A 222,413-nucleotide genomic window follows, 5' to 3' on the forward strand; every position below is an offset into this window, starting at 1 on the left:
CAACGCAAGCCGTTCTCAGGTCACTTGGTGAAGTAGCCCGTGATGTCGGCGAGCAGGTCGACCGAGCCGGACCTGTTGTAGAAGTTCACCTTGCCGTTGACGACCGGCACGACCACCAGGTTGGGGATGGTCAGGCCGGGGGTGAAGTTCAGGTTCGACGCGCTGGTGCGCTCCGTGCCGTCCGGGTAGACGGAGACGAAGCTGCCCGAGGTCGGGTTGGTCGCCGTCACGTTGAGGACGACGGCCGTGACGCCGGTCGCCGGGACGCCCTGCACGCCCGCCACGTCCAGCGTGACGAAGCTGTCCGCGCCGATGGCGCCCTTGCGGACACCGAGGCCGGAGCGGGTGTCCATCAGGCGCTTCGGGCCCAGGTTGATGTGGGAGGCGCCGGTGGTCTCCGACGTGAAGTAGCCGGTGATGTCGGCGAGCAGGTCCACCGTGCCGAACTTGTTGTAGAAGCTGACCTTGCCGTCGACGACGGGGACGACCACGAGGTTCGGGATCGTCTGGCCGGCGGTGAAGTTCAGGTTCGACGCGCTGGTGCGGGCGGTGCCGTGCGGGAAGACCGACACGAAGCTGCCCGCGGTGGGGTTGGTCGCGGTCACGTTCAGGACCACGGCCGTGACCTTGTCGGCCGGGACGCCGCTGACGCCGGCGACCTGGAGGTCGACGGTGCTGTCCGCACCGACCTTCGCCTTGGCGACGCCGGTCCCGTACCGGGTGTCCATCAGCCGCAGCGGGCCGAGGTTCACATGGGTCGAGCCGCTGGTGTCCTTGGCGTAGTAGCCGGTGACGTCGGCGAGCAGGTCGACCGAGCCCGCGTGGTTGTAGAACCGCACCTTGCCGTCGACGACGGGGACGACGACCAGGTTCGGGATCGTCTTGCCCGCGGTGAAGTTCAGGTTCGACGCGCTGGTGCGGGCCGTCCCGTTCGGGTACACCGAGACGAAGCTGGTCGCGGTCGGACCGGTCGCGGTCACGTTGAGCACGACGGCGCCGACGCCGGTGGCCGGGACTCCGCCCTTGCCGGCGACCTGGAGGGTGACCTCGCCGGCCGGACCGACCTTGGCCTTGGCCACGCCGAGCCCGGAGCGGGTGTCCATCAGGCGGGTGGGCGTGAGCGGCTTGTACGTCTTCGGCCCGGGCACGGTCACGGTGACCGGCGCGGAGGTGGTGACCTTGCCGGAGGTGTGCGTGGCGCGGACGGCGACGGTGTGGTCCCCGTAGCCGCTGACGTTCACCGAGGAGCTGCGGATGTGACCCCAGCTCGTGGTGGCGACCTGGCCGTCGACGAGGACCTCGAACGTGTGGATGAGGCTGTTCGGGGCGGTGCTGGTCGACCAGTTCACGGTGACCGGCCCGGGGGTCTCGTAGCCGCTGCCGACCGGGGTGGCGCCGCCGGTGAGCGAGTCCACCTTGAGGTCGGCGACGGAGCCGGTCGCGTACGCGCGGATCTGCGGCAGCTGCGGGTACAGCATGGTGCCGGGGCACTCGGTGTTGAAGCCGTTGCGGTGCCCGGAGACGGCGTCGAAGCTGTACGTCTGGCCGACGGTGAACTTGTCGCCGAAGAAGTTGTTCTGCGTGGCACCGGCGGTCAGCGTGGCCTTGCCGGCGGGGTCGACGCCGTACTGGCCCAGCTTGTACGCGATGACCTTGGAAGCCGAGATCAGCGCGGCCTGGGGCGCGGCCTTGTCGGTGTAGTTGCCCATGATGGACACGCTGGTCGACTCGGAGTTCCAGCCGTAGGTGTGCGCACCCAGAACCGGCTGGTCGATGCCGCCCTGGCGGCCCTCGAAGATCGTGCCGCACTTGTCGACGAGGAAGTTGTAGCCGAGGTCGCGCCAGCCGTTGGTCTTCACGTGGTACACGTGGATCGCCCTGACCAGGGCGGCGGACTGGGCGCAGTCGTAGTCCGCGTCCGTCGTGTGGTGCACGAACGCGGCCTTGATCTTCCCGCCGGGCAGGTAGATCGGGCCCTCGTTGTTCAGGGACTCGTCGGCGCCCCACTCGGCGCGGGTGACGATCGTCGGCCGCGGGGCCGTCGACGCGGGACCGGTCGGGGTCGGCGGGGCGTCGGCCTTGAAGGCCGTGTTCTCCGCGTTCAGGTCGCCGGCGGCCTTCGCGGGCGCACCGGGGTCGACCAGGTCGAGCCGGAGGCCGGCCGGGAGCGTGCCGCTCGCGGCGCCGTCGGTGACCCGCACCTCGGCGCCGTCGGAGGCGCCGACCCAGATCGGCTCGGTGGAACCGCGGGCGCCGGCCCGCTTGCCGTCGAGCAGCGCCGGGTAGGGCTCCAGGTCCATCCACTCGGTCCACGCGCCCGTCTCGGCGTCGCGGGACCGGGCCTGGATCTTGCCCTTGATCTTCGCCTCGGGGTCCGTCCAGGACACGCCGAGGAGGCCGAAGCGCTGGGTGTCACGCTGGGACAGGATGGCTTCGCCGTGACCCTTGTCGGTCAGAGCCAGCTTCTGGACCTCGCTCTTGACGGGTCCGGTCTCCTCCCCCGTGGCGCTGTAGACGCTGGGCGGATTGGGCGTGGGGCCCTCCTCGCCGAAGACCGCGCCGTTCGCCGCGGCCTGGAATCCCAGCACCGTCGCCGCGGCGAGCGCTGCGGCCACCGCCGTGCGACGTACACGCTTGCTCTGTTTGCGACGTACTCCACGTCCCGAACTCAAGTCGTTTCCACCCCTGTATGTGGCCATGACACGCCTGACCGGCCGCATGCTACGGGACGTCAGGTTTGCGGTTGCCACCGGGGGGTACGCAGAAGGGCCCCGCGCCGCCGAAGCGGTGCGGGGCCCTCCCGAAGCAGCTCTGTCGAGCTACCAGGTCAAACCACCGAAGTTCGTGAGAACTACTTGGTGATCTTGACGACCTGGCCGGCGCCGACGGTCCGGCCACCCTCACGGATGGCGAACTTGAGGCCCTCCTCCATGGCGATCGGCTGGATCAGCGCGACCGACATGGCGGTGTTGTCGCCCGGCATGACCATCTCGGTGCCCTCGGGGAGGGTCACGACGCCGGTCACGTCCGTGGTACGGAAGTAGAACTGCGGGCGGTAGTTGTTGAAGAACGGGGTGTGACGGCCACCCTCGTCCTTCGACAGGATGTAGGCCTGGGCCTCGAACTCGGTGTGCGGCGTGACCGAACCCGGCTTGATGATGACCTGGCCGCGCTCGACGTCCTCGCGCTTGATGCCACGGAGGAGCAGACCGACGTTCTCACCGGCCTGGCCCTCATCGAGCAGCTTGCGGAACATCTCGATGCCGGTGACCGTGGTGGTGGTCTTCTCGGTCTTGATGCCGATGATGTCGACGGTCTCGTTGACCTTGAGGACACCACGCTCGATACGACCGGTGACGACGGTGCCACGACCGGTGATCGTGAAGACGTCCTCGATCGGCATCAGGAACGGCTTGTCGACGTCACGCTCGGGCTGCGGGATGGCCTCGTCGACGGCGTGCATGAGGCCGAGGAGCTTCTCGCCCCACTCCTTGTCGCCCTCGAGCGCCTTCAGCGCCGAGACGCGGACGACCGGCAGGTCGTCGCCCGGGAACTCGTACTCGGTGAGGAGCTCACGGACCTCGAGCTCGACGAGCTCCAGGATCTCCTCGTCGTCCACCATGTCGGCCTTGTTCAGGGCGACGACGATGTACGGAACGCCGACCTGGCGGGCCAGGAGCACGTGCTCCTTGGTCTGCGGCATCGGGCCGTCGGTGGCGGCGACCACGAGGATGGCGCCGTCCATCTGCGCGGCACCCGTGATCATGTTCTTGATGTAGTCAGCGTGACCGGGGCAGTCGACGTGCGCGTAGTGACGCGACTCCGTCTGGTACTCGACGTGCGCGATCGAGATCGTGATACCGCGCTGGCGCTCCTCGGGAGCCTTGTCGATCTGGTCGAAGGCCGAGGCCTCGTTCAGGTCCGGGTACGCGTCGTGCAGCACCTTGGTAATGGCGGCCGTGAGGGTCGTCTTACCGTGGTCGATGTGACCGATGGTGCCGATGTTGACGTGCGGCTTAGTCCGCTCGAACTTTGCCTTCGCCACTTGATCCTCCTGCGGAGTGGTTCTGTACGCCTTGCTTCATCGGCGCCAGGTGATCTTTGCTGGGATGCCAGTCGCCGGGGCCCGTTCCTCGGGGTTCCGGGGTGAAACCCCGGCGACTGGTGTCAAGCCTAAAGCGTGAACTCGGGAGAGTTACTCGCCCTTGGCCTTCGCGATGATCTCCTCGGCGACGTTCCGCGGAACCTCGGCGTAGGAGTCGAACTGCATCGAGTAGCTTGCGCGACCCGAGGTCTTGCTGCGGAGGTCTCCGACGTAGCCGAACATCTCCGAGAGGGGCACGAGGCCCTTCACGACGCGAGCGCCGCTGCGCTCCTCCATGGCCTGGATCTGGCCACGGCGGGAGTTGATGTCGCCGATGACCTCACCCATGTAGTCCTCGGGCGTGGTGACCTCGACGGACATCATGGGCTCGAGGATGACCGGCGAAGCCTTGCGCGCGGCCTCCTTGAAGGCCTGCGAGCCGGCGATCTTGAACGCGAGCTCGGAGGAGTCGACCTCGTGGTAGCCACCGTCGAGAAGGATGACGCGGACGCCAGTCATCTCGTAGCCGGCCAGGATGCCGAACTGCATGGCCTCCTGCGCACCCGCGTCGACCGAAGGGATGTACTCCTTCGGGATGCGGCCACCGGTGACCTTGTTCACGAACTCGTACGAGGCGTCGCCGCCCTCGATGGGCTCGATCGCGATCTGCACCTTGGCGAACTGACCGGTACCACCGGTCTGCTTCTTGTGGGTGTAGTCCAGTCGCTCGACGGCCTTGCGGATCGTCTCGCGGTACGCGACCTGCGGCTTGCCGACGTTCGCCTCGACCTTGAACTCGCGACGCATACGGTCGACGAGGATGTCGAGGTGAAGCTCGCCCATACCACCGATGATGGTCTGGCCGGTCTCCTCGTCCGAGTGCACCTGGAAGGAGGGGTCCTCCTCCGCGAGACGCTGGATGGCGACACCCAGCTTCTCCTGGTCACCCTTGGACTTGGGCTCGATGGCGACCTGGATGACCGGCGCCGGGAAGTCCATGGACTCCAGGATGACCGGGTTCTTGTCGTCGCACAGCGTCTCACCGGTGGTGGTCTGCTTGAGGCCCATGACGGCGACGATGTCGCCGGCGCCCACCGAGTCGATCTCCTCACGCTTGTTCGCGTGCATGCGGTAGATCTTGCCGATGCGCTCCTTCTTGCCCTTGACGGAGTTCAGCACCGCGGTGCCGGCCTCCAGGCGACCGGAGTAGATCCGGACGAAGGTGAGCTTGCCGAGGTGCGGGTCGCTCGCGATCTTGAACGCGAGCGCCGACAGCGGCTCGTCGTCGGACGGCTTGCGCTTGACGACGACCTCGGCGTCCTTGACGTCGTGGCCCTCGATGGCCTCGACGTCGAGGGGGGACGGCAGGTAGCGGACGACCGCGTCGAGCAGGGGCTGGACGCCCTTGTTCTTGAACGCGGTGCCACAGAAGACGGGGGTGACCGTCTTCTCGCCGCCACCCTTGCCGGAGGCAATGGTGATGCGACGGACGGCAGCGTAGAGCTGCTCCTCGGTGGGCTCGACGCCCTCGAGGAAGAGCTCCATGAGCTCCTCGTCGTTCTCGGCGACGGTCTCGACCAGCTTGGCGCGCCACTCTTCGGCGAGCTCGGTGTGCGAGGCCGGGATGTCGACGACGTCGTACATCTCACCCTTGCTGGCCTCGGCGGACCAGACGAGGGCCTTCATGCGGACGAGGTCGACGACGCCCTGGAAGTCCATCTCGGCGCCGATCGGGAGCTGCATGACGATCGGGGTCGCGCCGAGGCGGTCCACGATCATGTCGACGCAGCGGAGGAACTCGGCACCGGTCCGGTCCAGCTTGTTGACGAAGCAGATGCGCGGGACGCCGTAGCGGTCCGCCTGACGCCAAACGGTCTCGGACTGGGGCTCGACGCCGGCCACGCCGTCGAACACGGTGACAGCACCGTCGAGCACGCGGAGCGAACGCTCCACCTCGACGGTGAAGTCGACGTGGCCCGGCGTGTCGATGATGTTGATCGTGTGATCGACGTCCTCGAGCGGCCAGTGGCAGGTGGTGGCAGCAGAGGTGATCGTGATGCCACGCTCCTGCTCCTGCTCCATCCAGTCCATCGTGGCGGCGCCGTCGTGGACCTCACCGATCTTGTACGAGACGCCGGTGTAGAACAGGATCCGCTCGGTGGTGGTCGTCTTGCCCGCGTCGATGTGCGCCATGATGCCGATGTTGCGCACCTTGGCAAGGTCAAGCGAAGTGGTAGCCATATCGGCTCAGTCTTCTCTCGGTCTCGATGTGGGTTGCGACTACCAGCGGTAGTGCGCGAAGGCCTTGTTGGACTCGGCCATCTTGTGCGTGTCCTCGCGCTTCTTGACCGCAGCACCGAGGCCGTTCGAGGCGTCGAGGAGCTCGTTCATGAGGCGCTCGGTCATGGTCTTCTCGCGACGGGCGCGGGAGTAGCCGACCAGCCAGCGCAGCGCCAGGGTGGACGCGCGACCGGGCTTGACCTCGATCGGCACCTGGTAGGTGGCGCCACCGACACGGCGGGACTTGACCTCAAGAGACGGCTTGACGTTCTCGAGAGCGCGCTTCAGCGTGACGACCGGGTCAGCACCGGTCTTCTCGCGCAGGCCCTCCATGGCGCCGTAGACGATGCGCTCGGCGGTGGAGCGCTTGCCGTCCAGCAGGATCTTGTTGATCAGCGAGGTGACAAGAGGAGAGCTGTAGACCGGGTCGATGATGACCGGGCGCTTCGGGGCGGGGCCCTTACGAGGCATTCTTACTTCTCCTTCTTGGCGCCGTAGCGGCTGCGAGCCTGCTTACGGTTCTTGACGCCCTGCGTGTCGAGGGAACCGCGGATGATCTTGTAACGAACACCCGGCAGGTCCTTCACACGGCCACCGCGAACGAGCACGATCGAGTGCTCCTGCAGGTTGTGGCCCTCACCCGGGATGTAGGCCGTGACCTCGATGCCCGAGGTCAGACGCACACGCGCGACCTTACGGAGCGCCGAGTTCGGCTTCTTCGGGGTGGTGGTGAAGACACGCGTGCAGACGCCGCGACGCTGAGGGGAACCCTCAAGTGCGGGCGTCTTGTTCTTCTCGACCTTGTCCTGCCGGCCCTTCCGGACCAGCTGCTGGATCGTAGGCACTACTTCTCCGGTTTCTGTGTGCCGTCGGTAAAACTAACCTGGAACATCTCCGACCCACGCGGTCGGGTGTGTCGAACCCTGCACACCCCACCGCCAGAGGCGGAGAGGGGCGCGGATCACGGTGGCCGGCGTCGGACTCGGTCTGCGGTTGAGGACACGCATAAGAGTCCGGGCACACCCCAGGCACAAGGCATGAGCGTACCTATCGCATGGACTCCGGTCAAAACAAATGCCCACGCGCGGGCCGGCCCGGGCGACGCGGGAGCACGTCACCCGGACGGGCGGGCACCGCGAGGCGGTGGCCGCGGGTCAGTCCTGGGCGGCGCGGCGGGACTCGCCCGCGGTGCGGGCGTCGGCGCCGTCCGCGTCGGGCTCCAGGAACTGCGTGACGACCTTCACGAAGACGCCCATCCGCTCGTCGGGGACGCCGAGCCAGCGCGCGAAGTCCTCCATGGTCGGCTGCCAGTCGCCCGGCGCCAGGAGGTCCTCCGCGAGCGGCAGCTCCTCCGGGGTCACCCGGCCGGACCGGATGAGCATGTCGCGGACGGAGACCCCGAGGAGCGGGGCGATCCTGCGCATGGTCTCCAGGTCGGGCATGCTCTGCCGCTGCAACAGCCGGGTCACGGCGGCACGGTGCACTCCGGCCTCGTCCGCGATCCGGGACTTCCCGCCGCCGCGGGGGCTGTCGATGTCGTAGCCGCGCGCTCGCATCAGCCTCTCGACCCAGCCTGCGAACTCGTCGAGCCCTTGAGTGCTCATGTGTGTACCGCTCCCTTAACTCCCCCACCCTTCGAGCCCCTTACTTTAGCGTGCTTGCGCGCACGGAATTACGTGCTTTCGGGCACGCAATCGTGTCGAATCGGTGAAGGGCTCCCCACAAAGGTAGTTGCGAGCTCGCACGCAACATGTCAGTGTTCTCGCCGCCGCACTCGTCGGCCTCCTGAGTCCCAGGGGCCCCATCGGCCCCAGGGGCGTCTGGGGCCCCGGAACGTGGAGAACCTCCTTGCACCAGTACGACTCCTCCCCCTGGCAGGCCGCCGCCGCGTGTGCCGGCCTCTCCCCGTCCGTCGTGTTCTCGCGCCGCGGCAAAGAGGCGGCCCCGGCCCTGCGCGCCTGCGCCGCCTGCCCCGTCCGCCGCCAGTGCGAGACGGCCGTCGCCCCCGCCGAGAGCTGGTTCGACGGCGTCTGCGCCGGGCGCCTGTGGCGCAACGGACGCCCGGTGAAGCCCCGCCGCCGCCGCGGCGAGCCGGCCCCGGCGGACGCCGCCGCCCAGCCGGCCCCGGGTACCGCCCTCGCCGACCACGCCGCCCTGGACGCCGCCGGCGCCGCCCTCTCCGGAGGCGACCGTGGCTGAGCACACGCACGCCGGCCCCGCCGACGAGCGGGTGGTGCGGGACATCGTGCTCTGGACCGCCTCCCTCGCCCGCCAGTTCCCCGAGCTCGCCGAGGAGCTCACCCCCGGCCGCCGCTCCCCCGCCGGGACCGCGCCCACCGCCCCCCACCCGGGGCGGGACGAGCTGATCCGCGCCGAGCGCCGCGAGGCCCTGGAGCTCGAACAGCGGCACGGCCTCTCCGTACCGGGCCACGGCGCCGCCCCGATCCGGCTGCACATCTCCGACGCGATCCGCGACATCACCGACGGCGTGGTGGAACTGGAGGAGGCGGTCTGCGCCCGGCTCGGACTGCCCCGGCCGCGGCGCGCGGGCGTCGTGGAGCGCCTGCGCCGGGTCACCGGCACGCTCGACACGATCGCCGCCCACCCGGTGCTGGCCCGGCACGTACGGGACGAGATCCGCCGCATGGCCCGCCGCTGCGCGCGGACGCTGGGCGACGCGGAGACGGTCGTACGGGTGTCGGGGCGCTGCCCCTGGTGCGACTCGGTGTCGCTGCGGGCCTTCCCCGACCGGCGGGCGGTGCTGTGCGTGAACCCGGCGTGCCTGTGCACGGACGAGGCCTGCGGCTGCCAGGACGACCCGGCCTACCGGCACCTGTGGCCCGAGGACGAGTGGGCGGAGCTCGCGGACGCGTCGGGTGCGCGCACGGACGAGATCGAAGCGGCGATGGACGACACGAAGGAGACCTCATGCTGAGCTCGACCGCGCTTTCCCTGCCGGCGCTGATCCCGGGCCCGCTCGCCGCCGTGGAGGCGGGGGTCGCCCCGGCGACGATCCGCAAGTGGGTCCAGCTGGGCCACCTGCGGGCCGCGGGCAGGGCCGGCCGGGCGCAGCTCTTCCGCCTGGAGGACGTCTTCGCCGCCGAACGAGCGACCCGCCGCCGCCCACGTACCGCCTGAAGTAGCTGGACCACCCAGTCCACCCAGTCCACCCGGAAACGCAGAAGCGCCCCGCGTCTCGCAGAGAGACACGGGGCGCTTCTGCGTTTCCGCCGTTCTGTCGTTTCCTTCGTTTCCTTCGTTTCCGCCTACGCGTCGAGGAATCCGTGCAGCGACTCCACCATGGCGGCCACGAAGCGCTCGCGCACCGCCTCCGGTACGAGGTCGAGGGAGAGGTACGGGTTGAGGTCCTCCAGTTCGACCAGGAGCAGCTCGCCCTCGCGGGTGCGGCAGGCGTCGACGCGCTGGATGCCGTGGTCGAGGGTGTTCCAGTCGACGAAGCGGCGGGCGAAGCGCAGGTCGGCCTCGTCGGCCTCGTACGGCTCCAGCTCCCAGCGCTTCTCGGGGTCGGGGGCGTACAGGGCGTACTGGAAGCGGTCGTCGACGAAGTAGAAGGACACCTCGTGCCGGAAGTCGACGCGGGGCTGGACGAGGACGTCGCCGTACGCGAGCCCGGCGAGCTCCTCGTACGGGAGGAAGCGCAGCCCTATGGAGTCGGCGCCGGCCTTGGGCTTGACCGCGTAGGTCTTGGCGGCGGGCAGCCGGCCGAGGTCCTCGGCGCGGTCGACGGTGGGGATGACGGGCAGTCCGGCGGCGGTGAGGTCGAGGAGGTACTGCTTGCCGGCCATGTCGCCGCGCCCGTGCAGCGGGTTGTAGACGCGGGTGCCGAGCTCGGCCGCGCGGGCGCGGAAGGCGTCGTACGCCTCCTGGTAGTGGAGGACGGGCCCGCTGTTGCGGACGACGACGGCGTCGAAGGCGTCCATGAGGGCGGCGGCGTCGCGCGGGTGGCAGACGGCGAGGTCGACGTGCGCGCGGAGCCGGGCGGTGAGGTCGATGTCCTCGTCGCAGTAGCGCCGCCCGCGGGCCGGGTAGGCGAGGTCGCTGACATAGAGGAGACGGGGTCGGCGGGCGGTGGGCACGGGCGGCTCCTCTGGAGTGGGGGACGGCCCGGCCAACCCTATGCACTCCGCCGTTGACGCCCGGCCCTGGCGACGCGTCATCCCGGCGTGGTCGGCGGCCGTCGATCCGTCACCTGCGCAACCAGCCCTTCTTGGGGGGATCGGCGGGGGGCGCCTCCCGCGTGATCAGCAGTTCGGCGGCACAGATGCGCATGTGCCGGGAGAGCTCGGTCGGGCTGCTGGAGCCCTCGTACCAGACGGACCAGGTCTGCTCCACGAGCCAGCTCGTCGAGGACGTACGGAAGACGAGACGGCCGCACTTCTCGGCGGCGACGCCGCGCACATAGGTCCGGCTCATCTCCTCCGCCCGGGCGAGAGCCGCCTCCCTTCCGCCTTCGACGGGGATCTTCTCCACCAGGTCCCACGTCTCGCCGCCGCTGTGAAACTCGCCGGACTCCACCAGTACGTACCAGCTCATGGCCTCGCGCCCCCCTGTGCTCTGCGTGTGGCCACCAAGTTAGACGAGCCCCCTTCCGGCCGGGATTCCGAAGTCGCCCCCGAACTAGTTGCGTGCGCGCACGCTCTCTGTCACAGTTGGTGCAGCGGCGGAGCTGCGCCCGCGAGACGGGCCGCAGTCTTCGCCGTTCGCCGTCCGGGAGCGCTCCGCGCCCCCGCCCCCTTCCCCGCGTCGAGCGCCCCGGGCGGCACCCCGCACCACCCCGCCCTCCCTCCCGCCTTCCTTCGAGGAGAACCGTCATGACCACTCCCCCGAGTGCGTTCCCGGACGTCGAGAAGCTGGTCGTCGACGTCCTCAAGGCCGACCCGGCGCTGGCCGGTGCCACGGTCGCCGCCCAGGCCCCGGCAGGCTTCGACGGGGCCCAGAGCGCGGTCCTCGTCAACCGTCGCGGCGGCGCCTGGATCGGCGATCTGCACCTGGACAAGCCGCTGATCGAGTTCGAGGTCTACGCGCCGAACAAGCCCGCGGCCCATCTGCTCGCCAACGCCGCCCGGAAGTCGCTGCTCGCCACGCTCGGCAAGACGCTCGGCAACAGCGTCGTGCAGGACGTCGAGGAGATGGACGGGCCGCGCTGGACGCCCGACTACCTCTACCGGGGCGCCAGCCGCTACCTCTGCCTCATCCAGCTCTCGCTGACCGTCGCCCCGTAACGGTCCCGCGCCGGTCGTCACCCCGTGACGGCCGCACCCACAGACCAGGCCCTGCCGTCCGGCGGGGCCTTTGCCGTACCCGGGCCCTGGCGCCCGGGGCGGCGCCCTCACCCTCTCATCAAGGAGAAACCACCATGGCAGGCAACAACTCCGCCGAGATCCGCGTCGCAGGCTCGGGCAAGCTCTACGTCGCCACCGCCGGCAACGCCGCCCCGGCCTCCTTCGGCGCCGACTCCGCCGCCGACTGGACCACCGCGGGCTGGAAGGACCTCGGCTTCACCTCCGGCGACGGCGTCACGTTCTCGAAGAAGGACAAGCTGGAGGCCATCGACTCGTGGCAGTCGGTCTCCCCGGTCCACTACATCTACTCGGCCCGTGACCTGTCGCTGAAGTTCTCGATGCTGCAGTTCAACGAGGACACGCTGCCGTTCTTCATGGGCGGCGACGCCGTCAAGCAGGACGCGGCCCCGGCCGTGGACACCTACCGCTACGAGATCGCCGAGCGTCCGTTCGCGGACGTCCGCGCCCTCGGCCTGGAGTTCACCGACGTCAAGGCCGGCAGCTCCACCGTGGTCAAGTACCGCTTCATCATCCCGACCGGCCAGGTCACCGCGACCGACGACATCAAGCTGGGCCGCAAGGCCGCGGCGCAGCTGGGTGTCACCTTCACGGCCATGTCGAAGGGCGACGGCAAGCCGCTGGCGACCTTCATCATGAAGGACAGCCAGTACTCCGCGACCGTCTGATCCTTCTCCACCCGGGGCGGGACGGCCCACCGCCGTCCCGCCCCACCCCTTCTGCTCTTCATCCACGCGAACCACGCGATCAAGGAGTACGCACACCATGGCCCGTTTCGACGTCAACGCCGCTCGCGCCCAGCGCATGGAGGCCCAAGGCCGCACCTGGTCCTTCGAGTTGGACGGCGAGTCCTACACGCTGCCCACCGAGCTGTCCCGCAAGACCGCGAAGGCCCTGCGTCAGCTCGACGACAACGACGTGGACGGTCTGCTCGAGCTCCTGATGGGTGAGGAGCAGTTCTCCCGCTTCGAGGATCACGACCTCACGATGCAGGACATCGCCGCCATTCTGGAGGCCTACGGCAAGGAGACCGGGCTCGGCCTGGGGGAAGACTGAGCCTCGTCGAGTTCGTCGACGAACACGCCGAGGCCCTCGAAGCCGACCTGCTGCGGTACTACGACATCGACCTGCTCGACTGGTACCGCGGCGGTCTGACCAGCCGGCGACTCGCCGTGCTGATCACACATCTGCCGGAGAACAGCGCCGTGCAGCGGGAGCTGCACGGCGAGGCCGCGGAATGGTCGGTCACCGACCATCTCCTCGCGGCCGCGGTGGACCACCTGGCCGTCGCCAACTGGATGTTCGCCGCCGTCAACTCGGGCGAGGACGGCGACCAGCCCGAGCCGCCGAAGCCCGTCCCGCGTCCGGGTGACCCCGCCGAGGACGAGGAGGACGGGCACGGGCACGACGAGGACGGATCCGAGATGGTGTCCCCGTCCCAGCTCGCCCGCTTCTTCGGCTGAACCCGCGTCCGCCCACGCCAGCCCCCACGGCCCTCGGAGCCCGTTCCCCTCAGGGAGCGGGCTCCGGGGGCTCTTCCTGTGCTCGCTCGGAGGTCAGGTCCTTCTCCAGGGCCCTGGCCCGGTCGGAGAGGCGCCGGCCTCGCGCGCCCGCGCGCGCGTCCGGTTCGGCGGCCTCGCCGCCGCGCCGGTCGGGCCCGTGCCCCGCCTGGCCGGGAACGCTGGTGAGCGGCGGCACGATCGGGCGCCCGCCCTTGCCGCGGACCACCTTCCGTACCGGCTGGGCGTTCCTGCGGGCGCGGCTCTCCTGGGCGGTCACCAGGAGCTCGGCGTCCGGCTCGGAAGCCGGTGCGGGCTCGGGTGCGGGCCCCGGGTCCGGTTCGGGCGCCCGCTCGGGCTGCGGCTCGGGCTCGGGTACGTACTCGTGCTCGGCACGCTGTTCGAACTGCTCGCGCTCCCTGCGGACGCGTTCCTCGGCCTCGACCACGACGGCCGGGGGTTCCAGGAGCCGGGCGAAGGGCAGTGCGATGACGCGGGCGCCGTCCTGGGGGGTGTCCGTACGCCGCTGGGGACGCCGTATACCACGCGCGTCGCCCTGGCCCTGCGCGTAGGCGTCGGCGACGCGCTTCTCGTACTCCCTGCGGATACGTGGCAGTTCATCGGAGACGGCCTCCGCCCAGCCCGCGGTGAACGCGGCGGTCTCGCGGCGGTCGACCTCGGAACGGGGCAGTACGACGAGGTCCTCCGGTGCGTGTCCGGCGACATGGACCAGTTCGGCGAGGCGGGCGAACAGATGAGGCAGATCGGGATGGGATTCGAGCCAGTCGACGGCCCGATCCCGCCGGCTAGCCCCCGGCTCCGTGTCCATGCGTCAGCACTGCCTTCCAAGCCCCCTGGGGTCCCCGCGCGCCCCTCGCGCCCCGCCGCTCCTCGACTGTGTCAGGTCCGGGGAACGCGCCATCCAGAGTACCCCGGTCGAACACAAGATCCGGTCAAGGGCCAACCCCCACAGGAAAGCCCCGGGAAGACACACCGTCAGGCGTTTCACGCTCGACAAACACCGAGCAGGTGTTCCACACTCTGTTCGCACAGTAGTTCGAAAACGTGGTGCCCCCGCTCCTCACTCCGCGGCGCCGCCACGCTCGCAAGGGCAAGCAAACGGAAGGCAGGCGTCCATGACTCAGCAGGCCGAGGCAGTGCGACCGTACATCCCGCTCCAGGACCGCCTCCGCCAGCTTCTCGACGGACCCGTCGCCCTCGACAAGAGAGCGTTGCTCGGCACGTTGTACGCCGAGGTCAACCGCCGCGAGGCCGCCGCGTACGCGGCGGGCTGGAACGACGCCCTCGCCGACCAGCGCCGCCGCTGACCCCCACGCCACGCCTCGCCGGTGGGATAGCCCCCGCCGCCCGCGTACACGAGCCGCCTGCATCCCTCCGGGACGGGCGGCTTCGGCGTTTCCGGAGTCGGCTCGGCACCACATCTCGAATCGAGGACCACACATGGCCACACCCACTCCCCCCTCCCCGAGGAGCCCGTTCGAGAACTGGGTCGTCGACAACCTGACCTGGATCGATCCGGCCGACTACAAGCGCACCAAGGAAGCGGCGTTCGGGTGGACCAGCACGGCCACCGCGATCAAGACCGACCTCTCGCTCATCAAGGCGGAGCTCGCCGGCCTCTCCGTCTTCTCCATCGGCGCCAGCGTGATCAAGTTCGACTACACCTGGTTCAAGATGGACGAGAAGGGCGTCACGATCAACGGCCGCCAGCGCGTCGGCTGGCCGTGGGCCGACCCGGCGAAGGCCGCCAACCTCAAGGCCGAGAACCGCTTCCGCAAGCTGGACAAGAAGCAGCAGGACCTGAAGGACGCGATCAAGCGGCTCGAGACCGCCCGGACCGACGCGCCCCAGCGGAGAGCCGACATGGACCAGGCCCGCGCCGACATGAACGCCGCCCGGCGCTCCCAGCACACCGCGGCTTCGCTCGCGGCCTTCCACGCGGCCGAGAAGAAGTACCTCGCGGCGAAGAAGCTGTCCGAAAAGGCCGACAAGGAACTCAGGGACGCCGAGAAGGCGGCCAAGTCGCTGGAGCAGAAGGCCTCCAAGCGCTTTCAGGACGCCAAGAAGTTCGTAGACCGCGAGAACGAGATGAAGAAGAAGTGGGAGAACCAGGGCAACAAGGTCCTGACCGAGGACCTCAACCGACTGAGGACCGCCGTCGGCAAGGTCGAGCTCAAGTTGGACGGCACGGAGCAGTCCGCCTAGGCACCCACGGGCCCGCTCGCTCCCGCCCCCCTCTTCCGTCCCACTGAAATCAGGTGACCATGTCCCTCAAAAGCGCCCTGACCAATACCTCCAACGCGCTCAAGACCTTCAAGACCAACGCCGAACAGAGCGCGACCGCCGTCTCCCGCGTAGGCACCGGCGCCAACACCGCCTCCGGCAAGGTCAAGCAGCTCAAGTCGTCGGCCCAGTCCTCCACTTCACAGCTCAAGAGCCTCAAGACGGCCACGGACCAGGCCGAGAAGTCCATGTCCAAGGCCGGCCAGACCGGCCAGTCCGCCGGCACCAAGCTCGGCAAGTACGAGTCCGGCGCGGGCAAGGCCGCCAAGGGCCAGGACAAGCTCAACAAGTCCATGAAGGGCAACTTCCTGGCCCGCCTGATCGAGCTGTTCATGCCGCTCATCGAGAAGGTCGTCGAGATGGCGACCCGCTCGAAGGCGATGCAGACGATCATGAAGAAGGCCTTCGACGCCATCAAGGTCGTGATCAGCGCGGTCATGAAGGCCATCGGCCCGATCATGAAGAAGGCCGGCCAGCTGATCAAGACCGTCTGGAACGGCATCAAGCAGGCCATCACCGTCGTCGTCAAGGCCGTCGCCACGGTCGTCAAGACCTACGTGACGATCTGGAAGACGGTCATCACCACGGTCATGAAGGCGATCAAGACGGTGATCAGCACCGTCTGGAACGGCATCAAGGCCGTCATCACCCCGGTCGTCAACTGGATCAAGACGACGATCCCCGCCGCCTTCACCGCCGTGAAGGACAAGATGTCGTCCATCTGGAACGGCCTCAAGGACATCGCGTCCCGGGCGTTCAACGGCATCAAGAGCGGAGTGTCCGGCCCGATCAACTCCGTGATCGGCCTGATCAACCGCATGATCGGCAGCCTCAACCGGGTCAAGGTCAGCGTCCCCGGCTGGGTGCCGCTCGTCGGCGGCAAGACCTTCGGCGTCAGCATCCCCACCATCCCGATGCTCGCCACCGGTGGTGTCGTCATGCCCCGCAACGGCGGCGTCCCGGCGATCATCGCCGAGGCCGGCGAGGCCGAGGCCGTCCTCCCGCTCTCCAAGCTGGACCGGCTGCTCGCCGTCACCGCCCGGCGCGCCCGCATGTCGGCGCAGATGCAGGCCGGTGCCGGCGGCGCCGGGCTGCACATCGAGCACTACCACGCGGCCCGCAACAGTGACCCGCAGTCGACCGCGGACGCGCTGATGTACCTGGCGAAGGCACGCGGATGAGTGCCTTGGCACTGACCCCGATCTACACGAACCGCCTGCTCGCCGGGGTCCCCGCCGCCCTCGGCACCCTGCGCAACGCCGCCAACCCGGCCACCACCGCGCTCGGCAGACTGGTCAAGGCCATCGGCGACGCCGACGGCAAGACCGGCAAGCTGGCCTCGGAGACCCGCGCGGCCGCCACCGCCGCGGGGCGCCTGCGGTCCGACGCGACCTCCGCCGCCGGCTCGGTCGCCGCGCTGGGCAGGTCCTCCGCCCCGCGCGGGGTCAAGTCCTTCGGCGACCGTGCCGGCAAGGCGAAGTCGGTGCTCGCCAAGATGGGAGCCGGCGTCGCCGCGATCCTGTCCATCCTGCTGCCGATCCTTCCCTTCACCGATGTCATCACGGGTCTGATGGACAAGTACGGCACGGTGATGACGATCGCCTCCGTCGCCATGATGGCCATCAACATCGTCATGCGCGGAAACCCGCTCGGGTTCGTCGTGGGCATCATCCTGCCCGTCGCGGCGGCTCTCATCGAGTACGCGATGAACAGCGAAGCCGGCCAGCGGATCATGAAGCAGGTCTTCCAGCAGGCCCTCAAGGTCTTCCAGGACATCTGGAAGTTCATCCAGCCGGTCATGAAGGTGCTCGGCGAGGCCGTCATGACCTACTTCAAGGGGTACCTGACGCTCTTCACCGCCGCGCTGAAGATCATCGGCTCCGGCATCAACGGCTTCTCCGGCGTCCGCTCCTCCGTCAGCTCCGCCTCCAACGCGCTGCGCGGGATCGCCTCCGGCACCATCGGCGGGATCCGCGCCGCCATCCAGCCCTTCCTGTCCTTCTTCACCAGCTCCGTCCCCGGCTTCTTCCGCACCGCGAAGGACGCGGTCGGCGGGGCGATGCGCGGGATCGGCGAACTGATCAAAGGCGCCCTCACCGCCGTCATCGGCGTCGTCAAGGGCCCCATCGAAGGCCTCATCGCCTTCGCCAACTGGATCATCGACGGCCTCAACAAGCTGAGCTTCGACTTCCTCGGCAAGCACTTCGGCGTCGACATCCCCAAGATCCCGATGCTCGCCGAAGGCGGTGTCGTCTTCCCCGGCGCCGACTCCGCGCCGCGCATCGACCCCCTCACCGTCCTGGAGAACCGCAGCGTCCCGGCGATCGGCGAGGCGCCCCGGCAGCCCCACCGCATCCGGGACTTCCACGAGGACGCCGGCGCCGGCCCCCGCTCGACCGCCGAGGACCTGCTCTTCCTCATGGCCGCCCACGCCTGACGCCCGCCCCCACCCACCCGACACCCCCTCAGAAGTGAGGTGACGGCCTCATGGCCGAGACCACCACCACCTATGCCGGAAGCAACTTCACCGCCGACCTCGCGCCCGGCTCGCTGATCACCCAGGACGGGCAGCTGCAGTGGGCCGGGCTGCTCATCGGGCCCGGTACGCCGTTCGCCGTCGACCGGAGCGGGCTCCAGGGCTGGGAGGACCTGCCCGAGTACGACTCCTCCGACGCCGACCGGCCCACCTCGCACGGCGCCTGGCCCGGCTCCCGCTACGCCAAGCCGCGCAAGATCAGCGGCACGATCGTCCTGATGCCGGAGTGGAACCAGGCCGGCGACGCCATCCGCGCCCTGCGCCAGGCGCTCGCCCTGCTCGACGAGGAGCGCTGGCTCACCGTCCGGCTGCACGGCGAGCTGCTCGCCGTCCGCGCCCGGATCGCGCAGCGCGTGATCCCCGCCGACCAGGGCTTCGCCACCCAGGGCAGCTCCAAGATGTCGATCCAGTGGCTCGCGACCGACCCGCGCCGCTACGCCGTCGACGAGCAGTCCGCCTCCACCACCCCGCCGCAGCCGGAATCGGGCCTGGTCTGGCCCCTGACCTGGCCGCTCAACTGGGGCGAGGCCAAGTCCACCGGTGACGCCGTCGCCGTGAACACCGGCTCCGCCGCGACCCATCCGGTGATCGTCTTCCGCGGCCCGTGCTCCATGCCGACCGTCACCGAACGGGTCAGCCGGCGCCGCCTGCGGTACGCGATCGACCTGGCCGCCGGCGACGAGCTCATCGTCGACACCGCCAACGGCACGGTGATGCTCAACAACACCGCGTCCCGCCGCCACACCGCGATGGCCGACTCCAGCCCCGAGGAGCTGTTCCTCCTCGAACCCGGCCGCACCGAACTGGCCTTCCGGCCCGACGGGGCCACCCCCGAAGCCCTGATGACGGTCCGCTGGCGCAGCGCCGAGTGGTGACCGAAGGCCTGTGACCCACCCCGTAGAAAGAGGTGAACCATGACCGTACGGGCCGCCTGGCTCCAGCCCACGGGCCAGACCCGCGAGGACACCCGTCTCACCCTGGCCGCTCTGCTCACGCCGAGCGGCCAGAGCCCCGAGGAGACCCCGCTCCGCTCCCGGCAGGGCATCGTGCCGGGCGGCTTCGTGCTGACCGCGACGTCCGCCATGCAATGCGCCATCGGCACCGGCCGGGCGATCATCCAGGGCGACGAGACCCGTCAGGGCGCCTATCTGGTCGCCGCGATCTCACCGGAGACGATCACCGTCCCCGACGGTGATCCGCAGTACGACCGGATCGACCTGATCGAACTGGCCGTCATCGACGACGCCTACGACAAGACCGGTGTCACCGACGCCGTCGTCCGCCTGGTCAAGGGCACGCCGGCGGCCCAGCCGGTCGCCCCGGCGAGCGGCCCCGGCAGCACCCAGCAGCTCTACACGGTCCGGGTGCCGAAGGGCACCTCGGCCGGCACCGGCGGCATCGCCTGGACCACCGGCGGCGTCACCACCCAGCACTGGCCCGTGGTGGCGCTCGGCGGCATCCTGCCGACCAGCGGCTTCAAGGGCGCGTACGTCGGCCAGTACCGCGACACGAGCGGCATGCTCCAGCGCTGGGACGGCTCGACCTGGGTCTCGTACCCCCGGGCGAACGGCGGCATCGCGCCCGGCTCCCTGGTGTCCACCGGCAGCTACACCGGCCAGTACCGGGACAACGCCGGGATCCTGCAGCGCTGGGACGGCACCAACTGGCAGTACGCCGAGGGCTCTTCGAAGATCCTGCTCGGCGTCACGCAGTGGCTGTCCGCCGAACAGCAGACCGTGCCGCCCAACGTGTGGACCGCGCTCGTCCTGCCGACCATCGAGGTCGACGACGCCCGCGGCTGGAACGGGAGCACCACCTACGTCGTGCCGCGCACCGGCTGGTGGCGCGTCTCCGGCCAGGCCACCTGGGCCAACGACGCCCAGACCGGCATGCGCGGCGCCCGCATCGCGGTCAGCGGCGTCGGGCAGTCCCGCACGACCTGGCTCGTCCCCGCCGGCAACGGGGCCATCTCCGTCGGCGGTACGGGCGTGATGCGGCTCGTCGCCGGCGACACCCTCCAGCTCTCCGGCTACCAGAGCCACACCGCGCCGATCAAGACGCTCGGCGGCTCCGGCTACGCCTGCACCCTCACCGCCGAGTGGCTCAAGTCCTGATCCCCGCTCCCCCGCCCCTCCTGGATTGGAGAACCCCATGAACCTGCGCAGCAGCTGGGTCGCCGAGACCGGCCAGACCCGCGAGGACACCCGGCTCACCCAGACGCCGACCACGATGATCAACCCCGTACAGGTGCGCTCCGGCATCCTGCCGGGCTCCTACGGAGGCCAGTGGCGCCTCTCGGGCTTCTGGATGACCAACGCGTCCGCCATGGCCGCGACCGTCTCCGAGGGCCGGGCCGTCATCCAGGGAGACATCTCCCAGGGCGTCTACCCGGTCACCCTGCCCGCCGCCGAGCAGGTCACCTTCGCCGTGGGCAACGCCCAGTACGGGCGCATCGACCTGGTCGTCCTGAAGATCTACGACAACCTCTACGACGGCTCCACCCGTAACGAGGCCAAGCTCGAAGTCATCCAGGGCGTCGCCGAGCAGACCCCGAAGGCCCCCGTCGCCCCGCCGCGCAGCCTCCCGCTGTACGAGGTGACCGTCCCGGCCGGCGCCAGCGCGGGCAACGGCGGCATCCCGTGGAACAGCGCCCTGAAGGACCTGCGCACCCCGGTCGTCGCGGTCGGCGGCATCCTCCCGGTCGAGAACGCGGTGCTGCCGGGCGCCTACCCGGGCCAGTACCAGGACACCGCGAACGACCAGCTCCAGCGCTGGGACGGCGGCAAGTGGGTCGCGTACCCGCAGGCCATCGGCGGCATCGTGCCGAGCTCCGTGCCCGCCGCGAGCGCCGGCACCTACAACGGGCAGTACCGCGCCGGCACCGACGGCCCGCTCCAGCGCTGGACCGGCTCGGCGTGGGCTCCGGCGTACCCCGGCCCGTACTTCAACGACTCGCTGGACGCGGGCTACACGGTCTCCACGTCCTACGTGAACACGCTCGTCGAGCGCGCCGAGAACCCGCTCGTGGTGAGCTTCGTCGCCCCCGAGTCCAAGCAGGCCCTCCTCACCTTCGGCTCCCGGATGGAGCTCAGCCTGGCCACCGGCACCACCGGCATCGCCAGCTCGGCCTACATGTGCGTACGGATCACCCAGGGCGCCACCGTGGTCCGCGAGCTGGACGACGAGCTGTCCGCGATGTCCTCCAAGTCCGCCGACCCGACGGGCGCCGCGTCGGTCTCGACCATCCAGCGCCTCTACGCCCTGACGCCGGGTCTGACCTACACGGTCACCGCGTACTACCGGACCTCCAACGCCAACGTGCGGGCCTGGTTCGACAACACCTTCATCCAGGTCACCCCGCAGTACTGAGCCGCCCGCCCCCCTCCCGAGGAGAGATCCATGCCCGTACGCCCCGGCTGGCTGCTGCCCACCGGTCAGACCCGTCAGAACACCCGTATCACCGCCATCGGCGCCACCACCCCCGTCAACCCGCTCGGCGTGCGGTCGGGCATCCTGCCCGGCACGTACGACGGCAAGTTCCGCGTCGGCGGCCTGTGGATGAGCTCCAACGGCCCGATGACGGCCATCGTCTACCACGGCAAGGCCGTCATCCAGGGCGGCAACACCGACGGCGCCTACCCCGTCGCCCTCGACGAGGACGTCGTCATCACCTTCGGCGACGGCGACCCGCTCAACCCGCGCCTCGACCTGGTCGTCGTGCGCGTGTACGACAACGACGTCGACGCCCTCGGCAAGTACACGGCCGACATCGAGATCATCAAGGGCCAGCCGGCCGCCGTCCCGGTGCTGCCGACCGCCCCGGCGCGCTCCCTGGTCCTGTTCTCCGTCCTGGTCAAGAAGGGCGCCTCCGCCGGTACCGGCGGCATCGACTGGGTCGGCGGCGCCTCCACCGACCTGCGCCAGACCGTCGTCTCGTCCGGCGGCATCCTGCCCGTCTACAACAACGGCGGCGTGCCCGGCTCCTACCCGGGCCAGTACCAGGACAACGACAACGCCCACTTCCTCCAGCGCTGGGACGGCACCACCTGGGTCGCCTACCCGAAGGAGATCGGCGGCATCGCCCCCAGCGGCACCCTGTCGACCGGCTCCTACGCCGGCCAGTACCGCGACAACGTCGGCAACCTCCAGCGCTGGAACGGCACCTCGTGGGCGAACTACCAGCCGCCGCTCGAGAACGAGACCACCACCAGCGGGGTCACCCCGCTCCCCAACTGGGGGGTGGTCTCGTTCTACGGCCGCAGGACCAAGAGCGGTCTGTGCACCATGACCGTCACCGTCACCCGCACCGGCTCCACCGTCACCGCCGACAACACCGGCCAGATCAGCGACGAGCCGCTCTGCACCCTGCCCGCCGGCTGGCGCCCCGCCCTGTCCTTCGAGGCCAACGCCTGTGACGGCTTCGGCTCGGGCGGCGCCAACATCAACACCAACGGGCAGATCGACCTGCGCACCTGGTCCCCCAACGGCCAGCTGGCCGGCGGCCGCAACATCCGCGTCTCCGCCACCTACGTCCTGTAAGGAGGCCCGTGATGGCACTCGACACGCCCTACCGGGCGATCTTCTGCGACCTGATCACCGACCAGACCATCGACATCCTGCCGCTGCGCGACGTCTCCTTCGACGACTACATCGGCAAGGCCGGCTCCCTGTCCGGCACCATCCCCATCCCCAACCAGGAGATCGCCGAGCGGGTCAAGAAGGTCCGCGAGGGCCGCACCGCGATCTACCTGGAGCGCGGCGGCGACCTGTGGTGGGGCGGCATCATCTGGACCACCACGCTCCAGTCCAGCGGGCGCGGGGTGCTCACCCTGTCGCTGCAGGCCGCCACCTTCGACTCGTACGCGGCCCGCCGCCGCATCCGTACCGACATCGCGTACACGGACACCGACCAGCTGGAGATCGCCCGCAAGCTGTGGACCGAGCTCACCAAGGGCCCGGGCTGCTTCACCCTCACCATGGGCGAGGAGACCTCCGACATCAAGCGGACGGTCAACTACCGCCTCGGCGACGAGACGGTGTACCAGGAGGCCCTGGACCAGCTCGCCGGCCTCCAGAACGGCTTCGAGTACCAGATCCTGGTCTACCGGGACCCGGAGGACGGCAAGCGCGTCCGGCAGCTCCGGCTCGGCTCGACCAAGATCCGGACCGGCGCCACCGACCTGCTCTTCGACCGGCCCGGCGTCATCCTGTCGTACTCCTTCCCGTACGACGCGACCCGCGGCGGCACCACCGCGATGGCCCGCGGCGCCTCGGTGAACTCCAACGCCGGCGCCGAGTCCCGGCCGCTGTTCTCCGCCGAGCAGATCGACACCGGACTGCTCGTCGACGGCTGGCCGAAGATCGACCTGTCCTCGGACCACAACGAGATCGGCGACCAGCTCACCCTCAACCAGGTGGCCGCGGCCGAACTCGCCGAGGCCCGCGGCGCCGTCCTGATCCCCGCGGTCAGCATCCACCTCGGCGGGATCGTCCCGCCGGCGCTGCTCGGGCGGGTGGCCCGCATCCGCATCACCGACGAGTGGTTCTCCACCGGTCTCGACGCCCGCTACCGCATCATCGGCGTCAAGATCACGCCCCCCGAGCGGGGCCGCCCCGACACCGCCGAGCTCTACCTCGAGGAGGCCTGATGCCCCAGCTGCCCGAGGACATCATCGACCGGCTCAACCAGATGGAGCGCCGGCTGAAGGCACTGTCCACCGCCGTCAACACCCGGCCGCCGCTCAACGAGATCCGCCCCGACCCGAACACCGTGCCCGTCCGGCCGGTGATCCGGATGTACGACGGATACGTCCACGAGATCTTCTCCGACGACATCGTGACCGGCGGCCTCGCCCGGCCCTGGCTCGCGCTGATGCCGCCGAAGGACACCAACACGGCCCGCTGGCCGCAGACCGCCAACGGCTCCTTCACCACCGTCGCCCGGTCCTTCAACCCGATCTGGCAGCCGAAGATGCGCATCTCGCTGAGCACCGCGGCCGGCTCCGGCGCGACCGGCCAGGTCCGGGTCATGGTCGACGACGTGCAGTTCGGCCCCACCGTCACGGCCGGCACCACCTACGACTACACCGGTCTGCTGCCCGGCGACTTCAAGACCCGGTTCAGCCAGACCATGAAGATCGAGATCCAGGCCCTGGCCTCCGGCGGCACCGTCTACGCCCAGCCCGTCCTCATCTACGGCACCCAGAGCTGACCGGCCCCGTCCGGCCCGTCCAGGAGCAAGAGGAGCACCCATGAACATCGACCCCACCCAGCCGTGGGGCGTGGCCATCGACTACGCGGGCCGCGCCCGCGTGACCGAGAACGGCCACACCCTCGACATCCGCGTCTACGACAACAGCTTCGGCGGCGCCCTCGACCGGGACCCGGTCACCGGCCAGTACCCGTCGGTCCACGTCTCGGCCACGTTCAGCGAGAACGGCGCCGGTGACGCCGTCCTGCGCGGCAGCGCCCTGGTCGTCGTCACCGCCCAGGACGGCAACCCGGCCGTCCCCGACCCGACCGCCGTGCAGCGGGCCGTCACCGCGGCGCTCGCCGACTTCGACAACCGCCGCGCCTCCTACGCCGCGCTCTGCGCCACCTGGGCGCCGCCGGCCCCCGACCCCGCGCCGGTTCCTTAACCACCCGCGGGCCACCCCGCCCGCCCCCGTACGTCCCACGCCCCGTGCCGAACCGGCCGGGGTTTTCGCATGCCCGGAGGACACAGATGGCCACTCCCCTCTCCGCGGACCGCTTCGTCGCGGCGCTCCGCGCCGAAGGCGTCACCGTCGTCGAACACGACGGCTGGCGCACCCACAACCGCGACGGTCACGGCGCCTGGGGCCCCGTGACCGGCGTGATGATCCACCACACCGTCTCCGCCGGCACCGACAACACCGTCGCGCTCTGCTACGACGGCTACGCCGGCCTGCCGGGACCGCTCTGCCACGGCGTGATCGCCAAGGACGGCTCGGTCCACCTGGTCGCGAGCGGCCGCGCCAACCACGCCGGCGGCGGCGACCCGTCCGTCCTCCAGGCCGTGATCACCGAGACCTACGGGGACCGCCCGCCCGCCCCGCGCGCACACCAGGGCAGCCCCGGCGCCGTCGACGGCAACGCCCGCTTCTACGGCTTCGAGTGCATCAACCTCGGCAACGGCTCCGACCCGTGGCCGGCCGCCCAGCTCGACGCCATCGAGCGGGTCTCGGCCGCCCTGTGCCGCGCCCACAGCTGGGGCGCCAAGTCCGTGATCGGCCACTCCGAGTGGTCCGACTGGAAGAACGACCCCCGCGGCTTCGGCATGCCGGGCATGCGCGAGCGGGTCCAGAAGCGGCTCGGCTCCGCGCCGGCCGCCAAGCCCACCGCCCCCAAGCCGGCCACCCCGCGCTACCAGCCGTTCCCCGGGACCGCCTTCTTCCGGACCACCCCCAGCTCCCCCGTCGTCACCGCGATGGGCCGCCGGCTGACGGCCGAGGGCTGCGGCCGCTACCAGGTCGGGCCGAGCCCGCGCTGGTCCGAGGCCGACCGCCAGTCGTACGCCGCCTGGCAGCGGAAGCTGGGCTTCTCCGGCACCGACGCCGACGGCTGGCCGGGCCGCGCCTCCTGGAACGCGCTGAAGGTCCCCTACGTCCAGTGACCCCCTCGCACCGAACCCCCACGCAAGGAGAACCACCCATGTCCGAAGCCGCCAAGCGCACGGTCCGCACCGTGCTGCAGACCGCCGTCGGCATCGCCGTGGTGCTGCCGGCCCTGGTCGACGCCTCCGGCATCCCCGCGACCCTCCCCTGGGTCGCGGCGGCCCTGGCCGTCGCCGGCGCCCTCGCCCGGGTGATGGCCTACCCGGCCCTCCAGGCGCTGCTGCCGTCCTGGCTGCGCGTCGCCCCGGCGGCCACGCCCGTCCAGGAGCTCGCCCCGGTCCACGAGCTCGCTCCCGTGGCCGACCCGGAGGTCCGCCCGGATGCCCTTCCGGAGACGGCCGATGACCGAGTCTGACCCGAACGACCCGGTCGCCGTCGCCCTCGAACTGGAACGGCTGCGCGGCACGCTGGAGGCCGGCTTCGCCCGCGTCGACGGCTCGCTCGCCCTGCTGGTCCAGCGCAGCGACCAGACCGACAAACAGCTCGCCGACCACGAGGCCCGGCTCGACGCCCTGGAGCGCTCCCGCTGGCCGCTCGCCAGCATCGGCGCCCTCGCCGCGGTGGCCACGGTCGCCGTCACGGCCTGGGAGCTGACCGCGCGCTGACCCCCCTCGGGGGGAACGCCGAAGGGCGGCCACCCCTCACGGGGTGACCGCCCTTCGGTCAAGCGACTCGCTTACTGGTTGTACGGACCGTAGTCGTAGTCCTCCAGCGGAACGGCCTGGCCGGAGCCGGTGCCGAACGGCGAGTAGTCGATGTCGTCGTAGCCGACGGCCGAGTACATCGCGGCCTTGGCCTCCTCGGTCGGCTCGACCCGGATGTTCCGGTAACGGGACAGACCCGTACCGGCCGGGATGAGCTTACCGATGATGACGTTCTCCTTGAGGCCGATGAGGCTGTCGGACTTGGCGTTGATCGCCGCATCCGTCAGGACTCGGGTCGTCTCCTGGAAGGAGGCGGCCGACAGCCAGGACTCCGTCGCCAGCGAGGCCTTGGTGATACCCATCAGCTGCGGACGGCCGGAGGCCGGGTGGCCGCCTTCCTGGACCACACGACGGTTCTCGGTCTCGAACTTCGAACGCTCGACGAGCTCGCCGGGCAGCAGCTCCGCGTCGCCCGACTCGATGATCGTCACGCGGCGCAGCATCTGCCGGATGATGATCTCGATGTGCTTGTCGTGGATCGACACACCCTGCGAGTTGTAGACCTTCTGGACCTCGCCGACCAGGTGGACCTGGACGGCACGCTGGCCGAGGATCCGCAGCACGTCGTGCGGGTTGGTGGCACCCACGGTGAGCTTCTGGCCCACCTCGACGTGGTCGCCCTCGCCCACGAGCAGACGGGCGCGCTTCGAGATCGGGAACGCCGTCTCGTCGGTGCCGTCGTCGGGGGTGATGACGATCTTCTTGGTCTTCTCGGTCTCCTCGATACGGACGCGGCCGGCCGCCTCCGAGATCGGGGCGACACCCTTGGGCTGCCGGGCCTCGAAGAGCTCGACGACACGGGGCAGACCCTGGGTGATGTCGTCACCGGCCACACCACCGGTGTGGAAGGTACGCATCGTCAGCTGGGTACCGGGCTCACCGATGGACTGGGCGGCGATGATGCCGACCGCCTCACCGATGTCGACCAGCTTGCCGGTGGCCAGCGAGCGGCCGTAGCAGAAGGCACAGGTGCCGACGGCCGACTCACAGGTCAGGACCGAGCGGGTCTTGACCTCCTCGACGCCCGCGTTGACCAGCGCGTCGATGAGCACATCGCCCAGGTCGACGTTGGCCGGCGCGATGACCTTGCCGTCCACGACGACGTCCTCGGCGAGCATCCGTGCGTACACGGAGGTCTCGACGTCGTCCGTCTTGCGCAGGGTGCCGTCCGCGGCGCGCTCGGCGATCTTCAGCTTCAGACCGCGCTCGGTGCCACAGTCCTCCTCGCGGATGATCACGTCCTGCGAGACGTCCACCAGACGACGGGTCAGGTAACCCGAGTCGGCGGTACGCAGGGCGGTGTCGGCGAGACCCTTACGGGCACCGTGCGTCGAGATGAAGTACTCGAGGACGGAGAGGCCCTCACGGAAGGACGCCTTGATGGGACGCGGGATGGTCTCGTTCTTCGCGTTCGACACCAGACCACGCATACCGGCGATCTGTCGCATCTGCATCATGTTTCCTCGGGCACCCGAGTCAACCATCATGAAGATGGGGTTCGTCTTGGGGAAGTTCGCGTTCATCGCCTCGGCAACCTCGTTGGTCGCCTTGGTCCAGATCGCGATGAGCTCCTGCGTGCGCTCTTCCTTGGTGATCAGACCGCGCTCGTACTGCTTCTGGACCTTCTCGTCCTGCGCCTCGTAACCCTTGACGATCTCCTTCTTCGCCTCGGGAACGACGACGTCGGAGATGGCCACGGTGACACCGGAACGGGTCGCCCAGAAGAAGCCCGCCGCCTTCAGGTTGTCGAGCGTCGCCGCCACGATGACCTTGGGGTAGCGCTCGGCCAGGTCGTTGACGATCTCGGAGAGCTGCTTCTTGCCCACCGAGTAGTCGACGAACGGGTAGTCCTCGGGCAGCAGCTCGTTGAAGAGCGCGCGGCCCAGGGTCGTCCGGATGCGGAACGAGTCACCCTGCTGCCACTCCGGCTCACCCTCCTCGGCGACCGGGGGAACCCAGCCGCGCGGCGGGACGGTGCCGATCGGGAAGCGGATGTCGATCGGGGACTGCAGCGCCAGCTCGCCGGCGTCGAACGCCATGATCGCCTCGGCCGTGGAGCCGAACGCGCGGCCCTCGCCCTTGGTGTCACGGAGCTCACCGTCGGTGGTGAGGAAGAACAGACCGAGGACCATGTCCTGGGTCGGCATCGTCACCGGACGGCCGTCGGCGGGCTTGAGGATGTTGTTCGAGGACAGCATCAGGATGCGGGCCTCGGCCTGCGCCTCCGCGGAGAGCGGCAGGTGGACGGCCATCTGGTCACCGTCGAAGTCCGCGTTGAACGCGGTGCAGACGAGCGGGTGGATCTGGATGGCCTTGCCCTCGACCAGCTGCGGCTCGAAGGCCTGGATGCCGAGGCGGTGCAGCGTGGGCGCACGGTTCAGCAGAACCGGGTGCTCGGCGATGACCTCTTCGAGGACGTCGTACACGACCGTGCGGCCGCGCTCGACCATCCGCTTCGCCGACTTGATGTTCTGCGCGTGGTTCAGGTCGACCAGGCGCTTCATCACGAACGGCTTGAAGAGCTCCAGCGCCATGGCCTTCGGCAGACCGCACTGGTGCAGCTTGAGCTGCGGGCCGACGACGATGACGGAACGCGCGGAGTAGTCCACACGCTTGCCGAGCAGGTTCTGACGGAATCGACCCTGCTTGCCCTTCAGCATGTCGCTGAGGGACTTCAGCGGACGGTTGCCGGGGCCCGTGACCGGGCGACCGCGACGGCCGTTGTCGAAGAGGGCGTCGACCGCCTCCTGGAGCATCCGCTTCTCGTTGTTCACGATGATCTCGGGGGCACCGAGGTCGAGCAGACGCTTCAGACGGTTGTTGCGGTTGATCACGCGGCGGTACAGGTCGTTCAGGTCGGAGGTCGCGAAGCGGCCACCGTCCAGCTGCACCATCGGACGCAGGTCCGGCGGGATGACCGGCACGCAGTCGAGCACCATGCCGTTGGGCTTGTTGCTGGTCTGCAGGAACGCGGAGACGACCTTGAGGCGCTTGAGCGCACGGGTCTTCTTCTGGCCCTTGCCGGTACGGATGATCTCGCGGAGGCGCTCGGCCTCCTCCTCCAGGTCGAAGGACTCCAGGCGCTTCTGCAGCGCCGCGGCACCCATCGAACCGTCGAAGTACGTGCCGAAGCGGTCACGCAGCTCGCGGTAGAGGAGCTCGTCGCCCTCCAGGTCCTGGACCTTGAGGTTCTTGAAGCGGGTCCAGACCTCGTCCAGGCGGTCGATCTCGCGCTGCGCACGGTCGCGCAGCTGCTTCATCTCACGCTCGGCACCCTCGCGCACCTTGCGGCGCACGTCGGCCTTGGCGCCCTCGGCCTCAAGCTCGCCGAGGTCGTTCTCCAGCTTCTTGGCGCGGTTCTCCAGGTCGGAGTCGCGACGGTTCTCGATCTGCTGACGCTCGACGGAGACGTGCGCCTCCAGCGAGGGCAGGTCGCGCGTCCGGCGCTCGTCGTCGACGTACGTGATCATGTACGCCGCGAAGTAGATGACCTTCTCCAGGTCCTTCGGAGCGAGGTCGAGCAGGTAGCCAAGGCGCGACGGAACGCCCTTGAAGTACCAGATGTGGGTGACGGGAGCGGCGAGCTCGATGTGGCCCATCCGCTCACGGCGCACCTTGGCGCGGGTGACCTCGACGCCACACCGCTCGCAGATGATGCCCTTGAAGCGGACACGCTTGTACTTGCCGCAGTAGCACTCCCAGTCCCGGGTCGGACCGAAGATCTTCTCGCAGAAGAGTCCGTCCTTCTCGGGCTTCAGGGTGCGGTAGTTGATGGTCTCCGGCTTCTTGACCTCGCCGTGGCTCCACTGACGGATGTCGTCAGCGGTGGCCAGACCGATCCGGAGCTCGTCGAAGAAGTTGACGTCGAGCACTATGCGTCAATCCCTCTCAGGGTTGTAAGGCTGTGGGTCTGATACGGGGGTCTTGGGGCCGGCCGGGGACTCAGCGGCGTTTCGCCGAGTCCCCGACCGCACTCCCGTCAGACCTCTTCGACGCTGCTCGGCTCGCGCCGGGACAGGTCGATGCCGAGCTCCTCCGCTGCGCGGAAGACGTCCTCGTCGGTGTCGCGCATCTCGATGGACATGCCGTCCGAGGACAGCACCTCCACGTTGAGGCACAGGGACTGCATCTCCTTGATGAGCACCTTGAAGGACTCGGGGATGCCGGGCTCAGGGATGTTCTCGCCCTTGACGATGGCCTCGTAGACCTTCACGCGGCCGGTCACGTCGTCGGACTTGATCGTCAGCAGCTCCTGGAGGGCGTACGCGGCGCCATAAGCCTCAAGCGCCCACACCTCCATCTCACCGAAGCGCTGGCCACCGAACTGGGCCTTACCACCCAGCGGCTGCTGGGTGATCATCGAGTAGGGGCCGGTCGAACGCGCGTGCAGCTTGTCGTCGACCAGGTGGTGCAGCTTGAGGATGTACATGTACCCGACCGAGATCGGGTCCGGGAACGGCTCGCCGGAGCGGCCGTCGAACAGGCGCGCCTTACCGGTCGGGAGCACCATGCGCTCGCCGTCGCGGTTCGGGATGGTGTGCTGGAGCAGACCCGCGAGCTCGTCCTCACGCGCACCGTCGAAGACCGGGGTGGCGACGTTGGTGCCGGGGGCGACCTGGTCGGCACCGATGGCCTGCAGGCGCTGCGCCCACTCCTCCGCCAGGCCGGAGACGTCCCAGCCGCGGCTGGCGAGCCAGCCGAGGTGGATCTCCAGGACCTGTCCCGGGTTCATTCGGGACGGGACACCCAGCGGGTTCAGGATGATGTCGACCGGCGTGCCGTCCTCAAGGAAGGGCATGTCCTCGATCGGAAGGATCTTGGAGATGACACCCTTGTTGCCGTGGCGGCCGGCGAGCTTGTCACCGTCGGTGATCTTGCGCTTCTGGGCGACGTAGACGCGGACCAGCTGGTTCACGCCCGGGGGAAGCTCGTCGCCCTCCTCGCGGTCGAAGACGCGGACACCGATGACCTTGCCGATCTCACCGTGAGGAACCTTGAGCGAGGTGTCACGCACCTCGCGGGCCTTCTCACCGAAGATCGCGCGGAGCAGGCGCTCCTCGGGGGTCAGCTCGGTCTCACCCTTGGGCGTGACCTTGCCGACGAGGATGTCGCCGGCGACGACGTCCGCACCGATGCGGATGATGCCGCGCTCGTCGAGGTCGGCGAGGACCTCCTCGGAGACGTTCGGGATGTCCCGGGTGATCTCCTCGGGGCCCAGCTTGGTGTCACGGGCGTCGACCTCGTGCTCCTCGATGTGGATCGAGGAGAGGACGTCGTCCTGCACGAGGCGCTGCGACAGGATGATCGCGTCCTCGTAGTTGTGACCCTCCCACGGCATGAACGCCACGAGCAGGTTCTTGCCGAGCGCCATCTCGCCGTCTTCGGTGGCGGGACCGTCGGCCAGCACCTGGCCCTCGATGACCCGGTCGCCCTCGTTGACGACGACCTTCTGGTTGACCGAGGTGCCCTGGTTCGAGCGGGAGAACTTGTGCAGGCGGTACGTGATGTACGTGCCGTCGTCGTTGGCGACCGTGATGTAGTCGGCCGACAGCTCCTGGACGACACCGTCCTTCTCGGCCTTGAGCACGTCGCCGGCGTCGGTGGCGCAGCGGTACTCCATGCCGGTGCCGACGAGCGGGGCCTCCGACTTAATCAGCGGGACGGCCTGACGCATCATGTTCGCGCCCATGAGGGCACGGTTGGCGTCGTCGTGCTCGAGGAACGGGATCATGGCGGTCGCGACCGACACCATCTGGCGCGGCGAGACGTCCATGTAGTCCACGTCGGCCGGGAGGACGTAGTCGACCTCGCCGCCACGCTTACGGACCAGGACGCGAGGCTCGGTGAACTGGAGCTCGTCGTTCAGGGTCGCGTTCGCCTGGGCGATGACGAAGCGGTCCTCCTCGTCGGCGGTGACGTAGTCGACCTCGTCGGTGACCTGGCCGTCGACGACCTTGCGGTACGGCGTCTCGATGAAGCCGAAGGGGTTGATCCGGCCGTACGAGGCGAGCGAACCGATCAGACCGATGTTCGGGCCTTCGGGGGTCTCGATCGGGCACATGCGTCCGTAGTGGGACGGGTGCACGTCTCGGACCTCGAAGCCGGCCCGCTCACGGGACAGACCACCCGGGCCGAGCGCGGACAGACGACGCTTGTGCGTCAGCCCGGACAGCGGGTTGTTCTGGTCCATGAACTGCGACAGCTGGCTGGTGCCGAAGAACTCCTTGATGGAGGCGACGACCGGCCGGATGTTGATCAGGGTCTGCGGCGTGATCGCCTCGACGTCCTGGGTGGTCATGCGCTCACGCACGACGCGCTCCATACGAGCCAGACCCGTGCGGACCTGGTTCTGGATGAGCTCGCCGACGTTGCGCAGACGACGGTTGCCGAAGTGGTCGATGTCGTCGGGCTCGACGACGATCTCCGTGCCGTTGGCGCCGATCGTCTCGGTCTCGCCCGCGTGGAGCTTGACCAGGTACTTGATCGTGGCGATGACGTCGTCGGTGGTGAGGACGCCCGCGTTCAGCGGCTCGTCCGCACCCAGCTTCTTGTTGACCTTGTAGCGGCCGACCTTCGCGAGGTCGTAGCGCTTCGGGTTGAAGTACAGGTTCTCGAGCAGCGTCTGCGCGGCCTCGCGGGTCGGCGGCTCGCCCGGACGCAGCTTGCGGTAGATGTCGAGCAGCGCGTCGTCCTGGCCCTGGGTGTGGTCCTTCTCCAGGGTGGCGCGCATGGACTCGTACTCGCCGAACTCCTGCAGGATCTGCTCGGTGGTCCAGCCGAGAGCCTTGAGGAGGACGGTGACGGACTGCTTGCGCTTGCGGTCGATGCGGACACCGACCATGTCGCGCTTGTCGATCTCCATCTCCAGCCAGGCACCCCGGGACGGGATGATCTTGGCCGAGAAGATGTCCTTGTCGGACGTCTTGTCGATGGAGGAGTCGAAGTAGACACCGGGGGAACGGACCAGCTGCGACACGACGACACGCTCGGTGCCGTTGATCACGAAGGTGCCCTTGCTGGTCATGAGCGGGAAGTCGCCCATGAAGACCGTCTGGGACTTGATCTCGCCGGTCTCGTTGTTCGTGAACTCGGCGGTCACGAAGAGCGGGGCACCGTAGGTGAAGTCACGGTCCTTGCACTCGTCGATCGAGTTCTTCGGCGGCTCGAAGCGGTGGTCGCGGAAGGTCAGCGACATCGACCCGGAGAAGTCCTCGATCGGGGAGATCTCCTCGAAGATCTCCTCCAGACCGGACTTCGTGGGGACATCCCGTCCCGACTCCAGGGCGGCCTCGACGCGAGCCTTCCACGCGGCATTGCCGAGCAGCCAGTCGAAGCTCTCGGTCTGGAGCGCGAGGAGGTTCGGAACCTCGAGGGGCTCCTTGATCTTTGCAAAGGAGATGCGCAGCGGGGCGGTGCTGGCGCCGTTGTTCGTATTGGTCGAGGCGTTGCGCGAGGCGGCCAAGAGGGGGTCCTTCCGAGGGCTCGGACTCACTACGCGCGTACCGGTCCCTAGCGGAGCTTGTTGGAAGACGTTTCCCGATGTGGCTGAAAGGCCAGGTCAGAGTGGGTCGACCAGCGAAGCGGTTGCGAGGGGATGCCCCTGGTGACGGGCAGGGGGCAGTTAACAGGCAGCGCAAAGGGACAGTGTAGCCACTTGGCCCACTGATGTCCAGGGCGAGTTCTTCGCAACCCTCGTTGTTCTCAACTCCGCGGTACCTCGCGCCGTGTGGCGCACCTCGATACTGCCCGTTCAGTCGTCGATCCATGCCTCGGAAACGGATCGTTGTGACGACGCGTCCTGAGAATTGCGCGCTGCGTGCGGTTCGTCAAGACCCCGCCTCTGCGCGGCGCACGGCGAAGATCACCATACTCCGCATCCAGAGGCACGTAGGACCGCCGCCACGCGGTCCCGGGGAACGCCGAAAGGCGACCACCCAGATGGATGATCGCCTTTCGGTGCCTCCGCGTTACACGGGGGCAGGAGTCAGCTCAGCGAGCCGAAACGGTCTTACTTGACCGTGACGGAGGCGCCGGCGGCCTTGAGGGACTCGGCAGCCTTCTCGGCGGCCTCCTTCGCGACCTTCTCGAGGACCGGCTTCGGGGTGCCGTCGACGAGGTCCTTGGCCTCCTTGAGGCCCAGGGAGGTGAGCTCGCGCACGACCTTGATGACCTGGATCTTCTTGTCGCCGGCACCCTCGAGGATGACGTCGAACTCGTCCTGCTCCTCGGCGGCCTCGGCGGCGACCGGGGCACCCGGGCCGGCAACGGCGACGGCCGCGGCGGCGGTGACGTCGAACTTCTCCTCGAAGGCCTTCACGAACTCGGAGAGCTCGATGAGGGTCATCTCCTCGAACTGGGCGAGGAGGTCGTCCTGAGAGAGCTTCGCCATGATGGGCGATCCTTCCACTAATTCGGCAGGTGCCGGATGTATGTAAAGGCGGGCGTATCGGCCCGCTGCGACCCGCTCACACGCGTGAGCGGATCATTGCGCGAGCCGAATTACTCGGCACCGCCCTGCTCGGCGAGCTTGACGCGAAGCGCCTCCGCGGTGCGGACGAACTTCGACGGCAGAGCCTGGAAGAGCGAAGCAGCCTGAGACTGCTTGCCCTTGAAGGCGCCGGCCAGCTTGCTGAGCAGAACCTCGCGGGACTCGAGGTCCGCGAGCTTCTTGATCTCGTCGGCGGAGAGAGCCTTACCGTCAAGGACACCGGCCTTGATGATGAGGTTCGGGTTCTCCTTGGCGAAGTCACGCAGAGCCTTCGCCGACTCCACCGGGTCACCGGTGACGAAGGCGACCGCGGTCGGACCAGCGAAGTGCTCGTCCAGTGCGGTGATCCCGGCCTCGTTGGCCGCAATCTTGGTCAGCGTGTTCTTCACCACGGCGTACTGGGCGTTCTCACCGAGCGAACGACGCAGCGTCTTGAGCTGCGCAACGGTGAGACCCCGGTACTCGGTCAGCACAGCGGCGTTCGAGCCACGGAACTGGTCCGCGAGCTCGGCCACCGAGGCAGCCTTGTCGGGCCTTGCCATAGAGCGTCGGCCTCCTTCCGGGTGATGTGACCGCACGGAAGGGGCTGAACAAAACAGAACGCCCCGGGCGCAGGCGCACGGGGCTCAGCTCGACCGGATCGAAATCCGGGAACTCATCCACAGTCACCTGCGCGGGTCGTTCGCCACTCAGCGAATCCTTCGGCCACCGCACCTATAGGGGCGCAGCGACGACCAGCGGTCTTTGGCTTCTGTGGAAGAGTACGTGACAGAACGGGCAAGGCGCAAATCAGCCCTGGGGGGCGCCGCCCTTGAGGCCCTTGAGCATCTCGAAGAGGTCGAAGGTGTCCTTGGCCGGCGGGGCCTGGACGCTCGTCTTGGCGCCGTAGTCCGTGTAGTCGGCGCGCATCTTCATGGTGCCCTGGGCCATCTTCATGTCGACGATCATCCGGGCCGGGTAGCCGTCCTGGTTGACCCAGACCTCGGTGTCGTAGCCCTTCATGCCGAGCTTCTTCATGTTGGCCACGAGCGCGTCCCGCTCCTTGGGCGTCATGACCTCGGACTGCTTGTTCGCCTTCAGCATCTGCTCGAAGGTGAGCGTGCCCTTGTAGTGCTCGGTGTCGCCGCCGTTGATCTTCTCCGAGCCGACGTGCTTCAGGTTCGGAGACTCCAGGAGCAGGGCGAGCTGCTGCGCCGGGTCCTGGTTCATGTTCTCCAGGCCGCCGGTCATCTGCTTCTGCGCGGCCGGGTCGCCGGAGGCCTCGGCCGCGGCCTTGAGGTCCAGCTTCATCCAGCGCTTGCCGTCCATCTCGGCGGCCCGCTTGGCGCCCATGTCCACGTACATGATCTGGTCGAGCATGATCATGCGGGACTCCTTGGGAGCCTCCGGGTCGGCGGCGGTGAGCGCGGAGCCCGTCATGGTGATGTCCATGCCGGCCGGGTTCCACGACTGGATGCCGGTCATCTCCATGGTGCCGGAGTCCGCGGGGGCGGCCGGCATCTGCATGTCCATGGTCATCTTGACCTTCGCGGAGTTGGCGTCCGCGGTCTTGCGGTAGGCGGCCTGGATGACCTTGGTCATCTCGTCGCGCGTCTGGCCGGCCTGGTGCTTGCCCGAGCTCGCGCCCGCCGCCTTGCCGTCCCCGTCCTGGCAGCCGGCCACACCGGCGATGACCGCCACGGCCGCCACCGAGACGCCCGCGCGCTTCCATGCGGACATGCTCATGCGTCCCCACCCCTTGATCGTTAATGTGTTCGCAAAACTTGTCGGTCCCGAGCACCGTAACGCACGGCGCCGACAACCCAGGCACGAGAAAACCGCCCCCCACGGCTCCGGAGAGCCGTGAGGGGCGGTTTCAGGACGCTTGAGTCAGAGGACTCAGACCGCGGCCGGGTCCTCCTCGACGAGGAGGTTGCGGGTGCGGTTCGAGTCGACCGGAATGCCGGGGCCCATCGTGGTGGCGATGGCGGCCTTCTTGATGTAGCGACCCTTGGCGGCGGACGGCTTCAGACGGAGGATCTCCTCCAGGGCCGCACCGTAGTTCTCCACCAGCTGGGCGTCGTCGAAGGACACCTTGCCGATGATGAAGTGCAGGTTCGAGTGCTTGTCGACGCGGAACTCGATCTTGCCGCCCTTGATCTCGGTGACGGCCTTCGCCACGTCGGGGGTGACGGTGCCCGTCTTCGGGTTCGGCATCAGACCACGCGGGCCGAGGACGCGGCCGAGGCGGCCGACCTTGCCCATGAGGTCCGGGGTGGCCACCACGGCGTCGAACTCGTTCAGGCGGTTGCCCTTGGAGATCTCGTCGATGAGCTCGTCGGAGCCGACGATGTCGGCGCCGGCGGCGATCGCGGCCTCGGCACGGTCACCGGTCGCGAAGACCAGGACCCGGGCGGTCTTGCCGGTGCCGTGCGGAAGGTTGACGGTGCCACGGACCATCTGGTCGGCCTTGCGCGGGTCGACACCCAGGCGGAAGGCGACCTCGACGGTCGAGTCGAACTTCGTGGTGGAGGTCTCCTTGGCAATACGGACGGCCTCGAGCGGGGCGTAGAGCTTCTCCCGGTCGATCTTGCTGTCCGCAGCGCGGAGAGACTTGCTGCGCTTCACTTCTGCTCCTGTGTGTTTCAGGTGGGAGTCGTGGTGCGGGCCGGCGCAGGCCCTACCACTGGGGACGTACGGGGCTGATCAGCCCTCGACCGTGATGCCCATCGAACGGGCGGTGCCGGCGATGATCTTCGACGCGGCGTCCAGGTCGTTGGCGTTCAGGTCGGGCAGCTTGACCGTGGCGATCTCGCGGACCTGGGCGGCCGTGAGCTTCGCGACCTTGGTCTTGTGCGGCTCGCCGGAGCCCTTGTCCACACCCGCGGCCTTGAGGATCAGCTTGGCGGCCGGCGGAGTCTTGGTGATGAAGGTGAAGGAACGGTCCTCGTAGACCGTGATCTCCACCGGCACGACCATGCCACGCTGCGACTCGGTCGCGGCGTTGTAGGCCTTGCAGAACTCCATGATGTTGACGCCGTGCTGACCGAGCGCGGGGCCGACCGGCGGGGCCGGGTTGGCCGCACCGGCGTTGATCTGGAGCTTGATAAGCCCCGTGATCTTCTTCTTCTTGGGAGGCATGTGCTCTCTCCGGGTCCTAGTGAGAGTTTTCAGCCGTTCCGTCCGGTCTCCGGACGGAGGCATACCGCACAACGATAACGGGTATAGACGTGCGGCTAAAAACCGAGCAGGTCAGAGCGGCTCTGAGAGCCACTCTGACCTGGTCGGAAACCTGTGAGATCAGTTCTTCTGGATCTGGTCGAAGCTGAGCTCGACCGGGGTCTCGCGACCGAAGATCTCGACGAGGCCCTTGACCTTCTTCGAGTCGGCGTTGATCTCGTTGATCGTGGCCTGGAGGGTCGCGAAGGGGCCGTCGGTGACGGTGACCGAGTCGCCCACCTCGAAGTCCAGGACCTCGACGGTGACCTTGCGGGCCGGAACCGGCTTGCCCTCGGCCTCGGCGGCCTCGCGGGCGGCCTTCTCCTCGGCCTCCGGGGCGAGCATCTTGACGATCTCGTCCAGGGTCAGCGGGTACGGGTCGTAGGCGTTGCCCACGAAGCCGGTGACGCCCGGCGTGTTGCGGACGACACCCCAGGACTCGTTCGTCAGATCCATGCGGACGAGAACGTAACCGGGCAGCTTGTTCTGCCGGACGTTCTTGCGCTCGCCGTTCTTGATCTGGACGATCTCTTCCTCGGGCACCTCGGCCTGGTAGATGAACTCCTCGACGTTCAGCGAGACGGCACGCTGCTCGAGGTTGGCCTTGACGCGCTTCTCGTAGCCCGCGTACGTGTGGATGACGTACCACTCGCCGGGCAGGGTGCGCAGCTCCTCACGGAGCGCGGCGATGGGGTCGACCGGAGCGGCGGGCTCGGCCTCCTCGGCCTCGGCCTCGACGTCCTCGGAGTCGTCGCCCTCGTCCTCGGCAACCTCTTCGGCGTCCTCGTCGGCGGCCTCTTCGGCGTCCTCGGACTCGTCGGCGTCGTCGGCCTCGGCGTGGAGCGCGGCCTCCTCGGCGGCCTGGCCGGCCTCGGCGTCAGCAGCGTCGGCCTGGTCCTCGTCGGCCGCCTCGACGATGTCCTGCTCGTCCTCGACGGACTCGGACTCGAAGGCGTCGTTCAGGTTCGCGTCAGACACGGTGGCTGCTTCTTCCTGCGATACAGATGGGGTGGAACAAAAAGTCAGCCGAAGACGTACTTGACTGCTTCCTGGAAGCCATAGTCAATCACGGTCACGAGACCGATCATGATGACAACGAAGACAATCACCACAGTGGTGTACGTCGACAGCTGGCTCCGAGTGGGCCAGACGACCTTGCGGAGTTCCGCTACGACCTGGCGGTAGAACAGCGCGAGGCGGCCCAGAGGGCCCTTCTTTCCACGCTTGCCACCCTTGCGGGACTTCTTCGACTCAGGAGCGGCGTCTTCGGCATCAGGCATGTCGATGGAGCCTACGGCGTCCGTCACGATCTTTCACCTGATTCCGGGTCTGGCCGTGCCGCGCCCGGATGGGTGGAGCCGCACGGCGGTGCAATGAAGTAATGAAGTACGTACAACATGCGCACACCCTGGCGGTGTGTGTAGCAGGGCCGGAGGGACTTGAACCCCCAACCGCCGGTTTTGGAGACCGGTGCTCTACCAATTGAGCTACGACCCTTTGCGGTGTGCCCCAACCTACCGCATCGTGAGATGTGGTCGGTGCGGGCCAACGAGCAGTGAGTGTACGTGGTCATGGGGCCCCGCGTCGAACAGAAACGGCTCCGACCTGCGTCCGGCCCGCTCCGGACCCCTCAAGATCCCCCGGGGAACAGCGAGTACGACCGGGATTGACCGTTCCTGTCCGCTCCGTGAAACCTGTGTGCCGGGCCCGTTCGGGGTCTGGGACGATGGGCCGTATGAGCGCTGCTACCCCTCCCACCGAGCGCCGGGTCTCCGCCCGGATCGGTGCGATCTCCGAGTCCGCGACCCTCGCCGTCGACGCCAAGGCCAAGGCCCTCAAGGCCGCCGGGCGCCCGGTCATCGGTTTCGGCGCGGGTGAGCCCGACTTCCCGACGCCGGACTACATCGTCGAGGCGGCCATCGAGGCCTGCAAGAACCCGAAGTTCCACCGCTACACGCCGGCCGGCGGTCTGCCCGAGCTGAAGGCCGCGATCGCCGCGAAGACGCTGCGCGACTCCGGCTACGAGGTCGACGCCTCCCAGGTCCTGGTGACCAACGGCGGCAAGCAGGCGATCTACGAGGCCTTCGCCGCGATCCTCGACCCGGGCGACGAGGTCATCGTCCCGGCCCCGTACTGGACGACGTACCCCGAGTCGATCCGCCTCGCGGGCGGCGTCCCGGTCGAGGTCGTGGCCGACGAGACCACCGGCTACCGGGTCTCGGTGGAGCAGCTGGAGGCGGCGCGCACGGAGCGGACCAAGGTCGTCCTCTTCGTCTCCCCGTCGAACCCGACCGGCGCGGTCTACAGCGAGTCCGACGCCGAGGCCATCGGCCGCTGGGCCGTCGAGCACGGCCTGTGGGTCCTCACCGACGAGATCTACGAGCACCTGGTCTACGGCGACGCGAAGTTCACCTCGCTGCCGGCGATCCTGCCCGAGCTGCGCGACAAGTGCATCGTGGTCAACGGTGTCGCCAAGACGTACGCGATGACCGGCTGGCGGGTGGGGTGGATCGTCGGCCCGAAGGACGTCGTGAAGGCCGCGACCAACCTCCAGTCGCACGCGACCTCCAACGTGAGCAACGTGGCCCAGGCCGCCGCGCTGGCCGCCGTCTCCGGGAACCTGGACGCGGTCGCCGAGATGCGCACCGCCTTCGACCGGCGCCGCCAGACCATCGTGCGGATGCTCAACGAGATCGAGGGCGTGTACTGCCCGACGCCGGAGGGCGCGTTCTACGCGTACCCGTCGGTGAAGGCGCTGCTCGGCAAGGAGATCCGCGGCAAGCGCCCGCAGAGCTCGGTCGAGCTGGCCGCGCTGATCCTGGACGAGGCCGAGGTCGCGGTCGTCCCGGGCGAGGCCTTCGGCACCCCGGGCTACCTGCGCCTCTCGTACGCGCTCGGTGACGAGGACCTGGTGGAGGGCGTGTCCCGGATCCAGAAGCTGCTCGCCGAGGCGCGCGACTGACCTCACCCCGCCTGGGAACGTCACCAGGTGGTGCGGGCCCCCGGTTCTTCGGAACCGGGGGCCCGTTTTTGCGTTCTAGCAAGGTCCCGATCGGGGAAAGGGACTGTCTTCGTCCATTCGGGTGCGGCAAGATCAGTCGATGGAGCACGTCTACCGCGATCTCGCCACCCTCCCCAAGGCCCATCTGCACCTGCACTTCACGGGTTCGATGCGGCCCTCGACCCTGATCGAACTGGCCGACAAGTACGGGGTGCATCTCCCCGAGGCGCTCAAGAGCGGGACGCCGCCCAAGCTGCGGGCCACCGACGAGCGCGGCTGGTTCCGCTTCCAGCGGCTCTACGACCTCGCCCGCTCCTGCCTGCGCGAGCCCGAGGACATCCAGCGGCTGGTGCGCGAGGCGGCCCAGGAGGACGTCCGCGACGGCTCGGGCTGGCTGGAGATCCAGGTCGACCCCACGTCGTACGCGCCGCTGCTCGGCGGTCTGATCCCCGCCATGGAGGTCATCCTGGACTCCGTGGAGTCGGCCGCGCGGGAGACCGGGCTCGGGATGCGGGTGCTGGTCGCCGCGAACCGGATGAAGCACCCCCTGGAGGCGCGCACGCTGGCCCGGCTCGCGGTGCGGTACGCGGACCGGGGCGTGGTCGGCTTCGGGCTCTCCAACGACGAGCGGCGGGGCATGGCCCGCGACTTCGACCGGGCCTTCGCCATCGCGCGCGAGGGCGGGCTGCTCGCGGCCCCGCACGGCGGCGAGCTGACCGGCCCCTCGTCCGTACGGGACTGCCTGGACGACCTGCGGGCGTCCCGGGTCGGGCACGGCGTCCGGGCGGCCGAGGACCCGCGGCTGCTGCGCAAGCTGGCCGAGCGCGGGGTGACCTGCGAGGTCTGCCCGTCGTCCAACGTGGCGCTCGGGGTGTACGAGAAGCCGGAGGACGTCCCGCTGCGCACGCTGTTCGACGCGGGGGTGCCGATGGCGCTCGGCGCGGACGACCCGCTGCTGTTCGGCTCGCGGCTGGCGGCGCAGTACGAGATCGCCCGCGCCCACCACGGCTTCACGGACCTGGAGCTGGCCGAGCTGGCGCGGCAGTCCGTGCGGGGCTCGGCGGCCCCGGAGGACGAGCGGCGGCGGCTGCTCGCGGGGATCGACGCCTGGCTGGCGGCGCCGGCTAGCTGAGGCCGCGCATCAGGGTGCGGGCGATCGAGCGGGCGAACGCGTCGAGGGACTGCGGCGGCCCGTCCGGGGCCATCTCCCAGGCGAAGCAGCGTTGCACACAGGCGCCGAGGAGCAGGGCCGCGGCGGCCTCGGGGTCGGCGTCGGCGCTGATCCTGCCGTGCTGCCGCTCGGCGCGCAGATAGGCGGCGAGGCCCTCGATCGGCCGGTGGGGGCCGGTGCCGAGCTCGCGCATGCCCTCCTCGTGGCGGCGCTTGAGCTGCGGTTCGGCGTACAGGGAGGCGGCCATGGGAAAGGTCTGCTCGTAGAAGAGCGCGGCCTGGCGGGCGATCTCGACGAGGTTCTCCTCCACTCCGCGCCCCTGGGGGTCGACGGCGAGGGTGCCGAGCAGGTCGCCGAGGCGGGGCAGCCGTTCGTTGAGGACCGTGACGAACAGCTCCTCCTTGCTGCTGAAGTACTTGTAGAGCGCCGCCTCGGAACAGCCGGCCGCCTTGGCGATCTCCTTGGTGGTCGTGCGGGCCAGGCCGGCCGTGCGCATGAGGTCGCGGGCGGCGTCGACGAGCCGCGTCCGGGTCGGCTTCTGCTCCACGGGGACTCCTGAACTCCTGGAAACGCTTGACGGGTGAGTGAGTACCCACCCACCCTAGAGGTGAGTGAACACTTACCCACCCTGGAGGGGTGCGACATGAAGCTCACCGTCTTCGGTGCGACCGGCGGCATCGGCCGGGAGATCGTCCGCCAGGCCCTGGCCTCGGGCCACGAGGTGACGGCCGTGGTCCGCGACCCGGCCGGATTCGACGTCGTCGGCGACAGGCTGGAGGTCTTCCGCTCCGACCTCTCCGACCCCGAGGCCCTGCGCGGGGCCGTGGCGGGCCGGGACGCCGTCCTCTCGGGTCTGGGCGCCCGCTCCCGCGCGGACGCCGGCGTCGCGGCCCGGCTGACCCGCTCGGTGCTGCGCGCGATGGAGGCGGCGGGCACCCGGCGGCTCCTGGTGGTGAGCGCCGCCCCGGTGGGCCCGGTCCCGGACGGTCAGGCCGTGGTCGACAAGGCGATGCTCGCGATCATCAACTCGGTGCTGAAGGACGTCTACACCGACCTGCGCGCGATGGAGGCGGAGCTCGCGGCGAGCGCCACCGACTGGACCTCGGTCCGCCCGCCCAAGCTCACGAACAAGCCGCTGACCGGCCGCTACCGCTCGGTCGTGGGCGGCAACCCGCCCCGCGGCCGCTCCCTCGCGCGCGCGGACGTGGCGCACGCGATGCTCGCGATGATCGACGACCCCGCGACGGTGAAGCAGGGCGTGGGGGTCGCGTACTGAATCCTGGATCCAAAATCCCGGATCCAGGATTCAGAGCGCGACGCCGACCGTCACCGGCTCGTTGACGAGGGTGATCCCGAAGGCGTCCCGTACCCCGGCGACGACCTCGCGGGCGAGCGCGAGCAGGTCCTCAGTGGTCGCCTCGCCGCGGTTGGTGAGGGCGAGGGTGTGCTTGGTGGAGATGCGGGCGGGCCCGGAGCCGTAGCCCTTGACGAAGCCGGCCTTGTCGATCAGCCAGGCGGCCGAGGTCTTGACGGAGTGGTCGCCCGCGGGGAACGCCGGGGCCTTGGCGTCCGCGCCCAGGCGCTCGGCCACCCGTGCCTTGAAGGCCGCGAACTCCTCCTCCGTCAGGATCGGGTTGGTGAAGAAGGAGCCCGCCGACCACGTGTCGTGGTCCTCCGGGTCCAGGACCATGCCCTTGCCGGCCCGCAGCCGCAGGACGGTCTCCCGGGCCCGCGTGAGCGGCACCCGGTCGCCGGCCTCGACGCCGAGGGCGCGGGCGGTCTCCGGGTAGGCGATCGGCGCCGACATCCCGGCGGCGTCCTCCAGCTCGAAGCGGACCCGCAGCACGACGTAGCGGTCGGGCTGGTCCTTGAAGCGGCTGTGCCGGTACGAGAAGGCGCACTCGGCGTTGGTGAGGGTGACCGTCTCGTCGGCCCGCCGGTCGTACGCGACGACCTCGGTGACGGTGGCGGAGACGTCCTGGCCGTAGGCGCCGACGTTCTGGATGGGGGTGGCGCCCGCGGAGCCGGGGATGCCGGCGAGGCACTCGATCCCGGCGAGCCCGGCCTCGACGGTCCGCGCGACGGCGTCCGTCCACACCTCTCCGGCCGCCAGTTCCAGGCGGGTGCCGTCGAGGGAGAAGCCGGTGGTGGCGATGTGCAGGGCGGTGCCGTCGAAGCCCTTGTCGCCGATGACCAGATTGGATCCACCGCCGATGACGAGCAGCGGCGTGCCGGAGGCGTCGGCCTCGCGGACCGCGGCGATCACCTCGTCGTCCGTGGTGGCGGTGACGAGCCGGGTGGCGGGCCCGCCGAGCCTGAAGGTGGTCAGGGGGGCGAGGGGGGCGTCGTTGAGCTGCTGCACGGGCTCAAGAGTACGGGCCCCTTCCGTACGGAAGGGGCCCGTGCCGTCGGCGGTGTCAGGCGAGCTTGACCACAGCCCGGCTCATCCCGAGCACCTTCTGGCCCGCGGCCATGGCGGTGAGGTCCACGCGGACCTGCCCGTCGTCCAGCTTGGCCGCCACCTTGGCGGAGACCTCGATCACGGCGCCCTCGTCGTCGTTGGGGACGACGACCGGCTTGGTGAAGCGGACGCCGTACTCGACGACGGCGGCCGGGTCGCCGGCCCAGTCGGTGACGACGCGGATCGCCTCGGCCATGGTGAACATGCCGTGGGCGATGACGTCGGGCAGGCCGACCTCACGGGCGAACTTCTCGTTCCAGTGGATCGGGTTGAAGTCCCCGGAGGCACCGGCGTACCGCACCAGGGTGGCGCGCGTCACCGGGAAGGTCCGCGCGGGCAGCTCGGTGCCGACCTCGACCTCGTCGTAAGCGATCTTCGCGGTCACGGTCAGGCCTCCTCGGGGGCGCGGGACACCAGCTTGGTCCAGGCGGTCACGACGTGCTCGCCGCTCTCGTCGTGGACCTCGCCGCGGATGTCCAGGATGTCGTTGCCGGCGAGGGACTTGATCGCCTCGATGGTCGAGGTGACCGAGAGGCGGTCCCCGGCGCGCACCGGGCGGGTGTAGGCGAACTTCTGGTCGCCGTGCACCACCCGGCTGTAGTCCAGGCCCAGCTGCGGGTCGTCGATGACCTGGCCCGCGGCCTTGAAGGTGATCGCGAAGACGAAGGTCGGCGGGGCGATCACGTCCGGGTGGCCGAGCGCCTTGGCGGCCTCCTGGTCGGTGTACGCGGAATTCGCGTCCCCGATCGCCTCGGCGAACTCGCGGATCTTCTCGCGGCCGACTTCGTACGGCGCGGTGGGCGGATAGGTCCGGCCCACGAAGGACTGGTCGAGCGCCATGGCCTCGATACCTCCTGGTGTGTTGCCTGTACAAACGACACGAGGCCGTCCCCAAGGGGGACGGCCTCGTGTACGAGCCTGATTAACGCGTCTCGCGGTGCGCGGTGTGCGAGTTGCAGCGAGGGCAGTGCTTCTTCATCTCAAGACGGTCCGGGTTGTTACGCCGGTTCTTCTTGGTGATGTAGTTCCGCTCCTTGCACTCCACGCAGGCCAGCGTGATCTTCGGGCGGACGTCGGTGGCAGCCACGTGAGTGCTCCTTGACGGACGGGTTGACGGATGAACGCATAAAAGAGTAGCCGATCGTAGGACCGACCCCACAATCGGCTACTTCTTGTAGCGGTGACCGGACTTGAACCGGTGACACAGCGATTATGAGCCGCTTGCTCTACCGACTGAGCTACACCGCTTTGATGATCTGGATCCCACCCGAAGGTGGGATCCTTCTCACCAGAGCCCCAATACGGAATCGAACCGTAGACCTTCTCCTTACCATGGAGACGCTCTACCGACTGAGCTATTGGGGCGAGCGAGGAAGACATTACACGGTCCTCCGCCCATCACCCAAATCCGTTTCCCCGGCCACCTGCGCGGCCGCACCCCGCCCGCCACATAGGCCACTCGTGGCCTCATCGGTACGACTATTGCGCTCCTCCTCGAAGGCGGCTACGGGCCCCCCTAGGCTCGGGCCCACGCTGCGTGATCTTGATCTTGGGCAGCGGTGAACCCGGAGCCCGAGGAGCCCGATTGTCAGCCGACAGCAAGCAGCCCCAGCCGTCCCCCGAGGACGGGGCCGCGGCCACCGCCGACACCACGTCGCTGCTGCTGTGCAACGCGCGGCTGACCGACGGGCGCACCGTGGACGTGCGGCTCGGCGGCGGCCGGATCGAGGCCGTCGGCACGGCCGGCAGCCTCGTGGCCGTCGGCGCCCGGGTCGACCTCGCCGGCCATCTGCTGCTGCCCGCGCCGGTCGAGCCCCACGCGCACGCCGACACCGCCCTCACCGCGGACTCCCCCGGCCCCGTCTCGTACGCCCCGGAGGAGGTGCAGCGCCGGGCCACCGAGGCGGCGCTGTTCCAGCTCGGGCACGGCGCGACGGCGCAGCGCGCCCAGGTGCGGATCGGGGACGTGCACGGGCTCGGGCCGCTGGAGGCCGTGCTCCAGGCCCGGCGCTCGCTGCGCGGCCTGGTCGACCTGACGGCGGTGGCGGTGCCCCGGCTCCTGACGGGCGTGGCCGGGGCCGACGGGCTCGCGATGCTGCGGGACGCGGTGAAGATGGGCGCCGGGGTGGTCGGCGGCTGCCCGGACCTGGATCCGGATCCGACGGGGTACGTGGAGGCGGTGCTGGAGGTCGCCGCGGAGCACGGCTGCCCGGTGGACCTGCACACGGACGGTGACGACCCGGCGCGGCTGGCCCGGCTCGCGGCGATGGCCGGGGGGCTGCGGCCCGGGGTGTCGCTCGCGCCCTGCGCGGGGCTCGGCCGGCTGCCCTCGGACGCGGCCCGGCGGGCGGCGGACCAGCTGGCGGCGGCCGGGGTGACGGTGGTCGCGCTCCCCCAGGGCGGCTGCGGCGCGGCCGAGCGGCGCGGTGCGGCCCCGGTGCGGCTGCTGCGGGCGGCCGGGGTGCGGGTCGCGGCGGGCAGCGGGGCGCTGCGGGACGTGTGCAACCCGGTGGGGCGCGGGGACCCGCTGGAGGCGGCGTTCCTGCTGGCGTCGCTGGCGGGGCTGCCGGCGGAGGCGGCGTACGGGGCGGTGAGCACGGACGCGCGGGCGGCGCTGGGGCTCCCGGAGGTGCGGGTGGAGGCGGGCTTCCCCGCGGAGCTGCTGGCGGTGCGGGGCGAGCGGCTGGCGGGCGTGCTGTCCCTCGCGTACAGCCGGATCGTGGTGCACCGGGGCCGGGTGGTGGCCCGGACGAGCGCGGTGCGGGAGTACTGCGACTCGGCGGCGGCGTTGGACCTGCCGAGGCAGACACGCCCTGAGCGGCCCGATCCGGGAAGCCAGGGGGCGCGCTGAGTCGTACGGTCGGAGGTATGCGCGTAGTCATCGCTGGTGGACACGGACAGATCGCCCTGCGGCTGGAGCGGCTGCTCGCCGCGGGCGGACACGAACCGGTCGGCGTCATCCGCCGCCCCGAACACGGCGCCGCCCTGCGGGAGGCGGGCGCCGAACCGGCGCTCATGGACCTGGAATCGGCCACCGTTGAGGAGGTCGCCGGGATCCTTCAGGGCGCGGACGCGGCCGTCTTCGCGGCGGGCGCGGGCTCCGGCAGCGGGGCGGCCCGCAAGGACACGGTGGACCGCGCGGCGGCGGTCCTCTTCGCCGACGCGGCGGAACGCGCCGGCGTGCGCCGTTTCCTGGTGGTCTCGTCGATGGGCGCGGACGCCGACCACAAGGGCGACGCGGTCTTCGACGCGTACCTGCGCGCGAAGGGCGCCGCGGACGACTCCGTACGCGCCCGCCCGGGGCTCGACTGGACGATCCTGCGCCCCGGCATGCTCACCGACGACGCGGGCACGGGCCTGATCCGCCTGGAGGCCCGCACGGGCCGCGGCCCGGTCCCCCGCGACGACGTGGCGGCGGTCCTGGCCGAGCTCCTGGAGACCCCGGCGACCTCGGGCCTGACCCTCGAACTGATCTCGGGCACGGTCCCGGTGTCGGTGGCGGTCAAGGCCATCGCCGGCAACTGAGTTCCGGCGGGCTTACGTTGGACCCTCCACATCGTGTCGGGGGGTCCACCGCATGCGCGTCCTGCTCTACTACCCGCTCGTCTCGCCGCCGGTGGAGGTCATCCACCAGGCGCTCCTGTACTGGGACGCCCTCGCGTCCGTCACGCCGCTCGACCGCGAGATCCGGCGGGCCGCGACGAGTCCGGAGCTGGCGGAGCTGCGGGAGCGCGGTCTCTACCACGCGATGGACCACTTCCGGCTCTTCGACCGCGCGCTGCCCGACCAGGAGTTCACGGACCGGGTCCGGGCGGAGCTGCACCGGCTGGCGGCCCGTCAGGCGGCGGCTCCCGAGCCCTTCGACGCGTACATCAACTCCTCGAAGTGGTCGTGGTCCCTGGAGCAGCGCCTCGTCGAGCTCGGCCTCGGCACCCGGCTGCCGGGCCGCTGGTCCGTCGCCGTGACGGCCGAGACCGCGCAGACCGTCATCGGCGCGGCGGCGCGGATCGCCGCCGCGGAGGCGAGCCGTGACACCACGGCGTACATCCCGTACACCGACCGTCCCGCCGCGCACCGGGCCGCGCGCGAGCTGTCCCCCGGCACCCTGGCCGGCGGTTACGAGGTGGACCTCGGCCGCGTCCTGCCCCTTCCCGCCCCCGGCACCCCGCTCTCGGCGGTCCTGGCCTTCCGTGAGCGCCACGAGGACGAGCGGCACCGGCTGCTGCGGGCCGTCCACCGCCTCCTGGGCGAGCTGCGCCGCGACTACGCCCACCCGGCCGAACTGCTCGCCGAGCTGGAGCGCGAGCTGTCCGCGGCGGCCGCCGACTACCGGGCCGCCGGCACGGCCCTCCGGATGGCCTGGCGCACCCGCTTGATCACCGTCGCCGTCGCCCTCACGGGCACCGCCGGCGCCGCGTCGTCCCTCCCGGAGTGGGCCACCGTCACGGCGGCCACCGCGGGCGCCTACGCGATCAACGTCGCCACGGCCCCGATCCGCCCGCTGAAGACCCGCCGCGACGGACACGACTTCGCGTATCTGCACCACGCCCGCACGGAACTGGGCTGAGCCCGCGCGAGCGCATAAAACAGAACGGCCCCTGATTGCGTTTCCGCAGATCAGGGGCCGTTCTTCCATGTGGCGGCGCCAGGATTCGAACCTGGGTAGGCTAAGCCGACGGATTTACAGTCCGCTCCCATTGGCCACTCGGGCACACCGCCATGGGATCGCTGCTTCGGATGGCCGCTTTTCGGCGGTGCTCCTTGGCAACGACGTAAACGATACCTGATCCCCAGGGGTGCTCCGCCACCGGATTGATCACGGCTTCGCGGCGGCGCGGGTGGCTACGCTTTGTGCTGTACCGAACGCATCCGAGCAAGGAGCCTCACCTCATGGCCGACTCCAGTTTCGACATCGTCTCCAAGGTCGAGCGGCAGGAGGTCGACAACGCCCTCAACCAGGCCGCCAAGGAGATCCAGCAGCGCTACGACTTCAAGGGCACCAACGCCTCGATCGAGTGGTCGGGCGAGAAGATCCTCATGCAGGCGAACGGCGAGGAGCGGGTCAAGGCCATCCTCGACATCCTCCAGTCCAAGCTGATCAAGCGGGGCATCTCGCTGAAGTCGCTGGACGTGGCGGGTGAGCCGCAGCTGTCGGGCAAGGAGTACAAGCTCTTCGCCTCGATCGTCGAGGGCATCTCCCAGGAGAACGCGAAGAAGGTCTCCAAGGTCATCCGCGACGAGGGCCCCAAGGGCGTCAAGGCCCAGGTCCAGGGCGAGGAGCTGCGCGTCAGCTCGAAGAGCCGGGACGACCTCCAGGAGGTCATCACGCTCCTGAAGAACCAGGACTTCGACTTCGCCCTGCAGTTCGTGAACTACCGCTGACGCGAAGGTCCCGGGCCACGGCCCAGGACCCACGAACCACCCCTCCCCTTCGGCCGGAGGGGTGGTCGCGCCATGCCCGGCCGCGCTGTCGGTGCCGCCGCCTAGGCTTCCCGCATGGCCCAGAAACGCACCTCGGTGCCTCGCCCCTTGGCCCGGCAGCTCTTCGTCGAGGCCGGCCATCGCTGCGCGATACCGACGTGCCGCGCGACCCCTCTGGAGATCGCGCACATCGTGCCCTGGCGGCGCGTCCGCAGGCACGAGTTCCACAACATGATCGTCCTGTGCCCGAACTGCCACACCCGCTTCGACGGCGGGGACATCGACCGCCAGGCCATGTTCCGCTACAAGGAGCTGCTGCGGCTCCCGGACCCCAACCACGTGGCGCCCGAGGACCCCTCCCCGAGAGCCGGCCTGATCCGGGCCTACCGGCACTTCCAGACGGAGATCTCCGGATGGCAGAAGACCATCACCGAGCTGTCCGCGACGTTCACGTTCTCCTCCCAGGCCCTCCCCCCGACGCTCAACCTCCGGAGCTGCCTCAGAGCGGCCTCGCTCGCCCGCGCGGCCACCGACAAGCTGGGCGAGCTGGGCGGCGAGGGCACCTCCGAGGCCGCGGACCACGTCTTCGACTGGCACCGGCAGTGGGCCGACGACGTGTTCGACCTCAGCCCCGCCGCCTTCAACCGGAGCAGGGACGCCTACGAGGCCTGGAAGGAGGAGAGGTTCATGAACTTCGTCATGCTGCACGAGGAGATCTGCGAGGCGTTGGACCTGGAGCCCACGGAGCTGGCCTTCTTCGACACCGAGAGAAGTGACGAGGGTCTCCCCAAGGTCTCCCTCGGCACCCGCGGCCTCTGGGCGACCGCAGAATGACCGCATCGGTGCCACGTGACTCCCGGAGCCCTCAGGGCCGTGTCCGAAAGCCGCCAGCCGAAGGCCGGCGGGGCTCGCACACTGGAGGCATGGACCACATCACCGTGTACGCGTACACCGACGGCCCCCTGGGCGAGATGCTCCTGGTCGGAGAGCTCGCCGAAGAGGGCCGCACCGCGCTGCGCTCGCTGTCGCTGCCCGGTCAGAAGGGGGGCGCGACGGTCGAGGAGGGGTGGGTGCGCGACCCCGCGGCCTTCGAGGAGGTCGTACGGCAGCTGCGGGAGTACTTCGCGGGCGAGCGGGACTCCTTCGAGCTGCTCTTCGCCGGGGGCGGGACCGACTTCCAGCGGCGGGTGTGGGCCGCGCTGGAGGAGATCCCGTACGGGACGACCGTGTCGTACGGGGACGTCGCCCGGCGGGTCGGGTCCTCCGGTGCCGCCGTGCGGGCCGTGGGCACCGCGATCGGGCGCAACCCGCTGCTCGTCGTGCGGCCCTGCCACCGGGTGATCGGCGCGGACGGGAGCCTGCGGGGGTACGCGGCCGGCCTGGAGCGCAAGGAACGGCTGCTGGGGCTCGAAGGGGCGCTCGCCACCGGTGGGGCGATCGGATCCGGCGGGGCGCTCGGTGAGGCCCTCGGCGGGTGACGGGCGAGGGAGTGGCGTGTGAGTGACGGGCTCTTCCCTCGCGAGCGGAGCACGCCCGCGCCCGGGGCCGTGCACGTACCCGGGTGGCTGTCGTTCGCGCGGCAGCGGGAACTCGTGGACGCCTGCCGTGAGTTCGGGCGAGGCGGCGTCCCGTACCGGCAGACCGTGCTGCCCGGTGGCGGTGTGATGTCGGTGCGCTCGCTCTGCCTCGGGCGGCGCTGGGAGCCGTACCGGTATCTGGACGGCGTCGGCGTCGAACTGCCGGACTGGCTGGCGGAGCTGGGGCGGGAGGCGCTGGTCGAGGCGTACGGCGCGCACGGCGGGTTCGCGCCGGACACCGCGCTCGTGAACTTCTACGCCGACGGCGCGCGCATGGGCATGCACCAGGACAAGGAGGAGCGCTCCCCCGCTCCCGTGGTGTCGCTGAGCCTCGGCGACACCTGTGTGTTCCGCCTGGGGAACACCGAGGGCCGCGGGCGGCCCTACAGCGACGTGGAGCTGGTCTCCGGGGACCTCTTCGTCTTCGGGGGGCCGTCCAGGTTCGCGTACCACGGCGTGCCCAAGGTGTACGCGGGGACGGCCGACCCGGCGCTCGGGCTGGCCGGGCGGCTGAACATCACCCTGCGGGAGACCGGACTCTGACGTCGGGTCGGGCGGGGGGGTCGGGTCAGCGTCCGCGCGAGTGGCCGAAAAGAACCCGGTAGGCGATCAGCAGCACCAGAGAGCCGCCGATGGCCGAGAGCCAGGTCGCCCCGTCGTAGAAGTCCGTGGTGATCGGGCGGTCCAGGAATCGGGCCGACAGCCAGCCGCCGAGGAACGCGCCGACGATGCCGATCAGCGTCGTGCCGATCACGCCGCCCGGGTCGCGGCCGGGCAGCAGGACCTTGGCGATGACTCCGGCGAGAAGTCCGAGAACGATCCAACTGATGATGCTCATGCCAGGAAGGACGCCCTGTCGGCGCCGGTGGTTGCCGCGCTGGCTAGGGTGCGGCGCATGACACAGGAACTGCGGCGCTCGCTCGGAGTGTTCGACGCCGTCGTGATCGGGCTCGGTTCGATGATCGGCGCCGGGATCTTCGTGGCGCTCGGCCCGGCGGCCCGCGCGGCCGGCACGGGACTCCTGCCGGCGCTCGCGGCCGCCGCCGTCGTCGCGTACTGCAACGCCATGGCGTCGGCCCGCCTCGCCGCCCGCTATCCGGCCTCCGGCGGCACCTACGTGTACGGGCGCGCGCGACTGGGACCGTTCTGGGGGTACCTGGCGGGCTGGGCCTTCGTCGTCGGCAAGACGGCCTCCTGCGCGGCGATGGCGCTCACCGTGGGCAGCTACCTGTGGCCCGGGCAGGCGCACGCGGTGGCGGTCGCCGCCGTGGTCGCGCTGACCGCCGTGAACTACCGGGGCGCGCGGAAGTCGGCGCTCCTCACCCGGGTGATCGTGGCCCTCGTCCTGGCCGTGCTCGCCGCCGTCGTCGCGGTCTCCGCGGGCGCCGGCGAGGCGGCCCGGCTCGGGCTCGACGGGGACGTGCCGACGGGCGGGGTGCTCCAGGCCGCGGGGCTGCTCTTCTTCGCCTTCGCCGGGTACGCGCGGATCGCGACGCTCGGCGAGGAGGTCCGCGACCCGGCCCGGACCATCCCGCGGGCCGTGCCGATCGCCCTGGGCATCGCCCTCGCCGTCTACGCGGCCGTCGCCGTGAGCGTCCTCGCCGTCCTCGGCGCGCCCCGGCTCGCGGCCTCCGCGGCCCCGCTCGCCGACGCCGCGCGGGCGGCGGGCGCGGCGTGGCTGGTGCCGGCCGTCACCGTGGGCGCGGCCCTCGCGGCCCTCGGCTCGCTGCTCTCGCTGATCCTCGGCGTCTCCCGGACGACCCTCGCGATGGCCAGGGACGGCTACCTGCCGGCCTCGCTCGCGGCCGTCCACCCGCGCTTCCGGGTGCCGCACCACGCCGAGCTCGCGGTGGGCGCGGTGGTGGCCCTGGTGGCGGCGACTGCCGACGTGCGGGGCGCGATCGGCTTCTCGTCGTTCGGGGTCCTCGTCTACTACGGGATCGCCAACGCCGCCGCCTGGACGCTGGGCCCGCGCGAGCGCCCGCTCGCCGCGCTCGGGCTGCTCGGCTGCGGCGTGCTGGCCTTCGCGCTGCCCATGGGGGCCGTCCTGGCCGGGGTGGGCGTCCTGGCGGCGGGCACGGTCGCGTACGCCGTGGTGGGCGCCGTCAGGCGAACTCGACCGTGACGCCCGAGCAGGCCAGGCCGACGACGAGCTCCTCGAAGGTGGGCGGGCGGTCCCGCGCGCGCGGGACGACGCCGAGACAGGTGCGGGCGACCTCGGCGTCGTGCCAGACGAGGGTGGTGCCGGGGGCGAACGGCGGGCGCAGCTGGTCGAGGTCGTCCGCGAGATAGCCGCCGGGGCCCAGGAACGCCTCCCCCAGCGCGCACCAGAAGGAGTCCGCGTCGACGACGTGGGCGCCGTCCAGGTGGTACGTGTCGGCCGGCGGGTCCGGCGTCTCGGAGCGGCGCCTGGCCTGTTCCAGCCACGCGCCGCGGGTCCCGGAGGGGAAGCGGGCCCAGGTGCCGGGCTCCTCGGGGCGCGCCCACCACCACAGCTCCCAGATGTCCGCGACGGCCGGCGGGCGCAGGTCGCGGCGGTCGACGAGCACGGTCACGTCGAGCAGGCCGCGCTCGTGGCCGGACGGCGCCCAGCCGGTGACCCGGCCGCCCCGGAGGCCGAAGGCGGCCGTGCCCACGGAGGCGAGGCGCTGGTACGTCACGGGCGGGAGCTCCCCCGTGTCCGCCGCCACGGCCGCGCGGAGCGCACCGCGCGGGGCGCAGCCGAGGAACGTCACCTCGGTGTGCGTGGCCGTCTCCGGCTCCTTCGGGGAGACCCGTATGAGGTTGGCGCAGTCGACGGCGTCGCGCCGGTCCCGCTCCCGGAGGGGCGGGGTGCGGGCCTCGACGGTGACGACGTCGCCGCGGATGCCGAGGACACGGACGTCCCGCAGGCCGGAGACGCCGTCGGCGGTGCGCACGTACAGCTCGCCCTGGGGGGCGCTGCCCTCGACGACGGCCTGGGTGACGGCCCGCGCGAGGGGGCCGCGCGGCTCGCAGCCGCGCAGTTCGTAGCGGGCGCGGGCGGGCGGCGCGGGCTCGGCGAACAGGCCGTCGACGTCGGCGCACAGGGCGAGCACGTCGGCCCCGGCCAGCAGCGCGTACTTCGCGTTCCGCACTAGCGGGCGGGGTAGCCGTAGGCGGCCTGGTCCGTGGGGACGATCTCCTTGCCCAGCGGCATCAGCGAGACCGGCACCATCTTGAAGTTCGCGATGCCGAGCGGGATGCCGATGATGGTGATGCACAGGGCGAGGCCGGTGGTGATGTGGCCGAGGGCCAGCCACCAGCCGGCGAGGATCAGCCAGAGCACGTTGCCCACGCAGGAGGGCGCGCCCGCGTCGCGGCGGTCGACGACCGTCTGCCCGAAGGGCCACAGGGCGTACAGGCCGATCCGGAAGGCGGCGATGCCGAAGGGGATGCCGATGATCGTGATGCAGAGCAGGACGCCCGCCAGCATGTAGCCGAGGAACATCCAGAACCCGCACAGGACCAGCCAGATGACGTTCAGGATTGTCTTCACGGGCGTCGACCTGCCATCTGTTCGAGCCGGGCGATGCGCTCGCCCATGGGCGGGTGGGTGGAGAACATCTTCGAGAGGCCCTGTCCCGGGCGGAACGGGTTCGCGATCATCATGTGGCTCGCGGTCTCGATCTTCGGCTCGGGGGGCAGCGGGAGCTGTTTGGTGCCCGCCTCCAGCTTGCGCAGGGCGCTGGCGAGGGCGAGCGGGTCGCCGGTGAGCTGGGCGCCGGAGGCGTCCGCCTCGTACTCGCGGGAGCGGGAGATGGCGAGCTGGATGACGGAGGCGGCGATGGGCCCCAGGATCATGACCAGCAGCATGCCGAGCAGGCCGGGGCCGTCGTCGTCGTTGGAGCGGCCGACCGGGATCAGCCAGGCGAAGTTCACCAGGAACATGATCACGGAGGCGAGTGCTCCGGCGACCGAGGAGATCAGGATGTCCCGGTTGTAGACATGGCTGAGCTCGTGGCCGATGACCCCGCGCAGCTCGCGCTCGTCGAGGATCGCGAGGATGCCCTCGGTGCAGCAGACGGCCGCGTTGCGCGGGTTGCGGCCGGTGGCGAAGGCGTTGGGCGCCTGGGTGGGCGAGATGTAGAGCCGTGGCATCGGCTGGCGGGCCTGTGTGGAGAGCTCCCGGACCATCTTGTAGAGGGCGGGGGCCTCGAACTCGCTCACGGGACGGGCCCGCATGGCGCGGAGCGCCAGCTTGTCGCTGTTCCAGTACGCGTACGCGTTGGTGCCGATCGCGACGAAGAGCGCGACGATCAGGCCTGTACGCCCGAAGAAGCTGCCGATGACGATGATGAGGGCCGAGAGCCCTCCGAGGAGTACGGCGGTCCTCAGCCCGTTGTGCCGGCGGTGCACGGTACGCCCTCCAAGTGGTGCGGCAGGGGAACCCTTTGCTCTCCAAGGATCCACCGTCCAGTGGACCCTCCCCTCCTGGTCAACGCCAGGCGGGAGGCTCGGGTTCCCCGGACCGCACGGGACGCCGTGTGGGCCGTACGGGTGACTAGCGGGGCGTGGGGACGCCGAACGCCTCCAGCTCCGTCTTCTCCAGGGCGGCGGACAGCGGCTCGACCTCGCTGGTGCAGTGGGCGCAGCGGGAGGCGATGGCCGGGATCTCGGTGAAGCAGCGGGGGCAGTCTCGCTTCACGGACTTCGGGTCGGCCGCCTCCTCCTTGGCGAACTTCGTCTGGATCTTCGTCATGGGGACGACGATCAGGAAGTAGAGGACGGCCGCGGTGATCACGAACGCTATGGCGGCGGCGATGGCCAGGCCGTACGGGAAGACGGTCTTGCCGACGGTGAACCGCGCCTCGCTGAAGTCGCCGACCGAGCCGGTGGCCAGGCCGATGAGCGGGGTGATGAACGCCTTGCTGAAGCCGGTCACGACGGCCGTGAACGCCGAGCCGACAGCGAGGCCGATGGCCATCGTGACGACGTTCCCGCGAAGTATGAAGTCCTTGAAACCGTTCAGCACGGGGTACTGCTCCTTGGGTGTGTTCCGTGGGGGGATCAGAAGAGGCTGTTCGCCGCGAAGCGGAGGGCGATCTGCGGGTAGCCCGACAGGACGACGCCCGCGACGGCGGTCAGCGAGACCGCCAGGGTGACGGGGGTGGGGACCCCGGCGCGTGCCGTACGCGGCTCGCCCTCGGGCGCGGTGCCGGGCGCGGTCTCCGGTGTCTGGAAGAGCAGCGCCGTCCACCGCAGGTAGTAGTAGAGGGCGATCACGACGTTGACGCCCATGATCACGGCGAGCCAGCCGAGGCCGGCGTCGACGGCGGCCGAGAAGACGGTCACCTTGGCGAAGAGGCCGATGATACCCGGGGGCAGACCTGCCAGATTCAGCAGGAAGAACCCGAGCGCGAGGGCGGCGGCGGGGCGCTCCGCGTACAGGCCGCGGAAGTCGGAGATCCGCGCCTGGGGGTGCGTACGGGCGACGAGGACGACGACGGCGAAGGCGCCGAGGTTCACGACGGCGTACATCAGGGCGTACGCGACGGTGGCGCCGATCTGGTCGTCGCTGGAGTACGCGGCGGCGGCGATCGGCACCAGGAGGTAGCCGGCCTGCGCGACGGAGGACCAGGCGAGCAGCCGTACCGCGCTCCACGCGCGCGTGGAGACCTGGCGCAGGGCGGCCACGTTGCCGACGGTCATGGTGAGCGCGGCGAGCACGGCGAGCGCCGGGCCCCACACGTCCGCGTACGAGGGGAAGGCGACGACGGTCACCAGGATGACGCCGGTGAAGCCGACGGCCTTGCCGACCACGGACAGGTAGGCGGCGACGGGCAGCGGGGCGCCGACGTAGGTGTCGGGCACCCAGAAGTGGAAGGGGACGGCGGCGGTCTTGAAGGCGAACCCGACCAGGGTGAGGACCACGCCCGCCTGGGCGAGGATCTCCAGCTGCCCCGGGACCTCCGTGAGGCGCTGGGCGACCTCGGTGAGGTGGAGGGTGCCGGTCGCCGCGTAGACGAAGCTGACGCCGAGCAGGGTCACGGCGGTCGCGGTGACCGAGGAGAGGAAGAACTTGAGCGCCGCCTCGCTGGACATGCGGTCGCCGCGGCGCAGGCCGACCAGCGCGAAGGCGGGCAGCGAGGCCACTTCGAGGGCGACGACGAGGGTCGCCAGGTCCCGGGCGGCGGGCAGCAGCGCGGCGCCGGCCGCGGAGGACAGCAGCAGGAACCAGTACTCGCCCGCGGGCAGCTTCTCGCGGGTGTCGGCGAGCGACAGGAGCGCGGTCACGAGCGCGCCGCCGAGCACCAGGAACTGGATGACGACGGTGAAGTGGTCGGCGGTGTAGCTGCACGCCCGCAGGGCGGTGTCCGGGGTGAGGCAGAAGGTCGAGCGGTCGCCGGCGCGCAGCGGGACGAGCAGCGCGAGGGCGGCGACGAGGCCGCCGATCGCGATCCAGCCGAGCAGCTGCTTGCGGGCGGCGGGGACGAAGAGGTCGGCGACGAGGACGCCGACGGCGACCACCGCGGTGAGGGTGGGTGGGGCGATCGTGAGCCAGTCGACGGACTGGACGAGGGACGTCACGACTTTCCTCCGGCGAGCAGGCGCTGGACGGCCGGGTCGGTGAGGCCGAGGAGGACCGCGGGCCACAGTCCGGCGAGGACGGTGAGGGCGACGAGCGGGCTCCAGGCGGCGACCTCGTACCCCTGGACGTCGGCGATGGCGGCCTCGCCGGCCGGGCGGGGGCCGCCCATGCAGACGCGGCGCACGACGAGGAGCAGGTAGGCGGCGGTGAGGAGGGTGCCGAGGGCGCCGATCGCCATGAAGGTGAGGAAGGCTGGCCGGCTGAGCCCCTCGGCCGGGTCGAAGGCGCCGAACAGGGCGAGCATCTCGCCCCAGAACCCGGCGAGTCCCGGCAGGCCGAGGGAGGCGACGGCGGCGAAGGCGAGGAGGGCGCCGAGGCGGGGGGCGCGGCCGTAGAGGGCGGCGCCGGTGGCCCCGGCGAGGGTGTCGAGGTCGGCGGTGCCGTAGCGGTCCTTGACGGCGCCGACCAGGAAGAACAGCAGGCCGGTGATGAGGCCGTGGGCGATGTTGGCGAAGAGGGCGCCGTTGACGCCGGTGGGGGTCATGGTGGCGATGCCGAGCAGGACGAAGCCCATGTGGCCGACGGACGAGTAGGCGATCAGGCGCTTGAGGTCGCCCTTGCTGCCGGGCCGTACGAGGGCGAGGCAGGCGAGCGATCCGTAGATGATCCCGGCGACGGCGAACGCGGCGAGGTACGGGGCGAAGGTGCGCATGCCGTCGGGGGCGATCGGCAGCACGATGCGGACGAAGCCGTACGTGCCCATCTTCAGCAGGACGCCGGCGAGGAGCACCGAGCCGACCGTCGGGGCGGCGGTGTGGGCGTCCGGGAGCCAGCTGTGCAGCGGCCACATCGGGGTCTTCACGGCGAGCCCCAGACCGATCGCGAGAACGGCGATGACCTGCACGGACGTGGTCAGGCCCCGGCCGTTGTCAGTGGCCAGTGCCACCATGTCGAACGTGCCCGCCTTCACGCCGATGAGGAGGAGACCGAGCAGCATCACGACCGAGCCGAGCAGCGTGTAGAGGATGAACTTCCAGGAGGCGGCCCGCCTCCCCTCGCCGCCCCAGCGGGCGATGAGGAAGTACATCGGGATGAGGACCGTCTCGAAGGCCAGGAAGAACAGGACCAGGTCGAGGACGGCGAAGGTCGCGAGGGTGCCGGACTCGAGGACGAGCAGCAGCGCGACGAATGCCTTGGGTGACGGGCCCGCGGATCGCGGCGTCAGCCGCTGATGTTGCTGCTTGAAGTAGCTGTACAGCGCGCAGAGGAAGCTCAGCAGCGCGGTCAGGAGCAGGAGGGGGAGCGAGATGCCGTCGACACCGAGGTGGATGCGCACGCCGAGCGCGTGGATCCAGCTGATGTCCGTCGTGGCCTGCATCGTCGACGGGTGGGCGTGGTCGAAGCCGAGCGCGAGGACGATCGCGGCCAGCAGGATCACGCCGGTGACGAGGACGCCGTGCCGGAGCACGGCCTGGTCGGGCGACTTCCCCTTCAGTCCGGGCGGGGCAGGCAGGAGGGCGGCGACGGCGCCGACGAGCGGGCCGGCGACGATCAACGCGAGAAGGAACTGCATCACGGATTCGCTGATATCGATCACGGCTCACGCTCCGGCGACGTTGGCGAGGACGACGGCGACGATCGCCAGGACGACGGAGCCGGCGAGCAGGGCGCTGAGGTAGCTCTGCACGTTGCCGGTCTGGGCGCGGCGGACGAGCCGGCCGAGGCCCTTGGCGCTGCCGGCCGCACCGCTCACATAGGTGTCGACGACCTCGCGGTCCAGGAAGCGGACCAGGGAGGCGGCGGCGAGCACGGGGCGGACGAAGGCGGCCCGGTAGACGGCGTCCAGGTGGAAGCCGTCGGCGGCCGGGCGGTGCAGCGGCCCGAGCAGGGCGCGGCCGGGGTCGGCCGGGTCCCGCGCGGGGTGCGGCAGGTCCAGGGCCTCCGCCTCGACCGCGCCGCCCTCGGCGTCGGGGTGGGCGACGGTGGTCCCGGCCGGGACGGCGCGCTTCGGGGCGAGCGCCCGCCACACGGAGTAGAGGACGGCCGCGCCGACGACGGCGAGGCCGGTGCCGAGGACGGCCGTGGTGACGGTCGGGGTCAGCGGGTGCCCGTCGAACCAGTCGTCGAGGTAGGCGGCGGTGAGTCCGAAACCGAGGGAGGGGATCGCGAGCACCCACAGGACGGTGGTCATGGCGAGCGGCTGGCGTCCGTGGTCCGGGGCCTCGGTGCCACGGCCGCGGAAGGCGAGCAGCCACAGGCGCATCGCGTACGCGGCGGTGAGCAGCGCCGTGAGCAGGCCGGCGACGAAGACGATCCAGCCGGCCCCGGCGGGGGCGACGGTCATCTCCCCGGTGGCGGTGTGCTCGGCGGCGACGAGGACGGCTTCCTTGGAGAAGAAGCCGGCGAAGGGCGGGATCGCGGCGAGCGCGAGCAGGCCGACGGTCATCGTCCAGTAGGCGTCCGGGATGCGCTTGGTCAGGCCGCTCATCCGGGACATGGCCGAGAGCGAGTTGGTGCCGGCGGCGTGGATGACCGCGCCCGCGGCGAGGAACAGCAGCGCCTTGAAGGCGCCGTGCGACAGGAGGTGGAAGACGGCGGCCCCGCGGTCGCCGACGGCGAGGGCGCCCGACATGTAGCCGAGCTGGCCGATCGTCGAGTAGGCGAGGACCCGCTTGATGTCGTCCTGGGCGAGCGCGGCGAGCGCCGAGCCGACCATGGTGACCGCGGCCATCACGGCGAGCACGACGAGCGCGGCGGCCGACGCGGCGAAGACGGGCAGCAGCCGGGCCACGAAGTAGATGCCGGCGGCGACCATCGTCGCCGCGTGGATCAGCGCGGAGACGGGGGTGGGGCCGGCCATCGCGTCGGGCAGCCAGGTGTGCAGCGGGAACTGGGCGGACTTGCCGGCCACGCCCGCGAGGAGCAGCAGCGCGATCAGGGTGGGGTGGTCGAGGCCGCCGCTCGCGACGGCGCCGAGGACGCCCGTGATGCGGAAGGTGCCCGCGTCGGTGGCCAGGGCGAAGAGACCGATCAGGAAGGGGACGTCGCCCAGCTTGGTGACGAGGAAGGCCTTCAGGGAGGCCGAGCGGGCCTCGGGGGTCTCCCAGTAGTGCCCGACCAGGAAGTACGAGCAGATGCCCATGATCTCCCAGCCGACCAGGAGCACCATCAGGTCGCCGGAGTAGACGACGAGCAGCATCGCGGAGGTGAAGAGGGAGACGAGCGCCGCGTACGAGGGGTAGCGCGGGTCGTGGCGGAGGTAGCCGGTCGAGTAGATCTGCACGCAGGTGGCGACGGTGCCGACCAGGACGGCGACGAGGGCGGCGAAGCCGTCGATGTGCAGGGCCAGGTCGATCGGGACCGAGCCGGTGGGCGTCAGCTGGGTGGCGGCGTCGATCGCCTTCCCGCCGCCCTGCCGGGCGGCGACGGCGACCGCGAGGCCGGCCGCGGCGAGCGTCGGCAGCACGGCGAGCGGGCGGACGAAGCCGGGGGCGGTGCGGCCCAGGAACAGGCCGGCGACGGCGCCGAGGAAGGGGAGCAGGGGGACGAGGACGGCGAGGGTCGTGGTGGTCACGCGATGGCCTCGGCCTTCTCGTCCTCGGACGGCGTTTCCTTGGTGTCGCGGAGCCGGTCGACGTCCGAGGTGCCGCGGTTGCGGTAGACCATCAGGACGATCGCGAGACCGATGCCGATCTCCGCGGCGGCGATGGCGATGGTGAAGAGGGTGAGGGCCTGGCCCGCGTGCAGGGTGTCCCGGAGCCAGACGTCGAAGGCGACCAGGTTGAGGTTGACGGCGTTGAGCATCAGCTCGACGGACATCAGGACCAGGATCGCGTTGCGGCGGGCGAGCACGCCGTACACGCCGATGGAGAAGAGGAGGGCGGCCAGGACCGCCGGATAGACGAGGTGCATCAGTCCCGTTCCCCCTCGTTCTCGCGGGTGCGCTTCGACAGGACGATCGCTCCGACCAGGGCCGCGAGCAGCAGCACCGACAGCGCCTCGAAGGGCAGCACCCAGTGCCGGAAGAGGATCTCGCCGGTCACCGCGGTGGAACCCTGAACGGTCCCGCCTGGCCCGCCCAGCTCGATCCAGGTGGTGCGGAAGGCGTCCACGACCACCCAGACCAGGGCCGCCGCGGCGACGACCGCGACGGCCAGCGCGACCAGCCGGTTGCCCGAGTCGGAATCCGGGGAACGGCCGATGGGGGCCTTGGTGAGCATGAGCCCGAAGAGGAGGAGGACGACGACCGAGCCGACGTAGATCAGCACCTGGACCCAGGCGATGAACTCGGCGGTCAGCAGCAGGTACTCGACGGCGACGCCGCCGAGCGCCACGACCAGCCACAGGGCGGCGTGCACGAGCTGCTTGGTGGTGACCGTGACGAGGGCCGCGCCGACGGTGGCGAGGCCGACGAGGACGAAGGCGATCTCGACGCCGGTGGGCGACAGGAAGCCGTGGCTGTTCTGGGCGGCGAGGATCACTGCTGCTCCCCCTCGGCCGCTTCGGCGGCTTCGGCCGCGGCCTGGGCCGCCGCCTTCTCCGCCGCCTTGCGGGCCGCGGCGATCTCCTTCGGCTCCTCCGCGCGCGGGTCCAGCGCGGGCGGCTCCGGGACGGTCCACATCCACTCGCGCAGCCTGTCGCGCTCGTGGGTCAGCTCGTGGATGTCGGTCTCCGCGTACTCGAACTCGGGCGACCAGAACAGCGCGTCGAACGGGCACACCTCGATGCAGATACCGCAGTACATGCAGAGGGCGAAGTCGATCGCGAAGCGGTCCAGGACGTTGCGGCTGCGCTCGCGGCCCCCGGGGGCGGCCGCCGGGACGGTCTCCTTGTGGGAGTCGATGTAGATGCACCAGTCGGGGCACTCACGGGCGCACAGCATGCAGACCGTGCAGTTCTCCTCGAACAGCCCGATCACCCCGCGCGTGCGGGGCGGCAGCTCGGGCTGGGCGTCCGGGTACTGCGCGGTGACACTCTTGCGGGTCATCGTGCGGAGGGTGACGGCGAGGCCCTTGGCGAGGCCGGAGCCGGGGATCGGAGCCATGGTTACTGGATCGCCACCTTCACGATGCCGGTCAGCGCGATCTGCGCGAGGGCGAGCGGTACGAGGGTCGTCCAGGCCAGCTTCTGGAGCTGGTCCTCGCGGAGCCGGGGGTACGACACGCGCAGCCAGATCACGACGAAGGCCAGGACGGCGGTCTTGAGCAGGGTCCACAGCCAGCCGAGGCCGTCGGCACCGAACGGGCCGTGCCAGCCGCCGAGGAAGAGGACGGTGGTCAGACCGCACAGGACGACGATGCCCGCGTACTCGGCGAGCAGGAACAGCGCGAAGCGGAGACCGGTGTACTCCGTGTACGCGCCGAAGATGATCTCCGAGTCGGCGATGGGCATGTCGAACGGCGGGCGCTGGAGCTCCGCGAGGCCCGCGGTGAAGAAGACGAGCGCGCCGACGATCTGCCAGGGCACCCACCACCACGCGAAGGCGTTCAGGATGCCGGGCAGGGAGACCGTGCCGGCCGCCATCGCGACGGACGCGGCGGCGAGCAGCATCGGCAGCTCGTACGCGAGCAGCTGGGCGGCGGTACGGAGACCGCCGAGCAGCGAGAACTTGTTCGCCGAGGCCCAGCCCGCCATCAGGCTGCCGAGCACGCCGACGCCCATCACCGCGAGCACGAAGAAGATGCCCGCGTCGACGACCTGCCCGACCGCGCCCTCGCTCGGCCCGATGGGGATCGCGACGATTACGAGCAGATACGGGAGGAGCGCGACGGCCGGCGCGAGCTGGAAGATCCGCCGGTCGGCGGCGGCCGGCACGACGTCCTCCTTCTGCGCGAACTTCACCCCGTCCGCGACGAGCTGCGCCCAGCCGTGGAACCCGCCCGCGTACATGGGGCCGAGCCGGCCCTGCATGTGCGCCATGACCTTGTGCTCGGTCTGCCCGACGACGAGCGGCAGCACGAGGAAGACGCCGAAGACGATGAGCAGCCGGAGGGCGACGTCGAGTACGTCGTTCACGCGGGATCGCCTCCGGCGGGGGTGTCGGTGGGGTCGGGCTTGGGCTCCTCCGGAGCCTCGTCCTTGTCGGCCCCGGCCTTCTCGTCGAACGCCGGGCGGGCGTGGTGCCACGGGGCGTCCGCGCTACGGGTGCGGGGCGCGGGCTTCTCCTGCGCCTCGGGGGCCGGAGCAGCGGGCGCTTCAGGCGCCGGAGTTTCGGGCGCCTCGGGGGCCGGAGCAGCGGGCGCCTCAGGCGCCGGGGTCGCAGGCGTCTCGGCCGGCTCCGGGGTCTCCGCGCGCTGGCTCGCCGAGCCCGCGCTCGCGCTGCGGGAACGGCGGACCGGAGCGGACGGGTCCGCCGTCTGGCTCGCCGAGCCCTCCGACACCGAACGGGACCGCCGTACCGGAGCCGACGGATCCGCCTGGCTCGCCGAGCCCTCCGACACCGAACGGGACCGCCGTACCGGGGCCGACGGGTCCGGTTGGATCGCCGAGCCCTCGGCGGCCGTGCGGGTGCGGCGGGCCGGGCGGTCGCCGGTGGTCGCGCGGGCCGGGCGGGACGGGGCCGGGGGGAGCTGGCCCTTCAGGGGTCCCCACTCGTTGGGGTCGGGGACGCCCGGCGGGAGCATCTGGCGCCGCTTGGGCGCGTGGGGGTCGTGCGACTCGCCCGGTTCCTTGGCGCCGGGCCAGGCCTTGACCACGCGGGCGGCGAGGACGAAGTCCTTGCGGAGGGGGTGGCCCTCGAAGTTCTCCGGGAGGAGCAGGTGGACGAGGTGCGGGTGGTCCGTGAAGGTCACGCCGAACATCTCGTACGTCTCGCGCTCGTGCCAGCCCGCCCCCGCGTACACCGGGACGGCGGACGGCAGGGTGGGCGCCGCGCGCGGGACCGTCGTACGGAGGAGGAGGCGGCGGACGTGGCCGGTGCCCAGCGAGGCGACGTGCGCGCAGACGCGGAAGCCCGTGCCGGGCTCGTCGACGGCGCTGAGCCAGTCGAAGTAGGTGCAGCCCAGCTTGTCGCGGGCGATCTCCAGCGCGGCGATCCAGGAGGCCGTCGGGACGTCGACGGTCAGCAGGTCGTAGGCCCGCTCCGCCGTCGCCTCCTCGCCGAAGAGCTCGGTGACGGCGTCCGGGAGGGTGTCGTAGGCGTTCAGGTTCGGCGTCATGCCGTCGCTCCCGGCTTCGGGGGCCGCACGAGGTCGCTGGTGAGCTGCGCGACCGAGGGCGCGCCCGCGCCGTAGCGCTCGCCGAGGCTCTCGCGCGCGATCTTCTCCTGCAGCTTGAGGATGCCCTGGAGGAGGGCTTCCGGGCGCGGCGGGCAGCCCGGCACGTACACGTCGACGGGGATGATCTGGTCGACGCCCTTGGTGACCGAGTACGAGTCCCAGTACGGCCCGCCGCAGTTCGAGCAGGCGCCGAAGGAGATGACGTACTTGGGTTCCGGCATCTGCTCGTACAGGCGCTTCACGGCGGGCGCCATCTTGTCCGTGACCGTGCCGGAGACGATCATCAGGTCGGCCTGGCGCGGGCCCGGCGCGAAGGGGATCACGCCGAGCCGGATGAAGTCGTGGCGGGCCATCGACGCGGCGATGAACTCGATCGCGCAGCAGGCGAGGCCGAAGTTGAAGACCCACAGGCTGTAGCGGCGGCCCCAGTTCAGGACCACCTTCATCGGCTCGGGGGCCAGGCGGGCGAGCGGGCCCAGCTTGGGGGCCGGCAGGGGTGTTACGTCCATGCCAGGACGCCCTTCTTGTACGCGTAGAGCAGTCCCACGGCCAGGAAGCCGAGGAAGATGAACATCTCGACCAGCGTCGTCGCTCCGTAGCCGGGCGCGGCGAAGACCGTGGCCCAGGGGAAGAGGAAGATCGAGTCGACCGCGAAGATGACGTAGAGGAAGGCGTAGACGTAGTAGCGGACCTGGGTGTGGGCCCAGCCCTCGCCCACCGGGTCGACGCCGCACTCGTACGTCAGCAGCTTCTCGGGGGTCGGCACGACGGGCCGCAGCAGCCGGCCCGCGCCGAAGGCGACGGCGACGAAGAGCACGCCGACGACGGCCAGCAGGCCGACGACGGAGTACGTCTGAAAGTAGTCCGCCGCGACAACAACGGTCGGTTCCCGCACGTCCGCCCCTCGGTCTCGTTGTCTCATCCGCTTTGTTTACGCACGCGAGTCTAGGCCCTGCTAAAGGGACCGTAAGCAGTCCGGGGCGGGGTCCCCGGCCGCTTCCCGCCCGCTTCCCGCCCGCCTCCCGCCCGCCTCCCGCCCGCTTCCCGGCCGCTTCCCGGCCCCTTCCCGGGCGGGGCCGCGGGGCCGGATCGGGGGTGGCATGGCGGGCAGGGACCCGGGTGGGGTTATCCCCCCTCCCCTTCACCGACCTCCCCCATGGCGTGTCCGGGTCCCCAACCGGCAGCCTTGTCCTCATGAATGACCACACGGCCACCGACACCGACGCCGGCGCCCCTCCGCCGCCCGCGCGTCTCGCGTACAACCGGTACACCTGGAAGGAGGTCGCGCACCTCCTCGCCGATCTGCCCTGCGCGCTGGCCGGTTTCGTGTACTCCGTCGTGACGGTCTCGATCGGTGTGGGGCTCGCCGTGACCGTGATCGGTCTGCCGCTGCTCGCGCTCGGTCTCGCCGGGGCGCGCGGCATGGCGCGGGCGGAGCGGGCGCGGGCCCGCGCGCTGCTGGGCGTACGGGTCGACGAGCCGAGCCCGCTGCCCCGGCGGCACGGCTTCCTCCCGTGGCTGTGGGCGCAGCTGAAGGACCCGGTGGCGTGGCGGAGCCAGCTGTACGGCTTCGTCCGGCTGCCGTGGGGGATCGTGACGTTCACGGTGACGCTGGTGTCGCTGTTCGTGCTGTGGCCGGTGCTGCCGTTCCTGTCGCGCGGGATGAGCAACGTCGACCGGGCCATGGTCCGCGGGCTTCTCTCGCCCTCGGACGAGCTGGAGCGGCGGATCGCCGAGCTGGAGTCGGACCGGGGGGTCGTGGTCGACACCGCGGCCGCCGATCTGCGCCGGATCGAGCGCGATCTGCACGACGGCGCGCAGGCGCGGCTGGTGGCGCTCGCGATGGGGCTCGGGCTCGCGAAGGAGAAGCTGCTCGACGACCCGGACGCGGCGGCGGCGATGGTCGGCGAGGCGCACGGCGAGGTGAAGCTGGCGCTCCAGGAACTGCGCGACCTGGCCCGGGGCATCCACCCGGCCGTCCTCACCGACCGCGGCCTCGACGCGGCCCTCTCCGCGATCGCCGCGCGCTGCACGGTCCCCGTCAAGGTGGGGGTCGATCTGCCGGGCCGGCCCGCGGAGGCCATCGAGGGCATCGCGTACTTCACCGTCTCCGAACTCCTCCAGAACGTCTCCAAGCACTCCCGGGCCCGTGCGGCCTCGGTGGAGGTGTGGCGGTCCGAGGACCGCCTGATGATCCAGGTCCGCGACGACGGCGTGGGCGGGGCGCGCCTCGACGGCGGCGGTACGGGCATGGCGGGGCTCGCGGAACGGCTCGGCGCCGTCGACGGCCTCTTCGTCGTGGACTCGCCGGAGGGCGGCCCGACGGTGGTGACGGCGGAGCTTCCGTGGCGCGACCGGACGCCGGCGGGCGGTCGGTAGCGGACCAGGTGCCCGGCCGCCGGCCGCCCGGTAGGGAAAACCCCCCTCTCCAGACGCCGACCCTCCTCATGGTCCCGACCCCTCCCCTCCCGGGAGGCTGGAAGCGACCACCCGACCGCGTGAGAAACGGATCCTTCCGATGGCCTCCCCCCGTCTGCCCGCCGCCGTCCGCGCGCCGTTCGAAGGGCGTACCTGGCGCGAGCTCGGCTACGTCCTGCTCGGCTTTCCGCTGAGCGTCGTCTACTTCTGCTTCGCCGTGGCCTTCTTCTCCGCCGGGGCCGGGCTGCTCATCACCTTCCTGGGCATCCCGGTGCTGGCCGGCACGCTCGCGATGTGCCGGGGCTTCGGCGCGGTGGAGCGGGCGCGGGCGCGGGGGCTGCTGCGGCTGGACGTGGGGACGCCGGAGCCGGTGCGGGGCCGGACCGGCGGGGCGCTGTCGTGGATGGGGGCGATGCTGAAGAGCGGGGCGTCCTGGCGGCACCTGCTGTACGCGCTGCTGCACCTGCCGTGGGCCGTCTTCTCCTTCTCCGTGGCGCTCGCGCTGTGGACCTGGGGCTGGAGCCTGTTCACGTATCCGCTGTGGCAGTGGGTCCTCCCGATGTACGCGGGTCAGGCCGGGCTCCAGCTGTACGGCGACGACACGCACGCCTTCTACCTGGACTCGGGTTTCGAGATCGCCTTCACCAGCCTGGTGGGCCTGCTGTTCGTGCTGCTCGGGCCGTGGGTCCTGCGGGGTCTGGTGGCGGTGGACCGGCTGATGCTGTCGGGGCTGCTCGGGCCGTCCCGGCTGGCCTCGCGGGTGTCGGAGCTGGAGTCGGACCGGGGCGTGATGGTGGACACGGCCGCCGCCGATCTGCGCCGCATCGAGCGGGACCTGCACGACGGGGCGCAGGCCCGGCTGGTGTCCCTGGCGATGGACCTGGGCCTGGCGAAGGAGAAGCTGGCGCACGATCCGCTGGCCGCGGCGGCGATGGTCGACGAGGCGCACGGCGAGGTGAAGCTGGCGCTCCAGGAGCTGCGCGACCTGGCCCGGGGCATCCACCCGGCCGTCCTCACCGACCGCGGCCTCGACGCGGCCCTCTCCGCGATCGCCGCCCGCTGCGCCGTCCCGGTGACGGTGGAGGTGGACCTGCCGGCCCGCCCGGCCGCGGCGATCGAGGGCATCGCGTACTTCACGGTCTCCGAACTCCTCCAGAACGTCTCCAAGCACGCGCGGGCCCGGCAGGCCTGGGTGGACGTGTGGCGGACGGAGGACCGGCTGATGCTCCAGGTCCGCGACGACGGCGTGGGCGGGGCGGTGCCGGCGGAGGGCCGGGGTCTGGCGGGGCTCGCGGAGCGGCTGGACGCGGTCGACGGCGTCCTGGCGGTGGACTCCCCGGCCGGCGGCCCGACGACGGTGACGGCGGAGCTGCCCTGGCGGGCGTGAGTGCCGGGGACGCCGGCGGGGGCCGCCCGCCGGGGGCCCGCCCTCCCGCAGTGGGGCCCCAGTCCCCCTCCCCACCCCCGAGTTGAACCCCCGCGCCCCCTTCCGCGTCTCTTCTCCTGCGATGCTTGCGATGCTGAGGAGCTCTCAGCATCAGGCAGAAAGGCAGGGCCGTGACGGACAAGGGCACGGAGGCAGTACGGGTGGTCATCGCCGAGGATTCGGTGCTGCTCCGTGAGGGTCTGACCCGTCTCCTCACCGACCTGGGGCACGAGGTCGTGGCCGGGGTGGGTGACGGTGAGGCGCTGGTGAAGACGGTGTCCGATCTGGCGGCCGAGGGGGCGCTGCCGGATGTGGTGGTGGCGGACGTGCGGATGCCGCCGACGCACACGGACGAGGGCGTGCGGGCGGCGGTGCGGCTGCGGAAGGAGCATCCGGGGATCGGGGTGCTGGTGCTGTCGCAGTACGTGGAGGAGCAGTACGCCACGGAGCTGCTGGCCGGCTCCAGCGTGGGGGTCGGCTATCTGCTGAAGGACCGGGTCGCGGAGGTCCGGGAGTTCGTGGACGCGGTGGTGCGGGTGGCCCGGGGCGGCACGGCGCTGGATCCCGAGGTGGTGGCGCAGCTGCTGGGCCGGAGCCGTAAGCAGGACGTGCTGGCGGCGCTGACGCCGCGGGAGCGTGAGGTGCTGGGGCTGATGGCGGAGGGGCGTACGAATTCGGCCATTGCCCGGCAGCTGGTGGTGAGCGACGGCGCGGTGGAGAAGCACATCAGCAACATCTTCATGAAGCTGGGGCTGTCGCCGAGTGACGGGGATCACCGGCGGGTACTGGCGGTGCTGACCTATCTCAATTCCTGATTGCCTGACACCCTGTCAGATACCGGGAACGCCTCCGCGTGACCGACAATGGACGGAGTGTGACGTTCGGTGGACCCGCGGGTTCACAGAGCGCGACAATTGATAGGAAAAGGACGCCCCGGGCGTCTCAAAACAGCGTCCACCATGCGAGAAGTGCCGGGAGGGTCTCCCCCTCGGACGTAGGGTGGGCCACGGGACGACCGGTCGGCCGGGCGTCCTACGAGCCTTCTCCGCCCCTGCGGAGTAGAGAACCCCTGCCGCGAGGGAGGTCCAGTTCAGTGACCAGCCAGGTCAGTAGCGAGGCCGGTGAGGCCCTGGTCGGGGAGCAGCGCAGCGCCCCGGCGACGGTCGACCACGGTTCCGCGAAGGAAGTCCGCCGGCTCGACCGGGTGATCATTCGCTTCGCGGGTGACTCGGGTGACGGCATGCAGCTCACGGGTGACCGGTTCACCTCGGAGACGGCGTCGTTCGGGAACGACCTCTCCACGCTGCCGAACTTCCCCGCCGAGATCCGGGCCCCCGCCGGCACCCTGCCGGGCGTCTCCTCGTTCCAGTTGCACTTCGCCGACCACGACATCCTGACCCCGGGCGACGCTCCGAACGTCCTGGTCGCGATGAACCCGGCCGCGCTGAAGGCCAACATCGGGGACGTGCCGCGCGGCGGCGAGATCATCGTCAACACGGACGAGTTCGCCAAGCGCGCGATGGCCAAGGTGGGCTACGCGACCTCCCCGCTGGAGGACGGCTCGCTCGACGCCTACCGGGTCCACCCGGTGCCGCTGACCACCCTGACGGTGGAGGCGCTGAAGGAGTTCGGCCTGTCCCGGAAGGAGGCCGAGCGCTCCAAGAACATGTTCGCGCTCGGGCTGCTCTCCTGGATGTACCACCGGCCCACCGAGGGCACCGAGAAGTTCCTGCGCCAGAAGTTCGCGAAGAAGCCGCAGATCGCCGAGGCGAACGTGGCCGCGTTCCGGGCCGGCTGGAACTTCGGCGAGACCACCGAGGACTTCGCCGTCTCCTACGAGGTCGCCCCGGCGACCCGCGCCTTCCCCACCGGCACGTACCGCAACATCTCCGGGAACCTGGCCCTCTCGTACGGCCTGATCGCCGCCTCCCGCCAGGCGGACCTGCCGCTCTACCTCGGCTCGTACCCGATCACCCCGGCCTCGGACATCCTCCACGAGCTGTCCCGGCACAAGAACTTCGGCGTGCGCACCTTCCAGGCCGAGGACGAGATCGCCGGCATCGGCGCCGCGCTCGGCGCCGCCTTCGGCGGCTCGCTGGCCGTGACCACGACCTCCGGGCCCGGCGTGGCGCTCAAGTCCGAGACCATCGGCCTGGCCGTCTCCCTCGAACTGCCGCTGCTCGTCGTCGACATCCAGCGCGGCGGCCCGTCCACCGGTCTGCCCACCAAGACCGAGCAGGCCGACCTCCTCCAGGCCATGTACGGGCGCAACGGCGAGGCCCCGGTGCCGATCGTCGCCCCGAAGACCCCCGCCGACTGCTTCGACGCGGCGGTCGACGCGGCCCGGATCGCCCTCGCGTACCGCACCCCGGTCTTCCTGCTCTCCGACGGCTACCTGGCCAACGGCTCCGAGCCCTGGCGCATCCCGGACGTCGCCGAACTCCCCGACCTGACCACGCCCTTCGCCACCGGCCCGAACCACACCCTGGCGGACGGCACCGAGGTCTTCTGGCCGTACAAGCGCGACCCGGAGACCCTCGCCCGGCCCTGGGCCGTGCCCGGCACCCCCGGTCTCGAACACCGCATCGGCGGCATCGAGAAGCAGGACGGCACCGGCAACATCAGCTACGACCCCGCCAACCACGAGTTCATGGTGCGCACCCGGCAGGCCAAGATCGACGGCATCGAGGTGCCGGACGTCGAGGTCGACGACCCGGACGGCGCGAGCACCCTGGTCCTCGGCTGGGGCTCCACGTACGGTCCGATCACCGCGGCCGTGCGGCGGCTCCGGGTGGCCGGCCGGCCCATCGCGCAGGCCCATCTGCGCCACCTCAACCCCTTCCCGAAGAACCTCGGCGAGGTGCTGAAGCGCTACGAGAAGGTCGTGGTGCCCGAGATGAACCTGGGGCAGCTCGCCACCCTCGTCCGGGCCCGTTATCTCGTGGACGCCCGCAGCCACACCCAGGTCAACGGCATGCCGTTCAAGGCCGAGCAGCTCGCCGCCGCTCTCAAGGAGGTCATCGATGAGTGAGTCGCTGCTGCACCTGGTGCCCAAGGCCGAGGCCGCCCAGTCGATGAAGGACTTCAAGTCCGACCAGGAGGTCCGCTGGTGCCCCGGCTGCGGCGACTACGCCGTGCTCGCCGCCGTCCAGGGCTTCATGCCGGAGCTGGGTCTCGCGCGCGAGAACATCGTCTTCGTCTCCGGCATCGGCTGCTCGTCCCGCTTCCCGTACTACATGAACACGTACGGGATGCACTCGATCCACGGCCGCGCCCCGGCCATCGCGACCGGCCTCGCGACCTCGCGCCGCGACCTGTCGGTGTGGGTCGTCACGGGTGACGGCGACGCGCTGTCCATCGGCGGCAACCACCTGATCCACGCGCTGCGCCGCAACGTCAACCTGAAGATCCTGCTCTTCAACAACCGGATCTACGGTCTGACGAAGGGCCAGTACAGCCCCACCTCGGAGCTCGGCAAGATCACCAAGTCGACGCCGATGGGCTCCCTGGACGCGCCCTTCAACCCGGTGTCGCTGGCGATCGGCGCCGAGGCCAGCTTCGTGGCGCGCACGGTGGACTCCGACCGCAAGCACCTCACCGAGGTGCTGCGGCAGGCCGCCGACCACAACGGCACGGCCCTGGTGGAGATCTACCAGAACTGCAACATCTTCAACGACGGCGCCTTCGAGGTCCTGAAGGACAACGAGCAGGCCAAGGAGGCGGTGATCCGCCTGGAGCACGGGCAGCCGATCCGCTTCGGCGCCGCGCTCGACAAGGGCGTCGTCCGCGACCCGGCCACCGGCGACCTCAAGGTCGTCACCGTGACCCCGGAGAACGAGGCGGGCATCCTCGTCCACGACGCCCACTCCGCCTCCCCCACGACCGCCTTCGCCCTCTCCCGCCTCGCCGACCCCGACACCCTGCACCAGACCCCCATCGGGGTGTTCCGGTCCGTGGAGCGGCCGGTGTACGACACGCTGATGGCGGACCAGCTGGAGAAGGCCGTGGAGCAGCAGGGCAAGGGCGACCTGGGCCAGCTGTTGGCGGGCAACGACACGTGGACGGTGGTGGGCTGACGGGGGCGCGCGCCCCCGTCAGTCGCGCTTGGCTGCCTCGGCGAACGGGCCGAGGCAGCGGGGCTTTCCGGACCTGACCTGCCAGAGGGTCAGCCCTTCCAGGACGGACTTCGAGTTGTTGCTCGCCCTGGAGTCGTAGGACCTCGCCACCCCCCGGTACACCTTGTCCTCCTTCGTGAACGCGTTCGAGACCGCCGCGCCCAGGTGCCCCGCGTTCCTCTTGGTGGCGGTACGCAGCGCCTGCCCCGTCCAGTACAGGGCGTCGTACGTCTCCACCGCGAAGCGGTCGACCGGATCCGTGGCCGCGAGCCGCCAGCGCCTGCGGTACGCGGCCGTGAACTCCCGTGCGCCCGGGATCGTGTCGGGGTCGGTGTAGCCCGCCCCGAAGTACCAGCCCTCGGCGGCCGGGCCCGCCACGGTGAGGAACTCCGGTTGGAACGCGGGCTCGACGCTTCCGCACGGGCCCCGGTATCCCTGCTGCTTCAGGGCCTTGGCGCACAGGGCGGCCCGGCGCGGCGACTTCCCCAGGTACATCACGCCCGTCGGCGAGGTGGCGAGTGCGTCCCGGACCGCCGGGCCGAAGTCCTCGCTGTCCGCGGCGACCTGGTGCACGGTGACCGTGCCTCCGGCGGGCGGCGCGTTCTTCATGTTCCGGGCGGCGAGCCAGCTGTAGGTGCCGGCCGCCCGGTCCTCGATGACGGCGGTGCGACGCAGCTTGTGCTCGGTCAGGTAGCGGCCGAAGGGCACCATCATCACGTCGGCGTAGGGCCGCGCCTCGAAGTACGTGCGCAGCTCCGGCGACTGGCCTTTGATCACCCCGTCCGGGACCGACGCCACCACGCTCAGCACCGGCACCTTCGACTCGACGAGCACGTCCGCCGCCGCGATGGCCGTTTCGGTGGTCGTCGGGCCGAGAGCGGCGACGAAGGCCGGGTCCTTGAGGAGGGCGCGGGCCCCGGCGGCGGCCCGCTCGGGGTCGCCCCCGTCGTCCGTCACCGTGACGCGCAGGTCGAAGGGCCGGTCCGCGCGGGCGTTGAAGCCCTCCAGGGCGAGGCGCAGACCGCGTTCCTGGGCGCGCCCGTCCGCCTTGGTCGGGCCGCTCAGATCGGTCAGCAGGCCGAGCGTGTACGCCTGCCTCACGGCACCGGAGCCCGTGCCGCCGCCGGTGCCCGTTCCGGCGGGGCCGCGGCCGAGCAGCCAGGCGGTGAGTCCGCCGGCGCTCGCGACGGCGGCGGCGGAACCGGCGATCAGGAGCCGGCGGCGGGACGGGCCCGCGGGTTCCGCGCCCGCCACGAGGAGGGTCGGGTCGGCGACGGGCAGGTCGAGGACCTCGGAGGAGCTCCGGGCGATCAGGGCGGGCAGGCCGGCCGGGAGCCAGTCGCGGGCGGGCCCGTCGGCGGCGCCGAGCCGGTCCCGTACGTCCTCCGCGGTGGGCCGCTGTGCCGGGTCCTTGGCGAGGCAGGCGGTGACGAGCGGCAGCAGGGTGTCCGGTACGGCGTCGAGGTCGGGCTCCTCGTGGACGGTGCGGTAGACGACCGCGGCCACCGCGCCCGTGCCGAACGGGCGGCGGCCGGTCAGCGCGTACGCGAGGACGCAGCCGAGCGAGAAGACGTCGCTGGCCGGTCCGACCTCGCCGGCGCCGAGGGCGCGGGCCTGCTCGGGGGCGAGGAAGCCGGGCGTGCCGATCATCGCGTCGGTGGCGGTGAGCGCGGTGGCGCCGCTGACCCGGGCGATGCCGAAGTCGATGAGCCGGGGCCCGTCGAGGGCGAGGAGGACGTTGCCGGGCTTGACGTCACGGTGGACGAGCCCGGCCACGTGCAGGTCGGCGAGGGCGTCGGCGAGCCGTGCGCCGAGGGCGCGTACGGTCGGTTCGGGCAGTGCGCCGTGCACGGCGACGGCCTCGGCGAGGGAGGGCCCGGGCACGAACTCGGTGGCCAGCCACGGTTCGCGGGCCTCCGGGTCGGCGCCGAGGACCCGGACGACCCAGCGGCCGGTGATCCGCTCGGCGACCCGCGCCTCGCGGCGGAAGCGGGCGCGGAAGCCGGGGTCGGCGGCGTGTTCGGCGCGGATGAGTTTGAGGGCGGCGAGCGCGCCGCCGGCGGACCGGGCGAGGTAGACCACGCCCATGCCGCCGGCGCCGAGCCGCCCGAGCAGCCGGAACCCCGCGAGCGAGGAGGGGTCGGCCTTCTTGAGGGGCTGCACGCTCACGCCTTCTTGGGCTTGGTGGGCTGGTTGGGCTGCGGGGGCGCGTTCCCGATGAACTTGTAGGCCCCGTTCTGCACGCCGAAGACGAAGGTGCCGACACCGGAGAGCTCGCCGTACTCGGTGAACGCGTAACCGCCCATGGCCCCGGTGTACTTCTGCTTGCGCAGGTCCTGCCACAGGCCCTTGCGGGCGAGCGGGCCCTTGGCGGCGCTCTTGGCGAGCCAGGACGTGACCAGGTTGACCACGTCGAAGGACTCGCCGGTGTAGTACGCCGGGGTGGTGCCGTAGCGCTTGCGGTAGGCGTCCAGGAACTCCTGGGCGGCCTCGCGGTCGGCGGGCTTCTGCTTGGGGTCGGCGGCCCGCTGGACGGGGTCGACGACGGGCGCGCAGACGAACCAGCCCTCGGCGGCGGTCCCGGCCTCCTTCAGGAACTGCGAGCCGAAGACGTTCTGGCCGGTGAACCGGGGCCCGGTGAAGCCGAGTTGGTTCAGGGCGCGGGCGGCGAGCACGGCCGTGGAGCGGACCCCGCAGTGGATGTACGCGTCGATGCCGTCGTCGATCATCTTTCCGATGATCGTGCGGTAGTCGGTGACGCGGCGCGGGACCACCCGGAAGTACGGCTTGATGCCGGCCTGCTTGTAGCCGAAGCGGACGCCGCCGGTGTACTGCCAGGCGTACTGGTCGTCGGTGCGTTCCTGGAGGACGCCGGGGCGGCGGATCTGCGGCAGCAGCGTGGTGGACCAGGCGAGGTAGGTGCCCGCCACGACGTGGTTCGGGATGGCGCGCAGGACGGTCGTGTTCTGGGGGCCGGAGTCGCCCCGCAGGGCGAGCAGGTTGTGTCCGGCCGAGGTGGTGAGGAGCGGGATGCCGGCTTCCTCGAAGGCGGGGAGCACGACTTGGCCGGTGTCGTCGGAGGTGGGGCCGAGGACGGCGAGCACGGAGGGGTCGGAGGTGAGCCGGCGGGCGGCGGCGAGGGCGCCCGCGGTGTCCCCGCGGTCGTCGGAGACCTTGAGTTCGAGGGTGAAGGGCTTGCCCTTGTGCTGGGCGTTGAACCGCTCGACGGCCAGCCGGGCGCCGCGCTCCTGGGCCCGGCCGATCTCCTGGGCGGGCCCGGACAGGTCGGCGAGGACGCCGATGGCCCAGGTGTTCCGGGTCTTCGGCGCGGGCGGCTTCCCGTCGTCGCCGGTGCCGTCGCGCCCGGAGTTCCACAGGGCGAACGCGCCGCCGCCCGCCGCGAGTACGGCGGCTCCGGCGCCGAGCAGCAGGAAGCGGCGCCGGCCGGGGTTCGCGGGGGCGTCCGGGTCGGTGCCGGACGTGGTCGGGTCGATGTCGGGCAGCGCGAGCATGGCCGCCGAGCGTTCGGCGATCGTGGTGACGACGGGCGCGGGCAGCCAGTCGGCGGCGCCGGCGGGGGCGTCCTCGGTGAGCCGCGCGGCGATCTCGGCGACACCGGGCCGGGCGGCGGGGTCCTTGGCGAGGCAGGCCGTCAGGAGCGGGAGCAGGCCCTCCGGGACGCCGGCGAGGTCGGGTGCGTCGTGGACGGTCCGGTAGAGCAGGGCGTCGAGGGCGCCGGTGCCGAAGGGCGGGCGGCCGGTCGCCGCGAAGGCGAGGAGGCAGCCGAGCGCGAAGACGTCGGCGGGCGGTCCGATGGCGTCGGCGCGGGCCTCGGCCTGCTCGGGGGCGAGGAAGCCGGGTGTGCCGACGACCATGTCGGCCGAGGTGAGCCCGGCCTCGCCGGTGGTGCGGGCGATGCCGAAGTCGATCAGGCGGGGGCCGTCGATGGCGAGCAGGATGTTGCCGGGCTTCACGTCCCGGTGGACGATGCCGGCCGCGTGGACGGCGGCGAGCGCCCGGGCGACGGTGCCGCCGAGGATCCGTACGCTCCGCTCGGGCAGCGGCCCGTGCGCGCGGACGGCCTCGCCGAGGGAGGGGCCGGGCACGAAGGCGGTCGCCATCCACGGCTCGGGCGCGTCGGGGTCGGCGCCGGTCACGGGGACGGCCCAGGGGCTGACGACCCGGCGGGCGGCCTCGACCTCTCGGCGGAAACGGGCCCGGAAGTCGGCCTGGTCCGCCTGGTCGGCGTGGGTCACCTTGACGGCGGCGAGTTCGCCGGTGTCGGTGCGGCCGAGGTAGACCACGCCCATGCCGCCGGCGCCGAGCCGGCCGAGGAGGCGGTAGCCGGCGATCGTGGACGGGTCGGCGGGTAGGAGCGGCTGGAGCGCGCCGGGCCGCGGGGCGGGCGGGGGGCCGGGCCGGGGCTCGGGCTGGGGGTCGGGCTGGGCCATCGGGCTCACGAGGAGACTCCCAACTGCTTCTTGACGCGGTCCTGCATGATCACGTTGGCCCGGGCCTGGGCCTCGGTGACGTCCCCTTCGGTGTAGCCGGGGGCGCCCTTGACGACGACGGCGACGGTGACCTGCCCGATGCGGCTCTGCATCCAGCTGTAGAACTGCGTTCCCTTGAAGGCGTCGTCGAGGTACGAGCCCCGCTCCAGGAGGGTGTCGGTCGAGTACGTGTTGTTGGAGGTGCCGTAGGGGACGCCGAGGGACATGAGGCCGGTGATGCGCTCACCCTGGCGCAGTTGCTGGTCCGGGCAGCGCAGCGCCTCCTCCAGGGTCCCGGCCATCTCCCAGTCGGCGTCGGACTCGGTGCGGTGCACGGTGACGGTGGCGGCGACCTTCAGCACGCCCTTGCCGCCGGCGGCCGGGATCTCGCTGTAGGCGGTGACGCCGGCGAGGACGGAGAGGGGACGGGTGCCGGTCTCCCACTCGCAGTTCGCGTCGAGGACGGGCCAGTAGTCGGGGTCGCTGAGGTACCGGGTGCGCTTGACGTACTCGGGCCCCCAGTCGTCCGGCCCCGCCACCATCGCGAGCGCCATCCGCCGCGCGGAGGCCGTGTCGCGCGGCGCCTTCTTCGGGTCCGGGGTGAAGTCCAGCGCGGTCGGCGTCGGGGCCGGGGTCGCGCCCGGGGTCCCGGAGGCGCTCGCGCCCGGGGTTCTCGGGGACGGCTTCCCGTCACCCCCGCCGCCTCCGCCGCCTCCCGACGAACAGCCCGCCAGAAGCACCACGCCCGCCGCCGCCACCACGGCTCCGGTGCGCAGCACTCTTCCGCCTGTGTCCCTCACGATTCCCCCACGGTCGCTCACACGATCCCCCGGTCGGTGAGGGAGATCGTACGGCTCCGGGGATCAACTCGCCCGGACTACAACCTCATTGGGACGCCTCGCGGACCGTGTCGTAACGCTCCCGGGCCTCCTGGACGGCGGGCAGCCGGCGCTCGGTCCACAACGCCAGCGCGGCGACCTGCTCGGCGGCCTCGCGGCCGAGGGTGGTGAGGCTGTAGTCGACGCGCGGTGGGATCACGGGCTTGGCGTCGCGGTGGACGAGGCCGTCGCGCTCCAGGGTCTGGAGGGTCTGGGTGAGCATCTTCTCGCTGACCCCGCCGACGGCCCGGCGCAGCTCGCTGAAGCGGTACGAGCGTTCCAGCAGGGCGATGAGGATCAGCACGCCCCAGCGGCTGGTGACGTGCTCCAGGACGCGCCGCTCGGGGCACATCGCGTCGACCACGACGGTCCGCCTGACTCCGTCCACACTTACTTCCATACCAGTACCTTACTTCAAAGTGGGTACTTACGAAAGGTTAGTGCCAGCCGTACGGTGAGTGGAGCACGGACCGCACACCCCCGCCGCACCCCCGCCGCACCCACCAGGAGCCCCACCATGAGCATCGTCGTCACCGGAGCCACCGGCCAGCTGGGCCGCCTCGTCATCGACGCCCTCCTCGCCACCGTCCCCGCCGGGTCCGTCGCCGCGGTCGTCCGCGACAAGGAGAAGGCCACCGACCTGGCCGCGCGCGGGGTGGAACTGCGGATCGCCGACTACAGCCGCCCGGAGACGCTGGCCGGCGCCTTCGAAGCGGGTGACCGGGTGCTGCTGATCTCGGGCAGCGAGGTCGGGCAGCGGGTGGCGCAGCACACCGCCGTGGTGGCCGCCGCCAAGGCCGCGGGCGTCGCCCAGCTCGCGTACACGGGCGTCCTCGGTGGGCCCGAGGCCGACTTCCTGCTCGCCGAGGAGCACAAGGCGACCGAGGAGGCGATTCTCGGCTCGGGACTGCCGTACACCTTCCTGCGCAACGGCTGGTACACCGAGAACTACACGGCGAACCTCGCGCCCGTCCTGGCCCACGGCGCCGTCGTCGCCAACGCGGGCGAGGGCCGGATCGCCTCCGCCTCGCGCGCCGACTACGCCGCCGCGGCCGCCGCCGTCCTGACCGGACCGGCCGAGGAGCACCTGAACCGGGCGTACGAGCTGAACGGCGACGTGTCCTGGTCCCTCGCCGAGTACGCGGCGGAGGTCGCCCGCCAGTCCGGCCGGGAGATCACGTACACGAGCGTGCCCGCCGCGGCCCACCGGGAGATCCTCACCGGCGCCGGGGTTCCCGCGCCGTTCGCGGAGATCCTCGTGGACGTCGACCGGGCCGTCGAGCACGGCGCGCTCGCGAGCCGCGGCGACGCCCTCGCGCGGCTGATCGGCCGCCCGACCACCCCGCTCGCGGAGACGATCGGCGCCGCGCTCGCCGGCGCGTGACGGGGCCCGGACCCGCCTCCAAGATCGGTCAGGACCGTATGGCGATACGGACATGACAGCCCGCCCCGTGCGGCGCTACCTTCGACGGGACAGCGTGGCGCGGGGCGGGGAGGTTCGGTGAAGGACGACAACGAGGCCCGGGCAGGGCTCATCTACGGGATCGGCGCCTACGGGATGTGGGGCCTGGTCCCGCTCTTCTGGCCCCTCCTCAAGCCCTCCGGCGCGGTCGAGATCCTGGCCCACCGGATGGTCTGGTCGCTGGCCGTCGTCGCCCTCGCGCTGCTGGTGACGCGCCGCTGGAGCTGGCTGCCCGAGCTGATACGCAGCCCGCGCAAGCTGGCCCTCATCACCGTCGCCGCGGCCGTGATCAGCGTCAACTGGGGCCTCTACATCTGGTCCGTCAACAACGGCCAGGTCGTCGAGGCCTCGCTCGGCTACTTCATCAACCCGCTCGTCACCATCGCGCTGGGCGTCCTCGTCCTCAAGGAACGGCTGCGGCCCGCCCAGTGGACGGCGGTCGGCGTCGGCTTCGCCGCCGTCGTCGTCCTGTCCATCGGCTACGGGCGCCTGCCGTGGATCTCCCTCACGCTCGCCTTCTCCTTCGCGATCTACGGCCTGGTGAAGAAGAAGGTCAACCTCGGCGGCGTGGAGTCGCTCGCCGCCGAGACGGCCGTACTGTTCCTGCCCGCGCTCGGCTACCTCATCTGGCTCGGCACCCAGGGCACGCTCACCTTCGGCGCCCACGGCACCGGCCACGCGGCACTGCTCGCGGCCACCGGCGTGGTGACCGCCGTCCCGCTGATCTGCTTCGGCGCCGCCGCGATCCGCGTCCCGCTCTCCACGCTGGGACTGCTCCAGTACCTGGCCCCGCTCTTCCAGTTCCTGCTCGGCGTCGTCTACTTCCACGAGGCGATGCCGGCGGAGCGCTGGGCGGGCTTCTCGCTGGTGTGGCTGGCCCTGACGATCCTGACCTGGGACGCCCTGCGCACGGCCCGGCGCAGCCGGGCGGCGGTGGAGGCGGCGAGCCGGGAGGCGGCGGCGGTTGCGGCCACCGCCCCGGCGACGGCTGCGGCGCCCGCCGCGCCGCTTCCGGCGGCCGACCCCGCGTAGGCCCGTTCGCGGGGCGCGGGCTCCCACCGACTGTCGGACCCCTCCCGTATAAACGCACCCATGACCACTCCTGTGCACTGGAAGCTCGTCGTCGACTGCGCCGATCCGCACGCCCAGGCCGCGTTCTGGGCCGCCGCGCTCGCCTACCGGGAGGAGGACCACAGCGTCCTGATCGCCACCCTGCTGGACGCCGGAGCGGTCCCGCCCGAGGCGACGCTCACCGTCCGGGGCCGTGCCGCCTGGCGCGACCTGGCGGCCGTCCGGCACCCCGACGACCCGCACGACCCGGCCTCGGACACGGGTCTCGGCCGCCGCATCCTCTTCCAGCGCGTCCCGGAGCCGAAGACCGTCAAGAACCGGCTCCACATGGACCTGCACCCCGAGGCGGACGACCGGGCGGCGGAGGTGGCCCGGCTGACGGCCCTCGGCGCCTCGACCGTGCGGGACGTGGCGGAACCCGGCGGGAGTTGGGTCGTGATGTCGGACCCGGAGGGCAACGAGTTCTGCGTACATTGACCGCATGAACCGCATGATCCGAGTCTGTTTCGCCGGCGTCACCGGCTGGACCGCCCCGCCGATCCTCGCGGGCATCGCCCACGCCACCGACCTGGAGCTGGCCTCCGGGGTCTCCCGGTCGGCGGCCGGGCGCCCGCTGCCCGAGGTGACGGGGGTCCGCTCCGAGGGCACGGTGTACGGCTCGGTCGCCGAGGCCCTCGCGGCGGTGCCGGCCGACGTGCTGGTCGACTACACGAGCGCCTCGGCGGTACGGGCGAACGTGTGGGCGGCGGTCGAGGCGGGCGTCCACGTGGTCGTCGGCTCCAGCGGCCTGACCGCCGAGGACTACGCCGAACTCGACGCCCTGGCCCGCGCGCGGGGCGTCGGCGTGATCGCGGCGGGCAACTTCTCCGTGATGGCGGCGGTCCTCGCCCGCGCCGCCGAGCTCGCGGCGGAGCACCTGGACCACTGGGAGATCATCGACTACGCGAGCGCCACCAAGCCCGACGTGCCGAGCGGCACGGCCCGCGAACTCGCCGAGACCCTGGGCAACACCCGCACCCCCGAACAGGGCGTCCCCCTGGACGAGTTGCAGGGCCCAGTCGAGGCGAGGGGCGCGGACGTGGCGGGCAGCAGGGTGCACTCGGTGCGGCTCCCCAGCTTCGTGGTCAGCACGGAGGTCGTCTTCGGCGGCGACGGCGAACGCCTGACCCTCCGCCACGACGCGGGCCCGACCCCCGACCCGTACACGGCGGGCACGCTGCTCGCGGTGCGGCGGGTGGGCGAGGCGGTGGGGGTGCGGCGGGGGCTGGGGTCGGTGCTGTTCGGGTAGGGCACGCCCGGGTCAAGCGCGCCGCACCTCGAAGAGGAAGCACCCGTACTCCACGGCCCGCACGTGCACGCGCGTGACCTCTGGGTCCGCGAACGCCTCGGCGAAGCCCCGGTCGAAGCCCTCGGCCGGCTCCTCGGGGATCTCCAGGAGCCGCCCGCCGACGATCCGGCCCTGGGCGTCGTACCTGCGCAGGGTGCGCAGCGCGCCGGTCCGGTCGAAGGGGTACGCCTTCGGGTCCTCGTCCGGCCCCCCGCACTCCTCGGCGTGGATGAACACGGGCCCCTGCTCGTCGTACGCGCCCGGCTCGGCCCCCGTCTCGACCGCCCACCGCCGCAGCGGCGCGTACGAGACGAGCGCGATCCGCTCCCCCGCCGCCGCGCCGCGCAGGCAGCACCGCAGGGGGCTGCCGACGCCGTCGTCGTCGGTCACGGCGTAGGGGACGCAGCCCCGCCCGGCGTCGTCGGTACGGCGCAGCTCGGCGAGAGCGGTGGGCGGGATGGGCTGTGCGGTGTAGGTGGTTGCCATGCGTCCAGCCTCACGCGGGCGGGGCGTGGACGCTGGCGCTATTCGGACACGGAACTCACGAACACGGCCCAGACACCGGGACCGAGCGCGAGACGGGCGCCGTCGGCGTCCTTGGAGTCGCGAACGTGGACGATGCCGGGAGTAGCGGCAACCTCGATGCAGTCGTTGCCATTGCCGCTGTCGCTGTAGCTGCTCTTGAACCAGTCCAGTTCGGGGGTGCGGATCATGTCTCTCCCAGCAGTTGCTCGATGAAGTCCCGTGACTCCGCAGGAGTGAGGGCCTTGGATCGGATGATGCCATAGCGCAGATCCAAGATCCGGAGCCGTTTGAGGTCGGAGACCGGGCGGCCACCGAAGTCACCGTCCATGCGCCCGACGGCCGTGCCGTCCCCGAACTTCAGGACCGCGATCCGCCCCCCGGTAGCGGGGTGGTCGGCGCGCTCGGTCGGCATCACCTGAATTTCGACGTGCGGCAACTCACTCACCTCCAGCAGATGTTCGAGCTGGCGACGCAGCACCATCCTCCCCCCGATGGGCCGTCGCAGCGACACCTCTTCCTGGATGAAGCTGAACTCGGGTGCAGGGTCCTTCTCCAGCACCGCCCGGCGGGCCACCCTCGCCGCCAGATACCGCTCCAGCTCCTCCGCGCCGTACGCCGGACGCCAGGTCCGCAGGATCGCTCGCGAGAACTCCTCGGTCTGCAACAGTCCGTGGACGTCGAAGTTGGAGTACAGGCAGAACTCGACCGCCCGCGCCTCCAGCTTCGCCAAGTCGCGCACCTGCTTCGGGTAACGAACCTCCTCCACGTCCTTCTTCATCGCCGAGATCAGCCCGCCCGCACCCAGCACCTCGTCCGACCTGTCCAGGAACTCGGGACGCGGGATGCGCGCCCCGCGCTCGACCTTGCGCACCAGGTCCTCGCCGTAGCCGATCCGTTCCCCGAGTTCGACCGCTCCGAGTCCCTTCGCCTCCCGCCACAGCTTGAGCTGGCGGCCCACGGCGGCCACGACCGCCGCACCCGACTCGTCACCGGGCTCCACCTCCCAGCCCGCGTCCTCTGTCCCCGCACCGTCCACCTCGTCCACGCTCATGCGCGCCCACCTCCTTCGGCCCCGCCCTACCCCTGGGGTGGTCCCGGACAGTCGGGACAGGACCGGACAGTCGCGGGACAGTAACCGTACGTAAGGGCATGTTCGATGGGCAGCGTAAGCACGCGCCGCCACGCTGGGTGACATGAACGAAGAACCCACCCAACTCTTGGCGTCCGTACGCCAATTCGGAATCCAGCTCTCCGCCACCCGTCGCGGCGCCCGACTGGCCCGGCTCCTGGCCGTGGAGCAGCTGCGCTCCTGGGACCTGGTGTACGTGGCGGAGCCGGCGGCTCAGATCGTCGCCGAACTCGCGGCGAACGCCGTGACGCACGGCCACGTCTCGGGCCGGGACTTCCACCTCGCACTGTCCGCGCGGGAGGACGTCCTGCGGATCGAGGTCACGGACACGCGGGGTGACCGACTGCCCCGGCGCGTGAGTCCGGGCGCGGCCGAGTCGGGGCGCGGGCTGCTGATCGTGGAGGGGCTGGCGCGGGGGTGGGGGGTGCGGACCGGGCCCGTACCCCGGAAGACGGTGTGGGCGGAACTGGCCCTGAACTAGGCACTGTCCGGGCGACGGCTGCTACGCCTGCGGTTGCCGCACTGGCCGTGTTCTCGGTCAACAGGCGTGGATTTTCCGGTCATTCCGGCCGATAGGCCCTGCCGCACGGGCGCTGGCACCCTACCGTGGAAGGGCGTCCGCCCCGGTCCGGGGCGGAACGGGGTGATCGAAGCGCACGGGAAAAGGGGAGCCATGGGGGTACGTGCACGGCTGCGCGGGGGCGCGGTCGCGGCGGGGGCCGCGGTGCTGGCGATCGGGGCCCTGGGGGCCGGGGTGGCGCCGGGTCAGGCGGTGGCTGCCGACGAGTGGCGGCCGCAGCCGGGGACCCTGTACATCTCCGACTTGCCGAGGACCGAGTCGTGGCGCGCCCAGCCGACCGCCCGGGGGTGGGGTGACGATTTCGACTGTCCGGTGGGCTGGCCCGCCGAGCCGGCCGAAGTCAATGTGTGGCACCGGGACTTCTCCACCGCGGAGACCGCGTTCGCCCAGCAGAAGGTGGCGGTCTTCGGCACGGAGGCCGAGGCCATCGCCTTCGCGGACAAGGCACGGCAGGACTACATCGCCTGCGCGCACGCCCCGCAGCGGCCCGGCGTGACCGCAACCTACGTCGACCACGGGGTGATCAACGTCGAGGAGGGCGCCACCCTTCAGGGGATGCACACCTTCGACTCCAACGCCACCGAGCGCCCCGACTACAACTACCTGTGGGGCGTGGGCCGCGACGGCGACACGGTGACGCTGGTCCTGTGGCAGAGCTACTGGGGCGATCCGCCTGTGATCCCGTGGAAGAACACCCTGAACACCGCGGTGAAGAAGCTGTACTGAGCACCCGCTCCGACTCAGGTCACCAGGCGGCCCGCGTCGTGGACGCCCGCGACGCGGAGGCCCCCGACACAAAGACTTAAAGGCCTTGGGGAATCCCCCACCCAACCCCTCCAGCCTCCCCCGATCTCCCCGGGCGGGCCCATCACCCGGACGGGTGACTTGGGCCAACTGGACTGGATTCGGCGCAGGTTGCGTGGCATATGCTCACGCCACAACCCCAGACAGACGTCGGCCCCCGGCCGGGACTGCAATCCCGATCGAGGGCCTGACCACCGAGGAAGTAGACCCCTTCCCGATGGATACCCAGAAGACTAGCGCGCGCCCGCACGCCACCGGGCTCGTACACGTCAATGTCCGCCACACGACCCGCTACACGGTCGTCGGCAACCACCTCGCCCAGCACCGCGAACTCTCCCTGCTCGCCAAGGGCCTGGCCCTGTACCTCCAGTCGCTTCCGGCAGGGGCCAGCGTCGGCATCAAGGCGATCGCTGCCCTGCACCCGGAGAGCGAACTGCGCGTCGCGGCGGCGATGCGGGAGCTGGAGAAGCACGGCTACCTGGCACGGACCAGGGAACGCCTCCCGGACGGCCGCTTCGTCCCGCGCACGGTCTCGTACAACCGCCCGGGGGCTGACCCGGGAACGGCAGGCGAGACACCGACACCACCCAAGCCGCCGGCACGGGCACGGGCACGGGCACAGGCAGGGGACACCTCAGGGCGCCCGATGAGCCCGCCGAAGCCCCCGCCCCCGCCCCTCGCGGAACACAACCGCCCCGCCGCAGCGCTCCTCGCGAACCTCCGCGTCCGCGAACCCCGCCTGCTCCTCGGAGTCCGGGACGTCGAGCGCCTGGCCCCGGACGTCACGGTCTGGCTGGACCGGGGCGCTTCCCCTGACGCGGTGAGCCGCACCCTCACGGCGTGCCTCCCGGAGAACCTGGCCCACCCGGCCGGCCTCGTGGCCCACCGCCTGGCGAAGCTCCTCCCGCCCCCGATCCCGGCGCCGCCCCCCACTCCCCACCGCCGGATGACCCTGACGTCGCCACGCTCCCCCTTCGCGGAATGCGAAGACTGCGGCCGCCCGCTCCGGGGCACACCCGCACCCGACGGCCTGTGCCTGGACTGCCGCGAAGGCGAACCGGAGGCGGCCTAGAGCCCGCCTCCGGACGCCACACCATGGAAACTTTAGTTTCCACACGCACTCTCGTGAACTATAGTTGTCACATGATGGCTTCTGAGATCACTCCGGAAGAGCGTGCAGAGCTCGAAAAGGCCCTGTACGACGCCCTGAATCCCCTGGCCTCGGCCCTCCGCTCCCGAGCGACCGGGCAGACGACGGAAAGCATGTGGGACGCGGAACCTGTCGACGTGACCCTGTCCATCCTGGCCGCATGGAAGGTGATCGACGCCGAGGTGCGACGGCTCACCGCCAAGGCGGCGGCGACCGCCGGGTCCTGGGGCGCCAGCTACGAGCAGCTGGGAGCCGTCTGGGGCATCACCCGACAGGGCGCTCGCAAGAAGTGGCCCGACGCCGTCAGCCGCCCGGCCCCCACGACGACGGGCAAGAGCACGCTCGCGCTGTTCGGCGGAAACGCCGAGGTCGCGCAGTCGCCTTCCGGCGGGTGGGGCTGGACAGCCGAGGGCGCTGACGGAGCAACCGGCACGGCCACCGGCGAGACGCTCTACGCGACCGCCGAGGAAGCGGCGGCCCACGCGGGCGCGTTCCTCAACGCACACGCGCTCGACAGCGGCGACCAGCCCTAGAGCTGCCGAGCGGCCAGATCCCCGTTCCACAGCTCGGAGTTAAACAGAGGCGCCCCCTCGGCATCCTGTTCGAAAACCGAACACCCATGACCGAATTCCGCCCTTGACGCGATGTCAAACTCTCGCTGAACATTCGTCACACACAGCGCAACCGCACAGCTCCAACGCCTCGTGCCACCCCTGGTGCGAGGCGCTCGTACGTTCCGTACCATCCCCAGTTCGGAATCCGGAGCCCCCACATGAAACTCTCCGCGAGACTTTCCGCTGCCGTCGGAGCCTCCGCGCTCGTGCTCGGCGTGTTCGCCGGTGTCGCGCCGGTCGCCTCCGCCTCGGAGCAGGCCGTGACGCCGCCCGACATACCCGTGGCCAACGTCAAGCAGCACCTCGCCGACCTCCAGTCGATCGCCACCGCCAACGGCGGCAACCGGGCCCACGGCCGTACCGGCTACAAGGCCTCGGTCGACTTCGTGAAGGCCAAGCTGGACGCGGCCGGGTACACCACCACGCTCCAGTCGTTCAGCTACAACGGCGCCACCGGCTACAACCTGATAGCCGACTGGCCGGGCGGCGACCCCAACCAGGTCGTCATGTCCGGCTCGCACCTCGACTCGGTGACCGCCGGGCCCGGCATCAACGACAACGGGTCCGGTTCCGCGGCCATCCTGGAGACCGCGCTCGCCGTCTCCCGGGCCCAGCTCCAGCCCTCCAAGCACATCCGCTTCGGCTGGTGGGGCGCGGAGGAGTACGGGATGATCGGGTCGAAGTACTACGTCAACAACCTGCCCGCGGCCGAGCGTTCGAAGATCACGGGCTATCTGAACTTCGACATGATCGGCTCGCCCAACCCGGGCTACTTCGTCTACGACGACGACCCGACGATCGAGCAGACCTTCAAGAACTACTACGCCGGCATCGGCGTCCCCACGGAGATCGAGACCGAGGGCGACGGGCGCTCCGACCACGCGCCGTTCAAGAACGTCGGCATCCCCGTCGGCGGGCTCTTCTCCGGCGCCGACTACATCAAGACCGCCGCCCAGGCGCAGAAGTGGGGCGGCACCTCGGGTCTGGCGTTCGACCGCTGCTACCACGCGTCCTGCGACACCACGGCGAACATCAACGACACGGCCCTGGACCGCAATGCGGATGCCATCGCGTACGCGGTGTGGAACCTGTCGAGCGGCTCGACGACCCCGCCCACCGGGACCGTCTTCACCAACGACACCGACGTGTCGGTGCCGGACAACGGTGCCGCGGTGACCTCGTCGGTGACCGTCTCCGGTGTCACGGGGAACGCGCCGGCCACCCTCGCCGTCGGTGTGAACATCGTCCACACCTACATCGGCGACCTCGTCGTCGACCTCATCGCCCCCGACGGCTCGGTCTACAACCTGCACAACCGTGCGGGCGGCAGCACCGACAACATCAACCAGACCTACACCGTCAACGCCTCCTCCGAGGTCGCCAACGGCGTCTGGAAGCTGCGGGTCCAGGACAAGGCCTCGGCCGACACCGGCTACATCAGCCAGTTCAAGCTGACGTTCCCCTAAGGCCCGAAAGAACTCCCGGGTGGGTCGGTGACCATCGCCCCCGACCCACCCGGGGTCCCAACCAACCGCCTCGCTACTTCGCCGCGTTCGCGGTGTCCACCAGCTTCTGCGGGGTCACGGCGCCGACGTAGACCTTGCCGTCGTCCGTCATCAGCGCGTTGACCAGCTTCGTCTTGAAGACCGTGCCGGAGCCGAACTTCCCGCTCACCTTGTCGCCGAGCGCGTCCAGGAAGCCCTGGACCTCCTTCGGCGCCTCGTCCGTCTTCGGCGCGGGGGCGCCGGAATCCAGCTTGGCGATGGTGGTCCAGCCCTCGCCGATGACGTTGACGGAGCCGTCCTTGCCGTCGGGGCCGGCGCCGAAGCCGCCCAGGCCGGCCAGGTCGCCCAGGCCGCCGAAGGGCTTGTCCGCGCCCTCGTGGGCGCCCTTCTCGGCCGCGCCCTCGGTCACCTTCGCGCCCTTGGGGGCCTTGAAGTCGAAGGCCGAGGCCTCCGGCTTGCCGAAGTCGACCTTGGTGAAGCCCGCGTCGACGACCGGCTTGCCGCCGTCGACCGAGGCCAGCGTGAACTTCAGCGGCGTGCCGGTGGAGGCGTCCACCGAGATCTTGACCGACTCGACCATCGAGCCGGACTGCTTCGGCTTGATCACCAGCTGGTACGCGTCCCGGCCGGCCACCTTCGCCGTGCCGCCGACGGTGATCGAGGTGGTGTCGCCGGCCGCCTTCAGGACCTCGTCGGCGAGCTCCTTCGGGGTGCCGGGCAGCTTCGTGTCCTCGGGCTTCGGGCCCTTGCCGTCCGCCTTCTCGTGGAAGACCTCGTTCGACTTGCTGTCGTACGCCCAGACGTCGTTCCCGTTGTGGACCAGGCTGTACTCGTCGGAGCCGTCCAGCAGGGTCAGCTTCTGCCGGTCGGGGCCGTCCGCCGCGAGCCGCAGCGTGTGCGAGCCGGAGACCAGCTGGGTGAGCTTGTCGGCCGGGTCGGCGGACGAGGAGCCGGACGGGGCGGCGGGGAGCAGGCCCGCGAAGGACGGCAGGCCCAGATCGGTGCTGATCTTGAACGTGCCGGACAGGGTCTGCGTGTCCGAGGCGGCGATCTTCTCGATCAGCTGCTGCGCGGTGATCTCGGGCAGGTCAGGGTCGCCGGACGCCGCGAGTGCGGGGACGAGGCCGATCGTCGCCGCCGCCACCCCCGCCACGGCGACCGGGACGACGTAACGGCTCGCCTTACGCTGACGGTTTTCGTTCGTTGCCATGGTCTGCGCTACCTCCGTGGGCACCTTGGTCGATGGATCCATCTCACCAAACCGGCGGCCCGGAAACGTCAGCCCTCGGGATCAACCTGGAGTACCCCTCCAGGATGACCCCACCCCGAGAACCCCTGACGGAGGTCCAGGCCCCGCGAGCCCGGCATGATCCGAAAGACAGGCGCTAACCCGCCCGGTGCACCACGGCGTCGCACATCTCCGCCAGCGCCGACTTCGCGTACCCCTCGGGCAGCGGGGCCAGCATCGCGCGGGCCTCCTGCGCGTACCGCACGGTGTCGCGGCGGGCCTGCTCCAGGGCCGGGTGGACGCGGAGCCGGCGCAGGCACTCGGCGTGCCGGGCGTCGTCGGTGAGGTCGCCGTCGACGAGGGCGACGAGCTCCAGGTCCTCCGGGCGCCCGTGGGCGGCCGCGGCGGCGCGCAGGCGGAGCACCGGGAGGGTGGGGATGCCCTCGCGCAGGTCGGTGCCGGGGGTCTTGCCGGACTCGTGGGAGTCGGAGGCGATGTCGAGGACGTCGTCGGCGAGCTGGAAGGCCACGCCGAGCCGCTCCCCGTACTGGGTGAGGATGTCGACGACGCTCTCGTCGGCGCCGGACATCATGGCGCCGAAGCGGCAGGAGACGGCGACGAGTGAGCCGGTCTTGCCGGAGAGCACGTCGAGGTAGTGGTCGACCGGGTCGCGGCCCTCCTGGGGGCCCGCGGTCTCCAGGATCTGACCGGTCACGAGCCGTTCGAACGCCTCGGACTGGATGCGTACGGCCTCGGGTCCGAGGTCCGCCAGCGTGTGCGAGGCGCGGGCGAAGAGGAAGTCACCCGTGAGGACGGCGATGGAGTTGCCCCAGCGGGTGTTCGCGCTGTCGACACCGCGGCGCACGTCCGCCTCGTCCATGACGTCGTCGTGGTAGAGCGTGGCGAGATGGGTGAGCTCGACGACGACGGCCGAGGGCACGACACCCGGCGCGTACGGATCGCCGAACTGGGCGGCGAGCATCACGAGCAGCGGCCGGAACCGCTTGCCGCCGGCCAGCACCAGATGCTGGGCGGCCTCCGTGATGAACGGCACGTCGCTCTTGGTGGCGTCGAGGAGGCCGGCCTCCACCGCCGCCAATCCGGTCTGGACATCGGCTTCGAGAGCCTGGTCCCGCACGCTAAGACCGAACGGCCCGACGACGGTCACGAGGGGGTCTCCTGTCTGCTGACGCCTGCTGACGCTGTCCTTGACGCTGTCCGAACCACACGCCATCACTCGGATTGTCGATGTGTCGGTCGATTCACTCAAGCCAGCGTATCCGGTCACGTTTCGATCACCGTGGGCGCCTTCCCGTCACCCCCGGTATGTTCGTGATCAGCTCATACGACCAGGAGTGCACGTTTTGTCCCGAACAACGATCGACACCGACACGAACGGCGAGCAGCCGCCGCCCGAGGACGACACCGCGTTCCTCGGGCAGCCGAGGGGTCTGCTCACCCTCTCAGGCCTGGAGGTCTGGGAGCGCTTCTCGTTCCTCGGGATGCAGGCGATCCTCGTCCTGTACTTCGCCGACACCGTCGCGCACGGCGGCATGGGCATGGCCCCGGGCACCGCCGCCTCGGTCTCCGCCGCGTACGGCACCCTCGTCTACCTGGTCTCGGTGGCCGGCGGCTGGCTGGCCGACCGGATCCTCGGCTCGTACCGGGCGGTCCTCTACGGCGGCGTCCTGATCGCCTGCGGCCACTACGCGATGGCCGTCCCCACCCCCGCGATGACCTGGGTCGGCCTCGGCCTGATCAGCGCCGGCACCGGACTGCTCAAGCCGAACGTGGCCACCATGGTCGGCAAGCTGTACCGCACCGACGACGAGCGCCGCGACGCCGGATTCGCGCTGTACTACATGGCGATCAACATCGGCGCCTTCGCGGGCCCGCTGATCACCGGCTGGCTCGGCGACCACAAGGGCTGGCACTGGGGCTTCTCGGCCGCCGCGATCGGCATGACCTTCGGCCTGATCCAGTACGTGGCGGGCCGCCGTCACCTGGCCGGGCGCAAGCACTCCGCCGAGTACGCGCTCGCCCCGGAGGCCCTGCGCCGCGCGATCCGCACCATCGTCATCGGCGTGCTCGCCACCGCCCTCGTCGCGACCGCCCTCGCCATGGCCGGCTGGCTGACCATGGACCGCTTCGTCGACCTGCTCACCCTGATCTCGGTGATCGCACCGGTCGTCTACTTCTGGGTCATGTTCGCGAGCCCCCGGGTGACCGCCGAGGAACGGGGCCGCCTCAAGCCGTACGTCGTACTCTTCCTGGCCTCGGTGGCGTTCAACTTCATCCTCTTCCAGGCGTACTCGACGATGATGCTGCTGGCGTCCACCAACGCCCGCACGACCATCCTCGGCTTCGACTTCCCGGCCAGCTGGTACGCGTCCGCCCTCGGCGCCTTCGAGGTGCTCCTGGCGCCCGTGGTGGCCACCGTCTGGGCGCGGATGGGCCCCCGCCAGCCGCACGCCTCCAACAAGATCGCCTTCGGGGTGATCCTCGGCGGCCTGTCGTTCCTCCTGATGGTCCTGCCGACCTCCGGGCACGCCGACGACACGTACCAGATGGCCGCCTGGTGGATCGTCGGCTCGTACCTGCTGCTCGGCCTCGGCGACGTGCTCCTGGAGACCTCCGGGATGTCCGCCACCAGCAAGCTGGCGCCGAAGGCCTTCTCCAGCCAGACGATGTCGCTCTGGTTCCTCTCCCTCGCGCTCGCCAACGGCATCCAGGCCCAGACGGTGAAGCTCTACGACGACGTCTCCAAGCCCGTCTACTTCGGCGTCAACGGCGCCATCGCGGTCGCCGTCGGTCTCGCCGTGATCGCCCTGGCGCCGTGGCTGCGCCGCACCATGCACCCCGTCCACTGAGGCAGCCCGAGGTAACCGATGCACCCGACGCCGCAGACCCGTACCGACTTCCCGTACGAGACCCGCCACGAGGACATCCACATCCCGATGCCCGACGGGACACGGCTCTACGCCCGCGTGTGGCGCCCCCTCACCGACGAGCCCGTACCGGCGCTCCTGGAGTACCTGCCGTACCGCCTGACCGACTGGACCGCGCCCCGCGACTGGCAGCGCCACCCCTGGTACGCGGGCCACGGCTACGCCTCCGTACGGGTCGACGTCCGCGGCCACGGCAACAGCGAGGGCCTGCCCGGCGACGAGTACGACGCCCTGGAACTCGCCGACGGCGTCGCCGTCGTGAACTGGCTCGCCGAACAGCCCTGGTGCACCGGGAAGGTCGGCATGTTCGGCATCTCCTGGGGCGGCTTCAACTCGCTCCAGATCGCCGCGCTCGCCCCCGAGCCGCTGAAGGCGATCGTCACCGTCTGCTCCACCGACGACCGCTACGACAACGACGTGCACTACATGGGCGGCTCCGTCCTCGCCGTCGACATGCACGCCTGGGCGGCCACCATGCTCGCCTTCGTCTCCCGGCCGCCCGACCCGCTGTACGCGGGCGAGGAGTGGCGCGAGCTGTGGCTGAGGCGCCTGGAGGCCGTCGAACCGCTCGTCCACACCTGGCTCGCCCACCAGACCCGCGACGCCTACTGGCGGCACGGCAGCGTCTGCGAGGACTACTCCGCGATCAGGGCGGCCGTCCTCGCCGTCGGCGGCTGGCACGACCCGTACCGCGACACCGTGCTCCGGCTGGTCGAACACCTCCCCCAGGACCGGGTCCGCGGCATCATCGGCCCCTGGTCGCACCAGTACCCGGACCGCGGGCTGCCGCCCGGCCCGGCGATCGGCTTCCTCCAGGAGACCCTGCGCTGGTGGGACCACCACCTCAAGGGCGCCGACAACGATGTGATGGCCGAACCGCTGCTGCGCTCCTGGATCAGCGGCTCGCACCCGCCGGCCACCGTGTACGAGGAGCTGCCCGGCCGCTGGGTCACCGACCCCGCCTGGCCCTCCCCGCACGTCACCCCCGTCACGTACGGCTTCGCGGGCGCCCCGACACCGGTCCGCTCACCCCAGCAGACCGGACTGGACGCGGGCCGCTTCTTCCCCTTCGGCAACGACGCCGACCTGCCGCCGGACCAGCGCGCCGAGGACGCCCACTCGGCCTGCTTCGACTTCCTCGTGCCCACCGACGGCGAACCCATCGAGATCCTCGGCCGGCCCTCCGTCGCCCTGCGCCTGCTGGCGGACGCGCCCACCGGCCAGGTCATCGCCCGGCTCTGCGACGTCGCCCCCGACGGCTCCTCCACCCTGGTCACCCGCGGCGTCCTGAACCTCTCCGCCCGCTACGGCCGCGACCGCGCGGTGGAGGCGCAGGTCAGCGAATGGGAGGGCGTCGGCTTCGAGCTCAACGGCATCGGCCACACGTTCCCGCCCGGCCACCGCGTCCGGCTGGCCGTCTCCTCCACGTACTGGCCCTGGATCTGGCCCCAGCCCGACGCCGCCGGCTTCACCCTCGACCCGGCCGGCTCGTCCCTGACCCTGCCGGTCCGCGCCCCCACCGTGGACGCCGTCACCTTCGAACAACCCGAACAGTCCGAACCCCTCGGCGTCAGCTACCCCGCCACCCTGGAGGAGCCCCGCCCCGAGCGCCTCGTCGTCCGGGACGTCGCCAAGGGCGAATGGCGCCTGGAGGTCGACCCCCGCTACGGCGGCACCCGCGTCTACCCGGACGGCCTCGAATTCACCGAGGCCGCCCTGGAGACCTACACGATCGCCGAATCCGGCCCCCTGACCGCCCGCACCCGCTCCGACTGGTCGATCCGCCTGCACCGCCCGGACATGGCCTGGGACGTCACCATCGACACCCACTCCGAGATCCACTGCGACGCGGACACGTTCCTGACCACGAACGAGGTCATCTGCAAGGAGGGCGGCGAGGTCGTGTTCCACCGGACGTGGGAACGGGAGATCCCTCGGACGGCGGGCTGACGCCGAGGGCGCCGGCCCGCCGTGGCCGCGTTACGCGTCCGCGCCGGCCTTACGACGCCGCACGAGCACCATCGCGCCCGCACCCAGGACCACGGCCGCGCCGCCCGCGAGGGCGAGCGGCATGGTGGCGTCGCTCGAACCGGTGGTGGCGAGGCCGCCGCCGGTCGCCGAGCCGGTGGAGCCGCCCGTGCCGCCGGTGCCCTCACCCGGAGCCGGCTTCCCGGGCTGCTCCGGCTTCTCGGGCTTCCCGGGCTGCTCCGGCTTCCCGTGCTTCCCCGTGATGGTGAAGTGCTGGTGGCCGCCGACCGTGGAGTAACCGCAGGTCCCGTCCTCCTCGGTGAAACGGATCACGCCGATCTCCAGCTCGCCGCTGTCGGCCTCGGTCGCGGTGCCGACGCTGACCTTCAGCCTGAAGTCGAAGGACTCACCGGGCTTGAGCGCGGTGCCGCTGGCGAAGCCCTTGTCGGCCGGCTGCCACTTCGGGCTGTTCACGGAGGACCAGTCCACCTTCACGTGCCGCCAGTCCTGCTCGATCCGCTCCCAGCCGAAGGCCGTGGAGATCCCGCTGACCCCGCCCAGCGTGCGCTCGCTCGTGTTGGTGAGGCGGAAGACGTAGTCGCCGCTGCCGCCCGCCGCGATCGTGTCCGGGCCGGTCAGCGAGGCGGCGAGAGCGTCGCCCCGCAGGCAGCCCGTCCCGCCCGCCGCCTTCTCGGCGTCGGCGAGCGCCTTCCTGGCGGCGTCGAGGGCCTTGCGGGCGTCGTCCTTCGCCGAGCGGGCCACCGAGGCCTCGCGCGCGGCGGCGGCCTGCGCGTCCACCATGTCGTCGCTCGCGCGCCGGGCCTTCGCGTCCGCCTCGGTCTTCGCGGCGGCGGCCTCGTCGACGGCCTTCTGCGCGTCGTCCACGGCCTTCTGGGCCGCGTCCTCCTGCTCGGGGGTCGCGCCTTCGGGCAGCGCGTCCTGGTCGGCCCGCGCCTTCTCCAGCTTGGCGTCCGCCTCGGTCTTCGCGGCGGCGGCGGTCTCGGCGGCCTTCTCCGCCGCGGTGTAGACGACGGCGAGCGGATGGTCACCGCCCAGGGTCAGGGACTTGAGGGTGGCCAGGACCTTCTTCTGGACCTCGGCGTCGTTGCGGACCGCCGCGTCGTACACCGCCTGCGCCTTCGTCAGCGCGAGCCTCAGCTCCTCGACGGTCGGCTTCGCCGCCTGCCGGGCATCCGCGAACGCGGGCGCGGCGGAGAGGACCGCGACGGGTGCGGTCAGGGCCGCCGCGGCGACGGCGGCGGCGAGAATGCGACGGAACTTCATCAAATGCCCTTCAGAAGAAACAGCGGGCCCCGATCCCATGCGTGACGGAATCGGGGCCTTTTCACGCGGTACGGATCCGGTTACGCGTCCGCGCCGGCCTTACGACGCCGCACGAGCACCATCGCGCCCGCGCCGAGCACGACGGCCGCGCCGCCCGCGAGGGCGATCGGCATCGTGGAGGAGCCCGCGCCGGTCTTGGCGAGGGTGCCGCCGGTGGAGCCGGTGGTGCCGCCGGTGGTGACGGGGGTCTTCGACGAGCCGCCCTGCTCGGTGGTGTTGCCGTTGCCCTTGCCGTTGTCCTTGCCCGGGGCGGGCTTGGCGGGCTTGACGACGGTGAACTCGGCGTAGGCGCCCTCGTCGGTGAAGCCGCAGGCGCCGTCCTTGTTCTGGTAGCCGCCGCCACCGGCCACGACCGCGTCGGCGGCCTTGGCCTTGGCGTCGACGGTGACCTTCAGCTTGAAGTCGAAGGAGCCGCCCGGCTTGACCGCGGCGAGGCTGGAGAAGCCCTCCTCCTCGTCGACCGGCTGCCACTTCGGGCTGTTCACGGTGGACCAGTCCACGCGGAGGTACTTGTCCTGGCCGTCGTCCAGGGAGAACGCGTCCGCCCAGCCGCCGACCTCGTCGAACGTGAGGCCGCCGGCCTTGTTCTTGTTGGTCACGCGCAGGTTGAAGATCCCGCTGGTGCCGGCGGTGACCTTCGTCGGGCCCGTGAGGGTGGTGACGAAGTTCTTGTCGAAGTCGCAGTCGTCCTCGCCCGGCTCCTCCTGGGCGTCGGCCAGCTCCTTCTTGGCCGCGTCGAGGGCCTTGAGGGCGTCGGCCTTGGCCTTCTGGGCCTCGTTGATCTTGCGGGAGAGCGCGACGCCGGCGTCGTCGAATGCCTTGTCCGCGGCGGTGTAGGCCGCGGCCTTGGTGTCGGCGGTGGTCTTCGCCTCGTCGGCGGCCTTCTGGGCGTCGGCCACGGCCTTCTCGGCCGCGTCCTTGTCCGCCTGGGGCGCGTCGGCGGGCAGCTTGGCCTGGGCGTCCTTGGCCTTGGTCAGCGCCTCGTCGGCGAGGACCTTGGCGGCGGCGGCCTCGGCGGAGGCCTTCTTCGCGGCGGCGAGGGTGACGGCCAGCGGGTTGGTCGGCTTGTCGAACTCGTCCATGGCCCGCTGGGCGTCCGAGTCGGCGACGACGGCCGCGTCGTACACGGCCTGCGCCTTGGTGACCGCCAGGCGGAGCTCGTCCAGCGTGGGCTTCTTGTTGCGCGCCTCGGCGGTGGTGCCGGGCTTGGTGTCGGCGAAGGCGGGCGCGGCGGAGAGGAGCACGACCGGGGTGGTCACGGCAGCGGCCACGGCGGTCGCGAGAATGCGACGGATCTTCACGATGGACCTTTTCTCGTCAGGCGCATGAAATGAGGTGCGGGGGCCGCGACCGCGGCGAACTCACGCGGCGCGACGACCCCGTGATCGTATGGCTGGAAACGACCGCCGGAACAGAGGTCTGAACGCGTTCACCTCGGCACAGCGAACCCACAGCACAGGCAAACCACTCGAACCCGGACAGTTGCCCACGGAGGCCCCGCTTTCCGTGTGACACATGTCATCTGCGCCTCGCCGCCCGCCCCGTAACGTGTCCCCCACACACCTGGAAAGCGAGGCAAGCACCGATGCCCGAGCAGAGCCCGCTCGACCTGGCCGAGGGCGATCCCTTCGGCCCGCACAACCTTCCGTACGGCGTCTTCAGCACCGCCGACGAGCCCGGCCGGCGCCGGCTGGGCGTCCGGATCGGCGGGCACGTGCTCGACGCGGGGGCCGCGGCACGCGCGCTCGGCTCGCCGTACGCCGCGCTGCTCGCGCAGCCGAGCCTGAACCCGCTGCTCGCCGCCGGCCGCACCGCCTGGCGCGACGTGCGCCGCGCGCTCACCGGCTGGCTGACCGTGCCCGCGCACCGGGCGGTCGTCGAGCCGCTGCTGCACCCGCTGGACGCGGTCACCCTGCACCTGCCGTACGAGGTCGCGGACTACGTCGACTTCTACGCGAGCGAGCACCACGCCACCAACGTCGGCCGCATCTTCCGCCCCGACGGCGACGCGCTCACCCCGAACTGGAAGCACCTGCCGATCGGCTACCACGGGCGGGCCGGCACCGTCGTGGTCTCCGGCACCGACGTGGTCCGCCCGGCCGGTCAGCGCAAGGCGCCCACCGACCCGGCGCCGGTCTTCGGGCCCTCCGTGAAGCTGGACATCGAGGCGGAGGTCGGCTTCCTCGTCGGCACCCCGTCCACGCTCGGCAGCCCGGTCGCGCTCGGCGACTTCCGTGAGCACGTCTTCGGCGTGACGCTGCTCAACGACTGGTCGGCCCGCGACATCCAGGCCTGGGAGTACGTGCCGCTCGGCCCGTTCCTCGGCAAGTCCTTCCAGACCTCCGTCTCCGCCTGGGTGACCCCCTTGGAGGCCCTGGACGCCGCCCGGGTCGCGCCGCCCGCGCGGGACTTCGGCCTGCTGCCGTACCTGGACGACGCCGCCGAGGAGGAGCCCGGCGGCTTCGACCTGCGGATCACCGTGACGATCAACGGCGAGGTGGTGGCCGAGCCGCCGTTCTCCACCATGTACTGGACCGCCGCCCAGCAGCTGGCCCACATGACGGTGAACGGCGCCTCCCTGCGTACCGGCGACCTCTACGGCTCCGGCACGGTCTCCGGCCCCGAGGTCGGCCAGCGCGGCTCGCTCCTCGAACTCACCTGGAACGGCCGCGACGCCCTCGAACTGGCCGACGGCAAGCGGACGTTCCTGGAGGACGGCGACGAGGTCACGCTGACCGCGTGGGCGCCCGGCCCGGACGGCACCCGGATCGCGCTCGGCGAGGTCACGGGCCGGATCGCACCGAACGCGGGCTGAGTCCCCTCAGGAGCCCTCGGGAGCCCTCATACCGCCCGCCACAGCGCGGGCACCGTCGGCGGCTCCCAGCCGGGCTGGGCGGTGTGCGCCTGGAGGCACACATAGCCCCGCCCGGCGTAGGTGACCGCGTCCCCCGCCCGGTACGCGGTCCCCACGGCCCAGGTGCCCCCGGGCGTCGTCGGGGTCGGGGTCGGCGTGGGCGTCGGGCCGGGGGTCTGCGGCACGTCGAGGACGAAGTCGAACGCCGCCTCCTTGGCCCCGCCCGCGTCCCGCACGTTCATCAGGAGCCGCGCGTCGAAGATCGAGTCCGTGTTGTTGCGCGGCTCGCCCGGGAAGTACAGCTGGGTGGTCAGGATCGGCCGGCCCGGGGCCTGCACCTTGACGTGGAGGTGCCGGGTGCGGCCCGGGTAGAGCCCCGGCACGATGGTGCTGAGCTTGAACGAGCCGTCCGCGCCGGTGAACTGGTGGCCCCGGAAGCGGAAGCCCGTGTTGTCGTACGCGCCGTTGGTGTCGGCCTGCCAGAAGTCGAGCAGCGCCCCGGACACCGGCAGGCAGGCCCGCCCGAAGACGTAGCCGCTGACGGTGAGCCGCACGCCCGGCAGGCCCGGCTCCAACAGGCTCGACCGCAAGGGCGAGTTGGGCTTGAAGTAGGGTCCCTCGATCTGCTCGACGGTGGGGTGGTCGCCGTCGTCGCACTCCGGCGTCAGCGCGGGCCCGACCGGGCCGTCGGTGAGGGTACGCGCGAGCGCGGGGACGCCCATGAGCACCGTGGGGACGGCCATGCCGGCGGCGATCGCCGCGCGCAGCACCGCCTTCCGGGTGACGTGGCCGGTGCTGGTCTCGCTGTCCATGCCTGCTCCTCGGGTGGGGGGGGCTGAACGATCGACCAGAAACCTAGGCCGGTCCGGGGCCCGCTTCGATGGACGGAACACGGCGGTCGTGGTGCTTTCGGAACTCCCCCGGGCTCATCCCGGTCTCCCGGCGGAAGAAGCGGCTGAAGTACGCGGGGTCGTCGAAGCCGGTCCTGGCCGCGACCTGCCGGACCGACAAGTCCGTGCGTGCGAGCAGCCGTTGGGCCTCCTGGGTACGCGCCTCCCGCAGCATTCCGGCCGGGGTGCGGCCCAGCGCGGCCCGTACGGCCTCGGTGAGGTAGCCGGGGGTGACCCCGAGCCGCTCCGCGCACTCCCGTACGGAGACGCCGTCGGCCCCGGTACGGGCGGCCAGCCGGGCGAACTCCTCGGCGACCACCGCGTGCCGCCCGGCCGGCGGCCGGTGCCGTCCCGCCGACCGCCCCGGCGGGGACTGCCCCGGCGGGGACTGCCCGCCCCGCCCCGCCGTCCCGTCGCCGAGGCGCGCCGTCCGGTCCCCGAGCCGCGCCGCCCGCACCAGCAGGACGTGCAGCAGCGACCGCAGCACGGTCGCGAAGCCGGCGTCCACCTGCCCGTACTCCTCGCGGAGTTCGGCCATCAGGCGGGCGGTGCGGGCGTGTTCGGCCGGGTCGAGGCGGAGCCAGGGGTGTGCGCCCAGGCGGCGCAGCAGCTCGCGGTCGCCGGGGTGGTCGAGCAGGAACTCGGGGGTGAACAGGACGACGGTGCCGTCGAGGTCCCGGGCGTCCTCCCAGTGGTGCACCTGGCCCGGCAGGATCAGGCCCAGGTGCGGCGGGCGCAGTTCCCACCGGGCCAGGTCGACGACGTGGGTGCCGGTGCCCCGGGTGACGTGGACGAACTCGTAGAAGGTGTGGCGGTGCGGGAAGGCGGCCCGGGACATCGGGCCGATGGAGTCGAAGCTGCCGACGGCGAAGGGCACGTCGTCGGGGAGGCGGAGCTCCAGTCGGTGCAGGGGTAACGCGCCGCGCCGGGACTCGGCGCAGGGGGTGTCGGGCGCCACGGTCGTCCCGCGCATCGTGCGGCCTCCCTCAACTGGTCGAGTGGTCGAGACCAATCCGGTCCCTCACGATGACACAGGGGCCCCCGGCGGGTCACCCCGAGGGAGGGAAGGCCGACGCGTACGCGAAGGGGCCCGGCCACCAAGACGGTGGCCGGGCCCTCCCGGCGCAGTGCGGCATACGGCTACCGCACGAACACGCTCGCCTGGTTCGCCAGGTCCAGGAAGTACTGCGGCGCGAAGCCGAGCACCAGCGTGACCACCACACCGGCGGTGATCGCCACCGAGGTGAGGCCCGAGGGCACGGCGACCGTGGGGCCGTCCGCCTTCGGCTCGCTGAAGAACATCAGCACGATCACCCGGATGTAGAAGAACGCGGCGATCGCGGACGAGATCACACCGACCACGACCAGGGCGCCCGCGCCGCCGTCCGCCGCCGCCTTGAAGACGGCGAACTTCCCGGAGAACCCGGAGGTCAGCGGGATGCCGGCGAAGGCGAGCAGGAAGACCGCGAAGACCGCCGCGACCAGCGGCGAACGGCGGCCCAGACCCGCCCACTTGGACAGGTGGGTGGCCTCGCCGCCCGCGTCCCGCACCAGGGTGACCACGGCGAAGGCGCCGATCGTCACGAAGGAGTAGGCGCCCAGGTAGAACAGGACCGACGAGACGCCGCTGGGCGTGGCCGCGATGACACCGGCCAGGATGAACCCGGCGTGGGCGACGGAGGAGTACGCGAGCAGCCGCTTGATGTCGGTCTGGGTGATGGCGACGATCGCGCCGCCCAGCATGGTGACGATGGCGACGGCCCACATGACCGGCCGCCAGTCCCAGGTGAGCCCCGGCAGCACCACGTACAGCAGGCGCAGCATCGCGCCGAACGCGGCGACCTTCGTCGCGGCGGCCATGAAGCCGGTGACGGGGGTCGGGGCGCCCTGGTAGACGTCCGGGGTCCACATGTGGAACGGGACGGCGCCGACCTTGAACAGCAGCCCCATCAGCACCAGGGCGAAGCCGATGAGCAGCAGGACGTCGTTGCCCATGGTGTCGGCGAGCGCCGGGTCGATGCCGGGGACGTCGCCGTCGACGACGTCGGCGATCGCGGCGTACGAGACGGAGCCCGCGTAGCCGTAGAGCAGGGCGATCCCGAAGAGCAGGAACGCCGAGGAGAAGGCGCCGAGCAGGAAGTACTTGACCGCGGCCTCCTGCGAGAGGAGGCGCTTGCGGCGGGCGACCGCGCACAGCAGGTAGAGCGGGAGGGAGAAGACCTCCAGCGCGACGAACAGGGTCAGCAGGTCGTTGGCCGCGGGGAAGACCAGCATGCCGGCGACCGCGAACAGGGCCAGCGGGAACACCTCGGTGGTGGTGAAGCCGGCCTTGACGGCCGCCCGCTCCTGCTCGCTGCCGGGGACCGCGGCGGCCTCGGCGGCGAAGGAGTCGACCCGGTGGCCGTGGTCGGCCGGGTCGAGCCTGCGCTCGGCGAAGGTGAGGATCGCGACGACCGAGGCGAGCAGAATGGTGCCCTGGAGGAACAGCGCGGGGCCGTCGACGGCGATGGCGCCCATCGCCGCGAGGTGCGCCTTGGTGGAGCCGTAGCCGCCGGCGGCGAGGCCGACGACCGCGGCGAACGCGGCGACGAGCGCGAGGACGCTCAGGAACACCTGCGTGTAGTGGCGTCCCTTGCGCGGCACGAAGGCCTCGACGAGGACGCTGACGACGGCCGCGCCGACCACGATGAGCACGGGCGAGAGCTGCGTGTACTCGATGTGGGGTGCCGGGATCTTGTTGATCGGCTCGGCGGCCGTCGTCCACAGGGTGTGGACAGCCGTGGTGCTCACTTGGCCGCCTCCACTTCGGGGCTCGGGTCCTTCTGCTGGACATCGGACATGGTGTGCTGGACCGCCGGGTTGACGACGTCCGTCAGCGGCTTCGGGAAGACCCCGAGGAAGATCAGCACCGCGATCAGCGGGACGACCACGGCGAACTCGCGCGCCCGCAGGTCCGGCAGCTCGCGCACCTCCTCCTTCACCGGGCCCGTCATCGTCCGCTGGTAGAGGACGAGGACGTACAGCGCGGCGAGGACGATGCCGGTGGTGGCGATGATCCCGGCCACCGGGTAGCGCGAGAAGGTGCCGACGAGGACCAGGAACTCGCTGACGAACGGGGCGAGTCCGGGCAGCGACAGGGTGGCGAGGCCGCCGATCAGGAAGGTCCCGGCGAGCACCGGGGCCACCTTCTGCACCCCGCCGTAGTCGGCGATGAGCCGCGAGCCGCGCCGGGAGATCAGGAAGCCGGCGACCAGCATCAGCGCGGCCGTCGAGATGCCGTGGTTGACCATGTAGAGCGTGGCGCCGGACTGGCCCTGGCTGGTCATCGCGAAGATGCCCATGATGATGAAGCCGAAGTGCGAGATCGACGCGTAGGCGACCAGGCGCTTGATGTCCCGCTGGCCGACGGCGAGCAGCGCCCCGTACACGATGCTGATCAGCGCGAGGGTGACGATCACCGGGGTGGCCCACTTCGAGGCCTCGGGGAAGAGCCCGAGGCAGAAGCGGAGCATCGCGAAGGTGCCGACCTTGTCGACGACGGCGGTGATGAGGACGGCGACCGGGGCGGTGGCCTCACCCATCGCGTTCGGCAGCCAGGTGTGCAGCGGCCACAGCGGGGCCTTCACCGCGAAGGCGAAGAAGAAGCCGAGGAACAGCCACCGCTCGGTGCTGGTCGCCATCTCCAGGGAGCCGTTGGCCCGCGCCTCGGCGATCTCCGTGAGGGAGAAGTTGCCGGCGACGACGTAGAGGCCGATGACGGCGGCCAGCATGATGAGGCCGCCGACCAGGTTGTAGAGCAGGAACTTGACCGCCGCGTAGGAGCGCTGGGCCGCCGCGTTCTCGTCGGAGCCCGCGTGGGCGCGGTCGCCGAAGCCGCCGATGAGGAAGTACATCGGGATGAGCATGGCTTCGAACAGGATGTAGAAGAGGAAGACGTCGGTGGCCTCGAAGGAGAGGATCACCATCGCCTCGACCATGAGGATCAGGGCGAAGAAGCCCTGGGTGGGCCGCCACCGCTTGGAGGAGGTCTCCAGGGGGTCCGCGTCGTGCCAGCCGGCGAGGACGATGAAGGGGATGAGCAGCGCGGTGAGCGCGATGAGCGCCACCCCGATGCCGTCCACGCCGAGCTCGTAGCGGACGCCGAAGTCCTTGATCCAGGAGTGCGATTCGACGAGCTGGTAGCGGTCGCCGCCGGGCTCGAACCGTACGAAGACGACGGCGGCGAGCACGAGGGTGGCGAGCGAGACCAGCAGCGCGAGCCACTTGGCGGTGGTACGGCGGGCGGCGGGCACGGCGGCGGTGAGGATCGCACCGACCGCCGGCACCGCTGCCGTCGCCGTCAGGAGCGGGAAAGACATGGTGGTTACACCGCCCTCATCAGCAGGGTCGCGGCGATGAGCACCGCCGTACCTCCGAACATGGAGACCGCGTACGAGCGGGCGTAGCCGTTCTGCAGTTTGCGGAGCCGGCCGGACAGCCCGCCGACCGAGGCCGCGGTGCCGTTGACCACGCCGTCGACGAGGCTGTGGTCGACGTAGACCAGGGAGCGGGTGAGGTGCGTGCCGCCCCGGACGAAGACGACGTGGTTGAAGTCGTCCTGGAGCAGGTCGCGGCGGGCGGCCCGGGTGAGCAGCGAGCCGCGCGGGGCGGTGACCGGGACCGGCCGGCGCCCGTACTGGAGGTAGGCGAGGCCGACGCCCAGGACCATCACGGCGACGGTCGCGGCGGTGATCGCCCCGGCGCTGATCGGCGGGTGCCCGTGCTCGAAGGAGGTGACGGGCTCCAGCCACTTCACGAAGCGGTCGCCGATGCCGAAGAGGCCGCCGGCGAAGACCGAGCCGAAGGCGAGCAGGACCATCGGGACCGTCATGGACTTGGGCGACTCGTGCGGGTGCGGCAGCTCGCCCTTCTCGTCCGGCTGCCAGCGCTTCTCGCCGAAGAAGGTCATGAACATCACGCGGGTCATGTAGTACGCGGTGATGGCGGCGCCCAGCAGGGTGACCGCGCCGAGGATCCAGCCCTCGGTACCGCCCTTCGCGAAGGCCGCCTCGATGATCTTGTCCTTGGAGAAGAAGCCGGACAGGCCGGGGAAGCCGATGATCGCGAGGTAGCCGAGGCCGAAGGTGACGAAGGTGACCGGCATGTACTTCCGCAGGCCGCCGTAGTGGCGCATGTCCACCTCGTCGTTCATGCCGTGCATGACCGAACCGGCGCCGAGGAAGAGCCCGGCCTTGAAGAAGCCGTGGGTCACCAGGTGCATGATCGCGAAGGCGTAGCCGATGGGGCCGAGGCCGGCCGCCAGGATCATGTAGCCGATCTGCGACATCGTCGAGCCGGCCAGCGCCTTCTTGATGTCGTCCTTCGCGCAACCGACGATCGCACCGAAGAGGAGCGTGACGGCGCCGACCACGGTGACGACGAGCTGGGCGTCGGGGGCGGCGTTGAAGATGTCGGCGGAGCGGACGATCAGGTAGACGCCGGCGGTGACCATGGTCGCGGCGTGGATGAGGGCCGAGACCGGGGTCGGGCCCTCCATCGCGTCGCCGAGCCAGGACTGCAGCGGCACCTGGGCGGACTTGCCGCAGGCGGCGAGGAGCAGCATCAGGCCGATCGCGGTGAGCTTGCCCTCGGAGGCCTCGCCGGCCGACTCCAGGACCGGCCCGAAGGCGAAGGTCCCGAAGGTGGTGAACATCAGCATGATCGCGATCGACAGGCCCATGTCGCCGACCCGGTTGACCAGGAAGGCCTTCTTGGCGGCGGTGGCCGCGGTGGGCTTGTGCTGCCAGAAGCCGATCAGGAGGTACGAGGCGAGGCCGACGCCCTCCCAGCCGAAGTAGAGCAGCAGGTAGTTGTCGGCGAGGACCAGCAGCAGCATCGCCGCGACGAACAGGTTGAGGTAGCCGAAGAAGCGGCGGCGCCGCTCGTCGTGCTCCATGTACCCGATCGAGTAGACGTGGATGAGGGTGCCGACCCCGGTGATGAGGAGGACGAAGGTCATCGACAGCTGGTCGAGCTGGAAGGCGATGTCCGCCTGGAAGCCCTCGACGGGGATCCAGGTGAACAGGGTCTGGTGCAGGGCCCGGTCGTCGGCGCTCTTGGAGAGCATGTCGGCGAAGAGGACCACGCCGATGGCGAAGGTGACGCCGGCGAGCACGGTGCCGAGCCAGTGCCCGGTCTTGTCGAGCCGCCGGCCGCCGCACAGCAGGACGGCGGCTCCGAGCAGGGGCGCCGCGACGAGCAGCGCAATGAGGTTGTCCACGGTCAGCCCCTCACAGCTTCATCAGGCTGGCGTCGTCGACCGAGGCCGAATGGCGGGCACGGAAGACGGACACGATGATCGCGAGTCCGACGACGACCTCCGCGGCGGCCACGACCATCGTGAAGAAGGCGATGATCTGGCCGTCGAGGTTGCCGTGCATACGGGAGAAGGTGACGAACGCGAGGTTGCAGGCGTTGAGCATCAGCTCGACGCACATGAAGAGCACGATCGCGTTGCGCCGGATGAGTACGCCCACCGCGCCGATGGTGAACAACAGCGCGGAGAGATACAGGTAGTTGACGGGATTCACCGCGAAGCCTCCTCTGCGTCCCGGCCCAGCCGCTCCTCGGAGCGCTGTTCGAGGGCCTTGAGGTCGGCGAGCGCCTCGCTGGACACGTCCCGGATCTGGCCCCGCTTGCGCAGGGTCTGCATGACGCTCAGCTCGGCCGGGGTGCCGTCCGGCAGCAGGCCCGCGATGTCCACCGCGTTGTGCCGGGCGTAGACGCCGGGGGCGGGCAGCGGCGGGAGGTGCTTGCCCTCGCGCACGCGCTGCTCGGCCAGCTCGCGCTGGGTGCGGGCGCGTTCGGTGCGCTCGCGGTGGGTGAGGACCATCGCGCCGAGGGCGGCGGTGATGAGCAGCGCGCCGGTGATCTCGAAGGCGAACACGTACTTGGTGAAGATGAGGGTGGCGAGGCCCTCGACGTTCCCGCCGGCGGCGGTGTTGGCGGTGCCCAGGCCGTTGAACTCGGTGAGCGAGGCGTGGCCGATGCCGGCGAACAGGAGGACGCCGAAGCCGGCTCCGCACAGGGCGGCCCACCAGCGCTGCCCCTTGATGGTCTCCTTCAGCGAGTCCGCGGCGGTGACACCGACCAGCATGACGACGAAGAGGAAGAGCATCATGATCGCGCCGGTGTAGACGACGATCTGGACGATGCCGAGGAAGTAGGCGCCGTTGGCGAGGTAGAAGACCGCCAGGATGATCATGGTGCCGGCGAGGCAGAGCGCGGAGTGCACGGCCCGCCGCATGAGGATCGTGCACAGGGCGCCGACGACGGCGATCGTGCCGAGCACCCAGAACTGGAGGGCCTCACCCGTGGAGGTCGCGTAGGCGGCGAGTGTCACGCTCATGCGTCCGCCCCCTCCGGCTCGCCCTTCTCGCCCTTGGACACGGCGACCTGCTGGACGGTGCCGGGCGCGGCCTCGGTGACCAGGCCCCGGTAGTAGTCCTGCTCGTCCATGCCCGGGAAGATGGCGTGCGGGGTGTCGACCATGGTGTCGTCGAGGCCCGCGAGCAGCTGCTCCTTGGTGTAGATCAGGTTCTCGCGGGAGGAGTCGGCCAGCTCGAACTCGTTGGTCATCGTCAGCGCGCGCGTGGGGCACGCCTCGATGCACAGCCCGCACAGGATGCAGCGGGCGTAGTTGATCTGGTAGACGCGGCCGTAGCGCTCGCCCGGGGAGTAGCGCTCCTCCTCGGTGTTGTCGGCGCCCTCCACGTAGATGGCGTCGGCGGGGCAGGCCCAGGCGCACAGCTCGCAGCCGACGCACTTCTCCAGGCCGTCGGGGTGACGGTTGAGCTGGTGCCGGCCGTGGAAGCGGGGCGCCGTCGTCTTCTGCTGCTCCGGGTACTGCTCGGTCAGCCGCTTCTTGAACATGGCCTTGAAGGTCACGCCGAAGCCGGCCACCGGATTCTGGAAATCAGACACCGTCCGTCTCCTTTCCCTCTGTCGCGGTAGCGGTATCGGCGCCACCACTGGCGATCAGCTCCCGCTCGTGGCGGGGCCGACGGCGCGGCACGGGCGGCAGGGACTGTCCCGGCTTGGGCGGTACGGGGAAGCCGCCCGCCATCGGGTCGAACGCGCCGCCCTCGGCGGCCTCCGCCTCCGCCTCCGCCTTGCCCTTCTTGTCGCGGAAGACGTCGAAGACGAAGGAGAGCAGCAGCACTCCGAGGACGGCCCCGGCGACGTACAGCACGATGGTCTGGAAGTCGTAGTTCTCGTTGCGCAGCGCCCGGACGGTGGCGACCAGCATCAGCCAGACCACGGAGACCGGGAGGAGCACCTTCCAGCCCAGCTTCATCAGCTGGTCGTAGCGGACGCGGGGCAGCGTGCCGCGCAGCCAGATGAAGAAGAAGAGCAGCAGCTGCACCTTGAGGACGAACCAGAGCATCGGCCACCAGCCGTGGTTGGCGCCCTCCCAGAAGCCGGAGATCGGCCAGGGGGCGCGCCAGCCGCCCAGGAACAGGGTCACGGAGACGGCCGAGACGGTCACCATGTTCACGTACTCGGCGAGCATGAAGAGCGCGAACTTGATCGACGAGTACTCGGTGTTGAAGCCGCCGACGAGGTCGCCCTCGGACTCCGGCATGTCGAAGGGGGCGCGGTTGGTCTCACCCACCATGGTGACGATGTAGATGATGAAGGAGACCGGCAGCAGCACGATGTACCAGCGGTCGGCCTGCGCCTCCACGATCGTCGAGGTCGACATCGACCCGGAGTAGAGGAAGACGGAGGCGAACGCGGCGCCCATGGCGATCTCGTACGAGATCATCTGCGCCGCCGAGCGGAGTCCGCCGAGCAGCGGGTACGTGGAGCCGGAGGACCAGCCGGCGAGGACGATGCCGTAGATGCCGACGGAGGCGACCGCGAGGATGTAGAGCATCGCGATCGGCAGGTCGGTCAGCTGCATCGTGGTGCGCTGGCCGAAGATCGAGACCTCGTTGCCGGCCGGGCCGAAGGGGATCACCGCGATCGCCATGAAGGCGGGGATGGCGGCGATGACCGGGGCGAGGACGTAGACGACCTTGTCGGCCCGCTTGACGATCAGGTCTTCCTTCAGCATCAGCTTGATGCCGTCGGCGAGCGACTGGAGCATGCCCCAGGGGCCGTGCCGGTTGGGGCCGATGCGCAGCTGCATCCAGGCGACGACCTTGCGCTCCCACACGATGGAGAAGAGCACGGTCACCATCAGGAAGGCGAAGCAGAAGACCGCCTTGACGAGGACGAGCCACCAGGGGTCGTGCCCGAACATCGACAGGTCTTCGGCGGCGAGCAGCGTGTTCATGCCTCCACCTCCGTGAGGGTGGCCGGGCCGAGGCGGACCAGGTCGCCGGGGCGGGAGCCGGTGCCGGCGAGGACGCCGTGGCCGGCCGAGTTCAGCGGGAGCCAGACCACCCGGTCGGGCATCTCGGTGACCTGGAGGGGGAAGCGGACCGCGCCCGCGGGCCCGGTGACTTCGAGGAGGTCGCCGTCCTTGACGCCGGTGGCGGCGGCGGTGGCGGCGGAGAGCCGGGCGACGGCGGCGTGCCGGGTGCCGGCCAGCGCGGTGTCGCCCTCCTGGAGGCGCCCGAGGTCGAGCAGCATCCGGTGCCCGGCGAGAACGGCCTCGCCTTCGCCCGGGCGGGCGGCGGACTGGCCGGGCTCGGCGGGCTCGGTGGCCCGGTCGCCGGTCCAGCCGCCGAGCCGGTCCAGCTCGCGCCGTACGGACCGCAGGTCCGGCAGCGCCAGGTGGACGTCCATGGCGTCGGCCAGCATGTGCAGCACGCGGGCGTCGGCGGGCGGCAGCGTCCGGGTCATCTGCTCCGGCTTCAGCGCGGCCTCGAACAGCCGGGCGCGGCCTTCCCAGTTGAGGAAGGTGCCGGGCTTCTCGGCGACCGCGGCGACCGGCAGGATCACGTCGGCGCGCTCGGTGACCGCGCCGGGCCGCAGCTCCAGCGAGACCACGAAGGCCGCGTCGAGGGCCTCGCGGGCGCGGGCCGGGTCGGGCAGGTCGTCGACGTCGACGCCGCCGACGAGCAGCGCGCCGAGTTCGCCGGTGGCGGCGGCCTCGACGATCTGGCCGGTGTCGCGGCCGTAGCCGTGCGGGAGTTCGCGGACGCCCCACACCTCGGCGACCTCCTCCCGGGCGCGCGGGTCGGTCACGGGCCGGCCGCCGGGCAGCAGCGCCGGGATGGCGCCCGCCTCGACGGCGCCGCGCTCTCCGGCCCGGCGCGGGATCCACACCAGCTTCGCGCCGGTGGCGGTGGCGGCCCGCAGGGCGGCGGTGAGCGCCCCGGGGACCCCGGCGAGCCGCTCGCCGACGGCGATGACGGCACCGTCCTCGCGCAGCGCCTCGGCCGCGGCGAGGCCGTCGGCGGAGAGCCCGACCCGGGAGGTGAGGGCGTCGAGCCACTCGGTCTCGGTGCCGGGGGCCGCGGCGAGCAGGGTGCCGCCGGTCTTCTCCAGCCCGCGGGTGGCGAACGCGGCGACCGCGAAGGTCCGCTGGCCCTTCTTCTTCCAGGCCTTGCGCAGCCGCAGGAAGATGCCGGGGGCCTCCTCCTCGGACTCCAGACCCACGAGCAGCACGGCGGGCGCGGCTTCGAGCGAGGTGTACGTGACGCCCGTACCGTCCAGGTCGCGGCCCCGTCCGGCGACGGCGGAGGCGAGGAAGTCGGCCTCCTCGCCGGAGTGGACGCGGGCCCGGAAGTCGACGTCGTTGGTGTCGAGGGCGACCCGGGCGAACTTGGCGTACGCGTAGGCGTCCTCGACGGTCAGCCGGCCGCCGGCCAGGACGCCGCTGCGCCCGCGCACGAGCCCGCGGGCCGCGGCTTCGAGCGCCTCGGGCCAGGAGGCCGCCTCCAGGACGCCGGTCTCGGGGTCGCGGACCAGCGGGGTGGCCAGCCGGTCACGCTGCTGCGCGTACCGGAAGCCGAACCGCCCCTTGTCGCAGACCCACTCCTCGTTGACCTCGGGGTCCTCGGCGGCGAGCCGCCGCATGACCTTGCCGCGGCGGTGGTCGGTGCGGGTCGCGCAGCCGCCCGCGCAGTGCTCGCAGACGCTCGGCGTCGACACGAGGTCGAAGGGGCGGGAGCGGAAGCGGTAGGCGGCCGAGGTCAGCGCGCCGACCGGGCAGATCTGGATGGTGTTGCCGGAGAAGTACGACTCGAAGGGGTCGCCCTCGCCGGTGCCGACCTGCTGGAGCGCGCCGCGCTCGACCAGTTCGATCATCGGGTCGCCGGCGATCTGGTTCGAGAAGCGGGTGCAGCGGGCGCAGAGCACGCAGCGCTCGCGGTCGAGCAGCACCTGGGTGGAGATGGCGACCGGCTTCTCGTACGTCCGCTTCTTGCCCTCGAAACGGGACTCGGCCTGCCCGTGGGACATGGCCTGGTTCTGCAGCGGGCACTCGCCGCCCTTGTCGCAGACCGGGCAGTCCAGCGGGTGGTTGATGAGCAGCAGCTCCATCACGCCGTGCTGGGCCTTCTCGGCGACCGGCGAGGTCAGCTGCGAGCGGACGACCATGCCGTCGGTGCAGGTGATGGTGCAGGACGCCATGGGCTTGCGCTGGCCCTCGACCTCGACGATGCACTGGCGGCAGGCGCCGGCCGGGTCGAGGAGCGGGTGGTCGCAGAAGCGGGGGATCTCGATGCCGAGCTGCTCGGCGGCCCGGATCACCAGGGTCCCCTTGGGGACGGAGATCTCGATGCCGTCGATGGTCAGCGTGACGAGGTCCTCCGGCGGGACCGCCGCACCACCCCCGGAGGGGGCTGACGTGGTGACTGTCATGCGTTCACCTCCCGGTGCTTGTCCGCCCAGGCGGTGGACTTGGCGGGGTCGAAGGGGCAGCCCTTGCCCGTGATGTGCTGCTCGTACTCGGCGCGGAAGTACTTCAGCGAGGAGAAGATCGGCGAGGCGGCGCCGTCACCGAGGGCGCAGAACGACTTACCGTTGATGTTGTCGGCGATGTCGTTGAGCTTGTCGAGGTCGGACATGACGCCCTTGCCCGCCTCGATGTCACGGAGCAGCTGGACCAGCCAGTAGGTGCCCTCCCGGCAGGGGGTGCACTTGCCGCAGGACTCGTGGGCGTAGAACTCGGTCCAGCGGGTGACGGCCCGCACCACGCAGGTGGTCTCGTCGAAGCACTGCAACGCCTTGGTGCCGAGCATGGATCCGGCGGCGCCGACGCCCTCGTAGTCGAGCGGGACGTCGAGGTGCTCCTCGGTGAACATCGGGGTGGAGGAGCCGCCGGGGGTCCAGAACTTGAGCCGGTGGCCGGGCCGCATCCCGCCGCTCATGTCGAGGAGCTGGCGCAGGGTGATGCCGAGCGGGGCCTCGTACTGGCCGGGCGAGGAGACGTGCCCGCTGAGCGAGTAGAGCGTGAAGCCGGGGGACTTCTCGGTCCCCATGGAGGTGAACCAGTCCTTGCCCTTGTTCAGGATCGCGGGAACCGAGGCGATGGATTCGACGTTGTTCACCACAGTGGGGCAGGCGTACAGACCGGCGACCGCGGGGAAGGGGGGACGCAGCCGGGGCTGGCCGCGGCGCCCTTCGAGCGAGTCGAGCAGGGCGGTCTCCTCGCCGCAGATGTACGCGCCGGCGCCGGCGTGCACGGTGATGTCGAGGTTCAGGCCGCTGCCGAGGATGTCCCGGCCGAGGTAGCCGGCCTCGTACGCCTCGCGGACCGCCTCGTGCAGGCGGCGCAGGACGGGCACGACCTCGCCGCGCAGATAGATGAACGCGTGCTCGGAGCGGATCGCGTAGCAGGCGATGATCATTCCCTCGATGAGGGAGTGCGGGTTGGCGAAGAGCAGCGGGATGTCCTTGCAGGTGCCCGGCTCGGACTCGTCGGCGTTGACGACGAGGTAGTGCGGCTTGCCGTCGCCCTGCGGGATGAACTGCCACTTCATCCCGGTGGGGAAGCCGGCGCCGCCGCGGCCGCGCAGACCGGACTCCTTGACGTACGCGATGAGGTCGTCGGGCGACATCGCGAGCGCCTTGCGCAGGCCCTCGTAGCCCTCGTGCCGTCGGTAGGTGTCCAGGGTCCAGGACTCGGGCTGGTCCCAGAACGCCGACAGGACGGGCGACAGCAGCTTCTCGGGGCTGCTGTTGTTGATCTCGGCTGCCAAGGTCATCACTCCCCCTCCTCACTGGCCGCCTCGCCACGCGGGTGGACGATCCGGCGCTGTGGGGTCTCCCCCTTGGCCAGGCGCAGGCCGACCAGCGAGGCGGGACCCGCGCCGCCGGTGGCCTCGACGGCGCCCTCGCGCTCGTCGGGGAAGCCCGCGAGGATCCGCGCGGTCTCCTTGAACGTGCACAGCGGCGCCCCGCGGGTGGGGGCGACGGGACGCCCCGCCCGCAGGTCGTCGACCAGGGCCTTGGCGGAGTCGGGCGTCTGGTTGTCGAAGAACTCCCAGTTGACCATCACGACGGGCGCGAAGTCGCAGGCCGCGTTGCACTCGATGTGTTCGAGGGTGACCTTGCCGTCGGGGGTGGTCTCGTCGTTGCCGACGCCGAGGTGCTCCTTGAGCTCCTCGAAGATGGCGTCGCCGCCCATGACGGCGCACAGCGTGTTGGTGCAGACGCCGACCTGGTAGTCGCCCGAGGGCTTGCGCCGGTACATCGTGTAGAAGGTGGCGACCGCGGTGACCTCGGCGGTGGTCAGGCCGAGCGTCTCGGCGCAGAAGCGCATGCCGGTGCGGGTGACGTGGCCCTCCTCCGCCTGCACGAGGTGCAGCAGCGGCAGGAGCGCGGAGCGGGACCCCGGGTAGCGGTCGATGATCGCCTTCGCGTCCTCCTCCAGCCGGGCGCGGACCTCGGCGGGGTAGTCGGGCGCGGGCAGTTGGGGCATCCCGAGACTGGTGTGTCCGTCCGTCATCGGTCGACGCCTCCCATCACGGGGTCGATGGACGCGACGGCGACGATGACGTCGGCGACCTGGCCGCCTTCGCACATCGCGGCCATGGCCTGGAGGTTGGTGAAGGACGGGTCGCGGAAGTGGACCCGGTAGGGGCGGGTGCCGCCGTCGGAGACGACGTGCACGCCGAGTTCGCCCTTGGGCGACTCGACGGCCGCGTAGGCCTGTCCCGCGGGGACCCGGAAGCCCTCGGTGACCAGCTTGAAGTGGTGGATCAGGGCCTCCATGGAGGTGCCCATGATCTTCTTGATGTGGTCGAGGGAGTTGCCGAGTCCGTCCGGGCCGAGGGCCAGCTGGGCGGGCCAGGCGATCTTCTTGTCGCCGACCATGACCGGGCCGGGCTCCAGCCGGTCCAGGCACTGCTCGACGATCCGCAGCGACTGGCGCATCTCCTCCAGGCGGACGAGGAAGCGCCCGTAGGCGTCGCAGCTGTCGGCGGTGGGGACCTCGAAGTCGTAGTTCTCGTAGCCGCAGTACGGGTCGGTCTTGCGCAGGTCGTGCGGGAGGCCCGCGGAGCGCAGGATCGGTCCGGTGGCGCCGAGGGCCATGCAGCCGGTGAGGTCGAGGTAGCCGACGTCCTGCATGCGGGCCTTGAAGATGGGGTTGCCGGTGGCCAGCTTGTCGTACTCCGGCAGGTTCTTCTTCATGGTCTTCACGAACTCGCGGACGGCGTCGACGGCGCCGGGCGGGAGGTCCTGGGCGAGGCCGCCGGGGCGGATGAACGCGTGGTTCATGCGCAGGCCGGTGATCAGCTCGTACAGGTCCAGGATCAGTTCGCGGTCCCGGAAGCCGTAGATCATGATCGTGGTGGCGCCGAGCTCCATGCCGCCGGTGGCGATGCAGACCAGGTGCGAGGAGAGCCGGTTGAGCTCCATGAGGAGCACCCGGAGGATGCTCGCCCGGTCCGGGATGTCGTCGGTGATGCCGAGCAGCTTCTCCACGCCGAGGCAGTACGCCGTCTCGTTGTAGAACGAGGTGAGGTAGTCCATGCGCGTGACGAAGGTGGTGCCCTGCGTCCAGGTCCGGTACTCGAGGTTCTTCTCGATGCCGGTGTGGAGGTAGCCGATGCCGCAGCGGGCCTCGGTGACGGTCTCGCCGTCGATCTCCAGGATGAGCCGGAGCACGCCGTGGGTGGACGGGTGCTGGGGGCCCATGTTGACGACGATGCGCTCGTCGTCGGCCTTGGCGGCGGACTGGACGACCTCGTCCCAGTCGCCGCCGGTGACCGTGTAGACGGTCCCTTCGGTGGTCTCCCTGGGGGAGGCAGAGGGGGTGTTCACGAGTACGACCTCCGCTGGTCCGGAGCCGGGATCTGGGCGCCCTTGTACTCGACGGCGATGCCGCCGAGGGGGTAGTCCTTGCGCTGCGGGTGGCCCGGCCAGTCGTCCGGCATCATGATCCGGGTGAGGGCGGGGTGGCCGTCGAAGACGATGCCGAAGAAGTCGTACGTCTCGCGCTCGTGCCAGTCGTTGGTCGGGTAGACCGCGACCAGCGACGGGACGCGCGGGTCGCCCTCGGGGGCCGAGACCTCCAGGCGCAGCAGCCGGCCGTGGGTGAGCGAGCGCAGGTGGTAGACGGCGTGCAGCTCGCGGCCCTTGTCGCCGGGGTAGTGGACGCCGGAGACGCCGGTGCACAGCTCGAAGCGCAGGGCGGGGTCGTCGCGCAGGGTGCGGGCGACCCGGACCAGGTGTTCGCGCTCGATGTGGAAGGTCAGCTCGCCGCGGTCGACGACCGTCCTCTCGATGGCGTTCGCGGGGAGCAGGCCCTGCTCCTCCAGGGCGCCCTCCAGCTCGTCGGCGACCTCGTCGAACCAGCCGCCGTACGGGCGGGAGGCCGGTCCGGGCAGGCGCACCGAGCGCACCAGGCCGCCGTAGCCGGAGGTGTCGCCGCCGTTGTTCGCGCCGAACATGCCGCGCTGGACGCGGACCTCCTCCCCGTGCTCGCCGCGCTGTCCCGGGAGGTTCTGCTCGCTGAGCTCCTTCTCGGGATTGGGTGTCTCGTCGCTCACCGGAGCAGACCCTTCATCTCGATCGTGGGCAGCGCCTTGAGCGCCGCCTCCTCCGCCTCGCGGGCCGCTTCCTGGGCGTTCACGCCCAGCTTGGAGCTCTGGATCTTCTGGTGGAGCTTGAGGATCGCGTCCACCAGCATCTCCGGGCGCGGCGGGCAACCCGGCAAATAGATGTCAACCGGAACAATGTGGTCAACGCCCTGCACAATTGCGTAATTGTTGAACATTCCGCCCGAAGACGCGCAAACCCCCATGGAGATGACCCACTTGGGGTTCGGCATCTGGTCGTAGACCTGCCGCAGGACGGGCGCCATCTTCTGGCTGACGCGGCCGGCCACGATCATCAGATCGGCCTGGCGCGGGGAGCCGCGGAAGACCTCCATGCCGAAGCGGGCCAGGTCGTAACGCCCGGCTCCGGTCGTCATCATCTCGATGGCGCAGCAGGCGAGGCCGAAGGTCGCGGGGAAGACGGAGGCCTTCCGGACCCAGCCCGCGGCCTGTTCGACGGTCGTCAGCAGAAAACCGCTGGGCAGCTTCTCTTCGAGTCCCATGGGTGCTCCTCAGCCCCTCAGTCCCATTCCAGGCCGCCGCGCCGCCACACGTAGGCGTAGGCGACGAAGACGGTGAGCACGAAGAGCAGCATCTCCACGAGCCCGAAAAGCCCCAGGGCGTCGAAGGTGACGGCCCAGGGGTAGAGGAAGACGATCTCGATGTCGAAGACGATGAAGAGCATCGCCGTCAGGTAGTACTTGATCGGGAAGCGGCCGCCTCCGGCCGGAGTGGGCGTCGGTTCGATGCCGCACTCGTAGGCCTCAAGTTTTGCCCTGTTGTACCGCTTTGGCCCGATTAGCGTGGCCATGACCACGGAGAAGATCGCAAACCCCGCACCCAGGGCACCGAGCACGAGGACGGGCGCGTACGCATTCACGCTCCTCGCTCCTTCCAGTCGTCCTTGACCGTTGGACCGCACGGTCGGGCCGCGACTCGACACGGAAGATCGCTCCCATGTGAGGCAGTTCACAAGCCCGACTGTCCCGCATCTTAAGCCCGCCCCTCTGTGATCTGCGACACGGGGTACGCCAACGACTTTGTGATCTCCACCACCTGACGAAGGATCATGAAGTCGGATGAGCGGTGATCTTGCCACTCGAAGCGCCCAGGTGATCACCAGATGTGACATCCGGACCGGTCACCGCTGGTCGGAGGGGGTGGCGCTCTATCAAGAGTTGGGCGGTACAAGCAAATTGGCAGCGAGACGCGTACGAGTGATAAAGGAACCGCCCGTCGCCCGGTCGGGGGGTCCGGCGTACCGCGGTGGACGTGTGCGCGCGTTCACGAGCCGGGATGTGACCTGCGTCACGTCAAGAACCGGCCGGGAAGAACGGGGCTTGGCCATCGAGGTGAAGAGGTGGTAGGTGACGGGCAATTCGGACTTTTCATTGAAAACACATGATCAAGGCCCGATTGAGTCATGCCCGTTTTGCCCGTTACGGCGTCAATAAGGGCGCCAGGGAGGCGGATTCAAAGGTTCCGAACGTAACTGTGGCGCAACCCACGTTTCTTGAAGGGAACCGTGAAGCCCTGATAGCGGTTGTACCCATGTCCCACACCGCTCACATACCCAGCCACCGGAAGCCCCGCCGCAGCGGCTCCAAAATGGCGTTCCGCGCCGGAGTTGCCGGTGGCGTCTTCAGCACCCTCGCGGTGGCCGGCGCCGCTGCCCCGGCGAACGCCGAGACGGTGACCGAGACGACCCTCGAGATGCCCACCCTGGGCTCCCTCGACGCCGACCTCGCCAGCGCTGTCTCCGCCTCCGCCGAGGCGACCCAGCAGGAGGCCCTCGACCAGAGCCTCGCCGCTCAGGAGGACGCCGCCCTCAAGAAGGCCGCCGCCCAGGCCAAGAAGGCCAAGGCCGAGGCCGACCGCAAGGCCGAGGCGGAGAAGGCCGAGAAGGCCCGCGCCGAGGCCGAGGAGCGCGCCTCCCGCACCGCGACGCGCACCCAGCTCTCCGCGAAGTCGTCCTCCGGCTCCTCCGACGCCGTCAGCAGCCGCTCCTCCAGCGGCAGCACGCAGGTCGCCACCGGCTCCGCCGCCGCGATCGTGGCCTTCGCCCGCGCCCAGATCGGCGACGCCTACGTCATGGGCGGCACCGGCCCCAACTCGTGGGACTGCTCGGGCCTCGTCCAGGCCGCCTACCGCCAGGCCGGCATCGACCTGCCCCGCATCTCCGGCGACCAGTCGAGCCGCGGCACCTCCGTCTCGCTGAGCAACCTCCAGCCGGGCGACATCCTGTACTGGGGCAGCCGCAGCGGCTCGTACCACGTCGCCATCTACGTCGGCGGCGGCATGTACGTCGGCGCGCAGAACCCGTCGACCGGTGTCGTCGAGCGCTCCCTCGACTGGGACACCCCGTCCGGCGCCGTGCGCATCCTCTGATCGCACCCCCACACGCGTGAAGGGCCGTCACTCCTCGGGGGAGCGACGGCCCTTCGGCCTGTCCGGCGAGATCCGGCCGAGGTGGCCGAGGGCCGTCCGGAGGGGCCCGACGCCTCGGTGGACCAGCTGGCGCGCCGGGCGCGGATGAGCGCGCGCACCTTCCACCGCCGGGTGCGGGAGGTGCACGGCACCACCCCGCTCCAGTGGCTCCTGGAGCAGCGGGTGGTGCGCGCGCAGACGCTCCTGGAGGCGACGGATCTGCCGGTGGAGCGGGTGGGCGAGGAGAGCGGCCTGGGTTCGGCGGCGAACCTGCGCCGCCATTTCACCCGGACGGTCGGGGTCTCCCCGACCGTCTACCGGCGCTCGTTCACGCCTTCGGGGCCACCTTCGAGAGCCCGTTGATGATGCGGTCCATCGCGTCGCCGCCGGTCGGGTCGGTGAGGTTGGCCAGCATCTTCAGGGTGAACTTCATCAGGAGCGGGTGGCTCAGGCCGCGCTGGGTCGCGATCTTCATGATCTTCGGGTTGCCGATGAGCTTCACGAAGGCACGGCCCAGCGTGTAGTAGCCGCCGTAGGTGTCCTTGAGGATCTTCGGGTAGTTGTGCAGGGCCAGTTCGCGCTGGGCGGGGGTGGCCCGGGCGTGCGCCTGGACGATGACGTCGGCCGCGATCTGGCCGGACTCCATGGCGTACGCGATGCCCTCGCCGTTGAACGGGTTGACGAGACCGCCGGCGTCGCCGACGAGCAGCAGACCCTTGGTGTAGTGCGGCTGGCGGTTGAAGGCCATCGGCAGGGCGGCGCCGCGGATGGGGGTGGTCATGTTGTCCGGGGTGAAGCCCCAGTCCTCGGGCATCGAGGCGCACCAGGCCTTGAGGACCTCGCGCCAGTCGAGCTCCTTGAAGGCGGAGGAGGAGTCGAGGATGCCGAGGCCGACGTTGGAGGTGCCGTCGCCCATGCCGAAGATCCAGCCGTAGCCGGGCAGCAGCCGGTCCTGCGCGCCGCGCCGGTCCCACAGCTCCAGCCAGGACTCCAGGTAGTCGTCCTCGTGCCGCGGGCTCGTGAAGTACGTGCGCACGGCGACGCCCATCGGGCGGTCCTCGCGCCGGTGCAGGCCCATCGCGAGGGACAGCCGGGTGGAGTTGCCGTCGGCGGCGACGACCAGCGGGGCGTGGAAGGTGACCTCGCGCTTCTCCTCGCCCAGCTTGGCGTGGACGCCGGTGATCCGGCCGGTGCGGTCGTCGATGATCGGGGCGCCGACGTTGCAGCGCTCGTAGAGCCGGGCGCCGGCCTTCTGGGCCTGGCGGGCGAGCTGTTCGTCGAAGTCGTCGCGCTTGCGGACGAGTCCGTAGTCCGGGTAGGAGGCGAGGTCGGGCCAGTCGAGCTGGAGCCGGACGCCGCCGCCGATGATCCGCAGGCCCTTGTTGCGGAGCCAGCCGGCCTCTTCGGAGATGTCGATGCCCATGGCGACGAGCTGCTTGGTCGCGCGCGGGGTGAGGCCGTCGCCGCAGACCTTCTCGCGCGGGAACGCGGTCTTCTCCAGGAGCAGGACGTCGAGTCCGGCCTTGGCGAGGTAGTACGCGGTGGTCGAGCCGGCCGGGCCCGCCCCGACGACGATCACGTCTGCGCTGTGCTCGGAGAGGGGCTGCTCGGTCACGGCGGATTCTCCCGAAGACTCGACGGTAGGGGACGGTACGGACGTACCGGGGCAGTCTATGGGGGGCGCGTCCGGGACCGTCCGAAGGGCCACCTCCGGTGCGCGGTCACCTCGCGTTGGTGCAAGATCACCTCCCGTGACCCTTACTCGCACACACATACGGAGAGGCACGCTGCTCGCGGCCCTCCTCGCCCTGCTCTGTTCGGCGTTCCTCGTCCAGACCGGGAAGGCCGACGCCGCGGACTTCCCCGACTGCCCGGCCGGACAGTTCTGTCTCTACGACGGCAGCGGGGGAACCGGCACCCGCGTGGACGTCGCCGAAGGCGCCAAGGCCGAGCGGGACGCCGGCACCATCCTGTCCGTGAAGAACAACACCGGCATGTGGGCCTGCATGTACGGCAAGCCCGAGTACGGCGGCGGCCTCCAGACCATCAAGCCGGCCAACGGCGACGAGTACGTCACCGACGGCACCCGCTGGGTCGTCGGCTCGTACAAGCTGGTGCCCACCCGCGCCCTGTGCTTCACCGGCTACGAGCGCTGCCAGGACGGCCAGGTCTGCACCTTCGCCGAGCGCAACGGGCGCGGCGCGATGACCGTCCACGCCCCGGCAACCGACGCCGCGACCCAGAACCACGGCAACAGCTACGGCCCCGAGGTCGCCCCCGTCTCCGTGTTCAACCGGACGGCCAAGCACCTCTGCTTCTACCCGAACCCCGACTACACCGGCACGTGGGACGGGGGCGCGTACGGCGCCTACGTCGTGCTGCGCGGCCAGAGCGTCACCGTCCCCTCACCCTTCACGGGCACGTTCCGCTCCCACGAACTCGTCAACGGAACCTCGGAGTGCCAGTGACCACGCCCCTGCGCCCGGCCCTCGCCGTCGCCGCCGCCCTCACCGCGACCCTCGCGCTGACCACCTCGAACGCCCCCGCCTCCACCGCGGTGGACGTGGTGCAGAGCCCGCTCGCCGCCCACTGGGAGCAGTCCCCGGTGCCGGGCGCCGCCGGGCTTCCCGCCGGCGTCACGGTCACCAACTGGACCGAGAAGGCGCCCCTGGAGAACCGGAGCAGACCCCGGCTCCTCCAGGTCGTCGAGATCGACCCCACCGCCGCCCCGCTCGACCTGCAGAGCACCGTCGGCACAGGCGACGGCCTGGCCGAGACGGTCGCCGAACAGCTCGCCGCGGTCAGCCCGACGGCCCCGGCAAGGCACCCTGTGGCGGGCGTCAACGGCAGCCTGTTCAAGTCGGAGACCCCGCACCCGGACCTGGCGGCCGCCGGGCCCGTGACCCTCCAGCACATGGGCGTCTCGGTCACCGACGGCGTCCTGCACGGCTCCAGCTGCTGGGGCGGCGGGCAGGGCACGTCGGGCGCCGTGATCCAGTACGGCGTCCCGTACATCACCAAGCTGCGCACGGATCTCAGCCTGACCGCGTCCGACGGGTCCCTCCCCGTGACCCTCGACGACATCAACCGGGACCCGGGCCGCGCCCGCGGCTGCGGCCGTGACAAGGAGGACAAGCTCCTCCCCGTGGACCAGGTCGGCGGTCAGAAGGGCGTCTACGTCGACCCCGACGAGATCGTCCTGTTCACCTCCGACTACAAGTACCCGGTGCCCAAGCCCGGCCTCGACCCGTACGTCACCACGGACGACGACGAGGGCTTCGAGGTCGTCCTCGACTCCACGGGCAAGGTGACGGCCGCCCGCGCGAGCCGCGGCGGCGGCAAGGGCAACACCGTCCAGGTCAGGGTGCCCTCCGGCGGCCGCATCCTGCAGGGCGTCGGCACCGGCGCCACGTGGCTGCGCGACCACGCCCTGCCGAACACCACGCTGCAGGTCTCCCAGAAGCTGACCGACACCCGGTTCAACCGTCCGGTCCCGCTGGACCCGTCGGTCGACGTCGTGAGCTCCTTCCACCAGCTCCTGCGCAACGGCGACATCCCGGCCGAACTGCCCGACACCTGCGGCGACACGGACACCGGCGTCGACGGCACCCCGATCTGCACCGACTCGCGGGTGGCCCTCGGCACGAACGTGCGCGGCCACACGGTCCTCGTCACCCTGACCGGACAGCCCCAGGCGACCAACACCACCACCCACGAGGACGGCGCCTGGCTGCACTCCTTCGGGGAGCTCCTGGACTCCGCGGAGCTCGGCCTGATCGACGCGCTCAACCTCGACGGCGGCGGCTCGGCGACCCTGATCACCGCCGACACCACCGGCGCCACCACGGTGCGCACTCCGCCGACGGACCGGGTGAACGGCGTGTACGTGCACCGGCCCGTCTCCGACGCCGTGTACGCGGGGATCAGCGGCTACGGCATGTACAAGAAGTAGCCCGGGGACGCCGTTACGGCCGCTACGCCTGCTTGAACCCGCGGTGCATCGCCACGATCCCGCCGGTCAGGTTCCGCCAGGCCACCTTGGACCAGCCGGCCTTCCGCATCAGGCCCGCGAGGGTCGGCTGGTCGGGCCAGGACTGGATGGACTCGGCCAGGTAGACGTACGCGTCGGGGTTGGAGGAGACGGCTCGCGCCACCGGCGGCAGCGCGCGCATCAGGTACTCCTCGTACACCGTGCGGAACGGCTTCCAGGTGGCGTGCGAGAACTCGCAGATGACGACCCGGCCGCCGGGCTTCGTCACCCGGTACAGCTCGCGCAGCGCCTGGTCGGTGTCCTGGATGTTGCGCAGCCCGAAGGAGATGGTGACGGCGTCGAAGACGTCGTCGCGGAACGGCAGCTTCGTGCCGTCGCCCGCGGTGAACGGCATCCACGGGTGGTTGTTCTTGCCGACCCGCAGCATCCCCAGGGAGAAGTCGCAGGGCACGACGTACGCCCCGGCGCGCGCGAACGGCTGCGAGGAGGTCGCGGTGCCGGCGGCCAGGTCGAGGATCTTCTGCGCGGGCCGCGCGTCGACCGCCTTGGCGACCTCCTTGCGCCAGCGCCGGTCCTGGCCGAGCGAGAGGACGTCGTTGGTGAGGTCGTAGTTCGCCGCCACGTCGTCGAACATCGAGGCGACTTCGTGCGGCTGCTTGTCCAGGGTGGCGCGGGTCACTGGCGTTCGCCTCACTTGGTTCGTACTGCGGGCTTGGTTCGTACGGCGGTCCGAGGGGCCGACGTTACGCCCGCATTGTCGCAGGGGACGGCGGCCACGACGGTCAGCGGGCCCGGTAGACCAGACGGCCGGCGATGATGGTGGCCACGCAGGTCGCGGGGCCCTGGCGCACGAGCGCCGCCCGGTCGGGCACGTCGAAGACGGCGAAGCGGGCGGGGCCGCCCGGCGCGAGCAGCGGCAGCATCACCAGCGGCGCCGGCGTCAGGGACGGCGGTCCCGGCAGGTTGGGCGGGCGCTGCCCCACCGCGAGCCCGGCGCGGCGCACCGCGTCCTGCGCGGCCCGGCCGCGCAGCTCCCCGCCGACGGCGACCACGCCGTGCGCGAGGAGCCGCTGCACCCCGCGGCGCGCGGAGGCGCCCCGGCGGGCGGGGTTCGCCTCGAAGATCTCGTGCGCCCGCTCGCCCATGATCGGCTCGGTGCCGAAGGTGTCGGCCTCGCGCGGGTCCGGGTGGTAGGTCGCTTCGAGCAGCTCGGGGCCGTACGGGTTGAGCAGCCCGGGGGTGAGGATGCCGGGCCAGCGGCGCAGCCGGGCGTCCTGGTTGGCGTCGGCGAGTTCCTCGTACGGGCCGACGGCCGCGACGAGCGGGCCGTCGACGAGGACGGCGAACTCGGGCGAGGCGTCGGCGGCGTGCAGCGTCAGCATCGGTGCCGTTCTCAGTGGGCGTCGAGGAGCTTCAGCTCGGGGTGGGCCGTGCCGCCCTCGATCGCGATGGACGAGATGTGGGAGGCCACGCGCTCGTCGACCGGGTCGTTCGCCGGGTCGTCGTGGACGACCAGGTGCTCGTAGGTGGTCGAGCGCTGCGCGGGGACGCGGTCCGCGGTGCGGATCATGTCGATCATCTCGCGCAGGTTGGAGCGGTGCTTGGCGCCGGCGGAGGAGACGACGTTCTCCTCCAGCATGATCGAGCCGAGGTCGTCGGCGCCGTAGTGCAGGGTGAGCTGGCCGATCTCCTTGCCCGTGGTGAGCCACGAGCCCTGGATGTGCGCCACGTTGTCGAGGAAGAGGCGCGCGATGGAGATCATGCGCAGGTACTCGAAGAGGGTCGCCTGGGTGCGGCCCTTCAGGTGGTTGTTCTCGGGCTGGTACGTGTAGGGGATGAAGGCGCGGAAGCCGCCCGTGCGGTCCTGGAGGTCGCGGATCATCCGCAGGTGCTCGATGCGCTCGGCGTTGGTCTCGCCGGTGCCCATGAGCATCGTGGAGGTCGACTCGACGCCCAGCCCGTGGGCGATCCCCATGATCTCCAGCCAGCGCTCGCCGCTCTCCTTCAGCGGGGCGATGGCCTTGCGGGGGCGCTCCGGGAGCAGCTCGGCGCCGGCGCCGGCGAAGGAGTCCAGGCCGGCCGCGTGGATGCGGGTGATGGCCTCCTCGACGGAGACGCCGGAGATGCGGGCCATGTGCTCGACCTCGGAGGCGCCGAGGGAGTGGATGACCAGCTGCGGGTACTCGGCCTTGATCGCGGCGAAGTGCTTCTCGTAGTACTCGACGCCGAAGTCGGGGTGGTGGCCGCCCTGGAACATGATCTGGGTGCCGCCGAGCTCCACGGTCTCCGCGCAGCGGCGCAGGATGTCGTCGAGGTCGCGGGTCCAGCCCTTCTTGGTGTCCTTCGGGGCGGCGTAGAACGCGCAGAACTTGCACGCCGTCACACAGACGTTCGTGTAGTTGATGTTGCGCTCGATGATGTACGTCGCGATGTGCTCGGTCCCCGCGTAGCGGCGGCGGCGCACGGCGTCGGCGGCGGCACCGAGGGCGTGCAGCGGCGCCGAGCGGTACAGGTCGAGCGCCTCCTCGGGGGTGATCCGGCCACCGGCGGCGGCACGGTCGAGAACGGACTGGAGTGCGGCCTTCTCGGTCACCGGGTGTCCCTTTCGGAGGCTGCGTACCCGCGGGCGGGCGCGTACTGGACGGACCGAGCCAGCCTACGCCAGCACCTCCGGCCGGATTCGTACCGGTCCCGAGCCAACCGATCGGGCGCGGGATCCCTCTCCTCTTCCGGAATCCGCCGTATGACCCGAAACGCACTCGGAGACCCCGCCATGACAGCTCGACGCCGCCGCCTCCACCGCAGCCTCGCGGCCGCCCTCGCCCTCGGAACGACGCTGGGCGCGGTCGCCGGCTGCTCGTCGGACCAGGGCGACCCGGTCTCCTTCGACACGCCGAGGAACGGCCGGCCCCAGCAGGCCGCCGCGCACACGCCGGGCGGGAAGAACGGCGGGACGAAGGGGGACCACGGCCCCGTGACCGTCTTCCCCACCGGGCCGAAGGCGGAGTTCACCGACGCGAACACCGTCGAGGACGGCACGAAGATCGGTGTCACGGAACTCCAGGGCGCGAAGTCCGGATTCACCGGCAAGGTGTGGGTGTGGGCGCCGAAGCAGTATTTCGACCCGAAGTACGCGAACAGCGGCTTTCCGGTCCTCATCTCGCTGCCCGGCGGCGTCGGCTATCCGACGAATTACTGGATGGGCACCGACCTCAAACTCCAGTCGAGCATCGCCCGCTGGTCCGAGGAGGGAAAGAGCCTGCCGTTCATCGTGGTGATGCCCGTCCTCAACCCGGACGACAAGCACTATTACGACGGCAGCGATATCCCGGGCCAGCCGCGAATGGGGACCTGGCTGACCGAGGACGTGCCGGACTTCGTGCGGGCGAATTTCCGCACCTTCAAGTCGCGGGACGGCTGGGCGTTCATGGGCTCGTCCTCGGGCGGCTTCGTGGGCCTGAAGTCGGTGCTCCAGAAGCCGGACAAGTTCAAGGGCGTCATCGCCTCGGGGCCGGACCTGATCCCGGACTCCCCGCTGTGGAAGGGGCACGAGCGGGAGCGGCGGGCGAACGACCCGGGCCGGCTCGCCGCGGCGCTCGGCCGGAAGCCGGACACCAAGGAGAACCAGCTCTTCCTGGCGTTCCAGCTGGGCACCAAGGAGACCCGGCTCTCCCCGCACGTGAAGGCCTTCATCAAGCAGTACACGAAGGGCCCGGTCAAGTCCCACCTGGAGATCATCCAGAACGGCGGGCACAACGCGCTGAGCTACATCCGGGGCATGGACGAGGGCTCGATCGCCTGGCTGAGCCGCCAGATGCAGGGCCCGATCGCGGGCCCCGTCACCGCCCCCTCGTCGTAGGGCGCTATCGGCCCGGCGCGAGCAGCTCCACGCGTACGTCCGCGGGGAAACCGGTCGTCGGGCCGGTCCTGCGGGCGAACTCGCGCACCCCGGCGAGCTGCTCCGGCCCGAAGCGGAAGTCGAGCGTCCGGAAGTACCGCTCCAGGAGCTCCGCGTCGAAGGCCTCCCAGCGGGCCGCCTGCTCCGCCACCTTCGCGACCTCCTCAAGAGAGAGGTCGCGCGAGGCCAGGAACGCCCGGTGCACGTCGTGGACGGTCTCCGGCTCGCGGGCCAGGAAGTCCTTGCGGGCCGCCCACACGGCGAAGACGAACGGCAGCCCCGTCCAGTCCTTCCACATCAGCCCCAGGTCATGGACCTGGAGCCCGAGCCGCGGCGCCTCGTGCAGGGAGGCCCGCAGCGCGGCGTCGCCGATCAGTACGGCCGCGTCCGCCTCCTGCATCATCAGGCCGAGGTCGGGCGGGCACGTGTAGTAGTCCGGCCGCACCCCGTACCGCTCGGCGAGCAGCAGCTGCGCCAGGCGCACGGAGGTGCGCGAGGTGGAGCCGAGCGCCACCCGCGCCCCGTCCAGCTGGTCCAGGGGCCGCTGCGAGACGATCACGCAGGACATGACGGGCCCGTCGCAGCCGACGGCGATGTCCGGCAGGGCGACCAGGTCGTCCGCGTTGCGGAGGTACTCGACGAGGGTGATCGGGCCGATGTCGAGGTCGCCCCGCACCAGCTGCTCGCTGAGCTTCTCCGGGGAGTCCTTCGTCAGCTCCAGATCGAGGAGCGTTCCGGTACGCGCCAGGCCCCAGTAGAGGGGCAGGCAGTTCAGGAACTGGATGTGCCCGACACGGGGCCGGCTGCGCTGGTGGTCATCGGTTGCATTGTCCACATCGCGAGGCTAGCCCCGTCTCGTACGGTGGACGTCGCCGGGGCACGCATCGGACATCCGTCCGAACTCGGGAGGGCCTCCGCGTCAGCACATCAGAAGCGCGTCAAACATGAGGGTGACGTGATCTTTCCCTCTACCGCTCTGACCACGCTGCGTGCTACGCTCAACGCAAGTTGCAGTTTGGTTTCCCTTGCAGTACAGAGCCTGCGGAGCATGTAACCCGCAGGCTTTTGTAGTTTTCAGACTTGGTTGCAGGTTCTGGAGCAGGGCGACCCTTTGGCCCATAGGAGGGCTCATGGCTACCGGAACCGTGAAGTGGTTCAACGCTGAAAAGGGCTTTGGCTTCATTGCCCAGGAAGGCGGCGGCCCGGATGTCTTCGTCCACTACTCCGCGATCAATGCCTCTGGCTTCCGCTCCCTTGAGGAGAACCAGCAGGTGAACTTCGACGTCACGCAGGGCCCGAAGGGTCCGCAGGCGGAGAACGTCACCCCGGTCTAAGTGACCCGGGTCGACAATCGCGATCTCTAGAGCTGTACCCAAGGAGCCCCGCTCCGTGCGTGTCGAGCGCACGAGCGGGGCTCCTGCCGTTTCGTAGTCTGGACACATGACCGAACGGAAACCGCCCGGCGTCAGCTTCGAGTCGTTCGTGGACAAGCAGATCCGCGAGGCCGCGGAGCGCGGCGAGTTCAGCCGGCTGAAGGGCTTCGGCAAGCCGCTGGAGAACGACACCGCGCCGTACGACGAGCTGTGGTGGGTCAAGCAGAAGATGCACAGCGAGGGCGCCTCCGTACTGCCCCCGTCGCTGACCCTCCGCAAGCAGGCCGAGGACGCGGCCGAGGCCGCCCGCGCGGCCGTCTCGGAGACGCAGCTGCGCCGGATCCTGGACGAGATCAACACGAAGATCGCCGCCGCCCTGGCCCGGCCGCCGGCGGGGCCGCCATTGAACCTGACGCTTTTCGACGTGGAGGCGATGGCTGAGGAGTGGCGGGCGGGACGTTCGGGGACTTCTTGAACCGGTTCGATTAGGATCACCCGATCCGGGGGGGACCTTCGTCACCGCCTACCCGGACGGCACCGCCCGCCCGGACACGTCCAGCGTGAACGCCCCGGCGGGCCGGACCGTCGCCGGCACGGTCGTCGTCCCCGTCGTCGACGGGAAGGTGACCTTCTACAACCACTCCGGCAGCGTGCAGCTGATCGCCGACGTGGAAGGCTGGTTCGCGTAAGGGAAACGTGTCGATCGGTGCCCCTGGAAACCAAGTGGGCTCCCGAGGCGTCCACTTGACGCGTACTCATCTAATCTGAGCGCGTTCCGCCGACCACGGGGCACTGTCACGACCAGGGGGAGTCAGATCGGCATGAGCGGCGAGAAGGGCAAGCGCGACAAGGGCGGCAGCGGCATGGAGCCGCTCGCCGTCGGCGATCCGCGGCTGATCGGGCCGTACCGGCTCCTCGGCCGGCTCGGCTCCGGCGGCATGGGCCGGGTGTTCCTGGCCCGGTCCGAGGGCGGGCGGACCGTGGCCGTGAAGGTCGTGCACGAGGAGCACGCCCAGGACCCCCAGTTCCGGGCGCGCTTCCGGCGCGAGATCGAGGCGGTACGGAAGGTCGGCGAGCACTTCACCGCGCCGGTCCTCGATGCCGACCCCGAGGCCGAACGCCCCTGGGTGGCCACCGGGTTCGTCCCCGGGCCCTCCCTGGAGCAGGTCGTACGGGAACACGGCCCGCTGCCCGCCGACTCGCTCCTCGCGCTCGCCGGCGGCCTGCTGCGCGCGCTCCAGGGCATCCACGGCGCCGGGATCCTGCACCGGGACCTCAAGCCGTCCAACGTGATGCTCACCGTCGAGGGCCCCAAGGTCATCGACTTCGGCATCGCGCGCGCCCTGGAGCCCTCCATCGAGTCGCTGCTCACCAGCACCGGCATGGTGGTGGGCTCCCCCGGGTTCATGGCGCCCGAGCAGGTCCGGGGCGAGTCCCTGGGCCCGGCCGCCGACGTCTTCGCCCTCGGCTGCGTCCTCATGTACGCGGCCACCGGCCGCCTGCCCTTCGGCCACGGGGCCAGCAACCAGCACGCGATCATGTTCCAGATCGTGGAGGCCGAACCGGAGCTCGACCGGATCGCGTCCGAGCCGCTGCGCGCCTTCATCGCCCGCTGCCTGATCAAGGACCCGGCGGGGCGCCCCGGGGTCGACGCCCTACTCGAAGACGCCGCCTTGACGGGTGGGGACGGGGAGGGTGGGGAAGGCGGGGAAGGTGGGGAGAGCGGTGCGGCCGGGACCGCCGGGGAAGGCGCTCCCGGAGCCGCCACGCCCCCCACACCCCCCAAGCCCACCCCCGCCCCCTGGGAAGACGCCCTGGCCGGCGGTGCCTGGCTCCCGCCCGTGCTCGTCGCGCGCCTCGCCCGGCAGGCCGCCCGGCTGCTCGATGTCGAGGCGCTGTCCGAGGAGCTGGCCCAGGAGGCCCGGGAGGCGCGGGAGGCGGCTGCCGGGGGGTCCGACACCGGGACGCTCGGGCTGCGGCCCCAGGCCGGTGCCGACGCGACTCCCGCGACGCCCGCGACCCCGGTCGCCCCCGCCGCCCGCGAGCCGCGTCGTTCCTCCCGGGTGTGGGCCGTCGTGGCCGCCGTCTTCGTCGTCCTCGGCATCAGTGGGACCGTCGTCCGGCTCATCGACAACGACCCCGCCACGCGTGACGTCCAGGGTGCGCCCGGCACGAGCAGCACCGCGCCCCCGGCGACCGCCTCGGCGGGCCCGTCGAGCGGGGCCCCGTCGGCGGGGCCGAGCAGTGGCGGGCCGGCGCCGACGAAGGCCGTGCCTCCGCCGGGTGTCGCCGACACGGCCGGCGGCGCGGCGGGTGCGGCGGGCGCCGGCGCGGGCGGGGCCGTCGGTGGCGGCTCGGTCTCCGGCGGCGGCGGGGCCGTGGGCGGCGGCTCCGTCTCCGGAGGGGCGGGCGGGGCCGTCGGTGGCGGGTCCTCGACCACCAGCTCCGGCGGTGGGGGCGGAGGCGGCGCCACGACCAGGCCGCCCGCCACCACCACCGCCCCCAAGCCGAAGCCCCCGGCCACCACCGACAACCGCGTCCCGTCGGCCTTCGTCGGCACGTGGAAGTACACGGCGCAGTTCAACATCGACCAGCCGGGGACCGTGTACATCTACCGGGTCGCCCCCGGCCAGATCGCCGCCAAGATGGTCAGCGACTCGCAGAGCGGGTTCCACTGCGAGTACGTGACGAAGCTGGTCTCGATCTCCGACGGCGGCAGCCGTATCAACCTGGGGACCGGGATCATCGACCGGGCCCGCTCGCACAGCCTCTGCCAGAACACCGACCCTTCCTACTTCGCACTCGCCACTCCGACGGGTCTGCGGCATGACGTGGGACCCTCGCACGGCGAGGGCTACCACTACGAGAGGGCCAGCTGAGGAAACGTTTCCGATAGCAATATGCTGGGTCCGCTCACGTCGGTATGCCGTGCATCTGCACGCCGTACACCGGTACTTGGAACCACACGGGGGTCTTGTGTCATTCGACGACGAATGGGCCGGCATCAGGTCGGCCGCGCATGAGGATCGGGCGGCGATGCAGCTCGCCCACGTCGACATCGACGGCGACGGCGGCTCCGTCCAGAGCGGCGATCTGAGAGTCGAGCAGACGGATCTGGCGGCCGTCGGGGACGCCGCCTTCAAGCTGCACACGCGTCTCGGCACGGAGGGCGACCACGCGAAGGCCAGCACGCGGGAGGCCGGCGCCGCGATGAAGGCGGACTTCGCGCTCGGCCCGGCCCTCACGACGGTGGCCGACAAGTGGAACGAGCAGGTGAACACGCTGCTCGACGCGTGCGCGCACATCTCGAACCACCTGGAGTACTCGAAGAAGACGCACGCGGAGGACGAGCACTGGATCGCCACCCGCTTCAAGTACGAGCAGCTCGACAAGGGCTTCGAGGAGAGGGCGGGCCACTGATGGACCTCGACGCACTCAGGTTCGCCGACTTCTCGAAGCTGGGCACCTCCGCCGGCGACTGGGACGCCATGGCGAAGAAGCTGTGGGAGCTGGAGTCGGACGCCCGCGACAACCTCGGCGGGAAGGCGCAGAAGGCCGACTGGAAGGGCGTGAACGCCACCGTCACGCGGGAGTTCATCGGCAAGACGGCCAAGGAGTTCGCGGACGCCGCCACCCAGGCGACGAGCATCGCCAACATCCTCCGCGACACCCACGGCGAGCTGGACGGCTACAAGAAGCAGCTGAACGAGACGATCAGCGCGGCCCTGACGCGGAACCTGACGGTGGTGGGGACCGGCGACGGCGGCTTCACCGTCACCATGAACATCCACCCCGACCGGGCCGCCAAGGGCACCACGGTGCCGGAGCACACCGAGGCCGACGCGATCAACCTGCGCAACGAGGTGCAGAAGATCCTCCAGGGCGCGACGGAGAGCGACTCCACCGCCGCCCAGGCGCTCACGATGCTGGTCAGCCAGACCCCGTACGGCTTCTCGGACGCCGCCTACTACGACCGGGACCGGGCCGCGCAGGCGATGAAGGACGCGGAGCGGATCGCGAACCTGCTGAAGACCAAGGGCGACGACCTGTCCCCCGAGGAGTTCGACCAGCTCAACAAGGATCTCGCCGCCTACAAGGACGACCGGCTCTTCCAGGAGAAGCTGGCCACCACCCTCGGCCCGCGCGGCGTCCTCGACTTCTGGGCGGACCTGTCCGACGGTTCGGACGGCGGCAGCCTCCAGCGGGCGCGCCTCAAGGAGCTGGGCGACTTCCAGCAGAACCTGTCCCTGGTCCTGGCCGGCGCGACCCAGTCGGACAGCCCCGCGATGCGCACGTGGGAGGACGACATGGTGAAGCTGGGCGAGGAGCGCGTCAAGACCCGGGGCGCCAACGTCTACGGCTACCAGCTCATGAGCAACCTGATGCGCACCGGCAACTGGGACGACCGCTTCCTCAACGCCTACGGCAACGCGCTCGTCGCGACCGAGAAGAAGATGAAGCTGCCCGACCACTACTGGAACGCGGGCATGCCGCCGACGCCGAAGATGAACTTCATCGGCGAGGACTTCGGCCGCGACCCGATGACCGGCTTCATGAAGGGGCTGGCCGCCAGCCCGGACGCGGCCACCGAGTTCTTCAACGCGACCCAGCCTGACGACAACGCCAAGTACGTCCTCGGCGACCGGCGCACCTTCGACGACACCCCGCTGAACCACAAGGACGGCAACTCGGCCTGGGACGCCACCGGCGCCGCCCTGGCCGCCGCCGCCACCGGCATGAACCCGAACGACCCGACCGCCCCGCAGGTCGACCTCACCCCGGAGCACCGCCAGGTCCTGGACCGCTCCCTGGAGTACCTGTCGGCGCGCGGCGACGACATGCCCTCGGAGATGCGCGACGACATGGCGAAGGTCCTCTCCCGCCACAGCGACGTCGTGCACCACTCGGCGAGCTCGCTCTCGGACGACGCGGCGGACCCGCGCCAGCTCGACCGCAAGCAGCTCCTGGAGGTCACGAAGCAGATCTCCCGCGACCAGGACTCCTACGGCGTACTGAACGACGCCATGAACCGGGAGATCCTCAACGACATCCACACGGACCACCCGAGCGACCCGAAGGAGACCCTCCAGCGCGGCGGCGCCACCATCGGCTTCCTCGAAGAGGCCCGCTACCAGGCCCTGAAGACCGACAAGGAGGACCCGTCCTGGAACGCGAAGTGGCTGTACCACGGCTTCGGCGGGGCGGCGAACTTCATCCCGGTGGTCGGTGACGCGGCCCAGCGCGGCATCGACGCCCTCGCCTACCAGTGGCAGCTGGACGAGCAGGCCCGCATCGAGAAGGGCATCCAGGAGCAGAACGGCAAGACGTTCGACTTCCGGGAGAACCAGCTGCGGGCCCTGTCGCAGGAGTGGGCGAAGGCCAACCCCGGCGGCGCCAACAACGCGTACACCCTGGAGAACGAGATCAACCTGTCCGCCCTGAACGGCAACAGCCGCGCCAAGGGCCTGGCGGGCGACCAGTGAGGCGGGGCGCGCTGACGGCCCTCGTGGTGGCCGGCGTCCTGGCGGCGGCGGGCTGTTCGAAGGGGGCGGATAAGGCGCAGCCGCAGATTCCGACCTCGCTGTGCGGGGTCACCGTCGACCCAGACGTCCTCCGGCCGGTCCTGGTGCCGGGCGACGCGGTGGCCACCTCTGGTGCGAACAGCCGTTGCGGGGTGCAGGTGGACGGCAAGAGCATCCTGAGCCTGCAGAGCGCGCCGTACCCGGCAAGCAAGGACTACCGGGCCACGTGGGACTGGCAGATGCCGCACGGCACACCGGTGAGCATCGGGGACGAGGGCCGGGCCGTCGACACGTTCGTGAGCGCCGCGCGGAAGTGCAAGGTGGGCGCGGAGAACCGGATCTTCGTCGCCTCGGTGGAACGCTTCTCCACGCAGGGCGGTGACGCGGCGGCCCGCAAGGAGGCGCTGACCCGCTTCATGGCCGCGTACTTCCCCGCCGCGCAGAAGGCGGCGGGCTGCACGGCCTGAGCCGCCGGCCGGGCGCCGTTCGGGTGAATTCCGCCCGTCCGGCGCCGGTCGGGGCCGGGCCGCGCGGCGCCGGACCGGAAGTCTGGCCCCATGAAAAGCGCCGACCTGCTCCTTGACGCGTTCGCCCGGATCCAGGAGACCGTGCACGAGGCCGTCGAGGGCCTGTCGGAGGACGATCTGGCCGTACGGGTCGACGCCGACGCCAACTCGATCGCCTGGCTCGTGTGGCACCTGACCCGCATCCAGGACGACCACATCGCCGACGCCTTCGGTACGGAACAGATCTGGCACAGCGAGGGCTGGGCCACCCGCTTCGGCCTGCCCTTCCCCGAACCGGACACCGGCTACGGCCACACCCGTGAGCAGGTCGCCGCCGTCCACGCCCCCGGGACCCTGCTCCTCGCCTACTACGACGCGGTCCACGCCCACACCCTCGCCCACGTCGGCTCCCTCACCAACGCCGAACTCGGCCGGATCGTCGACACCCGCTGGGACCCGCCGGTGACCCTGGGCGTCCGGCTGATCAGCGTGATCACGGACGACAACCAGCACGCGGGACAGGCGGCGTACGTACGCGGGATGGTGGAGCGGCGCTGACGGCGCGCGCCCTCCCGCCGGGCGTCTCTCCCCGGCCGGCCGGACACCACGAGGGCGGTGTCCGGCCGTTGGTACGCCGTCAGTCGTCGCGCGGGGCTCCGACCGTGCCCATCAGGGCCTGGACGGCCTCGACCGCGCTGCCGTCGTGGTCGCTGCCGACGGTGCCGCTGCTGCCGTACTGGAAGTTGGCGGCCCGGTCGACCTCCAGGACCGAGTCGGCCTGGGAGTTGTCGATGACGGTGACCAGGCTGCCGCCCGCGGCGGCGGGCGCGGCGGCCGCCGCCAGGAGGACGGCGGCCAGGCCGAGCACCTTGGCCGGGCGTGCCCCGCACTGCCGGGGGATCACACGCCCACCCGCTCGGGGGCGTCGTGGTGGCGGGCGATGTTCCGCTCCAGGAGCCGGGTCGAGGCGGCGACGCCGACGCCGTCGGCCGCGTCGAAGGTGGGGAGCCGCCCGTCGGCCCGCTTCAGTTCGGAGAGGGCCGAGTCCATGGCCTGGTGGGCAGCGAAGAGGCAGGGGGTGCTGTAGATCGCCACGTCGACGCCCAGGTCGGTCAGCTCGCCGAGGGAGAGCCGGGGGGACTTGCCGCCGGCGATCTGGTTGAAGAGCAGCGGCTTGTCGCCGACGACCTCGCGGATGCGCTGGATCCACTCCACGCTCCGTACGCCGTCGACGAGGACGACGTCCGCGTCGGTCGCGGCGAGGCTCTTCGCCCGGAGCAGGATGTCCTCCTCCTCCGTGGCGTCCGTACGGGCCACCACGACCATGTCCCGCCGGGTGGCCAGCACCATCTCCAGCTTGGCCAGGTACTCGTCCAGCGGCAGCACCTGCTTCCCGTCCGCGTGGCCGCACCGCCGGGGCCGCTTCTGGTCCTCCAGGATGATCCCGGACGCCCCGATCCGCTCCAGCCGCTCGACGACGTGGCAGGCCACCTCGGGGTCGACGTAGCCGTCGTCGATGTCCACCAGCAGGTGCTGGTTCGGGAACGCGCCGCGCAGCCGCTCCACGAAGGCGACCATGTCCGGCCACGCGATGAACCCGATGTCCGGCAGCCCGTAGTACGAGGCGGCGAAGCCGAACCCGGACACGAACATCCCGTCGTAGTGGTCGGCGGCGACCGACGCGGAGTACATGTCGTACACGCCGATCAGAGGCGTCGTCCCGGGGGCGGCGATCTGTTGGCGCAGTCGGTTTCCGTAGCTGGTCAACGTCTGACTCCTGGTCATCTCGGGGAATCGGAAGGAGCGTGGGGCGCCACAACACGACACGGCGCCCCTTTGCCAAAACCAGATGATTTCCTGAGAGTTCGCGGACGATCGCCATAGGAGCGCTTTACTCACTCTCCAGGCGTAGCGCATTCACCAGAGAAACGTCACCGCCGCCGTCTCAGGTGCCGACCGTCGCCCACACCGTCTTGCCGACGCTGCGGGTCTTCACTCCCCACGCCGTGGCGAGCGCGCCGACGAGGAGCAGGCCGTAGCCGCCCTCGTCCGGGGACGGGTCGGGGGCGGGCTCGCGTTCGGCGCGGGTGTCCGACACCTCGATACGGACGTGGTCGCCGGCCAGCGACAGGCGCAGCTCGAAGTCGCGGCCCGGCACCCGCCCGTGCCGCACGGCATTGCTCGCCAGCTCCGCCACCACCAGCTCCGCCGCGTCCGTCGCCGTCATCCCCCAGTCGCGCAACTGCTGCACCGCCAGCAGACGCGCCAAGCGTGCGCCCCGGAGCGTCGACGACAGGCGTTGCGTGAACTCGCCACCCGACTCACCGGAAGGGGTGGTCGGTGAGGTCATTTCCGTCTTCATGACCCCGAGCCTGGGGCGTCGGCCGTACGCTGACCAGGGGCTTCACCACGACGCTGAGTAGCGGTACGAGCACGCCAAAGGGCGGTACGGATGTCGGGGAACGAAGAGGAGCGGCCGGAAAGGCCCTCCGAAGTCGACGGTACGGCGCACCTGTTCAGGGCGCTGGGCAAAATCATCAAGGTGCTGCGCAAGAACGCGGGCCTGAGCCAGGCGGAGCTCGCCGACGCGACGCACTGTAGCGAGGACCTGGTCTCGTCGGTAGAGCGCGGGGTGCGGACGCCGCAGCCGGACTTCCTGATCCGGGCGGATCCGGTGTTGGGAGCGGGCGGGATTCTGATCGCGGCCGTGGACGACGTACGGGAGGCGTTGGCGCGGGCGCGCGTACGACATCCGGACTGGTTCAGGGACTTCGCCGACGAGGAGGCGAAGGCTGTGGCGCTGCACTACTACGAGGTGCAGGCCATCCCGGGCCTTTTGCAGACACGGCCCTACGCGGAGGCCGTGTTCCGCCACCGTCGCCCGCTGTACGACGAGGTGACCCTAGAGAAGCGCATCTCCGACCGAATCTCCCGGCAGACGATCTTCGACAAGTGGCCGGCCCCGACGATGAGTTTCGTCATCGAGGAGAGCGTCTTGCGTCGGCCGTTGTGCGGCCGGGACGCGTTCCGTGAGCAACTGCGCCGTCTGACCGAGGTCGCCCAGCTGCGGACCGTACACCTCCAGATCCTGCCTTTCAGCTGCCAGGAACACCCTGGCCTGGAGGGCGCGTTCACCCTCCTCACGCCCAAGGGGCGACGGGAAGTCGCGTACATCGAGAGCTACAGTCACGCCCGGCTGATCACCGACCCGGAAGAGGTACGCATGTACGCCGAGCGCTATGGGATCATCCGGGCACAGGCACTCACGCCTCACGAGTCCCTGGACTTGATCGAGAAGATGCTGGGAGAGCTATGAGCACCGCGGATCTGACCTGGTTCAAGAGCAGCTACAGCAGCGGCGAGGGCGGCGAGTGCATCGAAGTCGCCTACGACTGGCGCAAGTCCAGCTACAGCGGCGGCGAAGGCGGCAACTGCGTCGAGGTAGCCGCTCACCCCACCACCATCCACGTCCGCGACTCCAAGAACCCCCACGGCCCCCAGCTCGCCGTGACCCCCGCGTCCTGGTCCGCGTTCGTGGTCGTAGCATCTGGCGCGTGACCAGCAAGGACTTCGTTCTCTTCGACGTCGACGGCACCCTGATGGACGCCGTCGCCAACCAGCGGCGCGTCTGGCATGCCTGGGCCGCGCGGTACGGGCTCGACGGGGACGAGGTGTACGCCGTCGCGCTGCGGACGCGGCCGGTCGAGACGTTCGCGGCCGTGGCGCCCGGGGAGGACCCGGAGGCGTGCCTCGCCCTCCTGCACGCGCTGGAGGACGAGGACGTGCGGACGGGGACGTACGCGGCGTTCGACGGGGCGGCCGACCTGCTCGCCGCCCTGCCGGAGGGCCGGTGGGGCCTGGTGACGTCGAACTACGCGCACCGGGTGCGCGGGCGGTTCGAGCGGACCGGGCTGCCGGTGCCGGAGCTGCTGGTGGACGCGGCCTCGGTGGGCGAAGGCAAGCCGTCGCCCGTGCCGTACCTGCGGGCCGCCGAGATCCTGGGCGCGGACCCGGCCGACTGTCTGGTGATCGAGGACGCCCCGTCGGGCGTACGGTCCGGGCGGGCGGCCGGGATGACGGTCTGGACCGTGAACACCCCGGCTCCGGCGGAGGGTTCGCAGCGGCACTTCGCGACGCTCGCCGAGGCCGCGCCGGAGATCCTGGCGCGGGCGGGCGTCAGGCCCTGACGGTCGCCGCGTCGATGACCTCGTCCAGGACGTCACGGGAGCGGACGAGGTCGAGGATCATGCGGTCGATGCGGTCGCGTTCGACGATCAGTTCGTCGACCAGCTCGCCGGTGGTGCGCTCGGTCGGGCCGCCGTCGACGTCCCGCATGCACGGGAGCAGGACGGCGATCTTCTTGCTGCTGAGGCCCGCCGCGTACAGGGCCTGGATGCGGATGACGCGGTCGACGGCCCAGTCGCCGTAGGCGCGGTGGCCGCCGGGGGTGCGCTCGGAGCGCAGGAGGCCCTGCTGCTCGTAGTAGCGCAGGGAGCGCTCGCTCACCCCGGCCCGTCGTGCCAGCTCGCCGATCCTCATGTGCCGCCCCCGTACACGTCGTTCACGCTTGAATCTGACATTGATGTCAGGATCTACGGTACCGGCATGACGCAGAACACGAGCGGATCCCGCCTCTTCGAAGCCACCCACCTCGGCCCCCTCCCCCTCGCCAACCGGCTGGTCATGGCGCCGCTGACGCGGAACCGCGCGGCGGCCGACGGGGTCCCGACGCCGCTGATGGCCACGTACTACGCGCAGCGCGCCACGGCCGGTCTGATCATCGCGGAGGCGACGACGCCGAGCGCCGTCGGCCAGACGTACGCGCACATCCCCGCCCTGTACACGGACGCCCATGTGGCGGGGTGGCGGCGGGTGACCGACGCCGTACGGGACGCGGGCGGGCGGATGTTCGTGCAGTTGCAGCACGGCGGGCGGGTCGGGCACCCCGACACGAGCGGGGCCGTGCCGGTCGCGCCGTCGGCGGTCGCGCTGCCCGAGCCCATCCACACCGCCGACGGGCCGCAGCCGGCCGTCGAGCCGCGCGAGCTGACCGTGGACGGGATCCGGGCGACCGTGGCGGACTTCGCCGCCGCCGCGCGGCGGGCCGTCGACGCGGGCTTCGAGGGGGTGGAGGTGCACGCGGCCAACGGCTACCTGCTGCACCAGTTCCTGGCGAAGAACACGAACCTGCGGACGGACGGGTACGGCGGCACGGTCGAGAACCGCATCCGTTTCGCGGTGGAGGTCGTGGCGGCGGTCGCCGAGGCGATCGGCCCGGAGCGGGTCGGGGTGCGGGTCTCCCCCGGGGTCGGCGTCAACGGCATCGAGGAGGGCGACACCGAGGAGCTGTACCCGGCGCTCGTCGCCGCCCTCGCGGAGCGGGAACTCGCGTACCTGCACGTGGTGTTCGCAGATCCGGAGCAGCGCCTGTTCCAGGAGATCCGGAAGATCTGGCCGGGGACGCTGATCGCCAACCCCGTGCTCGGGTTCGGCGGCCCCCTGCCGGCCGACGGCGGCCGGGCGGCGGGTGAGCGGCTGCTGGCCGCCGGGGCGGACCTGGTCTCCCTCGGGCGTTCCTTCCTCGCCAACCCGGACCTGGTGGGCCGGATGCGCGCGGGGGCTCCGCTGAACGCCGTACGGGAGCAGTTCCTGATGTACACGGGCGGGGCGGCCGGGTACACCGACTACCCGGCCTGGGACGCGGACGCGGAGCCGAAAAGTCCGACTAGTGTGACCAATTAGCTCGTTCGTGCAAGATGTGCCCAATCCGTCGTAAGGGTGGGCGAAGTACCTGGATGATCTTGGCCGAGGTGCCTCCGCCCGGCGTCACGTTCGGCCCCGGGCGTCTTCCACGATCCCGGAGGATCCATGCGTCACCCTGTCTCCCGCCTGCGCACGCGCGTGCTGGCCGTGGGGCTCGCCCTGGCGGCGTCCGCTCTCTCGCTCTCGGGTTCCGCCGGTGCGGCTGATCAGTACGAGTGGGCCGCGCTGGGCGACTCGTACACCGCCGGCGGGTTCGTCGGGGACCCGCTGCCCCCGCTCGGCGACCCCACGCGGGACGGCTGTGACCGCACCACCAACGCCTACCCGGACGTCATCGACCGGGAGTTCGACGAGTTCCCGCCCGGCAAGCTGGTCCACCTGACCAACGTCAGCTGCGGCAACGCCACCATCGCCGACATCGCCGAGGCCAAGCAGACGCCGATCAGCCCGGTCCAGCCGCCCACCGGAGGCTGGCCCGCGGTGGACCCGCAGATCCAGCGGGCGAAGCTCAACGAGCAGACCGACATCGTCACCATCGGCATCGGCGGCAACAGCCTGCCGTTCGGCGGCATGCTCCTCAAGTGCCTCGAACGGGGCGCGACGATCGGCAAGACCTGTCGTGAGTACTACACCAGTCCTCCCGAGGGGGAGGAGAGCATCCAGGACAAGCTGGCCCGCGTCCAGGACGAGTACGTCCAGATGCTGGCCAAGGTGCACGAGGCCGCGCCCAACGCGAAGGTGATCACCGTCGGCTATCCGGCCGTCCTGCCGGAGGAGGGCAATGCCTGCAACCGCCTCTCCCTCACCGAGGTGGGCGGTATCAAGCACGCCGACATCGACTGGTTGCGTGAGCACGTCCTGAAGGAGCTGAACAGCACGATCCAGCGGGTCTCGTCGTTCTTCGGCGACCGCTACGTGGACGTCTACTCCTCCAGCGTGGGCCACGACGCCTGCCAGCCCGCCGGCACCAAGTGGGTCGAGGGAATCTGCGGCGACGCCGAGGACTACTGGCCCGCCAAGCTGGCCGGCACCCTGCTGAACTGCGCTCCCATCAACAAGCGCGTCACCCTCGTCCACCCCAACGCGGAGGGCTACGCCAACACCGCCGCCCACGTGGAGCGCGCCATCCGGATCGCCCTCCTCGAACGCTGACCGCTCAGCCGCGGCCCCCGGGGGCGGTGCGGAGGTGGGCGAGCAGCCCCGCCGCGCCGTCCTCGGCCGCGATCCCCCGGGCGAGTTCCGCCGCGCGCCGGCGGTGGGAGGGCTCGCTCACGGCGGCCGTGATCGCGTCGGCGAGGCGGGCGGCGGTGAGCTCCCCGAACGGGACCGGGCGGGGCGCGACGCCGAGTTCGTGCAGCCGGTTCGCCCAGAACGGCTGGTCGGCCATGACGGGGACCGGCACGGCCGGCACCCCCGCCCGCAGCGCGGCCCCCGTCGTCCCGGCGCCCGCGTGGTGGACGACGGCGGCGGTGCGCGGGAACAGCCAGTCGTGCGGGACGTCGCCGAGGGGCAGGACGTCCGGCCCGAAGCCGCTCAGCCCGGCCCAGCCCGCCTGCACCACCGCGCGGACGCCCGCCTTCCGTACCGCCTCCGCGACCAGCCCGCCGAGCCGCTCCCCCTCGCCGGGCAGCATGCTGCCGAAACCGAGGAAGACCGGGGGCGGGCCGGAGGCGAGGAAGTCGGCGAGGTCGGCCGGGGGCCGCCAGCCGTCGGGGCGGGCGGGCCACCAGTAGCCCGACACCTCGACACCGGACGGCCAGTCGTCCGGGCGGGGCAGGACCAGCGGGCTATAGCCGTGGAAGACCGGCCGGAGACCCCCGATCGCGGGCGCCTTCTCCGGCAGCCCGAGCCGGGCGCGCAGTCGCCGCACGGACCCCGCGAACACCCCTTCCGCCCGCCGCAGCACGTCCTGCCCGGCCGCGAGGTTGTCCTGCGGCCCGCCGTCCCCCGTGTTCCGGGCGTTGGGGAGCGGGAAGCGGGTCGTGGCGAACGACGGGGTGAGGTAGGTGCCGACGACGGGGATGCCGTACGCCTCGCCGGCCGCCCACGCGAGCGCCGCCGGGCCGAAGGCGGTGAGCAGCAGGTCCGTGTCCCCGCCCGCGACGGCCCCCGCCACACCGTCGGCGAGCCCGTCCGCGTACGCCCTGGTCAGCGCCTGCACCTCGTCCCGCGAGGCCGCCCGCGACCAGTTCCGGATCAGCTGCTCCGGGTCGCCCGGCATGGCCCGGAAGCCGAGCCCGCAGCCGCCGACCAGCCCCTCGAAGGAGGCGTGCGCGACGACGGTGACCTCGTGTCCGGCGTCTTTGAGGCGTCGGCCGAGGCCGGTGAAGGGGGCGACGTCGCCCCGGGAGCCGGCGGTGATGATCGCGATGCGCATGGCGGCGATTCTGCCCGTGCGGCCGGGCCGCCGCCTTCGCTTTCGCCTTCGCCTCAGCTCAGCCGCGTGTCCGCGTACACACCCATCGCGTCGCGCTGGTACGCGGCGAGCCCGGCCGCGATCCGGTCGAAGTTCTCCCGGAACCTCGGGTCCTCCACGTACATCGCCGCCATGCCCTTGTACGCCTCCGCCGTCGGCTTCCAGAAACGGCTCACGTTCCGGTAGTGGGCGTCGACCTCCGCCTGCACGGCCGGGTCGTCCACGGGCGTCCCGGCGGCCATGAACTCCGCGAAGCGGATCATCTGCGCGGTGACCTCGCGCTGCCAGCGCTCGATCTCCGCCTCGGTCATCCCCTCCGACGCCTGCCGGGACTCCTCCCAGGCCTCGGGCCAGCGCTCCTGCACCTCCGCGTCCATCTCGGGGTCGGGCTCGAAGCCCTCGAAGAGGTTCTCGGGCCGGTTGATCTGCGCCATGGGGGCGTCCCCTTCCAGTTCGGTGATCGTGCGGGCGACCGTCCGGGCGAGAGTGCCGAGACGGGCGCGTTCCGCGAGCAGCCGCTCGTGGTGCTCGCGGAGGACCGCCACCCGGTCGACCTGGCTGTCCAGGACCGCGCGGATCTCCTTCAGGCCCAGGCCGAGCTCCCGCATGAGCAGGATCTGCTGGAGTCGCAGCAGATCCTCCCGCTCGTAGTGGCGATGCCCGTTGGAACCGATCCACGCGGCCGGCAGCAGGCCGATCTCGTCGTAGTGGCGCAGGGTCCGGGAGGTCACTCCGGACAGGCGGGCCACGTCCGCGATCGACCAGGCCATGGTGGTGTCCTTCCGCCGCCGGGGCCGGTGTCTCCGGCCCCCACACCACGACCGTAGGAGTTGACGCTGCGGCAAGCGCAAGCGCGGCTGCTCCTCCGGGCCGCCGGGTTCGGCGCCCCGACCGTTCCGGGCACGGTTTGTCGGGTCCGGGGACACTGGTCCTTCCTACGGTGGAGACGTCAACAGGGAAGGACACCCCCCACGTGCTGGACCGGCTGAACCAGGCGCTCGACCACATCGAGACGCGGCTCGACCGCGAGCTCGACGTCGCCGAGGCGGCGCGGATCGCGACGACGTCGGAGTACCACTTCCGGCGTCTTTTCTCGGCGCTCGCCGGGATGCCGCTCTCCGTGTACGTACGGCGCCGGCGCATGACGCTGGCCGGGGCCGAGGTGCTGGACGGGAAGCGGACGCTGCTCGACGTCGCGGTGCGGTACGGCTACGGCTCCGGGGAGGCGTTCGCGCGGGCGTTCCGGTCGGTGCACGGGATCGGACCGGGCGAGGCCCGGCGCACCGGCGCGACGCTCACGGCGCAGCCGCGGATGTCCTTCCGAGTCGTCGTCGAAGGGAGTAGCACCATGAGGTATCGGATCGTGGAGAAGGACGCGTTCCGGGTGGTCGGCAGGAAGGCCCGGGTCCCGCTCGTCCACGAGGGGGTGAACCCGGCGATCGCCGCGCACGTGGAGAGCATCGGGCAGGCGGCGATCGAGCGGATGAAGGAGCTGTCCGACCAGGACCCGGACGGCGTCCTGTCGGTGGTGGAGCACCTGACCGACAGCCGGGAGGAGGGCGCCGAGCTGGACTTCTGGCTCGGCGTGGCCAGCGGCGCGGAGACCGTCCCGGACGACCTCGAAACACTGCCCCTGGCCGCCGGGACGTGGGCCGTCTTCGAGAACCACGGCCCCTACCCGCAGGCCCTCCAGGAACTGTGGCGGGACATCTTCACCCAGTGGTTCCCGTCCAACCCGTACGAGAGCCGTCCGGGCCCGGAAATCCTCCGGACCCGCCCGACCCCGGACGGCACGGAGTCGGAGTCGCAGCTGTGGATCCCGGTGGCGCGGCTCAGCGGGAGCGCCGGGGTCTGAACACCGGGATCCGGAGGTCGCCTTCCGGGCGGAAGGCGACCTCCAGGGCCATGTCCACGTGGAGGTCGGCCTCCGGGCAGTCGACGATCTCCGTCATCATGCGGGGGCCCTCCGCGAGGTCGACGACCGCCGCCACGTACGGGACGCGGTCGCCGAAGGGCGGGAGGTCGTTGCGGTGGACGACGGACCAGGTGTAGAGGGTCGCGTGGCCCGGGGACGGGCGCCATTCGACGGACTCGCTCCAGCAGTGGGGGCAGAACTCGCGCGGGTAGTGGTGGGCGCGGTCGCACGCGGTGCAGTGGCGCAGGAGGAGGCGGCCTTCGGCTGCGGCGTCCCAGTAGGTGCGGGTGAAGGCGTCGACATCCGGGGTGGCCGTCATCAGAAGAGTCCGATCGCGTGGTCGAGGGACCAGGTCTGCCAGGACACGGCGAAGAGGGCGACCAGGGAGATCAGCGCCATCATCGCGTTCTGCCCCTGCTCGGCCCAGTCGTGGATCATCAGGGCGAGGTAGAGGAGGTTGAGGAGCAGGCCGCCGACGAGGGCGACCGGGGTGAGGAAGCCGGTGACCAGGCCGAGGCCCAGGGCCAGTTCGGCGTAGACGACCACGTACGCCATCAGCTTGGGGTGGGGGGCGACGACGGCGTCGAAGCCCTTCTTCACGGGGGGCCACCTGTGCTTGCCCGCCACGTCCGCCGCCCAGGCGATGCCGGTGCCCCGCTCGAACCAGCCCTTCTTGTCCTTGTGCCGCCAGCTCTCCAGCCACCACAGGCCGAGGCCGATGCGGAGGACGGCGAGCCATTCGGCGCCCGTGAGCCAGATCGATCGCATGTGCCCCGCCGTCCTTCGGGAGGAAGTGAAATCTGACAGGCCGTCAGTTCAGCGGATCGGGTCGGGTCTTCGCAAGACCTCTGCACGCGTGATCGATTCGCAACCGAACCCCCTCTTGACCGAGACCCATCGCGTGTACGCGTCATTACGCTCAGCGTTCATGACCACCCCCCCGAGCCACCCCGTCTACGTCATCGGCGGCGGACCCGGCGGACTCGCCGTCGCCGCCGCCCTGCGCGAGCAGGGCGTGCGGGCCGTCGTCCTGGAGAAGTCGGACGCCGTCGGCGCCTCCTGGCGCCGCCACTACGACCGGCTGCGGCTGCACACCACCCGCCGGCTCTCCGCCCTGCCCGGCCTGAGGATCCCCCGCTCCTTCGGGCGCTGGGTGGCCCGCGCGGACGTGGTCCGGTACCTGGAGAAGTACGCCGAGGTGCTCGACCTGGAGATCGTGACCGGCGTCGAGGTCGACCGGGTCGAGAAGGGGGCGCAGGACGGGGAGTGGATCCTGCACGCCACCGGGGGGCGGCGGCTCGTCGGCTCCGCCGTCGTCGTCGCCACCGGCTTCAACCACACGCCCCGCGTACCGGACTGGCCCGGCCTCGGCACGTACCGCCGCGAGAAGGACCTCGTCCACGCGAGCGCCTACCGCAACCCGCTCCCGTACGAGGGCCGGGACGTCCTCGTCGTCGGCGTCGGCAACACCGGCGCCGAGATCGCGGCGGACCTCGCGGAGGGCGGCGCCGCCCGCGTGCGGCTCGCCGTGCGCACCGCCCCGTACATCGTCCGGCGCTCCACCGCCGGCTGGGCCAGCCAGCGCAACGGCATCCTCGTGCGGCGCCTCCCGGTGGGCCTGGTCGACCGGGTCACGGGACTGCTCGGGCGGTTCATGACCGCCGACCTCTCCGCGTACGGGATACCCCGGCCCCAGGGCGGGCTCTACTCCCGGGTCGGCCAGGGCGCGATCCCGGTCCAGGACGTCGGGCTGGTCGCCGCCGTCAAGGCGGGGAAGGTGGAACCGGTCGCCGCCGTGGACTCCTTCGACGGGGACGCGGTCGTACTCGCCGACGGTTCACGGATCACCCCGGACGCGGTGATCGCCGCCACCGGGTACGAACGGGCCCTGGAACCGCTGCTCGGACACCTCGGCGTGCTCGACGCGCGCGGGCGGCCGGTCGCGCGGGGGGCGAAGTGCCCGGAGGGGGCGCCGGGGCTCTACTTCACGGGGTTCACGAATCCGATCAGCGGCATGTTCCGGGAGATGGCGAAGGACGCCGAACGGATCGCGCGGCGGATCGCCAGGACCGGGAAGCGGGGGGCGCGGATCGCGCGGACGGGCGGGTAGCGGGGGCCCGCCCTGGCGCGCTCGGATCGCGCCGGCGGTCGGGTAGGCGGCGCCCACCCCCCTTCACCGCGCGCACGGTCGCGGGCCGGCCGCGTCAGGTCGTCGCTGCACGGCCATTCCTGACTCCCCGTCAGTTCTGTAATCTGACTATGCGTCAGGGATGAGGTAACGGACGGGCGGAGCTACCACGATGCTTGGATCGACTCACGGCACCTTCACCACGGACCTCCGCGCACGCGTCGTCGCCTGCGGCGAGCAGCCCACCCGGGTCGCGGTGCACGGCGTCACCGCCGTCGAGGGCGACAGGGACGTCAGCGGGCGGCCCCTGCACGCGCCCGTGCCCGAGCTCGACCGGTTCTTCCGGCCCGAGGTGGTGGCCGTCGTCGGCGCGTCCGACACCGAGGGGCGGCCCAACACCGGGATCACCCGCCAGCTCCTCGACTGGGCCGGGCGGGTCGGCGCCCGGGTGGTGCCGGTGCACCCGACCCGCACCTCCGTGTTCGGCATCGACTGCGTCCCCTCCGTCGCCGAACTCGGCACGCTCGGCGTCAACGTCGACCTCGCCGTACTCCTGGTTGCCGACCCGCTGCCGGTCGTCGAGCAACTGGCCGAGGCCAAGGTCCGGTTCGCCGTCGCCTTCGCGTCCGGCTTCGCCGAGACCGGCGAGGAAGGCGCCGCCGCACAGGAACGCCTCGCCGCCGCCGTCGGACGCTCGGGCCTGCGCCTCCTCGGCCCCAACACCAACCTCAACGCCTTCGAGCGCTTCCGCGAGGACCTGGACGGCCCCGCCGTCGCCCTCATCACCCAGTCCGGACACCAGGGCCGGCCCGTCTTCACCATGCAGGAGCTGGGCGTCCGGCTCTCCCACTGGGCACCCACCGGCAACGAGGCCGACCTGGAGACCGCCGACTTCCTCTCGTACTTCGCGCACCGGCCCGAGGTCGGCGCCATCGCCTGTTACGTGGAAGGGCTCAAGGACGGGCGTTCCTTCCTGCTCGCCGCCGACCAGGCCGCCCGGCGCGGGGTGCCCGTCGTCGCCGTCAAGGTCGGCCGCACCGAGGCCGGAGCCCGGATGGCCGCCTCCCACACCGGCAAGCTGACCGGCGCGGACAAGGTCGTCGACGCGGCCATGCGCCAGTTCGGCGTCATCCGGGTCGACGGGCTCGACCAGCTCCAGGACACCGCCGCCCTGCTCGCCCGCGCCCGCAAGCCGGTCGCGGACGGCGTCGTCGTCTACTCGATCTCCGGCGGCACCGGCGCCCACTTCTCCGACCTGGCGACGGCCGCCGGACTCACCCTGCCGACCCTGTCCGAGGCGAAGCAGGACGAGCTGCACCAGTGGATCCCCGACTACCTGAGCGTCGCCAACCCCGTCGACAACGGCGGGCACCCGGTCGGCGACTGGCGCGGCCGGAAGATCATCGACGCGATCCTCGCCGACCCCGAGGTCGGGGTGCTGATCTGTCCCATCACCGGGCCCTTCCCGCCGATGAGCGACAAACTGGCGCAGGACCTGGTGGACGCGGCCGAGGCGACCGACAAGCTGGTCTGCGTGGTGTGGGGCTCGCCCGTCGGCACCGAGGACGCCTACCGCACCACCCTCCTCGGCTCCTCGCGGGTCGCCACCTTCCGCACCTTCTCCAACTGCATCGGCGCCGTGAAGGCCTACCTCGACCACCACCGCTTCACCACCGGCTACCGCTCCCCCTTCGACGAGGCCCCGCGCACCCCGTCCCCCTCCTTCCGCAAGGCGCAGGCCCTGCTGCGGCCCGGCCACCGGCTGAGCGAACACGCGGCGAAGCAACTGCTGCGGGCGTACGGGATCCGGGTGCCGCGCGAGCAGTTGGTGACCAGCGCGGCGGCGGCCGTACGGGCGGCCGGCCTGGTCGGCTACCCGGTCGTCATGAAGGCCTCGGGCCCCCAGCTCGCCCACAAGACGGAGCTGGGCCTGGTGAAGGTCGGGCTCACCTCGGCGAGCCAGATCCGCGACACGTACCGCGAACTCACCGACATCGCCCGCTACGAGGGCATCGACCTCGACGGGGTCCTCGTCTGCCAGATGGTGCCGCACGGGGTCGAGATGGTGGTCGGCGTGACCCACGACCAGCTCTTCGGACCGACCGTCACCGTCGGACTCGGCGGCGTCCTGGTCGAGGTCCTGAACGACGCCGCCGTACGGGTGCCGCCCTTCGGCGAACGGGAAGCCCGGGACATGCTCGGCGAACTGCGCGGGCGGGCCCTCCTCGACGGGGTACGGGGAGCGCCGCCGGCCGACGTGGACGCGCTGGTCGAAGTCGTGCTGCGGGTGCAGCGCATGGCCCTCGAACTGGACGGCGACCTCGCCGAGTTGGACATCAACCCGTTGATGGTGCTGCCGCGGGGGCAGGGCGCCGTGGCCCTGGACGCGCTCGCGGTGTGCCGGTAGTCGCCCTCCGGAGGGAAAAGCATGTCGGACGTCCTGCACGCCGTCGAGAACGGCGTCTCGTGGATCACGCTCAACCGGCCCGAGGCGATGAACGCGGTCACCTGGGACCAGCGGGAACGGATCATCGCGCTCCTCGCGGACGCGTCCGCCGACCCGGCCGTCCGCGCGGTGGTGATCACGGCCACCGGCCGCGGCTTCTGCGCGGGCGCCGACCTGCGGGGCGGGCCGTCCGCGTCCGGGGATCGCGTACAGGGCGACGTGGCGCGCATGATCCGCGGGGGCGCCCAGCGCTTCATCGCGGCCGTCATGGACTGCGAGAAGCCGGTCATCGCGGCGGTCAACGGGACGGCCGCCGGGATCGGGGCACACCTGGCGTTCGCGTGCGACCTGGTGCTGGCCGCCGAGTCGGCGAAGTTCGTGGAGGTGTTCGCCCGGCGCGGGATCGTGCCCGACGGGGGCGGGGCGTACCTGCTGACGCGGCTGATCGGCCCGCAACGGGCGAAGGAGCTGATGTTCTTCGGCGACGCCGTCCCGGCGGCGGAGGCGCGGGCGCTGGGCCTGGTCAACCGGGTGGTGCCGGCGGAGGAGCTGGAGAAGACGGCCCGCGAGTGGGCCGAACGCCTGGCCCAGGGCCCGACCCGGGCCCTGGCCCTGACCAAGCGCCTGGTGAACGCGTCCCTGGACAACGACCGGGCATCCGCCTTCGCGGCGGAGGCCGACGCCCAGGAGCTGTGCATGACCACGCGGGACGCGCAGGAGGGGGTGGCGGCGTTCGTGGAACGCCGGACGCCGACGTACGAGGGGCGGTGAGGCCCGGGGGCGGTGAGGCCGGGGCGGATCCCTAACTGCGGTTGCGGGCACGGCAGGAGGCGTCATCCTGGAAGAGGGGCCAGGAGACGCCGCCATGAGCATCCTCACTTTCCGTGCCGTCCGGTTCGCGTTGGCCGCGCTGCTCGCCCTGGCGGGTGCGCTGGTGGCACCGGCGACCGCGGCACCGGACACGGCGCCCGCTCCCACCGCCACCGTCCAGGTCGGTGACTCCCCGTACGGCATCACGATGGCGCCGGACGGCCGGCACGCCTACGTCGTCGTCACCGGAACGGGCCGGATCGCGGTGATCGACACGAGCACCAGGACGGTGGTCGGCGGCTTCGGCGTCAGCAAAGACGCCGGCGACGTGGCCATCACCCCCGACGGGCGTCACGCCTACGTCACCGACGACACGTCGTTCTCCGTCAACGGAGCGGTGAACGTCTACAGCACGTCGACCGGGAAGAGGACCGGCACCATCGGCGTCGGCGAGGTCCCGTCCCGCATCGCGATCACCCCCGACGGCCGGCACGCCTACGTCGCCGACACGTGGTCGGGCTCGGTGGCAGTGATCGACACGGCCACCGGCACGCGTACGCAGGAGATCAAGCTCGGCAGCAACCCCGTCGACCTGGCGATCTCGCCGGACGGCCGGCGCGTCTACGTCGCCGGCTTCGCGAACCCCGGCTCCCTGTCGGTGATCGACACGGCCACCGGCGAGGTCGTCGGCCGGTACGACATCGACAACCTCCCCACCGGGCTCGCGGTGACACCCGACGGTCGGCACCTCTACGTCACGGACCGGTCGGGCACGGTCCACGTCGTCGACGCCGCGACCGGCAAGGCGACCGGCAGCCCCGTCACCGTGGGCGAGGGGCCGGCGGCCGTCGTGGTGAGCCACGACGGGCGGCGTGCCTACGTCGTCAACGAGCAGTCGGACAGCGTGTCCGTGATCGACACCCGTACGAACGCCGTGGTCGACACCATCCCCACCGGCACCGGCACCGGCCCGAGCCGCATCGCGCTGACGCCCGACGGCCACCACGCCTACGTCACGCTCTATTACAGCGACGGCGTCCAGGTGCTCGACTTCTGATCCCGACCGTCCGATCCCGACCGTCCGATCCCGACTGCCTGATCCCGACCGTCTCATCCCGACTGCCTGATCCCGACCCCCGCCGCGGGATCTACGCGACCGCGCCCGCCACGCCCGTACGCCCGTCCGGGACGCCCGCGATCGTGACGACGACCTGACTCCGTACGCCCTCGCCGAGCACTCCGGCGAGGGCGTCGGTCGTGGCGGCGACGAGGCGGGCGGGGGCGTCGGGGACCTCCGCGAGGTGGTAGGCGGCCTCGCGCATGCTGAGGGTGACGTGCGGTCCGTGCGCGTCGCTCAGGACGCCGCCGACGCCCCGGCGGCGCTGCGGGACACCGATCAGGTCGACGCCGACGAGACGGGCGAAACCGGCGCCGAAGACGGAGCCGACGGCGTCGGTGAGCGCGCGGATCAGGGGGGCCTCGACGGTGCCGTCGAGGGTCTCCTCACGGATGTGCAGGGTGAAGTGCGGCATGGCGGACCAACCTCCGTACGATGAGGGGGTTTAGCTTTGCCAGTAAAACACCTTTGGACTCAAAGGTAAATGAGGGAGACCGCCGCCGCATGCCCGAGAACGCCGACGACACCGTCCGCGAACTGCTGCTGCTCATGCCCCGCCTGATCGGCCGGGCCAAGCGGATCCCCGTACCCGAGCCGCTGCGCTCCCTCGACCTGGCCCCGCGCCACCTCTCCCTGCTCGCCCTGCTCCTCTTCGACGGGGCGATGTCCGTCAACGAGCTCGCCGCCCGGCTGGAGGTCGCGCCGACCACGGTCAGCCTGCTCGTGGGCGACCTGAGCCGGAAGGGCGTCCTGGAACGGCGCGAGGACGAGCGGGACCGGCGCCGCCGGATCGTCCGGATCACCGACTCCCACACCCCGGCCATCACCGCCTGGCTGGCCCCCGGCGCGACGGCCTGGCGCGCGGCCCTCGCCCCGCTGACGGCGGAGCAGCGGCGCCTCTTCGTGGACACCCTGCTCGCCTACGAGGCGGCGGTCGGCGAGGCCGACTGAGGCGCGGGGGTTCTCATCTGACACTCCGTCAGCTTCAATGGGCGGTGTGATGGGACACGCTGGGATGGCGGCCACCGCCGTCCGATACCTGAGATCGGCCGGTGCGCCCACGGCCGTGGAACCCCTGCCCCGCCCCGCGCTGCGCGCCGTACGGGACGACGAACGCCTGTCGGTCGACCCCGCCGAGTTCCGGCGCGTGCTCGGGCACTTCGCGAGCGGGGTCACGATCGTGACGGCCCTGGACGAGGAAGGGCCGACGGGCTTCGCCTGCCAGTCCTTCGCGTCGCTCTCCCTCGACCCGCCGCTGATCGCCTTCATGGTCGCCCGCACGTCGACGACCTGGCCCCGCATCGCCCGCGCCGGCACCTTCTGCGTCAACATCCTCGGCGCCGACCAGGGCGAACTGTGCCGCTCCTTCGCGGTGAGCGGCGCCGACAAGTTCGCGGGCGTGCCCTGGACCCCCGCCCCGGCCACCGGCTCCCCGCGCCTCCCGGACGCCCCGGCCTGGCTCGACTGCGCGATCACCACCGTGCACACGGGCGGCGACCACCTCATCGTGGTCGGCCGCGTGGAGACCCTCGACGCCACGGACGACACGGCCGACCCGCTGCTGTTCCACCGGGGGCGGTTCGGGCGGTTCAGCGCGTAGCGGGGGGCGCCTTGCGGAGCTCGTACAGGCGCGGCGCGTCCGGGTCTCCGAAGAGCTGGTAGAGCGCGGGTACGGCGTCGGTACCGCCCACCTCCCAGGCGGGCCAGAAGCAGCCGTCGACGCTGAGCTCGACCTCCTGGCGTCCGCTGCCGTCGGCGACCCGGTGGGCCCAGCCGCCCTCACCCGTGCACTCCGCGGTGAGGACGTTGTCGTACTCGTCGACGACCTCGCGGACGACGCCCTCGACCGTGACCCGGCCGTCCGCCGTGAACGTCAGCCTGCCGCCGCTGCCGTCCGTCCAGGTGCCGACCAGGGCCTTCCCGGAGAGGCGCGGCGGAGCGTAGGTCGGGATCAGCCCGGTGTGCCCGGCGACGCCGCCCGCCATGCCGACGCCCAGGACGGCGGCCGTGCCCCACAGGAGCACCGTCACGAACGAGCCGCGCCGCGCCCTGCGGGCGGCCAGCGCGGCCACGGTCAGTCCCGCCCAGCCGACGGGCCACCACCACCAGGCCCCGAGGAGCGGGACGAGCAGGGCGGCGGGGACGATCGCCACGAGCGCCAGCCAGCGCCAGGTCCGGCCCCCGAACCGGTCTTCCAGGGCCTCGCTCAGGCCCACCGCAGGAAGGACGAGGGCCAGGGACACCAGGGCCGTGCCGAACAGCCAGACCACCGTGAGGACCGGCAGGAACAGCGGGGCCATCGCGTCGTAGCCGCTGCCGTACGACGGCTGGGTGTCGCTCCACGTCTCGGTGCCGATCCAGACGGCGACACTCTCCAGACACAGCACCAGGACCGAGACCCAGAGCATCCGGCCGGAAGTCCGCCCGTCCTGCTCCTGCTCCCGTTCCCGCTCGTCCGCCATGTCCTCGTACGCCATGTACGGTCACCCCCCAGCCGCCATCATGCTCCTGCCGTAGCCACCGCCCCCGACTGGGGCCTGCGGATCACCAGGGCCATCAGCGCCGCCGCCGCGCACAGGGCGCCGGAGGCGTACCAGACGAGGTCGTAGGAGCCGAAGACGTCGCGGGCGACGCCGCCGGCGAAGGCGATGACGGCGGCGCCCACCTGGTGGGAGGCGAGGACCCAGCCGAAGACGATGGCACTGTCCTCGCCGTAGTGCTCGCGGCACAGGGCGATGGTCGGCGGGACCGTGGCGACCCAGTCGAGGCCGTAGAAGACGATGAAGAACAGCATCGGCGGGTGCACGGACGGGGCCAGCAGCATCGGCAGGAAGAGCAGCGAGATGCCGCGCAGGGCGTAGTAGACGGCGAGGAGGCGGCGGGCCTCGAAGCGGTCGGTGAACCAGCCCGAGGCGATCGTGCCGACCACGTCGAAGACGCCGATCACGGCGAGCAGTCCGGCCGCCGCGGTCACCGGCATGCCGTGGTCGTGGGCGGCGGGTACGAAGTGGGTCTTCACCAGGCCGTTGGTGGAGGCGCCGCAGATCGCGAAGGTGCCGGCCAGGAGCCAGAAGGGGCCCGTGCGGGCCGCCTTGAACAGGACGGTGAGGGCGCGGCGGGCCGCCCCCGTGACCGGGGCGGGCTTGGCGGCGTACTCCCCGCCGTACGGGGCCAGGCCCACGTCCGCCGGGTGGTCGCGCAGCAGCAGCCACACGAAGGGCACCACCGCGAGCGCGGACAGCGCGACCGTGACGGAGGCGGGGCGCCAGCCGTGGTGTTCGACCATCCACGACAGCAGCGGCAGGAAGACCAGCTGCCCCGAGGCCCCGGCCGCGGTCAGGATGCCGGTGACCAGGCCGCGCCGCGCGACGAACCAGCGGTTGGTGACCGTCGCGGCGAACGCAAGCGCCATGGAGCCGCTGCCGAGGCCGACGAGGACGCCCCAGAACAGGATCAGCTGCCAGGCCGCCGTCATCCACACGGTGAGGAGGGACCCGGCCGCGATGACCGTGAGGGCCACCGCCACGACCTTCCGGATGCCGAAGCGGTCCATCAGCGCCGCCGCGAACGGCGCCGTCACGCCGTACAGCGCGAGGTTCACGGAGACCGCCAAGCCGATCGTGCCGCGCGACCACTGGAACTCGCCGTGCAGCGGCTCGATGAGGAGACCGGGCAGCGAGGCGAAGGCCGCCGCCCCGATGATCGTGACGAAGGTGACGGCCGCGACGAACCAGGCGCGGTGCACGCGGGGGGTGGGACGGGGAGGGCGGAGGGCGGAGGGCTCGGGGGACGGTGCGGTCTCGGCTGTCTCGATTGACTGGGTCACGTCATACAGGATCCGGCCGCCGGGTCCCGGCCACCATTGGCCCGAAGGCCGCGTTTCCAACGGATCGGGCCACACTCCGATCCGAGGCCCGATCCGCCCGCCGCGGGCCACCCCCCGGGCCCGATTCACCCCTCACCGGACACCCCCGGGCCCCCGCCCCGCGCTACAGCCTCGGCAGCGTCCTGATCGGGCGCACCACCAGCAGCGCCGCCACCACGAGGACCGCGATGCCCGCCCCGGCCAGCAGCACCTGTTCCGTGCCCACCACGGCCGCCACCGGGCCCGACAGCGTCCGGCCGACGCCCATCATCAGCAGCGATCCGGCCACGTCGTACGCGTGCATCCGGTTCAGCGCGTCCTGCGGGACGTGCGTCTGGACCGCCGTGGACCACATCACCAGCCAGAAGGCGAAGGCCGCGCCGCCGATGAACTGGCCCGCGTACAGCAGCGGTACGGCCGCGTCGGTGCCGAGCAGCAGCAGGTTCACCGGGAGGCCGAGCAGGGCGACCGCGCCGGCGGCCAGCGGGCGGACCGGGCGGAGCCGCAGGGCGAGCAGGCCGCCGACGGCGCTGCCCGCGCCGTTGACGCCCATCAGGACGCCGTATGTCGCCGAGCCGTGCTGCCCGGTCACCAGGCTCGCGGTGAGCGGCACCGCCGGGCCCGCGACGGTCAGCCCGTACACCGTCCAGATGGCGATGACCCCCCACAGCCAGCTGCGGGCCCGGAACTCGCGCCAGCCGAGGGCGAGTTCGGAGGCCATCGAGCCGCGCCGGATCCCGTCGGAGGGGACCGGCGCGATCCGCAGCAGGGTGAAGCAGACGGCGCTGACCGCGAAGGCGGCGCCGTTGACGGCGAAGGCCGCGCCGGCGTTCCACAGGGCGACGAGCAGACCGGCGGCGGCCGGGCCCGCCATGGTCATCAGCGCCTCGACGACCCGGAGCACCGCGTTGGCCCGCTGCACGTCGGGGGCGATGCGGGGGATCGTGGACGCGACGCCCGGCTGGAACAGGGCGGCGCCGACGCCGCTGACGGCAGACAGCGCGTACACGGCCCACAGCGGCGGGCTGCCGAGCGCGAAGGTGACCCCGAGCAGCACGGCGCCGGGCAGCCGCAGGAGGTCGGCGAGGATCATCATGCGCCGCGCGGTGAAGCGGTCGGCGAGGACGCCTCCGAAGAGCACGAAGACGGCGAAGGACGCGGTCCACAGACCGAGCGCGTAGCCGACGGTGGATCCGGAGTGACCTGCGCCGATGAGTCCGGCGGCGAAGGCGACCGGGACCATGCCCTCGCCGAACACGGCGACCGCGCGGGCGACGAAGAAGAGCCGGAAGTTACGGTTCCAGAGCGCGGGCGGCTCGGTGGGGGCGGGGAACCCCTCGGCGGGTGCGGGCGGCTCGACGGGAGCGGGAATCCGCCCGTCGGCCTCAGACTTGTACGTGTTGTCCGTCACGAGCACACAGACGTACCAGTGGAATGGTCTGGACCACCACTGTATTTCGGAGGTCGAGCCAGCTTTGAACAGCCCACGCCCCCACCGGGTCGCCGTCCTCGCCCTGCCCGGACTGCTCCCCTTCGAACTGGGCATACCCCACCGCATCTTCGGCCGCGCCAGGGACGGCGAGGGGCGGCTGCTGTACGAGATCGTCACCTGCGCGACGGCCGCCGGGCCGGTCCAGACCGACGCCGACTTCTCCGTGCACGTCGAGCACGGCCCCGAGGTCCTCGGCACCGCCGACACGGTCGTCATCCCCGCCTCGTACGAACTCGGCCCCGTCCACGACGAGGGCCGCCTGCCCCCCGAGCTGGCGGCGACCCTCGCGCACATCCGGCCCGGCACCCGGCTCGTCGCCATCTGCACCGGCGGGTACGTGCTGGCCGCCGCCGGCCACCTCGACGGGCGCCCGGCCACCACCCACTGGGCCTCCGCCGAGCACTTCCAGCGCCTCTTCCCCCGGGTACGCGTCGACGCGGACGTCCTCTTCGTGGACGACGGCGACGTGCTGACCTCGGCCGGCGTCGCCGCCGGGATCGACCTGTGCCTGCACATCGTCCGCCGCGACCACGGCGCCGGCGTCGCCAACGACGTGGCCCGGCGCACGATCGTGCCCCCGCACCGGGACGGCGGGCAGGCCCAGTACATCGCGCGGCCGGTCCCGGAGTCCGGCACCTCGACCACGACCACGGCCCGCGCCTGGGCCCTCGCCCACCTCCACGAGCCGATCCAGCTGCGGGACCTGGCGGTCCGGGAGTCGATGAGCGTGCGCACCTTCACCCGCCGCTTCCGCGAGGAGGTCGGCATCAGCCCCGGCCAGTGGCTCACCCAGCAGCGCGTCGAACGCGCCCGCCACCTCCTGGAATCCACCGCCCTCCCGGTCGACCAGATCGCCCACGACGCGGGCTTCGGCACCGCCCAGTCACTGCGGGTGCACCTCCAGACGGCGATCGGCGTGACCCCCACGGCGTACCGGCGCACCTTCCGGACGGCGGGGGCCGCCGGCTAGCCGGGCCGGAAGGCCGGAGCCCCGGCCCGGAAGGCCACGCCCCCCGTCAGAAGGTCAGCACCCCCCGCGCCACCTTCCCCTGCTCCGCGTCCTCCACCGCCCGCGCGAACTCCTCCACCGGGTACGTCTGCGTGACGAGTTCGTCGAGGAGGAGGCGGCCGGAGAGGTAGAGGTCGGCGTAGAGGGCGATGTCCTTCTGGGGGCGGGAGGAGCCGTAGCGGCAGCCCAGGATCGACTTGTCCAGGAACATCGCGGCCGGCAGGAAGGTCGCCTCGGCCTTCGGGGCGGTCATGCCGAGGAGGATCGCCTGGCCGTGCCGGTCGAGCAGGTCGATCGCGGTGCGGACGAGGCCGGTGTGGCCCACGCACTCGAAGACGTGGTCCGCGCCGGTCGGCAGGATCTCCCGTACCGCGTCCGTCGAGGTGAGGAAGTGGGTCGCGCCGAACTCGCGGGCCACCTGCTCCTTCGCCGGGTTGGTGTCGACGGCGACGATCGTCGTCGCGCCCGCGATCCGGGCGCCCTGGAGGACGTTGAGGCCGATGCCGCCGGTGCCGATGACGACGACGGTCTCGCCGCGGTCGACCCTGGCCCGGTTGAGGACGGCGCCGACGCCGGTGAGGACGCCGCAGCCCATGAGGGCGGCGGAGGTCAGCGGGATCTCGGTGGGGATCCTCACCGCCTGGACGGCCTTCACGACGGTCTTCTCCGCGAAGGAGGAGTTCGACGCGAACTGGAACAGCGGCTGCCCGGCGCGGGAGAACGGCTGTTTGGGCATCCCGATGGCCTTGCGGCACATCGTCGGGCGCCCCCGGTCGCATTCGGCGCAGGCCCCGCAGTTGGCGAGGGTGGACAGGGCCACGTGGTCGCCCGGCACGACATGGGTGACGCCGGGGCCGACGGCCTCGACGATCCCGGCGCCCTCGTGGCCGAGGATGACGGGCGCGGGGAAGGGGATCGTGCCGTCGACGACCGAGAGGTCGCTGTGGCACAGCCCGGCCGCCGCGATGCCGACCAGCACCTCGCCGGGCCCCGGGTCGCGGACCTCCAGGTCGTCGACGACCCGGACCTGCTTCCCGTCGAAGACGACGCCTCTCATGATCCGTTCTCCTCACGGGAGTTGGGGCGGTCCTTGGCCGCCGCGGCGCGCGCCATCTCCTCCAGCTGCTGGAGCATCGGCATCGGGTCGGTGCCGACCGTGCCCGGGAGGAAGTCGGCGATCCGGTCCGGGGTCCAGGCGCCGCCCTCCGCGTACCCGGCGCGCAGCTCGCGGGGCTGGGCCCAGACGGCGATCTTGGGCCCGGCGATCGTGTAGACCTGGCCGGTGATCTTCTCGGCCCTGGCCCGTTCGGAGAGCAGGTAGACGACGAGCGCGGCCACGTCCTCCGGCTCGCCGATCTCCTTGAGCTCCATCGGCACGTTGGCCGACATCCGGGTGCGGGCGACGGGCGCGACCGCGTTGGCGGTGACGCCGTACTTGTGGAGGCCGAGGGCCGCCGAGCGGACCAGGGAGATGATGCCGCCCTTGGCCGCCGAGTAGTTGGCCTGGGCGACGGAGCCCTGGTGGTTGCCGCTGGTGAAGCCGATGAGGGTGCCGCCGCCCTGGCGGCGCATGACCGCCGAGGCGGCCCGGAAGACGGTGAAGGTGCCCTTGAGGTGGGTGGCGACGACGGGGTCCCACTCCTCCTCGGACATGTTGAAGAGCATCCGCTCGCGCAGGATGCCGGCCACGCACACGACGCCGTCGATGCGCCCGTACTCGGCGAGCGCCACGTCGACGATCCGCTGCCCGCCCGCCATCGTCGAGATGTCGTCGGCGACGGCGACGGCCGCCCCGCCGGCGGCCTCGATCTCCTTGACGACGGACTCGGCGACCTCGCTCGTCGGCTCGCCGCCCTCGATGGAGACCCCGTAGTCGTTGACGACGACCTTCGCGCCCTCCGCGGCGCAGGCGAGGGCGACCGCACGGCCGATCCCCCGCCCCGCGCCCGTCACGGCGACGACCTTCCCTGCCAAGAAGTTCCCCACGTCCGGCCCCTTCCCGCGGTTTCTGACGGTCCGTTAGATTCTTTCGTCGTCAGGATTCTACGGCCCGTCAGATACCGGAAAACAAGACCCCGGAGGCCCGATGTCTTCGCCCAGCGCCCTTCCGCCGGAATTCCACGAGATCGCCAAGCGCGTCAACAACTGGGGCCGTTGGGGCCAGGACGACGAGATCGGCACCCTCAACCTGATCACCGACGAGGTGGTCCGCGAGGCCGCCGCCACCGTCCGCACCGGCCGCCGCGTCCCCCTGGCCGTCGCCCTCGAACAGGACGGCGTGCAGACCGGCATGATCCCCGGCCGGGTCAACCCGCTGCACGTCATGGTCCAGATCAACCAGGAGCTCTTCGGCCCCGGCACCGTCGCCACCAGCGACGACGCCGTGACCCTCGGGCTCCAGGCCGGCACCCACTGGGACGCGCTCACCCACGCCTCGCACTCGGGGCGGATCTACAACGGGCGGCCCGCCTCCACCATCACCCCGCACGGGCGCTCACAGTTCAGCGGCATCCACACCGCCCGGCACCTGGTGAGCCGCGGGGTGCTGCTCGACGTGGCCGCCGCCAAGGGCCTGGACCGGCTGCCCGGCGACCACGCCGTCACGCCCGAGGACCTCGACGAGGCGGCGGAGTTCGGCGGGGTCACCGTACGGCCGGGCGACATCGTGCTCGTACGGACGGGGCAGATCCAGGCCTATCTGGCCGGGGACAAGCACGGGTACGCGTTCCCGTCGCCCGGTCTGTCCGTGCGGACGCCCGAGTGGTTCCACGCCCGGGACGTGGCGGCCGTCGCCAACGACACGCTCACCTTCGAGATCTTCCCGCCGGAGATCGAGAACCTGTGGCTGCCCGTGCACGCCCTCGACCTGGTCGAGATGGGCATGCTCCAGGGGCAGAACTGGAACCTGGAGGAACTGTCCACAGCCTGTGCACAAGAACGGCGGTACGCGTTCCTGCTCTCCGCGATGCCCGAGCCCTTCGTGGGCGGCACCGGCACACCGGTGGCACCGGTGGCCGTCCTCTGAGCCGGGGGCGCGACCTCGGGCCCGCGCGGGTCCGCACGGGACGGCGAGGTCCGCACGGGACGGGCCCGCGCGGGACGGCGTCGGGTGGCGGCGCACTCGCGCGCGCCCCGAGCACGGCACGAAGGCCGCCACCCGTCACGACCCGCGCCGGTCGAGGGGCGCGGTGCCCCTCGACTCCCCTCGCCGTACGAATCGCTCACCCAAGGGTGGTCAATTCGCCACGAACCGTCAACAGTGCACCCGGGCGGGTGAGCCCTGCGCGAGGGGACCCGCGGCCGGAGCCCGGTCCACCTCGCACCAGATGCTCTTGCCCGCGCCCTCGCGCTGCCAGCCCCACCGGTCGGCGAGCCCGTCGACCAGCTCCAGGCCGCGCCCGTTGGTGTCCTCGCCCTCCGCGTGCCGGGGTTTCGGCGGGCGGTCGCTGGTGTCGGCGACCTCGACCCGCACCCCGCCCCTGCCGAACAGCATCCGCAGCACGGCCGGGCAGCCCGTGTGGACCACCGCGTTGGTGACGAGTTCGGAGATGAGCAGCACCAGCGTGTCCGCCAGCGGCTCGTCGTCCCCTATCCCCGACCCCGCCAGCCGCGACCGCGCCCACCGCCGGGCGCGTCCCACCTCGGCCGGATCGGCTCCGACCTCCAACTGAACCTGAAGCACCTGCACCGTTCACACCATCCGAACCGGCGGACACATCGCCTCGCGCCTCACAGCCATCAGCGTCCTTACAGAACGTGATTCCCTTGCGAGACAGCATGGTTGACGTACAGTCACCGCAACAAGCGCTATGGGCATATTCCAGCGCGAAGGAGTACGCGTAGTCCATACTGTGCGACGCACTCTGCGGGGAGTCGAACAGGGGCGCGCACAGCGCCTCCGTGGGGCGCGAGCGGCGCGCATTCCCGGACCCGGAGCCACCGCGTCGGCAGCACCGGTGCGATCCGGGCTCACAAGCACTCGCATCCCACGGAGCGTACCGGAGCCGGAGGCCGACTCCGGGCCGTGACGGCCCCGCCGAAGGACACAACACGATATCGACGCTGTGTCACCTCCCCGCTACAACGAGCCCGCCACCAGCTCCTCCGCCGCCGCCCCCGAGAGTCCGCGCTCGGCCCGCACCCAGGCGCGCTTGAGGTGCAGATGCACATCGGCCTCCCAGGTGAAGCCCATGCCGCCGTACACCTGGAGGCAGTCCCGCGCACACGCGGTCGCGGCCTCGTCGGCGAGCAGCCGGGCCCCGGCGATCTCGACGGGATCGGCGGTCACGGCGGCGGCGTAGACGGCGACCCGGGCGACCTCTGTTCGTACGAGCATCCGCGCACACAGATGCTTGACGGCCTGAAACCCCCCGATCGGCTGCCCGAACTGCTCCCGGGTCCGGGCGTGGGCGACGGCCAACTCGGTGGTACGAGCGGCGGACCCGAGCTGCTCGGCGGCGGTGAGGAGGGAGACTTCGTGAGAAGCCGAACCCGCCTCCGTCTCCGCGGCCCCCGTTGTGGGCAGGCGTCCCGCGGGGCGGGACGGGTGGGCACCACCCACGACGGCGGGCGCCCGGTGCAAGGGCGTCAACGGATCGACGCTCCGCACGGCCACGGCCCCCTCCGCGTCACCGAGCACGACATCGGCGGCCTCCAGCCACTCGACGAGCCCGCTCGGATCAACGGCGGTGACCACGACGGCCCCCTCCCCGGCCCCCGACACCTCCCCCGCCGCCAGATGCGTAGCGATCAACGGCCCCGGCAGCAACACCCGCCCCGCCTCCTCGAAGAGGAGCACCGCCTCCGGAAGCCCGAGCCCGACGCCCCCGTCGGCCTCGGGCAGCCGGAGCGCGAAGAAGCCGGCGGCGCCGAGCTCGCGCCACAGCTCCCGGTCGAGCACGGCCGCCCCGCCCGCGCCACGACCGTCGACCGCGCCCCGCAGCGCCTCCCGGCCGAACCGCCGCTCCAGGAGTTCCCGTACGCCTCGCTTGAGCGCCCTCTGGTCCTCGGTGAGTCGGAAGTCCATGGACGGCTTCACCGGCCCTTCGGCAGGCCGAGGATGCGCTCGGCGACGATGTTCTGCTGGATCTGCGAGGTGCCGGCGGCGATGGTGTACGAGAGCGAGGAGAGCCGGTCCTGGTTCCATTCGCGGGCCAGGTCGAGCGCGTCGGGTCCGAGGACGGCGGCGGCCGCGTCGTACAGCTCCTGGCGGGCGTGCGAGTAGCGCAGCTTGAAGACGGAGCCCCCGGTGCCGGGGACGCCGCCGCTGGCCTGGGCCTCGCTGACGTTCCACTGGGTGAGCCGCCACAGCGCCTGGAACTCGGCGCCGAGGCGGCCGAGGCGGCGGCGCAGGACGGGGTCGTCCCAGGTGCCGTTCTCGCGGGCGGTGCGGGCGAGTTCGCCGAGGACGCGGCGGCAGGCGACGACCTCGCCGACGAAGGCGGTGCCGCGTTCGAAGGAGAGGGTGACCATGGTGACCCGCCAGCCGTCGTTCTCCTCGCCCACCCGGTTGCCGACGGGCACCCGTACCTCGTCGAGGAACATCTCGGCGAACTCGGTGGACCCGGCGAGGGTGCGCAGCGGCCGGACGGTGATGCCGGGGGCGTCCATGGGCATGGCGAGCCAGGTGATGCCCCGGTGTTTGGGGGCGTCCGGGTCGGTGCGGACGAGGAGTTCGCACCAGTCGGCGGCCTCGGCGTGGGAGGTCCAGATCTTCTGGCCGGTGACGACGTACGCGTCGCCGTCGCGGACGGCCCGGGTGCGGAGGGCGGCGAGGTCGGAGCCGGCGTCGGGTTCGCTGAAGCCCTGGCACCAGACCTCGTCGCCGCGCAGGACGGGTTCCAGCCAGCGGGCGCGCTGTTCGGGCGTGCCTTCGGCGGCGATGGTGGGTCCGGCGTGGAGGAGGCCGACGAAGTTGGCGCCGACGTAGGGGGCGCCGGCGCGTTCGGTCTCCTCCAGGAAGATCAGGCGCTGGGTCGGGGAGGCGTCCCAGTGGACGTGCCCGTATCCGGCGTCGTAGAGGCGCCGCTGCCAGCCGCAGTCGTAGGCGCGCCGGGCCGGCCAGTCGAGCGGGTCGGGCCTGGGCGGCAGGCCGGGCAGTTCGGCGGCGAGCCATTCCCGCAGCCGGGCCCGGAACTCCTCCTCCTCGTCGGTGCAGGCGAGCTCCATCAGACGATTCCGAGGCCGAGCATGCGGATGGCGTTGCCGCGCATGAGTTTGTAGACGGTCTCGTCGTCGAGGCCCTTGACGTGGTCGAGGGCGACGTCCTTGGTGTGCGGGAACGTGGAGTCGACGTGCGGGTAGTCGGTCTCGAAGGTGGCGTTGTCGCGGCCGACGACGTCGAGCGAGGCGATGCCGTGCTTGTCGCGGAAGAAGCAGCAGAAGATCTGCCGGTAGTAGTACGTGGAGGGGGGCTCGGGGATCAGGTCGCGGACGCCGCCCCAGGCGCGGTGCTCCTCCCACACGTCGTCGGCGCGCTCCAGGGCGTACGGGATCCAGCCCATCTGGCCCTCGCTGTAGGCCAGCTTGAGGCGGGGGAACCTCACCAGGACGCCGGAGAAGAGGAAGTCCATCATCGACGCCATCGCGTTGTTGAAGGAGAGGGACGCCTGGACGGCGGGCGGGGCGTCAGGGGAGGCGGCCGGCATCTGGCTGCTGGAGCCGATGTGCATGTTCACCACCGTCCCGGTCTCCTGGCAGACGGCGAAGAACGGATCCCAGTAGCCGGAGTGGATGGACGGCAGTCCGAGGTGGGTGGGGATCTCCGAGAAGGTGACGGCCTTCACCCCGCGCGCCGCGTTGCGCCGGATCTCGGCGACCGCGAGGTCGATGTCCCAGAGCGGGATGATGCACAGCGGGATCAGCCGGCCGCCGCTGTCGCCGCACCACTCCTCGACCATCCAGTCGTTGTAGGCGCGGACGCAGGCGAGGGCGACCTCCTTGTCGTGCGCCTCGGCGAAGGTCTGGCCGCAGAAGCGGGGGAAGGTGGGGAAGCAGAGGGAGGCCTCGACGTGGTTGAGGTCCATGTCCTTGAGCCGCGCGGCCGGGTCCCAGCAGCCGCGCCGCATCTCCTCCCGGGTGATGCCCTCCAGGGTCATGTCGTCGCGGTCGAAGCCGACGGCGGCGATGTTGCGCTTGTACGGGAACTTGAGGTCCTCGTAGATCCACCAGTCGGTGGGCGGACCGTCGGGGTCCATCGTGATCTGGTACTTCCCGGCGACGTAGGCGAGCTCGCCGATCCCGGCGGTGAGGGCCTTGGGTCCGCGGTCGCGGTACTTCGCCGGCAGCCAGGTCTCGAAGAGGTGGGCCGGCTCGATCACGTGGTCGTCGACGCTGATGATGCGGGGCAGTTCCGTCATGGAGCCCTCTCCCATTTCTGATGACCCGTCAGATCCGATGGGGTCAGGCTAGCCCCGCACCCCTGGACCGACAAGCGCCGGACCTCTACGCTCACCGCACCATCTGACGGAACGTCAGCCATGAGGAGTACGGGATGAACGAGACCGCACACGCCCTGGGCGAGTCCCGCACGCTCTGGGAGCTCGTCGAACGCCGCGCCGGACTGACCCCCGACCGCCCCGTCCTGCTCCAGGGCGACCGCACCCTGACCTTCGGCGAACTGCGCGACCGCGCCGAGCGCTGCGCGGCCGGACTGTACGGGGAGGGGGTGCGCCCCGGGACCGTCGTCGCCTGGCAGCTGCCGACCCGGATCGAGACGGCCGTGCTCTCCTTCGCGCTGGCCCGCCTCGGCGCCGTACAGACCCCGGTGATCCCCTTCTACCGGGACAAGGAGGTCGGCTTCGCGCTGCGCGAGTCCGGCGCCGAGTTCTTCGCCGTCCCCGGGGTCTGGCGCGGCTTCGACCACACGGAGATGGCCCGGCGGCTCGGCGCGCGCGGCATCCTCGAAACCTACGACGCCCTGCCCGACGGCGACCCGGCCGTGCTCCCGCCGCCGCCCGCCTCCGGCACCGACGTCCGCTGGATCTACTGGACCTCCGGCACCACCTCCGACCCGAAGGGCGTCCTGCACACCGACCGCTCCCTCCTCGCCGGCGGCTCCTGCCTGGCCCACGCCCTGCACCTCAGCGACGCCGACGTGGGCTCGATGGCCTTCCCGTACGCGCACATCGCGGGACCCGACTACACGGTGATGCTGCTGCTGTACGGGTTCCCGGCGGTCATGTTCGAACAGTTCGCGCTGCCCGAGGCACTGGAGGAGTACCGCAAGCACGGCGTCACGGTCGCGGGCGGGTCCACCGCCTTCTACTCGATGTTCCTCGCCGAGCAGCGCAAGCAGCCGGGCGAGCCGGTCATCCCCACCCTGCGCCTCCTCGCCGGCGGCGGCGCCCCGAAGCCGCCCGAGATCTACCACGCGGTCGTCCGGGAGATGGGCTGCCAGCTCACCCACGGCTACGGCATGACGGAGGTCCCCATGATCACCATGGGCGACCCCGGCGACACCCCCGAGAACCTGGCCACCACCGAGGGCCGCCCGCCCGCCGGCATGGAGATACGCGTCACCGCCGACGGCGAGGTCCGGCTGCGCGGCGAGGCCGTCTGCCGCGGCTACCTGGACCCGGCCCAGACCGCCGCAGCCTTCGACGAGGACGGCTTCCTCATCACCGGGGACGTCGGCCACCTCACGGAGGGCGGCCACCTCGTCCTCACCGGCCGCATCAAGGACATCATCATCCGCAAGGGCGAGAACATCTCGGCCAAGGAGATCGAGGACCTCCTCCACGAACACCCCGGCGTCGGCGACGCCGCCGTCATCGGCCTGCCCGACGCCGAACGCGGCGAACGCGTCTGCGCGGTCGTCGAACAGCCCGAGGGCGCCGAACCCCTCACCCTGGAGACGATGACCGCCTTCCTCCGCACGGCCGGCCTCTCCGTCTTCAAACTCCCCGAACAACTGGAACTCGTGGACGCCCTCCCCAGGAACGAGACCCTGCGCAAGGTCCTCAAGTACAAGCTGCGCGAGCGGTACGCCTGAGCGGCCGACCTGCGGGGGGGGGGGGCTGCGGGGGGCGGGCGGGGGCCCCGCGCCGGGGCGTAAATCCCTGCCGGAGGAAAACGGTCCTGTTAGCCTGGAACGGACGTTGACCGTGTAGCGAGGAGAGCGGCGGACATGGCGGGTGACGACGACATCTCCGGGTGAGACCCGGATGTGAGAGGCCACCGGAGGCGCGTGTGAGCGCCGGGCCCGTGGTCCCGCAGTCGTCCCCTTCTCCGCTTCCGCCAGGGCAGTGGATCCGTCCTGCCCGCCCTCCTTCACGTACGAGGTCACCTCCATGTCTTCTGCCGCCATCGTCGGCTCCCACCTCTCCTTCTCCTGGCCGGACGACACCCCGGTCTTCACCGACCTGTCCTTCGCCGTCGGCGCCGGCCGTACGGGCCTGGTGGCCCCCAACGGCTCCGGCAAGAGCACGCTGCTCAAACTGATCGCCGGCGTCCTGCGGCCCCGCGCCGGCACCGTGACCGTGGACGGCACCCTCGGCTACCTCCCGCAGAGCCTGCCGCTGACCGGCGAACTCACCGTCGCCGAGGTGCTGGGCGTCGACGCGGTGATCCGGGCCATCGACGCCGTCGAGTCGGGCGACGTGGCCGAGGAGCACTTCACCGCCATCGGCGACGACTGGGACATCGAGGAACGCACCCGCGCCCAGCTCGACCGCCTCGGCCTCGGCGAACTCGCCCTCGACCGGCGGCTCGGCACCCTCAGCGGCGGCCAGGCCATCTCCCTCGGACTCGCCGGGCAGCTCCTGAAGCGGCCCGACGTGCTCCTCCTTGACGAACCCACCAACAACCTCGACCTGACCGCCCGGCACCGCCTGTACGACGTCCTCGCCGACTTCAACGGCTGCCTGCTGCTCGTCAGCCACGACCGCGCCCTGCTCGACCGGATGGAGCGGATCGCCGAACTCGACCGCGGGGAACTGCGCCTGTACGGCGGCGACTTCACCGCCTACGAGGAGGCCGTACGGGCCGAGCGCGAGGTCGCCGAGAAGAACGTGCGCAGCGCCGAACAGGAGCTGAAGCGGGAGAAGCGGGAGATGCAGCAGGCCCGTGAGCGCGCCGAGCGGCGGCAGAGCAACGCCGCCCGCAACCTCAAGAACGCCGGCCTGCCCCGTATCTTCGCCGGGAACATGAAGCGCGGCGCGCAGGAGTCCGCGGGCCGCGCGGGACAGACCCACGCCACCCGGGTCGGCGACGCCCAGGCCCGGCTCGACGAGGCCGGGCGGGCCGTGCGGGACGAGCAGCGCCTCACCCTCGACCTGCCCGACACCGACGTCCCCGCCGGCCGCACCCTCTTCGTCGGCGAGCGGCTCCAGGCCCGGCTCGGCGACCGGCCCGTGTTCGCGGAACCGGGCGTCGACCTCACCGTCCGGGGCCCCGAACGCATCGCGCTCACCGGCCCGAACGGAGCGGGCAAGAGCACCCTGCTGCGCCTGCTCGGCGGCGACCTCGCCCCCGACGGCGGCGCGCTCAAGCGGGCCGACGGGCGGATCGCCGCCCTCTCCCAGCGCCTCGACCTGCTGGACCCGGCCCGCAGCGTCGCCGAGAACTTCGCCGACTTCGCGCCCCACCGCCCGGAGGCCGAGCGGATGAACCTGCTCGCCCGCTTCCTCTTCCGCGGCACCGGCGCCCACCTGCCCGTGGCCGACCTGTCCGGCGGCGAACGGCTGCGCGCCACCCTGGCCTGCGTCCTGTACGCCGAACCGGCCCCCCACCTCCTGCTCCTCGACGAGCCGACCAACAACCTCGACCTCGTCAGCACGGGCCAGCTGGAGAGCGCCCTGAACGCCTACCGGGGCGCCTTCGTCGTGATCAGCCACGACGAGCGCTTCCTGCGGGAGATCGGGGTGGAGCGGTGGCTGCGGCTGGCCGACGGGACGCTCACGGAGACGGGCGCGCCGACCCCGTAGGGCCGGCGGCCCTAGGAGGCCCGGGCGACGGGCCCCAGCGGCGCGGCCGCCTCGTCGAGGGCCGCGGGGAGATCCGCGTACACCTCGAAGAGGCGGCGTACGCCCAGGGCGGCGAGCACGCGGTTGACGTGGGCGCCGTCCTCGGCGCCCCGCGCGGGCAGGATCAGCCGGAGGCGCCCGCCGCAGGAGCGCATCAGACGCCGGGCGGCGACCAGCACGCCGACGCCGCTGGAGTCGCAGAAGCGGACCGCGGACAGGTCGAGGACCACGTCGCGCCGGCCGCCCGCCACGGCGTCGTGGACGCGTCTGCGGACCAGCGGGGAGGTGACCAGGTCCAGTTCGCCGCTGACGCGGAGCACGGTCCATGGGTTCTGCTCGTCCTCGTCGACCCGGATCGTCACGAGCGGCGCCTTTCAAACGGAGGCAGTGCTTCCTGTGCCCTCCCGCTGCCCCGTCGGAACGCCGCGAAACCCCCGGCGGCGAGGTTGCCCTGTTCCTTACCATCCGGTCATCCGTCAAGGGCGCACTTGCGGCAAAGAGGAGTGCGCCGGGTCCCCGCCCGTTACTTTGGAGGAGAACCCGGGTCAGGAGGGCCGGGCCGTCGGGGAGGGCTTCGGATGGCGAAGGACACACCACCGCGCTGGGACCGCAGGATGCAGCAGCGCCTCGCACGCGGCGAAGCGGCGGCCCTCGGCGAGCTGTACGACCGCTACGCCTCCCTCGTGCACAGCCTCGCCCACCGGGTCCTCGACGACGACGACGCGGCCGACCAGATCACCCGCGAGGTCTTCGGCTACATCTGGGAGAACCCCGACGCCTACGACCCCAAGCAGGGCAACATGCGCGCCTGGGTCGCCCGGCTCACCCAGCGGCAGGCCGTCCACCGGCTGCGCCAGTCCGAGGCGACGGCGTACGCGGAGCGCGGCGAGGGCTCGGCCGAGGAGCTGGAGCAGAAGGTGCGCCGGGCGTCGGTCGCGGCCCGCGCGGACTACATCGTCACCTCGATGCCGACGCCGCTGCGGCAGGCCCTGGAGCTGGCCTACTTCCAGCGCCGGGACTACCGGCAGACCGCCGCCGACCTGGGCGTCACCGAGGACGAGGCCCGCCGCAGGCCGCGGCTCGGCCTCCAGCTGCTGTCCACCGCCCACACCCGCGCGATCGAGGGCTCCTCGCCACCCGGCTCCTACGGGCGTCCGCTGTGACCGGGGCGAACGGCGATCCCGACGAGACCGCACGCGCCCCGCGGATACCCGGCCCCAGGTGGGCGGCGGACGACCACGCGGACCTGACGGGGTCGACGCCCGCCCCGGACCCGGCCCCGGACCCGGCCCCGGAGCCGCTCCCCCACCGGGTGCTCAAGTCCCTGCTCGGCGCCTGGGCCCTGTCCGCCTGCTCGGCGGAGGAGACCGAGGCCGTCGAGGAGCACCTCACCGAGTGCGCGCCGTGCGCCGACGAGGCGCTGCGGCTGCGCGACGCGGTCGGGCTGCTGCACGCCGAACGCGACCTGGACCTCGACCCGCTGCTGCGCTCGCGGGTCCTGGAGAACTGTCTGGGCCGGCGCCCGGCCCGTATCCCCGTGCCCGCCTGGGCCACCCCGTACGACGCCGAGACCGCCCGGCTCGACGCGCTGCTCCGCGACATCGGCGAGGCGGAGTGGCACGCGCCGGTGCGGCTGAAATGGTTCGAGGACGAGCGCCGGGTGAACCGGAAGACGACCGTGGCCGGGGTGATCGGGCATCTCCTCGCCGTCGACGGCCTGGTGGCCGCCTCGCTCGGCCTCGACGACCCGCTGGGCCCCGGCGGCGCGGGCGAACTCACGCCGACCGAGCGGACGGAGGCGTACTGGAACAGCTCGTCCCGGCCGCCGACCCGTGCGGTCCGCGAGCCCTGGCGGGAACAGAGCCACACCCTCATCCGCACCGCCTCCTTCGCGGGCCGCGGCGTCGCGGACCTCACGGTGACGTACGGGGACTTCGCGCTGCCGCTGCGGGACTCGCTCCTGGAGCGGGCCTTCGAGTGCTGGGTGCACGCCGGGGACATCGCGCGGGCGGTGGACTACCCGTACGAGCCGCCCAGCGGCGCGCACATGCACGGCATGATCGACCTCGCGGCCCGGCTGCTGCCCGCTACCCTCGCCGGGCGCCGCCGCACGGGCCTGGCGGCCCCGGCCCGCGAACTGGTCACGGCCGGCGCGCCCGGCCGCTCGCTCCACCTGGAGATCGAGGGTGCGGGCGGCGGGCACTGGTTCATCGCCCTGGACTCGCCCGCCGCGCTCGGCACCCGCGAGCGCGCGGTGGCCCAGGTGGCGATGGACGGCGTCGAGTTCTTCCAGCTGGTCGCCGGGCACGTCCCGCCGGAGGAGGCCGCGGCGGGGCAGGACGGCGACCGGGAGGCGATCCGCGACGTGCTGTGCGCGGCGGCGTCGCTGAGCCGGATGTAGCGGGCCACCGGGGGCTACGCGAAGACGACCGTGCGGCGCCCGTTGAGCAGGATGCGGTGCTCGGCGTGCCACTTCACGGCCCGGGCCAGCGCCTGGCACTCCACGTCGCGGCCGGTCGCCACCAGCTGGTCGGGGGTCACCTCGTGGCCGACCCGCTCGACCTCCTGCTCGATGATCGGGCCCTCGTCGAGGTCGGCGGTCACGTAGTGCGCGGTGGCACCGATCAGCTTCACCCCGCGCGCGTGCGCCTGGTGGTAGGGCTTGGCGCCCTTGAAGCTGGGGAGGAAGGAGTGGTGGATGTTGATGATCCGCCCGGAGAGCCGCTTGCACAGGTCGTCGGAGAGGACCTGCATGTAGCGGGCGAGGACGACCAGCTCGACGTCCTCGTCGCGGACGAGGGCGAGGAGTTCCGCCTCGGCCTCCGCCTTGGTGTCCTTGGTGACCGGAATGTGCCGGAACGGGATGCCGTACGAGCCGACCAGCTCCGCGAAGTCCGTGTGGTTGGAGACGACCGCCACGATCTCGACGGGCAGCGCGCCGATCCGCGAGCGGAAGAGCAGGTCGTTCAGGCAGTGGCCGAATTTCGACACCATCAGCACGACGCGCATCCGCTCGTCGGCCCGGTTGATCTGCCAGTCCATGACGAACGAGTCGCCCACCGCGGCGAAGCTGGCCCGCAGCTTCTCGACCGTGACCGGCGCCTCCGCCGAGAAGTGGACCCGCATGAAGAAGAGGCCGCTGTCCCGGTCTCCGAACTGCTGGCTGTCCTCGATGTTGCATCCCGTGATGAAGAGATAGCTCGACACGGCGTGCACGATGCCCTGCTTGTCGGGGCAGGAGAGGGTGAGGACGTACTGGTCGGTCATTGGCCCAGCCTGCCACACCGGGCGGACCGTCCCGCGCCGCCGTCCGTCAGGCGGAACGGGTCATGATGCGCAGGACCTCCAGGGAACGCGGCGGCACCTCGGGGTCCTCGCCGTCCGCCGTCGCCATCCGTACGTGTGCCTCGCGGGCGGCCCGCACCGCCTCCGGCCACCCGTGGTGCTCCATGTACGCGGAGACCTGGGCGTCCGGGCCGACCTGGTGCATGATCCGCAGCACCCGCAGCACGGCCACGTCCACGAGGGCGGCCTCGCCGGAGTCGCGGAAGATCGTTCCCACGTACTTCTCGGCGGACCAGTTGTCCAGCCAGGTGTCCTCGACCAGGCGGTAGACGGCGTCCGTGACGTCGCCGTACCCCTCCTGGCCGGCCAGCCAGGTCGTGTCGTGGAACCCCGGATCCGAAAGCATGTGCAGCGCCGAGCGCACGTTGCTGCGCCAGCGCCACCACGGCATGTCGTTGAGAGGCATGCCGCCCATGGTGGAGGAGCGACGGCCACGACGGGAAGAGTTCACCGAAGGGGAGGTGGTACCGGACATCGTTCGATCGTACGTTCACCCACTGACAGCGTCCTTTCCGGGCCCGGGCGACCCCCGTAATTCACCTTGACGTCACCCAGCGTTGAAGCACGCTCACTCCGGCGTTACCCGTGAGACGGAATTGTGCATGCCCATGACCGGTAGGCGACTCACCTCACTCCTCGCGTACGTCACGACAGCGGCGACCGGTGTGTCGCTGCTCACCGGCTGCGGCGTACTCCCTGGGGCCACGGGGGGCTCCAGGGAGCCCGTCACCGTCATGACCTGGGCTCCCGACCAGACCCGCGCCACCAACATGCCCGGCATGCCCGCGATGGCCCAGGCCTACGCCCGCTGGGTCAACAGCGAAGGCGGCCTCGACGGGCACGAGCTGCGCGTCCTGACCTGCAACGAACAGAACACCTCCGCCGGCGCCGCCGCCTGCGCCCGCCGGGCCGTCCGCGAGGGCGCCGTCGCCGTCGTCGGCTCGTACAGCCAGAACGGGCGCGCCTTCATGGCCCCCCTGGAGGCCGCCGGCATCCCGTACATCGGCGGCTACGGCATCGCGGAGGACGAGTTCACCTCCCCGCTCTCGTACCCCGTCAACGGCGGCCAGGCCTCCCTCATCGCCGGCCACGGCATGCAGCTCGGGGCGGGCTGCCGCAAGGTCTCGCTGGTCCGCCCCGACACGATCGCCGGCGACAAACTGCCCGACCTGCTCAACTCCGGCCTGCGCAAGGCCAGTCACCGCGAGGCCATCGACATCCCGGCCGTCGAGGACGCCGCCGAGTACACCCAGCAGGCCGACCGGGCCCGGACCCGCGCGGGGGACGAGGGCGGCTGCGTCACCGCCGTCCTCGGCGAGCGCACCCAGACCTTCTTCGACTCCTTCCGCCGCCTGCCCGAGGAGGAGAAGGAGGGGAAGAGCGGCGTACGGATCTCCTCCGTGCTCGGCAGCGTCGGGCAGCCCCTCATCGACCGCTCCGGCGGCGCGCACAGCCCCTTCGAGGGCGCGTTCGTCACCGGCTGGTACCCGGACGCCGACAACAAGAGCTGGGCGCCGATGCGCAAGGTGATCCAGGAGCACGCCTTCGTCGACAACCGGGTCGACCCCTCGGACGCCGGCGTGCAGACCACCTGGATCGCTTACACCGTGCTCAAGCAGGTCGTGGAGTCCCTCGACAGCGACAAGGTGACCGCCGTACAGCTCTCGCACGCGCTCGACAACGGCGTACGGATCGACACCGGCGGCCTGACCCCGTCGCTGCGCTGGCGGTACGACGACCTGCTCGGCGCCCCCGGCTTCCCCCGGATCGTCAACCACGACGTGACGTTCCAGGTGGTCCGCCAGGGGCGGCTGGTGGCACAGAAGCCCGGCTTCGTCGACGTCGGCGAGACCGTGCTGACGGCGCCGTAGCGCCTACAGCTGCGTCTGGCTGCGCTTCGTCAGCCCGTACTTCTCGGCGGTCGGGTTCCACAGCCCGGCCGCCTCGCGCTTGGCCGTGCTGGCCTCGCCGCTCTTCTTGTTGGCCTCGATCGTCTGCGAGGTCGAGCGGGCCCGGCCGCCCTTGCAGGTCTTCTTGCTCTTCGCCTGGTCCGCCCAGGCCGCGTAGTGGTCGTCGGCGGAGGCCGAGGCCTGCCAGGCCTTGGTGAGGGCGGCGGTGAGCGCGCCGCTGTCCGGGATCTTGTCCACGGACAGCGCCTGGAGCCGGGTGACGAGCCCGCGCCGCTGCTCGGCGGCGCCCCGCAGGTCCCCGGCGGCCTGGTCGAGGTTGGAGCAGGTCTTGATCGCCTCGACGGAACGGATCACCGCGTCGCGGCTGTTGTTGCTGTCGGCGAGCAGCTTGTCGAGCTGCTTCGCCTGCGCCTCGGCCGGGTCGGCGGCCTTCTCGGTCGCGCCGCCGCCGGTGGACGGCGCGGAGGAGCCGGCGGCCACGTTCTGGCTGCCCTTCTGGTCCTTCTTGGTGTCGTCGGAGTCCCCGCCACTGAGCAGCGCGCCCGCGCCGAGCCCGACCACGGCGCAGCCCGCGACGACGGCGGCGATCAGCGCGACCGGCGACTTCCGGCGGCGCGGCTCGGGCTCTTCGTACCCCTGCTCGTCGTAGTAGGCCTCCTGGAAGCCGTACTGCTGCGGGGGCTGGTGCTGCTGATGCTGCTGCTGGGGCGGCTGCGGCGGCTGGTACTGCTGCTGGTGCTGCTGCTGGTGCTGCGGCTGCTGGTGCAGCTGCACCGAGGGCTGCTGGTGCTGCACGACCGGCGGCACGGGCCCGGAGGCCTGCTGCGGGGTCTCGCTGCGGAACAGGTTCTCGAAGTCCGCGAGCGGCGGGCGCTCGGCGGCGGCCTGCGGACCGCCGTGCGGGGCCTGCGGGGGCGTCTGCTGCGGCGGTACGGGCGCGATGTACTGGGTCGCCTGCATGTCCGGGCCCGGGGCGGCGGGGCCCGGGGCGACCGGCGGGATCAGCTGCGTCGCCTGCGCGTCGGCCACCACCGGCGGCAGGTACTGCGTGGCCTGCGCGTCGGCGGGCGCCGGCGCGGGCGGGTAGCCGTAGCCGGGCTGGGGCTGTTGCGGCTGCTGGTGCTGCTGGGGCGCGGGCGGGTAGCCGTAGCCGGGCTGCTGCTGCTGCGGAGGCGCCGGCGGGTAGCCGTAGCCCGGCTGGGGCTGGTGGTGCGGGGGCTGCTGCGGCTGCTGGTGCTGCTGCGGCGCGGGCGGGTACCCGTAGCCCTGCGGGGCCACCGGCGGCTGGGCCGGGACCGGCGGCAGGTACTGCGTCGCCTGGGCGTCCGAGGAGCCGCCAGGGGTCACCTCAGGGGGGAGGGGCTGAGCGGCCGGATACTGCTGCTCCGGCCCCTGTCCGCTGTGCGTCACCGGGACTCCTACTGATGCCTGCTGATGGACCTGCGTACCTACGGAACCGTCGGCCCACGCTACCGGGTGCGCCCAGCGCCCCGCACACACGTGTGACAGAGGTGTGACGTAGGACGCGCCCCGGGAGCCGCCGCTATGCCGCGTGCAGCTCCAGCCTCGCCCCGAACTCCCGGACCACCGCCTCCCCCGCGTACGGCTCCAGGCGGTCCCGCAGGTCGTCCAGATACTCCATGCCGCGCGTGGAGCGCAGGGTCGTGAGGAGTTCGAGGGCCCGGGTGCCCGTCTGGCAGGCCTGCTCGACCTCACGCTGCTGGACCTGCGCCGCGGCGAGCAGCGCCAGACCGATCGCGCGCCGCCTGGCCCGGGTCTCGGGGTGCCCCGCCAGCGACTCCCGCGCCGCCTTGGCCGCCTCCCGCGCGTGCCCGAGGTCCCGGTGCCCGTGCGCCAGCTCGTCCGCCAGGTAGGCCCCGTCGAAGTGGGCGATCCAGTCCGGGTCGTCGCCCGACTCCGGGTCGGCCTGCCCCAGCGCCTCCGCCGCGCGCCCCGCGACCAGCTCGAAGGAGGACCCGTCGCCCAGGAGCGCGTGGCCGCGGGCCTCCGCCGCCAGGAACATCGCCTCCGCGCGCCGGGTCACCCGCCCCCGCGCGCCCTCCTGCGCGGCCCGCGCCAGCTGGGCGATCTCGCGCGGGTTGCCGAGCTGGGCCGCGAGGTGGCTCATGGACGCGGCCAGCACGTAGCCGCCGTAGGCGCGGTCGCCCGCGGCCTGCGCGAGGCGGAGCGCCTGGATGTAGTAGCGCTGCGCGAGGCCCGGCTGGCCGGTGTCCACGGCCATGTACCCGGCGAGCTCCGTCAGCCGGGCGACCGCCGCGAACAGCTCCCGGCCGACGGCCTCCCGGTAGGAGCCGGAGAGCATCCCCGACACCACGCTGTTGAGGTAGTGCACGACCACCGGGCGCACGTGCCCGCTGCCGAAGCGCCGGTCGAGGTCGACGAGCGCCGCGGTCATCGCCCGTACCGCGGCGACGTCCGAGAACCCGACCCGCGCCCCGGCGGCCCGCGCCACCTGGGAGTCGGCGCCGGTGATGAGCCAGTCGCGGCTGGGCTCCACGAGCGCGGAGGCGGCGACGGCGGAGCCGGACAGGAAGTCCCGGCGGCCCACGTCGCTGCGCCACAGCTCGCAGACCTGCTCGATGGCGCCGAGGACGGTCGGCGCGAACTGGAGGCCGACGCCCGACGCGAGGTTGCGGCCGTTGGCCATGCCCACCTCGTCGATGGTGACCGTGCGGCCCAGCTTGCGCCCGAGCGCCTCCGCGATGACGCCCGGGGCCCGGCCGCGCGGCTGCTGCCCGCGCAGCCACCGCGCCACCGAGGTCTTGTCGTACCGCAGGTCGAGGCCGCGTTCCGCGCCGACCATGTTGACCCTGCGGGCGAGGCCGGCGTTGGAGCACGCGGCCTCCTGGATGAGCGCCTGCAGCCGTTCGTTGGGCTGGCGGGCGACGAGTGGCCTGGCTGCCATGATGACTACCCCCTGAGGCCGTGCGGTGATCCGCGGTGCGGGCCGGTTCGAGTCGGGCCGAACCGAACCGAGTTGATCCGGTTGATCAACAGGACTGATCAATGCCCGGCAGATATCCGGTCAATGCCGATGTGAACACGCGAAACCGGACACGCCGGTCGCCGTCGCCCCACGGGCAGCCGGGACCGACGCCCCCCGCCTCCTGTCCTACCCGCCCACCGCTCTCCTGCCCCACGCGCGCCCCCGCCCGTGCAACCGTGCGCCCCGCATGCAGGATCGATGCTCCACACCGCTCACCGCCCCGCCCGTAACCCCGGGTGACGGCGGGAGTTGAGTTCGACGTGGAAGAGACCATGGGAGTCACGGAAGCCGCGCAGATCCCCAAGCAGCGTGGCGAGCCGCTGCTGGACAGCGCCGTGCGGTACGCGGAAGAGCGGCACTGGGACGTGTTCCCCGGGACCTGGCTGGAGGCGGTCGAGGGCAGGGAGCGCTGCTCGTGCGGCGCGGAGGCGTGCGCCTCCCCCGGCGCGCACCCCGCGCGGCCCGACTGGTCGACGCAGGCGACGGGCAGCGGTGTGGGGGCCCGGCGGATGTGGTCGAAGCAGCCCAAGGCCTCGATCCTGCTGCCCACCGGCCGCACCTTCGACGCCCTTGAGGTGTCCGATTCGGCCGGCTTCCTCGCACTGGCCCGCATGGAGCGCATGGAGCTGACGCTCGGCCCGGTGACCTGCACGCCCGACCGCCGGATGTTCTTCTTCGTGCTGCCCGGCGCCGCCGCCAAGGTGCCGGACCTGGTGCGCAAACTGGGCTGGATGCCCGCGTCGATCGATCTGGAGACGCGCGGCGAGGGGCACTTCGTGGCGGCGCCGCCGACCCGGGTCGGCGGTTTCGGGGCGGTGCAGTGGGCCCGCAAGCCCACGGCGGCGAACCGCTGGCTGCCGGACGCGGAGGAGCTGATCAGCGCGCTGGCGTACGCGTGCGGGCGCGAGGCGGCGGACGCGCGCGACCGGAAGGCCTGACCGTCGGCCCGGAACGCCTGACCGTCGGCCCGGGCCGGCCTGACCTTCGCCCCCGCCGCCGGGTCCTCCGGCCCTCGGGCCTTAAGGCCATATGGCCGGATCAGGCGCGGCCGTAAGGTGGTGCCCGTCAGACGGGGACCATCGAAGGGTTGACGCAACATGATGCCTGACCAGGCATTTGACGGAGTGTTCGAAACAGCGGGCAGTGCACCGGATTCCGGCGCGGTGCCCGCTGTTCGTGTCGAGGGGCTGTGGAAGCGTTTCGGCCAGCAGATCGCGGTGAACGGGATCGATCTGGTCCTGCCCGCGGGCAAGTTCATCGGTCTCGTCGGCCCCAACGGCGCCGGCAAGACCACCACCCTCTCGATGATCACCGGACTGCTCCGCCCCGACCACGGACGCATCCTGGTCGCCGGTCACGACGTCTGGGCCGACGCCGAGTCGGTCGCCCAGGTCAAGGCCAGGATCGGCATCCTGCCCGAGGGACTGCGCCTGTTCGAGCGCCTCTCCGGGCGTGAACTCCTCGCGTACAGCGGCCGGCTGCGCGGGCTGCCCGGGGCCGAGGTCGACAAGCGCGCCGCCCAGCTGCTCGACGTCCTCGACCTGGCCGGTTCGCAGCACAAGCTGGTCGTCGACTACTCGACCGGCATGCGCAAGAAGATCGGCCTCGCCGCGGCCCTGCTGCACAACCCGGAAGTCCTCTTCCTGGACGAGCCGTTCGAGGGCGTCGACCCGGTCTCGGCGCAGACCATCCGCGGCGTCCTGGAGCGGTACACCGCCTCGGGCGCCACGGTCGTCTTCTCCAGCCACGTCATGGAGCTGGTGGAGTCGCTGTGCGACTGGGTCGCGGTGATGGCCGCGGGCCAGATCCGCGCGCAGGGCCCGCTGGAGCAGGTGCGGGGCGAAGCGCCGTCGCTTCAGGCGGCGTTCCTGGAACTGGTCGGCGCGAACGGGCGGGACACCGGCGAGTCCCTGGACTGGCTGGGCGGTTCGGGCCGATGACCACCGCCACTCCGGCCGTCCCCTCGCTGACCGCCGTCTTCGTACGGCTCAAGCTGGCGCTCCTCAAGAACGGCCTGAAGCAGTCGGGCGGCCGGACGGCCGCCTATGTCATCTCGGTCGTGGTCGCCGCGGTCTTCGCCGCCGTGATGCTGCTCGGCTTCATCCTGATGCGCGGCAGCGTCAACGCGCCCACCGTCACCGTCCTGCTCGCCGGGATCCTGGCGCTGGCCTGGACGGTCATGCCGCTGTTCGTGCCGAGCGGGGACGAGACGCTCGACCCCTCGCGGCTCGTGATGCTGCCGCTGCGGCCCCGGCCGCTGGTCCGGGCGCTGCTCGTGGCCTCGCTGGTCGGCGTCGGCCCGGCGTTCACGCTGTGCGTGAGCGTCGGCGCGGCCGTCTCGCTCGCGCACGGCGCGGCCGGCACGCTCTTCGCCGTCCTCGCCGTGCCGCTGGTGGTGCTGGTGTGCGTGGCGCTCTCGCGGTCGGTGGCGGCGGCGAACGTACGCCTCCTCACCTCCCGCAAGGGCCGTGACCTCGCCGTCCTGTCCGGTCTGGTGATCGCGGTCGGCATGCAGCTGGTCAACTTCGGCGCCCAGCGGCTCAGCCAGGCCGGCGGGCTCAGCGCGGTCGAGCCCGCCGCCGAGGTCGTGGGCTGGCTGCCGCCGGCCTCCGCGATCTCCGCCGTGGACGCCGCGGGCGAGGGCGACTACGCGGTGGCCGCGGCCAAGCTGCTGCTCACCGCCGCCGCGCTGGTGGGCCTCGTCCACTGGTGGCAGCGGAGCCTGGTGCGCCTGATGGTCGAGCCGGACGGCTCCACGATCGGCGCGGCCTCCGACTCGGGCGCCAAGGACAAGGCGTCCTCCGGTCTGCTCGGCCGGATCCTGCCGGGCGGGCGCACGGGCACGGTGATGGAGCGCAGCCTGCGCTACATCTGGCGCGACCCGAAGACGAAGGCGGCGTGGGTGACCTCGCTCGCGATCGGCGCGATCGTCCCCGTCTTCAACGCGCTGCAAGGAACCGGCACCATCTATTTCGCCTGTTTCGCCTCGGGCATGCTCGGCATCCAGATGTACAACCAGTTCGGCCAGGACACCTCCGCGTTCTGGATGGTCGCGCAGACCATCGCGACGAAGGCCGACGCCTACGCCGAGCTGCGGGCCCGGGCGCTCGCGCTGCTGACCGTCACCGTGCCGTACACGGTGCTGGTGACGGCGGTGACGGCCGCGATGCTGGACGCCTGGCACCAGCTGCCGGAGGCGCTGGGCGTGGCCCTGGCGCTGCTCGGCGCGATGATGGCGACGGGTGCGGTGGCCTCGGCGACCTTCCCGTACTCGATCCCGCAGGACAGCGCGTACAAGAACGTGGCGCCGGGGCAGGGCGGGCTCGCCTGGATGTCCATCTTCGGCGGCATGGTCTCCGCGGCCGTGCTGTGCGCGCCGGTGATCGGCCTGACGCTCTTCCTCCACCTCGCGGACCACGAGGACCTGCTCTGGCTGCTGCTGCCGGGCGGCGCGCTGTACGGCGCGCTGATCGCCTGGGGCGGCCTGAAGGCGGCGGCGCCGCGGGTGTCGAAGCGGCTGCCGGAGATCCTGGCGGCGGTCAGCAAGGGCTAGCGCGGTCCGGCGTACGCGCCTGACGGCTGACGGCTGACGGCTGACGGCTGACGGCTGACGGCTGACGGCTGACGGCGAAGGGCCGGGCTCCTGTGACAGGAGTCCGGCCCTTTCGTGTGCCCGGGGGCGGGTCAGCGGGTGAGTGAGGTCTCCGCGCCGACGCGGGTGAGCTTGTGCGGGTTGCGGACGTAGTAGAGGCCGGTGATGCGGCCGTCCTCGACATGGGCCGCCATGATGCCGTCGATCTCGCCGTCCGCCAGGATGAGCAGCGCCGGGTTGCCGTTGAGCGTGACGGGCTCGCAGGTGACCGTGACCCCGGCCTTGGCGGAGCCGCCGAGGTAGAGGCGGGCGAACTTGTCGGAGCCGACGATCGGGCGGACCGCGGCCTTCCGGATGCCGCCGCCGTCGCTCAGCACGACGACGTCGGGGGCGAGCACGTCGAGGAGCTGCTGCGGGTCGCGCTCCTCAAGGGCCCGCTGGAAGGACTCCAGGACCGCGCGGGCCTCGCGCGGGGTGACCGTCTTGCGGGGGCGGCGCGCGTCGACGTGCTTGCGGGCCCGGTGGGCGATCTGGCGGACGGCGGCCGGGGTCTTGTCGACGGCGGCCGCGATCTCGTCGTACTCGATCTCGAAGACCTCGCGCAGCACGAACACGGCCCGCTCGGTCGGCGACAGTGTCTCCAGGACGAGCATCAGCGCCATCGACACGCTCTCGGCCAGCTCGACGTCCTCGGCCACGTCCGGCGTGGTGAGCAGCGGCTCGGGCAGCCACTGCCCGACGTACGCCTCCCGGCGGCGCTTCATGGAACGCAGCCGGTTGAGCGCCTGCCGGGTGGTGATCCGGACCAGGTAGGCCCGCCGGTCGTCGACCCGGTCGAGGTCGACCTTGCTCCAGCGCAGCCACGTCTCCTGGAGGACGTCCTCGGCGTCGACGGCCGAGCCGAGCATCTCGTAGGCGACGGTGAAGAGCAGGTTGCGGTGGGCGACGAAGGCGTCGGTCGCGAGGTCGGCGGTGCCGGCGGTGCCGGCCGGGGTGGCGGCCCTGTCGGCCATCTCGTCCAGCGCGTCCGTCTCGCCCGTCTCGTCCGGCGCGTCCGTCTCGGCCATGGTGGCCGGATCGACCGCTTGATCGTTCATGATCACATCCTGGGCCCAGGACCACATGGCGCGCTAGCCCGCCCGTCCGGCGGTCGCGGGCGTCTCGTCGCGCACGCCCTGGAGCTGCTTCGCGCGCGCGGCACCGCCCGACTTGCCGCGGTGCAGCGCGTAGGCGCCGGGCTTCTCGGCCTCGTCGGCCAGGTGCTTGACGACGCCCGTGCACACGGTCTCCTTCAGCTTCGCGCCCAGGCGGCCGTCGACCTTGAACCACACCGCCTGGTCGGACCGGTTGGCGAACTGGAAGATGCCGTCGGCCCGGCCGAGGCTGATGCACTGGGCGGCGAACGGACGGCCCAGCGTCTCGGGCCGCTCGTCCGCGATCCGGCTGAGGACCGTGTCGGCGGCGCGGGCGCCCATCGGCATCGCGGCCTGGCAGCTCATCCGCAGCGGCAGGCCCGAGGGCGCCGCCGAGTCGCCGGCGGCGATGACGCGGTCGTCGTCGACGCTGGTCAGGGTCTCGTCCGTGACCAGGCGGCCCAGGGCGTCGGTGCTCAGCCCGCTGCGCGCGGCCAGGTCCGGCACGCCGAAGCCCACGGTCCAGATCGTCACCGCGGCGGGCAGCTCGCGCCCGTCGGCGAGCTGAACGGCGTCGGCGCGCACGGCCGTCACCTTCGTGCCGGGGCCGTCGAGCACGGTCACGCCCAGCCGGGCCAGTCGCGCGGCGACCGAGCGGCGGCCCCGGCCGTGCAGGTACGGGCCGAGCACGCCGCCGCAGACCAGGGTCACCGCGCGGCCGGCCTCGGCGAGTTCGGCGGCCGTCTCGATGCCGGTCGGGCCCGCGCCGACGACGAGGACCGGGGCGGCGGCGGGAGCGGCGTCGAGGACCGGGCGCAGCCGCTCGGCCTCCTCCAGGGTGCCGACGGGGTACGCGAACTCGGCGGCCCCGGGCACCCGCGGGTCGGCGCTGCCGCTGCCCACCGCGTAGACCAGGTAGTCGTAGGAGAGCGTCCCGCCGCCCGCCAGGTCGACGCCGCGCCCGGCCGCGTCGATCCGGGTCGCGGTGTCGACCACCAGCTCGACGCGCTCGGCCAGGACGTCGCGGAAGGCGACGACGGCCTCGCCGGTGCCGCCGACCAGCTGGTGCAGGCGGATCCGGTGGACGAAGGAGGGGCGCGGGTTGACGAGCGTGACGGTGACGCCGTCGCGCAGGGTGAGGCGGTTGGCGGCCATGACGCCGGCGTAGCCGCCGCCGATGACGACCACGTGGGTGCTGGTGCCGGGGTTCGCGTTCATGGTGTCTCCTCCGTTGTGGTGGTTCGGCCTCAAGACACCGGGGGGCCCGGCCCTGTGACACGTTGTGGCCCGGATCACATTCCGGGAGGTGTCACGGCGCCACGCGGGGCTCTGAACGGAGGGTTCCGGTCGATGAAACTCGGGCGAGAATGCTCCAACTTGGAACATTTCCGAGATCGCCGCAGGTCAGCCGGTCGTTCTCGGTTGAACCACCGGCGCGCCCGAGTCGATCAAGGACCCCGCCGGAGCGCCGTACACCCGCCCCGAGCTGCCCGAACTACCGGTCGGTAGCCCGCGGTTCGCACGTACGGCCGGAAAGTGGCGAGCGGGTGTGCGATCACCCTCCGCGTCGACAAGACTCCCGTCCGTATCCGTACTCACACGCGAAGGGACACCCCCGTGCGTTACTTCCGGACCCTGGGCGCCACCGCGCTCGCCACCACCACCGGCCTCGCCCTCGTCGCCACCGCGATCACGAGCGACGCCGAGGCCGCGCCCGCCGGGCTCTACCCGCCCTCGGCGCTCGTGCTCACCGTCGGCAAGGGCGAGCGCGCCGCCACGGCCACGGTCGACCGCGCGGTCACCCTGGTCTGCTCCCCCACGCCCGGCGGCACCCACCCGGCGCCGGCGGAGGCCTGTTCGGAGCTGGCGGCGGTCGGCGGCGACCTGTCCCGGCTGTCGGGCGCCTTACCGGGTCAGCGCCCCTGTACCCGCGAGTGGGACCCGGTCGTGGTCACGGGCTCCGGCGTCTGGCAGGGCAAGCGGGTCAGCTGGACGGCGCGGTACGGCAACACGTGCGAGCTGCGGGCGAAGACCGGCGAGCGGACGGTCTTCGCGTTCTGACGTCCGGCCCGCCGGACGGAAGGGGGCCGGTCCCGCACGGGACCGGCCCCCGCCCCCTCAGGGGTCCTCGGGCATGTGCGCCTCGCCGCTCTCGATGACGTGGTTGCCGCCCGGATCCACGGAGTGGGTCCGGGCGTCCCCCGGGGAGCCGGATGTCGGCCCGCACGCGGCGAGCAGGCCCAGCAGCAGCACGGCGGCGAGCGGGCCGCGCCGGTCGCGTACGGTCCGGGTCATCAGTACGTCGAGTAGGTGTTGAACGCGTCGCCGACCCAGCCGGCGAAGTACGGCGAGCGCATCTCCGTCGGGCTGTTCCCGTTGTCGACGTTGCTGTTCACGCCGTTGACCCAGCCGCTGTAGTACACGTTGTCGTCCTTGCCGAAGATCCAGGGACCGCCGCTCGATCCCCCGGTCATGTTGCACGGGATCTTGATCTGGTCGGTGGTGAACCAGCTGCGCTGGGAGCTGGTCGCGGCGCAGAAGTACTGCCACTGCCCGTCGAAGGGCGGGGCCTGCGGGTAGCCCATGGCCGTCACGAAGCGGTCCTTGGACTGGTTCCACTGGAGGCCCATGCCACCCACCGCGTTGACCAGTTCACCGCTGGAGTTGGGCGAGGTGATGACGATGCCGAGGTCGTAGCCGAAGTTCCCGTCGTTGGTCCAGCCGTTGAAGGCGACGAGGGTCTCGGCCCACCAGGTGCCGTAGGGGCGGCTGCCGTGGTCGTAGTACGGCACGAACTGCCAGTTGGAGTTCCACGACTGACCGGGGCCGCCGTGGACGCAGTGCCCGGCGGTGAACACCATGTTCTTGTTGGTGCTGTTGACGGCCGAGCCGGAGCAGACGTAGTCCTTGCCGTCCGAGGCGGTGAAGAAGACCTTGCCCACGACCTGGGTCGCGGAGACCGTCGCCCGGAAGCCCTCGGCCGCGACCGCCTTCCCGAGCACCGGGTCGGAGCCCGTCGTCGGTGGGCCCGTCGGCGCCTGCGGAGCCGGGGCCGGGGCCGCCTTGCGGCCCACCCGCTCGGCGGGGATGGCCTTCGCCATCCGCTCGGGGGTCCAGTACTCGGCCGTCCGCGCCTTGGCGGTCGACGGGACCTTGTACTCCACGGCCTTCGTCGCGGGGGCGGCGGTCCGCCCCGTGGGGGCGTCCGCCGCCTGGGCGGCGGCGGTCGGGAAGAGGAGGAGGGTCGCTGCTGCGGCGATGCTCAGGGCGTACGAACGTCTGCGGCGTATGCCGGACACGTGATACCTCGATCTCCGTTGCTGGCATGGACACGTAATGCTTTGCGATCACATGACCATCGGTCAACGAGACGTCAGCGGAATGGCCGGTTCGCCGGTTCGGTTTTCGGCCCCCGGCGCGGAGCACCATCGCGCACAGCGATTCCGGTTCCACCTGCATCGAGGTCGCGTTTACCTGGACGAAGTCCTCGTACAGCAGCGAGCAGGGCGGCGACTGCATCGAAGTAGCCACCTGCCCCCACGCCATCCACATCCGCGACTCCAAGGACACCGCCCGCCCCGCCTTCACCGTCTCCCCCGCCGCTTGGTCCGCCTTCCTCCAGGCGACGGACGAGGCGCACGTCGGCTAGGCCGTCAACGCCTCGGCGACCGCGTGCGCGAACGCGTCGGGGTTGTCGAACATGATGTTGTGGCCGCAGTCGGGGATCGCCCGGACGGTCACGCCCGAGGCCCGAAGTCCCGCCGCGTCGGCCGGCTCACCGTCGGCCGCCGGGTGGAGGCAGGTGCGCGGGACGGACAGGCCCGCCAGATGCTCCCGCAGGGCCGGGGCGGTCCCCCTGGCCCGGTGGACCGTGGTCCGGTACAGCGCCTCGCGGCCGGCGAGGCGCATCGTGGACCACCAGAACGGGCCGACCCGTTCCTCGGTCCGCCGCCACCCGTCGGCCAGGAACTCCTCCTCCGTGTAGGCGGTGATTCCGCTGCCGCCGGGAGCGGGTGCCGGCGGGGCCGGGTCCAGGACGGAGTCCACGAGGACCAGGTTCGCGACGAGTCGCGGGTGCCGGGCGGCGAGCAGGATCGCCACGGCCCCGCCCAGGCTGTGCGCGACGACTTCGGCGCCCGTGACGTCGGCGGCCTCCAGTGCGGCCGCCACGGCGTCGGCGTGGGCCTCCAGGGTGTAGGTGAAGTCCGTGGGGCGGTCGCTGATGCCGAAGCCGATCAGGTCGAGGAGCAGCGACCGGCGGCCGGTCAGCAGGGGGTGCGCGGCGGCGGCGGCCCAGTAGACCGGCGAGGTGGCGCCGAGTCCGTGCAGGTAGAGCCGGGTGGGCTCGGCGCCGGGGATCTCCACCCAGCGGATCAGGTCGCCGTTCGGGGTCACGGGGGCATGGCGCATGGCCGAACTCCTTGCTCGTGGGATGACACCACGAGGCTACCTCGACATCGAGGTATAGCGATATCGATATACCTCGTCGGGTCGGAAGGTGGCAGCATGGCCCCATGCTCAAGCTCGCGATTCTCGGGTTCCTTCGGGACCGGCCGATGCACGGATACGAACTGCGCCGGCACCTGGCCGCACTGACCGGCCACATCCGCCCGCTCAGCGACGGCACCCTCTATCCGGCGATCAAGCGCCTGGAGACCGACGGCCTGCTCGTCCGCGAGACGGAGCCCGGATCGACCGCCGCCCCCCGGCACACCCTGCACCTCACCCCGGCCGGGCGGGCGGCGCTGCTCGAACGGCTCCGCACGCCCGAGCAGTTGGACATCAGCGACGAGAACCGCTGGTTCACCGTGCTGGCCTTCCTCCGCCATCTGGACGACCCCGCCGAGCAGGCCGCCGTACTGCGCCGCCGGCTCGCCTTCCTCGCCGAGCCCGCCAGCTTCTTCTACGAGGGCGACCGGCCGCTCGGCGCCGAGGAGATCACCGACCCGTTCCGCAGCGGCATCCTGCTGATCGCCCGGGCGACGTCAGGGGCCGAACTCGCCTGGCTGCACGACATGATCGCCACGCTGGACGCCCACCCCCACCCGTCGGTGCCCTAGGGTCGTCGACAGCCTCGCGCGATGCGGGGACAGCATGTTGGCATCGGCCGGGCAGTCGACGCAGAAGCCGCAGCCGTTGATCTGGCTGACGCGGATCATCACCAGGTCGCGGGTGGCGTGCGGCAGGGCCGAGTCGGCGATGGCCTTGCCGGCGGCGAGGATGTGCTTCATGGCCTTGCTGGTGGCGAGGGTGGCGGCGAGGTTCAGGCGGGGTTCCATGACGGCTCCTTGGCCTTGGTGGCGGGTGCCTGCACCCCTGGGACGAGATGGCCCCGACGGCTGTGACATGCCCGCGCCGACGATCATGCGATGCTCGGGGCTTCCTGCCGCTCATGAGGAGACATCCTTGATCAAGCTCGCTTCCGCCGTGACGCCCCCGCTGCTCACCGGCGCCACCCTCGCCTCGCCGGTCAGCGTCGCGCAGTCGGTGTTCTGGGAGACCATCGACCAGCTCTGGTACGTGTGCCAGCCCGACGGCACTCCGGAGGACATGGACCGGGTCACGGTCACCCGGCTCGGCGTGGACGGGACGATCGTCGACAAGATGTACCTGGGCAGGTCCGGGCACGGCACCGGCCTCTGCGTCGAGCGGACCGCCGCCGGGATCCACCTCTGGGCCGGCGCCGTGCCGAACGGCGGCTGGGCCACCGCCCTCGCGCGGATCCCGTACGTCCCGAACGGCACCGCCGACGCGTCCGACCCGGCCGTCGTCCGCACCCCGCGCACGGGCGTGTACCGGGTCTCGGCGACGATCGACCCGACCCGGAACCAGCTGGTCTTCCGCTGGCAGTCGAACAACGTGTCCTCGCCGACGGCGGTCGGCGGCGTCGACGCCTACGACCTGGGGCTCGCCGCCACCGGGATGTTCCAGCGGGTCCGGTCCACGACGTTCGAGGCCTCGGGCAAGACCCTCCAGGGCTTCACGAGCCTGGGCGACCAGCTCTACCACCTGTACGGCGACCAGAACGTCGACAACTTCGAGGTGACGTGCACGGACTGGGCCTCCGGGACCGTGCTCCAGTCGCGGAGCATCACCGCCTTCCCGGGCATCGCCAACCGCGAGCCCGAGGGCATATGCGTGTACGAGGACACCCTGGCGTTCGGGATCGCCGGGAAGCCGAACGGGGTGCGCCAGCTCAACGTGGCCCGCTTCCCGCACCCGGGGACCAACCCGTGGGTCGAGGTCCCGTACGACACCGCGCTGTACACCCCGAACAGCGCCAACTACGTGCCCCAGTACCGGATCGCCGGCGACCAGGTGCACCTGCACTTCTCGATGTCCAAGGCGGACGCCACCGCGTGGGGGCAGGGCGAGGTGCTGTTCACGCTGCCGCCGCGGGCCCGGCCGAACCGGACGCAGCGGCTCCTCGGCGTGGTCACCGGCGCCGCCGTCACCGCCGACACGATGGCCGTCCGCTTCGAGGTGGCGGCGGACGGCAAGGTGACCGTCTGGGACGAGCGCAACCTGGTGGGCTGGGTCGGGGCGGACGTCAGCTTCTGGGTCTGCTGACGCCCTCCCGCACCGGGCCGGCTACCGGAGCAGGCCGTCGAGGAGTTCGGCGGCCTCGCGCCGGGTCCGCTCGTCCGTGTGGCCGGGCTCGGCCAGCGCGAGCGGGCGGGGCAGCGCGGTGGCCGAGGGGTGCACGACCGCCGCGTAACGGTCCGGGCGGACCCTGCCCTTCCTGATGTCCTCCTCGGTCGCGTACGTGACGTCGTACCCGGCCTCCTCCAGCCAGCGGGCCGTGCTCGCGTCCGTCCCGAGGGTCCCGGGCATGCCGAGGCCCGGGTACGGGCGCCGGCCGGCGTAGCTCAGCGGGACGACGGCCAGGACGTCGGAGCGGCGGGCGGGCTCGCGGACCACGAAGGGCGTGTACGCGCGGTGCCCGTCGGGCGTGGTGAGGACGGCGAGGAAGAGGCCGGAGAGCCAGCTCGCGGGGACCCGCGTCTTCCAGGTCCGGCCGTCGGCCGGGACCTCGGCGGCGGTGAGCAGGTGGCGGGCGCGGTCGCCGCCGTAGTGGCCGAGGCGGTAGACCTCCACCGTGCAGGTGCGGTCGCCGCGCGCCGACACGCGCAGGGCGAGCTCCTGGCCCGGCTCGACGGAGGCGGCGGCCGCGTACCCCTGGATCCGGGGGTTCTCCGGGTCGACCCCGCAGGTCTCGCCGCAGCCGATGCCCCACTGGTCGGAGCCCTCCGCCAGGTTCTCCCGCACGACGGGGTTGTCGCCCGTGTGCGGACCGGCCGGGGGCAGGGGGCCGGCGGCCGCGGCCGTACCGGGGGCGGCGACGGCCAGGGCGGCGGACGCGGCTCCGGCCGCGAGCAGGACCGTACGGCGGGCGAGCTGCAAGGGGACCTCCGGGTCGGACGCCGGCGCCGCCGGCCGCCGTCACCGACACCGCCGACCCCGCCGGCATCGCTGATGCGGCGGGCGCCCTGGTCGGCGCCCGCCGGTGATCCTATAGACCCGGCGCCGGTGTCCGCCGGGTCGTCAGGACGCCTTCCAGGAAGGGCTCGACGGTCTCCCACCAGGCGTCGGCGTGCTCGTAGTGCAGCAGGTGCCCGGCGTCGGGGATCTCCGCGTACGCCCCCCGGGGCAGCACCCGGACCATCTCCTGCGCCTCGGCCCGGCCCAGCTCGCCGTCGAGGCCCCGGACGACGAGGGCGGGGCAGCGGACCTGGGCGAGGGACTCCCAGTGGGCGTCGTGGACCCAGGTCTCGCGGGAGGTGAGCATCTGGGCGGGGTCGAAGACGGGGCGCCAGCCGTCCGGCCGCTCGGTCATCACCTCGGCGAAGAACTCGCCCCGGGCCGGATGCGGGCGCTCCACCCAGGGGTCCGCGTCGCCGAACCACTGCCGGACGGCGTCCAGCGAGGCGAAGGGCACGGGCCAGCGGCGGAACCAGTCCTGCCACTCGCGCTGCGAGGCCGCGCCGAGGGCGGAGGCGCGCATGTCGCAGATGACGAGGGCGCGGACGAGGTCGGGACGCTCGGCGGCGAGCTGCCAGGCGGTGAGGGCGCCCATGGAATGCCCGATGAGGGTGACGGGGCCGAGACCGAGCCGCTCGACGACGGCCGCCGCGTCCGCGACGTACGCCTCGCGCGTGAAGGGCCCGGCCGCGGGCTTCTCGCTGTGCCCGTGGCCGCGCTGGTCGAGGGCGACCGTGCGGTGGCGCCGGCCCAGCCGGCAGGCGGCGTGGGTCCAGTGGGCGGCGTGGCCCATGAGCCCGTGCAGGAGTAAGACGCCGGAGCCGTCGGCGGCCCCCGGGGCGCTCTCCTCCGTGAAGTCCCAGGCCGCCAGCCGTACGCCGTCGGCCCCGGTGACGTCGAGTCGTCGCACCATGCTGCTCGGCACCCCCTCTTTCCCTTGGAACTGCGCCAGACTATCGAACCTGTATTCGAAAATGGGCTCCTGTCGCTCAACACCCCTCGTTCGAGTGACGGCGCTCAAGGATTGACGGACGCGGCCAAGGGGAGATCTTCAGCGGGAGGCGGACCGCTCGGGGAAAACGGTCCGTGGGGAATGACCCTGGGAGCTCGGGGCTCCGGGTCAGCACAGGGGAGGACAGGCCCCGGCGCCTCAGGGCGCCGGGGCTTTCTGTCGCGCTGGCGCGATACGCGTGGAGGACGACCCTCATCCCCCCAGCGTGGCACGGGCGGGGGCGCGGGCGTGGCGATTCCGCCGTAAACCGGGCCCCGTACGGGCCGGGAAGGGACGCGGGCGGACGGGGAAAGGGTGTGCGGGCGGACGGGATCCGGAGGGGTGGGCCCCCGGCCCGCGGCGGTCAGCGCTTGGCGCTCAGCGCTCGGCGGTCAGCGCTTGGCGACGAAGACGTGTGCGGCGACCTCGGCGTCCAGCTCGGCCGCCTCGCCGCTGCTGCCGACCAGGACGCCGCCGGGGGACTCGGTCACGGAGACCACCGAACCCGGCTGCACGCCCGCGCGGCGCAGCGTGTACATCAGCTGGGCGTCCGTCTGGATGGGCTCGCCGATCCGGCGGACGATCACCGTCTTGCCCTCGCCGCCCGCGTCCAGGTCGGCCAGCGAGACCATCGAGTCGTCCAGGAAGGACTCCGCCTCGGCCTTCTCGCCCAGCTCTTCGAGGCCCGGGATCGGGTTGCCGTACGGCGACTCCGTCGGGTGGCGCAGCAGCTCCAGGACGCGGCGCTCCACGGCCTCGCTCATGACGTGCTCCCAGCGGCACGCCTCCGCGTGGACCTGCTCCCACTCCAGGCCGATCACGTCGACGAGCAGACACTCGGCGAGCCGGTGCTTGCGCATCACGCGGGTGGCCAGGCGGCGGCCCTCCTCCGTGAGCTCCAGGTGCCGGTCGCTGGCGACGGCCACCAGGCCGTCGCGCTCCATGCGGGCCACCGTCTGGCTCACGGTCGGACCGCTCTGGTCCAGCCGCTCGGCGATCCGGGCGCGCATGGGGACCACACCTTCCTCTTCGAGCTCAAGGATGGTGCGGAGATACATCTCCGTGGTGTCGATCAGTCCGGACATACGTGCCCCTCGATGAGTCGTGCGCTGGCCCTGCCCCAATTCTGACGCATCGCGCGGACAACCGGGGCGCGCACGGGTGAGGCGGTATTGACAGAGCAATGGTCCAGACCGCACCGTGATCGGCGACCACGACGAGAAGGAGCCGCCGCCATGGGCGAGAGCAAGCTGGCCGGACAGTTCTTCGACGCCGCGATCGGCCTGCTCCAGAAGGTGCGGGACGAAGAGGCGGACGCCATCTCCGCGGCCGGGACGGCCATCGCCGAGGCGGTCGCCGCCGGCAACCGGCTCTTCGCCTTCGGCGCGGGCCACTCCTCGCTCGCCGCGCAGGACGTCGTCTACCGCGCGGGCGGCCTCGCCCTGATGAACCTGCTGGCCGTGCCGGGCGTCGTCGGCGTCGACGTCATGCCCGCGACCCTGGGTTCCGCGCTGGAACGCGTCGACGGCCTGGCCGGCGCCGTCCTGGACTCCTCCCCCGCGCGAGCCGGCGACGTCCTGATCATCATCTCCCTGTCGGGCCGCAACGCCCTGCCGGTCGAGATGGCGATGAACGCCCGGGCGCTCGGCCTCACCGTGATCGGGGTCACCTCCGTGGCGTACGCGACGGAGACCAGGTCGCGGCACGTGTCGGGGACGTACCTGAAGGACCACTGCGACGTCGTCCTCGACTCCAAGATCGCCATCGGCGACGCGGAACTCACCCACGAGGGCATCGAGGCCCCCTTCGCCCCCGCCTCCACCGTCGTCACCAGCGCCCTCATGCAGGCCACGATGGCCGCCGCCGCCGAGGAACTGGTCCGCCTCGGCATCGAGCCGCCCCTGCTCCGCTCGGGCAACGTGGACGGCGGGCACGAGTGGAACGGGCGCGTGATGACGGAGTACGGGGACCGGATCTTCTTCCGGCACTGAGACCGGCGAACCCACGCGGGGGCGGTGGCGAATCCTCGCCACCGCCCCCGCGCCGTGTCCGTCAGGTTCCGTCAGGTCCCGTCAGGTCCCGTCAGGTCCCGTCAGGTCCCGCCGGCTCCCGTAAGCGCCCGCTCGCGTCCAGCGCCGCCGCCACCCGCCCCCCGATCGTCTCCGCGTACACCGCGTCGTCCCGTTCGAAGGCCGGGCGGGACGGTGAGCGGAGGAAGGTCGCGACGCCCAGGGTGCGGGCGCGGGCGCGGAGGGGGACACAGAGGGCGTGGGTCATGCCGGGGGGCCAGAGGCGGTCGGTGGACCAGTCCTGGGCGTCGGGGGCGGCGCTCGCGCGGGTGCAGCCCAGGCGTTCGAAGGACTGGACGGCGGGGTGGGACGCGGCGTAGGGCAGCGGGATGCCGCCGCTCGCCGCCGGGGTCACCGGGCCGGGGCTGCCGGCGGGGGTCGCCAGCGTGCGGACCAGGCGGCCGTCGCCCGTGACGCGGTCGACCAGGACGTGGTCGGCGAAGCCCGCCAGGGCGAAGTCCAGCAGGACCGCGGCGGCCTCCGCCGGGTCCTCGCACTCCGCCGCCGCCGCGCCCGCGCGGTGCAGCTGGCTCCAGCGGAAGCGCAGCCGGTCCGCGCCCTGCTCGGCGAGGCGGGCGTCGGTGACGTCCTGGAAGAGCCAGCCGACGCCCAGCGGGACCGGCTCCGGCTCCTCGGCGAGTGGGGAGGCGAGCCGGACGAAGCCGGAGCGCCAGCAGCGGCGGCGCTCGCCGCGCGGGCCGCGCAGCGTCACCCACAGGTCGGTCGGCTCGGGCGGCGCGCCCGCGGCGAGGACGTGCTGGAGGGCGGACTCCAGCTGCTCGACGCCCTGGGTGACGATCTCGCCCAGGGGGCGCCCGAGCAGCGTGGTGCGGGCGGTGCCGAGCGCGCGGGCCGCGTACGCGTTGACGACCGCCGGGCGCAGGTCCACGTCGACCAGGACGACGCCCCAGGACGCCTCCTGGAACAGGGCCTCGCTCAGGGCGATCGACCGCTCCAGGTCGACCTGGACGTGCACCTCGCTGAACGCGCAGTACACCCCGGCCGGGCCGCCGTCGGGCGCGCGCACGCCCGCCGTCTGGGTGCGGACCAGGACCCGCCCGCCGTCCTTGCGCAGCAGCGCGAACTCGTGGACCTGGCGGCCGGGCGCGGTCATCGCCCGCATCAGCCGGGCCAGGGTCTCCTCGGCGTCGGCGCTGCGGGCCGCCCAGCCGTCGAAGCCGTGCCGTCCGACCGCTTCCCCGGCCGACCAGCCGAGGATCCGCTCGGCCTCCCGGTTCCAGTGGGTGACGGTCCCGTCGGCGTCGAGCGCGCACAGCGCCGCGTCCATCCCGTCGAGCAGGGCGGCCAGCAGGTCCGCCCCCGGCACCCCCGGAACCCGCGCCGTGTCACTGGCAGAACCCGTCGAAGCACTCATTCGACACCCCCTGCCTTATTCAACTGGAAACGTGACCCAGGACACAGCCCCTTCCCGAAAATAGGTTGAGCGGGGGCGCGGGGCTTCCTAAGGTGAAGTCACACGTGAAAGGAGGTGATCCGAAAAAATGATTTCTTTTCGGACTCGTGAGGTGACTGCGGGCTAAGGCCTGCCGTCGCACTCTTGTGCACCTCGGCAGGCCTTCTGCCGACGACAACGCAGTCACCCGACCCGTGGGCCGCCGGTCAGTCCGGCCGGCTTCCGTCCGAACTGCAGCGGACGGGACCAAGGCCCACGGGTCGTCTGCGTCCTCAGCCCCTCACGGCGAGAGGCGTTCCACCCGCCAGGTCGCGTCGCCCTCGCGTACGTACCGCAGGCGGTCGTGCAGCCGGTTCTCGTGGCCCTGCCAGAACTCCACCGTCTCCGGCACCACCCGCAGGCCTCCCCACTCCGGCGGCACCGGCACCTGCTCGCCCTCCGGGTAGCGGGCTGCCAGTTCCTCGTACCGGGTGAGCAGTTCGGCCCGTGAGCCGATCACCGACGACTGGCGGCTCGCCCACGCGCCCAGCTGCGAGCCGTGCGGGCGGGTGCGGAAGTACGCCACCGTCTCGTCGCGCCCGGTGCGCGCCGCGCGGCCGGTGACGATGACCTGGCGGGCCATCGGGTGCCAGGGGAAGAGCAGCGAGACGTACGGGTTGTCGGCCAGCTCCCGGCCCTTGCGGGAGCCGTAGTTGGTGAAGAACACGAAACCGGCCTCGTCGTAGTGCTTGAGCAGCACGGTGCGCGAGGACGGGCGGCCGTCCGGGGTGGCGGTGGAGACGACCATCGCGTTCGGCTCGTGGATCGCCGGCGTCGCGGCGGTCTCCTTGAACCAGCGCGAGAACTGTTCGATCGGTTCGGGTGCGAGGTCCGCCACGGTCAACTCCATGGTGCGGTACTGCTCGCGCATGTCGGCGGGATCGAGAGCGTCGGTCACGGGGCCATCCTGCCGTAGCGCCCGAGTCTGCCCGTCACCACGGGCCGCTAATCCTTCATCGCCGGTTCGGCGCAGTGTGCCGGATGTCACGCTTCCCCGCATCATCGGAACCGTACAGACTCATGCGCTGGATCACTGTTACGTCCCGCCAACCGGCCCGGACCTAATGATTGATCATCGATCAGGCAGGCATGCGTTCCGCACAGCGCATGCACCGCACACATCGCTAAAGAGGAGCCGCCTCATGTCTGACTTCGTACCGGGGCTCGAAGGAGTCGTCGCGTTCGAGACCGAGATCGCCGAGCCCGACAAGGAGGGCGGCGCCCTCCGGTATCGCGGGGTCGACATCGAGGACCTGGTCGGTCACGTCTCCTTCGGCAACGTCTGGGGCCTGCTGGTCGACGGCGCGTTCAACCCCGGCCTGCCGGCCGCCGAGCCCTTCCCCATCCCGGTGCACTCCGGCGACATCCGCGTCGACGTGCAGTCCGCCCTCGCGATGCTCGCGCCGGTCTGGGGCCTGAAACCGCTTCTGGACATCTCCGCCGAGCAGGCCCGCGACGACCTCGCCCGCGCCGCCGTCATGGCCCTGTCGTACGTGGCCCAGTCGGCCCGCGGCCAGGGGCTGCCGATGGTCCCGCAGAGCGAGATCGACAAGGCCGAGACCGTCGTCGAGCGGTTCATGGTCCGCTGGCGCGGCGAGCCCGACCCGAAGCACGTCAAGGCCGTCGACGCCTACTGGACCTCCGCCGCCGAGCACGGCATGAACGCCTCCACCTTCACCGCCCGCGTCATCGCCTCCACCGGCGCCGACGTGGCCGCGGCCCTGTCGGGTGCCGTCGGCGCCATGTCCGGCCCGCTGCACGGCGGCGCGCCCTCCCGCGTGCTCGGCATGATCGAGGAGATCGAGCGCACCGGCGACGCCACCGCGTACGTGAAGCAGGCCCTCGACAAGGGCGAGCGGCTCATGGGCTTCGGCCACCGCGTCTACCGCGCCGAGGACCCGCGCGCCCGCGTCCTGCGCCGCACGGCCAAGGAGCTCGCCGCGCCGCGCTTCGAGGTCGCCGAGGCGCTGGAGAAGGCCGCCCTGGAGGAGCTGCACAACCGGCGCCCCGACCGCGTCCTCGCCACCAACGTCGAGTTCTGGGCGGCGATCGTCCTCGACTTCGCCGAGGTGCCGGCGCACATGTTCACCTCGATGTTCACCTGTGCCCGCACGGCCGGCTGGTCGGCGCACATCCTGGAGCAGAAGCGCACCGGCCGGCTGGTCCGTCCGTCCGCGCTCTACAAGGGGCCCGGCCAGCGCGACCCCCGTGAGATCGAAGGTTACGAGGACATCGCCGGCTGATCCTGGGCCAGCAGCAGATCCGCGTGGTGGCGGGCTGCCGCCAGCGGATGGGCGCGCAGCTTGCCCTTCAGCTCGTTACGGCCGTACTCGGCGAACAGCGGGTTCGCCGGGTCGGTCGTGATCCCGGGCGCCGCCCCGGCGTACGGGAACTGGAGCGGGGCGATGCGGGCGTCGAGCCGCGGGTTGTAGAAGAACGGGACGGAGAACCGTTCCGTCGCCCCGGGCGGCGAGACCACGCGGTGGTTGGTGGCGACCAGATAGCCGTCCGTCGCCACCTCCAGGAGCTCCCCGAGGTTGACCACGAAGGCGCCCGGCAGCGGCGGCACGTCGTGGAAGAGCCCGTCCTCCCGCTCCACCTGGAGCCCGCCCACGTGGTCCTGCAGGAGCAGCGTCAGGAAGCCGTAGTCCTTGTGCGCGCCCACGCCCTGGTCGTCGCCCTCGCCGCTGCTGCCCGGGTAGCGCACCAGCTTCAGGTGCGGGTGGGCGCGCGGGCCGAACGCGTCGTCGTAGAAGTCGGGCGCGGCGCCGATCGACGTCAGCAGCTCGCGCAGCAGCCGCTCGGCGACGCCGCTGAGCCGCTCGATCCAGTTCAGCGCCGCGAGCCGCAGCTCCGGCAGGGCCGCCGGCCACTGGTTGGGGCCCTGCAGCCACCAGTACGCGGCCTCGTACGGGCCCGGCACGTGCGCGGGCCGCTCGGCCCCGATGTCCAGCTGGTCGCGCCAGTCGCGGGCGCCGCCGGTGCGCTCGTCGCCGATCCGGGTGTAGCCGCGGAAGTGCGGCGAGTTGGTGGTGTCCAGGGCGAGCCGGTCGGCCTCCGGCAAGGCGAAGAAGGCCCGCATGGCGCCGGTCAGCGCCCGCGTCTCGGCCTCGGTCACGCCGTGCCCGACGAGCTGGAAGAAACCCACGTCATGGGCGGCGGAGTGGAGCTGCGCGTGGAGCAGCCGCCGGGCCTGCGGGCCTCGGTCGGCGGCGGAGAGGTCGACGATGGGGAGCTGCGAGGTGTAACTCATGGTGTGCGTCCGCGGGGGTGTACGGCGCCCGGGAGACGGATGCGTGGCAGGTCGTGCCGTGTGGTTCCGTGCCGGGCGAAGGGGTGGGGCCTGGGGTCAGTGACGACCCGGACAGCCCATGCTCGCGACGCGGAGCAGATCCACGTGGCGGCGACGTACGAGCGAAAGCATGCGACCAGCGTACTGCGGGGGCGCGGGGGTGGCTGTGGCCCGCGTCACGGGTCGGGCGGGGAGGGCCCTCGCGGAGGGGCGAGCGGGATGCGCGGAGGCGCGCCCCGCTCAGCCCAGCGCCTCCTCCAGCAGCCGGGCCCACTGGGCCACCACCCGTTCCCGGCGGGCCCGGTCGTCGGTGAGGAGGGTGGCGAGGCCCAGGCCGCGGGCCATGTCGAGGAGGCCCTGGACGGATTCGCGGACGCCGGGGCGGGACTCGTCGGCGCCGAGGAGTTCGACGGCGATGCGGTGGGACTCGCGGCCCACGCGGGCTTCGAGTTCGGTGACGCGGGCGCGCAGCGGCTCCTCGGCGGCGGCGGCCACCCACAGGTGGAGGGCGGCGCGGAAGAGGGGGCCGGTGAAGAGGCCGACGAGGGCCGCGACGGCCTCCTGGCGCCCGACGGCGGGCAGCTCGCGCAGGGCCTGGGAGCGTTCCTCGGCGACGTACTCGACCGCCGCCGTGAACAGGTCCTCCCGGGTGGGGAAGTGGTGCTGGGCGGCGCCGCGCGAGACGCCGGCCCGTTCGGCGACGACCGACACGGTGGAGCCGGCCCAGCCGTGTTCGGCGAGGCAGGACACCGCGGCTTCCAGGAGCCGCTGCCGGGTGGCGCGGCTCCTGTCCTGCTTCGGGCCGGTCAGAGCCGCCATGCTGGGTCCCGTCGTTCGAGGAAGGCCGTCATCCCTTCGCGTGCCTCGGCCGAGGCGAACAGCGACGCGGACAGCTGGACCAGCTCCTCCGCGTCCCGCTCGAAGGCTTCCAGGACTCTAGCCGTGACCAGCCGCTTCGAAGCCCGCAGCCCCTGCGGGGACGCGGAGCGCAGCCCGTCGAGGATGGCGTCGAGCTCGGCCGCGCCGGCCGACACCAGGCCCATGGAACGGGCCTGCTCCGTCCCGAAGCGCTCGCCGGTCAGGTAGTAGCGGGCCGCCGCGCGCTGGTCCAGTCTGGGGAGCAGGGTCAGCGAGATCACGGCGGGCGCGACCCCGATCCGTACCTCCGTGAGCGCGAAGTCCGACGTCTCCGAGGCCACCACGATGTCGCAGGCGCCGAGCAGGCCGAGGCCGCCCGCGCGGGCGTGGCCGTCGACGACGCCGACGACCGGTTTGGGGAGCTCCACTATCTGTCGCAGGAGGTCGACGAAGGCGTACGGCCCGGGCGGGGCCTTCAGGTCGGCGCCCGCGCTGAACGTGGATCCGGTGTGGGTGAGCACGACGGCCCGGACCGCCGGGTCCTTGCCGCAGGCGCTGAGCGCGTCGGCGAGCTCGGTGACCAGGGGGGCCGAGAGCGCGTTGCGCGTGGGCGGGGAGTCCAGGGCGAGCGTGGTGACGCCCCGGTCGGTGGACACGTCGATCAGGTTCGGGTTCAGGCTCATGCGCGGTCCCTCGGTTCTCACGGGTGTCACGGCTGTCACGGCTGCCGGGGTTCGCGCGGGGCGCGCAGTTCTCGGCGGAGGATCTTCCCCGACGCTGCCCGCGGCACCGTCTCGATGAACTCCACCCGGCGGATCTTCTTGTACGGGGCGACCCGCTCGGCGACGTAGGCGGTCACGTCCTCGCCGGTCAGCTCCTTCGCGGCGGGCTGGCGCACGACGAACGCCTTGGGGATCTCGCTGCCGCCCTCGTCGGGCACCCCGATGACGGCCGCGTCGGCGATGCCCTCGTGGGTGAGGAGCAGGGCCTCCAGTTCGGCCGGGGCGACCTGGAACCCCTTGTACTTGATGAGTTCCTTGACCCGGTCGACGACGTACAGCCAGCCGTCCTCGTCGACCCGCCCGACGTCCCCGGTGTGCAGCCAGCCGTCCTCGTCGATCATGGCGGCGGTGGCCTCGGGCCGGCCCAGGTAGCCCTTCATGACCTGCGGGCCGCGGAAGGCGATCTCGCCCTCCTCGCCCGGTCCGGCGTCCCGCGCCGGGTCGTCGAGGGCGACGAGCCGCATCTCGGTGGAGGGCAGCAGCTTGCCGACGGTGCCGGGCGGCGGGTTCCCGGCGGCGAGCGGGACGAGGTGGGTGGCCGGGGACATCTCCGTCATGCCGTACGCCTGGCGGATCGGCGGCAGCCCGAGCCGGGCCGAGCAGGCGTCGGCGAGGGCCGCGTCCAGCGGGGCGGCGGAGGAGACGATGTAGCGCAGGGAGGACAGGTCGTAGTCGGCGACCGCCGGGTGCTTGGCCAGGGCGAGGACGATCGGCGGGGCCACGTACAGGGCGTTGATGCGGTGCTTCTCGATGGCGGAGAGGAAGCCGTCGAGCTCGAAGCGGGGCAGCACGACGACGGTGGCGCCGTGCCGCAGCGGGGCGTTCATCAGCGCCGTCAGGCCGTACACGTGGAAGAAGGGGAGGACCGCGAGGATCCGGTCCCCCGGCCCCATCGGCATCAGCGGTTCGAGCTGGGCGAGGTTGGTGGCGACGGAGGCGTGGGTGAGCATCACGCCCTTGGGGACGCCGGTGGTGCCGGAGGAGTACGGGAGGACGGCGAGGTCCGCGGCCGGGTCGACGTCGAGGACCGGCTCGGGCGCCGTCGAGCCGAGGAACGCCTGGAGCGAGCGGCACTCCTCGGCCGTGTCGCAGACGAAGATCTCCTCGACGCCGCCCGCCCGTTCGGCCGCCGCGCGGGCCGTCGCGAGCAGCGGCGACACGGTGACGATCCACCGCGCGGCGGAGTCGCGCAGCTGCTTGGCGAACTCCTCCGCCGTGGCCAGCGGATGCACGGTGGTCACGGCCGCCCCGGCGCGCGTGGCGGCGTAGAAGGCGACCGGGAACAGCACGGTGTTGGGACTGTGCAGGGCCAGCACGTCCCCCTTCCGGACCCCCGCCTCCGCGAGCCCGGCGGCGATCCGCCGGTGGAAGGCGTCGACCTGGCCGTACGTGAGCGCCGGCGCCCCCGCGCCGGCCGTCCCGTCGACGAGCGCGGGCAGGTCACCGAAGTCGGCGGCCCGTCCGAGGACGGCGTCGTGGATGGGGAGGGAGACGACCGGAACATCCGCGAACTCGCTGTGGAACACCATGCGTACGGGCCCCCTGATCGGTGGGTGGACGGCGGCGAGGAACGGCCAGGATGGCGCGTGTCAGTACGACTTGGGGAGACCCAGGGACTGGTGGGACACGAAGTTGAGGATCATCTCGCGGCTGACCGGGGCGATCCGGGCGACCCGGGCGGCCGTGATCAGGCGGGCGAGGCCGAACTCCTTCGTGAGGCCGTTGCCGCCCAGGGTGTGGACGGACTGGTCGACGGCCCGCACGCAGGCCTCCGCGGCGGCGTACTTGGCCATGTTCGCGGCCTCGCCCGCGCCCATGTCGTCGCCCGCGTCGTAGAGCGCGGCGGCCTTCCGCATCATCAGGCGGGCCAGCTCCAGTTCGATGTGGGCCTGCGCGAGGGGGTGGGCGATGGCCTGGTGGGAGCCGATGGGGGCCTTCCACACCTGGCGCTCCTTGGCGTACTTCACCGCCTGCGCGAGGGCGAAGCGGCCCATGCCGATCGCGAACGCGGCCGTCATGATCCGCTCGGGGTTGAGCCCGGCGAAGAGCTGGAGCAGGCCCGCGTCCTCGTCGCCGACGAGCGCGTCGGCGGGCAGGTGGACGTCGTCCAGGACCAGCTCGAACTGCTTCTCGTCGGCGGCCAGTTCCATCTCGATCTGCCGCCGCTCGAACCCGGGCGTGTCGCGCGGGACGATGAACAGGCAGGCCTTGAGGGTGCCCGTGCGGGCGTCCGAGGCGCGGCCGACGATCAGGGTGGCGTCGGCGATGTCGACGCCGGAGACGAAGACCTTGCGCCCGTTGAGGACCCAGCCGTCCTCGGTGCGGGTGGCGGTGGTGGTGATGCGGTGGGAGTTGGAGCCGGCGTCGGGCTCGGTGATGCCGAAGGCCATCGTGCGGCTGCCGTCGGCCAGACCGGGCAGCCAGGCCCGCTTCTGCTCCTCGGTGCCGAAACGGGAGATGACCGTGCCGCAGATGGCGGGCGAGACCACCATCATCAGGAGCGGCGCGCCGGCCGCGCCCGCCTCCTCCAGGACGATGGACAGCTCGGCCATGCCGCCGCCCCCGCCGCCGTACTCCTCGGGCAGGTTGACGCCCAGGTAGCCCAGCTTGCCGGCCTCGGCCCACAGGCTCGCCCGGTCGAAACCGGGGCCGTGGCGGTGGCCGAGGGCGGAGACGGCGGCGCGGAGCGCGGTGTGCTCCGGGGACTCGATGATGCTGCTCATGCGGTCTGGTCCTCCTGGGCTTCGGTCGGTACGTCGAGGGGTTGTACGACGGCGAGCAGAGCGCCGACCTCGACCTGGCGGCCGGGGACGGCGTGCAGGGCGGTGAGCGTGCCGGAGGCGGGCGCGGTGACCCGGTGTTCCATCTTCATGGCCTCCAGCCAGAGCAGCGGCTGCCCGGCCTCGACCGGGTCGCCGACGGCGAGGCCCTCGGCGACCCGGACGACGGTGCCGGGCATGGGGGCGAGCAGGGAGCCGGGGGCGGTCTGCTCGCGCGGGTCGGGGAAGCGGGGCGCGGCGGTGAGGCGGTGGCGGCCGACGAAGACCGCGTCGCCGTGCCGGGCGACCTCGAAGTGGCGTACGACGCCGTCGACTTCGAGGCTCACCCGGTCGGGCGCGACGGCCACCGCGCGGATCCCCGGCGGGGACGTCACCTCGTAGCCGCCGGTACGGGCCGGGCGGTAGCGGACCTCGTGGCTGCCGTGCCCCTCGTACGTACGGGACTCGTCCTGCGAGCGCACGTTGCGCCAGCCGCCGCCGAAGCGGCTCCGGCCGCGCGCCGCCGCCGCGAGCGCCGCCGCCACGGCGGCCCGCTCCTCCCCGGCGGGCGGCTCGGTCAGGGCGGCCAGGTGCCGCTCGTAGAAGCCGGTGCCGAGGCGGGCCGGGTCGGCGAAGTCGGGGTGCCGGAGGGAGGCGACGAGCAGGTCCCGGTTGGTGGCGGGGCCGTGCACCCGGGCCCGCTCCAGGACGTGGGCCAGCTTGCGGGCGGCCTCGGCGCGGGTGGCGGCGTGGACGACGACCTTGGCGAGCATGGCGTCGTAGTGGACGCCGACGGTGTCACCGGAGACGTATCCGGTGTCGACGCGGACCCGGGTGCGGGACGGGGCGTCGGCGCCCTGGGAGGCGCCGGGCGTGGCGGGCGCTCCGGGCATCCCCTGCGCTGCCGGCTCCTCGAACTCCAGCGCGTGCAGGACGCCCGTCTGCGGGGTCCAGCCGCCCGCCGGGTCCTCCGCGTAGAGGCGGGCCTCGATGGCGTGGCCCCGGGGCTCGGGGGGTGCGGGCGGGAGCGGGGCGCCCTCGGCCACCGCGAGCTGGAGGGCGACCAGGTCGAGGCCGTGGATCTCCTCGGTGACCGGGTGCTCGACCTGGAGGCGGGTGTTCATCTCCAGGAAGTGCGCGATGGGGGTCCCCCCTGCCCGAGCGGAGCCGGGAGCTTGGGGGACGTCGGCGACCAGGAACTCGACGGTGCCGGCGCCCACGTAGCCGACGGACCGCGCGGCGGAGGCGGAGGCCGCGTACAGGGAGTCGAGCAGGTCGGCCGGGAGTCCGGGCGCGGGGGCCTCCTCGATCACCTTCTGGTGCCGGCGCTGGAGGGAGCAGTCGCGGGTGCCGAGCGTCCAGACCGTGCCGTGGGTGTCGGCGAGGATCTGCACCTCGACGTGCCGGCCGTCCTCGACGTACGGCTCGACGAACACCTCGCCGTCCCCGAAGGCGCTCAGCGCCTCGGCGGAGGCGGCGGCCAACTCGCCCTTCAGGGCGTCGAGTTCGCGGACGATCCGCATGCCGCGTCCGCCGCCGCCCGCCGCGGCCTTCACCAGGACGGGCAGGTCGGCCTCGGTGACGTCGTCGGCCGCGAGCGGCGGGATGCCGAGGAGTTCCTTGGCGCGGGTCTTGGAGGCCATCGCCTCGATCGCGGCGGGCGGCGGGCCGATCCACACCAGGCCGGCCTCGATCACCGCCGCCGCGAATTCCTTGTTCTCGGAGAGAAATCCGTATCCCGGGTGGATCGCGTCCGCGCCCGCCGCGAGCGCCGCCTTCACCACGAGGTCGCCACGCAGATACGTCTCCGCGGGCGTCGCCCCCGGCAGCCGTACGGCCGCGTCGGCCTCCCGTACGTGCAGGGCGTCGGCGTCCGCGTCGGAGTACACCGCGACGGTCGCGATGCCCAGCTCACGGCAGGTGCGGAAGACCCGGCAGGCGATCTCGCCCCGGTTCGCCACCAGAACAGTCTTCATCACGAGAGGCCTCACATTCGGAAGACGCCGAAGCCGCCGCGCGCGCCCTCGACCGGTGCGTTGTGGATGGCGGAGAGGCAGAGTCCGAGGACCGTGCGGGTGTCCCGCGGGTCGATGACCCCGTCGTCGTACAGCCGCCCGGAGAGGAACATCGGCAGCGACTCCGCCTCGATCTGCGCCTCGACGAAGGCCCGCATGCCGGCGTCCTGCTCGTCGTCGTACGGCTGCCCCTTCGCCTCCGCCGAGGCGCGCGCCACGATGGAGAGGACGCCCGCGAGCTGCTGCGGGCCCATGACGGCCGACTTGGCGCTCGGCCAGGCGAAGAGGAAGCGCGGGTCGTAGGCCCGGCCGCACATGCCGTAGTGCCCGGCGCCGTACGAGGCGCCCATGAGGACCGAGAGGTGCGGGACCTTCGAGTTGGACACCGCGTTGATCATCATGGCGCCGTGCTTGATGATGCCGCCCTGCTCGTACTCCTTGCCGACCATGTAGCCGGTGGTGTTGTGCAGGAAGAGCAGCGGGATGTCGCGCTGGTTGGCGAGCTGGATGAACTGGGCCGCCTTCTGCGACTCGGCGCTGAACAGCACCCCCCGCGCGTTGGCGAGGACGCCGACCGGGTAGCCGTGCAGCTCGGCCCAGCCCGTCACCAGGCTCGGCCCGTACAGCGGCTTGAACTCGTCGAACTCCGAGCCGTCGACGAGCCGGGCGATCACCTCGCGCGGGTCGAAGGGGGTCTTCAGATCGCCGGGGACGATCCCGAGGAGCTCTTCCCCGTCGTACTTCGGGGGCGCCGCCGGGAGGGGATCCGGGTGCGCCTTGCGGTGGTTGAGGCGGGCGACGATCCGGCGGGCCTGGCGCAGGGCGTCGGCCTCGTCGACGGCGTAGTGGTCGGCGAGCCCGGAGACCCGGGCGTGCATCTCCGCCCCGCCGAGCGACTCGTCGTCGCTCTCCTCGCCCGTCGCCATCTTCACCAGCGGCGGCCCGCCGAGGAAGACCTTCGACCGCTCCTTGATCATCACGGTGTGGTCGGACATGCCGGGGACGTACGCCCCGCCGGCCGTCGAGTTGCCGAAGACGACCGCGACGGTGGGGATGCCGGCGGCGGACAGCCGGGTGAGGTCGCGGAAGAGCGCCCCGCCCGGGATGAAGATCTCCTTCTGGGAGGGGAGGTCCGCGCCGCCGGACTCGACGAGCGAGACGACCGGCAGCCGGTTGGCGAACGCGATCTCGTTGGCCCGCAGCGCCTTCTTCAGCGTCCACGGGTTGGAGGCGCCGCCGCGCACGGTCGGGTCGTTGGCGGTGATCAGGCACTCGACGCCCTCGATCACCCCGATGCCGGTGACGAGCGAGGCGCCCAGCGGGTAGTCGCTGCCCCAGGCGGCGAGCGGGGACAGCTCCAGGAACGGGGTGTCGGGGTCGACGAGCAGTTCGATCCGCTCGCGGGCGAGCAGCTTGCCGCGCCCGCGGTGCCGTTCGATGTACTTCTCGCCGCCGCCCGCGCACGCCTTGGCGTGTTCGGCGTCGAGCGCGGCCAGCTTCTCCAGCATGGCCGAGCGGTGCAGCGCGTAGTCGGGTCCGCCGGTGTCGAGGGCGGAGGCGAGGACGGTCACAGCAGTTCCTCCGGTAGGTCCACGTGCCGGGAGCGGAGCCATTCGCCGAGTCCCTTGGCCTGCGGGTCGAACCGGGCCTGCGAGGCGACGCCCTCGCCGAGCAGCCCGGTCACGGTGAAGTTGAGGGCCCGGAGCCCGGGCAGCAGATGCCGCTCGACCGTCAGTTCCTTCGTCTCCGGAAGCAACTGCCGGAAGAGGTCGACGGTGAGGGTGTGCGCGAGCCAGCGCCAGGCCCGGTCGTCCCGGACCCACACGCCGACGTTGGCGTCCCCGCCCTTGTCGCCGCTGCGGGCCCCGGCGACCAGCCCGAGCGGTGCCCGCCGCGTGGGCCCCGCCGGCAGCGGCTCGGGCAGCGGCGGCGCCGGTACGGGTTCGAGGGCCCGGCTCTCGGGCGGTACGGGCACGGCGACCCGGGTCCCGTCGGGCAGCACCGCCGTGTGCGGGACCTCCCCGGCGGGGACGTACGCGGTCTCGAACACCCCGTAGGGGGCGCCCTTGCCGGGCGGGGCGGTGACGTGGAAGCCGGGGTAGCTCGCCAGGGCCAGCTCGACCGCCGCCCCCGACAGGGACCGGCCGACGGCCTCGGGGTCCGGGTCGCGGACCACGAGCCGGAGCAGGGCGCTCGCGGTCTCCTCGGTGCCGGCGTCCGCGCGGTCGGTGCGGGCCAGCTCCCAACGCACCTGCGCGGGCGCCTGCTTCGGCCCGCGCGCGAAGGCGTCCTCGATCTGGTCGCGGACCAGCTCCGCCTTGGCCTCGATGTCGAGCCCGGTCAGCACGAAGACGACCTCGTTGCGGAAGCCGCCGAGCCGGCAGAGCCCGGCCTTGAGCGTGGGGGGCGGCGCCTCGCCCCGCACCCCGTCGATCCGGACCCGGTCCGGGCCCTCCTGGGTGAGCCGTACGGAGTCGAGCCGCGCGGTGACGTCGGGGCCCGCGTACCGCGCGCCGCCCGTCTCGTACAGGAGCTGCGCGGTGACGGTCCCGGTGTCGACGACGCCGCCCGTGCCGGGGTGCTTGGTGATCACCGCGCTGCCGTCCTCGCGGAGTTCGGCGAGGGGGAAGCCGGGGCGGCGCAGGAGCTTCGGGTCGTGGCCGGTGAAGAAGGCGTAGTTGCCGCCGGTGGCCTGGGTGCCGCACTCCAGGACGTGCCCGGCGACGACCGCGCCCGCGAGCCGGTCGTACTCCTCGGGGCCCCAGCCGAAGAACCACTGCGCGGGCCCGGTGACCAGGGCGGCGTCGGTGACCCGGCCGGTGACGACGATGTCGGCGCCCGCGTCCAGGCAGGCGGCGATCCCGGCCCCGCCGAGGTAGGCGTTGGCGGCGAGGACGCCGTCCCGGGCGGGCAGCCGGTCGCCCTCGACGTGCGCGACCCGGGCCGGGATCCCGAGCCGCCCGGCCAGCGCGCGCAGGGCGTCGGCGAGCCCGGCCGGGTTGAGCCCGCCCGCGTTGGCGACGACCCGCACCCCGCGCTCATGGGCGAGCCCGAGGCCCTCCTCCATCTGGCGCAGGAAGGTCTTGGCGTAACCGGTGGTGGGGTCCTTGAGGAGGTCGCGGCCGAGGATGAGCATGGTCAGCTCGGCGAGGTAGTCACCGGTGAGGACATCGAGGCCGCCGGAGGCGGGGCGGGCGGCGGGGGCGGGGCGGGCGGTGGAGGCGGGGCGGGCCGCGGAGCCGGGAGGGGCCGCGGAGCCGGGCCCCGTTGCATCGGTGCCGGTGCCGGTGCCGGTACCCGTGACGGCGCCCGTGGCACCGTCCGCCCCTCCCCCCGTGAGCATCTCGCGGACGGCGTCGAAGCGGTCGCCGTAGAAGCCGGAGGCGTTGCCGATGCGGAGGACCCGGCTCACTTGGCCGCCCCCTCGGGGTCGTCCTTCGGCGGGCGGCCCTGGCCGGCCGGGCCCGCGAAGGCCTGGGCGATGGTGAGCCAGTGCGTTGCTTCCGCTCCGAGCGGAACGAGGGCCGTGTCCGCGTGGTGCACCCGCTGCGTGACGAGCAGGCAGAAGTCGAGGGCGGGGCCCCGGACGATCTGGGTCGCGTCCTCGGGGCCGTACGCCCACAGCTCCCCCTCGGGGGAGACGAGTTCGAGGCGGAAGGGTTCGGCGGGCGGGGTGAGGCCCCGGACCAGGTAGGCGTAGTCGCGGGCGCGCAGCCCGATCCAGGCGACGTGCCGCAGCCGCGCCGTGGGCGCGCGGACGACGCCGAGCGCGTCGGCGATGTCCTGGCCGTGCGCCCAGGTCTCCATGATCCGGGCGGTGGCGAGCGAGAGGGCGCTCATGGGGGGCCCGTACCAGGGGAAGCGGGTGCCGGGCGGGGCCTCGCGCAGGACCCGGAGGAGCCGTGCGCGGCCGTCCCGCCAGTCCGCGAGGAGCTCGGCGGGCGGCAGGGCCGCGCCCTTCTCGGCGCCCTCGTCGACGAACGTGCCGGGCGAGGCGAGGGCTTCGGCGGCCTCGGCGGCGAAGGCCTCGGGGTCGGTGGCGGCGAGCAGCGCGGCCCGATCGGTCCAGGCGAGGTGCGCGATCTGGTGGGCGACCGTCCAGCCGGCCGCCGGAGTCGGCGCGGCCCACTGGTCCGCTCTCGACTCCCGTACGAGGGAGTCGACTTCCTCGCTCTCGGCGTTCAGGTCGTCGAGCACGGTGACGGGGTCGGACACGGGACGCTCCCCTCGGGGATCGGCGTTCACGGGCGTGCCTATGGGTGGTGCGCAGGCGTGGTGCAGGCGTGGCGCGAAGCGTGGTGCAAGGCGCGGCGCAAGGCGTGTTGCGGAGGAGCATGGCAGGACCAGAGGAAACAATCAAGCACGCTTGCATGATTTTTGGATGACCCGGCATCCTCCTCAGGAGGTACGCCTCCCGGGCGCCCGGGCAGACTCGGGGATGACCCCGAATCGTGCCTGATGGGGCCGGAAAACGCCCTCCGCGCTCCTAGCGTGGACGGCATGTCGTCATCCCTGTTCGCCTTCACCGTCAAGGACTTCCGGGCCCAGCTGCGCCAGCTGGTCCTCACGGGCGCCGCCGTCGCCGTCGGCGTGGCCTTCCTGGTCCTGTCCGTCGGCGGCGCGGGCGCGCTCGTCCAGTCCTACGAGCAGTCGGCGGCGGCCGACGTCGGCGGCGCGCCCGTCCAGGTCACCGGCCGCGACGGCGCCCCGCTGCCCGCCGGCGCGGCCGCCCGCGCGGCGAAGATCCCGCAGGTCAGCGGTGTCGCCGAACGCCTCGTCGGCCACGCCAACGTCCTCACCCCGGCCGGCCGCCCGCTCGACGACCGCGCCCTGGTGACCTCCGTCGCCGCCGACCCGGCGCTGCGCTGGCAGCGCCTCGACACGGGCCAGTGGCCCGAGCGCGCGGGCGAGATCGTCCTCGACCGGGACAGCGCGGCCCGCGTCGGCGCCGGGGTCGGCGACACCGTACGGCTCACCCGGGCCGCCGGCGGCACCGCCGACGTACGCCTCACCGGCCTGCTCGACACCTCCGCCTCCCAGGCCCTCGGCTCCCAGCCGGCGATCGGCATCCCGTACGCGCAGACCGCGACGTACGCCACCGGCCTGCGCGCCACCCACCTCGACCTGACCCTCCGCCCCGGCGCCGACGCGCTCGCCGTCGCGAAGGACGTCAAGAAGCGGCTCGGCGACGGCGTCACCGCCCGCACCCACGCCGGGGCGGTCGACGAGGCCAAGCAGAGCGGCCGGACGATGTACGCGATCGTGCTCACCGCCGCCCTCTCCTTCGTCCTCATCGCGATGGCCGTCGCGCGGATGGTCGTCACCAACACCTTCTCCGTCGTCCTCGCCCAGCGCGCCCGCCAGCTGGCCCTGCTGCGCTGCGTCGGCACCGACCGCGACCAGGTGCGGCGGATCATCCGCCGCCAGGGCCTGATGCTCGGCGTGCTCGCCTCCGGCGCCGGACTCGCGGCCGGCGCGGGCGCCTGCGCCCTCGGCACCGCCCTCCTCAACGGACTCGCCGACCTCGGCCCCCTCGACATCTCCCTGATGCCGGGCCGCTGGACCTTCGTCCTCGGCGGGCTCTTCGGCGTCCTGCTCACCCTGTGGGCCGTGCGCAAGCCCGCCCGGGCCGCCTCCGCCGTACCGCCCGTCGCGGCGCTCGCCGCCAGCGGCGCCGCGCAGCTGCCCGAGCCCGGCAGCCGCGCCCTGCGCGAGACCGTCTCGCTCCTCCTGCTCGTCTCCGGCACGGGCTTCCTCGCCCTCGGCGCGTTCGGCGGCTCGGCCCTCTCGCTGCTCGCGGTGACCCTCGGCGCGATCCTCACCTTCTTCGCGGTCCTGCGGTACGCGCGGTACGTGCTGCCGCCGTTCGTCGCCGTCATCGGCCTGGCCCTGCGCCGCCCCTTCGGCACCGTCGGCCGCCTCTCCGTCCAGCAGCTGCGCGCCAACGCGGGCCGCACCAGCGCCGCCGCCTCCGCGATGCTCGTCGGCGTGACGGTCGCCGTGTCGGCGGTGACGGCGATCGGCGTCACCAAGGGCGGCCTGGAGGAGATGCTCGCGGGCCGGATGCCGGCCGTGTTCGCCCTCGACAGCGACGCCGACCGCGTCCCGGCCGACGCCGTCGCCGCCCTGCGCGCCACCCCCGGCCTGACGGTCGCCCCCGTCCGTACCGCCACCCTGACCGTCGACGGGCAGCGCACCGTCGTCGCCACGGCCGACCCGGCCGCCCTCAACCCCGACGCGGAGGGCGTGGCGGCGGCCCGCACCCTGAAGGACGGCGAGGCACTGGCGTACGCCGGGCGGAGCGGAAGCCTGACAGTGAAGGGCACCCCGGCGACCTCCCCGGCCTCCCCTGGCTCCCCGGCCTCCACCCGGCTGACCGTCGTCGCCGGCGGCGGCGCACTGCCGCTCTCGCTCTTCCCCGAGGCCACGGTGTACGTCAACGGCGCCACCCTCGACCGGCTCGCCCCCGGCGGCGCCGCGCACACCTCGACGGTCCTGGTGAACCCGGCCGACGGCACCGGCCACGACGAGGCCCGCGCCGCCGTGGACCGCGCGCTCGCCGCCCACCCCGACATCCGGATCGCGGACACCGGCTCCGACGCGGCCCTGGTCCGCTCGATGCTGGACCGCATGATGCTGGTGGTCACCGTGCTGCTCGGCTTCTCGATGTGCATCGCCGCGCTGGGCGTCGCCGCCACCCTGATGCTCACGGTGGAGGAGCGCACCACCGAGTTCGGCATGCTCCGCGCGATCGGCCTCGCGGGCGACCAGCTCCGCCGCATGCTGACCCTGGAATCCGTCCTGCTCGCCCTCTCCGGCGCCCTCGCGGGCACCCTCCTGGGCCTGGTCTACGGCACCCTCGCCGCCCGCTCGGTGATGGGCGGCCGGGTCTCCCCGCTCGACATCCTCGCCTCCTCGGGCGGCACGGCCCTGACGGTCCTCGGCATCCTCACGGCCACCGTCCTCACGGGCGTCGCGGCCTCGGTCCTGCCGGCCCGGCGGGTGCGACGGATGGCGGTGGTGGACGCGCTGCGGGCATCGTAGGACCGCCCGCCCGTCCGCCCGCCCGTACGCCCGCCCGTACATCCGTACAACTCTTCGCCCCATGGGGCCGTCCAACCGTCCGTACCAGGCACTGGCACCTGTACGGAGAGACGGAGCAGCCCATGCGGTTCGAACCAGTACGCGCCCGTGCGGGCCTCGCGGGGGTCGGAGCGGCGACGGCCCTGCTCCTCGTCCTGCCCGGCGCGGCCCTCGCGGCCCCCGCCCCGGCCCCGGTGGACGTCGAGGCGCAGGCCCAGACCGAGCAGGCGCAGATCTACCCGGGCGGGACGGTCGAGATACGGGCCCTCGCCGACGTCACGTCGGGGGAGGTGGCGAAGCTGGGCCTGACGCTCGCGCTGCCCGCGGGCGTCACCTACGAACGATCGGGCGGGGACGACGGCGCGGCCGACGCCACGTGCACCCCGGCCGCCGACGGCCGCAGCGTCACGTGCGTGCCGCCGGACGGGCGGCGGAAGCAGGTCGGGACCTCGGTGTTCGTCAGGGTGGGCACGGACGTGGCACCGGGCACGTCCCTGCCGTTCACGGTGACCGCCGACATCGGCGACGCGGTCGACGGCAAACCGGAGAACAACACCTCGACCGTGAAGGCCGAGGTCCGCACGTCCGGCGACCTGAGCCTGGAGTGGAAGGTCCCGCCGGGCCCCGTACACCCCGGGGAGACGGTGGAGACCGAGGTCGTGGTCACCAACCACGGCCCGGGCCCCGTCGAACTCAAAGCCGTGGGGCTGGGCATCGGCGACTACTGGCCGAGCGGCTACCACGCGTCCTGCTGGCCCGATCCCGGCTCGCTGACCTGCGACCACTTCAAGGAGCTGGCCCCCGGCGCGACAGCCACGTTCCCCTTCACCTGGAAGTTCCCGGCGAAGGCGGCGGGGACGACGTACAAGGTCTGGTCCGGGCTGGTGCTGCCCAACCCCCTCGACCCGAACGAAGCCAACCACAGGGACCTCGCGACCTTCACGATCACGAAGGCGCCGGGCCCGGCCGCCGGCGGCCTCACGCCCACGAGCCCGGCCCCCCTGACGGCCCTCGCCGCCACGGTGGTCGCGCTGGCCGGCACGGGCGCACTGCTCGTGCGTACCCGCCGGGCGGGGGCCAGGCGGCGGTGACGCGGCGGCGGCGAAGCCCGGGGCGGCAGGCACCGCCCCCATCGGCGTCCCGCTTCCAGCCGTCAACAGCGGTACCAGCGCGGTACGTTGTCCCTCCCGTGGAGGCGGTGGACCGTGGGGACGTTGTCCTGGGGCGAAGGGAAGCAGGGCCATGGCCGCAGAGTGGCGGAGCGACATTCTGGGGGCTTCTCAGGTGCGGATGCTCTCGGTTGACGGTGACGTGGTCGGTGCCGGATTCCTGGTCGCCGCGGACCTGGTGTGCACCTGCGCACACGTCGTCGAGGAGGCCCTCGGTCTGCCGGCGCCCGTGGACGAGGCGCCCGACGGGTCGGTGAGCCTCGACTTCCCGCTCCTGTCCGCCGGTCCCTCCGCGCGGGCGAGTGTGGTCTCCTGGCGCCACGGAGGGGCCGATGTCGCCCTGCTGCGGCTCGACCGGACCGTCGAGGGCGCGCGGCCGGCGGGGCTCGTCGACGGCACCGCGGTCTGGGAGCATCCGTTCCGGGTGTTCGGACACCCGGTCGGCGCGGATGACGGAGTCTGGGTCCTGGGCACCCTGCGCGCCGGCATGGGGGCGGGGCTCCTGCAGATGGAGGCGCATCTGCCCGGGCCTCGCGTCACGGAGGGGTTCAGCGGGTCCCCGGTGTGGGACGACGCCCAGGGTGGGGTCGTCGGCATGACCGTCGCCGCGCACCGAGGGGAGAGCACCGCTTATCTGCTGCCGTCGTCCGATCTGATCGACGAGCGGACCATCCCGGCGCGTTGCCCGTTCCAGGGACTGGAGTCCTTCACGGAGGAACAGTCGGAGTTCTTCCATGGCCGTGACGCCGACACCAACCGGGTGGTGTCGGCCCTTCGCCAGAGGCCGGTGGTGCTGGTGGTGGGGCCCTCCGGATGTGGCAAGTCCTCCCTGGTACGGGCCGGGGTACTGCCCCAGTTACGCGCCGAACGTGTCGGCGCCTCCGAGTTGCGTCCCGTCCCGGGCGCTCGGGCGACCTCCGTTCTCGCCCGTGTCCTGACCGATGTCCTGGAACCGGGGCTCGGGGAGATCGACCGCCTCACCCGGTCCGAGCACCTGGCCCGGCTCCTCGCCGACGGAGAAGACGTCCTCGCGGAGCTGCGGGCCCGGGTCCTGGCCCGCGGCCCGAGCGCCGGTCACGTGCTCTTCGTGGACCAGCTCGAAGAGTACGCACGCGCCATGCCGGCCGAAGCACGTGAGCTGTTCCGCCTGCTGTCCGTTCTCGCCGGCCGGCGCGGTGCGGCAGCCCTGCGGGTCGTCGCCACGGCACGCCCCGACTCCCTCGACGCACTGGTGACGGTCGGCACGTCCGACATCGTCAGTGACGCCGTGGAGTTCCTCGCACCGTTGAGCGACGCCGACTTGAAGCGCGCGATCACGGCTCCCGTCGACGCCGTACCGGGGCTGTGGTTCGAGCCGGGACTGCCCGAGAGGATCGTCGCGGACGCGGGCGACGAGCCGGGGCGGATGCCACTGGTCCAGTTCGCCCTGACCGAGCTGTGGCACCGACGCGGCAACTCGATGCTCACCCATGCCGCCTACGACGCGTTCGGCGGCATCGCGGGGGCCCTGGTCGAACACGCGAACGGCGTCCATGCCGCGTTGACACGGAACCAGCAAGAGCTCGCGCCCCGATTGTTCGTGCAGCTGGCCCGGCCGGGAGACGGCGACACGTTCGTCCGCAGACCCGCCCGCACCGCCGCACTCGCTCCGGAGCTCCTCACCCTGGTCCGCGAGCTGACCCGATCAGGGAGACTCCTCGTCCTGTCGCACGCCCCGGGAGAATCCGGACAGGAGGAGATCGTCGACCTGGCCCACGAAGCACTGACCGAACTCTGGCCGCTCCTTCGGACATGGCTCGTGGAGTCCCGGGACTTCCGCGCCTGGCAGGAGCAGCTGCGCGCCGATGTGGGCCGCTGGCAGGCGCGGAGGAGCGATCCCGCGCGTCTGCTCAGCGGCGCGGACCTGACCGAGGCGGACCTCAAGCTCCAGGGGCACAGCCACGACGTCTCCGCCGAGGAGCGCACCTACATCCAGTTGAGCCGCCGCCACTCCCGGCGCAGGGTTCGCGCACGCAGGGCGGCGGTGGGCGTGCTCGCCGTGCTCACGGCGCTCTCCGTCGTCCTCGCGATCTCCACCTGGCGTGGCCTGCAACGTGCCGAACGGCAGCTCCGCGTCCAGGCGGCGGGCCTCCTCGCCCAGGCATCCGAGGCGCGCCCGTCGGACGATCCCGCCACGGCGCTGCAACTCGCGCTGGCCGCCTACCACGCCCGGCCGACTGCCACGACCCGCCAGGTCCTGCTGAACCAGTACGTCCGCGGACAGCACCTGATCGCCGCCCACCCGTCGGTCTGGAAAGGGCGTGCCACGGACATGACGTCCACCCCGGACGGTCGCGTCCTGGTGGTCACCTCGACGCGAAGCAGCGACAACCCCAGGTTCACCGTGGTCACCGACGCCCTGAGCGGCACGCCGCGCGCACGGGAGCTGAGCGGCGTTCCCAAAGGCCTGGTCCGCGAACAGGCCCTCAGCCCCGACGGCCGCTTCCTCGCCGTCACAAGCTCCAGTGACGCCGTGCTCCTGTGGCGCCTGGACGGTCCCCTCCGCCCCGAGCGGCTGTCCGTCGCCCACACCTCGGCCGGAGGGGTGAACAGCACTCTCGATTTCAGCAGCGACAGCAAGCGGCTCCTGCTCACCGTGAAGCCCTCGTCCCGCTGCGACCCCCTCCCCAAGTGCCCGCCCCCGTTCGCCGAGGCGTGGGAGACCGGGTCGGGTGCGCGCATCCACGTACCCGACGGGCTCGTCCCCGAGAGGGGAGCGCAGGAGGTGGCGTTCACCTCAGACCCGGATTCCGTCGTGACCATCAGCTATACCCCGGGCTTGGAGGACAAGCGGATCGAGATCAGAGACCTGCGCACCGCTCGGCTGCGGTACACCGCCACCGTCAAGGACAACCTGGTCTCAGGTCTTCATTTGGGGGCCGGTGGTGAACTCCTCATCAGCCGGAACGGTGACGACTCGTACGCACAGCCCCTCGGGACCGCCCCCGGCCGTCGTACCGAACTGCTCGGTGTCTCCTGGGGCACGGACAGCACCCGGCGTTTCCACGTGTCGCCGGACGACTCCTCCAGCGGCACCGACGCGGGACTCTACGACGAGAAGGTCCTGACCGACCTGGGCACCGGGCGAACCCACATCGCCCGCATTCCCAGCGCCCGGGACACGGACACCTCCAGCGCGGGCCTCGCGGTGGTGCGCCGCAAGGACGGCGAGGTGGTCGTCCTGGCGCCACTCGGCACCGCGCTCATGGTCGTACGCGCCGAGCGGTACGACCGTGGGCGGTTCGCCGCAACGGAGGGCGACGCGGCCTCCAGCGTGTCCCCGGACCGGCGCTTCATCGCCGTCGCGGACCAGCGCAGTCTGCGGGTCGTCGAGGCGTCCGGCGCCCGGCCGCAGTCCGTGCCGCTTCCTTTCCTCGACGACGCACCGTCCTGGTCGCTCACCTGGACCGCGGATTCACGACGGGTCGTGGTGTGGAGCAGGGACGGCAACCTGCTCGCCGCGTACCCGGCGGGGAGCCTGAAGGACAAGGTGCCGCTCGACGGTGCCCTGCCCGGGGCGAAGGCGGCGGAGAAGGCAGAAGGGCACCAGGGAGGCGAGGTGGAGGAAGTCGCCGCCCTGGGCGGCAGCGAGATCGCCCTGCTGACGATCGACGGACGCCTCGCCCGGGTCGATGCCGCCAACGGGGCCCTCCTGACGCGCCCGGTCCCCGCGCACCCCGATCCGGACCGGTCCGGCATGGGCACCATCGACGACATCTTCACCCGGGGCCGGCTCGTCCCCCGGCCGCACCACCCCGGTCAGGTCGTGGCGGTGACCCGGCGCGGCGCCGCGTTCGGCGACATCCTGCTGTGGGATCTGCGCGCGCCCCGGCACATCAGGACCCTGTCAGGGCTCCCGATCGCAGCGCCGTTCACCACCGGCGACGACCCGTCGACCGGTCCGCTCGTCTTCGACGGGCGTGGTTCCCGTCTGGCCGTCGAGACCAGAGGCAGGGAGGTCCGGGTGTGGGATGTCGAAGGGAGCGAACTGCTGCCCGGCAACACGTCGACCTCCGCCGACGGGTACGTGATCGGCGTCGGCGACGGGGACCGGGTCCTCACCTTCAGCAAGGGCCGGGTGACGATCCACGACCTGGCCGATGCCCGCGACTCGGCCACGCTGAACGTTCCTGAAGGAGCGGCTGCCTCCGTGTCGGGGAACCTGCTGACGGTGTTCCTCGGAGACGCGAGGGAGACCTTCAGCTCGCGCCGCCGGACCTTCGACCTGCGTCCCGAAGCCCAGTTCCGGGCTTTGTGCGATGCCGCGGGCCGCGACTACACCGCCGCCGAGCGCGCACTGCTGCCGGACGGCACCCCGTCACAGCCTCCTTGCGCCTGACCTGGGGATACCGGTCATCTCTCGCGAGAACACGACGCGGGTTCCGCGTACCTACCGGCGGCGGGGCCTGGGCACCAGTTCGCCGCCGCAGTTGGGGCAGACGTCGCGCATCTCGTCGGCGCAGGGCACGCAGAAGGTGCATTCGTAGGTGCAGATGCGGGCGGGGCCGTCGGTGGGCAGGGGGGTCGTCTCGCAGCGTTCGCAGGTGTCGCGCATGTCCAGAGCCATGCCTCCATCCTGCGGAAGGCCCGCGGGCCGGAAAACCGCCCGCGGGCCAAAGATCGACGGGATCAGGCCGTGAGGCCCGAGCGCTTCATCTGGGTCCGGACCGCGCCCATGCTCGCCGCGATGACCAGGGCGATGGCGAGCGCGTCGGTCAGGCCGAGGGCCTGGTGCAGGACGAGGAAGCCCGCGGTGGCGGCGATCGCCGGTTCCAGGCTCATGAGGATGGCGAAGGTGGGGGCGGGGAGGCGGCGCAGGGCGAGCAGTTCCAGGGTGTACGGGAGGACCGAGGACATCAGGGCGACGGCGAGGCCGAGTCCGATGGTCGACGGTACGAGGAGCCGGTCGCCGACCTCGATGATGCCGAACGGCAGGCTGATGACCGCGCCGACCGCCATCGCGAGAGCGAGGCCGTCGGCCTGCGGGAAGCGGCGGCCGGTGCGGGCGCTGAAGACGATGTACGTGGCCCACATGGCGCCCGCGGCGAGGGCGAAGCAGGCGCCGGCCGGGTCGAGCCGGTCGAAGCCGCCGCCGCTGAGCAGGACGACACCGGCGAGGGCGAGGCCCGCCCAGAGCAGGTTGGCCAGCCGGCGTGAGGCGATGACGGAGAGGGCGAGCGGGCCGAGCACTTCGAGGGTGACGGCGGCGCCGAGCGGGATCCGGTCGATGGCCAGGTAGAACAGGATGTTCATGCCGGACATGGCGGTGCCGAAGGCGAGCACGGTGCCCCAGTCGGCGCGGCTGTAGCCGCGGACCTTGGGGCGGCAGACGATCAGCAGGACGGCCGCGGCGAGCACGAGCCGCAGCGTGACGACGCCGAGGGCACCGGCCCGGGGCATGAGGAGGACGGCCACGGCGGAGCCGAACTGCACGGAGAGGCCGCCCGCGACGACGAGCGCGACGGGCCCGAGCCGGGTGCCCCGGGGGGCGCGGCCGGCGGGCCCCTTCGCGGCGGCGGGGCTGGGGGCGCCGGTGACCGGGGGGCCGGCGGCTATGTCCTTGACCGGGCTGTCCACCGGCGCGCTCCTTGCACTGAAAACGATCAAGAGTTCACTACTCTGAACCAACCAGTCCAGAGTAATGGACCGACCCCCGTGGCTCCAACCTTCACGCTAGGAGCCTCCGCGTGGCATGTGAAATGCCGATTGGTCTGCGGTTATGCTCCGAAGACATGAGCCGGACGAACATCGAGCTCCGCCACCTCCGCTGCTTCCTCGCCATCGCCGAGGAAGGCAACCTCACCCGCGCCGCCACCCGCCTCCACCTCACCCAGCCGGCCGTCTCCCGCACCCTCGCCGCCCTCGAACGGCACCTCGGCGCCCGGCTCGTCGACCGCAGCACCCACCACCTCGCCCTCACCCCCGAGGGGCGGAGCTTCCAGGACCGGGCCGCCGCCGCGGTCACCGCCTTCGACACGGCCGTCGACCCGGAACTCCTCCGGCACCGCCCGCTGCGCCTCGGCCACGCCTGGTCGGCCTTCGGCCCGTACACGACCCCCCTGCTGCGCCGCTGGCGGACCGAACACCCCGGCACCCCGCTCGAACTCCTCCGCGTCGACGACCGCACCGCCGGCCTCCTGCGCGGCGAGGTGGACGCGGCGCTGCTCCGCGGGCCGGTCGAACTCCCGGGCCTGGCGACCGAGGAGCTGCTCACCGAGGAGCGGGTGGCGGCGGTCCCGGCGGACAGCCCGCTGGCCGCGCGCACGTCGCTGACCCTGGCGGACCTCGCGACCGAGACCGCGATCCTGAACCCGGTCTCGGGCACCACCACCCTCGACCTCTGGCCCGCCACCGCCCGCCCCCGCACCACCCTGACCGTCGCCAACACCGACGACTGGCTCAGCACGATCGCCGCCGCCCGGGGCATCGGCGTCACCTCCGCCTCGACGGCCACCCTCCACCCCCACCCGGGCGTCGCCTACCGCCCCCTGACCGACACCCCGCCGGTACCGGTCCTGCTGGCCTGGCGGGAGGCCGACCGGCACCCGGCGGTGGGGGCGCTGGTGGAGCTGGCGCGGGAGATCGCGCGGGAGGGGCGGGCGGGCACCCCTTAGGCCCGCGTACGGAACCTCGGCCGCGCCCTCTGGGCGACGACACCCGTCAGGCCTCCCCCTCCCTACCTCTCCCCCTGCCGCTCCCTCTACCGCTCCCTCCGCCGCTCCCCCGGCCCCTCCTCCTCCAGCGCCTCCGCGAGGACCTCCGCCAGGTGGCGGGCGTGCCGGTCCGGGGCCGTGTGCGCGATCTGGGTGCGGCAGGAGAAGCCGTCCGCGAGGACGAGGGCGTGCGGCGGGGCGGCGCGCAGGGCGGGCAGCAGTTGGTCCTCGGCGCAGGCGGCGGAGACCTGCTCGTGGCCCGGCTCGAAGCCGAAGTTCCCGGCGAGCCCGCAGCACCCGCCCGCCAACTCACCGTCCATACCGGCCCGTTCGCGCAACCTGCGGTCGGCCGCGTCGCCCAGGACCGCGTGCTGGTGGCAGTGCGTCTGGCCGGTGACCGGGTGGGCGACCCTGGGCGGGACCCAGTCGGGGGCCAGTTCCTCCAGGGCCTCGGCGAAGGTGCGGACGGAGGCGGCGAGGAGGGCGGCGCGCGGGTCGTCCGGGAGGAGTTCGGGGAGGTCGGAGCGGAGGGTGGCCGCGCAGGAGGGCTCCAGGACGACGACGGGCCGGGGGACGGCGAGCCCGCCGGGAGGGGTGGTGCCGCCGCCCGGACGGGAAGGACCCGCCCCGTCCCCCGCGGCCCCCTCCCCGTCCCCCACCATCACGTCCAGCGTCCTGCGCATCACCTTCCGCGCCGCGTCCAAGCGGCCCGCCGAGACGTACGTCAGGCCGCAGCAGACCCTGCCGGGGGGCAGGGTGACGCCCAGCCCGGCGTCCTCCAGGACGCGGACGGCGGCGTGGCCGGCCTCGGGGGCGAGGTGGTCGGTGAACGTGTCGGGCCACAGGGTGAGGGCCGGGGCGCGGTCCGAGGCGCGTTCGCCGAACCAGGACGTGAACGACTCCCGAGCCACCCTCGGCAGGGCCCGTTGCGGTGTGACGCCCGCGAGCCGGGCCGCGAAGGGCAGCCGCGTCGCCGCGTTGAGGGCGGGGCCGAAGTGGTCGAGGAGGCGCGGCAGGCCGCCCATCGTCCAGTGCGAGCGGGGCCGCGCCCAGGGCCGTCCCGCGTAGTACTCCTCCGTGAACCGCGCCTTGTACGCGGCCATGTCGACGCCCGCCGGGCAGTCGCTGCGGCAGCCCTTGCAGGACAGGCACAGGTCGAGCGCCTCGCGGACCTCCTCCGAACGGGCGCCGTCCGTGATGATCTCACCGAGCGCCATCTCGTGGAGCAGCCGGGCCCGGCCACGGGTGGAGTGCCGTTCCTCTCCGGTCGCCCGGTACGACGGGCACATCACACCGGGCCCCGAACTCGGGCCTTCCGTCCGGCATTTGGCGACGCCGACACAGCGGGCGACCTCGCGGCCGAGGCCCACCACGGGCAGGTCGGGGAAGCGGAGCCCGGAGTCCAGCGGCTCGGGGCGGACCAGCATGCCGGGGTTGAGGCCGCCCGCCGGGTCCCACAGGTCCTTGACCGCGCCGAACAGGCCGACGAGCTCGTCCCCGTACATGCGCGGCAGCAGTTCGGCCCGCGCCTTGCCGTCGCCGTGCTCGCCCGACAGGGAGCCGCCGTGCGCGACGACGAGCTCGGCCACCGCCTCGGAGAAGCGGCGGAAGTCCCGTACGCCGTGGCCCGTGTAGAGGTCGAAGTCGATACGGACGTGGACACAGCCGTCGCCGAAGTGCCCGTACGGGGTGCCCCGCAGGCCGAATTCCTTCAGCAGCGAGCGGAACGCGCGCAGATACGCGCCGAGCCGCGCCGGCGGCACCGCGCAGTCCTCCCAGCCGGGCCAGGCCTCCCCTCCCCCTGGCATCCGGGTCGCCGTCCCCGCCGCGTCCTCCCGGATGCGCCACAGCGCCCGCTGCCCGGCCGGGTCGGCGACCAGCAGGGAGTCCAGGGCATCGGCCGCCCGGGCCAGTTCGGCGGCGGCCGGGGCCCCGTCGGCCTCGACGAACAGCCAGGCACCGCCCCGGGGCAGCCCGGCGGCCGCGCCGCCCGCGCCGCGTACGAGGTCGGCGGCCATGCCCTCCACGGTCAGCGGCCCGTACGGGAGCAGTCCCGCCGCCGCGTCCGCCGCCGCGCTCTCGTCCGGGTAGCCGAGCACGAGGAGGGTTGGTTCCGCAGGGAGCGGAACCAACCGCAGCTCGGCCTCCGTGACCACGCCCAGGGTGCCCTCGCTGCCGCAGAGGAAGCGGGCCACGTCCGCGCCCCGCTCCGGCAGCAGCGCGTCCAGGGCGTAGCCGGAGATCCGGCGGGGCAGGCCGTCGGGGTAACCGGTCCGCAGGGGCGCCAGGTTGCGCCCGATCAGCTCGCGCAGCCCGGCGGGCGCGCCCTGCCAGTCGCGGCCGGGCCGGAGGCGTTCGCCGCCGTACGTCAGGACGTCGAGGCCGCGGACGTTGTCGGCGGTCGTGCCCCAGGCCACCGAGTGCGAGCCGCAGGCGTTGTTGCCGATCATTCCGCCGAGCGTGCAGCGGCTGTGCGTGGACGGGTCGGGGCCGAAGGTCAGCCCGTGCGGGCGGGCCGCCTCGCGCAGCCGGTCGAGGACGAGACCGGGCTGGACGACGGCGGTGCGCGCCTCGGGGTCGAGGGAGACGAGGGAGCGCAGGTGCCGGGTGAGGTCGAGCACGACACCCGTTCCGGTGGCCTGTCCGGCGATGGACGTGCCCCCTCCCCGGGGGACGACGGGTACCCCGTACGTGCGGCAGACGGCGAGCGCCGCGGCCACGTCGTCGGCGTCCCGGGGGGCGACGACGCCGAGCGGGACCCGCCGGTAGTTGGAGGCGTCCATCGAGGTCAGGGCGCGGGCGGTGGTGCTGAAGTCGACGTCGCCGGCGACCGCCGCGCGCAGGGCGTCCGCCAGTTCCGGTGCCGCGTGTTCGTGTGATCCCACGACTACAGAGTGTCTCAGTCCTTGTCTCATCGGGCGGACATCCCGCAACCTCGGCTCCGCCGACCGGATACGCTCCGCCTCGTGGCCGATATCCAGATTCCCGCTGACATCAAGCCCGCCGATGGCCGTTTCGGCGCGGGCCCCTCCAAGGTGCGGACGGAGGCGCTGGACGCCCTGGCCGCCACCGGCACCTCCTACCTCGGTACGTCGCACCGCCAGGCCCGGGTCAAGGACCTGGTCGGCGAGGTGCGTACCGGCATCAGTGACCTGTTCTCGCTGCCCGAGGGCTACGAGGTGATCCTGGGCAACGGCGGTTCGACCGCCTTCTGGGACGTCGCGACCCACGGTCTGATCGAGAACAAGTCGCAGCACCTCACCTTCGGCGAGTTCTCCTCGAAGTTCGCGAAGGCCGCGAAGCTGGCCCCGTGGCTGGCCGAGCCGACCGTGATCTCCTCCGACCCGGGCACCCACCCGGAGCCGGTGGCCGAGGCGGGCGTCGACGTCTACGCCTACACCCACAACGAGACCTCCACCGGTGTCGCCGCCCCGCTGAAGCGGGTCGCGGGCGCCGACGAGGGCGCGCTCGTCCTGGTCGACGCGACCTCCGGCGCCGGCGGTCTGCCCGTCGACATCGCCGAGACCGACGTCTACTACTTCGCCCCGCAGAAGTCCTTCGCCGCCGACGGCGGTCTGTGGCTGGCGGCGTTCTCCCCCGCCGCGCTGGAGCGCGCCCAGCGCGTCCACGCCTCGGGGCGGCACATCCCGGAGTTCTTCAGCCTGCCGACCGCGATCGACAACTCGCTGAAGAACCAGACGTACAACACCCCGGCGCTCGCGACCCTCTTCCTGCTCAACGAGCAGCTGAAGTGGATCAACGGCCAGGGCGGTCTCGACTGGGCCGTGGCCCGTACGAAGGAGTCCTCGGACGCCCTGTACGGCTGGGCCGAGGAGTCGAAGTACGCGACCCCGTTCGTCACCGACCCGGCGAAGCGCTCGCAGGTCATCGGCACGATCGACTTCGCGGACGAGATCGACGCGGCGGCCGTCGCCAAGGTGCTGCGCGCCAACGGCATCATCGACACCGAGCCGTACCGCAAGCTGGGCCGCAACCAGCTCCGCATCGCGATGTTCCCGGCGATCGACCCGGCCGACGTGCGGGCCCTGACGGCCTGCGTCGACTACGTGATCGAGAAGCTGTAACGGGCGGCCCGCCCCACGTGCGAGGGCCCGGCGTCGGAGTCGTCCGACGCCGGGCCTCCGTCATGTCCGGTCCCGCCGCCCGGCCCGGACTCCAGGAGGAGCGGGGCCGGCCGGCGGTGGTCGCCGCCCGTCCGGGCGCCGGCTCAGTTCTTCCGCAGCAGGCGCTTGACGCCGACCACGAGGACGGTGGCGCCGGCGAGGACGAGGAAGCCGAGGGTGGCGTTGCCGGTGCCGCCCTTCGAGGGGGAGGCCGACGGGGAGTCGGGTGAGGCGCCCGAGGTCCCCGACGGCTTCCCCGACGGGCTTTCGGAGCCGCCCTCGCGGTCCACCCGGACGACCCGGCTCTTCTTCCCCTCCGAGCCGAACATGAAGGCGGAGCCGTCCGGTGTGTACGTCACGGACTCCGACTGGCCCTGGAAGGGGGCGCCTACGGCGGTGCCCTCGTCGCCGAGGCGCCCGTTCTTCCAGGTGTACTCCTTGGCCATGAAGTAGCCGCGCAGGACGAGCCGGTCGCCGGACGGGGAGAAGGCGCCGTCGGTCACCCAGGGGACCTCGTCGACGCGGCGGAAGACGTTGGTGTCGGAGGTGGTGAGCCGTTCGGGGCCCTGGTAGAGGCCGCCGCCGTCCTCGTTCTTGCTGGCGATGTAGACCCGGCCGGTCTTCGGATGCACCATCAGCGCCTCGGCGTTGCGGGCCCCGTCGGCGTACTTCACGTCGTACTGGGTGGCCCGGACGGTCTGGTCCTTCAGCTCCTTCGGCTCGGGGAAGCGGTAGATCCAGACGTGGTCCCAGGAGCCGTCGAGGTTGTCGCCGATGTCGCCGACGTAGATGGCGCCGTCCGGGCCGACGGAGATGCCCTCCATGTCGCGGGGCGTGCCGACGCCCTTCATCGTGAGGGTCGC

General features: G+C 71.8%; 211 protein-coding genes, 4 tRNA genes and 2 pseudogenes (1 of these 217 running past the window's edge). 95 read left to right on the plus strand and 122 right to left on the minus strand.

Annotated features, from left to right (window positions below; translation table 11 throughout):
• Nucleotides 1-20: 20 nt before the first annotated feature.
• From ACZ3ZE_RS16775 to ACZ3ZE_RS16800, 6 genes are all read right to left on the minus strand, one after another.
• Nucleotides 21-2,615: a peptidoglycan recognition protein family protein gene (locus ACZ3ZE_RS16775; RefSeq protein WP_467259544.1), complete on the minus strand. Its 2,595-nt coding sequence runs from the start codon at nt 2,613-2,615 to the stop codon at nt 21-23.
• 236 nt (nt 2,616-2,851) lie between these two features.
• Nucleotides 2,852-4,045 carry an elongation factor Tu gene (gene tuf / locus ACZ3ZE_RS16780; RefSeq protein ID WP_046908240.1) on the minus strand — a complete coding sequence of 398 codons (1,194 nt, stop codon included), beginning with the start codon at nt 4,043-4,045 and terminating at the stop codon, nt 2,852-2,854.
• 150 nt (nt 4,046-4,195) lie between these two features.
• Nucleotides 4,196-6,325, minus strand: coding sequence for an elongation factor G (fusA, locus tag ACZ3ZE_RS16785; protein ID WP_361166005.1), 2,130 nt, complete (start codon nt 6,323-6,325; stop codon nt 4,196-4,198).
• Nucleotides 6,326-6,364: 39 nt separating this feature from the next.
• Entirely contained in the window at nt 6,365-6,835 is a 471-nt protein-coding gene (rpsG, locus tag ACZ3ZE_RS16790; RefSeq protein ID WP_329423203.1) for a 30S ribosomal protein S7, read from the minus strand.
• Nucleotides 6,836-6,837: 2 nt separating this feature from the next.
• Nucleotides 6,838-7,209, minus strand: coding sequence for a 30S ribosomal protein S12 (gene rpsL, locus ACZ3ZE_RS16795; RefSeq protein WP_003948652.1), 372 nt, complete (start codon nt 7,207-7,209; stop codon nt 6,838-6,840).
• Nucleotides 7,210-7,518: 309 nt separating this feature from the next.
• The gene (locus ACZ3ZE_RS16800) at nt 7,519-7,968 is read right to left on the minus strand and encodes a helix-turn-helix transcriptional regulator (RefSeq protein ID WP_361166001.1); all 450 of its coding nucleotides are present in this window, start codon (nt 7,966-7,968) and stop codon (nt 7,519-7,521) included.
• Nucleotides 7,969-8,212: 244 nt separating this feature from the next.
• Here ACZ3ZE_RS16800 and ACZ3ZE_RS16805 point away from each other — a divergent pair, with 244 nt between their 5' ends.
• The 3 genes from ACZ3ZE_RS16805 to ACZ3ZE_RS16815 are packed head-to-tail and all read left to right on the plus strand — an operon-like array spanning nt 8,213 to nt 9,502.
• The gene (locus tag ACZ3ZE_RS16805) at nt 8,213-8,563 is read left to right on the plus strand and encodes a WhiB family transcriptional regulator (RefSeq protein WP_361165998.1); all 351 of its coding nucleotides are present in this window, start codon (nt 8,213-8,215) and stop codon (nt 8,561-8,563) included.
• Complete coding sequence (locus ACZ3ZE_RS16810; protein ID WP_361165995.1) at nt 8,556-9,299, plus strand: hypothetical protein; 744 nt, start codon at nt 8,556-8,558, stop codon at nt 9,297-9,299. Before ACZ3ZE_RS16805 ends, ACZ3ZE_RS16810 begins: the two co-directional genes overlap by 8 nt.
• Nucleotides 9,293-9,502 (plus strand): hypothetical protein, encoded by a 210-nt coding sequence (locus ACZ3ZE_RS16815; protein WP_361165992.1) that lies wholly within the window; start codon nt 9,293-9,295, stop codon nt 9,500-9,502. The genes ACZ3ZE_RS16810 and ACZ3ZE_RS16815 overlap by 7 nt, the downstream gene beginning before the upstream one ends.
• A gap of 128 nt (nt 9,503-9,630) precedes the next feature.
• Here ACZ3ZE_RS16815 and ACZ3ZE_RS16820 read toward each other — a convergent pair whose 3' ends face one another.
• Entirely contained in the window at nt 9,631-10,461 is an 831-nt protein-coding gene (locus tag ACZ3ZE_RS16820; RefSeq protein ID WP_361165989.1) for an ATP-grasp domain-containing protein, read from the minus strand.
• A gap of 109 nt (nt 10,462-10,570) precedes the next feature.
• Nucleotides 10,571-10,918, minus strand: coding sequence for a hypothetical protein (locus ACZ3ZE_RS16825; RefSeq protein WP_361621389.1), 348 nt, complete (start codon nt 10,916-10,918; stop codon nt 10,571-10,573).
• 278 nt (nt 10,919-11,196) lie between these two features.
• Here ACZ3ZE_RS16825 and ACZ3ZE_RS16830 point away from each other — a divergent pair, with 278 nt between their 5' ends.
• The 4 genes from ACZ3ZE_RS16830 (at nt 11,197) to ACZ3ZE_RS16845 (ending at nt 13,148) form a co-directional block, all read left to right on the plus strand.
• The gene (locus ACZ3ZE_RS16830; protein WP_361621386.1) at nt 11,197-11,607 is read left to right on the plus strand and encodes a hypothetical protein; all 411 of its coding nucleotides are present in this window, start codon (nt 11,197-11,199) and stop codon (nt 11,605-11,607) included.
• A 134-nt stretch (nt 11,608-11,741) separates the two neighbouring features.
• A complete protein-coding gene (locus tag ACZ3ZE_RS16835) occupies nt 11,742-12,353 on the plus strand; it encodes a phage tail tube protein (protein WP_361165980.1) in 612 nt (203 codons plus the stop codon).
• A gap of 97 nt (nt 12,354-12,450) precedes the next feature.
• Nucleotides 12,451-12,741 (plus strand): hypothetical protein, encoded by a 291-nt coding sequence (locus ACZ3ZE_RS16840; protein ID WP_361165977.1) that lies wholly within the window; start codon nt 12,451-12,453, stop codon nt 12,739-12,741.
• A gap of 65 nt (nt 12,742-12,806) precedes the next feature.
• On the plus strand, nt 12,807-13,148 hold the full coding sequence (locus ACZ3ZE_RS16845) for a hypothetical protein (RefSeq protein WP_361621528.1): 342 nt from the start codon (nt 12,807-12,809) through the stop codon (nt 13,146-13,148).
• 49 nt (nt 13,149-13,197) lie between these two features.
• On the opposite strand, the gene ACZ3ZE_RS16850 is transcribed toward ACZ3ZE_RS16845, so the two are convergent.
• Nucleotides 13,198-14,013 carry a hypothetical protein gene (locus ACZ3ZE_RS16850; RefSeq protein ID WP_361165971.1) on the minus strand — a complete coding sequence of 272 codons (816 nt, stop codon included), beginning with the start codon at nt 14,011-14,013 and terminating at the stop codon, nt 13,198-13,200.
• 307 nt (nt 14,014-14,320) lie between these two features.
• On the opposite strand from ACZ3ZE_RS16850, the gene ACZ3ZE_RS16855 reads away from it, so the two are divergent.
• The 14 genes and pseudogenes from ACZ3ZE_RS16855 to ACZ3ZE_RS16920 all read left to right on the plus strand — a co-directional run bounded on the left by ACZ3ZE_RS16855 (nt 14,321) and on the right by ACZ3ZE_RS16920 (nt 26,263).
• Nucleotides 14,321-14,512 (plus strand): hypothetical protein, encoded by a 192-nt coding sequence (locus ACZ3ZE_RS16855; RefSeq protein WP_361165968.1) that lies wholly within the window; start codon nt 14,321-14,323, stop codon nt 14,510-14,512.
• Between the two features lie 133 nt (nt 14,513-14,645).
• The gene (locus ACZ3ZE_RS16860; RefSeq protein WP_361165965.1) at nt 14,646-15,410 is read left to right on the plus strand and encodes a hypothetical protein; all 765 of its coding nucleotides are present in this window, start codon (nt 14,646-14,648) and stop codon (nt 15,408-15,410) included.
• Between the two features lie 59 nt (nt 15,411-15,469).
• A complete protein-coding gene (locus ACZ3ZE_RS16865) occupies nt 15,470-16,669 on the plus strand; it encodes a phage tail protein (protein WP_361165962.1) in 1,200 nt (399 codons plus the stop codon).
• Nucleotides 16,666-17,925: a tape-measure protein gene (locus ACZ3ZE_RS16870; protein ID WP_467259546.1), complete on the plus strand. Its 1,260-nt coding sequence runs from the start codon at nt 16,666-16,668 to the stop codon at nt 17,923-17,925. Before ACZ3ZE_RS16865 ends, ACZ3ZE_RS16870 begins: the two co-directional genes overlap by 4 nt.
• Nucleotides 17,926-17,975: 50 nt before the next feature.
• Nucleotides 17,976-18,899 (plus strand): phage distal tail protein, encoded by a 924-nt coding sequence (locus ACZ3ZE_RS16875; protein ID WP_361165956.1) that lies wholly within the window; start codon nt 17,976-17,978, stop codon nt 18,897-18,899.
• Nucleotides 18,900-18,938: 39 nt separating this feature from the next.
• The gene (locus ACZ3ZE_RS16880; protein ID WP_361165953.1) at nt 18,939-20,138 is read left to right on the plus strand and encodes a hypothetical protein; all 1,200 of its coding nucleotides are present in this window, start codon (nt 18,939-18,941) and stop codon (nt 20,136-20,138) included.
• A gap of 37 nt (nt 20,139-20,175) precedes the next feature.
• Nucleotides 20,176-21,393 (plus strand): hypothetical protein, encoded by a 1,218-nt coding sequence (locus ACZ3ZE_RS16885; protein ID WP_467259549.1) that lies wholly within the window; start codon nt 20,176-20,178, stop codon nt 21,391-21,393.
• A gap of 30 nt (nt 21,394-21,423) precedes the next feature.
• Nucleotides 21,424-22,563: a hypothetical protein gene (locus tag ACZ3ZE_RS16890; RefSeq protein ID WP_361165947.1), complete on the plus strand. Its 1,140-nt coding sequence runs from the start codon at nt 21,424-21,426 to the stop codon at nt 22,561-22,563.
• Nucleotides 22,564-22,574: 11 nt separating this feature from the next.
• Nucleotides 22,575-23,672 (plus strand): hypothetical protein, encoded by a 1,098-nt coding sequence (locus ACZ3ZE_RS16895; protein WP_361165945.1) that lies wholly within the window; start codon nt 22,575-22,577, stop codon nt 23,670-23,672.
• On the plus strand, nt 23,672-24,235 hold the full coding sequence (locus ACZ3ZE_RS16900; RefSeq protein WP_361165943.1) for a hypothetical protein: 564 nt from the start codon (nt 23,672-23,674) through the stop codon (nt 24,233-24,235). The genes ACZ3ZE_RS16895 and ACZ3ZE_RS16900 overlap by 1 nt, the downstream gene beginning before the upstream one ends.
• A gap of 40 nt (nt 24,236-24,275) precedes the next feature.
• Nucleotides 24,276-24,662 carry an ATP-binding protein gene (locus tag ACZ3ZE_RS16905; RefSeq protein WP_361165941.1) on the plus strand — a complete coding sequence of 129 codons (387 nt, stop codon included), beginning with the start codon at nt 24,276-24,278 and terminating at the stop codon, nt 24,660-24,662.
• A gap of 86 nt (nt 24,663-24,748) precedes the next feature.
• The gene (locus ACZ3ZE_RS16910) at nt 24,749-25,657 is read left to right on the plus strand and encodes a peptidoglycan-binding protein (RefSeq protein ID WP_361165938.1); all 909 of its coding nucleotides are present in this window, start codon (nt 24,749-24,751) and stop codon (nt 25,655-25,657) included.
• A 38-nt stretch (nt 25,658-25,695) separates the two neighbouring features.
• Nucleotides 25,696-25,905, plus strand: a pseudogene (locus ACZ3ZE_RS16915) (hypothetical protein); the annotation flags it as partial.
• A 94-nt stretch (nt 25,906-25,999) separates the two neighbouring features.
• On the plus strand, nt 26,000-26,263 hold the full coding sequence (locus tag ACZ3ZE_RS16920) for a hypothetical protein (protein ID WP_132912350.1): 264 nt from the start codon (nt 26,000-26,002) through the stop codon (nt 26,261-26,263).
• Between the two features lie 71 nt (nt 26,264-26,334).
• On the opposite strand, the gene ACZ3ZE_RS16925 is transcribed toward ACZ3ZE_RS16920, so the two are convergent.
• From ACZ3ZE_RS16925 to ACZ3ZE_RS16970, 10 genes are all read right to left on the minus strand, one after another.
• Nucleotides 26,335-30,234, minus strand: a complete 3,900-nt coding sequence (locus ACZ3ZE_RS16925; protein WP_361165934.1) for a DNA-directed RNA polymerase subunit beta' — start codon at nt 30,232-30,234, stop codon at nt 26,335-26,337.
• A 107-nt stretch (nt 30,235-30,341) separates the two neighbouring features.
• On the minus strand, nt 30,342-33,824 hold the full coding sequence (rpoB, locus tag ACZ3ZE_RS16930; RefSeq protein WP_361165931.1) for a DNA-directed RNA polymerase subunit beta: 3,483 nt from the start codon (nt 33,822-33,824) through the stop codon (nt 30,342-30,344).
• 546 nt (nt 33,825-34,370) lie between these two features.
• On the minus strand, nt 34,371-34,751 hold the full coding sequence (gene rplL, locus ACZ3ZE_RS16935; RefSeq protein WP_361165928.1) for a 50S ribosomal protein L7/L12: 381 nt from the start codon (nt 34,749-34,751) through the stop codon (nt 34,371-34,373).
• A 110-nt stretch (nt 34,752-34,861) separates the two neighbouring features.
• On the minus strand, nt 34,862-35,392 hold the full coding sequence (gene rplJ / locus ACZ3ZE_RS16940) for a 50S ribosomal protein L10 (RefSeq protein ID WP_046908215.1): 531 nt from the start codon (nt 35,390-35,392) through the stop codon (nt 34,862-34,864).
• A gap of 247 nt (nt 35,393-35,639) precedes the next feature.
• Nucleotides 35,640-36,575 (minus strand): SCO4651 family lipoprotein, encoded by a 936-nt coding sequence (locus ACZ3ZE_RS16945; protein WP_361165925.1) that lies wholly within the window; start codon nt 36,573-36,575, stop codon nt 35,640-35,642.
• Nucleotides 36,576-36,728: 153 nt separating this feature from the next.
• Entirely contained in the window at nt 36,729-37,457 is a 729-nt protein-coding gene (gene rplA, locus ACZ3ZE_RS16950; RefSeq protein WP_361165922.1) for a 50S ribosomal protein L1, read from the minus strand.
• Between the two features lie 78 nt (nt 37,458-37,535).
• Entirely contained in the window at nt 37,536-37,970 is a 435-nt protein-coding gene (gene rplK, locus ACZ3ZE_RS16955) for a 50S ribosomal protein L11 (RefSeq protein WP_329423173.1), read from the minus strand.
• A gap of 159 nt (nt 37,971-38,129) precedes the next feature.
• Nucleotides 38,130-39,026, minus strand: coding sequence for a transcription termination/antitermination protein NusG (gene nusG, locus ACZ3ZE_RS16960; protein WP_467259552.1), 897 nt, complete (start codon nt 39,024-39,026; stop codon nt 38,130-38,132).
• A gap of 44 nt (nt 39,027-39,070) precedes the next feature.
• On the minus strand, nt 39,071-39,355 hold the full coding sequence (secE, locus tag ACZ3ZE_RS16965; RefSeq protein WP_361165915.1) for a preprotein translocase subunit SecE: 285 nt from the start codon (nt 39,353-39,355) through the stop codon (nt 39,071-39,073).
• Nucleotides 39,356-39,472: 117 nt separating this feature from the next.
• Nucleotides 39,473-39,545, minus strand: a tRNA-Trp gene (locus ACZ3ZE_RS16970).
• A 238-nt stretch (nt 39,546-39,783) separates the two neighbouring features.
• Here ACZ3ZE_RS16970 and ACZ3ZE_RS16975 point away from each other — a divergent pair.
• Together ACZ3ZE_RS16975 and ACZ3ZE_RS16980 are read left to right on the plus strand one after the other, a co-directional pair.
• Entirely contained in the window at nt 39,784-41,010 is a 1,227-nt protein-coding gene (locus ACZ3ZE_RS16975; protein ID WP_361165912.1) for a pyridoxal phosphate-dependent aminotransferase, read from the plus strand.
• Nucleotides 41,011-41,149: 139 nt separating this feature from the next.
• Complete coding sequence (locus tag ACZ3ZE_RS16980; protein WP_361165908.1) at nt 41,150-42,181, plus strand: adenosine deaminase; 1,032 nt, start codon at nt 41,150-41,152, stop codon at nt 42,179-42,181.
• Here ACZ3ZE_RS16980 and ACZ3ZE_RS16985 read toward each other — a convergent pair.
• Nucleotides 42,174-42,767, minus strand: coding sequence for a TetR/AcrR family transcriptional regulator (locus tag ACZ3ZE_RS16985; RefSeq protein WP_361165905.1), 594 nt, complete (start codon nt 42,765-42,767; stop codon nt 42,174-42,176). The two genes, ACZ3ZE_RS16980 and ACZ3ZE_RS16985, sit on opposite strands and share 8 nt — an antisense overlap.
• Nucleotides 42,768-42,863: 96 nt before the next feature.
• Here ACZ3ZE_RS16985 and ACZ3ZE_RS16990 point away from each other — a divergent pair, with 96 nt between their 5' ends.
• Nucleotides 42,864-43,496, plus strand: a complete 633-nt coding sequence (locus tag ACZ3ZE_RS16990; protein WP_361621368.1) for an NAD(P)-dependent oxidoreductase — start codon at nt 42,864-42,866, stop codon at nt 43,494-43,496.
• 30 nt (nt 43,497-43,526) lie between these two features.
• Here the strand turns inward: ACZ3ZE_RS16990 and ACZ3ZE_RS16995 are convergent, their stop codons facing one another.
• The 6 genes from ACZ3ZE_RS16995 to ACZ3ZE_RS17020 all read right to left on the minus strand — a co-directional run bounded on the left by ACZ3ZE_RS16995 (nt 43,527) and on the right by ACZ3ZE_RS17020 (nt 46,046).
• Complete coding sequence (locus ACZ3ZE_RS16995) at nt 43,527-44,582, minus strand: UDP-N-acetylmuramate dehydrogenase (RefSeq protein ID WP_361621365.1); 1,056 nt, start codon at nt 44,580-44,582, stop codon at nt 43,527-43,529.
• 55 nt (nt 44,583-44,637) lie between these two features.
• Nucleotides 44,638-45,066: a MaoC family dehydratase gene (locus tag ACZ3ZE_RS17000; protein WP_361165899.1), complete on the minus strand. Its 429-nt coding sequence runs from the start codon at nt 45,064-45,066 to the stop codon at nt 44,638-44,640.
• Between the two features lie 2 nt (nt 45,067-45,068).
• A complete protein-coding gene (locus ACZ3ZE_RS17005) occupies nt 45,069-45,521 on the minus strand; it encodes a MaoC family dehydratase N-terminal domain-containing protein (RefSeq protein WP_329423164.1) in 453 nt (150 codons plus the stop codon).
• A gap of 82 nt (nt 45,522-45,603) precedes the next feature.
• Nucleotides 45,604-45,768, minus strand: coding sequence for a 50S ribosomal protein L33 (gene rpmG / locus ACZ3ZE_RS17010; RefSeq protein WP_003956487.1), 165 nt, complete (start codon nt 45,766-45,768; stop codon nt 45,604-45,606).
• 88 nt (nt 45,769-45,856) lie between these two features.
• Nucleotides 45,857-45,929, minus strand: a tRNA-Met gene (locus tag ACZ3ZE_RS17015).
• A 44-nt stretch (nt 45,930-45,973) separates the two neighbouring features.
• Nucleotides 45,974-46,046 (minus strand) — tRNA-Thr (locus ACZ3ZE_RS17020).
• A gap of 220 nt (nt 46,047-46,266) precedes the next feature.
• On the opposite strand from ACZ3ZE_RS17020, the gene ACZ3ZE_RS17025 reads away from it, so the two are divergent.
• From ACZ3ZE_RS17025 to ACZ3ZE_RS17035, 3 genes are read left to right on the plus strand one after another with little or no spacing between them, the layout of a single operon-like run.
• A complete protein-coding gene (locus tag ACZ3ZE_RS17025; protein WP_361165895.1) occupies nt 46,267-47,532 on the plus strand; it encodes an amidohydrolase family protein in 1,266 nt (421 codons plus the stop codon).
• 17 nt (nt 47,533-47,549) lie between these two features.
• Nucleotides 47,550-48,206, plus strand: coding sequence for an NAD(P)H-binding protein (locus tag ACZ3ZE_RS17030; RefSeq protein ID WP_361165892.1), 657 nt, complete (start codon nt 47,550-47,552; stop codon nt 48,204-48,206).
• A gap of 52 nt (nt 48,207-48,258) precedes the next feature.
• Complete coding sequence (locus ACZ3ZE_RS17035) at nt 48,259-49,248, plus strand: DUF6236 family protein (RefSeq protein WP_361165889.1); 990 nt, start codon at nt 48,259-48,261, stop codon at nt 49,246-49,248.
• A 70-nt stretch (nt 49,249-49,318) separates the two neighbouring features.
• On the opposite strand, the gene ACZ3ZE_RS17040 is transcribed toward ACZ3ZE_RS17035, so the two are convergent.
• A tRNA-Tyr gene (locus ACZ3ZE_RS17040) sits at nt 49,319-49,400 on the minus strand.
• 171 nt (nt 49,401-49,571) lie between these two features.
• On the opposite strand from ACZ3ZE_RS17040, the gene ACZ3ZE_RS17045 reads away from it, so the two are divergent.
• The 4 genes from ACZ3ZE_RS17045 to ACZ3ZE_RS17060 all read left to right on the plus strand — a co-directional run bounded on the left by ACZ3ZE_RS17045 (nt 49,572) and on the right by ACZ3ZE_RS17060 (nt 52,222).
• A complete protein-coding gene (locus tag ACZ3ZE_RS17045; protein WP_361165886.1) occupies nt 49,572-50,063 on the plus strand; it encodes a YajQ family cyclic di-GMP-binding protein in 492 nt (163 codons plus the stop codon).
• 114 nt (nt 50,064-50,177) lie between these two features.
• Complete coding sequence (locus tag ACZ3ZE_RS17050; protein ID WP_361165883.1) at nt 50,178-50,936, plus strand: HNH endonuclease signature motif containing protein; 759 nt, start codon at nt 50,178-50,180, stop codon at nt 50,934-50,936.
• A gap of 89 nt (nt 50,937-51,025) precedes the next feature.
• Entirely contained in the window at nt 51,026-51,580 is a 555-nt protein-coding gene (locus ACZ3ZE_RS17055) for a methylated-DNA--[protein]-cysteine S-methyltransferase (protein ID WP_467259555.1), read from the plus strand.
• Between the two features lie 18 nt (nt 51,581-51,598).
• On the plus strand, nt 51,599-52,222 hold the full coding sequence (locus tag ACZ3ZE_RS17060) for an alpha-ketoglutarate-dependent dioxygenase AlkB family protein (RefSeq protein WP_361165877.1): 624 nt from the start codon (nt 51,599-51,601) through the stop codon (nt 52,220-52,222).
• Between the two features lie 25 nt (nt 52,223-52,247).
• Here the strand turns inward: ACZ3ZE_RS17060 and ACZ3ZE_RS17065 are convergent, their stop codons facing one another.
• Nucleotides 52,248-52,517 carry a GlsB/YeaQ/YmgE family stress response membrane protein gene (locus tag ACZ3ZE_RS17065; RefSeq protein ID WP_361165874.1) on the minus strand — a complete coding sequence of 90 codons (270 nt, stop codon included), beginning with the start codon at nt 52,515-52,517 and terminating at the stop codon, nt 52,248-52,250.
• A gap of 57 nt (nt 52,518-52,574) precedes the next feature.
• Here ACZ3ZE_RS17065 and ACZ3ZE_RS17070 point away from each other — a divergent pair, with 57 nt between their 5' ends.
• Nucleotides 52,575-53,804 (plus strand): APC family permease, encoded by a 1,230-nt coding sequence (locus ACZ3ZE_RS17070; protein WP_361165872.1) that lies wholly within the window; start codon nt 52,575-52,577, stop codon nt 53,802-53,804.
• Here ACZ3ZE_RS17070 and ACZ3ZE_RS17075 read toward each other — a convergent pair.
• The 14 genes from ACZ3ZE_RS17075 to ACZ3ZE_RS17140 all read right to left on the minus strand — a co-directional run bounded on the left by ACZ3ZE_RS17075 (nt 53,785) and on the right by ACZ3ZE_RS17140 (nt 66,368).
• Nucleotides 53,785-54,795, minus strand: coding sequence for a barstar family protein (locus ACZ3ZE_RS17075; protein WP_467259558.1), 1,011 nt, complete (start codon nt 54,793-54,795; stop codon nt 53,785-53,787). The genes ACZ3ZE_RS17070 and ACZ3ZE_RS17075 overlap by 20 nt on opposite strands.
• Nucleotides 54,795-55,196, minus strand: coding sequence for a YccF domain-containing protein (locus ACZ3ZE_RS17080; protein ID WP_361165866.1), 402 nt, complete (start codon nt 55,194-55,196; stop codon nt 54,795-54,797). The genes ACZ3ZE_RS17075 and ACZ3ZE_RS17080 overlap by 1 nt, the downstream gene beginning before the upstream one ends.
• Nucleotides 55,193-56,056 (minus strand): zinc metalloprotease HtpX, encoded by an 864-nt coding sequence (gene htpX / locus ACZ3ZE_RS17085; protein ID WP_361165863.1) that lies wholly within the window; start codon nt 56,054-56,056, stop codon nt 55,193-55,195. Before htpX ends, ACZ3ZE_RS17080 begins: the two co-directional genes overlap by 4 nt.
• A gap of 145 nt (nt 56,057-56,201) precedes the next feature.
• Complete coding sequence (mscL, locus tag ACZ3ZE_RS17090) at nt 56,202-56,672, minus strand: large conductance mechanosensitive channel protein MscL (RefSeq protein WP_361165860.1); 471 nt, start codon at nt 56,670-56,672, stop codon at nt 56,202-56,204.
• A 35-nt stretch (nt 56,673-56,707) separates the two neighbouring features.
• Complete coding sequence (locus tag ACZ3ZE_RS17095) at nt 56,708-58,228, minus strand: NADH-quinone oxidoreductase subunit N (RefSeq protein ID WP_361165857.1); 1,521 nt, start codon at nt 58,226-58,228, stop codon at nt 56,708-56,710.
• Complete coding sequence (locus ACZ3ZE_RS17100; RefSeq protein WP_467259800.1) at nt 58,225-59,802, minus strand: complex I subunit 4 family protein; 1,578 nt, start codon at nt 59,800-59,802, stop codon at nt 58,225-58,227. The genes ACZ3ZE_RS17095 and ACZ3ZE_RS17100 overlap by 4 nt, the downstream gene beginning before the upstream one ends.
• A 27-nt stretch (nt 59,803-59,829) precedes the next feature.
• On the minus strand, nt 59,830-61,803 hold the full coding sequence (locus ACZ3ZE_RS17105; RefSeq protein ID WP_361165854.1) for an NADH-quinone oxidoreductase subunit 5 family protein: 1,974 nt from the start codon (nt 61,801-61,803) through the stop codon (nt 59,830-59,832).
• Nucleotides 61,800-62,141 (minus strand): NADH-quinone oxidoreductase subunit NuoK, encoded by a 342-nt coding sequence (nuoK, locus tag ACZ3ZE_RS17110; protein ID WP_361165851.1) that lies wholly within the window; start codon nt 62,139-62,141, stop codon nt 61,800-61,802. The genes ACZ3ZE_RS17105 and nuoK (ACZ3ZE_RS17110) overlap by 4 nt, the downstream gene beginning before the upstream one ends.
• Nucleotides 62,141-62,710 carry an NADH-quinone oxidoreductase subunit J family protein gene (locus ACZ3ZE_RS17115; RefSeq protein WP_361165848.1) on the minus strand — a complete coding sequence of 190 codons (570 nt, stop codon included), beginning with the start codon at nt 62,708-62,710 and terminating at the stop codon, nt 62,141-62,143. The genes nuoK (ACZ3ZE_RS17110) and ACZ3ZE_RS17115 overlap by 1 nt, the downstream gene beginning before the upstream one ends.
• The gene (locus tag ACZ3ZE_RS17120) at nt 62,707-63,273 is read right to left on the minus strand and encodes a NuoI/complex I 23 kDa subunit family protein (protein ID WP_363291398.1); all 567 of its coding nucleotides are present in this window, start codon (nt 63,271-63,273) and stop codon (nt 62,707-62,709) included. Before ACZ3ZE_RS17120 ends, ACZ3ZE_RS17115 begins: the two co-directional genes overlap by 4 nt.
• A 2-nt stretch (nt 63,274-63,275) precedes the next feature.
• On the minus strand, nt 63,276-64,244 hold the full coding sequence (locus tag ACZ3ZE_RS17125) for a complex I subunit 1/NuoH family protein (RefSeq protein WP_361165842.1): 969 nt from the start codon (nt 64,242-64,244) through the stop codon (nt 63,276-63,278).
• Nucleotides 64,241-65,386, minus strand: coding sequence for an NADH-quinone oxidoreductase subunit C (locus tag ACZ3ZE_RS17130; RefSeq protein WP_467259561.1), 1,146 nt, complete (start codon nt 65,384-65,386; stop codon nt 64,241-64,243). Before ACZ3ZE_RS17130 ends, ACZ3ZE_RS17125 begins: the two co-directional genes overlap by 4 nt.
• The gene (locus ACZ3ZE_RS17135; RefSeq protein WP_361165836.1) at nt 65,383-65,955 is read right to left on the minus strand and encodes an NADH-quinone oxidoreductase subunit B; all 573 of its coding nucleotides are present in this window, start codon (nt 65,953-65,955) and stop codon (nt 65,383-65,385) included. The genes ACZ3ZE_RS17130 and ACZ3ZE_RS17135 overlap by 4 nt, the downstream gene beginning before the upstream one ends.
• Nucleotides 65,946-66,368, minus strand: coding sequence for an NADH-quinone oxidoreductase subunit A (locus ACZ3ZE_RS17140; RefSeq protein ID WP_329423143.1), 423 nt, complete (start codon nt 66,366-66,368; stop codon nt 65,946-65,948). The genes ACZ3ZE_RS17135 and ACZ3ZE_RS17140 overlap by 10 nt, the downstream gene beginning before the upstream one ends.
• Nucleotides 66,369-66,640: 272 nt before the next feature.
• Between ACZ3ZE_RS17140 and ACZ3ZE_RS17145 the strand changes: the two genes are divergently transcribed.
• From ACZ3ZE_RS17145 to ACZ3ZE_RS17165, 5 genes are all read left to right on the plus strand, one after another.
• Entirely contained in the window at nt 66,641-67,825 is a 1,185-nt protein-coding gene (locus tag ACZ3ZE_RS17145; RefSeq protein ID WP_361165833.1) for a sensor histidine kinase, read from the plus strand.
• A gap of 139 nt (nt 67,826-67,964) precedes the next feature.
• Complete coding sequence (locus tag ACZ3ZE_RS17150; protein WP_361621353.1) at nt 67,965-69,251, plus strand: sensor histidine kinase; 1,287 nt, start codon at nt 67,965-67,967, stop codon at nt 69,249-69,251.
• A gap of 200 nt (nt 69,252-69,451) precedes the next feature.
• The gene (locus ACZ3ZE_RS17155) at nt 69,452-70,105 is read left to right on the plus strand and encodes a response regulator transcription factor (protein WP_046908881.1); all 654 of its coding nucleotides are present in this window, start codon (nt 69,452-69,454) and stop codon (nt 70,103-70,105) included.
• 278 nt (nt 70,106-70,383) lie between these two features.
• On the plus strand, nt 70,384-72,321 hold the full coding sequence (locus ACZ3ZE_RS17160) for a 2-oxoacid:acceptor oxidoreductase subunit alpha (protein ID WP_361621350.1): 1,938 nt from the start codon (nt 70,384-70,386) through the stop codon (nt 72,319-72,321).
• Nucleotides 72,314-73,366: a 2-oxoacid:ferredoxin oxidoreductase subunit beta gene (locus tag ACZ3ZE_RS17165; RefSeq protein WP_361621347.1), complete on the plus strand. Its 1,053-nt coding sequence runs from the start codon at nt 72,314-72,316 to the stop codon at nt 73,364-73,366. Before ACZ3ZE_RS17160 ends, ACZ3ZE_RS17165 begins: the two co-directional genes overlap by 8 nt.
• An 18-nt stretch (nt 73,367-73,384) precedes the next feature.
• On the opposite strand, the gene ACZ3ZE_RS17170 is transcribed toward ACZ3ZE_RS17165, so the two are convergent.
• From ACZ3ZE_RS17170 to ACZ3ZE_RS17185, 4 genes are all read right to left on the minus strand, one after another.
• Nucleotides 73,385-75,568 (minus strand): bifunctional serine/threonine-protein kinase/ABC transporter substrate-binding protein, encoded by a 2,184-nt coding sequence (locus ACZ3ZE_RS17170; RefSeq protein WP_467259803.1) that lies wholly within the window; start codon nt 75,566-75,568, stop codon nt 73,385-73,387.
• Between the two features lie 2 nt (nt 75,569-75,570).
• A complete protein-coding gene (locus ACZ3ZE_RS17175; protein WP_442303799.1) occupies nt 75,571-77,856 on the minus strand; it encodes a bifunctional serine/threonine-protein kinase/ABC transporter substrate-binding protein in 2,286 nt (761 codons plus the stop codon).
• A gap of 5 nt (nt 77,857-77,861) precedes the next feature.
• Nucleotides 77,862-78,674, minus strand: a complete 813-nt coding sequence (locus ACZ3ZE_RS17180) for a hypothetical protein (RefSeq protein WP_467259563.1) — start codon at nt 78,672-78,674, stop codon at nt 77,862-77,864.
• Nucleotides 78,675-78,780: 106 nt separating this feature from the next.
• Complete coding sequence (locus ACZ3ZE_RS17185) at nt 78,781-79,173, minus strand: winged helix-turn-helix transcriptional regulator (RefSeq protein ID WP_361165815.1); 393 nt, start codon at nt 79,171-79,173, stop codon at nt 78,781-78,783.
• A 117-nt stretch (nt 79,174-79,290) separates the two neighbouring features.
• On the opposite strand from ACZ3ZE_RS17185, the gene ACZ3ZE_RS17190 reads away from it, so the two are divergent.
• The 4 genes from ACZ3ZE_RS17190 (at nt 79,291) to dapB (ending at nt 82,594) form a co-directional block, all read left to right on the plus strand.
• Nucleotides 79,291-80,157 carry an NmrA family NAD(P)-binding protein gene (locus tag ACZ3ZE_RS17190; protein WP_361621341.1) on the plus strand — a complete coding sequence of 289 codons (867 nt, stop codon included), beginning with the start codon at nt 79,291-79,293 and terminating at the stop codon, nt 80,155-80,157.
• A 117-nt stretch (nt 80,158-80,274) separates the two neighbouring features.
• Nucleotides 80,275-81,267: an EamA family transporter RarD gene (gene rarD / locus ACZ3ZE_RS17195; RefSeq protein WP_361165809.1), complete on the plus strand. Its 993-nt coding sequence runs from the start codon at nt 80,275-80,277 to the stop codon at nt 81,265-81,267.
• A 60-nt stretch (nt 81,268-81,327) separates the two neighbouring features.
• The gene (locus ACZ3ZE_RS17200; RefSeq protein WP_361621338.1) at nt 81,328-81,783 is read left to right on the plus strand and encodes a VOC family protein; all 456 of its coding nucleotides are present in this window, start codon (nt 81,328-81,330) and stop codon (nt 81,781-81,783) included.
• A gap of 4 nt (nt 81,784-81,787) precedes the next feature.
• On the plus strand, nt 81,788-82,594 hold the full coding sequence (gene dapB, locus ACZ3ZE_RS17205; protein ID WP_363291402.1) for a 4-hydroxy-tetrahydrodipicolinate reductase: 807 nt from the start codon (nt 81,788-81,790) through the stop codon (nt 82,592-82,594).
• A 12-nt stretch (nt 82,595-82,606) separates the two neighbouring features.
• On the opposite strand, the gene ACZ3ZE_RS17210 is transcribed toward dapB, so the two are convergent.
• Genes ACZ3ZE_RS17210 through ACZ3ZE_RS17220 form a run of 3 tightly spaced genes read right to left on the minus strand, consistent with a single transcriptional unit; the run spans nt 82,607 to nt 84,209 of the window.
• Nucleotides 82,607-83,119 carry a DUF1203 domain-containing protein gene (locus ACZ3ZE_RS17210; RefSeq protein WP_467259565.1) on the minus strand — a complete coding sequence of 171 codons (513 nt, stop codon included), beginning with the start codon at nt 83,117-83,119 and terminating at the stop codon, nt 82,607-82,609.
• Between the two features lie 38 nt (nt 83,120-83,157).
• Nucleotides 83,158-83,346: a DUF397 domain-containing protein gene (locus ACZ3ZE_RS17215; RefSeq protein ID WP_361165796.1), complete on the minus strand. Its 189-nt coding sequence runs from the start codon at nt 83,344-83,346 to the stop codon at nt 83,158-83,160.
• Complete coding sequence (locus ACZ3ZE_RS17220; RefSeq protein WP_361165793.1) at nt 83,343-84,209, minus strand: helix-turn-helix domain-containing protein; 867 nt, start codon at nt 84,207-84,209, stop codon at nt 83,343-83,345. Before ACZ3ZE_RS17220 ends, ACZ3ZE_RS17215 begins: the two co-directional genes overlap by 4 nt.
• A gap of 142 nt (nt 84,210-84,351) precedes the next feature.
• Between ACZ3ZE_RS17220 and ACZ3ZE_RS17225 the strand changes: the two genes are divergently transcribed.
• From ACZ3ZE_RS17225 to ACZ3ZE_RS17245, 5 genes are all read left to right on the plus strand, one after another.
• Nucleotides 84,352-84,768 carry an ATP-binding protein gene (locus tag ACZ3ZE_RS17225; RefSeq protein ID WP_467259568.1) on the plus strand — a complete coding sequence of 139 codons (417 nt, stop codon included), beginning with the start codon at nt 84,352-84,354 and terminating at the stop codon, nt 84,766-84,768.
• Between the two features lie 192 nt (nt 84,769-84,960).
• Nucleotides 84,961-85,593 carry a hypothetical protein gene (locus ACZ3ZE_RS17230; protein WP_442303763.1) on the plus strand — a complete coding sequence of 211 codons (633 nt, stop codon included), beginning with the start codon at nt 84,961-84,963 and terminating at the stop codon, nt 85,591-85,593.
• A gap of 295 nt (nt 85,594-85,888) precedes the next feature.
• Nucleotides 85,889-86,743 carry a helix-turn-helix domain-containing protein gene (locus tag ACZ3ZE_RS17235; protein WP_467259569.1) on the plus strand — a complete coding sequence of 285 codons (855 nt, stop codon included), beginning with the start codon at nt 85,889-85,891 and terminating at the stop codon, nt 86,741-86,743.
• 215 nt (nt 86,744-86,958) lie between these two features.
• The gene (locus ACZ3ZE_RS17240; protein WP_467259572.1) at nt 86,959-87,354 is read left to right on the plus strand and encodes a hypothetical protein; all 396 of its coding nucleotides are present in this window, start codon (nt 86,959-86,961) and stop codon (nt 87,352-87,354) included.
• 239 nt (nt 87,355-87,593) lie between these two features.
• Nucleotides 87,594-88,901, plus strand: a complete 1,308-nt coding sequence (locus ACZ3ZE_RS17245; RefSeq protein WP_467259574.1) for a M28 family metallopeptidase — start codon at nt 87,594-87,596, stop codon at nt 88,899-88,901.
• A 73-nt stretch (nt 88,902-88,974) separates the two neighbouring features.
• Here ACZ3ZE_RS17245 and ACZ3ZE_RS17250 read toward each other — a convergent pair whose 3' ends face one another.
• Together ACZ3ZE_RS17250 and ACZ3ZE_RS17255 are read right to left on the minus strand one after the other, a co-directional pair.
• Nucleotides 88,975-90,150, minus strand: coding sequence for a LolA family protein (locus tag ACZ3ZE_RS17250; RefSeq protein WP_361165778.1), 1,176 nt, complete (start codon nt 90,148-90,150; stop codon nt 88,975-88,977).
• Nucleotides 90,151-90,325: 175 nt separating this feature from the next.
• Nucleotides 90,326-91,336, minus strand: coding sequence for a polyprenyl synthetase family protein (locus tag ACZ3ZE_RS17255; protein WP_361621320.1), 1,011 nt, complete (start codon nt 91,334-91,336; stop codon nt 90,326-90,328).
• Nucleotides 91,337-91,532: 196 nt separating this feature from the next.
• Here ACZ3ZE_RS17255 and ACZ3ZE_RS17260 point away from each other — a divergent pair, with 196 nt between their 5' ends.
• Together ACZ3ZE_RS17260 and ACZ3ZE_RS17265 are read left to right on the plus strand one after the other, a co-directional pair.
• Nucleotides 91,533-93,038 (plus strand): peptide MFS transporter, encoded by a 1,506-nt coding sequence (locus ACZ3ZE_RS17260; RefSeq protein WP_361165772.1) that lies wholly within the window; start codon nt 91,533-91,535, stop codon nt 93,036-93,038.
• Between the two features lie 18 nt (nt 93,039-93,056).
• On the plus strand, nt 93,057-95,066 hold the full coding sequence (locus tag ACZ3ZE_RS17265) for a CocE/NonD family hydrolase (RefSeq protein ID WP_467259576.1): 2,010 nt from the start codon (nt 93,057-93,059) through the stop codon (nt 95,064-95,066).
• 30 nt (nt 95,067-95,096) lie between these two features.
• Here ACZ3ZE_RS17265 and ACZ3ZE_RS17270 read toward each other — a convergent pair whose 3' ends face one another.
• The gene (locus ACZ3ZE_RS17270) at nt 95,097-96,368 is read right to left on the minus strand and encodes an LPXTG cell wall anchor domain-containing protein (RefSeq protein ID WP_467259579.1); all 1,272 of its coding nucleotides are present in this window, start codon (nt 96,366-96,368) and stop codon (nt 95,097-95,099) included.
• 80 nt (nt 96,369-96,448) lie between these two features.
• Nucleotides 96,449-97,729, minus strand: coding sequence for an LPXTG cell wall anchor domain-containing protein (locus ACZ3ZE_RS17275; protein WP_467259581.1), 1,281 nt, complete (start codon nt 97,727-97,729; stop codon nt 96,449-96,451).
• A gap of 284 nt (nt 97,730-98,013) precedes the next feature.
• On the opposite strand from ACZ3ZE_RS17275, the gene fahA reads away from it, so the two are divergent.
• Nucleotides 98,014-99,243, plus strand: coding sequence for a fumarylacetoacetase (gene fahA / locus ACZ3ZE_RS17280; protein WP_467259583.1), 1,230 nt, complete (start codon nt 98,014-98,016; stop codon nt 99,241-99,243).
• Between the two features lie 26 nt (nt 99,244-99,269).
• Here the strand turns inward: fahA and ACZ3ZE_RS17285 are convergent, their stop codons facing one another.
• The 16 genes from ACZ3ZE_RS17285 to ACZ3ZE_RS17360 form a co-directional block, all read right to left on the minus strand.
• Nucleotides 99,270-100,094, minus strand: a complete 825-nt coding sequence (locus ACZ3ZE_RS17285) for a dioxygenase family protein (protein WP_361165757.1) — start codon at nt 100,092-100,094, stop codon at nt 99,270-99,272.
• Nucleotides 100,095-100,137: 43 nt separating this feature from the next.
• Entirely contained in the window at nt 100,138-101,145 is a 1,008-nt protein-coding gene (locus ACZ3ZE_RS17290; RefSeq protein WP_361165754.1) for a helix-turn-helix transcriptional regulator, read from the minus strand.
• Nucleotides 101,146-101,312: 167 nt separating this feature from the next.
• Nucleotides 101,313-102,962: an NADH-quinone oxidoreductase subunit NuoN gene (gene nuoN / locus ACZ3ZE_RS17295; protein WP_361165751.1), complete on the minus strand. Its 1,650-nt coding sequence runs from the start codon at nt 102,960-102,962 to the stop codon at nt 101,313-101,315.
• Nucleotides 102,959-104,530, minus strand: coding sequence for an NADH-quinone oxidoreductase subunit M (locus ACZ3ZE_RS17300; RefSeq protein WP_467259585.1), 1,572 nt, complete (start codon nt 104,528-104,530; stop codon nt 102,959-102,961). The genes nuoN and ACZ3ZE_RS17300 overlap by 4 nt, the downstream gene beginning before the upstream one ends.
• A gap of 5 nt (nt 104,531-104,535) precedes the next feature.
• Nucleotides 104,536-106,431: an NADH-quinone oxidoreductase subunit L gene (gene nuoL / locus ACZ3ZE_RS17305; protein WP_467259587.1), complete on the minus strand. Its 1,896-nt coding sequence runs from the start codon at nt 106,429-106,431 to the stop codon at nt 104,536-104,538.
• 10 nt (nt 106,432-106,441) lie between these two features.
• The gene (nuoK, locus tag ACZ3ZE_RS17310; protein ID WP_046908839.1) at nt 106,442-106,741 is read right to left on the minus strand and encodes an NADH-quinone oxidoreductase subunit NuoK; all 300 of its coding nucleotides are present in this window, start codon (nt 106,739-106,741) and stop codon (nt 106,442-106,444) included.
• Nucleotides 106,738-107,559, minus strand: a complete 822-nt coding sequence (locus ACZ3ZE_RS17315) for an NADH-quinone oxidoreductase subunit J (RefSeq protein ID WP_361165742.1) — start codon at nt 107,557-107,559, stop codon at nt 106,738-106,740. The genes nuoK (ACZ3ZE_RS17310) and ACZ3ZE_RS17315 overlap by 4 nt, the downstream gene beginning before the upstream one ends.
• Nucleotides 107,556-108,134, minus strand: a complete 579-nt coding sequence (gene nuoI / locus ACZ3ZE_RS17320; RefSeq protein ID WP_361165739.1) for an NADH-quinone oxidoreductase subunit NuoI — start codon at nt 108,132-108,134, stop codon at nt 107,556-107,558. The genes ACZ3ZE_RS17315 and nuoI overlap by 4 nt, the downstream gene beginning before the upstream one ends.
• A complete protein-coding gene (gene nuoH / locus ACZ3ZE_RS17325) occupies nt 108,127-109,491 on the minus strand; it encodes an NADH-quinone oxidoreductase subunit NuoH (protein ID WP_361165736.1) in 1,365 nt (454 codons plus the stop codon). The genes nuoI and nuoH overlap by 8 nt, the downstream gene beginning before the upstream one ends.
• Nucleotides 109,488-111,968 carry an NADH-quinone oxidoreductase subunit G gene (locus ACZ3ZE_RS17330; RefSeq protein ID WP_467259590.1) on the minus strand — a complete coding sequence of 827 codons (2,481 nt, stop codon included), beginning with the start codon at nt 111,966-111,968 and terminating at the stop codon, nt 109,488-109,490. The genes nuoH and ACZ3ZE_RS17330 overlap by 4 nt, the downstream gene beginning before the upstream one ends.
• Nucleotides 111,965-113,314 carry an NADH-quinone oxidoreductase subunit NuoF gene (gene nuoF / locus ACZ3ZE_RS17335; RefSeq protein WP_361165730.1) on the minus strand — a complete coding sequence of 450 codons (1,350 nt, stop codon included), beginning with the start codon at nt 113,312-113,314 and terminating at the stop codon, nt 111,965-111,967. The genes ACZ3ZE_RS17330 and nuoF overlap by 4 nt, the downstream gene beginning before the upstream one ends.
• Nucleotides 113,314-114,057, minus strand: a complete 744-nt coding sequence (nuoE, locus tag ACZ3ZE_RS17340; RefSeq protein ID WP_361165727.1) for an NADH-quinone oxidoreductase subunit NuoE — start codon at nt 114,055-114,057, stop codon at nt 113,314-113,316. Before nuoE ends, nuoF begins: the two co-directional genes overlap by 1 nt.
• Nucleotides 114,054-115,376, minus strand: coding sequence for an NADH-quinone oxidoreductase subunit D (locus tag ACZ3ZE_RS17345; protein ID WP_361165724.1), 1,323 nt, complete (start codon nt 115,374-115,376; stop codon nt 114,054-114,056). Before ACZ3ZE_RS17345 ends, nuoE begins: the two co-directional genes overlap by 4 nt.
• Complete coding sequence (locus ACZ3ZE_RS17350) at nt 115,373-116,104, minus strand: NADH-quinone oxidoreductase subunit C (protein ID WP_361165721.1); 732 nt, start codon at nt 116,102-116,104, stop codon at nt 115,373-115,375. Before ACZ3ZE_RS17350 ends, ACZ3ZE_RS17345 begins: the two co-directional genes overlap by 4 nt.
• Nucleotides 116,101-116,655, minus strand: coding sequence for a NuoB/complex I 20 kDa subunit family protein (locus tag ACZ3ZE_RS17355; protein ID WP_132912204.1), 555 nt, complete (start codon nt 116,653-116,655; stop codon nt 116,101-116,103). Before ACZ3ZE_RS17355 ends, ACZ3ZE_RS17350 begins: the two co-directional genes overlap by 4 nt.
• A 17-nt stretch (nt 116,656-116,672) precedes the next feature.
• The gene (locus tag ACZ3ZE_RS17360) at nt 116,673-117,032 is read right to left on the minus strand and encodes an NADH-quinone oxidoreductase subunit A (RefSeq protein ID WP_019888619.1); all 360 of its coding nucleotides are present in this window, start codon (nt 117,030-117,032) and stop codon (nt 116,673-116,675) included.
• Nucleotides 117,033-117,703: 671 nt separating this feature from the next.
• Here ACZ3ZE_RS17360 and ACZ3ZE_RS17365 point away from each other — a divergent pair.
• Nucleotides 117,704-118,540: a C40 family peptidase gene (locus tag ACZ3ZE_RS17365; RefSeq protein WP_361165717.1), complete on the plus strand. Its 837-nt coding sequence runs from the start codon at nt 117,704-117,706 to the stop codon at nt 118,538-118,540.
• Between the two features lie 114 nt (nt 118,541-118,654).
• Nucleotides 118,655-118,942: pseudogene (locus ACZ3ZE_RS17370) on the plus strand (helix-turn-helix domain-containing protein); the annotation flags it as partial.
• Here ACZ3ZE_RS17370 and ACZ3ZE_RS17375 read toward each other — a convergent pair.
• Nucleotides 118,908-120,194, minus strand: coding sequence for a geranylgeranyl reductase family protein (locus ACZ3ZE_RS17375; RefSeq protein WP_361165714.1), 1,287 nt, complete (start codon nt 120,192-120,194; stop codon nt 118,908-118,910). The pseudogene ACZ3ZE_RS17370 and the gene ACZ3ZE_RS17375 overlap by 35 nt on opposite strands.
• 136 nt (nt 120,195-120,330) lie before the next feature.
• Here ACZ3ZE_RS17375 and ACZ3ZE_RS17380 point away from each other — a divergent pair, with 136 nt between their 5' ends.
• Both ACZ3ZE_RS17380 and ACZ3ZE_RS17385 read left to right on the plus strand, forming a co-directional pair.
• Entirely contained in the window at nt 120,331-121,047 is a 717-nt protein-coding gene (locus tag ACZ3ZE_RS17380; protein WP_467259591.1) for a peptidase inhibitor family I36 protein, read from the plus strand.
• Nucleotides 121,044-122,531: a phosphodiester glycosidase family protein gene (locus tag ACZ3ZE_RS17385; protein ID WP_361621296.1), complete on the plus strand. Its 1,488-nt coding sequence runs from the start codon at nt 121,044-121,046 to the stop codon at nt 122,529-122,531. Before ACZ3ZE_RS17380 ends, ACZ3ZE_RS17385 begins: the two co-directional genes overlap by 4 nt.
• Before the next feature lie 22 nt (nt 122,532-122,553).
• Here ACZ3ZE_RS17385 and ACZ3ZE_RS17390 read toward each other — a convergent pair whose 3' ends face one another.
• The 3 genes from ACZ3ZE_RS17390 to mqnC all read right to left on the minus strand — a co-directional run bounded on the left by ACZ3ZE_RS17390 (nt 122,554) and on the right by mqnC (nt 125,163).
• On the minus strand, nt 122,554-123,249 hold the full coding sequence (locus tag ACZ3ZE_RS17390) for a demethylmenaquinone methyltransferase (RefSeq protein WP_361165705.1): 696 nt from the start codon (nt 123,247-123,249) through the stop codon (nt 122,554-122,556).
• A gap of 103 nt (nt 123,250-123,352) precedes the next feature.
• Nucleotides 123,353-123,952 carry a hypothetical protein gene (locus ACZ3ZE_RS17395; RefSeq protein ID WP_361165702.1) on the minus strand — a complete coding sequence of 200 codons (600 nt, stop codon included), beginning with the start codon at nt 123,950-123,952 and terminating at the stop codon, nt 123,353-123,355.
• Between the two features lie 11 nt (nt 123,953-123,963).
• Complete coding sequence (gene mqnC / locus ACZ3ZE_RS17400) at nt 123,964-125,163, minus strand: cyclic dehypoxanthinyl futalosine synthase (protein ID WP_361165699.1); 1,200 nt, start codon at nt 125,161-125,163, stop codon at nt 123,964-123,966.
• Nucleotides 125,164-125,343: 180 nt separating this feature from the next.
• Between mqnC and ACZ3ZE_RS17405 the strand changes: the two genes are divergently transcribed.
• Entirely contained in the window at nt 125,344-126,429 is a 1,086-nt protein-coding gene (locus tag ACZ3ZE_RS17405) for an alpha/beta hydrolase (RefSeq protein WP_361165696.1), read from the plus strand.
• Between the two features lie 4 nt (nt 126,430-126,433).
• On the opposite strand, the gene ACZ3ZE_RS17410 is transcribed toward ACZ3ZE_RS17405, so the two are convergent.
• Nucleotides 126,434-127,303 carry a menaquinone biosynthetic enzyme MqnA/MqnD family protein gene (locus tag ACZ3ZE_RS17410; protein ID WP_361165693.1) on the minus strand — a complete coding sequence of 290 codons (870 nt, stop codon included), beginning with the start codon at nt 127,301-127,303 and terminating at the stop codon, nt 126,434-126,436.
• Nucleotides 127,304-127,598: 295 nt separating this feature from the next.
• On the opposite strand from ACZ3ZE_RS17410, the gene ACZ3ZE_RS17415 reads away from it, so the two are divergent.
• From ACZ3ZE_RS17415 to ACZ3ZE_RS17450, 8 genes are all read left to right on the plus strand, one after another.
• Nucleotides 127,599-127,802 (plus strand): cold-shock protein, encoded by a 204-nt coding sequence (locus ACZ3ZE_RS17415; RefSeq protein WP_046908818.1) that lies wholly within the window; start codon nt 127,599-127,601, stop codon nt 127,800-127,802.
• A 106-nt stretch (nt 127,803-127,908) separates the two neighbouring features.
• On the plus strand, nt 127,909-128,316 hold the full coding sequence (locus ACZ3ZE_RS17420; protein ID WP_363291410.1) for a DnaJ family domain-containing protein: 408 nt from the start codon (nt 127,909-127,911) through the stop codon (nt 128,314-128,316).
• Nucleotides 128,317-128,401: 85 nt separating this feature from the next.
• A complete protein-coding gene (locus ACZ3ZE_RS17425; protein WP_363291411.1) occupies nt 128,402-128,530 on the plus strand; it encodes an N-acetylmuramoyl-L-alanine amidase in 129 nt (42 codons plus the stop codon).
• 132 nt (nt 128,531-128,662) lie between these two features.
• Nucleotides 128,663-130,720, plus strand: a complete 2,058-nt coding sequence (locus tag ACZ3ZE_RS17430; protein ID WP_467259594.1) for a serine/threonine protein kinase — start codon at nt 128,663-128,665, stop codon at nt 130,718-130,720.
• A gap of 157 nt (nt 130,721-130,877) precedes the next feature.
• Complete coding sequence (locus tag ACZ3ZE_RS17435) at nt 130,878-131,261, plus strand: hypothetical protein (RefSeq protein WP_361165683.1); 384 nt, start codon at nt 130,878-130,880, stop codon at nt 131,259-131,261.
• Nucleotides 131,261-133,324 (plus strand): hypothetical protein, encoded by a 2,064-nt coding sequence (locus ACZ3ZE_RS17440; RefSeq protein ID WP_361165681.1) that lies wholly within the window; start codon nt 131,261-131,263, stop codon nt 133,322-133,324. Before ACZ3ZE_RS17435 ends, ACZ3ZE_RS17440 begins: the two co-directional genes overlap by 1 nt.
• Nucleotides 133,321-133,830, plus strand: a complete 510-nt coding sequence (locus ACZ3ZE_RS17445) for a hypothetical protein (protein ID WP_361165678.1) — start codon at nt 133,321-133,323, stop codon at nt 133,828-133,830. Before ACZ3ZE_RS17440 ends, ACZ3ZE_RS17445 begins: the two co-directional genes overlap by 4 nt.
• A gap of 90 nt (nt 133,831-133,920) precedes the next feature.
• Complete coding sequence (locus tag ACZ3ZE_RS17450; protein WP_363291413.1) at nt 133,921-134,427, plus strand: mycothiol transferase; 507 nt, start codon at nt 133,921-133,923, stop codon at nt 134,425-134,427.
• A gap of 79 nt (nt 134,428-134,506) precedes the next feature.
• Here ACZ3ZE_RS17450 and ACZ3ZE_RS17455 read toward each other — a convergent pair whose 3' ends face one another.
• The 3 genes from ACZ3ZE_RS17455 to ACZ3ZE_RS17465 form a co-directional block, all read right to left on the minus strand.
• Nucleotides 134,507-134,773, minus strand: a complete 267-nt coding sequence (locus ACZ3ZE_RS17455; RefSeq protein ID WP_361165672.1) for a hypothetical protein — start codon at nt 134,771-134,773, stop codon at nt 134,507-134,509.
• Nucleotides 134,770-135,636 carry an isocitrate lyase/PEP mutase family protein gene (locus ACZ3ZE_RS17460; protein WP_361165669.1) on the minus strand — a complete coding sequence of 289 codons (867 nt, stop codon included), beginning with the start codon at nt 135,634-135,636 and terminating at the stop codon, nt 134,770-134,772. The genes ACZ3ZE_RS17455 and ACZ3ZE_RS17460 overlap by 4 nt, the downstream gene beginning before the upstream one ends.
• Nucleotides 135,637-135,814: 178 nt before the next feature.
• Complete coding sequence (locus tag ACZ3ZE_RS17465) at nt 135,815-136,231, minus strand: ATP-binding protein (RefSeq protein WP_361165666.1); 417 nt, start codon at nt 136,229-136,231, stop codon at nt 135,815-135,817.
• Between the two features lie 90 nt (nt 136,232-136,321).
• Here ACZ3ZE_RS17465 and ACZ3ZE_RS17470 point away from each other — a divergent pair, with 90 nt between their 5' ends.
• Genes ACZ3ZE_RS17470 through ACZ3ZE_RS17480 form a run of 3 tightly spaced genes read left to right on the plus strand, consistent with a single transcriptional unit; the run spans nt 136,322 to nt 138,056 of the window.
• A complete protein-coding gene (locus ACZ3ZE_RS17470) occupies nt 136,322-137,185 on the plus strand; it encodes a helix-turn-helix domain-containing protein (protein WP_361165664.1) in 864 nt (287 codons plus the stop codon).
• Nucleotides 137,182-137,427 carry a DUF397 domain-containing protein gene (locus ACZ3ZE_RS17475; protein WP_467259596.1) on the plus strand — a complete coding sequence of 82 codons (246 nt, stop codon included), beginning with the start codon at nt 137,182-137,184 and terminating at the stop codon, nt 137,425-137,427. The genes ACZ3ZE_RS17470 and ACZ3ZE_RS17475 overlap by 4 nt, the downstream gene beginning before the upstream one ends.
• Nucleotides 137,424-138,056 carry an HAD-IA family hydrolase gene (locus ACZ3ZE_RS17480; RefSeq protein ID WP_467259599.1) on the plus strand — a complete coding sequence of 211 codons (633 nt, stop codon included), beginning with the start codon at nt 137,424-137,426 and terminating at the stop codon, nt 138,054-138,056. Before ACZ3ZE_RS17475 ends, ACZ3ZE_RS17480 begins: the two co-directional genes overlap by 4 nt.
• Here ACZ3ZE_RS17480 and ACZ3ZE_RS17485 read toward each other — a convergent pair.
• On the minus strand, nt 138,046-138,408 hold the full coding sequence (locus ACZ3ZE_RS17485) for a MerR family transcriptional regulator (RefSeq protein WP_361165655.1): 363 nt from the start codon (nt 138,406-138,408) through the stop codon (nt 138,046-138,048). The two genes, ACZ3ZE_RS17480 and ACZ3ZE_RS17485, sit on opposite strands and share 11 nt — an antisense overlap.
• 66 nt (nt 138,409-138,474) lie before the next feature.
• Here ACZ3ZE_RS17485 and ACZ3ZE_RS17490 point away from each other — a divergent pair, with 66 nt between their 5' ends.
• Both ACZ3ZE_RS17490 and ACZ3ZE_RS17495 read left to right on the plus strand, forming a co-directional pair.
• Complete coding sequence (locus ACZ3ZE_RS17490; protein WP_467259601.1) at nt 138,475-139,611, plus strand: alkene reductase; 1,137 nt, start codon at nt 138,475-138,477, stop codon at nt 139,609-139,611.
• A 126-nt stretch (nt 139,612-139,737) separates the two neighbouring features.
• Entirely contained in the window at nt 139,738-140,784 is a 1,047-nt protein-coding gene (locus ACZ3ZE_RS17495) for an SGNH/GDSL hydrolase family protein (RefSeq protein WP_467259603.1), read from the plus strand.
• 4 nt (nt 140,785-140,788) lie between these two features.
• Here ACZ3ZE_RS17495 and ACZ3ZE_RS17500 read toward each other — a convergent pair whose 3' ends face one another.
• Both ACZ3ZE_RS17500 and ACZ3ZE_RS17505 read right to left on the minus strand, forming a co-directional pair.
• Nucleotides 140,789-142,009, minus strand: coding sequence for a glycosyltransferase (locus ACZ3ZE_RS17500; protein WP_363291420.1), 1,221 nt, complete (start codon nt 142,007-142,009; stop codon nt 140,789-140,791).
• Between the two features lie 53 nt (nt 142,010-142,062).
• Nucleotides 142,063-142,818, minus strand: a complete 756-nt coding sequence (locus ACZ3ZE_RS17505) for a MerR family transcriptional regulator (RefSeq protein ID WP_361165643.1) — start codon at nt 142,816-142,818, stop codon at nt 142,063-142,065.
• 203 nt (nt 142,819-143,021) lie between these two features.
• Here ACZ3ZE_RS17505 and ACZ3ZE_RS17510 point away from each other — a divergent pair, with 203 nt between their 5' ends.
• The gene (locus ACZ3ZE_RS17510; RefSeq protein ID WP_361165640.1) at nt 143,022-143,903 is read left to right on the plus strand and encodes an AraC family transcriptional regulator; all 882 of its coding nucleotides are present in this window, start codon (nt 143,022-143,024) and stop codon (nt 143,901-143,903) included.
• Here ACZ3ZE_RS17510 and ACZ3ZE_RS17515 read toward each other — a convergent pair.
• Both ACZ3ZE_RS17515 and ACZ3ZE_RS17520 read right to left on the minus strand, forming a co-directional pair.
• Nucleotides 143,881-144,282: a Zn-ribbon domain-containing OB-fold protein gene (locus tag ACZ3ZE_RS17515; RefSeq protein ID WP_361165637.1), complete on the minus strand. Its 402-nt coding sequence runs from the start codon at nt 144,280-144,282 to the stop codon at nt 143,881-143,883. The genes ACZ3ZE_RS17510 and ACZ3ZE_RS17515 overlap by 23 nt on opposite strands.
• On the minus strand, nt 144,282-144,731 hold the full coding sequence (locus ACZ3ZE_RS17520) for a DoxX family membrane protein (protein ID WP_361165634.1): 450 nt from the start codon (nt 144,729-144,731) through the stop codon (nt 144,282-144,284). The genes ACZ3ZE_RS17515 and ACZ3ZE_RS17520 overlap by 1 nt, the downstream gene beginning before the upstream one ends.
• Before the next feature lie 160 nt (nt 144,732-144,891).
• Between ACZ3ZE_RS17520 and ACZ3ZE_RS17525 the strand changes: the two genes are divergently transcribed.
• The 4 genes from ACZ3ZE_RS17525 to ACZ3ZE_RS17540 all read left to right on the plus strand — a co-directional run bounded on the left by ACZ3ZE_RS17525 (nt 144,892) and on the right by ACZ3ZE_RS17540 (nt 150,404).
• Complete coding sequence (locus ACZ3ZE_RS17525) at nt 144,892-146,073, plus strand: flavin-containing monooxygenase (protein ID WP_467259606.1); 1,182 nt, start codon at nt 144,892-144,894, stop codon at nt 146,071-146,073.
• A gap of 190 nt (nt 146,074-146,263) precedes the next feature.
• On the plus strand, nt 146,264-148,498 hold the full coding sequence (locus ACZ3ZE_RS17530) for an acetate--CoA ligase family protein (protein ID WP_467259608.1): 2,235 nt from the start codon (nt 146,264-146,266) through the stop codon (nt 148,496-148,498).
• Nucleotides 148,499-148,519: 21 nt separating this feature from the next.
• The gene (locus tag ACZ3ZE_RS17535) at nt 148,520-149,308 is read left to right on the plus strand and encodes an enoyl-CoA hydratase/isomerase family protein (RefSeq protein WP_467259610.1); all 789 of its coding nucleotides are present in this window, start codon (nt 148,520-148,522) and stop codon (nt 149,306-149,308) included.
• A 94-nt stretch (nt 149,309-149,402) separates the two neighbouring features.
• Complete coding sequence (locus ACZ3ZE_RS17540; protein ID WP_467259613.1) at nt 149,403-150,404, plus strand: YncE family protein; 1,002 nt, start codon at nt 149,403-149,405, stop codon at nt 150,402-150,404.
• Nucleotides 150,405-150,495: 91 nt separating this feature from the next.
• Here the strand turns inward: ACZ3ZE_RS17540 and ACZ3ZE_RS17545 are convergent, their stop codons facing one another.
• Complete coding sequence (locus ACZ3ZE_RS17545; RefSeq protein ID WP_361165619.1) at nt 150,496-150,879, minus strand: hypothetical protein; 384 nt, start codon at nt 150,877-150,879, stop codon at nt 150,496-150,498.
• A gap of 89 nt (nt 150,880-150,968) precedes the next feature.
• Here ACZ3ZE_RS17545 and ACZ3ZE_RS17550 point away from each other — a divergent pair, with 89 nt between their 5' ends.
• Nucleotides 150,969-151,415, plus strand: a complete 447-nt coding sequence (locus ACZ3ZE_RS17550; protein WP_361165616.1) for a MarR family transcriptional regulator — start codon at nt 150,969-150,971, stop codon at nt 151,413-151,415.
• 64 nt (nt 151,416-151,479) lie between these two features.
• On the plus strand, nt 151,480-152,064 hold the full coding sequence (locus ACZ3ZE_RS17555; protein WP_361166384.1) for a flavin reductase family protein: 585 nt from the start codon (nt 151,480-151,482) through the stop codon (nt 152,062-152,064).
• Here the strand turns inward: ACZ3ZE_RS17555 and ACZ3ZE_RS17560 are convergent.
• The 3 genes from ACZ3ZE_RS17560 to ACZ3ZE_RS17570 form a co-directional block, all read right to left on the minus strand.
• Nucleotides 152,054-152,941: a hypothetical protein gene (locus tag ACZ3ZE_RS17560; RefSeq protein WP_467259615.1), complete on the minus strand. Its 888-nt coding sequence runs from the start codon at nt 152,939-152,941 to the stop codon at nt 152,054-152,056. The genes ACZ3ZE_RS17555 and ACZ3ZE_RS17560 overlap by 11 nt on opposite strands.
• A 23-nt stretch (nt 152,942-152,964) precedes the next feature.
• Nucleotides 152,965-154,290, minus strand: coding sequence for an MFS transporter (locus tag ACZ3ZE_RS17565; protein WP_467259617.1), 1,326 nt, complete (start codon nt 154,288-154,290; stop codon nt 152,965-152,967).
• A gap of 163 nt (nt 154,291-154,453) precedes the next feature.
• Nucleotides 154,454-155,746 (minus strand): MFS transporter, encoded by a 1,293-nt coding sequence (locus ACZ3ZE_RS17570; RefSeq protein WP_442303739.1) that lies wholly within the window; start codon nt 155,744-155,746, stop codon nt 154,454-154,456.
• A 58-nt stretch (nt 155,747-155,804) separates the two neighbouring features.
• Here ACZ3ZE_RS17570 and ACZ3ZE_RS17575 point away from each other — a divergent pair, with 58 nt between their 5' ends.
• Entirely contained in the window at nt 155,805-156,791 is a 987-nt protein-coding gene (locus ACZ3ZE_RS17575) for a GlxA family transcriptional regulator (protein ID WP_361165604.1), read from the plus strand.
• 46 nt (nt 156,792-156,837) lie between these two features.
• Here ACZ3ZE_RS17575 and ACZ3ZE_RS17580 read toward each other — a convergent pair whose 3' ends face one another.
• Nucleotides 156,838-157,887: a Zn-dependent alcohol dehydrogenase gene (locus ACZ3ZE_RS17580; protein ID WP_467259620.1), complete on the minus strand. Its 1,050-nt coding sequence runs from the start codon at nt 157,885-157,887 to the stop codon at nt 156,838-156,840.
• Nucleotides 157,884-158,816: an SDR family NAD(P)-dependent oxidoreductase gene (locus tag ACZ3ZE_RS17585; RefSeq protein WP_361621281.1), complete on the minus strand. Its 933-nt coding sequence runs from the start codon at nt 158,814-158,816 to the stop codon at nt 157,884-157,886. The genes ACZ3ZE_RS17580 and ACZ3ZE_RS17585 overlap by 4 nt, the downstream gene beginning before the upstream one ends.
• A gap of 100 nt (nt 158,817-158,916) precedes the next feature.
• Here ACZ3ZE_RS17585 and ACZ3ZE_RS17590 point away from each other — a divergent pair, with 100 nt between their 5' ends.
• Entirely contained in the window at nt 158,917-159,855 is a 939-nt protein-coding gene (locus ACZ3ZE_RS17590; protein WP_361621278.1) for a cyclase family protein, read from the plus strand.
• A 228-nt stretch (nt 159,856-160,083) separates the two neighbouring features.
• Here ACZ3ZE_RS17590 and ACZ3ZE_RS17595 read toward each other — a convergent pair whose 3' ends face one another.
• From ACZ3ZE_RS17595 to ACZ3ZE_RS17610, 4 genes are all read right to left on the minus strand, one after another.
• Nucleotides 160,084-160,518, minus strand: coding sequence for an ATP-binding protein (locus ACZ3ZE_RS17595; RefSeq protein WP_361165593.1), 435 nt, complete (start codon nt 160,516-160,518; stop codon nt 160,084-160,086).
• Nucleotides 160,519-160,908: 390 nt separating this feature from the next.
• Nucleotides 160,909-161,856 carry an acyl-CoA dehydrogenase family protein gene (locus ACZ3ZE_RS17600; RefSeq protein ID WP_467259622.1) on the minus strand — a complete coding sequence of 316 codons (948 nt, stop codon included), beginning with the start codon at nt 161,854-161,856 and terminating at the stop codon, nt 160,909-160,911.
• Nucleotides 161,857-161,864: 8 nt separating this feature from the next.
• Nucleotides 161,865-162,998 (minus strand): acyl-CoA dehydrogenase, encoded by a 1,134-nt coding sequence (locus ACZ3ZE_RS17605; RefSeq protein ID WP_467259624.1) that lies wholly within the window; start codon nt 162,996-162,998, stop codon nt 161,865-161,867.
• A complete protein-coding gene (locus ACZ3ZE_RS17610) occupies nt 162,998-164,188 on the minus strand; it encodes an amidohydrolase family protein (protein ID WP_361165584.1) in 1,191 nt (396 codons plus the stop codon). The genes ACZ3ZE_RS17605 and ACZ3ZE_RS17610 overlap by 1 nt, the downstream gene beginning before the upstream one ends.
• Before the next feature lie 134 nt (nt 164,189-164,322).
• Between ACZ3ZE_RS17610 and ACZ3ZE_RS17615 the strand changes: the two genes are divergently transcribed.
• Both ACZ3ZE_RS17615 and ACZ3ZE_RS17620 read left to right on the plus strand, forming a co-directional pair.
• Nucleotides 164,323-165,822: a class I adenylate-forming enzyme family protein gene (locus tag ACZ3ZE_RS17615; RefSeq protein WP_361165581.1), complete on the plus strand. Its 1,500-nt coding sequence runs from the start codon at nt 164,323-164,325 to the stop codon at nt 165,820-165,822.
• A gap of 298 nt (nt 165,823-166,120) precedes the next feature.
• On the plus strand, nt 166,121-167,755 hold the full coding sequence (locus ACZ3ZE_RS17620; protein WP_467259627.1) for an ABC-F family ATP-binding cassette domain-containing protein: 1,635 nt from the start codon (nt 166,121-166,123) through the stop codon (nt 167,753-167,755).
• Between the two features lie 11 nt (nt 167,756-167,766).
• Here the strand turns inward: ACZ3ZE_RS17620 and ACZ3ZE_RS17625 are convergent, their stop codons facing one another.
• On the minus strand, nt 167,767-168,156 hold the full coding sequence (locus ACZ3ZE_RS17625; protein ID WP_361165575.1) for an STAS domain-containing protein: 390 nt from the start codon (nt 168,154-168,156) through the stop codon (nt 167,767-167,769).
• A 216-nt stretch (nt 168,157-168,372) separates the two neighbouring features.
• On the opposite strand from ACZ3ZE_RS17625, the gene ACZ3ZE_RS17630 reads away from it, so the two are divergent.
• On the plus strand, nt 168,373-168,957 hold the full coding sequence (locus ACZ3ZE_RS17630) for a sigma-70 family RNA polymerase sigma factor (protein ID WP_467259629.1): 585 nt from the start codon (nt 168,373-168,375) through the stop codon (nt 168,955-168,957).
• Entirely contained in the window at nt 168,954-170,195 is a 1,242-nt protein-coding gene (locus ACZ3ZE_RS17635; RefSeq protein WP_467259632.1) for a zf-HC2 domain-containing protein, read from the plus strand. The genes ACZ3ZE_RS17630 and ACZ3ZE_RS17635 overlap by 4 nt, the downstream gene beginning before the upstream one ends.
• Nucleotides 170,196-170,209: 14 nt before the next feature.
• Here ACZ3ZE_RS17635 and purU read toward each other — a convergent pair whose 3' ends face one another.
• Complete coding sequence (gene purU / locus ACZ3ZE_RS17640; RefSeq protein ID WP_361165567.1) at nt 170,210-171,061, minus strand: formyltetrahydrofolate deformylase; 852 nt, start codon at nt 171,059-171,061, stop codon at nt 170,210-170,212.
• A 46-nt stretch (nt 171,062-171,107) separates the two neighbouring features.
• On the minus strand, nt 171,108-171,554 hold the full coding sequence (locus ACZ3ZE_RS17645; protein WP_361166381.1) for an SCO4402 family protein: 447 nt from the start codon (nt 171,552-171,554) through the stop codon (nt 171,108-171,110).
• Between the two features lie 193 nt (nt 171,555-171,747).
• Here ACZ3ZE_RS17645 and ACZ3ZE_RS17650 point away from each other — a divergent pair, with 193 nt between their 5' ends.
• On the plus strand, nt 171,748-173,010 hold the full coding sequence (locus tag ACZ3ZE_RS17650) for an ABC transporter substrate-binding protein (RefSeq protein ID WP_361165565.1): 1,263 nt from the start codon (nt 171,748-171,750) through the stop codon (nt 173,008-173,010).
• 3 nt (nt 173,011-173,013) lie between these two features.
• Here the strand turns inward: ACZ3ZE_RS17650 and ACZ3ZE_RS17655 are convergent, their stop codons facing one another.
• Both ACZ3ZE_RS17655 and ACZ3ZE_RS17660 read right to left on the minus strand, forming a co-directional pair.
• Nucleotides 173,014-174,459 carry a hypothetical protein gene (locus ACZ3ZE_RS17655; protein WP_467259634.1) on the minus strand — a complete coding sequence of 482 codons (1,446 nt, stop codon included), beginning with the start codon at nt 174,457-174,459 and terminating at the stop codon, nt 173,014-173,016.
• A gap of 133 nt (nt 174,460-174,592) precedes the next feature.
• Nucleotides 174,593-175,975 carry a transcriptional regulator gene (locus ACZ3ZE_RS17660; RefSeq protein ID WP_467259637.1) on the minus strand — a complete coding sequence of 461 codons (1,383 nt, stop codon included), beginning with the start codon at nt 175,973-175,975 and terminating at the stop codon, nt 174,593-174,595.
• Between the two features lie 353 nt (nt 175,976-176,328).
• Between ACZ3ZE_RS17660 and ACZ3ZE_RS17665 the strand changes: the two genes are divergently transcribed.
• The 3 genes from ACZ3ZE_RS17665 to ACZ3ZE_RS17675 all read left to right on the plus strand — a co-directional run bounded on the left by ACZ3ZE_RS17665 (nt 176,329) and on the right by ACZ3ZE_RS17675 (nt 179,609).
• The gene (locus ACZ3ZE_RS17665; RefSeq protein WP_361165556.1) at nt 176,329-176,994 is read left to right on the plus strand and encodes a bifunctional DNA primase/polymerase; all 666 of its coding nucleotides are present in this window, start codon (nt 176,329-176,331) and stop codon (nt 176,992-176,994) included.
• A 162-nt stretch (nt 176,995-177,156) separates the two neighbouring features.
• Nucleotides 177,157-177,996 carry an ABC transporter ATP-binding protein gene (locus ACZ3ZE_RS17670; RefSeq protein WP_467259640.1) on the plus strand — a complete coding sequence of 280 codons (840 nt, stop codon included), beginning with the start codon at nt 177,157-177,159 and terminating at the stop codon, nt 177,994-177,996.
• On the plus strand, nt 177,993-179,609 hold the full coding sequence (locus ACZ3ZE_RS17675; protein ID WP_361165553.1) for a transporter: 1,617 nt from the start codon (nt 177,993-177,995) through the stop codon (nt 179,607-179,609). Before ACZ3ZE_RS17670 ends, ACZ3ZE_RS17675 begins: the two co-directional genes overlap by 4 nt.
• Nucleotides 179,610-179,740: 131 nt before the next feature.
• Here the strand turns inward: ACZ3ZE_RS17675 and ACZ3ZE_RS17680 are convergent, their stop codons facing one another.
• Nucleotides 179,741-180,661 carry an RNA polymerase sigma-70 factor gene (locus tag ACZ3ZE_RS17680; protein ID WP_467259806.1) on the minus strand — a complete coding sequence of 307 codons (921 nt, stop codon included), beginning with the start codon at nt 180,659-180,661 and terminating at the stop codon, nt 179,741-179,743.
• A 117-nt stretch (nt 180,662-180,778) separates the two neighbouring features.
• Nucleotides 180,779-181,999, minus strand: coding sequence for an NAD(P)/FAD-dependent oxidoreductase (locus ACZ3ZE_RS17685; RefSeq protein ID WP_361621260.1), 1,221 nt, complete (start codon nt 181,997-181,999; stop codon nt 180,779-180,781).
• 399 nt (nt 182,000-182,398) lie between these two features.
• Between ACZ3ZE_RS17685 and ACZ3ZE_RS17690 the strand changes: the two genes are divergently transcribed.
• Nucleotides 182,399-182,842 (plus strand): subtilase-type protease inhibitor, encoded by a 444-nt coding sequence (locus ACZ3ZE_RS17690; RefSeq protein WP_442303731.1) that lies wholly within the window; start codon nt 182,399-182,401, stop codon nt 182,840-182,842.
• A gap of 57 nt (nt 182,843-182,899) precedes the next feature.
• Here the strand turns inward: ACZ3ZE_RS17690 and ACZ3ZE_RS17695 are convergent, their stop codons facing one another.
• A complete protein-coding gene (locus ACZ3ZE_RS17695; protein ID WP_363291435.1) occupies nt 182,900-183,076 on the minus strand; it encodes a hypothetical protein in 177 nt (58 codons plus the stop codon).
• Nucleotides 183,076-184,080, minus strand: a complete 1,005-nt coding sequence (locus ACZ3ZE_RS17700) for a trypsin-like serine peptidase (RefSeq protein ID WP_361165542.1) — start codon at nt 184,078-184,080, stop codon at nt 183,076-183,078. Before ACZ3ZE_RS17700 ends, ACZ3ZE_RS17695 begins: the two co-directional genes overlap by 1 nt.
• A gap of 128 nt (nt 184,081-184,208) precedes the next feature.
• Between ACZ3ZE_RS17700 and ACZ3ZE_RS17705 the strand changes: the two genes are divergently transcribed.
• Nucleotides 184,209-184,430 carry a DUF397 domain-containing protein gene (locus tag ACZ3ZE_RS17705; RefSeq protein WP_361166373.1) on the plus strand — a complete coding sequence of 74 codons (222 nt, stop codon included), beginning with the start codon at nt 184,209-184,211 and terminating at the stop codon, nt 184,428-184,430.
• On the opposite strand, the gene ACZ3ZE_RS17710 is transcribed toward ACZ3ZE_RS17705, so the two are convergent.
• Nucleotides 184,427-185,191, minus strand: a complete 765-nt coding sequence (locus ACZ3ZE_RS17710) for an alpha/beta fold hydrolase (RefSeq protein WP_361165539.1) — start codon at nt 185,189-185,191, stop codon at nt 184,427-184,429. The genes ACZ3ZE_RS17705 and ACZ3ZE_RS17710 overlap by 4 nt on opposite strands.
• A gap of 104 nt (nt 185,192-185,295) precedes the next feature.
• On the opposite strand from ACZ3ZE_RS17710, the gene ACZ3ZE_RS17715 reads away from it, so the two are divergent.
• Nucleotides 185,296-185,841 carry a PadR family transcriptional regulator gene (locus ACZ3ZE_RS17715; RefSeq protein WP_361165536.1) on the plus strand — a complete coding sequence of 182 codons (546 nt, stop codon included), beginning with the start codon at nt 185,296-185,298 and terminating at the stop codon, nt 185,839-185,841.
• Here ACZ3ZE_RS17715 and ACZ3ZE_RS17720 read toward each other — a convergent pair.
• The gene (locus tag ACZ3ZE_RS17720) at nt 185,767-186,060 is read right to left on the minus strand and encodes a carboxymuconolactone decarboxylase family protein (protein WP_467259642.1); all 294 of its coding nucleotides are present in this window, start codon (nt 186,058-186,060) and stop codon (nt 185,767-185,769) included. The genes ACZ3ZE_RS17715 and ACZ3ZE_RS17720 overlap by 75 nt on opposite strands.
• A gap of 127 nt (nt 186,061-186,187) precedes the next feature.
• Here ACZ3ZE_RS17720 and ACZ3ZE_RS17725 point away from each other — a divergent pair, with 127 nt between their 5' ends.
• Complete coding sequence (locus ACZ3ZE_RS17725; protein ID WP_361621257.1) at nt 186,188-187,351, plus strand: phage baseplate protein; 1,164 nt, start codon at nt 186,188-186,190, stop codon at nt 187,349-187,351.
• Nucleotides 187,352-187,372: 21 nt separating this feature from the next.
• Here the strand turns inward: ACZ3ZE_RS17725 and ACZ3ZE_RS17730 are convergent, their stop codons facing one another.
• From ACZ3ZE_RS17730 to ACZ3ZE_RS17740, 3 genes are all read right to left on the minus strand, one after another.
• Nucleotides 187,373-188,185, minus strand: a complete 813-nt coding sequence (locus ACZ3ZE_RS17730) for a N,N-dimethylformamidase beta subunit family domain-containing protein (RefSeq protein ID WP_467259644.1) — start codon at nt 188,183-188,185, stop codon at nt 187,373-187,375.
• Between the two features lie 109 nt (nt 188,186-188,294).
• Nucleotides 188,295-189,176, minus strand: a complete 882-nt coding sequence (locus ACZ3ZE_RS17735; RefSeq protein ID WP_361165527.1) for an alpha/beta fold hydrolase — start codon at nt 189,174-189,176, stop codon at nt 188,295-188,297.
• A gap of 470 nt (nt 189,177-189,646) precedes the next feature.
• The gene (locus ACZ3ZE_RS17740) at nt 189,647-190,339 is read right to left on the minus strand and encodes a metal-dependent transcriptional regulator (protein WP_361165524.1); all 693 of its coding nucleotides are present in this window, start codon (nt 190,337-190,339) and stop codon (nt 189,647-189,649) included.
• A gap of 150 nt (nt 190,340-190,489) precedes the next feature.
• Here ACZ3ZE_RS17740 and ACZ3ZE_RS17745 point away from each other — a divergent pair, with 150 nt between their 5' ends.
• On the plus strand, nt 190,490-191,245 hold the full coding sequence (locus ACZ3ZE_RS17745) for an SIS domain-containing protein (RefSeq protein ID WP_361165521.1): 756 nt from the start codon (nt 190,490-190,492) through the stop codon (nt 191,243-191,245).
• 91 nt (nt 191,246-191,336) lie between these two features.
• Here ACZ3ZE_RS17745 and ACZ3ZE_RS17750 read toward each other — a convergent pair whose 3' ends face one another.
• Nucleotides 191,337-192,698, minus strand: coding sequence for a PAS domain-containing protein (locus tag ACZ3ZE_RS17750; RefSeq protein WP_361165518.1), 1,362 nt, complete (start codon nt 192,696-192,698; stop codon nt 191,337-191,339).
• Between the two features lie 319 nt (nt 192,699-193,017).
• Nucleotides 193,018-193,647, minus strand: a complete 630-nt coding sequence (gene pdxH, locus ACZ3ZE_RS17755; RefSeq protein WP_467259809.1) for a pyridoxamine 5'-phosphate oxidase — start codon at nt 193,645-193,647, stop codon at nt 193,018-193,020.
• Nucleotides 193,648-193,918: 271 nt separating this feature from the next.
• On the opposite strand from pdxH, the gene ACZ3ZE_RS17760 reads away from it, so the two are divergent.
• Complete coding sequence (locus tag ACZ3ZE_RS17760; protein ID WP_329423024.1) at nt 193,919-195,019, plus strand: citrate synthase 2; 1,101 nt, start codon at nt 193,919-193,921, stop codon at nt 195,017-195,019.
• Here the strand turns inward: ACZ3ZE_RS17760 and ACZ3ZE_RS17765 are convergent.
• The 10 genes from ACZ3ZE_RS17765 to ACZ3ZE_RS17810 form a co-directional block, all read right to left on the minus strand.
• Nucleotides 194,998-196,029, minus strand: coding sequence for an isopenicillin N synthase family dioxygenase (locus tag ACZ3ZE_RS17765; RefSeq protein ID WP_467259645.1), 1,032 nt, complete (start codon nt 196,027-196,029; stop codon nt 194,998-195,000). The genes ACZ3ZE_RS17760 and ACZ3ZE_RS17765 overlap by 22 nt on opposite strands.
• A 96-nt stretch (nt 196,030-196,125) precedes the next feature.
• Nucleotides 196,126-196,200 (minus strand): putative leader peptide, encoded by a 75-nt coding sequence (locus tag ACZ3ZE_RS17770; protein ID WP_361166367.1) that lies wholly within the window; start codon nt 196,198-196,200, stop codon nt 196,126-196,128.
• 108 nt (nt 196,201-196,308) lie between these two features.
• Nucleotides 196,309-196,887 carry a TetR/AcrR family transcriptional regulator gene (locus ACZ3ZE_RS17775; protein ID WP_361165512.1) on the minus strand — a complete coding sequence of 193 codons (579 nt, stop codon included), beginning with the start codon at nt 196,885-196,887 and terminating at the stop codon, nt 196,309-196,311.
• Nucleotides 196,875-197,609: an enoyl-CoA hydratase family protein gene (locus tag ACZ3ZE_RS17780; protein WP_361165509.1), complete on the minus strand. Its 735-nt coding sequence runs from the start codon at nt 197,607-197,609 to the stop codon at nt 196,875-196,877. Before ACZ3ZE_RS17780 ends, ACZ3ZE_RS17775 begins: the two co-directional genes overlap by 13 nt.
• Nucleotides 197,610-197,644: 35 nt before the next feature.
• Nucleotides 197,645-199,237 (minus strand): AMP-binding protein, encoded by a 1,593-nt coding sequence (locus ACZ3ZE_RS17785; RefSeq protein WP_467259648.1) that lies wholly within the window; start codon nt 199,235-199,237, stop codon nt 197,645-197,647.
• Between the two features lie 60 nt (nt 199,238-199,297).
• Entirely contained in the window at nt 199,298-200,431 is a 1,134-nt protein-coding gene (locus tag ACZ3ZE_RS17790; RefSeq protein WP_361621248.1) for an acyl-CoA dehydrogenase family protein, read from the minus strand.
• Nucleotides 200,428-202,446: an acetyl/propionyl/methylcrotonyl-CoA carboxylase subunit alpha gene (locus tag ACZ3ZE_RS17795; RefSeq protein WP_467259651.1), complete on the minus strand. Its 2,019-nt coding sequence runs from the start codon at nt 202,444-202,446 to the stop codon at nt 200,428-200,430. The genes ACZ3ZE_RS17790 and ACZ3ZE_RS17795 overlap by 4 nt, the downstream gene beginning before the upstream one ends.
• Before the next feature lie 8 nt (nt 202,447-202,454).
• Entirely contained in the window at nt 202,455-204,053 is a 1,599-nt protein-coding gene (locus tag ACZ3ZE_RS17800) for an acyl-CoA carboxylase subunit beta (RefSeq protein ID WP_361165497.1), read from the minus strand.
• Nucleotides 204,050-205,894 carry an acyclic terpene utilization AtuA family protein gene (locus ACZ3ZE_RS17805; RefSeq protein WP_467259653.1) on the minus strand — a complete coding sequence of 615 codons (1,845 nt, stop codon included), beginning with the start codon at nt 205,892-205,894 and terminating at the stop codon, nt 204,050-204,052. Before ACZ3ZE_RS17805 ends, ACZ3ZE_RS17800 begins: the two co-directional genes overlap by 4 nt.
• Nucleotides 205,891-206,697 carry a TIGR03084 family metal-binding protein gene (locus ACZ3ZE_RS17810; RefSeq protein ID WP_467259656.1) on the minus strand — a complete coding sequence of 269 codons (807 nt, stop codon included), beginning with the start codon at nt 206,695-206,697 and terminating at the stop codon, nt 205,891-205,893. Before ACZ3ZE_RS17810 ends, ACZ3ZE_RS17805 begins: the two co-directional genes overlap by 4 nt.
• Before the next feature lie 285 nt (nt 206,698-206,982).
• Here ACZ3ZE_RS17810 and ACZ3ZE_RS17815 point away from each other — a divergent pair, with 285 nt between their 5' ends.
• From ACZ3ZE_RS17815 to ACZ3ZE_RS17825, 3 genes are all read left to right on the plus strand, one after another.
• Nucleotides 206,983-209,526: an FtsX-like permease family protein gene (locus ACZ3ZE_RS17815; RefSeq protein ID WP_467259658.1), complete on the plus strand. Its 2,544-nt coding sequence runs from the start codon at nt 206,983-206,985 to the stop codon at nt 209,524-209,526.
• A 122-nt stretch (nt 209,527-209,648) separates the two neighbouring features.
• Nucleotides 209,649-210,656 (plus strand): hypothetical protein, encoded by a 1,008-nt coding sequence (locus ACZ3ZE_RS17820; RefSeq protein ID WP_467259661.1) that lies wholly within the window; start codon nt 209,649-209,651, stop codon nt 210,654-210,656.
• A 199-nt stretch (nt 210,657-210,855) separates the two neighbouring features.
• Nucleotides 210,856-215,112: an nSTAND1 domain-containing NTPase gene (locus tag ACZ3ZE_RS17825; protein ID WP_467259664.1), complete on the plus strand. Its 4,257-nt coding sequence runs from the start codon at nt 210,856-210,858 to the stop codon at nt 215,110-215,112.
• 51 nt (nt 215,113-215,163) lie between these two features.
• Here ACZ3ZE_RS17825 and ACZ3ZE_RS17830 read toward each other — a convergent pair whose 3' ends face one another.
• The gene (locus ACZ3ZE_RS17830; protein WP_361165479.1) at nt 215,164-215,340 is read right to left on the minus strand and encodes a DUF1272 domain-containing protein; all 177 of its coding nucleotides are present in this window, start codon (nt 215,338-215,340) and stop codon (nt 215,164-215,166) included.
• 62 nt (nt 215,341-215,402) lie between these two features.
• The gene (locus tag ACZ3ZE_RS17835) at nt 215,403-216,329 is read right to left on the minus strand and encodes an EamA family transporter (RefSeq protein WP_361166361.1); all 927 of its coding nucleotides are present in this window, start codon (nt 216,327-216,329) and stop codon (nt 215,403-215,405) included.
• 143 nt (nt 216,330-216,472) lie between these two features.
• Here ACZ3ZE_RS17835 and ACZ3ZE_RS17840 point away from each other — a divergent pair, with 143 nt between their 5' ends.
• A complete protein-coding gene (locus ACZ3ZE_RS17840) occupies nt 216,473-217,387 on the plus strand; it encodes a LysR family transcriptional regulator (RefSeq protein ID WP_467259812.1) in 915 nt (304 codons plus the stop codon).
• 86 nt (nt 217,388-217,473) lie between these two features.
• On the opposite strand, the gene ACZ3ZE_RS17845 is transcribed toward ACZ3ZE_RS17840, so the two are convergent.
• A complete protein-coding gene (locus tag ACZ3ZE_RS17845; protein ID WP_467259667.1) occupies nt 217,474-220,341 on the minus strand; it encodes an FAD-binding and (Fe-S)-binding domain-containing protein in 2,868 nt (955 codons plus the stop codon).
• Nucleotides 220,342-220,392: 51 nt separating this feature from the next.
• On the opposite strand from ACZ3ZE_RS17845, the gene serC reads away from it, so the two are divergent.
• Nucleotides 220,393-221,511, plus strand: coding sequence for a phosphoserine transaminase (gene serC / locus ACZ3ZE_RS17850; RefSeq protein WP_361165470.1), 1,119 nt, complete (start codon nt 220,393-220,395; stop codon nt 221,509-221,511).
• 143 nt (nt 221,512-221,654) lie between these two features.
• Here the strand turns inward: serC and ACZ3ZE_RS17855 are convergent, their stop codons facing one another.
• Nucleotides 221,655-222,413 carry the 3' portion of a WD40 repeat domain-containing protein gene (locus ACZ3ZE_RS17855; RefSeq protein ID WP_467259669.1) on the minus strand. 225 nt of this gene lie beyond the right edge of the window, so only the last 759 of its 984 coding nucleotides appear in the window; its start codon lies off the right edge, out of view — the gene reads right to left on this strand; it ends in the stop codon at nt 221,655-221,657.

This window comes from Streptomyces sp. NPDC023157 (genome assembly GCF_055560575.1).

What these genes read in the sequence shown, in the direction of transcription:
- fusA (WP_361166005.1), bottom strand. Translation starts at nt 6,325, where the DNA reads ATGGCTACCACTTCGCTTGACCTTGCCAAGGTGCGCAACATCGGCATC.
- rpsG (WP_329423203.1), bottom strand. Translation starts at nt 6,835, where the DNA reads ATGCCTCGTAAGGGCCCCGCCCCGAAGCGCCCGGTCATCATCGACCCG.
- ACZ3ZE_RS16800 (WP_361166001.1), bottom strand. Translation starts at nt 7,968, where the DNA reads ATGAGCACTCAAGGGCTCGACGAGTTCGCAGGCTGGGTCGAGAGGCTG.
- ACZ3ZE_RS16815 (WP_361165992.1), top strand. Translation starts at nt 9,293, where the DNA reads ATGCTGAGCTCGACCGCGCTTTCCCTGCCGGCGCTGATCCCGGGCCCG.
- ACZ3ZE_RS16825 (WP_361621389.1), bottom strand. Translation starts at nt 10,918, where the DNA reads ATGAGCTGGTACGTACTGGTGGAGTCCGGCGAGTTTCACAGCGGCGGC.
- ACZ3ZE_RS16830 (WP_361621386.1), top strand. Translation starts at nt 11,197, where the DNA reads ATGACCACTCCCCCGAGTGCGTTCCCGGACGTCGAGAAGCTGGTCGTC.
- ACZ3ZE_RS16835 (WP_361165980.1), top strand. Translation starts at nt 11,742, where the DNA reads ATGGCAGGCAACAACTCCGCCGAGATCCGCGTCGCAGGCTCGGGCAAG.
- ACZ3ZE_RS16840 (WP_361165977.1), top strand. Translation starts at nt 12,451, where the DNA reads ATGGCCCGTTTCGACGTCAACGCCGCTCGCGCCCAGCGCATGGAGGCC.
- ACZ3ZE_RS16850 (WP_361165971.1), bottom strand. Translation starts at nt 14,013, where the DNA reads ATGGACACGGAGCCGGGGGCTAGCCGGCGGGATCGGGCCGTCGACTGG.
- ACZ3ZE_RS16855 (WP_361165968.1), top strand. Translation starts at nt 14,321, where the DNA reads ATGACTCAGCAGGCCGAGGCAGTGCGACCGTACATCCCGCTCCAGGAC.
- ACZ3ZE_RS16860 (WP_361165965.1), top strand. Translation starts at nt 14,646, where the DNA reads ATGGCCACACCCACTCCCCCCTCCCCGAGGAGCCCGTTCGAGAACTGG.
- ACZ3ZE_RS16865 (WP_361165962.1), top strand. Translation starts at nt 15,470, where the DNA reads ATGTCCCTCAAAAGCGCCCTGACCAATACCTCCAACGCGCTCAAGACC.
- ACZ3ZE_RS16870 (WP_467259546.1), top strand. Translation starts at nt 16,666, where the DNA reads ATGAGTGCCTTGGCACTGACCCCGATCTACACGAACCGCCTGCTCGCC.
- ACZ3ZE_RS16875 (WP_361165956.1), top strand. Translation starts at nt 17,976, where the DNA reads ATGGCCGAGACCACCACCACCTATGCCGGAAGCAACTTCACCGCCGAC.
- ACZ3ZE_RS16880 (WP_361165953.1), top strand. Translation starts at nt 18,939, where the DNA reads ATGACCGTACGGGCCGCCTGGCTCCAGCCCACGGGCCAGACCCGCGAG.
- ACZ3ZE_RS16885 (WP_467259549.1), top strand. Translation starts at nt 20,176, where the DNA reads ATGAACCTGCGCAGCAGCTGGGTCGCCGAGACCGGCCAGACCCGCGAG.
- ACZ3ZE_RS16890 (WP_361165947.1), top strand. Translation starts at nt 21,424, where the DNA reads ATGCCCGTACGCCCCGGCTGGCTGCTGCCCACCGGTCAGACCCGTCAG.
- ACZ3ZE_RS16895 (WP_361165945.1), top strand. Translation starts at nt 22,575, where the DNA reads ATGGCACTCGACACGCCCTACCGGGCGATCTTCTGCGACCTGATCACC.
- ACZ3ZE_RS16900 (WP_361165943.1), top strand. Translation starts at nt 23,672, where the DNA reads ATGCCCCAGCTGCCCGAGGACATCATCGACCGGCTCAACCAGATGGAG.
- ACZ3ZE_RS16905 (WP_361165941.1), top strand. Translation starts at nt 24,276, where the DNA reads ATGAACATCGACCCCACCCAGCCGTGGGGCGTGGCCATCGACTACGCG.
- ACZ3ZE_RS16910 (WP_361165938.1), top strand. Translation starts at nt 24,749, where the DNA reads ATGGCCACTCCCCTCTCCGCGGACCGCTTCGTCGCGGCGCTCCGCGCC.
- ACZ3ZE_RS16920 (WP_132912350.1), top strand. Translation starts at nt 26,000, where the DNA reads ATGACCGAGTCTGACCCGAACGACCCGGTCGCCGTCGCCCTCGAACTG.
- rplL (WP_361165928.1), bottom strand. Translation starts at nt 34,751, where the DNA reads ATGGCGAAGCTCTCTCAGGACGACCTCCTCGCCCAGTTCGAGGAGATG.
- rplJ (WP_046908215.1), bottom strand. Translation starts at nt 35,392, where the DNA reads ATGGCAAGGCCCGACAAGGCTGCCTCGGTGGCCGAGCTCGCGGACCAG.
- ACZ3ZE_RS16945 (WP_361165925.1), bottom strand. Translation starts at nt 36,575, where the DNA reads ATGAGCATGTCCGCATGGAAGCGCGCGGGCGTCTCGGTGGCGGCCGTG.
- rplK (WP_329423173.1), bottom strand. Translation starts at nt 37,970, where the DNA reads ATGCCTCCCAAGAAGAAGAAGATCACGGGGCTTATCAAGCTCCAGATC.
- ACZ3ZE_RS16975 (WP_361165912.1), top strand. Translation starts at nt 39,784, where the DNA reads ATGAGCGCTGCTACCCCTCCCACCGAGCGCCGGGTCTCCGCCCGGATC.
- ACZ3ZE_RS16980 (WP_361165908.1), top strand. Translation starts at nt 41,150, where the DNA reads ATGGAGCACGTCTACCGCGATCTCGCCACCCTCCCCAAGGCCCATCTG.
- ACZ3ZE_RS16990 (WP_361621368.1), top strand. Translation starts at nt 42,864, where the DNA reads ATGAAGCTCACCGTCTTCGGTGCGACCGGCGGCATCGGCCGGGAGATC.
- ACZ3ZE_RS17005 (WP_329423164.1), bottom strand. Translation starts at nt 45,521, where the DNA reads ATGGCGCTCGACCAGTCCTTCGTGGGCCGGACCTATCCGCCCACCGCG.
- ACZ3ZE_RS17030 (WP_361165892.1), top strand. Translation starts at nt 47,550, where the DNA reads ATGCGCGTAGTCATCGCTGGTGGACACGGACAGATCGCCCTGCGGCTG.
- ACZ3ZE_RS17035 (WP_361165889.1), top strand. Translation starts at nt 48,259, where the DNA reads ATGCGCGTCCTGCTCTACTACCCGCTCGTCTCGCCGCCGGTGGAGGTC.
- ACZ3ZE_RS17045 (WP_361165886.1), top strand. Translation starts at nt 49,572, where the DNA reads ATGGCCGACTCCAGTTTCGACATCGTCTCCAAGGTCGAGCGGCAGGAG.
- ACZ3ZE_RS17050 (WP_361165883.1), top strand. Translation starts at nt 50,178, where the DNA reads ATGGCCCAGAAACGCACCTCGGTGCCTCGCCCCTTGGCCCGGCAGCTC.
- ACZ3ZE_RS17055 (WP_467259555.1), top strand. Translation starts at nt 51,026, where the DNA reads ATGGACCACATCACCGTGTACGCGTACACCGACGGCCCCCTGGGCGAG.
- ACZ3ZE_RS17065 (WP_361165874.1), bottom strand. Translation starts at nt 52,517, where the DNA reads ATGAGCATCATCAGTTGGATCGTTCTCGGACTTCTCGCCGGAGTCATC.
- ACZ3ZE_RS17070 (WP_361165872.1), top strand. Translation starts at nt 52,575, where the DNA reads ATGACACAGGAACTGCGGCGCTCGCTCGGAGTGTTCGACGCCGTCGTG.
- ACZ3ZE_RS17100 (WP_467259800.1), bottom strand. Translation starts at nt 59,802, where the DNA reads ATGCAGTTCCTTCTCGCGTTGATCGTCGCCGGCCCGCTCGTCGGCGCC.
- nuoK (WP_361165851.1), bottom strand. Translation starts at nt 62,141, where the DNA reads ATGCACCTCGTCTATCCGGCGGTCCTGGCCGCCCTCCTCTTCTCCATC.
- ACZ3ZE_RS17120 (WP_363291398.1), bottom strand. Translation starts at nt 63,273, where the DNA reads ATGGCTCCGATCCCCGGCTCCGGCCTCGCCAAGGGCCTCGCCGTCACC.
- ACZ3ZE_RS17130 (WP_467259561.1), bottom strand. Translation starts at nt 65,386, where the DNA reads ATGACGCCGAACCTGAACGCCTACGACACCCTCCCGGACGCCGTCACC.
- ACZ3ZE_RS17135 (WP_361165836.1), bottom strand. Translation starts at nt 65,955, where the DNA reads ATGGACGTAACACCCCTGCCGGCCCCCAAGCTGGGCCCGCTCGCCCGC.
- ACZ3ZE_RS17140 (WP_329423143.1), bottom strand. Translation starts at nt 66,368, where the DNA reads ATGAGACAACGAGACCGAGGGGCGGACGTGCGGGAACCGACCGTTGTT.
- ACZ3ZE_RS17145 (WP_361165833.1), top strand. Translation starts at nt 66,641, where the DNA reads ATGAATGACCACACGGCCACCGACACCGACGCCGGCGCCCCTCCGCCG.
- ACZ3ZE_RS17150 (WP_361621353.1), top strand. Translation starts at nt 67,965, where the DNA reads ATGGCCTCCCCCCGTCTGCCCGCCGCCGTCCGCGCGCCGTTCGAAGGG.
- ACZ3ZE_RS17165 (WP_361621347.1), top strand. Translation starts at nt 72,314, where the DNA reads ATGAGTGAGTCGCTGCTGCACCTGGTGCCCAAGGCCGAGGCCGCCCAG.
- ACZ3ZE_RS17175 (WP_442303799.1), bottom strand. Translation starts at nt 77,856, where the DNA reads ATGGCCCAGCCCGACCCCCAGCCCGAGCCCCGGCCCGGCCCCCCGCCC.
- ACZ3ZE_RS17185 (WP_361165815.1), bottom strand. Translation starts at nt 79,173, where the DNA reads ATGGAAGTAAGTGTGGACGGAGTCAGGCGGACCGTCGTGGTCGACGCG.
- ACZ3ZE_RS17190 (WP_361621341.1), top strand. Translation starts at nt 79,291, where the DNA reads ATGAGCATCGTCGTCACCGGAGCCACCGGCCAGCTGGGCCGCCTCGTC.
- ACZ3ZE_RS17200 (WP_361621338.1), top strand. Translation starts at nt 81,328, where the DNA reads ATGACCACTCCTGTGCACTGGAAGCTCGTCGTCGACTGCGCCGATCCG.
- dapB (WP_363291402.1), top strand. Translation starts at nt 81,788, where the DNA reads ATGAACCGCATGATCCGAGTCTGTTTCGCCGGCGTCACCGGCTGGACC.
- ACZ3ZE_RS17210 (WP_467259565.1), bottom strand. Translation starts at nt 83,119, where the DNA reads ATGGCAACCACCTACACCGCACAGCCCATCCCGCCCACCGCTCTCGCC.
- ACZ3ZE_RS17215 (WP_361165796.1), bottom strand. Translation starts at nt 83,346, where the DNA reads ATGATCCGCACCCCCGAACTGGACTGGTTCAAGAGCAGCTACAGCGAC.
- ACZ3ZE_RS17220 (WP_361165793.1), bottom strand. Translation starts at nt 84,209, where the DNA reads ATGAGCGTGGACGAGGTGGACGGTGCGGGGACAGAGGACGCGGGCTGG.
- ACZ3ZE_RS17225 (WP_467259568.1), top strand. Translation starts at nt 84,352, where the DNA reads ATGAACGAAGAACCCACCCAACTCTTGGCGTCCGTACGCCAATTCGGA.
- ACZ3ZE_RS17230 (WP_442303763.1), top strand. Translation starts at nt 84,961, where the DNA reads ATGGGGGTACGTGCACGGCTGCGCGGGGGCGCGGTCGCGGCGGGGGCC.
- ACZ3ZE_RS17235 (WP_467259569.1), top strand. Translation starts at nt 85,889, where the DNA reads ATGGATACCCAGAAGACTAGCGCGCGCCCGCACGCCACCGGGCTCGTA.
- ACZ3ZE_RS17245 (WP_467259574.1), top strand. Translation starts at nt 87,594, where the DNA reads ATGAAACTCTCCGCGAGACTTTCCGCTGCCGTCGGAGCCTCCGCGCTC.
- ACZ3ZE_RS17250 (WP_361165778.1), bottom strand. Translation starts at nt 90,150, where the DNA reads ATGGCAACGAACGAAAACCGTCAGCGTAAGGCGAGCCGTTACGTCGTC.
- ACZ3ZE_RS17265 (WP_467259576.1), top strand. Translation starts at nt 93,057, where the DNA reads ATGCACCCGACGCCGCAGACCCGTACCGACTTCCCGTACGAGACCCGC.
- ACZ3ZE_RS17270 (WP_467259579.1), bottom strand. Translation starts at nt 96,368, where the DNA reads ATGAAGTTCCGTCGCATTCTCGCCGCCGCCGTCGCCGCGGCGGCCCTG.
- fahA (WP_467259583.1), top strand. Translation starts at nt 98,014, where the DNA reads ATGCCCGAGCAGAGCCCGCTCGACCTGGCCGAGGGCGATCCCTTCGGC.
- ACZ3ZE_RS17285 (WP_361165757.1), bottom strand. Translation starts at nt 100,094, where the DNA reads ATGGACAGCGAGACCAGCACCGGCCACGTCACCCGGAAGGCGGTGCTG.
- ACZ3ZE_RS17290 (WP_361165754.1), bottom strand. Translation starts at nt 101,145, where the DNA reads ATGCGCGGGACGACCGTGGCGCCCGACACCCCCTGCGCCGAGTCCCGG.
- ACZ3ZE_RS17300 (WP_467259585.1), bottom strand. Translation starts at nt 104,530, where the DNA reads ATGTCTTTCCCGCTCCTGACGGCGACGGCAGCGGTGCCGGCGGTCGGT.
- ACZ3ZE_RS17315 (WP_361165742.1), bottom strand. Translation starts at nt 107,559, where the DNA reads ATGAGCGTGACACTCGCCGCCTACGCGACCTCCACGGGTGAGGCCCTC.
- nuoH (WP_361165736.1), bottom strand. Translation starts at nt 109,491, where the DNA reads ATGAACACGCTGCTCGCCGCCGAAGACCTGTCGATGTTCGGGCACGAC.
- ACZ3ZE_RS17330 (WP_467259590.1), bottom strand. Translation starts at nt 111,968, where the DNA reads ATGACAGTCACCACGTCAGCCCCCTCCGGGGGTGGTGCGGCGGTCCCG.
- nuoF (WP_361165730.1), bottom strand. Translation starts at nt 113,314, where the DNA reads ATGACCTTGGCAGCCGAGATCAACAACAGCAGCCCCGAGAAGCTGCTG.
- nuoE (WP_361165727.1), bottom strand. Translation starts at nt 114,057, where the DNA reads ATGACGGACGGACACACCAGTCTCGGGATGCCCCAACTGCCCGCGCCC.
- ACZ3ZE_RS17355 (WP_132912204.1), bottom strand. Translation starts at nt 116,655, where the DNA reads ATGGGACTCGAAGAGAAGCTGCCCAGCGGTTTTCTGCTGACGACCGTC.
- ACZ3ZE_RS17365 (WP_361165717.1), top strand. Translation starts at nt 117,704, where the DNA reads ATGTCCCACACCGCTCACATACCCAGCCACCGGAAGCCCCGCCGCAGC.
- ACZ3ZE_RS17395 (WP_361165702.1), bottom strand. Translation starts at nt 123,952, where the DNA reads ATGCTGACGCTGCACGCCGCCGACGCCTCGCCCGAGTTCGCCGTCCTC.
- ACZ3ZE_RS17405 (WP_361165696.1), top strand. Translation starts at nt 125,344, where the DNA reads ATGACAGCTCGACGCCGCCGCCTCCACCGCAGCCTCGCGGCCGCCCTC.
- ACZ3ZE_RS17415 (WP_046908818.1), top strand. Translation starts at nt 127,599, where the DNA reads ATGGCTACCGGAACCGTGAAGTGGTTCAACGCTGAAAAGGGCTTTGGC.
- ACZ3ZE_RS17420 (WP_363291410.1), top strand. Translation starts at nt 127,909, where the DNA reads ATGACCGAACGGAAACCGCCCGGCGTCAGCTTCGAGTCGTTCGTGGAC.
- ACZ3ZE_RS17430 (WP_467259594.1), top strand. Translation starts at nt 128,663, where the DNA reads ATGAGCGGCGAGAAGGGCAAGCGCGACAAGGGCGGCAGCGGCATGGAG.
- ACZ3ZE_RS17435 (WP_361165683.1), top strand. Translation starts at nt 130,878, where the DNA reads ATGCAGCTCGCCCACGTCGACATCGACGGCGACGGCGGCTCCGTCCAG.
- ACZ3ZE_RS17440 (WP_361165681.1), top strand. Translation starts at nt 131,261, where the DNA reads ATGGACCTCGACGCACTCAGGTTCGCCGACTTCTCGAAGCTGGGCACC.
- ACZ3ZE_RS17450 (WP_363291413.1), top strand. Translation starts at nt 133,921, where the DNA reads ATGAAAAGCGCCGACCTGCTCCTTGACGCGTTCGCCCGGATCCAGGAG.
- ACZ3ZE_RS17465 (WP_361165666.1), bottom strand. Translation starts at nt 136,231, where the DNA reads ATGAAGACGGAAATGACCTCACCGACCACCCCTTCCGGTGAGTCGGGT.
- ACZ3ZE_RS17470 (WP_361165664.1), top strand. Translation starts at nt 136,322, where the DNA reads ATGTCGGGGAACGAAGAGGAGCGGCCGGAAAGGCCCTCCGAAGTCGAC.
- ACZ3ZE_RS17475 (WP_467259596.1), top strand. Translation starts at nt 137,182, where the DNA reads ATGAGCACCGCGGATCTGACCTGGTTCAAGAGCAGCTACAGCAGCGGC.
- ACZ3ZE_RS17485 (WP_361165655.1), bottom strand. Translation starts at nt 138,408, where the DNA reads ATGAGGATCGGCGAGCTGGCACGACGGGCCGGGGTGAGCGAGCGCTCC.
- ACZ3ZE_RS17490 (WP_467259601.1), top strand. Translation starts at nt 138,475, where the DNA reads ATGACGCAGAACACGAGCGGATCCCGCCTCTTCGAAGCCACCCACCTC.
- ACZ3ZE_RS17495 (WP_467259603.1), top strand. Translation starts at nt 139,738, where the DNA reads ATGCGTCACCCTGTCTCCCGCCTGCGCACGCGCGTGCTGGCCGTGGGG.
- ACZ3ZE_RS17500 (WP_363291420.1), bottom strand. Translation starts at nt 142,009, where the DNA reads ATGCGCATCGCGATCATCACCGCCGGCTCCCGGGGCGACGTCGCCCCC.
- ACZ3ZE_RS17505 (WP_361165643.1), bottom strand. Translation starts at nt 142,818, where the DNA reads ATGGCCTGGTCGATCGCGGACGTGGCCCGCCTGTCCGGAGTGACCTCC.
- ACZ3ZE_RS17515 (WP_361165637.1), bottom strand. Translation starts at nt 144,282, where the DNA reads ATGACGGCCACCCCGGATGTCGACGCCTTCACCCGCACCTACTGGGAC.
- ACZ3ZE_RS17520 (WP_361165634.1), bottom strand. Translation starts at nt 144,731, where the DNA reads ATGCGATCGATCTGGCTCACGGGCGCCGAATGGCTCGCCGTCCTCCGC.
- ACZ3ZE_RS17525 (WP_467259606.1), top strand. Translation starts at nt 144,892, where the DNA reads ATGACCACCCCCCCGAGCCACCCCGTCTACGTCATCGGCGGCGGACCC.
- ACZ3ZE_RS17530 (WP_467259608.1), top strand. Translation starts at nt 146,264, where the DNA reads ATGCTTGGATCGACTCACGGCACCTTCACCACGGACCTCCGCGCACGC.
- ACZ3ZE_RS17535 (WP_467259610.1), top strand. Translation starts at nt 148,520, where the DNA reads ATGTCGGACGTCCTGCACGCCGTCGAGAACGGCGTCTCGTGGATCACG.
- ACZ3ZE_RS17540 (WP_467259613.1), top strand. Translation starts at nt 149,403, where the DNA reads ATGAGCATCCTCACTTTCCGTGCCGTCCGGTTCGCGTTGGCCGCGCTG.
- ACZ3ZE_RS17545 (WP_361165619.1), bottom strand. Translation starts at nt 150,879, where the DNA reads ATGCCGCACTTCACCCTGCACATCCGTGAGGAGACCCTCGACGGCACC.
- ACZ3ZE_RS17550 (WP_361165616.1), top strand. Translation starts at nt 150,969, where the DNA reads ATGCCCGAGAACGCCGACGACACCGTCCGCGAACTGCTGCTGCTCATG.
- ACZ3ZE_RS17555 (WP_361166384.1), top strand. Translation starts at nt 151,480, where the DNA reads ATGGCGGCCACCGCCGTCCGATACCTGAGATCGGCCGGTGCGCCCACG.
- ACZ3ZE_RS17560 (WP_467259615.1), bottom strand. Translation starts at nt 152,941, where the DNA reads ATGGCGTACGAGGACATGGCGGACGAGCGGGAACGGGAGCAGGAGCAG.
- ACZ3ZE_RS17580 (WP_467259620.1), bottom strand. Translation starts at nt 157,887, where the DNA reads ATGAGAGGCGTCGTCTTCGACGGGAAGCAGGTCCGGGTCGTCGACGAC.
- ACZ3ZE_RS17590 (WP_361621278.1), top strand. Translation starts at nt 158,917, where the DNA reads ATGTCTTCGCCCAGCGCCCTTCCGCCGGAATTCCACGAGATCGCCAAG.
- ACZ3ZE_RS17600 (WP_467259622.1), bottom strand. Translation starts at nt 161,856, where the DNA reads ATGGACTTCCGACTCACCGAGGACCAGAGGGCGCTCAAGCGAGGCGTA.
- ACZ3ZE_RS17605 (WP_467259624.1), bottom strand. Translation starts at nt 162,998, where the DNA reads ATGGAGCTCGCCTGCACCGACGAGGAGGAGGAGTTCCGGGCCCGGCTG.
- ACZ3ZE_RS17610 (WP_361165584.1), bottom strand. Translation starts at nt 164,188, where the DNA reads ATGACGGAACTGCCCCGCATCATCAGCGTCGACGACCACGTGATCGAG.
- ACZ3ZE_RS17615 (WP_361165581.1), top strand. Translation starts at nt 164,323, where the DNA reads ATGAACGAGACCGCACACGCCCTGGGCGAGTCCCGCACGCTCTGGGAG.
- ACZ3ZE_RS17620 (WP_467259627.1), top strand. Translation starts at nt 166,121, where the DNA reads ATGTCTTCTGCCGCCATCGTCGGCTCCCACCTCTCCTTCTCCTGGCCG.
- ACZ3ZE_RS17630 (WP_467259629.1), top strand. Translation starts at nt 168,373, where the DNA reads ATGGCGAAGGACACACCACCGCGCTGGGACCGCAGGATGCAGCAGCGC.
- purU (WP_361165567.1), bottom strand. Translation starts at nt 171,061, where the DNA reads ATGACCGACCAGTACGTCCTCACCCTCTCCTGCCCCGACAAGCAGGGC.
- ACZ3ZE_RS17645 (WP_361166381.1), bottom strand. Translation starts at nt 171,554, where the DNA reads ATGGGCGGCATGCCTCTCAACGACATGCCGTGGTGGCGCTGGCGCAGC.
- ACZ3ZE_RS17650 (WP_361165565.1), top strand. Translation starts at nt 171,748, where the DNA reads ATGACCGGTAGGCGACTCACCTCACTCCTCGCGTACGTCACGACAGCG.
- ACZ3ZE_RS17660 (WP_467259637.1), bottom strand. Translation starts at nt 175,975, where the DNA reads ATGGCAGCCAGGCCACTCGTCGCCCGCCAGCCCAACGAACGGCTGCAG.
- ACZ3ZE_RS17665 (WP_361165556.1), top strand. Translation starts at nt 176,329, where the DNA reads ATGGGAGTCACGGAAGCCGCGCAGATCCCCAAGCAGCGTGGCGAGCCG.
- ACZ3ZE_RS17670 (WP_467259640.1), top strand. Translation starts at nt 177,157, where the DNA reads ATGCCTGACCAGGCATTTGACGGAGTGTTCGAAACAGCGGGCAGTGCA.
- ACZ3ZE_RS17675 (WP_361165553.1), top strand. Translation starts at nt 177,993, where the DNA reads ATGACCACCGCCACTCCGGCCGTCCCCTCGCTGACCGCCGTCTTCGTA.
- ACZ3ZE_RS17680 (WP_467259806.1), bottom strand. Translation starts at nt 180,661, where the DNA reads ATGGCCGACAGGGCCGCCACCCCGGCCGGCACCGCCGGCACCGCCGAC.
- ACZ3ZE_RS17685 (WP_361621260.1), bottom strand. Translation starts at nt 181,999, where the DNA reads ATGAACGCGAACCCCGGCACCAGCACCCACGTGGTCGTCATCGGCGGC.
- ACZ3ZE_RS17695 (WP_363291435.1), bottom strand. Translation starts at nt 183,076, where the DNA reads ATGACCCGGACCGTACGCGACCGGCGCGGCCCGCTCGCCGCCGTGCTG.
- ACZ3ZE_RS17710 (WP_361165539.1), bottom strand. Translation starts at nt 185,191, where the DNA reads ATGCGCCATGCCCCCGTGACCCCGAACGGCGACCTGATCCGCTGGGTG.
- ACZ3ZE_RS17715 (WP_361165536.1), top strand. Translation starts at nt 185,296, where the DNA reads ATGCTCAAGCTCGCGATTCTCGGGTTCCTTCGGGACCGGCCGATGCAC.
- ACZ3ZE_RS17720 (WP_467259642.1), bottom strand. Translation starts at nt 186,060, where the DNA reads ATGGAACCCCGCCTGAACCTCGCCGCCACCCTCGCCACCAGCAAGGCC.
- ACZ3ZE_RS17735 (WP_361165527.1), bottom strand. Translation starts at nt 189,176, where the DNA reads ATGGTGCGACGACTCGACGTCACCGGGGCCGACGGCGTACGGCTGGCG.
- ACZ3ZE_RS17740 (WP_361165524.1), bottom strand. Translation starts at nt 190,339, where the DNA reads ATGTCCGGACTGATCGACACCACGGAGATGTATCTCCGCACCATCCTT.
- ACZ3ZE_RS17745 (WP_361165521.1), top strand. Translation starts at nt 190,490, where the DNA reads ATGGGCGAGAGCAAGCTGGCCGGACAGTTCTTCGACGCCGCGATCGGC.
- ACZ3ZE_RS17750 (WP_361165518.1), bottom strand. Translation starts at nt 192,698, where the DNA reads ATGAGTGCTTCGACGGGTTCTGCCAGTGACACGGCGCGGGTTCCGGGG.
- pdxH (WP_467259809.1), bottom strand. Translation starts at nt 193,647, where the DNA reads ATGCGCGAGCAGTACCGCACCATGGAGTTGACCGTGGCGGACCTCGCA.
- ACZ3ZE_RS17760 (WP_329423024.1), top strand. Translation starts at nt 193,919, where the DNA reads ATGTCTGACTTCGTACCGGGGCTCGAAGGAGTCGTCGCGTTCGAGACC.
- ACZ3ZE_RS17765 (WP_467259645.1), bottom strand. Translation starts at nt 196,029, where the DNA reads ATGAGTTACACCTCGCAGCTCCCCATCGTCGACCTCTCCGCCGCCGAC.
- ACZ3ZE_RS17775 (WP_361165512.1), bottom strand. Translation starts at nt 196,887, where the DNA reads ATGGCGGCTCTGACCGGCCCGAAGCAGGACAGGAGCCGCGCCACCCGG.
- ACZ3ZE_RS17780 (WP_361165509.1), bottom strand. Translation starts at nt 197,609, where the DNA reads ATGAGCCTGAACCCGAACCTGATCGACGTGTCCACCGACCGGGGCGTC.
- ACZ3ZE_RS17785 (WP_467259648.1), bottom strand. Translation starts at nt 199,237, where the DNA reads ATGGTGTTCCACAGCGAGTTCGCGGATGTTCCGGTCGTCTCCCTCCCC.
- ACZ3ZE_RS17790 (WP_361621248.1), bottom strand. Translation starts at nt 200,431, where the DNA reads ATGAGCAGCATCATCGAGTCCCCGGAGCACACCGCGCTCCGCGCCGCC.
- ACZ3ZE_RS17815 (WP_467259658.1), top strand. Translation starts at nt 206,983, where the DNA reads ATGTCGTCATCCCTGTTCGCCTTCACCGTCAAGGACTTCCGGGCCCAG.
- ACZ3ZE_RS17820 (WP_467259661.1), top strand. Translation starts at nt 209,649, where the DNA reads ATGCGGTTCGAACCAGTACGCGCCCGTGCGGGCCTCGCGGGGGTCGGA.
- ACZ3ZE_RS17825 (WP_467259664.1), top strand. Translation starts at nt 210,856, where the DNA reads ATGCTCTCGGTTGACGGTGACGTGGTCGGTGCCGGATTCCTGGTCGCC.
- ACZ3ZE_RS17830 (WP_361165479.1), bottom strand. Translation starts at nt 215,340, where the DNA reads ATGGCTCTGGACATGCGCGACACCTGCGAACGCTGCGAGACGACCCCC.
- ACZ3ZE_RS17840 (WP_467259812.1), top strand. Translation starts at nt 216,473, where the DNA reads ATGCCGATTGGTCTGCGGTTATGCTCCGAAGACATGAGCCGGACGAAC.
- ACZ3ZE_RS17845 (WP_467259667.1), bottom strand. Translation starts at nt 220,341, where the DNA reads ATGAGACAAGGACTGAGACACTCTGTAGTCGTGGGATCACACGAACAC.